The 229,565-nt window shown below is 55.1% G+C and carries 208 protein-coding genes, 1 tRNA gene, 1 other RNA gene, 3 pseudogenes and 1 other annotated feature (2 of these 214 only partly in view); of the genes and pseudogenes, 96 read left to right on the top strand and 117 right to left on the bottom strand.

Annotated features, from left to right (window positions below):
* Window positions 1–485 carry the 5' portion of a LysR substrate-binding domain-containing protein gene (locus ACMYSO_RS20160; protein ID WP_434667217.1) on the bottom strand. It extends 445 nt beyond the left edge of the window, so only the first 485 of its 930 coding nucleotides appear in the window; its start codon is at window positions 483–485; its stop codon lies off the left edge, out of view.
* A 207-nt stretch (window positions 486–692) separates the two neighbouring features.
* Between ACMYSO_RS20160 and ACMYSO_RS20155 the strand changes: the two genes are divergently transcribed.
* From ACMYSO_RS20155 to ACMYSO_RS20120, 8 genes are all read left to right on the top strand, one after another.
* The gene (locus tag ACMYSO_RS20155) at window positions 693–1,607 is read left to right on the top strand and encodes a branched-chain amino acid ABC transporter permease (RefSeq protein ID WP_434670846.1); all 915 of its coding nucleotides are present in this window, start codon (window positions 693–695) and stop codon (window positions 1,605–1,607) included.
* A 9-nt stretch (window positions 1,608–1,616) separates the two neighbouring features.
* Window positions 1,617–2,723 (top strand): branched-chain amino acid ABC transporter permease, encoded by a 1,107-nt coding sequence (locus ACMYSO_RS20150; protein WP_434667214.1) that lies wholly within the window; start codon window positions 1,617–1,619, stop codon window positions 2,721–2,723.
* Window positions 2,720–3,487 carry an ABC transporter ATP-binding protein gene (locus tag ACMYSO_RS20145; RefSeq protein ID WP_434667211.1) on the top strand — a complete coding sequence of 256 codons (768 nt, stop codon included), beginning with the start codon at window positions 2,720–2,722 and terminating at the stop codon, window positions 3,485–3,487. The genes ACMYSO_RS20150 and ACMYSO_RS20145 overlap by 4 nt, the downstream gene beginning before the upstream one ends.
* The gene (locus ACMYSO_RS20140; protein WP_434667208.1) at window positions 3,480–4,199 is read left to right on the top strand and encodes an ABC transporter ATP-binding protein; all 720 of its coding nucleotides are present in this window, start codon (window positions 3,480–3,482) and stop codon (window positions 4,197–4,199) included. The genes ACMYSO_RS20145 and ACMYSO_RS20140 overlap by 8 nt, the downstream gene beginning before the upstream one ends.
* Before the next feature lie 27 nt (window positions 4,200–4,226).
* A complete protein-coding gene (locus ACMYSO_RS20135) occupies window positions 4,227–5,384 on the top strand; it encodes a branched-chain amino acid ABC transporter substrate-binding protein (RefSeq protein ID WP_434667206.1) in 1,158 nt (385 codons plus the stop codon).
* Between the two features lie 17 nt (window positions 5,385–5,401).
* Window positions 5,402–5,884 (top strand): L-2-amino-thiazoline-4-carboxylic acid hydrolase, encoded by a 483-nt coding sequence (locus tag ACMYSO_RS20130; RefSeq protein WP_123755799.1) that lies wholly within the window; start codon window positions 5,402–5,404, stop codon window positions 5,882–5,884.
* Window positions 5,881–7,107: a Zn-dependent hydrolase gene (locus ACMYSO_RS20125; RefSeq protein WP_434667203.1), complete on the top strand. Its 1,227-nt coding sequence runs from the start codon at window positions 5,881–5,883 to the stop codon at window positions 7,105–7,107. Before ACMYSO_RS20130 ends, ACMYSO_RS20125 begins: the two co-directional genes overlap by 4 nt.
* 301 nt (window positions 7,108–7,408) lie before the next feature.
* On the top strand, window positions 7,409–9,106 hold the full coding sequence (locus ACMYSO_RS20120; RefSeq protein ID WP_434667200.1) for a diguanylate cyclase domain-containing protein: 1,698 nt from the start codon (window positions 7,409–7,411) through the stop codon (window positions 9,104–9,106).
* Between the two features lie 54 nt (window positions 9,107–9,160).
* Here the strand turns inward: ACMYSO_RS20120 and ACMYSO_RS20115 are convergent, their stop codons facing one another.
* Genes ACMYSO_RS20115 through ACMYSO_RS20105 form a run of 3 tightly spaced genes read right to left on the bottom strand, consistent with a single transcriptional unit; the run spans window position 9,161 to window position 12,644 of the window.
* Window positions 9,161–10,183, bottom strand: coding sequence for an ABC transporter permease (locus ACMYSO_RS20115; protein WP_434670845.1), 1,023 nt, complete (start codon window positions 10,181–10,183; stop codon window positions 9,161–9,163).
* A gap of 19 nt (window positions 10,184–10,202) precedes the next feature.
* Window positions 10,203–11,687, bottom strand: coding sequence for a sugar ABC transporter ATP-binding protein (locus ACMYSO_RS20110; RefSeq protein WP_434586054.1), 1,485 nt, complete (start codon window positions 11,685–11,687; stop codon window positions 10,203–10,205).
* Window positions 11,688–11,720: 33 nt separating this feature from the next.
* Window positions 11,721–12,644, bottom strand: a complete 924-nt coding sequence (locus ACMYSO_RS20105; protein WP_123755794.1) for a sugar ABC transporter substrate-binding protein — start codon at window positions 12,642–12,644, stop codon at window positions 11,721–11,723.
* A 550-nt stretch (window positions 12,645–13,194) separates the two neighbouring features.
* Between ACMYSO_RS20105 and ACMYSO_RS20100 the strand changes: the two genes are divergently transcribed.
* Complete coding sequence (locus ACMYSO_RS20100) at window positions 13,195–13,725, top strand: phospholipase D family protein (RefSeq protein WP_434667197.1); 531 nt, start codon at window positions 13,195–13,197, stop codon at window positions 13,723–13,725.
* A 90-nt stretch (window positions 13,726–13,815) separates the two neighbouring features.
* Here ACMYSO_RS20100 and lysS read toward each other — a convergent pair whose 3' ends face one another.
* The 12 genes and pseudogenes from lysS to ACMYSO_RS20040 form a co-directional block, all read right to left on the bottom strand.
* On the bottom strand, window positions 13,816–15,333 hold the full coding sequence (lysS, locus tag ACMYSO_RS20095) for a lysine--tRNA ligase (protein ID WP_434667194.1): 1,518 nt from the start codon (window positions 15,331–15,333) through the stop codon (window positions 13,816–13,818).
* 9 nt (window positions 15,334–15,342) lie between these two features.
* A pseudogene (locus ACMYSO_RS20090) lies at window positions 15,343–15,432 on the bottom strand (hypothetical protein); the annotation flags it as partial.
* 204 nt (window positions 15,433–15,636) lie between these two features.
* A complete protein-coding gene (gene dtpD / locus ACMYSO_RS20085; RefSeq protein WP_434667191.1) occupies window positions 15,637–17,112 on the bottom strand; it encodes a dipeptide permease DtpD in 1,476 nt (491 codons plus the stop codon).
* Between the two features lie 58 nt (window positions 17,113–17,170).
* Entirely contained in the window at window positions 17,171–19,318 is a 2,148-nt protein-coding gene (cadA, locus tag ACMYSO_RS20080) for a lysine decarboxylase CadA (protein ID WP_434667189.1), read from the bottom strand.
* 82 nt (window positions 19,319–19,400) lie between these two features.
* On the bottom strand, window positions 19,401–20,738 hold the full coding sequence (gene cadB / locus ACMYSO_RS20075) for a cadaverine/lysine antiporter (RefSeq protein WP_434586059.1): 1,338 nt from the start codon (window positions 20,736–20,738) through the stop codon (window positions 19,401–19,403).
* 365 nt (window positions 20,739–21,103) lie between these two features.
* Window positions 21,104–22,669: a lysine decarboxylation/transport transcriptional activator CadC gene (gene cadC / locus ACMYSO_RS20070; RefSeq protein ID WP_434667186.1), complete on the bottom strand. Its 1,566-nt coding sequence runs from the start codon at window positions 22,667–22,669 to the stop codon at window positions 21,104–21,106.
* Between the two features lie 231 nt (window positions 22,670–22,900).
* Entirely contained in the window at window positions 22,901–23,527 is a 627-nt protein-coding gene (locus ACMYSO_RS20065; RefSeq protein ID WP_434667185.1) for a CatB-related O-acetyltransferase, read from the bottom strand.
* Window positions 23,528–23,612: 85 nt separating this feature from the next.
* Window positions 23,613–24,533: a Kdo(2)-lipid IV(A) acyltransferase gene (locus ACMYSO_RS20060; RefSeq protein WP_434667183.1), complete on the bottom strand. Its 921-nt coding sequence runs from the start codon at window positions 24,531–24,533 to the stop codon at window positions 23,613–23,615.
* Window positions 24,534–24,845: 312 nt separating this feature from the next.
* Complete coding sequence (locus ACMYSO_RS20055) at window positions 24,846–26,255, bottom strand: amino acid permease (protein ID WP_434667176.1); 1,410 nt, start codon at window positions 26,253–26,255, stop codon at window positions 24,846–24,848.
* Window positions 26,256–26,266: 11 nt separating this feature from the next.
* On the bottom strand, window positions 26,267–27,460 hold the full coding sequence (locus tag ACMYSO_RS20050; RefSeq protein ID WP_434667173.1) for an aromatic amino acid transaminase: 1,194 nt from the start codon (window positions 27,458–27,460) through the stop codon (window positions 26,267–26,269).
* A gap of 55 nt (window positions 27,461–27,515) precedes the next feature.
* A complete protein-coding gene (locus ACMYSO_RS20045; protein ID WP_434586065.1) occupies window positions 27,516–27,887 on the bottom strand; it encodes a RidA family protein in 372 nt (123 codons plus the stop codon).
* The gene (locus tag ACMYSO_RS20040) at window positions 27,875–28,678 is read right to left on the bottom strand and encodes an alpha/beta hydrolase (RefSeq protein ID WP_434667170.1); all 804 of its coding nucleotides are present in this window, start codon (window positions 28,676–28,678) and stop codon (window positions 27,875–27,877) included. The genes ACMYSO_RS20045 and ACMYSO_RS20040 overlap by 13 nt, the downstream gene beginning before the upstream one ends.
* Window positions 28,679–29,075: 397 nt before the next feature.
* On the opposite strand from ACMYSO_RS20040, the gene ACMYSO_RS20035 reads away from it, so the two are divergent.
* Window positions 29,076–29,945 carry a GNAT family N-acetyltransferase gene (locus ACMYSO_RS20035; RefSeq protein ID WP_434667167.1) on the top strand — a complete coding sequence of 290 codons (870 nt, stop codon included), beginning with the start codon at window positions 29,076–29,078 and terminating at the stop codon, window positions 29,943–29,945.
* A 56-nt stretch (window positions 29,946–30,001) separates the two neighbouring features.
* Here ACMYSO_RS20035 and ACMYSO_RS20030 read toward each other — a convergent pair whose 3' ends face one another.
* From ACMYSO_RS20030 to ACMYSO_RS20020, 3 genes are all read right to left on the bottom strand, one after another.
* Window positions 30,002–30,166 (bottom strand): YnfU family zinc-binding protein, encoded by a 165-nt coding sequence (locus tag ACMYSO_RS20030; protein WP_217426878.1) that lies wholly within the window; start codon window positions 30,164–30,166, stop codon window positions 30,002–30,004.
* A 236-nt stretch (window positions 30,167–30,402) separates the two neighbouring features.
* Entirely contained in the window at window positions 30,403–30,615 is a 213-nt protein-coding gene (locus tag ACMYSO_RS20025) for a hypothetical protein (protein ID WP_123755780.1), read from the bottom strand.
* Between the two features lie 151 nt (window positions 30,616–30,766).
* Window positions 30,767–32,053, bottom strand: coding sequence for a citrate synthase (locus tag ACMYSO_RS20020; RefSeq protein WP_434667164.1), 1,287 nt, complete (start codon window positions 32,051–32,053; stop codon window positions 30,767–30,769).
* A gap of 169 nt (window positions 32,054–32,222) precedes the next feature.
* Here ACMYSO_RS20020 and ACMYSO_RS20015 point away from each other — a divergent pair, with 169 nt between their 5' ends.
* The gene (locus ACMYSO_RS20015) at window positions 32,223–32,573 is read left to right on the top strand and encodes a DUF1304 domain-containing protein (protein WP_434667161.1); all 351 of its coding nucleotides are present in this window, start codon (window positions 32,223–32,225) and stop codon (window positions 32,571–32,573) included.
* Window positions 32,574–32,636: 63 nt separating this feature from the next.
* On the opposite strand, the gene ACMYSO_RS20010 is transcribed toward ACMYSO_RS20015, so the two are convergent.
* Both ACMYSO_RS20010 and ACMYSO_RS20005 read right to left on the bottom strand, forming a co-directional pair.
* Window positions 32,637–33,980, bottom strand: coding sequence for a carbohydrate porin (locus ACMYSO_RS20010; protein WP_434667158.1), 1,344 nt, complete (start codon window positions 33,978–33,980; stop codon window positions 32,637–32,639).
* 138 nt (window positions 33,981–34,118) lie between these two features.
* Window positions 34,119–35,516: an MFS transporter gene (locus ACMYSO_RS20005; RefSeq protein ID WP_434667155.1), complete on the bottom strand. Its 1,398-nt coding sequence runs from the start codon at window positions 35,514–35,516 to the stop codon at window positions 34,119–34,121.
* A 482-nt stretch (window positions 35,517–35,998) separates the two neighbouring features.
* Here ACMYSO_RS20005 and ACMYSO_RS20000 point away from each other — a divergent pair, with 482 nt between their 5' ends.
* The 5 genes from ACMYSO_RS20000 (at window position 35,999) to ACMYSO_RS19980 (ending at window position 42,144) form a co-directional block, all read left to right on the top strand.
* Complete coding sequence (locus ACMYSO_RS20000) at window positions 35,999–37,030, top strand: LacI family DNA-binding transcriptional regulator (protein WP_434667152.1); 1,032 nt, start codon at window positions 35,999–36,001, stop codon at window positions 37,028–37,030.
* 268 nt (window positions 37,031–37,298) lie between these two features.
* Complete coding sequence (locus tag ACMYSO_RS19995; RefSeq protein WP_064160637.1) at window positions 37,299–38,228, top strand: dihydrodipicolinate synthase family protein; 930 nt, start codon at window positions 37,299–37,301, stop codon at window positions 38,226–38,228.
* 230 nt (window positions 38,229–38,458) lie between these two features.
* On the top strand, window positions 38,459–39,853 hold the full coding sequence (locus ACMYSO_RS19990) for an MFS transporter (protein ID WP_264973674.1): 1,395 nt from the start codon (window positions 38,459–38,461) through the stop codon (window positions 39,851–39,853).
* A 76-nt stretch (window positions 39,854–39,929) separates the two neighbouring features.
* Window positions 39,930–40,811, top strand: a complete 882-nt coding sequence (locus tag ACMYSO_RS19985; RefSeq protein ID WP_434667148.1) for a fumarylacetoacetate hydrolase family protein — start codon at window positions 39,930–39,932, stop codon at window positions 40,809–40,811.
* Between the two features lie 37 nt (window positions 40,812–40,848).
* Window positions 40,849–42,144, top strand: a complete 1,296-nt coding sequence (locus ACMYSO_RS19980) for an anaerobic C4-dicarboxylate transporter family protein (protein ID WP_434667145.1) — start codon at window positions 40,849–40,851, stop codon at window positions 42,142–42,144.
* 402 nt (window positions 42,145–42,546) lie between these two features.
* Here the strand turns inward: ACMYSO_RS19980 and ACMYSO_RS19975 are convergent, their stop codons facing one another.
* Both ACMYSO_RS19975 and ACMYSO_RS19970 read right to left on the bottom strand, forming a co-directional pair.
* A complete protein-coding gene (locus tag ACMYSO_RS19975; protein WP_434667142.1) occupies window positions 42,547–42,972 on the bottom strand; it encodes a hypothetical protein in 426 nt (141 codons plus the stop codon).
* Window positions 42,973–43,254: 282 nt separating this feature from the next.
* Window positions 43,255–43,331: transfer RNA gene (locus ACMYSO_RS19970), tRNA-Arg, on the bottom strand.
* Window positions 43,332–43,687: 356 nt separating this feature from the next.
* Between ACMYSO_RS19970 and folD the strand changes: the two genes are divergently transcribed.
* Both folD and ybcJ read left to right on the top strand, forming a co-directional pair.
* Window positions 43,688–44,554 carry a bifunctional methylenetetrahydrofolate dehydrogenase/methenyltetrahydrofolate cyclohydrolase FolD gene (gene folD / locus ACMYSO_RS19965; protein WP_123755776.1) on the top strand — a complete coding sequence of 289 codons (867 nt, stop codon included), beginning with the start codon at window positions 43,688–43,690 and terminating at the stop codon, window positions 44,552–44,554.
* Between the two features lies 1 nt (window position 44,555).
* Window positions 44,556–44,768, top strand: coding sequence for a ribosome-associated protein YbcJ (gene ybcJ, locus ACMYSO_RS19960; protein ID WP_434586090.1), 213 nt, complete (start codon window positions 44,556–44,558; stop codon window positions 44,766–44,768).
* A 46-nt stretch (window positions 44,769–44,814) separates the two neighbouring features.
* Here ybcJ and cysS read toward each other — a convergent pair whose 3' ends face one another.
* A complete protein-coding gene (gene cysS, locus ACMYSO_RS19955; protein ID WP_434667139.1) occupies window positions 44,815–46,200 on the bottom strand; it encodes a cysteine--tRNA ligase in 1,386 nt (461 codons plus the stop codon).
* A 172-nt stretch (window positions 46,201–46,372) separates the two neighbouring features.
* Here cysS and ppiB point away from each other — a divergent pair, with 172 nt between their 5' ends.
* From ppiB to mnmH, 5 genes are all read left to right on the top strand, one after another.
* Window positions 46,373–46,867 (top strand): peptidylprolyl isomerase B, encoded by a 495-nt coding sequence (gene ppiB / locus ACMYSO_RS19950; RefSeq protein WP_123755773.1) that lies wholly within the window; start codon window positions 46,373–46,375, stop codon window positions 46,865–46,867.
* Window positions 46,868–46,870: 3 nt separating this feature from the next.
* A complete protein-coding gene (lpxH, locus tag ACMYSO_RS19945) occupies window positions 46,871–47,593 on the top strand; it encodes a UDP-2,3-diacylglucosamine diphosphatase (RefSeq protein WP_434667136.1) in 723 nt (240 codons plus the stop codon).
* A 119-nt stretch (window positions 47,594–47,712) separates the two neighbouring features.
* Window positions 47,713–48,222, top strand: coding sequence for a 5-(carboxyamino)imidazole ribonucleotide mutase (gene purE, locus ACMYSO_RS19940; RefSeq protein WP_128878885.1), 510 nt, complete (start codon window positions 47,713–47,715; stop codon window positions 48,220–48,222).
* Complete coding sequence (purK, locus tag ACMYSO_RS19935) at window positions 48,219–49,295, top strand: 5-(carboxyamino)imidazole ribonucleotide synthase (RefSeq protein ID WP_154143529.1); 1,077 nt, start codon at window positions 48,219–48,221, stop codon at window positions 49,293–49,295. The genes purE and purK overlap by 4 nt, the downstream gene beginning before the upstream one ends.
* Before the next feature lie 160 nt (window positions 49,296–49,455).
* Window positions 49,456–50,532 (top strand): tRNA 2-selenouridine(34) synthase MnmH, encoded by a 1,077-nt coding sequence (mnmH, locus tag ACMYSO_RS19930; RefSeq protein WP_434667133.1) that lies wholly within the window; start codon window positions 49,456–49,458, stop codon window positions 50,530–50,532.
* Window positions 50,533–50,583: 51 nt separating this feature from the next.
* On the opposite strand, the gene ACMYSO_RS19925 is transcribed toward mnmH, so the two are convergent.
* The 3 genes from ACMYSO_RS19925 to ybbA all read right to left on the bottom strand — a co-directional run bounded on the left by ACMYSO_RS19925 (window position 50,584) and on the right by ybbA (window position 55,008).
* Window positions 50,584–51,729, bottom strand: a complete 1,146-nt coding sequence (locus ACMYSO_RS19925) for a porin (protein ID WP_434667130.1) — start codon at window positions 51,727–51,729, stop codon at window positions 50,584–50,586.
* 181 nt (window positions 51,730–51,910) lie between these two features.
* Entirely contained in the window at window positions 51,911–54,325 is a 2,415-nt protein-coding gene (ybbP, locus tag ACMYSO_RS19920) for a putative ABC transporter permease subunit YbbP (protein ID WP_434667127.1), read from the bottom strand.
* Window positions 54,322–55,008: a putative ABC transporter ATP-binding protein YbbA gene (gene ybbA / locus ACMYSO_RS19915; RefSeq protein ID WP_123755766.1), complete on the bottom strand. Its 687-nt coding sequence runs from the start codon at window positions 55,006–55,008 to the stop codon at window positions 54,322–54,324. The genes ybbP and ybbA overlap by 4 nt, the downstream gene beginning before the upstream one ends.
* On the opposite strand from ybbA, the gene tesA reads away from it, so the two are divergent.
* The 3 genes from tesA to ACMYSO_RS19900 all read left to right on the top strand — a co-directional run bounded on the left by tesA (window position 54,979) and on the right by ACMYSO_RS19900 (window position 57,430).
* Window positions 54,979–55,602, top strand: coding sequence for a multifunctional acyl-CoA thioesterase I/protease I/lysophospholipase L1 (gene tesA / locus ACMYSO_RS19910; RefSeq protein WP_434670844.1), 624 nt, complete (start codon window positions 54,979–54,981; stop codon window positions 55,600–55,602). The two genes, ybbA and tesA, sit on opposite strands and share 30 nt — an antisense overlap.
* Window positions 55,592–56,401 carry an SDR family oxidoreductase gene (locus ACMYSO_RS19905; RefSeq protein WP_187042101.1) on the top strand — a complete coding sequence of 270 codons (810 nt, stop codon included), beginning with the start codon at window positions 55,592–55,594 and terminating at the stop codon, window positions 56,399–56,401. The genes tesA and ACMYSO_RS19905 overlap by 11 nt, the downstream gene beginning before the upstream one ends.
* A 174-nt stretch (window positions 56,402–56,575) precedes the next feature.
* Window positions 56,576–57,430: a tetratricopeptide repeat protein gene (locus ACMYSO_RS19900; RefSeq protein ID WP_434667123.1), complete on the top strand. Its 855-nt coding sequence runs from the start codon at window positions 56,576–56,578 to the stop codon at window positions 57,428–57,430.
* Window positions 57,431–57,544: 114 nt separating this feature from the next.
* Here ACMYSO_RS19900 and fetB read toward each other — a convergent pair whose 3' ends face one another.
* Entirely contained in the window at window positions 57,545–58,327 is a 783-nt protein-coding gene (gene fetB, locus ACMYSO_RS19895; protein ID WP_434667121.1) for an iron efflux ABC transporter permease subunit FetB, read from the bottom strand.
* Window positions 58,314–58,991: an iron efflux ABC transporter ATP-binding subunit FetA gene (gene fetA / locus ACMYSO_RS19890; protein ID WP_434667119.1), complete on the bottom strand. Its 678-nt coding sequence runs from the start codon at window positions 58,989–58,991 to the stop codon at window positions 58,314–58,316. Before fetA ends, fetB begins: the two co-directional genes overlap by 14 nt.
* Window positions 58,992–59,129: 138 nt before the next feature.
* Here fetA and ACMYSO_RS19885 point away from each other — a divergent pair, with 138 nt between their 5' ends.
* Window positions 59,130–60,047 carry an SPFH domain-containing protein gene (locus tag ACMYSO_RS19885; protein WP_434586100.1) on the top strand — a complete coding sequence of 306 codons (918 nt, stop codon included), beginning with the start codon at window positions 59,130–59,132 and terminating at the stop codon, window positions 60,045–60,047.
* On the top strand, window positions 60,044–60,508 hold the full coding sequence (locus ACMYSO_RS19880) for an NfeD family protein (RefSeq protein ID WP_434667117.1): 465 nt from the start codon (window positions 60,044–60,046) through the stop codon (window positions 60,506–60,508). The genes ACMYSO_RS19885 and ACMYSO_RS19880 overlap by 4 nt, the downstream gene beginning before the upstream one ends.
* On the opposite strand, the gene cueR is transcribed toward ACMYSO_RS19880, so the two are convergent.
* Window positions 60,505–60,915: a Cu(I)-responsive transcriptional regulator gene (gene cueR, locus ACMYSO_RS19875; protein WP_434667114.1), complete on the bottom strand. Its 411-nt coding sequence runs from the start codon at window positions 60,913–60,915 to the stop codon at window positions 60,505–60,507. The two genes, ACMYSO_RS19880 and cueR, sit on opposite strands and share 4 nt — an antisense overlap.
* 107 nt (window positions 60,916–61,022) lie before the next feature.
* On the opposite strand from cueR, the gene copA reads away from it, so the two are divergent.
* The 3 genes from copA to ybaK all read left to right on the top strand — a co-directional run bounded on the left by copA (window position 61,023) and on the right by ybaK (window position 65,051).
* Window positions 61,023–63,524, top strand: a complete 2,502-nt coding sequence (copA, locus tag ACMYSO_RS19870; RefSeq protein WP_434667111.1) for a copper-exporting P-type ATPase CopA — start codon at window positions 61,023–61,025, stop codon at window positions 63,522–63,524.
* Between the two features lie 51 nt (window positions 63,525–63,575).
* A complete protein-coding gene (locus ACMYSO_RS19865; protein WP_434667108.1) occupies window positions 63,576–64,370 on the top strand; it encodes a TraB/GumN family protein in 795 nt (264 codons plus the stop codon).
* Between the two features lie 201 nt (window positions 64,371–64,571).
* The gene (gene ybaK, locus ACMYSO_RS19860; protein WP_434586105.1) at window positions 64,572–65,051 is read left to right on the top strand and encodes a Cys-tRNA(Pro)/Cys-tRNA(Cys) deacylase YbaK; all 480 of its coding nucleotides are present in this window, start codon (window positions 64,572–64,574) and stop codon (window positions 65,049–65,051) included.
* Window positions 65,052–65,162: 111 nt separating this feature from the next.
* Here the strand turns inward: ybaK and ushA are convergent, their stop codons facing one another.
* The gene (gene ushA, locus ACMYSO_RS19855) at window positions 65,163–66,815 is read right to left on the bottom strand and encodes a bifunctional UDP-sugar hydrolase/5'-nucleotidase UshA (protein WP_434667105.1); all 1,653 of its coding nucleotides are present in this window, start codon (window positions 66,813–66,815) and stop codon (window positions 65,163–65,165) included.
* Between the two features lie 163 nt (window positions 66,816–66,978).
* Here ushA and ACMYSO_RS19850 point away from each other — a divergent pair, with 163 nt between their 5' ends.
* Window positions 66,979–68,199 (top strand): MFS transporter, encoded by a 1,221-nt coding sequence (locus ACMYSO_RS19850; RefSeq protein ID WP_434667103.1) that lies wholly within the window; start codon window positions 66,979–66,981, stop codon window positions 68,197–68,199.
* 352 nt (window positions 68,200–68,551) lie between these two features.
* The gene (gene ybaL / locus ACMYSO_RS19845) at window positions 68,552–70,228 is read left to right on the top strand and encodes a YbaL family putative K(+) efflux transporter (RefSeq protein ID WP_434667100.1); all 1,677 of its coding nucleotides are present in this window, start codon (window positions 68,552–68,554) and stop codon (window positions 70,226–70,228) included.
* 106 nt (window positions 70,229–70,334) lie between these two features.
* Here the strand turns inward: ybaL and ACMYSO_RS19840 are convergent, their stop codons facing one another.
* The 9 genes from ACMYSO_RS19840 to ACMYSO_RS19800 all read right to left on the bottom strand — a co-directional run bounded on the left by ACMYSO_RS19840 (window position 70,335) and on the right by ACMYSO_RS19800 (window position 79,864).
* The gene (locus ACMYSO_RS19840; protein WP_434667098.1) at window positions 70,335–71,639 is read right to left on the bottom strand and encodes an inosine/guanosine kinase; all 1,305 of its coding nucleotides are present in this window, start codon (window positions 71,637–71,639) and stop codon (window positions 70,335–70,337) included.
* Window positions 71,640–71,702: 63 nt separating this feature from the next.
* Window positions 71,703–72,665 carry a ferrochelatase gene (hemH, locus tag ACMYSO_RS19835; protein ID WP_434667096.1) on the bottom strand — a complete coding sequence of 321 codons (963 nt, stop codon included), beginning with the start codon at window positions 72,663–72,665 and terminating at the stop codon, window positions 71,703–71,705.
* 127 nt (window positions 72,666–72,792) lie between these two features.
* Complete coding sequence (gene adk / locus ACMYSO_RS19830; protein ID WP_434667094.1) at window positions 72,793–73,437, bottom strand: adenylate kinase; 645 nt, start codon at window positions 73,435–73,437, stop codon at window positions 72,793–72,795.
* A gap of 211 nt (window positions 73,438–73,648) precedes the next feature.
* Window positions 73,649–75,523 carry a molecular chaperone HtpG gene (htpG, locus tag ACMYSO_RS19825; protein WP_434667091.1) on the bottom strand — a complete coding sequence of 625 codons (1,875 nt, stop codon included), beginning with the start codon at window positions 75,521–75,523 and terminating at the stop codon, window positions 73,649–73,651.
* Between the two features lie 111 nt (window positions 75,524–75,634).
* Window positions 75,635–76,240: a recombination mediator RecR gene (gene recR, locus ACMYSO_RS19820; RefSeq protein WP_004858810.1), complete on the bottom strand. Its 606-nt coding sequence runs from the start codon at window positions 76,238–76,240 to the stop codon at window positions 75,635–75,637.
* Complete coding sequence (locus ACMYSO_RS19815; protein WP_004858807.1) at window positions 76,240–76,572, bottom strand: YbaB/EbfC family nucleoid-associated protein; 333 nt, start codon at window positions 76,570–76,572, stop codon at window positions 76,240–76,242. Before ACMYSO_RS19815 ends, recR begins: the two co-directional genes overlap by 1 nt.
* Before the next feature lie 57 nt (window positions 76,573–76,629).
* On the bottom strand, window positions 76,630–78,546 hold the full coding sequence (gene dnaX / locus ACMYSO_RS19810) for a DNA polymerase III subunit gamma/tau (protein WP_434667088.1): 1,917 nt from the start codon (window positions 78,544–78,546) through the stop codon (window positions 76,630–76,632).
* Window positions 77,236–77,300, bottom strand: a sequence feature (DnaX frameshifting element). It overlaps the preceding gene by 65 nt.
* 238 nt (window positions 78,547–78,784) lie before the next feature.
* Entirely contained in the window at window positions 78,785–79,336 is a 552-nt protein-coding gene (apt, locus tag ACMYSO_RS19805; RefSeq protein WP_004129935.1) for an adenine phosphoribosyltransferase, read from the bottom strand.
* A gap of 150 nt (window positions 79,337–79,486) precedes the next feature.
* A complete protein-coding gene (locus tag ACMYSO_RS19800) occupies window positions 79,487–79,864 on the bottom strand; it encodes a DUF454 family protein (RefSeq protein WP_434667085.1) in 378 nt (125 codons plus the stop codon).
* A gap of 69 nt (window positions 79,865–79,933) precedes the next feature.
* On the opposite strand from ACMYSO_RS19800, the gene priC reads away from it, so the two are divergent.
* Together priC and rsmS are read left to right on the top strand one after the other, a co-directional pair.
* Entirely contained in the window at window positions 79,934–80,461 is a 528-nt protein-coding gene (gene priC / locus ACMYSO_RS19795) for a primosomal replication protein N'' (protein WP_154143536.1), read from the top strand.
* A 14-nt stretch (window positions 80,462–80,475) separates the two neighbouring features.
* The gene (rsmS, locus tag ACMYSO_RS19790; protein ID WP_434667082.1) at window positions 80,476–80,640 is read left to right on the top strand and encodes a pleiotropic regulatory protein RsmS; all 165 of its coding nucleotides are present in this window, start codon (window positions 80,476–80,478) and stop codon (window positions 80,638–80,640) included.
* Window positions 80,641–80,715: 75 nt separating this feature from the next.
* Here rsmS and mscK read toward each other — a convergent pair whose 3' ends face one another.
* Together mscK and acrR are read right to left on the bottom strand one after the other, a co-directional pair.
* Complete coding sequence (mscK, locus tag ACMYSO_RS19785) at window positions 80,716–84,060, bottom strand: mechanosensitive channel MscK (RefSeq protein WP_434667079.1); 3,345 nt, start codon at window positions 84,058–84,060, stop codon at window positions 80,716–80,718.
* A gap of 133 nt (window positions 84,061–84,193) precedes the next feature.
* Window positions 84,194–84,844 (bottom strand): multidrug efflux transporter transcriptional repressor AcrR, encoded by a 651-nt coding sequence (gene acrR / locus ACMYSO_RS19780; protein WP_434667077.1) that lies wholly within the window; start codon window positions 84,842–84,844, stop codon window positions 84,194–84,196.
* Window positions 84,845–84,986: 142 nt separating this feature from the next.
* On the opposite strand from acrR, the gene acrA reads away from it, so the two are divergent.
* From acrA to maa, 5 genes are all read left to right on the top strand, one after another.
* Entirely contained in the window at window positions 84,987–86,180 is a 1,194-nt protein-coding gene (gene acrA / locus ACMYSO_RS19775) for a multidrug efflux RND transporter periplasmic adaptor subunit AcrA (RefSeq protein ID WP_434667075.1), read from the top strand.
* Window positions 86,181–86,202: 22 nt separating this feature from the next.
* Window positions 86,203–89,349, top strand: coding sequence for a multidrug efflux RND transporter permease subunit AcrB (gene acrB, locus ACMYSO_RS19770; protein WP_123755735.1), 3,147 nt, complete (start codon window positions 86,203–86,205; stop codon window positions 89,347–89,349).
* Window positions 89,350–89,866: 517 nt separating this feature from the next.
* The gene (gene tomB, locus ACMYSO_RS19765; RefSeq protein ID WP_434586120.1) at window positions 89,867–90,241 is read left to right on the top strand and encodes an Hha toxicity modulator TomB; all 375 of its coding nucleotides are present in this window, start codon (window positions 89,867–89,869) and stop codon (window positions 90,239–90,241) included.
* A gap of 26 nt (window positions 90,242–90,267) precedes the next feature.
* Entirely contained in the window at window positions 90,268–90,486 is a 219-nt protein-coding gene (locus tag ACMYSO_RS19760) for an HHA domain-containing protein (RefSeq protein WP_004858783.1), read from the top strand.
* 149 nt (window positions 90,487–90,635) lie between these two features.
* Window positions 90,636–91,202, top strand: coding sequence for a maltose O-acetyltransferase (maa, locus tag ACMYSO_RS19755; protein ID WP_434667072.1), 567 nt, complete (start codon window positions 90,636–90,638; stop codon window positions 91,200–91,202).
* On the opposite strand, the pseudogene ACMYSO_RS19750 reads toward maa, so the two are convergent.
* Window positions 91,174–91,272 (bottom strand): annotated as a pseudogene (locus ACMYSO_RS19750) (hypothetical protein); the annotation flags it as partial. The gene maa and the pseudogene ACMYSO_RS19750 sit on opposite strands and share 29 nt — an antisense overlap.
* Window positions 91,273–91,305: 33 nt before the next feature.
* Here ACMYSO_RS19750 and ACMYSO_RS19745 point away from each other — a divergent pair.
* Window positions 91,306–91,776 carry a YlaC family protein gene (locus ACMYSO_RS19745; protein ID WP_434667069.1) on the top strand — a complete coding sequence of 157 codons (471 nt, stop codon included), beginning with the start codon at window positions 91,306–91,308 and terminating at the stop codon, window positions 91,774–91,776.
* Here the strand turns inward: ACMYSO_RS19745 and ACMYSO_RS19740 are convergent.
* Complete coding sequence (locus ACMYSO_RS19740) at window positions 91,745–93,202, bottom strand: PLP-dependent aminotransferase family protein (RefSeq protein ID WP_434667067.1); 1,458 nt, start codon at window positions 93,200–93,202, stop codon at window positions 91,745–91,747. The genes ACMYSO_RS19745 and ACMYSO_RS19740 overlap by 32 nt on opposite strands.
* Window positions 93,203–93,302: 100 nt before the next feature.
* Between ACMYSO_RS19740 and ACMYSO_RS19735 the strand changes: the two genes are divergently transcribed.
* Window positions 93,303–94,013, top strand: a complete 711-nt coding sequence (locus ACMYSO_RS19735) for a GNAT family N-acetyltransferase (protein WP_434667064.1) — start codon at window positions 93,303–93,305, stop codon at window positions 94,011–94,013.
* Here ACMYSO_RS19735 and ykgO read toward each other — a convergent pair.
* From ykgO to ACMYSO_RS19720, 3 genes are all read right to left on the bottom strand, one after another.
* A complete protein-coding gene (ykgO, locus tag ACMYSO_RS19730) occupies window positions 94,010–94,150 on the bottom strand; it encodes a type B 50S ribosomal protein L36 (RefSeq protein WP_003859006.1) in 141 nt (46 codons plus the stop codon). The two genes, ACMYSO_RS19735 and ykgO, sit on opposite strands and share 4 nt — an antisense overlap.
* Before the next feature lie 2 nt (window positions 94,151–94,152).
* Window positions 94,153–94,413, bottom strand: a complete 261-nt coding sequence (locus ACMYSO_RS19725) for a type B 50S ribosomal protein L31 (protein ID WP_123755730.1) — start codon at window positions 94,411–94,413, stop codon at window positions 94,153–94,155.
* A 165-nt stretch (window positions 94,414–94,578) separates the two neighbouring features.
* Window positions 94,579–95,652, bottom strand: coding sequence for a LacI family DNA-binding transcriptional regulator (locus ACMYSO_RS19720; RefSeq protein WP_434586124.1), 1,074 nt, complete (start codon window positions 95,650–95,652; stop codon window positions 94,579–94,581).
* Between the two features lie 269 nt (window positions 95,653–95,921).
* Between ACMYSO_RS19720 and ACMYSO_RS19715 the strand changes: the two genes are divergently transcribed.
* On the top strand, window positions 95,922–97,193 hold the full coding sequence (locus ACMYSO_RS19715) for a maltoporin (protein WP_434667062.1): 1,272 nt from the start codon (window positions 95,922–95,924) through the stop codon (window positions 97,191–97,193).
* Window positions 97,194–97,359: 166 nt separating this feature from the next.
* Here ACMYSO_RS19715 and ACMYSO_RS19710 read toward each other — a convergent pair whose 3' ends face one another.
* The 6 genes from ACMYSO_RS19710 to ACMYSO_RS19685 all read right to left on the bottom strand — a co-directional run bounded on the left by ACMYSO_RS19710 (window position 97,360) and on the right by ACMYSO_RS19685 (window position 104,552).
* On the bottom strand, window positions 97,360–97,674 hold the full coding sequence (locus tag ACMYSO_RS19710; protein ID WP_434667059.1) for a glucose PTS transporter subunit EIIB: 315 nt from the start codon (window positions 97,672–97,674) through the stop codon (window positions 97,360–97,362).
* Window positions 97,675–97,742: 68 nt separating this feature from the next.
* Entirely contained in the window at window positions 97,743–99,800 is a 2,058-nt protein-coding gene (locus ACMYSO_RS19705; RefSeq protein ID WP_434667056.1) for a beta-galactosidase, read from the bottom strand.
* A 31-nt stretch (window positions 99,801–99,831) separates the two neighbouring features.
* The gene (locus ACMYSO_RS19700) at window positions 99,832–101,034 is read right to left on the bottom strand and encodes a glycoside hydrolase family 53 protein (protein ID WP_434667052.1); all 1,203 of its coding nucleotides are present in this window, start codon (window positions 101,032–101,034) and stop codon (window positions 99,832–99,834) included.
* 4 nt (window positions 101,035–101,038) lie between these two features.
* Window positions 101,039–101,890: a sugar ABC transporter permease gene (locus tag ACMYSO_RS19695; protein WP_434667050.1), complete on the bottom strand. Its 852-nt coding sequence runs from the start codon at window positions 101,888–101,890 to the stop codon at window positions 101,039–101,041.
* A 10-nt stretch (window positions 101,891–101,900) separates the two neighbouring features.
* Window positions 101,901–103,208: a carbohydrate ABC transporter permease gene (locus tag ACMYSO_RS19690; protein WP_123755723.1), complete on the bottom strand. Its 1,308-nt coding sequence runs from the start codon at window positions 103,206–103,208 to the stop codon at window positions 101,901–101,903.
* Between the two features lie 111 nt (window positions 103,209–103,319).
* Complete coding sequence (locus tag ACMYSO_RS19685) at window positions 103,320–104,552, bottom strand: maltodextrin ABC transporter substrate-binding protein (protein WP_434667047.1); 1,233 nt, start codon at window positions 104,550–104,552, stop codon at window positions 103,320–103,322.
* A gap of 353 nt (window positions 104,553–104,905) precedes the next feature.
* On the opposite strand from ACMYSO_RS19685, the gene ACMYSO_RS19680 reads away from it, so the two are divergent.
* Together ACMYSO_RS19680 and ACMYSO_RS19675 are read left to right on the top strand one after the other, a co-directional pair.
* Entirely contained in the window at window positions 104,906–106,015 is a 1,110-nt protein-coding gene (locus ACMYSO_RS19680) for an ABC transporter ATP-binding protein (protein ID WP_434667045.1), read from the top strand.
* 260 nt (window positions 106,016–106,275) lie between these two features.
* Window positions 106,276–107,844: an EAL domain-containing protein gene (locus tag ACMYSO_RS19675; RefSeq protein WP_434667042.1), complete on the top strand. Its 1,569-nt coding sequence runs from the start codon at window positions 106,276–106,278 to the stop codon at window positions 107,842–107,844.
* 31 nt (window positions 107,845–107,875) lie between these two features.
* On the opposite strand, the gene ACMYSO_RS19670 is transcribed toward ACMYSO_RS19675, so the two are convergent.
* Window positions 107,876–108,490 (bottom strand): YczE/YyaS/YitT family protein, encoded by a 615-nt coding sequence (locus ACMYSO_RS19670; RefSeq protein ID WP_434667039.1) that lies wholly within the window; start codon window positions 108,488–108,490, stop codon window positions 107,876–107,878.
* Between the two features lie 87 nt (window positions 108,491–108,577).
* Here ACMYSO_RS19670 and ACMYSO_RS19665 point away from each other — a divergent pair, with 87 nt between their 5' ends.
* On the top strand, window positions 108,578–110,005 hold the full coding sequence (locus ACMYSO_RS19665) for a PLP-dependent aminotransferase family protein (protein ID WP_434667036.1): 1,428 nt from the start codon (window positions 108,578–108,580) through the stop codon (window positions 110,003–110,005).
* 133 nt (window positions 110,006–110,138) lie between these two features.
* Here ACMYSO_RS19665 and ACMYSO_RS19660 read toward each other — a convergent pair whose 3' ends face one another.
* From ACMYSO_RS19660 to ffs, 3 genes are all read right to left on the bottom strand, one after another.
* The gene (locus tag ACMYSO_RS19660; RefSeq protein ID WP_123755717.1) at window positions 110,139–110,354 is read right to left on the bottom strand and encodes a hypothetical protein; all 216 of its coding nucleotides are present in this window, start codon (window positions 110,352–110,354) and stop codon (window positions 110,139–110,141) included.
* On the bottom strand, window positions 110,351–110,608 hold the full coding sequence (locus ACMYSO_RS19655; protein WP_123756220.1) for a hypothetical protein: 258 nt from the start codon (window positions 110,606–110,608) through the stop codon (window positions 110,351–110,353). Before ACMYSO_RS19655 ends, ACMYSO_RS19660 begins: the two co-directional genes overlap by 4 nt.
* Before the next feature lie 392 nt (window positions 110,609–111,000).
* An RNA gene (gene ffs, locus ACMYSO_RS19650) (signal recognition particle sRNA small type) lies at window positions 111,001–111,097 on the bottom strand.
* Window positions 111,098–111,361: 264 nt separating this feature from the next.
* Between ffs and ACMYSO_RS19645 the strand changes: the two genes are divergently transcribed.
* Window positions 111,362–111,769: a dTDP-glucose pyrophosphorylase gene (locus ACMYSO_RS19645; RefSeq protein ID WP_434667032.1), complete on the top strand. Its 408-nt coding sequence runs from the start codon at window positions 111,362–111,364 to the stop codon at window positions 111,767–111,769.
* A 66-nt stretch (window positions 111,770–111,835) separates the two neighbouring features.
* Window positions 111,836–112,147 carry an MGMT family protein gene (locus tag ACMYSO_RS19640; protein WP_434667030.1) on the top strand — a complete coding sequence of 104 codons (312 nt, stop codon included), beginning with the start codon at window positions 111,836–111,838 and terminating at the stop codon, window positions 112,145–112,147.
* A gap of 39 nt (window positions 112,148–112,186) precedes the next feature.
* Here the strand turns inward: ACMYSO_RS19640 and ACMYSO_RS19635 are convergent, their stop codons facing one another.
* Window positions 112,187–112,705 carry a YbaY family lipoprotein gene (locus tag ACMYSO_RS19635; protein ID WP_434667028.1) on the bottom strand — a complete coding sequence of 173 codons (519 nt, stop codon included), beginning with the start codon at window positions 112,703–112,705 and terminating at the stop codon, window positions 112,187–112,189.
* 214 nt (window positions 112,706–112,919) lie between these two features.
* On the opposite strand from ACMYSO_RS19635, the gene tesB reads away from it, so the two are divergent.
* Window positions 112,920–113,783, top strand: a complete 864-nt coding sequence (gene tesB / locus ACMYSO_RS19630) for an acyl-CoA thioesterase II (RefSeq protein ID WP_434667025.1) — start codon at window positions 112,920–112,922, stop codon at window positions 113,781–113,783.
* A gap of 64 nt (window positions 113,784–113,847) precedes the next feature.
* On the opposite strand, the gene amtB is transcribed toward tesB, so the two are convergent.
* From amtB to ACMYSO_RS19605, 5 genes are all read right to left on the bottom strand, one after another.
* Window positions 113,848–115,134, bottom strand: a complete 1,287-nt coding sequence (amtB, locus tag ACMYSO_RS19625) for an ammonium transporter AmtB (protein ID WP_434586143.1) — start codon at window positions 115,132–115,134, stop codon at window positions 113,848–113,850.
* A gap of 33 nt (window positions 115,135–115,167) precedes the next feature.
* On the bottom strand, window positions 115,168–115,506 hold the full coding sequence (gene glnK, locus ACMYSO_RS19620) for a P-II family nitrogen regulator (protein WP_004858743.1): 339 nt from the start codon (window positions 115,504–115,506) through the stop codon (window positions 115,168–115,170).
* A gap of 242 nt (window positions 115,507–115,748) precedes the next feature.
* Window positions 115,749–117,527 carry a SmdB family multidrug efflux ABC transporter permease/ATP-binding protein gene (locus ACMYSO_RS19615; protein ID WP_434667022.1) on the bottom strand — a complete coding sequence of 593 codons (1,779 nt, stop codon included), beginning with the start codon at window positions 117,525–117,527 and terminating at the stop codon, window positions 115,749–115,751.
* The gene (locus tag ACMYSO_RS19610; RefSeq protein WP_434667019.1) at window positions 117,520–119,292 is read right to left on the bottom strand and encodes a SmdA family multidrug ABC transporter permease/ATP-binding protein; all 1,773 of its coding nucleotides are present in this window, start codon (window positions 119,290–119,292) and stop codon (window positions 117,520–117,522) included. The genes ACMYSO_RS19615 and ACMYSO_RS19610 overlap by 8 nt, the downstream gene beginning before the upstream one ends.
* Before the next feature lie 42 nt (window positions 119,293–119,334).
* Complete coding sequence (locus ACMYSO_RS19605) at window positions 119,335–119,793, bottom strand: Lrp/AsnC family transcriptional regulator (protein ID WP_123755709.1); 459 nt, start codon at window positions 119,791–119,793, stop codon at window positions 119,335–119,337.
* A 115-nt stretch (window positions 119,794–119,908) separates the two neighbouring features.
* Here ACMYSO_RS19605 and ACMYSO_RS19600 point away from each other — a divergent pair, with 115 nt between their 5' ends.
* The gene (locus tag ACMYSO_RS19600; RefSeq protein WP_434667017.1) at window positions 119,909–120,961 is read left to right on the top strand and encodes a PLP-dependent cysteine synthase family protein; all 1,053 of its coding nucleotides are present in this window, start codon (window positions 119,909–119,911) and stop codon (window positions 120,959–120,961) included.
* Window positions 120,962–121,004: 43 nt separating this feature from the next.
* On the opposite strand, the gene cof is transcribed toward ACMYSO_RS19600, so the two are convergent.
* Window positions 121,005–121,823, bottom strand: coding sequence for an HMP-PP phosphatase (gene cof, locus ACMYSO_RS19595; RefSeq protein ID WP_434667015.1), 819 nt, complete (start codon window positions 121,821–121,823; stop codon window positions 121,005–121,007).
* 261 nt (window positions 121,824–122,084) lie between these two features.
* Here cof and ACMYSO_RS19590 point away from each other — a divergent pair, with 261 nt between their 5' ends.
* Window positions 122,085–123,785 carry an SgrR family transcriptional regulator gene (locus ACMYSO_RS19590; protein WP_434667012.1) on the top strand — a complete coding sequence of 567 codons (1,701 nt, stop codon included), beginning with the start codon at window positions 122,085–122,087 and terminating at the stop codon, window positions 123,783–123,785.
* 66 nt (window positions 123,786–123,851) lie between these two features.
* The gene (gene queC / locus ACMYSO_RS19585; RefSeq protein ID WP_434667009.1) at window positions 123,852–124,547 is read left to right on the top strand and encodes a 7-cyano-7-deazaguanine synthase QueC; all 696 of its coding nucleotides are present in this window, start codon (window positions 123,852–123,854) and stop codon (window positions 124,545–124,547) included.
* An 88-nt stretch (window positions 124,548–124,635) separates the two neighbouring features.
* Here queC and ACMYSO_RS19580 read toward each other — a convergent pair whose 3' ends face one another.
* From ACMYSO_RS19580 to bolA, 9 genes are all read right to left on the bottom strand, one after another.
* Window positions 124,636–125,037, bottom strand: a complete 402-nt coding sequence (locus ACMYSO_RS19580; protein WP_434667006.1) for a YbgC/FadM family acyl-CoA thioesterase — start codon at window positions 125,035–125,037, stop codon at window positions 124,636–124,638.
* Window positions 125,038–125,146: 109 nt separating this feature from the next.
* Window positions 125,147–125,515 (bottom strand): helix-hairpin-helix domain-containing protein, encoded by a 369-nt coding sequence (locus tag ACMYSO_RS19575; protein ID WP_434667003.1) that lies wholly within the window; start codon window positions 125,513–125,515, stop codon window positions 125,147–125,149.
* A gap of 148 nt (window positions 125,516–125,663) precedes the next feature.
* Window positions 125,664–127,538: a peptidylprolyl isomerase gene (gene ppiD / locus ACMYSO_RS19570; protein WP_434667000.1), complete on the bottom strand. Its 1,875-nt coding sequence runs from the start codon at window positions 127,536–127,538 to the stop codon at window positions 125,664–125,666.
* A gap of 213 nt (window positions 127,539–127,751) precedes the next feature.
* Entirely contained in the window at window positions 127,752–128,024 is a 273-nt protein-coding gene (hupB, locus tag ACMYSO_RS19565) for a nucleoid-associated protein HU-beta (protein WP_002444653.1), read from the bottom strand.
* Window positions 128,025–128,231: 207 nt separating this feature from the next.
* Window positions 128,232–130,586, bottom strand: coding sequence for an endopeptidase La (gene lon, locus ACMYSO_RS19560; RefSeq protein WP_434666998.1), 2,355 nt, complete (start codon window positions 130,584–130,586; stop codon window positions 128,232–128,234).
* A gap of 184 nt (window positions 130,587–130,770) precedes the next feature.
* Window positions 130,771–132,045, bottom strand: coding sequence for an ATP-dependent protease ATP-binding subunit ClpX (gene clpX / locus ACMYSO_RS19555; RefSeq protein ID WP_123755700.1), 1,275 nt, complete (start codon window positions 132,043–132,045; stop codon window positions 130,771–130,773).
* A 132-nt stretch (window positions 132,046–132,177) separates the two neighbouring features.
* Window positions 132,178–132,801 carry an ATP-dependent Clp endopeptidase proteolytic subunit ClpP gene (gene clpP, locus ACMYSO_RS19550; RefSeq protein WP_123755699.1) on the bottom strand — a complete coding sequence of 208 codons (624 nt, stop codon included), beginning with the start codon at window positions 132,799–132,801 and terminating at the stop codon, window positions 132,178–132,180.
* 358 nt (window positions 132,802–133,159) lie between these two features.
* Window positions 133,160–134,458, bottom strand: coding sequence for a trigger factor (tig, locus tag ACMYSO_RS19545; RefSeq protein WP_434666995.1), 1,299 nt, complete (start codon window positions 134,456–134,458; stop codon window positions 133,160–133,162).
* 346 nt (window positions 134,459–134,804) lie between these two features.
* Window positions 134,805–135,122, bottom strand: coding sequence for a transcriptional regulator BolA (gene bolA / locus ACMYSO_RS19540; RefSeq protein WP_123755697.1), 318 nt, complete (start codon window positions 135,120–135,122; stop codon window positions 134,805–134,807).
* A gap of 369 nt (window positions 135,123–135,491) precedes the next feature.
* On the opposite strand from bolA, the gene ACMYSO_RS19535 reads away from it, so the two are divergent.
* The 8 genes and pseudogenes from ACMYSO_RS19535 to ACMYSO_RS19500 all read left to right on the top strand — a co-directional run bounded on the left by ACMYSO_RS19535 (window position 135,492) and on the right by ACMYSO_RS19500 (window position 143,490).
* Window positions 135,492–136,070, top strand: coding sequence for a lipoprotein (locus ACMYSO_RS19535; RefSeq protein WP_434587033.1), 579 nt, complete (start codon window positions 135,492–135,494; stop codon window positions 136,068–136,070).
* Window positions 136,071–136,114: 44 nt separating this feature from the next.
* Window positions 136,115–137,590, top strand: coding sequence for a muropeptide MFS transporter AmpG (ampG, locus tag ACMYSO_RS19530; protein WP_434666992.1), 1,476 nt, complete (start codon window positions 136,115–136,117; stop codon window positions 137,588–137,590).
* Window positions 137,591–138,069: 479 nt separating this feature from the next.
* Entirely contained in the window at window positions 138,070–139,017 is a 948-nt protein-coding gene (cyoA, locus tag ACMYSO_RS19525) for a cytochrome o ubiquinol oxidase subunit II (protein ID WP_434666989.1), read from the top strand.
* Between the two features lie 19 nt (window positions 139,018–139,036).
* Window positions 139,037–141,028, top strand: a complete 1,992-nt coding sequence (cyoB, locus tag ACMYSO_RS19520) for a cytochrome o ubiquinol oxidase subunit I (RefSeq protein WP_434666986.1) — start codon at window positions 139,037–139,039, stop codon at window positions 141,026–141,028.
* Window positions 141,018–141,629, top strand: a complete 612-nt coding sequence (locus ACMYSO_RS19515) for a cytochrome o ubiquinol oxidase subunit III (RefSeq protein ID WP_434586158.1) — start codon at window positions 141,018–141,020, stop codon at window positions 141,627–141,629. Before cyoB ends, ACMYSO_RS19515 begins: the two co-directional genes overlap by 11 nt.
* A complete protein-coding gene (locus ACMYSO_RS19510; RefSeq protein WP_132728431.1) occupies window positions 141,629–141,958 on the top strand; it encodes a cytochrome o ubiquinol oxidase subunit IV in 330 nt (109 codons plus the stop codon). Before ACMYSO_RS19515 ends, ACMYSO_RS19510 begins: the two co-directional genes overlap by 1 nt.
* An 11-nt stretch (window positions 141,959–141,969) precedes the next feature.
* On the top strand, window positions 141,970–142,857 hold the full coding sequence (cyoE, locus tag ACMYSO_RS19505) for a heme o synthase (protein WP_123755692.1): 888 nt from the start codon (window positions 141,970–141,972) through the stop codon (window positions 142,855–142,857).
* Between the two features lie 299 nt (window positions 142,858–143,156).
* Window positions 143,157–143,490, top strand: a pseudogene (locus ACMYSO_RS19500) (hypothetical protein).
* Window positions 143,491–143,549: 59 nt separating this feature from the next.
* Here ACMYSO_RS19500 and ACMYSO_RS19495 read toward each other — a convergent pair.
* Complete coding sequence (locus tag ACMYSO_RS19495; RefSeq protein WP_434666983.1) at window positions 143,550–144,308, bottom strand: IclR family transcriptional regulator domain-containing protein; 759 nt, start codon at window positions 144,306–144,308, stop codon at window positions 143,550–143,552.
* A 152-nt stretch (window positions 144,309–144,460) separates the two neighbouring features.
* On the opposite strand from ACMYSO_RS19495, the gene ACMYSO_RS19490 reads away from it, so the two are divergent.
* The 10 genes from ACMYSO_RS19490 to ACMYSO_RS19445 all read left to right on the top strand — a co-directional run bounded on the left by ACMYSO_RS19490 (window position 144,461) and on the right by ACMYSO_RS19445 (window position 156,908).
* Window positions 144,461–145,282, top strand: coding sequence for a shikimate dehydrogenase family protein (locus tag ACMYSO_RS19490; protein WP_434666980.1), 822 nt, complete (start codon window positions 144,461–144,463; stop codon window positions 145,280–145,282).
* Window positions 145,279–146,979, top strand: a complete 1,701-nt coding sequence (locus ACMYSO_RS19485; RefSeq protein ID WP_434666977.1) for an FAD-dependent oxidoreductase — start codon at window positions 145,279–145,281, stop codon at window positions 146,977–146,979. The genes ACMYSO_RS19490 and ACMYSO_RS19485 overlap by 4 nt, the downstream gene beginning before the upstream one ends.
* The gene (locus ACMYSO_RS19480) at window positions 146,969–147,289 is read left to right on the top strand and encodes an NIPSNAP family protein (RefSeq protein ID WP_434586163.1); all 321 of its coding nucleotides are present in this window, start codon (window positions 146,969–146,971) and stop codon (window positions 147,287–147,289) included. The genes ACMYSO_RS19485 and ACMYSO_RS19480 overlap by 11 nt, the downstream gene beginning before the upstream one ends.
* 10 nt (window positions 147,290–147,299) lie before the next feature.
* Entirely contained in the window at window positions 147,300–148,988 is a 1,689-nt protein-coding gene (locus ACMYSO_RS19475; protein WP_434666974.1) for an FAD-dependent oxidoreductase, read from the top strand.
* A gap of 78 nt (window positions 148,989–149,066) precedes the next feature.
* Window positions 149,067–149,885: a sugar phosphate isomerase/epimerase family protein gene (locus ACMYSO_RS19470; RefSeq protein WP_434666971.1), complete on the top strand. Its 819-nt coding sequence runs from the start codon at window positions 149,067–149,069 to the stop codon at window positions 149,883–149,885.
* Window positions 149,886–149,895: 10 nt separating this feature from the next.
* Window positions 149,896–151,263, top strand: coding sequence for an MFS transporter (locus ACMYSO_RS19465; RefSeq protein WP_434666968.1), 1,368 nt, complete (start codon window positions 149,896–149,898; stop codon window positions 151,261–151,263).
* Entirely contained in the window at window positions 151,260–152,279 is a 1,020-nt protein-coding gene (locus tag ACMYSO_RS19460; protein WP_434666965.1) for a Gfo/Idh/MocA family protein, read from the top strand. The genes ACMYSO_RS19465 and ACMYSO_RS19460 overlap by 4 nt, the downstream gene beginning before the upstream one ends.
* A gap of 410 nt (window positions 152,280–152,689) precedes the next feature.
* Window positions 152,690–154,090, top strand: a complete 1,401-nt coding sequence (locus ACMYSO_RS19455) for an MFS transporter (protein WP_434666962.1) — start codon at window positions 152,690–152,692, stop codon at window positions 154,088–154,090.
* 118 nt (window positions 154,091–154,208) lie between these two features.
* The gene (locus tag ACMYSO_RS19450) at window positions 154,209–155,387 is read left to right on the top strand and encodes a Gfo/Idh/MocA family protein (protein WP_434666960.1); all 1,179 of its coding nucleotides are present in this window, start codon (window positions 154,209–154,211) and stop codon (window positions 155,385–155,387) included.
* Between the two features lie 156 nt (window positions 155,388–155,543).
* Window positions 155,544–156,908 carry an MFS transporter gene (locus ACMYSO_RS19445; protein WP_434666957.1) on the top strand — a complete coding sequence of 455 codons (1,365 nt, stop codon included), beginning with the start codon at window positions 155,544–155,546 and terminating at the stop codon, window positions 156,906–156,908.
* 79 nt (window positions 156,909–156,987) lie between these two features.
* Here the strand turns inward: ACMYSO_RS19445 and ACMYSO_RS19440 are convergent, their stop codons facing one another.
* Complete coding sequence (locus ACMYSO_RS19440; RefSeq protein ID WP_123755681.1) at window positions 156,988–157,479, bottom strand: YajQ family cyclic di-GMP-binding protein; 492 nt, start codon at window positions 157,477–157,479, stop codon at window positions 156,988–156,990.
* A gap of 183 nt (window positions 157,480–157,662) precedes the next feature.
* Between ACMYSO_RS19440 and panE the strand changes: the two genes are divergently transcribed.
* Together panE and yajL are read left to right on the top strand one after the other, a co-directional pair.
* Window positions 157,663–158,574, top strand: a complete 912-nt coding sequence (panE, locus tag ACMYSO_RS19435; protein ID WP_434666954.1) for a 2-dehydropantoate 2-reductase — start codon at window positions 157,663–157,665, stop codon at window positions 158,572–158,574.
* A complete protein-coding gene (gene yajL / locus ACMYSO_RS19430; protein WP_434666951.1) occupies window positions 158,537–159,130 on the top strand; it encodes a protein deglycase YajL in 594 nt (197 codons plus the stop codon). Before panE ends, yajL begins: the two co-directional genes overlap by 38 nt.
* A gap of 141 nt (window positions 159,131–159,271) precedes the next feature.
* Here the strand turns inward: yajL and thiI are convergent, their stop codons facing one another.
* Window positions 159,272–160,720, bottom strand: a complete 1,449-nt coding sequence (gene thiI / locus ACMYSO_RS19425) for a tRNA uracil 4-sulfurtransferase ThiI (RefSeq protein ID WP_434666948.1) — start codon at window positions 160,718–160,720, stop codon at window positions 159,272–159,274.
* A gap of 280 nt (window positions 160,721–161,000) precedes the next feature.
* On the opposite strand from thiI, the gene xseB reads away from it, so the two are divergent.
* From xseB to ACMYSO_RS19405, 4 genes are all read left to right on the top strand, one after another.
* On the top strand, window positions 161,001–161,243 hold the full coding sequence (xseB, locus tag ACMYSO_RS19420; protein WP_123755677.1) for an exodeoxyribonuclease VII small subunit: 243 nt from the start codon (window positions 161,001–161,003) through the stop codon (window positions 161,241–161,243).
* A complete protein-coding gene (gene ispA, locus ACMYSO_RS19415; protein ID WP_434586173.1) occupies window positions 161,244–162,143 on the top strand; it encodes a (2E,6E)-farnesyl diphosphate synthase in 900 nt (299 codons plus the stop codon).
* Window positions 162,144–162,159: 16 nt separating this feature from the next.
* Window positions 162,160–164,022: a 1-deoxy-D-xylulose-5-phosphate synthase gene (gene dxs, locus ACMYSO_RS19410; RefSeq protein WP_434666945.1), complete on the top strand. Its 1,863-nt coding sequence runs from the start codon at window positions 162,160–162,162 to the stop codon at window positions 164,020–164,022.
* A gap of 67 nt (window positions 164,023–164,089) precedes the next feature.
* Window positions 164,090–165,064 (top strand): aldo/keto reductase, encoded by a 975-nt coding sequence (locus ACMYSO_RS19405; RefSeq protein ID WP_434666942.1) that lies wholly within the window; start codon window positions 164,090–164,092, stop codon window positions 165,062–165,064.
* 41 nt (window positions 165,065–165,105) lie between these two features.
* Here the strand turns inward: ACMYSO_RS19405 and pgpA are convergent, their stop codons facing one another.
* From pgpA to nrdR, 6 genes are all read right to left on the bottom strand, one after another.
* Complete coding sequence (gene pgpA / locus ACMYSO_RS19400) at window positions 165,106–165,573, bottom strand: phosphatidylglycerophosphatase A (protein WP_434587034.1); 468 nt, start codon at window positions 165,571–165,573, stop codon at window positions 165,106–165,108.
* Window positions 165,574–165,601: 28 nt separating this feature from the next.
* Window positions 165,602–166,576 (bottom strand): thiamine-phosphate kinase, encoded by a 975-nt coding sequence (gene thiL / locus ACMYSO_RS19395; RefSeq protein ID WP_434666939.1) that lies wholly within the window; start codon window positions 166,574–166,576, stop codon window positions 165,602–165,604.
* A 123-nt stretch (window positions 166,577–166,699) separates the two neighbouring features.
* Window positions 166,700–167,119, bottom strand: coding sequence for a transcription antitermination factor NusB (nusB, locus tag ACMYSO_RS19390; RefSeq protein ID WP_004858621.1), 420 nt, complete (start codon window positions 167,117–167,119; stop codon window positions 166,700–166,702).
* A 21-nt stretch (window positions 167,120–167,140) separates the two neighbouring features.
* Window positions 167,141–167,611, bottom strand: coding sequence for a 6,7-dimethyl-8-ribityllumazine synthase (ribH, locus tag ACMYSO_RS19385; RefSeq protein WP_046476205.1), 471 nt, complete (start codon window positions 167,609–167,611; stop codon window positions 167,141–167,143).
* 134 nt (window positions 167,612–167,745) lie between these two features.
* A complete protein-coding gene (gene ribD, locus ACMYSO_RS19380; protein ID WP_434666935.1) occupies window positions 167,746–168,849 on the bottom strand; it encodes a bifunctional diaminohydroxyphosphoribosylaminopyrimidine deaminase/5-amino-6-(5-phosphoribosylamino)uracil reductase RibD in 1,104 nt (367 codons plus the stop codon).
* 3 nt (window positions 168,850–168,852) lie between these two features.
* Window positions 168,853–169,302, bottom strand: coding sequence for a transcriptional regulator NrdR (gene nrdR, locus ACMYSO_RS19375; protein ID WP_123755670.1), 450 nt, complete (start codon window positions 169,300–169,302; stop codon window positions 168,853–168,855).
* Window positions 169,303–169,450: 148 nt separating this feature from the next.
* Here nrdR and ACMYSO_RS19370 point away from each other — a divergent pair, with 148 nt between their 5' ends.
* Together ACMYSO_RS19370 and ACMYSO_RS19365 are read left to right on the top strand one after the other, a co-directional pair.
* Entirely contained in the window at window positions 169,451–169,993 is a 543-nt protein-coding gene (locus tag ACMYSO_RS19370; protein WP_434666932.1) for a DUF3251 domain-containing protein, read from the top strand.
* Between the two features lie 291 nt (window positions 169,994–170,284).
* On the top strand, window positions 170,285–171,169 hold the full coding sequence (locus ACMYSO_RS19365; protein ID WP_123755668.1) for a nucleoside-specific channel-forming protein Tsx: 885 nt from the start codon (window positions 170,285–170,287) through the stop codon (window positions 171,167–171,169).
* Window positions 171,170–171,214: 45 nt separating this feature from the next.
* Here the strand turns inward: ACMYSO_RS19365 and ACMYSO_RS19360 are convergent, their stop codons facing one another.
* The 8 genes from ACMYSO_RS19360 to queA form a co-directional block, all read right to left on the bottom strand.
* Window positions 171,215–171,904, bottom strand: coding sequence for a helix-turn-helix transcriptional regulator (locus ACMYSO_RS19360; RefSeq protein WP_434666930.1), 690 nt, complete (start codon window positions 171,902–171,904; stop codon window positions 171,215–171,217).
* A 14-nt stretch (window positions 171,905–171,918) separates the two neighbouring features.
* Window positions 171,919–172,284, bottom strand: a complete 366-nt coding sequence (locus tag ACMYSO_RS19355) for a VOC family protein (protein WP_434666927.1) — start codon at window positions 172,282–172,284, stop codon at window positions 171,919–171,921.
* 78 nt (window positions 172,285–172,362) lie between these two features.
* Complete coding sequence (locus ACMYSO_RS19350; RefSeq protein WP_434666924.1) at window positions 172,363–173,751, bottom strand: M24 family metallopeptidase; 1,389 nt, start codon at window positions 173,749–173,751, stop codon at window positions 172,363–172,365.
* Window positions 173,752–173,866: 115 nt separating this feature from the next.
* Window positions 173,867–174,838 carry a protein translocase subunit SecF gene (secF, locus tag ACMYSO_RS19345; protein ID WP_123755664.1) on the bottom strand — a complete coding sequence of 324 codons (972 nt, stop codon included), beginning with the start codon at window positions 174,836–174,838 and terminating at the stop codon, window positions 173,867–173,869.
* A 10-nt stretch (window positions 174,839–174,848) separates the two neighbouring features.
* A complete protein-coding gene (gene secD, locus ACMYSO_RS19340) occupies window positions 174,849–176,696 on the bottom strand; it encodes a protein translocase subunit SecD (protein WP_434586183.1) in 1,848 nt (615 codons plus the stop codon).
* Window positions 176,697–176,721: 25 nt separating this feature from the next.
* Window positions 176,722–177,054: a preprotein translocase subunit YajC gene (yajC, locus tag ACMYSO_RS19335; RefSeq protein WP_004133958.1), complete on the bottom strand. Its 333-nt coding sequence runs from the start codon at window positions 177,052–177,054 to the stop codon at window positions 176,722–176,724.
* A gap of 22 nt (window positions 177,055–177,076) precedes the next feature.
* Window positions 177,077–178,204 carry a tRNA guanosine(34) transglycosylase Tgt gene (gene tgt / locus ACMYSO_RS19330; RefSeq protein ID WP_434586184.1) on the bottom strand — a complete coding sequence of 376 codons (1,128 nt, stop codon included), beginning with the start codon at window positions 178,202–178,204 and terminating at the stop codon, window positions 177,077–177,079.
* Window positions 178,205–178,258: 54 nt separating this feature from the next.
* Window positions 178,259–179,329 (bottom strand): tRNA preQ1(34) S-adenosylmethionine ribosyltransferase-isomerase QueA, encoded by a 1,071-nt coding sequence (gene queA, locus ACMYSO_RS19325; protein ID WP_123755661.1) that lies wholly within the window; start codon window positions 179,327–179,329, stop codon window positions 178,259–178,261.
* Window positions 179,330–179,486: 157 nt separating this feature from the next.
* On the opposite strand from queA, the gene acpH reads away from it, so the two are divergent.
* The 7 genes from acpH (at window position 179,487) to fba (ending at window position 185,327) form a co-directional block, all read left to right on the top strand.
* On the top strand, window positions 179,487–180,068 hold the full coding sequence (gene acpH / locus ACMYSO_RS19320) for an ACP phosphodiesterase (RefSeq protein ID WP_434666921.1): 582 nt from the start codon (window positions 179,487–179,489) through the stop codon (window positions 180,066–180,068).
* A gap of 182 nt (window positions 180,069–180,250) precedes the next feature.
* Window positions 180,251–180,853 carry a peroxiredoxin gene (locus ACMYSO_RS19315; RefSeq protein ID WP_004858569.1) on the top strand — a complete coding sequence of 201 codons (603 nt, stop codon included), beginning with the start codon at window positions 180,251–180,253 and terminating at the stop codon, window positions 180,851–180,853.
* A gap of 422 nt (window positions 180,854–181,275) precedes the next feature.
* Window positions 181,276–181,731 (top strand): PTS sugar transporter subunit IIA, encoded by a 456-nt coding sequence (locus tag ACMYSO_RS19310; protein ID WP_434666918.1) that lies wholly within the window; start codon window positions 181,276–181,278, stop codon window positions 181,729–181,731.
* Window positions 181,725–182,012 carry a PTS sugar transporter subunit IIB gene (locus tag ACMYSO_RS19305; RefSeq protein ID WP_434666915.1) on the top strand — a complete coding sequence of 96 codons (288 nt, stop codon included), beginning with the start codon at window positions 181,725–181,727 and terminating at the stop codon, window positions 182,010–182,012. The genes ACMYSO_RS19310 and ACMYSO_RS19305 overlap by 7 nt, the downstream gene beginning before the upstream one ends.
* A 20-nt stretch (window positions 182,013–182,032) precedes the next feature.
* Window positions 182,033–183,424 (top strand): PTS ascorbate transporter subunit IIC, encoded by a 1,392-nt coding sequence (locus ACMYSO_RS19300; protein ID WP_434666913.1) that lies wholly within the window; start codon window positions 182,033–182,035, stop codon window positions 183,422–183,424.
* A gap of 62 nt (window positions 183,425–183,486) precedes the next feature.
* Window positions 183,487–184,449: a carbohydrate kinase family protein gene (locus ACMYSO_RS19295; RefSeq protein ID WP_434666910.1), complete on the top strand. Its 963-nt coding sequence runs from the start codon at window positions 183,487–183,489 to the stop codon at window positions 184,447–184,449.
* 17 nt (window positions 184,450–184,466) lie between these two features.
* The gene (gene fba, locus ACMYSO_RS19290; RefSeq protein ID WP_434666907.1) at window positions 184,467–185,327 is read left to right on the top strand and encodes a class II fructose-1,6-bisphosphate aldolase; all 861 of its coding nucleotides are present in this window, start codon (window positions 184,467–184,469) and stop codon (window positions 185,325–185,327) included.
* Window positions 185,328–185,416: 89 nt separating this feature from the next.
* Here the strand turns inward: fba and ACMYSO_RS19285 are convergent, their stop codons facing one another.
* The 3 genes from ACMYSO_RS19285 to ACMYSO_RS19275 form a co-directional block, all read right to left on the bottom strand.
* Window positions 185,417–187,285: an amidohydrolase gene (locus ACMYSO_RS19285; protein WP_434666905.1), complete on the bottom strand. Its 1,869-nt coding sequence runs from the start codon at window positions 187,283–187,285 to the stop codon at window positions 185,417–185,419.
* A gap of 24 nt (window positions 187,286–187,309) precedes the next feature.
* Complete coding sequence (locus tag ACMYSO_RS19280; protein WP_434586188.1) at window positions 187,310–187,855, bottom strand: antibiotic biosynthesis monooxygenase; 546 nt, start codon at window positions 187,853–187,855, stop codon at window positions 187,310–187,312.
* Between the two features lie 136 nt (window positions 187,856–187,991).
* Window positions 187,992–188,633 (bottom strand): hydrolase, encoded by a 642-nt coding sequence (locus ACMYSO_RS19275; protein ID WP_032689277.1) that lies wholly within the window; start codon window positions 188,631–188,633, stop codon window positions 187,992–187,994.
* A 284-nt stretch (window positions 188,634–188,917) separates the two neighbouring features.
* Between ACMYSO_RS19275 and ACMYSO_RS19270 the strand changes: the two genes are divergently transcribed.
* Window positions 188,918–189,820 carry a LysR substrate-binding domain-containing protein gene (locus tag ACMYSO_RS19270; RefSeq protein ID WP_123756217.1) on the top strand — a complete coding sequence of 301 codons (903 nt, stop codon included), beginning with the start codon at window positions 188,918–188,920 and terminating at the stop codon, window positions 189,818–189,820.
* Here the strand turns inward: ACMYSO_RS19270 and malZ are convergent.
* From malZ to phoB, 5 genes are all read right to left on the bottom strand, one after another.
* Window positions 189,811–191,634, bottom strand: coding sequence for a maltodextrin glucosidase (gene malZ / locus ACMYSO_RS19265; RefSeq protein ID WP_434666902.1), 1,824 nt, complete (start codon window positions 191,632–191,634; stop codon window positions 189,811–189,813). The two genes, ACMYSO_RS19270 and malZ, sit on opposite strands and share 10 nt — an antisense overlap.
* A gap of 149 nt (window positions 191,635–191,783) precedes the next feature.
* On the bottom strand, window positions 191,784–193,157 hold the full coding sequence (proY, locus tag ACMYSO_RS19260) for a proline-specific permease ProY (RefSeq protein WP_434586191.1): 1,374 nt from the start codon (window positions 193,155–193,157) through the stop codon (window positions 191,784–191,786).
* Window positions 193,158–193,280: 123 nt separating this feature from the next.
* Entirely contained in the window at window positions 193,281–194,600 is a 1,320-nt protein-coding gene (brnQ, locus tag ACMYSO_RS19255; protein WP_434666900.1) for a branched-chain amino acid transporter carrier protein BrnQ, read from the bottom strand.
* A gap of 412 nt (window positions 194,601–195,012) precedes the next feature.
* Window positions 195,013–196,308 (bottom strand): phosphate regulon sensor histidine kinase PhoR, encoded by a 1,296-nt coding sequence (gene phoR, locus ACMYSO_RS19250; protein ID WP_434666897.1) that lies wholly within the window; start codon window positions 196,306–196,308, stop codon window positions 195,013–195,015.
* Between the two features lie 21 nt (window positions 196,309–196,329).
* Window positions 196,330–197,019, bottom strand: coding sequence for a phosphate response regulator transcription factor PhoB (phoB, locus tag ACMYSO_RS19245; RefSeq protein ID WP_123755653.1), 690 nt, complete (start codon window positions 197,017–197,019; stop codon window positions 196,330–196,332).
* A gap of 408 nt (window positions 197,020–197,427) precedes the next feature.
* Here phoB and sbcD point away from each other — a divergent pair, with 408 nt between their 5' ends.
* Together sbcD and sbcC are read left to right on the top strand one after the other, a co-directional pair.
* Entirely contained in the window at window positions 197,428–198,630 is a 1,203-nt protein-coding gene (gene sbcD, locus ACMYSO_RS19240; protein ID WP_434666894.1) for an exonuclease subunit SbcD, read from the top strand.
* Window positions 198,627–201,761, top strand: a complete 3,135-nt coding sequence (gene sbcC / locus ACMYSO_RS19235) for an exonuclease subunit SbcC (RefSeq protein WP_434666891.1) — start codon at window positions 198,627–198,629, stop codon at window positions 201,759–201,761. The genes sbcD and sbcC overlap by 4 nt, the downstream gene beginning before the upstream one ends.
* A 59-nt stretch (window positions 201,762–201,820) precedes the next feature.
* Here the strand turns inward: sbcC and mak are convergent, their stop codons facing one another.
* Window positions 201,821–202,726, bottom strand: a complete 906-nt coding sequence (gene mak, locus ACMYSO_RS19230; protein WP_434666888.1) for a fructokinase — start codon at window positions 202,724–202,726, stop codon at window positions 201,821–201,823.
* 91 nt (window positions 202,727–202,817) lie between these two features.
* Between mak and rdgC the strand changes: the two genes are divergently transcribed.
* Window positions 202,818–203,729: a recombination-associated protein RdgC gene (rdgC, locus tag ACMYSO_RS19225; RefSeq protein WP_123756215.1), complete on the top strand. Its 912-nt coding sequence runs from the start codon at window positions 202,818–202,820 to the stop codon at window positions 203,727–203,729.
* Window positions 203,730–203,794: 65 nt separating this feature from the next.
* Here the strand turns inward: rdgC and ppnP are convergent, their stop codons facing one another.
* The 3 genes from ppnP to aroL all read right to left on the bottom strand — a co-directional run bounded on the left by ppnP (window position 203,795) and on the right by aroL (window position 205,711).
* Window positions 203,795–204,079: a pyrimidine/purine nucleoside phosphorylase gene (ppnP, locus tag ACMYSO_RS19220; RefSeq protein WP_434586197.1), complete on the bottom strand. Its 285-nt coding sequence runs from the start codon at window positions 204,077–204,079 to the stop codon at window positions 203,795–203,797.
* Between the two features lie 87 nt (window positions 204,080–204,166).
* Complete coding sequence (locus ACMYSO_RS19215; RefSeq protein ID WP_434666885.1) at window positions 204,167–204,844, bottom strand: AroM family protein; 678 nt, start codon at window positions 204,842–204,844, stop codon at window positions 204,167–204,169.
* 306 nt (window positions 204,845–205,150) lie between these two features.
* Window positions 205,151–205,711, bottom strand: coding sequence for a shikimate kinase AroL (gene aroL / locus ACMYSO_RS19210; RefSeq protein WP_434666882.1), 561 nt, complete (start codon window positions 205,709–205,711; stop codon window positions 205,151–205,153).
* 336 nt (window positions 205,712–206,047) lie between these two features.
* Here aroL and ACMYSO_RS19205 point away from each other — a divergent pair, with 336 nt between their 5' ends.
* The gene (locus ACMYSO_RS19205) at window positions 206,048–206,728 is read left to right on the top strand and encodes a DUF2076 domain-containing protein (protein ID WP_434666879.1); all 681 of its coding nucleotides are present in this window, start codon (window positions 206,048–206,050) and stop codon (window positions 206,726–206,728) included.
* Here ACMYSO_RS19205 and ACMYSO_RS19200 read toward each other — a convergent pair.
* Entirely contained in the window at window positions 206,725–207,183 is a 459-nt protein-coding gene (locus tag ACMYSO_RS19200) for a YaiI/YqxD family protein (RefSeq protein ID WP_434666876.1), read from the bottom strand. The two genes, ACMYSO_RS19205 and ACMYSO_RS19200, sit on opposite strands and share 4 nt — an antisense overlap.
* A gap of 115 nt (window positions 207,184–207,298) precedes the next feature.
* On the opposite strand from ACMYSO_RS19200, the gene proC reads away from it, so the two are divergent.
* The gene (gene proC, locus ACMYSO_RS19195) at window positions 207,299–208,108 is read left to right on the top strand and encodes a pyrroline-5-carboxylate reductase (RefSeq protein ID WP_434586202.1); all 810 of its coding nucleotides are present in this window, start codon (window positions 207,299–207,301) and stop codon (window positions 208,106–208,108) included.
* Between the two features lie 69 nt (window positions 208,109–208,177).
* Here the strand turns inward: proC and psiF are convergent, their stop codons facing one another.
* From psiF to ACMYSO_RS19160, 7 genes are all read right to left on the bottom strand, one after another.
* Window positions 208,178–208,498 (bottom strand): phosphate starvation-inducible protein PsiF, encoded by a 321-nt coding sequence (gene psiF / locus ACMYSO_RS19190; RefSeq protein ID WP_434586203.1) that lies wholly within the window; start codon window positions 208,496–208,498, stop codon window positions 208,178–208,180.
* Window positions 208,499–208,589: 91 nt separating this feature from the next.
* On the bottom strand, window positions 208,590–210,020 hold the full coding sequence (gene phoA / locus ACMYSO_RS19185) for an alkaline phosphatase (protein WP_434586204.1): 1,431 nt from the start codon (window positions 210,018–210,020) through the stop codon (window positions 208,590–208,592).
* Window positions 210,021–210,217: 197 nt separating this feature from the next.
* A complete protein-coding gene (iraP, locus tag ACMYSO_RS19180) occupies window positions 210,218–210,478 on the bottom strand; it encodes an anti-adapter protein IraP (protein WP_434586205.1) in 261 nt (86 codons plus the stop codon).
* Window positions 210,479–210,705: 227 nt separating this feature from the next.
* Complete coding sequence (gene idnR / locus ACMYSO_RS19175; protein WP_434666873.1) at window positions 210,706–211,698, bottom strand: DNA-binding transcriptional regulator IdnR; 993 nt, start codon at window positions 211,696–211,698, stop codon at window positions 210,706–210,708.
* A 65-nt stretch (window positions 211,699–211,763) separates the two neighbouring features.
* Window positions 211,764–213,053 (bottom strand): MFS transporter, encoded by a 1,290-nt coding sequence (locus ACMYSO_RS19170; protein ID WP_434666870.1) that lies wholly within the window; start codon window positions 213,051–213,053, stop codon window positions 211,764–211,766.
* A 99-nt stretch (window positions 213,054–213,152) separates the two neighbouring features.
* The gene (gene idnO, locus ACMYSO_RS19165) at window positions 213,153–213,917 is read right to left on the bottom strand and encodes a gluconate 5-dehydrogenase (RefSeq protein ID WP_434666867.1); all 765 of its coding nucleotides are present in this window, start codon (window positions 213,915–213,917) and stop codon (window positions 213,153–213,155) included.
* Window positions 213,918–214,087: 170 nt separating this feature from the next.
* Window positions 214,088–215,287, bottom strand: coding sequence for a multidrug efflux MFS transporter (locus ACMYSO_RS19160; protein WP_434586209.1), 1,200 nt, complete (start codon window positions 215,285–215,287; stop codon window positions 214,088–214,090).
* A 313-nt stretch (window positions 215,288–215,600) separates the two neighbouring features.
* On the opposite strand from ACMYSO_RS19160, the gene ddlA reads away from it, so the two are divergent.
* A complete protein-coding gene (gene ddlA / locus ACMYSO_RS19155) occupies window positions 215,601–216,698 on the top strand; it encodes a D-alanine--D-alanine ligase (protein ID WP_434666864.1) in 1,098 nt (365 codons plus the stop codon).
* Window positions 216,699–216,753: 55 nt separating this feature from the next.
* On the opposite strand, the gene ACMYSO_RS19150 is transcribed toward ddlA, so the two are convergent.
* The gene (locus ACMYSO_RS19150) at window positions 216,754–216,957 is read right to left on the bottom strand and encodes a DUF2754 family protein (protein ID WP_123755638.1); all 204 of its coding nucleotides are present in this window, start codon (window positions 216,955–216,957) and stop codon (window positions 216,754–216,756) included.
* Window positions 216,958–217,213: 256 nt separating this feature from the next.
* Between ACMYSO_RS19150 and ACMYSO_RS19145 the strand changes: the two genes are divergently transcribed.
* Window positions 217,214–217,516, top strand: a complete 303-nt coding sequence (locus tag ACMYSO_RS19145; RefSeq protein WP_434666861.1) for a DUF2755 family protein — start codon at window positions 217,214–217,216, stop codon at window positions 217,514–217,516.
* On the opposite strand, the gene ACMYSO_RS19140 is transcribed toward ACMYSO_RS19145, so the two are convergent.
* The 3 genes from ACMYSO_RS19140 to ACMYSO_RS19130 all read right to left on the bottom strand — a co-directional run bounded on the left by ACMYSO_RS19140 (window position 217,513) and on the right by ACMYSO_RS19130 (window position 220,529).
* Entirely contained in the window at window positions 217,513–218,640 is a 1,128-nt protein-coding gene (locus ACMYSO_RS19140) for a DUF1615 domain-containing protein (protein WP_434670843.1), read from the bottom strand. The two genes, ACMYSO_RS19145 and ACMYSO_RS19140, sit on opposite strands and share 4 nt — an antisense overlap.
* 37 nt (window positions 218,641–218,677) lie before the next feature.
* A complete protein-coding gene (sbmA, locus tag ACMYSO_RS19135; protein WP_434587036.1) occupies window positions 218,678–219,898 on the bottom strand; it encodes a peptide antibiotic transporter SbmA in 1,221 nt (406 codons plus the stop codon).
* A 118-nt stretch (window positions 219,899–220,016) separates the two neighbouring features.
* Window positions 220,017–220,529: an isochorismatase family protein gene (locus ACMYSO_RS19130; protein WP_434670842.1), complete on the bottom strand. Its 513-nt coding sequence runs from the start codon at window positions 220,527–220,529 to the stop codon at window positions 220,017–220,019.
* 221 nt (window positions 220,530–220,750) lie between these two features.
* Here ACMYSO_RS19130 and ampH point away from each other — a divergent pair, with 221 nt between their 5' ends.
* The gene (gene ampH, locus ACMYSO_RS19125) at window positions 220,751–221,908 is read left to right on the top strand and encodes a D-alanyl-D-alanine-carboxypeptidase/endopeptidase AmpH (RefSeq protein ID WP_434666859.1); all 1,158 of its coding nucleotides are present in this window, start codon (window positions 220,751–220,753) and stop codon (window positions 221,906–221,908) included.
* On the opposite strand, the gene iprA is transcribed toward ampH, so the two are convergent.
* Together iprA and ehaB are read right to left on the bottom strand one after the other, a co-directional pair.
* Window positions 221,909–222,532, bottom strand: a complete 624-nt coding sequence (gene iprA, locus ACMYSO_RS19120) for a hydrogen peroxide resistance inhibitor IprA (protein ID WP_434666856.1) — start codon at window positions 222,530–222,532, stop codon at window positions 221,909–221,911. It lies immediately after the preceding gene.
* A gap of 93 nt (window positions 222,533–222,625) precedes the next feature.
* Window positions 222,626–225,565: an autotransporter adhesin EhaB gene (ehaB, locus tag ACMYSO_RS19115; RefSeq protein WP_434666853.1), complete on the bottom strand. Its 2,940-nt coding sequence runs from the start codon at window positions 225,563–225,565 to the stop codon at window positions 222,626–222,628.
* Window positions 225,566–226,059: 494 nt separating this feature from the next.
* Between ehaB and hemB the strand changes: the two genes are divergently transcribed.
* Both hemB and ACMYSO_RS19105 read left to right on the top strand, forming a co-directional pair.
* Window positions 226,060–227,034, top strand: coding sequence for a porphobilinogen synthase (gene hemB / locus ACMYSO_RS19110; protein WP_434666850.1), 975 nt, complete (start codon window positions 226,060–226,062; stop codon window positions 227,032–227,034).
* 140 nt (window positions 227,035–227,174) lie between these two features.
* Window positions 227,175–228,893, top strand: a complete 1,719-nt coding sequence (locus ACMYSO_RS19105; RefSeq protein WP_434666847.1) for a lysophospholipid acyltransferase family protein — start codon at window positions 227,175–227,177, stop codon at window positions 228,891–228,893.
* Between the two features lie 39 nt (window positions 228,894–228,932).
* Here ACMYSO_RS19105 and tauD read toward each other — a convergent pair whose 3' ends face one another.
* Window positions 228,933–229,565: the 3' portion of a taurine dioxygenase gene (gene tauD / locus ACMYSO_RS19100; protein WP_434666846.1), read on the bottom strand. 243 nt of this gene lie beyond the right edge of the window; the window shows 633 of its 876 coding nt (coding positions 244–876); its start codon lies off the right edge, out of view — the gene reads right to left on this strand; its stop codon occupies window positions 228,933–228,935.

Here is a 229,565-nt window from a genome sequence, read left to right as displayed (position 1 = left end):
AAACGAATCGACATGTCCGATGCATCGCTTAGATAGTTTCGATGGTTGGCATACACCACATTGATTTCGGTATGGGGGTTGGCGTGGACAAAAGACGGCAGGCGAGGAATAAACCAGCCCATCCCGAACAGTGGGATCAGGCTGATCGTGACCTGCTGAGTTTGTACCTGATCCACCAGATGCTCGGTGGCCTGGCGCAGTACATTAAACGCCGCGCGGATCGAGCGATAATACTCCCTGCCCTGCTGGCTCAGGGTCAGCCGCCGGCCCTGCCTTTCAGTCAGCGAAATTTTCAGGTACTCCTCCAGCACTTTCAGCTGATGGCTCACCGCCGAAGGCGAGATAGCCAGCTCCCGAGCGGCCTGCGTCACGCTGCCCAGCCGGGCGATAGCCTCAAACGCGCGCACCGCACGCAGCGGCGGATCGTTGGTCAACGCGCTTTCCGTAGTGAGTTCCGGCCCCGTCAATGATTCTGTTTTTTTCATATATTGATTTTCTTAGTGCAGTACACGTTTTTGCCATTCATTTAATATTATTAAAAATCATAAAGATATAAATAATCACAAACTTCATAAGAAAGAATATATCCGTATTTTACAATTTAATTCATTTATTAGATGGTAGCCGTAATTTGAGCTCATTGTCGGGTTATTCAGTTGGACACTCTCATACAACAACTTATCAACGGGGTCATGCTCGGCAGCATCTATGCCCTGATCGCGCTGGGCTATACCATGGTGTATGGCATTCTGCGCATTATTAACTTCGCCCACGGCGATATCCTGATGGTGGGGGCGTTGACCACGCTTTCCGGGATGAATGCCCTGAATGCCCATTTCCCCGGGCTGTCGCCGCTGGCGCAGCTGATTCTGGCGTTGATGCTGGCCATGATCGTTTGCGGCCTGCTGGCAATGGCGGTGGAACGCTTTGCCTACCGTCGACTGCGCAACGCTCCGCGCCTGGCGCCACTGATCTCCGGGATCGGCGTTTCGGTGCTGCTGCAAACCGTGGCGATGATCGTCTGGTCCCGTAATCCCCTGATGTTTCCGCAGATCCTGCCGATGGACCCCATCGCCGTGACCCACGGCAGCGCCGGACATCCGCCGGCGATCGTCACCGTGACCGGCATCGTCACCGTCGTGCTGGCGCTGGCGGTGATGTTGGGCCTGTGGCTGCTGGTGGAATTCACCCGCTTAGGTCGCGGCATGCGCGCGGTAGCGGAAAACCCGCGTATCGCCACGCTGATGGGGGTTAACCCGAACGCCATTATTGCCCTGACCTTTGCCATTGGCGGCGCGTTTGCGGCCCTGGCCGGCGTCATGATGGCCAGCAACTACGGCAACGCCAGCTTCTCGATGGGCTTTCTGCCCGGCATTAAAGCGTTTACCGCTGCGGTACTCGGTGGCATCGGCAACATTCGCGGAGCCATGGTCGGCGGCCTGCTGCTGGGCCTGATCGAATCCCTGGGCGCCGGTTATCTCGGCGATCTGACCAACGGCGTCTTCGGCAGCAACTATCAGGATATCTTCGCCTTTATGGTGCTGATTCTGGTGCTGGTCTTCCGCCCTGCCGGTTTGCTCGGCGAACGCGTCGCGCACCGGGCTTAGGAGAGCATAATGACAACAGCACAACTCGCTACACCAGACACCTCCCGCCGCCTGTGGTCCGGTATGACCCTGTTCATCTGCGCGCTGCTGGTCGCCCCCATCGTCGCCAGCCAGCTTGGCGGTAACTACTGGGTGCGGGTCATCGACTTCGCCCTGCTGTACATCATGCTGGCGCTGGGGCTGAACATCGTGGTCGGCTACACCGGTCTGCTGGATATGGGCTTTATCGCCTTTTACGCCGTCGGCGCCTATCTGGCAGCACTGCTGGCCTCGCCGCATCTGCTGGAGGTGTTTCCAGTCTTAAATCAGTGGTTCCCGGACGGCCTGCACACCTCGTGGCTGGTGATTATTCCGCTCGCCGCGCTGGTGGCGGCGGGCTGCGGTATCGTGCTGGGTGCGCCAACGCTGAAGCTGCGCGGCGACTACCTGGCTATCGTCACCCTCGGGTTCGGCGAAATTATCCGCATCCTGATGCGCAACCTCGACCGCCCGGTCAACATTACCAACGGCGCCAAAGGTATTTCCGGGGTCGATACGCTGAATCTGTTCGGCCTGAAGTTTAGCGGCGTCTATCACTGGTTCGGTTTTAAAGTCCCGGCACTGTGGCTGTGGTACTACCTGCTGATGCTGGTCATCGTGGTGATTATTTTCGTCTGCCTGCGTCTGCAGCATTCGCGTATCGGCCGCGCCTGGCACGCCATTCGTGAAGACGAAGACGTCGCCCGCGCCATGGGTATTAATCTGCGCAACTACAAGCTGCTGGCCTTCGCCATCGGAGCCTCCTTCGGCGGCATCGCCGGGGCACTGTTCGGCGCATTTCAGGGCTTCGTTTCGCCGGAATCCTTCACCCTGCAAGAGTCGATTGCGGTGCTGGCGATGGTGGTGCTGGGCGGAATGGGCCACATTCCGGGAGTGATCCTTGGCGCGGTGTTGCTCACTGCGCTACCGGAACTGCTGCGTAGCCAGGCCGCCCCGCTACAGCAGGCGCTGTTTGGCGAAGTGCTGATCGACCCGGAAATTCTGCGCCAGCTCTTTTATGGCCTGGCGCTGGTGCTGGTGATGCTGCTCCGCCCGCAGGGCATCTGGCCCGCACGCCATCAAGGAGCCAAAGCATGAGCCTGTTAAGCGTACGCCATATGTCAAAGCGCTTCGGTGGCCTGACGGCCGTCGATAACGTGTCGCTGACGATTGATGATGGCGAAATCTATGGCCTGATTGGCCCTAACGGCGCGGGCAAAACCACCTGCTTTAACCTCATTACCGGGCTGTATCCGGCGGACAGCGGCGAATTTGCCATCGCCGGAGAGCCCTATTCGCCGAAAAATATCGAGAAGGTCACCGCCGCCGGTATCGCCCGCACCTTTCAGAATGTGCGGCTGTTCAACGAGATGTCGGTGCTGGAAAACGTGATGGTTGGCCGTCACGTGCGTACCCGCAACGGTCTGTGGGCCGCCCTCTCCCGCCATAAACGCGCCCGCGCCGAAGAGGCGCAGACCCGTGAACTGGCGTGGCACTGGCTGGAGTATACCGGCATCGCGCAGTTCGCCCACTACCGCGCCTGCGACCTCGCCTATGGTCACCAGCGTCGGCTGGAGATCGCCCGTGCGCTGGCCACCGATCCGCGCCTGCTGGCGCTGGACGAACCCGCCGCCGGCATGAACGCCGCCGAGAAGATGGCCCTTGGCGAACTGCTGCTGCGGATTCGCAACGACGGCAAAACGCTGCTGATGATTGAGCATGACGTCAAGCTGGTGATGGGGATCTGCGATCGCCTGATGGTGCTGGATTACGGCAAAACGTTAACCAGCGGCACGCCGGATACCGTCCGCCGCGATCCGGCGGTTATCGCCGCCTGGCTGGGAGGCAATATCCATGTCTGATTTATTAACCGTTAACCAGCTTGGCGTCCATTACGGCGGCATCCAGGCGGTACGCGACGTCTCCTTCAGCGTTAAAGAGGGTGAGCAGACCACGCTTATCGGCGCCAACGGCGCAGGCAAAAGCTCAACCGTTCGTGCCATTACCGGGCTGGAACCCTTTAGCGGCGACATCCTGTTCAACGGCAAGCCGATACGAAAACGTCGCGCCGAGGCCCTGCTCCGCGAAGGGTTAGTGATGGTGCCGGAAGGACGCGGCATCTTTGCCCGCATGACGGTGCTGGAAAACCTGCAAATGGGCGCCTGGCTACGTCGCGATAGCGCCGCGGTCCGTCAGGAAATGAGCGACATTTTCGCCACCTTTCCGCGTCTAGCCGAGCGTCAGCATCAGCTGGCCGGGCTGCTATCCGGCGGTGAACAACAGCTGCTGGCGCTTAACCGCGCCCTGCTCAGCCAGCCGCGTCTGCTGATCCTCGACGAACCGTCTATGGGTCTGGCACCGTTGATGATAGAGAACATTTTTCGGGTGATCGCCACCCTGCGCCAGCGTGGCGTGGCCCTGCTGTTAATTGAGCAGAACGCTCGCCTGGCGCTGGAGGCGACCGACAGCGCCTGGGTCATGGACAGCGGCAGCATTGTCGAGCGCGGTCCGTCGCAGACGCTGCTGGCCGACGACCGGATTGCACAGATTTATTTGGGCGAAATGCCCGCTTAACACACCAACCAGCCTCAGGGAAAAACAATGAAAACAGCAACAATCAGTGCGCTTAGCGCCGCTATTCTGCTCAGTGGTTTTGCCTCATCCGCCGCATGGGCGCAGGCACAAGAAACCGTGATTATCGGCCTGGCAGGCCCGCTGACCGGCCCTTCCGCGCGAATCGGCAAGGACCTGGAAAACGGCGCGCAGCTCGCCATTGACGACATCAACAAGCAGCACCCGACCATCGGCGGTAAAGCGGTGACCTTTAAGCTGCAATCCGAAGACGATCAGTCCGACCCACGTACTGCCGTCGCCGTCGCCCAGCGCCTGGTCGACAGCGGCGTCGCTGGCGTAGTCGGTCACTGGAACACCGGCACCAGCATTCCCGCCGCGCGCGTCTATCATGATGCCGGGATTGCCCAGGTGGCGCCGGTCGCCACCGGGCACGCCTATACTAAGCAAGGCTTCGACACCAGCTTCCGCGTCATGGGCCACGACGATGACGGCGGCCAGTTTGCCGGACAGTACGCGGTACAAACCCTGAAAGCCAAACGCATTGCGGTCATCGATGACCGTACCGCCTTCGGTCAGGGGCTGGCGGATGAGTTTATTAAGTCGCTGGAAGCGCAGGGAATAAAAATTGTCGACCGCCAGTACGTTGACGACAAAACCGTGGACTTCAGCGCCGTACTGACCGCCATTCGCAGCAAAAATGCCGACCTGATTTTCTTCGGCGGCGTCGATAGTCAGGCCGCACCGCTGGCGCGCCGCATCAAACAGTTGGGCATGAACGCCACCCTGATGGGCGCGGGCGGTTTCGTCAGCCAGACCTTCCTCCAGTTGGCGCAGAAAGAAGGCGACGGCGTGGTCGCACTGGAGCCGGGACTGCCGGTCGACCAGATGCCCGGCGGCAAAGCCTTTGAGCAGGCTTACCAGTCGCGCTATCACACCCATATCGAGCTGCACGCGCCGTTCGCCTACGACGCCACCCGCGTGCTGGTCGCGGCAATGGAAAAAGCCGACTCCGTCGACCCGGCCGACTATCTGCCCGCGCTACGCGCCATTAGCTATTCCGGCGTCACCGGGCAAATCGCCTTTGATAAAGAGGGCAACCTGAAAGCGCCAACCTTTACCGTTTACAAAGTCGTCGACGGTAAATGGCAGCCGCAAACCGTACTCGGCGGCGCAAAAACGCAGTAACGCAGTGAGGCAATATGATGAGTGATAATAATGAGCTGGGCATTCTCGCCCGCCGCAAAATTGAAGCAGAAATAATCAAGCCGATTTACGACATCCTGGTGCGCGAGATAGGTAAAGCGCGCGCCCAGGCGGTCATCGGTGAAGCCATTGAAAACGCCGCCATTGAGGCGGGAAAAACCTTTGCCAGCCAGGAGCCTGACGGCGCGAATATCCAGAGCTTTGTCGCCCTGCAATATCTGTGGGAGAAAGACAACGCCCTGGAGGTCAAGGTACTGGACGCCGACGACCAGCAGTATAACTACAACGTTAACCGCTGCCGTTACGCCGAGATGTATCACGAGATGGGGCTGGGAGAGATTGGCCACCTGCTTTCCTGCGCCCGCGATGACAAATTTATCGTCGGCTACGCGCCGGAGGTGGAGCTGACCCGCACCACCACCATTATGCAAGGCGGAAAGTGCTGCGACTTCCGCTATCGCGTGAAAAAGGACAAACCATGATAACCGTCAACGGCGAGCGCCTGTGGTCAACGCTCAACGAAATGGCGAGGATTGGCGCCACCCCGGCCGGCGGCGTGACCCGGCTGACCCTCAGCGACGAGGATCGTCGGGCGCGCGACCTGCTGCGCGAGTGGGCGCGGGAGGCTGGCTTCCCCTGCGAAGTCGATAGTATGGGCAATATGTTTATCCGCCGCGCCGGTAAAGATTCGCAACTGGCCCCGGTGTTGACCGGCTCACACGTCGACTCTCAACCGCTCGGCGGCCGCTATGACGGTATTTACGGCGTGCTGGCCGGACTGGAGGCGCTGCGCACGCTCAACGATAGCGGCGTTGAGACCGAACGCGATATTCTGCTGGTCAACTGGACCAACGAGGAAGGCGCGCGCTTTGCCCCAGCGATGCTCGCCTCCGGCGTTTGGGCCGGGCAGTTCAGCGAAGCCTTCGCGCTGGCCCGCGAAGACCGCGACGGCATCAGCGTCGGCGCGGCGCTGGAGGCCATTGGCTATCGTGGCGACCGCCCGACCGTCGCCTTCCCGCTGCACGCCTGCTACGAAGTACATATCGAACAGGGACCGATTCTGGAAGAGGAAGGCATTGATATCGGCCTCGTCCACGCGGCGATGGGCCAGCGCTGGTTCAACGTCTCGCTGGAAGGTTTTTCTGCTCATGCCGGAACCACGCCGATGGGCAGCCGTCGCGATGCGCTGACCGCCTTCGCCGAACTGGCGCTGGCAGTTGAGCAAATCGGCATCGCGCACAACCCCGACGGTCGGGCGACCATCGGGATGGTGCAGGTGATTCCGGGGTCGCGCAACGTAGTACCGGGACGCGTGGCGTGCAGCGTCGAGTTTCGCCATCCGCAGACCCCGGCGCTGGAAGCTATGGAACAGGCGCTGCATCATGCCGCTGAAGCGCTGGCAGCGCGAGGCGTGACGGCAAACGTCGAGCGGATTTTCGATTACGCCCCCATTGCCTTTGATGCCGGATGCCTTGCACGTAGCGAACAGGCGGTCGCGACGCTCGGCTACAGCGCCAGACCGATGGTCTCCGGCGCCGGTCACGATACCTGCTATATCAGCAAGGTTGCGCCCGCCAGCATGATTTTTATCCCTTGCGAGAAGGGGGTGAGTCATAACGAAGCGGAGAACATTCAGCCCGCCTGGGCAGAGAAAGGGGCCAACGTGCTGTTGCACAGCCTGGTGCTCGCCGCGTCACAAAAGTAACCTTCCCGTCTCTTTGTCGTCATGGCGCCACCCGGTGCCATGACGACCCTCAGTTGCGCCATGATGCTTGCTACCTGCGTTCAGGGATCGTCAACATCAAGCATAACTAAATCAAAACAATAAGTTATATTGTTTAACCCTATCACCTAAAACACATTTATTTCTGTATTTTCTGCTAAGATCAGGCAATAGATAACCTATAGTAGAGCCACTGAGCGTAGATAACGCCACTGCTCGTCATTGTGATCTCGTGTAACCACGCTCAATTTGTTCTTTTTTACTGCTGACGCTTCGGGTACGTGTGAAAACTAAAAAGAAATCCACAACATCGTCCAATGTCCTGCGCTATATCTGGGGCTCCGCGCTGGCGACCATTTTTTTAACCACCATAACGTCCTTCTGGCTCCTTTCCGGCTCATGGTCGATGTGGCAAAGCGCCCATAACAACGTCATCCAGTTTGATGTTTTTTACCGTGTGCTGCAGGTCTCCAATGACCTGGCCAGCGAGCGAGCCTTTGTCAACGAGCTGGTGCTTAGCCCGGCGGCAGAAAAAGAACAGCGCTGGCAGGCGCTTATCGAACACCAAAAAATCACCGACCGCGACCTGCAGACGATCCCAAAAGACCTGCTCTCACCGGCCCTGATGGTGGATATGGTAAAACAGCTGGAGCATTCCCGACGCCTTGCCAGCACTTTCCGCACCCATGTGCTGAGCGACCCGGAAGCGGCCAACCAAACCATTCTTGACATGGTGGTCGCCACCGACTTTTACCATAGGGCGCTGTTTGAGCGAACCTCTGAGTTTCTCCTGCTGGAGCCAAGCGCCCTCGGGCCGATCCTGCGCGCCCAGGCGCTGGGCGAATTGCGTGACGCCACGGGACGGCTGGGTTCGCAGGTGTTGATCCCACTCGCGACAAACACCCCAATTCCCCAGACCAACCGGGAAGCGTTGATCCGTGGTATCGAGAGAATCAATACCGCCTGGTGGATCCTGCAAACCCAGGGCGATGAATCCACCTACCTGCCGCTGTTCCAGAGTAAGCTGGATACTACACGCCGCGCTTTCGAAAAGGAGGGTATTGCCTTAATTAACCAGCTAAAAATGGAGAGTGATAAGGGGATACCCTACAGCGTGGATGCCGAAGGTTTTGCCACTCTCTACCACGCCAGCCTCAGCTCTTTCGATAATTTGCTCGATACCTATATGACCGGCGTAAAGGAACACTACACCGCCGCCGAACACCAGGCGCTGAAGAGCTTTTTGCTGCGACTGGTGGTGCTAGGACTGGTCTATGCCCTGACCATCGCGATGATTTTCTACATTCGCTCACGAGTATTACGACCGATTCTTCGTTTAAACGATATCGCCGCGGCGTTGATTGCCGGCAAACAGCTGCATGTACAGATCGATGATGATACCGCCGAAGAGGTACAGGAACTGTTTTCATCCCTGGGCACCTTAGGGGAAAAGCTGCATGAAGACGCTCTGCGCAGTCGTCAGTACCAGCGTGAGTCGGAAGAAGACCCGCTGACCCACCTGTATAATCGCCGGGCCTTTACCAACCAGGCCAATGCCCGTATCAGCCAGTCCAGCAAAGCGCTTCCGGCGTGGTTAATCATGCTGGATGTCGACCGCTTTAAGTCGATTAACGATAACTGGGGGCACCCAATGGGTGATGAAGTTCTGGTTGCTCTCGCCAATACCTTGCAGAAGTGCAGCCGCCCGGAGGACGTGGTGGGGCGTCTGGGGGGAGAAGAGTTTGCGGTGCTGCTGTTAGCCCAAACCGCGGATGAGGTTGCCCGCTACGCCAGCACTATTCAGCAGGAAATCCGCAAGCTGACGTTCCATACCACCGGGAATCACACCTTTAAAGTCACCGCCAGTTTCGGCGTATCCCGGGGCTGGCAGTGCCCGCTGACTGAGCTACTGTCGCAGGCCGACAGCGAGTTGTATAAAGCCAAAAACAGTGGCCGCGACCGGATTTGCGGCCTCCCCTGAGTACCGTCAGAGCCGCAGAACCCGGCATCGCGCCAGGGACTGCGGCCCGGTCGATCAATGCTTCTTGCGGTTACGGCGCATATCAATCGTCACCGCGGCGACGATAATAATCCCTTTGATAATATCCTGAACGTAAGCATCCACGCCGACAAAGGTGAAGCCGCTTTTGATTAAGCCGAGGATCATCGCGCCAATCAGGGTGCCGGTAATTCGCCCGACCCCGCCCATCAGGCTGCTGCCGCCGATCACCGCCGCGGCGATGGCGTCGAGTTCATAGGACATCCCCATGCTCGACTGGCCGCTGCTGACGCGCGCCGCCAGCACCACACCGGCAAGGCCAGACAGCGCTCCGGCGATGGTATAGACGATCACCAGGTACTTATTTACGTTGATGCCGGACACTTTTGCCGAGGTCATGTTTCCGCCGATGGCGTACACATATTTACCGTAGCGGGTATGTTTCAGCGCGACGTGAAACAGGGCGGCAATCACGAAGAAGATAATCACCGGCATCGCGCCCTGTCCAATCGAGGTAAAGCTGTCGGACAGGAAGCTAATCGGGTTTCCCTGGGTGTAGTACTGTGCCAGACCACGCGCAGAAACCATCATCCCGAGGGTGGCAATAAACGGCGGAATACCGGTGCGGGTGACCAGAAAACCGTTGGTTAACCCGCACAGCAGCCCGACGCCAATCCCGGCGCAAATCGGGATCACCGCCGGCAGGTTCACTAGCGCAGGGAACATCGGTGACAGGCTGTCCGAGGTTTGCGCCAGGCTTGCCGCCACCACGGCCGCGAGGGCAATCACCGAACCGGAGGAAAGGTCTATCCCGGTGGTAATAATGACCTGGGTTACCCCCACGGCAATAATCCCGATAATCGCCACCTGCAGGACAATCAGAATCAGCCGGTTGGTGTTCATCAGGAAAGACTGATCCCGGACAAACCAGCCGGCAATTTCAAAGGTCAGGGCAATCGCCACCATGACGATAAATATTCCGGTATCTTTCGGCAGTTTATGGCGCAAATTGCCCAGAAAAGAGGGACGCTCGGTTGCCGGTGCTGCGGTCAATTTCATATTGCTCATTCTCTACGCCTCAATGGGATGCCAACGACAAAATGGTTTCCTGATCGGCCTCGTCTTTATTGAGGATGCCGGTGATTCGCCCTTCGTGCATGACCATCACGCGGTCACTCATGCCAAGAATTTCCGGGAGTTCTGAAGAGACCATAATGACGGCGACACCGCGGTTCGCCAGCTCGCTAATCAAATGATAAATTTCAGCTTTCGCCCCCACGTCAATGCCGCGGGTGGGTTCATCGAGTATTAATATTTTCGGCTGTGCTAACAGCCAGCGGGCAATTAAAACCTTTTGCTGGTTGCCGCCGCTGAGGTTATTAATAATCTGATCCATGGTCGGGGTTTTAATATTCAGCCGACGGATCTGTTCCATGCAGTCTTCCGCCATCTTCATATGTTTGACGAACCCGCTCTTGCCAACATATTCCGGCATATTGACGATGCTCATGTTCTCCATCACCGAGAGCACCAGGAACAGCCCGGATTTTTTGCGGTCTTCGGTCAGTAGCGCCATCCCGTTTTCGATCGCCACGGAAGGCGAGCTAATCGTGACCGGCAGGCCATCAATCAGCACGTCGCCGCTGTCAAAGTGGGTCATACCAAACAGGCTTTCCATCACCTCGCTTCGTCCGGCGCCGACCAGCCCCGCGACCCCGAGGATCTCCCCCCGCCGGACGCTGAAGTTAATGTCATCGAAATACCCTTTACGCGACAGATGCCGAACCGTTAAAACATCCTCGCCAATGGTGTTATTGAATTTCGGGAACAGCTGGGTTAATTCGCGGCCCACCATCTGGGTAATCAACGACTGGCGGGTAAATTCCGCCGTCTGTTTACTGCTGACCCAGGCGCCATCGCGAAAGACGCTAATTTCATCGGTAATGGTGAAAATCTCGTCCATCTTATGGCTGATGTAGATAATGGCTTTGCCCTGCTCGCGTAAATCACGAATGATCGTGAACAGGTGGGCCACTTCCCCTTCGGTCAGCGCAGAAGTCGGTTCATCCATAATCACGATATCGGCATTCCACGACACCGCTTTGGCAATCTCCACCATCTGCTGGGCGGCAATGCTCAGGTCGCCCACCAGCGCCTCGGCGGAGAGGCGAATGTTCAGTTTATTGAGCAACGCCTGCGTCTGACGGGTCAGCTGACGATGGTCGACAAAGCCGTATTTCATCGGCTCCCGGCCCAGCCAGATATTCTCTGCCACGGTCATATGCGGCACCAGGTTCAACTCCTGGTGGATCATGGAGATCCCCGAGCGCAGCGCATCCATCGTATCCTGGAACTGCACCGGCTCGCCCTTCACCCGAATCGCGCCTTTATCGGGACGGTAAATCCCAATCAGGCACTTCATCAACGTGGATTTTCCCGCGCCATTTTCCCCCATCAGCGCGTGCACCGTTCCCGGACGCACGCGTAATGAGACATTGTCGAGCGCCTTCACGCCGGGAAAGAACTTGCTGATACCTTCGGCTTCAAGTGCAAAAGCGTTCATACCTCACCCTCCGTACCGCCGTTCCCGGCCTGATTATTTTTGGTTACGGCTGACGAAGTCAGACATATTCTCTTTGGTAATCAGCTGGTAAGGCACATCGATGATTTTTTCGACTTTCTCGCCGTTGGCCAGTTTCACCGCCGCATCCACCGCGCCTTCGCCCTGCCCTTTCGCGTCCTGGAAAATGGTGGCGATCATCTTGCCGTTTTTCAGCATCTGTAACGCATCTGGGGTGCCATCGACGCCAGCAATCAGGATGTGGTTCGGGTTGCTGCCCAGCGCCTGCAGCGCGCCGATCGCCATCTCATCGTTGTTGGAGGCGATAGCCTGAATATCTTCCCCGCTGGTCATCCAGTTACTCACCACGTCCACGGCATCGTTGCGCATAAACTTGGCGGTCTGTTTCTGGACGATTTTGATATCCGGGTATTTTGCGACCACCTCTTCCACCCCTTTGGTGCGGTCACGGGTAGATTCGTTAGCCAGGTCGCCCAGCAGAATCGCCACGTTGCCTTTACCATTCATCGCTTTCGCCAGCGCTTCCATTTGCAGACGGCCGGCCAGCACAGAATCGGAGCCGACGTAGGCCATTTTGTCGGTCAGCGGCACCTGTGGACGACGGTTAACGAACACCAGCGGAATACCGGCTTTAGTGGCCTGGTCGATAATCGGTTTCACCGCGTTGGTATCGACCGGATTGACAATGATCGCATCGACACCCTGGCCAATGAAGTTCTGTACCTGCTGAAGCTGCTGCGCGACATCGCCCTTGGCATCTTCAACCTGCGATTTCACGCCCTCTTTTTGCATCTCTTTCTGCATCGCAGTACGCAGAATAGTCAGGAAGTTATCATCGAAAAGCGCCATCGAGACGCCCACGGAAAGGTCTTTGGCCATCACGGCGGCGGGCAACATACAGATTAACAAAGAGGCAACAATCGTTTTCTTGATGTTCATAGTTGATCCTTGGGGTTCGGTGATTTGCCGGTGCATTGAGATAAAATGAAAAATTCATTTCGTCATGTCGCTTTCTGATGCCGATCGACGCCAGGAACAGAGGGACGGCCTCTGAGGACCCTGTTTTTGTTCATGTTTATGATTACTGCTAAATTCAGTTGATTTTTAATGAATTATTAAAACAGCAGTTCATTAACCATGCGATTTGTCGACAGCCTCAATTCAGTTGTTTTGTTTCATTAACATCAAATATGAAACTTTTATAATTAAATAACTGAAATGAAAATTTTAAAACCGCCTGGTAACAGAACTTTGACAGATATCTAACATTGCTGCATAAACGAGCAAAAAATGAGAGGCAGGTTACAGATTGCGCACAAGTCAGCGCCCGGCAGGTGGCATTTAACCAAAGAAGATTTCACACACTCACTACAAGGTTAATTGAAACGTCATGCGCCATTTTCACCCCGCCGTGACGGTGAGGTTCCCAAAGTCGGCGCAGAGGCATAGACTGCTCGCTTCCATCATCATTTGGTGCAGGCAACCTGCCATGTCCCGTCGATTTTCGCTTAAGCTCGCCCTGTTGACCGTGGCGCTCACCCTGCCCGCGCTGGCACAGGCTGCGCCAGATATTGAAGTGGGTTTTTCACCGGAAGGCTCAGCCCGGGCGCTGGTGCTGCACACCATCAATCAGGCCCACACCTCGATCCAGATGATCGCCTATGCGTTTCAGGCACCCGATATCGCCCGCGCGCTGGTAGCCGCCGCGGCCCGCGGAGTGAATGTGCAGATCGTGGTCGATAAAAAACGCAATCGCGTGAAGGCCAGCCAGGCCATGATGAAATATGTTGTTGAGGGCGGCGTGGCGCTGCGGGTGGACGGCCATTATCACATTCAGCACGACAAGATGATGATTGCCGATGGCGACACCGTGGAAACCGGGTCATTTAACTATGCTCCGTCAGCTGAAACGGAGAACAGCGAAAACGTCGTGGTTATCCATCATCAGAAGGCGCTGACCCGGCAGTTTATTGCCCACTGGCAATCCCGCTGGGCGCAGGGAGTGGCCTACGCCGGTTAAGGTCGCGCAGGATGGTAGGGTTATGCGTGGGGGATGTTCACAAACGCCCCTCGCCATAAATGCGCAAGGGGCGTGGTCTTTCAGGACAGTTTATTTCTGCGGACGCATCGCCGGGAACAGGATCACGTCACGGATGGTGTGGCTATTGGTGAACAGCATCACCATCCGGTCAATACCAATCCCCAGACCCGCAGTCGGCGGCAGGCCATATTCCAGCGCCGTCACGTAGTCTTCGTCGTAGAACATCGCTTCGTCGTCACCGGCCGCTTTCGCGTTGACCTGATCCTGGAAACGCTGTGCCTGGTCTTCCGCATCGTTCAGCTCGCTAAAGCCGTTGCCGATTTCACGCCCGCCGATAAAGAACTCAAAGCGGTCGGTGATTTCCGGATTAACGTCATTACGACGCGCCAGCGGAGAAACTTCAGCCGGATATTCGGTAATAAAAGTTGGTTGAATCAGGTGCGCTTCCGCCACTTCGTCAAAGATCTCGGTGACGATACGGCCCAGGCCCCAGCTCTTCTCAACATTAATACCAATGGATTCGGCAATGGCTTTCGCCGCGTCGAAGTTATCCAGATCCGCCATTTCGGTTTCCGGGCGATATTTCTTGATAGCTTCGCGCATGGTCAGTTTTTCAAACGGCTTGCCGAAATCGAAGATCTGATCGCCATAAGGCACCTGCGTTTTACCCAACACGGTTTGCGCCAGAGTACGGAACAGCGATTCAGTCAGCTCGATCAGATCTTTGTAATCCGCATACGCCATGTACAGTTCCATCATGGTGAATTCTGGATTATGGCGAACGGAGATCCCTTCGTTACGGAAGTTACGGTTGATTTCGAACACCCGCTCAAAGCCACCAACCACCAGGCGTTTCAGGTACAGTTCCGGCGCGATACGCAGGTACATGTCCATATCCAGGGCGTTGTGATGGGTGATGAACGGACGGGCAGAAGCGCCGCCGGGGATCACCTGCATCATCGGAGTTTCGACTTCCATAAAGCCACGGGCGACCATGAACTGGCGCATCGTCGCGAGGATCTGCGAACGGACTTTAAAGGTGTGACGCGATTCGTCGTTGGCGATCAGATCCAGGTAGCGCTGACGGTAGCGAACTTCCTGATCCTGCAGGCCGTGGAATTTGTCCGGCAGCGGGCGCAGGGCTTTGGTCAGCAGGCGCAGTTCGGTGCAGTGGATCGAGAGTTCGCCGGTCTGGGTTTTAAACAGCTTACCGCGGGCGGCGATGATGTCACCAAGGTCCCACTTTTTAAACTGCTCGTTGTAGACGCCTTCCGGCAGATCGTCGCGCGCCACGTACAGTTGGATGCGGCCACCGACGTCCTGCAAGGTAACAAAGGAGGCTTTCCCCATGATGCGGCGCGTCATCATACGACCCGCTACCGAGACTTCAATATCCAACGAGGTGAGCGCGTCGTTATCCTTGCCATCGAATTCAGCATGCAGTTGGTCAGACGTATGATCACGACGAAAATCGTTCGGGAACGGGATACCCTGCTCACGCAGCGCAGCCAGCTTTTCACGGCGGGTTTTCAGTTCATTATTAAGGTCAATTGCCTCATCGGCACTTTGTGCTTGTTGTTCAGACATGTTGGTTCCTCATAACCCTGCTTTCAATCTTGCTTCGATAAATTGAACCAGGCCACTATCCGGCTCAGCCTGATGCGTGCGGGTCTCTGCACCAGTACGCCGCCACTCTCAGACGTTGCCGCCAAAGAGAGAACGATAGAATATTTACTATCCTGGCTTTACTTAAGGCTGATATCACTCAGCAATTAAAGAATTAAAGCTTTTTCATTCACTGGCTAACCGTGTCGCCAGAATATCCTCCTCCTAACAGATGAATGATGCAAGGCGCAGATCGGCGTGCGCCTTGCAACGACATTATCGGAGCTACAAGCTACTGCCTGGCAGATCGCCGGTCGCTGCCCGGCGTTTACCCACGCTGAAGAGCGCGCCAAAGGCCAGGATGACAATCACCGCCACACACCCCAGCGTCCACTCCCCGATTTGCGAGAAGAAATGCTGCCAGGCGGCAATCGCCGTTTCGCTGAGCTGTGATTCGGTGGTCTGTTGTGCGACGATCCCCGCCAGCCAGTTGGCCACCGCCCCGGTCGCCAGCATATAAATCCCGGTCAGCACGCCGGTCACCCCCGGCATATTCAGGCGGGTGATCTGCGCCATCGCCACCGGGTCGATAAACAGCTCGGCAAAGCCCATCAGCGCCAGCCCGGTGACCATCAGCCCCATTGAAGCCTGACCATCGGCGGCACCGTGGCGGGCGTTGAGGGCCAGCACCATAAACCCGCAGCCCATCAGCACCAGACCAAAAGCAAACTTCAGCCAGACGCGAAGCGCCGAGCGGGTGCTGCCTTCCGGGCGCATCAGCCACGCCAGCATCACCCCTGCGGCCATCACCGCCACCGCATTCACCGACTGGAACAGCGCCGTCGGCACTTCAATATTCAACAGATGACGATCGACAAAACGATCGATAAACAGGCTGATCGAACTGCCGCCCTGCTGCGCCAGAACCCAGAACAGAGTACCGGTCAGCATCAGCAGAACGATTTGCCACAGCGCGCGGCGGTGCTGCGGGGAGGAGACCATAATCCGCGCCACCATCTGGGCGGCGAACACGCAGACGATCGCCAGCAGATAGCCAGACCAGTTGTTTTCCAGCAGCAGCGTGAAGAAAACCGGCGCGACGCACAGCATCACCACCAGCCAGCCCCAGGTCGGCAACACAAATTTCACCGCGCGCAGCGCCTGTTTGTCGACGCCGCGGGTGTGGCTGAAATGCCGATGGCCGCTCAGGAAAATCAGCAGCCCGATAAACATACCGATCCCCGCCAGCGCAAAACCGATATGCCAGCCGTACCATTGCGCCGTAAGGCCGCAGGCAATCGGCGCCGCGATGGAGCCGACGTTCCCCGCCGCGTACAGCAGTGAAAAACCGCCGTCGCGTCGACGATCGTCGGTGGCGTACATCTCGCCAAGCAAACAGCTGATGTTGGATTTGAACAGACCATAGCCGCAGATAATGATCGCCAGCGCGAGGTAAAGGCTCCAGGTGGCATCGGATTCAACGCCCAGCACCACATGGCCGAGCGTCATCAAGAGCGCGCCGGCAATAACTGCCGTGCGATTGCCGAGCAGGCGGTCGGCAAGCCAGCCGCCGAGAATGGGGGTCACGTAAACCAGAGAAGCGTAAGCACTGAACAGACTGATGGCGTGGCTGTCATCAAAGCCAAGTTGATGGGTGAGATAGAGGATGAGTAAGGCACGCATGCCGTAAAAGCTGAAGTATTCCCAGATTTGGATCGCTACGATGTAATAGATCGCGCGCGGTTGTGAGGGTGTTTTCATGAGGTCTCCTGCAGCGTGAAAAAAGGGAAGTGGCAAGCCACTTCCCCTGGAGCGTCAATTACTTATTGTTTTCTTCTTGCAGCACTTTAACGGTGTAACGACCATCCGCCTGACGATAGGCGCCGTGGATGTCGGTTTCGAAGCCCGGATAATGGGCGCCGATTTCGCACAGCATCTGCAGGAATTCCAGGACCGGACGGCTCTCTTCAGTGATCATTTCACCCGGCATCACCAGCGGAACTCCCGGAGGATACGGCAGGATCATGTTGGCATTGACACGGCCAACCATCTCTTCGAGATACACTTCTTCAGTTTTACCGTGCAGCTCTTTCTGGAACGCAGCGTACGGTGTGACCACCATGGCCGGCAGCACTTCGAATGCGCGGAACATCAGGTCCGGCAGGTTGTGGTGCGCGATCAGTTTGTGAATGTTCTGCGCCAGTTCCTGAACACGCATGTTTTCATAGAACTCTGGATCTTCACGATACAGTGACGGCAGCATGTTTTTCACACGCAGGTTCAGGTCGAAGGCACGTTTGAAGTCGGTCAGCGCGCGCAGCAGGCTCAGTGCCTTGGTTTTGTCGATGCCGATACTGAACAGGAACAGCAGGTTGTACGGACCGGTTTTCTCAACCACGATACCGTGTTCGTCGAGGTATTTCGCCACGATGCTGGCCGGAATACCGAACTCATCCATGGTGCCGTCTTTCTTCATCCCCGGAGTCAGCAGAGTGACTTTGATCGGGTCGAGGTACATGTGTTCGTTATCGATGTTTTTGAAACCGTGCCATGCGCTATCGGAGCGCAGCGGCCAGCATTCCGGTCCGTCGATATGTTCCGGCTGCCAGACATCGAAGAACCAGCCTTCAGACTCGCCTTTCAGACGTTTGATCTCTTTACGGAACTTGATAGAACGTTCGATAGAGCCATCAATCAGACGTTTACCGGCGTTGCCCTTCATCATCGCGGCAGCTGTTTCCGTTGATGCCACTACACCGTAATGCGGAGAGGTGGTGGTGTGCATCATATAGGCTTCGTTGAAGGTCTCTTCGTTGACATCACCTTTAACGTGGATCATAGAAGCCTGAGAGAATGCCGCCAGCAGTTTGTGCGTAGACTGGGTTTCGTAAATCACTTTCCCTTCAACACGGCCACCGCTCATCCCGCATTTCCCGGCATAGATTGGCGAGAAGTTGGTGTAAGGCACCCAGGCGGAGTCAAAGTGGATGGATTTCACATCCAGCGTTTTCTTGATGAAGTCAGTGTTGTACAGCAGACCATCATAGGTGGAGTTGGTGATAACGGCGTGTACCGGCCAGGTGGCGTTCGGCGTCTCTTTCACGCGTTTGGCGATGGTCGCGTGCTGGAATTCGCTCTGCGGAATACCACCGAGGATCCCGTAAGCGTTACGGGTCGGACGGAAGTAAATCGGCGTAATGTCGCTCATCATCATCAGATGGGTCAGCGATTTGTGGCAGTTACGGTCAATCAGCACGGTGCTGCCGGCCGGAGCAGAGTACATACCGACGATTTTGTTCGCGGTTGAAGTACCGTTGGTCACCATGTAGCTGCGTTCTGCGTTGAAGACACGCGCAATGTACTCTTCCGCTTCTTTGTGCGGGCCGCTGTGATCCAGCAGTGAACCCAGTTCAGAGACGGAAATCGAGATATCAGACTTCATGGTGTTAGAACCAAAGAAGTCATAGAAGATGCTACCTACCGGGCTTTTCTGGAAGGCAGTACCGCCCATGTGGCCAGGGGTACAGAAGGTATATTTGCCTTCACGCACATATTTGAACAGCGCTTTGGTCAGCGGCGGCAGAATAGTGTCGATGTACTCATCGGTATTCTGTTTGATTTTATCAGCGATATCATCGGCAGCGCCCAGTGCATATTCGAAGAAGCGCACCTGCATCCGCAGATCGTTAAGGCTGACGTCCAGTGTTGAATAGGTATTGGCGAAAGCATACAGCGGCATATATTCGTTCAGTTTGCTGATTTCTTCGCACAGTTCGAGATTGTACTTATCCCAGTCGAAGATCACGCCGCACAGGCGGGCGTTATTTTCGATCAGCTTCAGTAAATCTTCGCGGTCGTTCGGATAGACAATACGGAAGTCCAGGCGTTCAAGGGCGCGATGCAGTTCACGGATAGGCTCTTCTTTAAAGTAGACGCCCATGTGATTCATGATTGCGATAACGTTCATAGTCGAATCTCCAGATATGGAGAGCCCCTCCCGTCACGTGGTGACAGGTGCAGGAAGGAGCTCCAGGAAAAGGGGTTACTGATTAATGTGCGCTGGCGGTAGAGCTGTCAGTGTTGTCATTTTCGTGCTGACGCTGGTGCATTTTGCGACCGTAGAACATCAGGATGATCAGGCTGACGATAAAGGTACCGGCCAGTTCGAAGGAGCTTGCACCCATCAGGGCGATGAAGCAGAACGCACAGCCCAGTACGGAACAAATCAGGCTGACAAGGTTGCGAATGTTAATGCCTTCGAAGCGAATCAGGTCAACGCAGGAGTAGAAGTAAGGCAGCATGGTCAGCAGTACCGCGATACCGGTCAGCTCGCCGAACAGGTCAGAGGCTTTACCACCGCTGGAGTTCATCAGGGTGATCAGCACCATCAGCGCGGTCATTTTCACCGCGGCCAGCAGCAGGCCTTTTTTCGGGATACCGTTGTTATCAACTTCGCCATACACTTTCGGGAAGTTACCGTCGTTAGCGGCACGTACACCGGCCTGGCCCACCAGCATCATCCAGGAACCGAGAGATGTCAGACATGCGAAGGCGGTGAAAGCGGAAACCACTGGCGCAGCCCAACCACCGAGAATAGTCGAAGCACTGATCGCGAATGGCGCACCGGAAGCCGCCATCTGAGCTGCAGGGTACATACCGGCGATAACCTGAGTTGCCGCGATATAAACCACACCAGCCATTGCGGTGCCGAGCATGGTTGCCAGCGGAACGGTGCGTTTCGGGTTTTTCACCATACCGGTACTGACGGCCGCGGATTCTACACCCACGAAGGCCCACAGGCAGAGCAGAATACTTTTGATAACCGCGTGGCTGTCCGGGGTACTGGATGTGTTCCAGTTCGCCTGATAGGTGGCTGCATCAAACCAGTGCCAGCCGATAACCGCAGTCATTACCACCGGAATCAATACCAGCACCAGGCCGATGGTGGTCAGACGGCTGACCCAGGTACCGCCGAGCATATTCACGAAGGTAAATATCCAGACGATCGCAATACACGCGATACCGGCTGGAATCGGGTTATTCAGAATCGGGAAGAAGGTCGAAAGATAAGAGACGGCAGTAATACCGATTGCCAGGTTACCAATCCAGTTCGCATGATAATAAAGAACACCGGTCTGGAAACCGAATGCGGGAGATATTTCCCCGGCATACGCAATTGGGCCACCCTGCTGTGGGTTTTTGGTTGCCAGTCGGGCATATACATAAGCCAGCGACATAGCCCCAATAATAGAAATAACCCAACCCCAGATAGCAATACCACCGATACTGGCAAGGTTCGCAGGTAATAATGCAATACCGCTCCCCATCATATTACCAGCGACCACGCCGGTACAGGCAAATAGCCCTATCTTCTTGGCAGAACTCATGTTTGCTTTTCTCCTAAGTTTATTTTGGAGGTACAGATCATGATATAGAACCTTTAATTGACCCGACCAACTGCCAACCAGATTAAGGATTCATAGGTAAAAAGTCCTAAAGATAAAGTGAAATAACCACAAACATCAGACAAATGATATTTTGACATTTTTATGGCAACATATCAGGATGACATGTTGATATCATAAAAAGATAAACATTGATTAAAAACAGCTAGTTAGAGAGGTAATTTAATATTGAAATTGTGTTATTGGCGGGGATTTTATTGCTCAATAGATATAACAACTCAAGCGCTAAGAAGAAACATAAATTTAACCTCATCATATTCATTACATGAAACATGATGAGGCTTTACTTATTCTGCAGAGAGGAAGTTATCAAGATACGGCACGACGCGGGTCACTGAGGTCTGGAATACCGCATTTTCAATCCAGTACAATGTGTTTTCACCAGGACGTAAATTAAATGCGGTCAGATAGGCATCAGCAGCTTCCCGGTTCTCTCCTTTCATTTCGTAGACTTTGCCTAACAGCACGTAATTCACCCACGACATTTCCAGATCGATTCCGGTATTAATGGCTTCATACGCCTCGTCGACTTTTCCCTGACCTAACAGATCCACCGTTTTAATTTGATAAAACACCGCCGTGTTTTTTATCCCTGGCATCTCGCCGACTCGCGCAATTTCGGCATACAGCGCGTTGAGCTGTTCTTTATTCAACGGTTGCTGCGAATGACGTAAAACATCCACCAGCGTTTTTTCGGCATAGGCATAACAAAACTCAGGTGAGTCTTTCGTCACGTCATCAAGCAGCGCACTGGCTTTACCTAATGAGTCGACATCGCCGTTCATTAATAGCTGATGTGACTCGTAGAACTGAGTGAGCGCCGTACTGTGCGATGGCTGATATTGTTTCAACATCGCCTGCATGCGATCGGACCAGGGTTGCTTAAGCGCTTCCGACAGGCTGCTCAGCAGATCGTTTTGAATCGCCAGTTGGTTATCACTGGTGATGAAATAACGCTTGTCCATCATCATCGAGCCGTCGGCGTTATCGACCATCTGCACGGACATAAAGCACTGCTGCGCGCGATAGTGGCGCTGATTGACGAACTCAATGGTCAACGATTTTCCCGAACTGCTGGGTTCGTTGATGTTGTAGTCGGTTTTGTCATGCACCATAAACGTCGAGAAGGTGTTGAGCGAAGTCGCCACCAGGCTACCTAACCCCACCGCATAGGCGTGCTGCGACGCCCAGTTAGTACAGGAGCCGCCTTTCAGCAGGTGAATATCGATATCACGCGGGTTCAACAGCAAACGGGCTTTGGTCACCGGCGGTCGTGACTCCATCGTCGACAGCGCGACTAATGCCACGCAGGTCCCGAGTGCCAGCAGGAACAGGATCCAGACGCCGAAGGTGGTGATGCGTCGGCGCTTTTCCGATTTCACCGGCATCGGCTGACGTTGTAGCCCCTCGTCAGAGAGTACTGGCGTAGCCGGCTCGCCCGGCATCGCCACCGGAGCGGTGGCTGCGGCCGTCGCCGGAGCAGGAGGCATCAAAGGAGGGATAACCGGCGCGGGGGCTTCCCCCTCTTCCGTACACCAGATCACCGGCACCGTGAGCTTATAGCCGCGCTTGGGTACCGTTGCAATATATTCGGGGCTACTATCATCCCCATCTTTCAGTGACTTACGGAGTTCAGAGATGCTCTGTGTCACGACGTGGCTGGTGACCACGTTACGAGTCCAGACATTATCAATCAGCTCGTCCCTGCTGAGAACTTCATCGGGATGACGAGCAAAAAAGACCAAAAGATCGATTAAACGCGGTTCAAGAGTAAGCTGACGCCCCTTCCGGCTAATTTGGTTATCGGAAGGGGTAACCAGCCATTCTCCCACGCGTACAACAGGTTGTTGCATAAAAAAGCGCCCAAAACGAAGAGGGAAAGGCGCGATGATAGCACATTTCCCATACCTAATTATGATAGGGGTCATTACCTTGAACGCGTTATATCAATCTACAATTATTTAACTTATCCAGTTTTTATGTCCAGACATCCCAATCAATGACCTATTAACTCCTGCTTACTTTATGAATAAATCGTTCAGGAATACCGATCGATACCGCCGTTATTGCACCAGAAAGTGAGGTTAGCGATACTGTGCCACCGCGCGCTCCAGGGCGCCAATATCCGGGCTGGATAACAGCGGTTGCAGCTGCAGCAACGTCTCTTCCGTTAATTCATAGAGCCTGAGCTTTAACAGTCGCGCGATATCCTCTTCAGGAAAACGCAGCTTAATCTCGCAGGCCGGGTTGCCCCCTACCACCGTATAAGGCGGGACATCTTTGGTCACCACCGCCCCTGCGGCCACCACCGCCCCTTCGCCAATCGTGATGCCCGGCATAATCATCGCCCGCATGCCAATCCAGCAGCCATCTTTCAGCACGGTATCGCCGCGTGGTTGATAAGCTTCTTTGACGGAAGCCGCAAATGGATAGAAGCTGACCCAATCGAGTCGGTGGGTACTGTTGCCGCCCATCAGGATGACCGCTTCCGCGGCGATGCAGACAAAATTGCCGATAATGAGCTTATCCACGTGGCCTAGCGGCCCCCACTCCTCGCTGGCACTATCGTCATGCAGATGACGTACAACGCCACGTTCAAAGCCCCGATCCCAGAAATCGCTGTAGTAACTATGGGTGCCGTGAATAATGATATTCGGGTTCTTGACCGTCTGGTGCAGGCGTTCGGTTATCGCCCAGTGTTTGTCCGCCATCGTGGCATTCCTTCTTGCTTTTTATATGATGACTGCGTGCAGGTGAATCATCATAAGCTAAAAGTTTCGGCGCAGGAACAACCACTTAATAGCGGGAAGGGACCCCATCAGGGCAGGTTTTAAAACGCCGATGGAGCCACATATATTGCTCTGGCGCCATCAGGATGCACTGTTCAATAATGTTGTTCATCCAGCTGGCCGTACTTTCTGCGCTCTCAAGTGGCGGGGTTGATTCCGGCGTCAACGAGATCAATTCATAACCACCACCATCAGGTTTGCGACGGGGAACAAAAGGCACGATCGCCGCTTTCGACATTTTAGCCAGAATCCAGGTTCCGGTCGTTGTAGCCGCCTGCTCGACGCCAAAAAAAGGGGCAAACACGCTGCTTTCCGGGCCATAGTCGTGGTCCGGCGCGTACCAGAGGATCTCCCCCTCTTTCAGGACACGTACCATCCCTTTCAGGTTTTTGCGATCCAGCATGGTCTTGTTCGAACGTAACCGCCCGCGGGTCTGTAGCCAGTCCAGCACCGGATTATCGTTGGGACGGTATACGCCAACGCCCGGCGTATGCATGCCGAACATCCGCGCCCCCAGCTCGAGGGTGAGGAAATGCACGCCAATCAGCAGCACCCCTTGCTTTTGTTGCTGCAGGTTAATCACTTCCTCCACGCCGCTGGTCTCGCTCCAGCGGGCAATTCGGCTGGTGGGCCAGAACCATGCCATGCCCGTTTCCATCAACCCCATCCCCAGGGATTCAAAGTTTCGTCGCACCATCTCATGGCGCTGAACATCGTTCATTTCAGGAAAGCACAGTTCGACATTGCGCCCGGCAATACTGACACGACGCTTCATAAAGCGCATCGCCAGGCGCCCCATCGCCGTGCCCAGGCGATAGATGAGCGGATAAGGTAGCTGCACCGCCAACCATAACAAACCCGCCCCCAGCCATATCAGCCAGTATTTGGGGCGAAAAAAAGAGCGCGAAAATTGCGGTAAAAGCGACATGGGGATCCTGTTTATCCAATATTAGGAAAAACGACAACATGGCATGGCACACGCGGAGTATCGCGCTGCGGAGGCGGTTTTATTTAATCGATGGCAATATTGTCGTGCGAATAAGAATAAAATTATATCGCTGAACCGGGCGCAGGATACTCTGTTGTATGTAACAAATTTATTATTAATTAAATTATTCAGTCATTCGTGAAATAGCCTAATGGACCAGGCTCTAAGTAGATAACATCTTAATTATTCTCAGTCGCTATCATTCAACAACGTGAATATCCGCTCGCCCCCTCAAGGAGGCGAACGGCGAATTTACTGCACCCGATCCGCATCGGGCGTGGGCAGGCTCGTCAGGGCCGTTCGTGAACGGTGGCTATAGTAATATATGCCGATCAGCAGCACGGTAAACGGAATGCCGAACCACAACGTCATGCGGAAGAAATCGGTGAACGCCGTTGAGATCAGTAACGCCAGCATCAGACTGGCCCCCAGCAACGGAGTCCAGGGATAGCCCCACAGCCGAAACTTCAACGCCGTTTGCTGGTGCTGACGGCGGAAAAACAGATGGGTGATAAAGATCATCAGCCAGGTGAAACAGGCGCCATAGACCGAAATGGACATCATGGCGGCAAATGCCTGCTGCGGGTAGAGCACGCTCAGCACGATGGAGATCATAATCCCGACGCACGAGATAGCCAACGCATTCACCGGGATCCCGCGCGCGCTGATCCGGCCAAACCCCGCCGGTGCCTGGCGGGCCCGCGACAATGAGAACATCATGCGGGTGGTGATATACAGCTGGCTGTTCATCGCCGAAAGCGCCGCAATCAGGACGATAAAGTTAAAAATACCGCCGGCATACGGCAGATGAATCACGTTCATCGCCACCAGGAAGGGGCTTTCGCTGGTGCCGGACTGACGCCACGGTACAATCGCCAGCATCAGCGCAATCGACAGCATATAGAAGATAAACAGGCGCAGGATGGTCCCTTTAAACGCCGACTTCACCGCCACCACCGGGTTTTTGGCCTCGCCTGCCGCCACGGCGATCATTTCGATGCTGAGATAGCTGAAAATAGCGACGATGGTCGCAAACCACATGCCGCTCACCCCGAACGGCATAAACCCACCGCTGGCGGTAAAATTGTGCAGGCCGTAGGTCGGGTTAGCCGAGAAAGCGAGGATCCCCAGGCCAATCAGGATAAACGCCACGATCGCCAGCACCTTGACCGTCGAGAGCGCATACTCCACCTGACCAAACCATTTCACACCGATAACATTAATCACGATCACCACCGCGGAGAACAGCAGAACCCACGGCCAGACCGGCGTATCCGGGAACCAGAACTGCATATACATCCCGATCGCGGTGACTTCGGTTCCCACCGCCAGCACCACGCAGGACCAGTAGGAGTAGCGCACCAGAAATCCGCACAGCGGGCTCAGGTAAAACTCGGCATAGTCGCCAAAGGAGCCTGGAGTGGGATGCTCTGAGGTCATCTCTGCCAGACAGCCCATCAACAGCAGCGCGATCACGCCGCCAATCAGATAGCTCAGCAATACCGACGGCCCGGCCATCTGAATCGCATAGGCGCTGCCGAGGAACAGCCCGGTACCAATCGCCCCGCCAATCGCCAGCATCGACATCTGCCCGGCGGTCAGTTGCTTCTTAAGCCCGTCCTGGCGCTGCGCAATCTCATCAAAACGCTTACGATCTTTCATCGGTTCCTGCCTTAGCGACGGGCGGTGGTGACATCGAGGATCGCGGCGGTGACGTAGTCAATATTGTCACCATTAAGGCCGGGCAGACACATGCGCCCTGGGGCCACCAGATAAATGGAATAGCGCTCGCGCAGTTCGCTGACCTGACGCTCGTTGAGGCCGGTATAGCTGAACATGCCTCGCTGATCGCGGATGCGCCGATAGTCCAGCGCAGAGGCCCCCTGCTCCAGTCCGGCGGACAGACGCTGGCGCATCAGTTGGATCCGCTCGCGCATGGTGGCGAGCTCCGCCTGCCACTGCTGGCACAGTTGTGTATCGGTTAATATCGTCTCAACTATGCGGCTACCGTGGGTTGGCGGGCAGGAGTAGCTCCTGCGAATCAGGGTTTTGAGCGCCCCCTGAACATTGACAGCTTCGCTGGCGCTGGCGCAGCGAACCGTCAGTCCCCCGACGCGCTGGCCGTACAGGGCTATATTTTTCGAAAACGAGTTGGCGACGATAAAATCAAGATCGCTCTCCAGCGCCAGCCTCAGCGCATAGCAGTCCTCTTCCAGGCCGGCACCGAAGCCCTGATAGGCGATATCGAAGAAGGGCAACAGCCGCTGCGTCTGCATCATGGCCAGCAGGGTCTGCCACTGGCTGTGGCTCAGGTCGGTGCCGGTCGGGTTATGACAGCACGGATGTAACAGCACCGCGGTCCCGGCGGGCAGTGTCTGCAGGACCGCCAGCATCTCGGCAAAACGCAATTCGCCGCTGAGGTTGTCGAAATAGGGGTAATGGTTGACCTGAAGCCCCGCGCCGGAAAAAATGGCCTGATGGTTGGCCCAGGTCGGGTCAGAAACCCAAATCTCTTTACGCTGTAAAAAATGTACCAGCAGGTCTGCTGCCAGCTTCAATGCCCCCGAACCGCCCACGGTTTGTACCGTCGCCAGCGCGTGCTGTGCAGCGCCTGGCCCCAACAACAACGTTTGAATCTGGCCGGCAAAGCGCGCACTGCCTTCAATCGGCGGGTAGCCGTGTGGCTGCTGCAAAGCAAGCAGTCGCTGCTCTGCCTGCTGAACGGTCTCCAGCAGCGGAATAGCCCCGCGCTCGTCGTAATATAAGCCAATGCCTAAATTCACTTTTCGCGGATGGCGGTCCTGTAAATACGCTTCCATCAGCGACATAATAGGGTCGGGAGTCGATGGTTTAATTTCTGAGAACATAGGTATCCTTAGCCATAATAAATTATGGCCAGCAGGTGAATATTTATTGTTGTTTTCAAGCCGTCGCGCTGACGGTGATCTCTATTTTCATGCCAGGCACCACTAATTTATCCACGATAACCGTCGACCGATTCGGATAAGGTGCATTGAAGTAGCGTCGGTAAATATTATCCAGCATCGCTACATCGTTAACATCGGTAAGATAAATAATGACCTGTAATACATTATCGCTATGACTCCCGGCCGCCTGAAGCGTGCGGGCGAGATTATCAAAGGTCAATGTGATCTGTTTTTCCGCCGCACCGGTTTCAATGCTGCCATCGGTGCGGACCGGGCCGTGTGCAGTAAAAAGCATCCCACCGCCACGCGTCGCCCAGGAAAAAGGCTGACCAATATCCGGCAGGTCGGTCTGAATTACGTCTCGCATAAAGGCTTCCTGTATTTGCAAAGTACGCTAAAAAGTGCGCAATCAGTGGCAAACAGCGCATCAAGGATGGAGTAGTGATTGGCATTCTCTATTGCCATTTTCCCGACCGACCTTCCCTGCTGGCACAGCTGTTGGGCATAGTATTCACTCTGTGCTATCAGCTCTGGTCGCTCGCGACTCCCGTAAAACAGCGTCAACGGCGCGGCCTGTGCCGGCACATGGCGCAGAGGGCTAAGCTCGCGCACTTCCTGCGCCGTCAGCTGTAATTGTTGATTCACCGCGGTGGTCAGCAGCGGTTCGAGTTCAAAAATACCGCTGATCGCCAGGACCGCCTCCACGCCCGGATGAGCCTGCCAGCAGGCCGCCAGATGCCCACCGGCAGAGTGTCCACTGAGATACAACGGCCCCGCCACGCCAGGTTGGCGAGCAATAGCATCCAGCGCCGCGCCAATTTGCTGGTGGATCGTCGTCAGCATGACCTGCGGCGCTAACGAATATTCCACCAGCATTACATCAAACCCCAGAGCCAGCGGACCCGCGGTAATAAAGGCAAAATCCTCTTTATTACAGGATTGCCAGTAGCCACCGTGGATAAATACTATTGTTCCTACTTTCTCTTTCGGAGAAATAAACCAGTCAATACGCTCCCGCGCCTTTTCACCATAAGAAAAAGTCATGATATTTTCGCAACGTTGATAAGCTAACTGACTTCGCCGCTGAAAGTCAGCCAGTATTTCCGCTTCATTATCTACGGTGGTGCTGTTGTCATAACTTCCGACGCTGAGTTTCATATATTAAACTTTGTTTATTATTTAAGACGTGGCTTAACTATTAGCAATGAGAAAATTTATTGTCAAGCGTGGTTAAAGTGGAATGCGTGAAGGTTAATAGAATTTAATTTTTCGCCTGAATAAGTTTTACCAGTGAAACTTTTCCCGGGTGATTAGGCCATTGAGAGAGGACTGATGAGGTGTCACCATTCACTTTTCGCCACCGGCATCTTGCGGTTGCCCCCTCCGGCTCATCGTACTGTGACCGAGTCAACGTCCTGAGACACCGCTGAGGGGTCCAGATTGTACAAACATCGCGAAAAGGCCATACTCAACGACATAAATAAGCCATTGTTTTGATATTAATTTGGCCGTAGTAATGTCGGGTCTCAAAATGTATAAGAAGGAATACAGACCAATGAAATATAAATTAGTTAAGCAAGTGGTCCATGATGATGTCTTAAGAAACAGCTTCATTAACTTAGCCATTAAGACCTTTGAGCTCTCTTTTAAGTCATGGTACAAGCAAGGCTACTGGACTGACTCCTATATTCCTTATGCTTTCGTCGACAATAATAATAAAGTCATTGCCAATGCCTCCGCCAATATCATTGACCTGCAGTGGCAAGGCCAGCCCAAGCGCTATATTCAGATTGGCACCGTGATGACCGCCATCGACCATCGGGAAAAAGGCTTAGCCAGCCAGTTAATAAAGCAGATTCTGGCGGACTGGCAGGATCGCGTCGACGGGATTTTTCTGTTTGCCAACTCCACCACCGTTGATTTTTATCCACGATTTGGCTTTGAGCGTACGGATGAATACCAGTACACCCTGCCGGTTATGCCGACCGCTGGGGATTTTCGCAAGCTCGATATGGATAACGCCGGCGATGTTGAACTGCTTAAATCTTACTACCAGAAATCCAATCCGTTTTCTCAACTCACCGCGCACAATAACTTCGGGCTGTTGATGTTTTATTGTTCAGCGTTTATGAAACACTGCATCTATTACTCGGAGAAAAATAAAGCCGTGGCGATAGCGATGCAGAGCGAACATGCGCTACTGTGCTTTGATATTTTCTGTGACAGTACGAGTTCGATGTCCACCATCGTGAATGAACTGGCCGCGGATCAGACCCGGCAGGTTATTTTAGGTTTTACCCCGAAGGAAGACCGGGCCGGTGAATATGACAAGATAGAGATCGATGATTTTCTGTTCATCTATTCGGCAAAAGAGAATATTTTCAAAGACCGTAAACTGATGTTCCCTACCCTCGCACACGCCTGAATGCTATTCAACCATTCATGCTGCCCGGGTGGCATGAATGGCCGGGCGTCAATCCGTCAGGGTGTGACAACAAACAACGATTTACAACGCGGACACATCAGGGCGGCACCGTTTTTAACCTTGCTGAGCGGATGCCGTGATTTATGTCGGCATTCCGGACACCTTACCGTCGTCCCTGCAGAGGAACGAAAACGCTTCACTGCGTTATCAAAGAATGACATAGACCTTACCCGCTGGTTGAGTGTGGTTTATCATAACATTGGCTGATTAAAAAACACACAGATCATACTGCCGATGGCAAAGCGTCCACGGCGCAGCGAATCAGAGAGAGAAAAATCAGGAGATGGTGAGGACGGTGAAAGACGCGTACCATCTCCGATCAAAAGGCGTTTTTGCGGGGTCATGCCATACGCCGGTCGCACAATGGTTACCGTTCCTTAAACATCAATGCGTTATATCAGTGCCGATACAGGGTGCCGTCACTGTGCCCAGACCCAATCCGGCCTGCTTCAATTAAAATTTCATCGATAACGTCTTCAAGGCATGCTGAGCCATGGTTCTCACAAATCCGATGAACCTGGGTCAATATTTCCTCCTGGGACATCTCTCCGCGCAGCGCCGACATCAGCATCACCGATGCCCAGCGCCGAACTTCCGGGTGCGTAATCATGCGATTTACCTCCAACCAGCCACATACCCGTATAAATTATAGGTGCTGTGATGAAGTTCATCACCGCGATGCATGATAATTCCCTTCCGGCCCTGACGCCGGTGGCGACCTGGCTCACCGGCGTCGGCCCTGTGACAGAGGCGTGCCGACGCTACTTTTGCACGCGGCGTGAAATATAGTCCCGAGGCGCTTCCCCGGTGTAAATCTGCCGTGGACGGTAGATATTCAGCGGCGCTTCATGCATTTCGTTCCAGTGCGCGACCCAGCCCAGGGTGCGCCCAACGGCGGTAATGACCACAAACATCGAAGAAGGCAGACCCATCGCTTTCAGGATCACCGCCGTGTAGAAGTCCACGCTCGGTGACAGGCCGTTTTCGATAAAGTACGGATCGCTCAGTGCCACCTCTTCAAGGGCCATCGCCACCTGCAGCAGCTGATCGGACATCCCGAGCTCTGCCAGTACCCGATGGCAGGTTTCACGCAAGATTGCGGCCCGCGGATCGAGATGTTTGTAGCGTGAGTTGCCAAAGCCCAGGCGACGGAAGGCCTGCGGGTCACGCTTCGCTTTGCTCATAAACGCCGGTACCTGGTCCACGCTCTCGATAGCGTCCAGCATCTGCATGCTCGCCTCGTTAGCGCCGCCGTGCATCGGCCCCCACATGGAGGCCAGGCCGGCCGCCACGCAGGCAAACAGGTTAGCCCCGGAGGAACCCGCCGCCCGCACCGTCGTGGTGGAAGCACACTGCCCGTGATCGGCATGGAGAACCAGAATCTGGTTCATCGCCTGCTCAATCACCGGATTCACAACGTATTTTTCCGCCGGGATGGCAAACAGCATATGCAGGAAATTCCCGGCGTACGCCAGGTCGTTCTTTGGATAGACCGCCGGCTGTTCGATGGAAAACTTATAGCTCATTGCCGCGATGGTCGGCATTTTGGACAGCAGACGGGTGGCAGCCAGCGCGCGATGGTCTGGATTTTCGACGTCCAGCACGTCATGGTAGAACGCTGCCAGCGCCCCCACCATGGCGCACATCAGCGCCATCGGATGGGCATCGCGGCGGAATCCACTGCACATTTTCGACATCTGCTCGTGGACCAGGGTATGACGGGTGATTTTCTCCCGGAAGGCTTGATAGCTCGCCTCATCGGGCGCCTCCCCTTGCAGCATAATACAGGCGACCTCAAGGAAGTCGCACTGCCGCGCCAGTTGATCGACCGGATAACCCCGGTGCAGCAGGACGCTGTTTTCGGTATCAATATAGGAAATAGCCGACTCGCACCCGGCGGTATTGCTAAAGCCGGGATCAAAGCTGCACATTCCTGACGATGCGAGCGCGCGGGCATCGAGACCGACCTGACCCAGCGTTCCGGACACCGTATTCAGGGGGATGGACTGCTGCCCATCCAAAGAAAGTGTTACTGGCGTAGTCCCCATCTTTTCAATTCCCCCTCTGCAGCATATCGTGAGCACCCTGAAGCCATTCTTCAGGCCGAATTTCCAACATAGCCAGAGTACTGCGGCTATTCTTTGATATAAACGGTTAAAAGCGTGATAAAAGCGGGTTTTAGCCCATCAATATGATCATTACTGAGTAAGGACCGCCGTGTTAGCCAATACGCTCATTGTTATCGTCGCCGCCATTCATATCTACATCCTGATTCTGGAGATGTTTTTATGGCAGAGCAAAACCGGCCGCAAGGCCTTCAACCTTAGCGCCGACTTTGCCCGTGATACCCGGGTGATGGCCGCCAATCAGGGGCTGTACAACGGTTTTTTAGCCGCCGGATTGCTGTGGGGATTGTGGCGCGGGGAACAGGGACTCGAGATTACGATTTTCTTTCTGATTTGCGTGATTATCGCCGGGATCTTCGGTGCCATGACCGCCAGTCGGAAAATACTGTATGTGCAGGCGCTGCCTGCGGCGTTGGCGCTGATTGCCCTGTGCGTTCGCTAGTCAGGCGCTGACGTAACAACCATGACGACGTCGGTCGCCATGGTTGTTCACTTGCCCTCAACGTTATAATTTGAGGGTAATCTGCGTACCCACAACCCACGCGTCTTTGATTTCTTTGACACCACCGGGCCCACTGAGGAACTGCACATTAGGTCGTAAGGTAAACCAGGGCGTTACCGCGATGCTGTAGTGCAGTTCGGCTGCGTACTCGGCGCCGCGAACCGGTGTCCAGGCCGGATCGTCATAACCCTCCGCCCCTTTGAGTTCGTTCTGCAAACGGGCTCGCTCCGCCACCCGATAGTTCGCATGCATTTTGCTGAACCCAAGACCAATATAATCCTGAGGACGGCTGTCAAACAGGCCTTTATACACGGTGCCAATCTGTGTCTGATAGTCCATGGTCGCCGTCGCTTTATCGTTCATTGCCAGGTGCCAGAATAACGATAATCCCCGATTTGTGCTGCCCTGCTCTCGGGTCACCTGCTGCTGTAAATAGACCCAACCACCGTAGCGACCATCACGCACTGCAGGGGCACGTTTGCTCAGTACATAATCATCGCCATGACTGTCTTTCAGTACATCGCTGGCATCCGCCGTGTTATACCAGGCCCCTACCTTGAACGCTCCCGGAAGTTGCTTGATACCCAGCAGCGGGGTATATCCCAGTTCAACCAGATACATATTGCCAGTGCGTCCGGTATTATCTAACTGGAAGCTGCCGCTACGGGTGGCGTAGTTGGGGTTGTACATAAAGGCCCCGGTCTGGAGGTACGTTTGCGCAGTCATATTGTAACGAACCCGCAGCCCCCATTGCCCTATAGGGGTGTTATACCATGCGCTATTCCCGTGGCCCGCCAGCGATCCACACAGTGACAGGTTCTGAAAATAACAGCCGTTATTGTCAAAATCCTCCCCCACTGGTATCAGACCGGCTTTAAGATCCAACGCGTTATCGAACCACGACTGGCGATACCAAAACTGCGCGGCATGCCAGGTCTGGCCACGACCATAGTTACTGTTGACCGTTGACCCCATCACCGGCGCTCGCGGGTCCTGAATCCGGTCCTTGGTTAAATCACGACCGTTACGATCGACGACCGACATTTTAAATTGCCCATTGGCGATACCGGCTATTTTCTGCAGATCCATATCGACACCAATAATATATTGGTCGCTGTAACGCACCGTTTTATTTCGGTTATACCCGCCGGAGATATTTGAGGCCAGCATCGAGCCATATTCTAACGTAAAGTCATAGCCTTTATTTTTAAGATCGCTACGGTATCCACCCCAGTCGCCGGTCATATGTTGGCCGGTCGCGGAGAAAGGTGAATCGCTGGCAAATAATGAAGCAGGAAAGTATAAGAAACCCAAAAAACAATAATATTGCAATTTTATATATATCATTTCTCGACCTTTTGCTCTGAATGTCAGGCAGCCGACGGCTCATCCACAAAAAATTTCTGTGGATGAGTGCGTTGACTGATAACACGGTGGTGATCGGTTCTTTATTCTTCGGGACAGACAAAATGATACGGGCTTACACTACGGCGACAGCTCCTCGAGTGATTTACCTTTAGTCTCCACCGCAAACAGCAGCGTCACCAGCCCGCCCGTCAGGGCAATCACGGCGAAAGCGATAAACACGAACCGTACACCGAAGCCAGAGACGATAAAGCCAACCAGCAGAGGCCCTATTGAGGAACCGGCACGCAGCCAGGCGCTGGAGAATGCTGTCCCGATAGCACGCAAACGTGTCGGGTACAATTCGGCAGAGTAGAGGTACAACGAAAAGGCGACCGTCTGCAAAATGGCGTAGGTCATGCTACCAAGAATCAATATTTCGATGGCCGATTTAGCACCTAGTACACAGAGCGTAATTAACGGAATAATTGCTAACATAAACGCCCATGAATACCAGCGTTTACGGCCAACTTTATCAATCAGGAAAGCACACACCACCGACGCAATAACCCCGCAGGAGGAGGTAATCCAGCCGTAGGCTAAGCTGGTTTCGAGGGGCAGATGGAATAAAGTTTTATACATCGTCGGGAACCAGGTAATCATCCCGTTATTAACGGTATAGACCGTTAACCACAGTCCCCATAGCATAAATGTTCGCGACTTATACATCCCGGAGAAAAGTGCTTTGATGCCGGTCTCTGACGATGCCTGTGGTGCAACCGGTTTAATGATCGGCTCCGGCAATTCCATGCCGCGGCGGATGGCCTCATCTTCAAACATAGCGACAACTTTCTCGGCCTGTGCCTGACGACCTTTGGCCGTTAACCATCGCGGTGATTCCGGCATCAGCCAACGCAGAGGCACCGTTAAAGCGGAGGGAATCAGCCCAATCAGGAACATGACTTTCCAGCCATAAATCGGCACCAGAAAAAAGCCGACCAGACCGGCAAACATCATACCGATAGGAAAAATAACTTCATACAACAGGAAAAATCGGCCGCGTTTTTTTGCCCCGACAAACTCATTAATATAAGCGCTGGCGACCGGGACTTCAGCTCCAATACCTAGCCCCTGCAGGAAACGGATCACCAGAATTGACCAGCCGTTCCACGCAAAGAGGCAGGCGGCATCCATCACCACAAACATGATAATGGTGATACGTAGCACGCCAATACGGCCAATTTTTTCCGCCAGTGACCCAAAAAAAAGCGCCCCGCATAATTGTCCGACATAGCTTGCGGCAATAATAAGGCCAACAAACGTCGGGGTAAGCCCCCACTCCTGGGTGAGTTGAGGTAACGCAAAGGCAATAGCAATAATCGTGTAAGCATCAAAGAACGTTGACAGGCCCACTATCACACGGATGGCCAAAAGCCGCCGCGTGATAGGTAACCGCTCAAGTCTGGCCAGTAACTCTGCCGATTTAGTCTCAGAGTGACTGGTAATAATATTATCAGAAGCAATAACCTGAGTTGACATAGTGATACCCTGTTGATTGATTTACCGGGGCATACATGCAAGACAACGAATGATGCCCATGTTGCACAGACAGGCAGGTATTCACTTGCAGTTATTGTAGGGAGTTTGTACACCACAAAAAATAAATGAAAACGTTTCTGCAATCGTTTTCATGTGTAATAATCGTCAGCGGATTAAGAGGCAATGTCAATTCAACAAAGTGAACAATTGATATCCAGTTCACATTCCCGACAGATGAGACAAAAAAAGTGTGATAGCACTCCGAAAGTCCAATATGAATGTGAAAAAAAATCCTGGCGTTGGCATGCGGTAATCAGACGGATCATTACGTACCCGATGTCCCCAGCACAGAGAAAGCAAAATACTTAACCATTTCTTTGTCAGTACCGAAAATTGCCGTAACATTTTATAAAGTTACTCATTCTCTCGTGGCCAGTTTTAAGGCGGAGCCTTTCGGTCAAATTTAATCTCCGGAGTCAGATATGGACCAGGAAAGTGAAGAGCAGGATCACTCAGAAAAAAGACTGATAACCATGCGGGATGTTGCCAGTGCGGCTGGAGTCAGTGTGTCGACCGTTTCACGTATACTGGATGAAAGACTTCCGCCTTCCAGAAGCGCCTCTGCTGAAAAAGTTCGCCAGGTTGCGCGTGAACTGGGATACCGACGGGATTATGTCGCCTCTAGTTTACGTCGAGGAGGAACCGGCACTATCGGGGTACTGGTCCCACGTCTGACCGATGCGGTCACCGCGATGCTCTTCGAAGAAATCGCCCGAGCAGCCGCTCGCCGTGGATATTTTGCGGTTGTGGCGACCTGTGGAGATGACCCTGATCAGGAGCGTGAATCCGTAGAGTCTCTGCTAGATCGCCGCGTCGATGGCCTCATTTTGTCGACCTGTCGGCTGGACGATCCCCTGCCCCAAACGCTGCGGGAAAGGGATATTCCCCACGTACTGGTACTGCGAACGGACGGTATCAGCTTATCTTCCGTTGGGGACGACGAGCTGGGAGGGTATCTGGCGACCCGCCATCTGATTGATTTAGGCCATAAAAATATCGGTCTCATTGGAGGGCCTGATTTCGCCTCCAACGCCCTCAACCGACGAAAAGGTTTTGAAAAAGCCATGCGCGAGGTGAATCTGGAGATTCAGCCACAATGGTGCTGCTCATCCGATTTTAACATCCAGTCGGGTGAAGACGCCGGGGAACGGATACTCAGTACCACGCCTCCTCCCAGTGCCATTTTTGCCGTCAATGACGAAATCGCCATTGGCGTGGTGGCCGCCGCGCACCATCGAGGCATAACCATTGGCCAGGAGTTGTCGCTGGTCGGCTACAATGATATCCCGCTGGTGAGTCGTTTACCGGTGGCACTGACATCGGTGCGAACCCCGCTGGAACATATCGCCAGCAATGCCGTCGATATGCTGATTAACGGTGAAGACCGCCAGCGTCTGCGTGCGGTGGCACCGACACTTATCCCAAGAAAATCAACAACATCATTTAATAAATAACCGACTTCCAACCTCGCTGCATCCTACCCTGTGATGCAGCTACCATAACCTGCAATCTGAAAATTGAAATCTGCGATCGGCTTCTCATGCCCCCGCGTTTATCCTTTTATTTTGTGACCAGCGCCGCATTTATAACCAACTGGCAATTGACGTAAGGATTTTTGGGGTTCAAATTCAAACACGTGAAAACGATTGCAGAAACGATTTCATACTCGTTTCAAACACTCATCACCAAAACACAAAACTTATGTTCATCAAGGAGATAGTCATGATTAATATCGATCTCAGAGGTTTGACTCCAGCACCGGTTACCCCGTTCAATCGTGATGGCAGCATCGATTTTGATGCCATCCAGCGCCTGGGCAGCTGGCTGGGTAGCATCGACGGCGTCAAAGGTCTGGTCGTGCTGGGTCACGCCGGTGAAGGTACCTTCCTGACTCAGGATGAACAGGCAGCGGTTATCCGCGCATTTGTTAAATCCGTGGATGGTAAACTGCCAATCATCGCAGGTATCACCGGCGAAGGGACTGAAGTTGCCGCGCTGGAGGCGAAACGTGCCGTTGCCGCCGGGGCGTCTGCGGGTCTACTCTACCCATCCCACGGCTGGCTGCGTTTTGGCTATCAGGATGGCGCGCCGCAGGACCGCTATCGTGTCGTGTACGAAGAGAGTGGTCTCCCGTTGATCCTGTTCCAGTATCCGGACGTCACTAAAGCGACCTATAACCTGAAAACCCTGCTTGATATCTCCGCACAACCTGGCGTGTTCGCGATGAAAAATGGCGTCCGCAACATGCGCCGCTGGGATACGGAAATTCCTGTGATCCGCCGCGAACGCCCGGATCTGCAGATTCTCACCTGCCACGATGAATACCTGCTGCATACTGCGTTTGACGTTGACGGTTTCCTGGTTGGTTACGGTAATATCGCACCAGAACCGCTGATCGAAATGATCAATGCCGGGAAAGCCGGTGATTATAAGAAAGCACGTGCGGTCCACGATCGTCTGCTGCCGGTGACCAAAAGCGTTTACCACCGTGGCTCACATATGGAAGGCACCGTTGCCTTAAAACACGCACTTGTTGCTCGTGGGATTCTGGAACACGCCACCGTACGTTCGCCACTGCTCCCACTGGAACAGGGTGCAGAAGAAGAGATCCATGCTGCTATCCGCGCATCAGAACTGCCGCGCGTAGGCTAATTGCCGGAAACGCGTTGAAAAAGCAGCATTCAGTTATCACCCTTCCAGCGTGAATGCTGCTCTCTCATCCGGACCGACCATCACGGGCCTACCGTCTGCGCACGGTAGACCGCCACGCCTTAAACTGATGAGCGTGACCCGCTTTTCTAAAACAATACATCAGACGACAACTCTGTATATCCGGGTCGACGGTTATACACCTTTGCCCCGGTCATCCAGGAAGGTATACCATGTCAACATTGGTCCTGAATGCCAGTCGATCTGCCGCCGATACTGCGACAGGTGCTGCCGAACTGGTTGCCCGTATAGAACGCATTCCTGTTACCCGAAAATTAGTTTTCATTCGTCTTGTTACCGGTATTTCCACTTTTTTTGACTCCTACACAGTGCTCGCGATTGCCTTCGCAATGCCAGAACTCATCAGCCAATGGCATCTCTCTCCCCTTTTTGTGGGTCTCATTATCGCCGCCAGCTACGCAGGCCAGCTTGTTGGCGCTATTTTCTTTGGGTCTCTGGCAGAGAAAACAGGACGCCTGAGCGTTCTGAAAATAACGATTGTCATGTTTGTCACGATGAGTGCTGCCTGCCTGTTGGCCTGGAATGGCTGGTCTCTGCTAATTATTCGCTTCCTTCAGGGGATTGGCATCGGTGCGGAAGTCCCGGTAGCCAGCGCCTATATCAATGAATTTATCGGTTCCAAAAAACGTGGCCGCTTCTTTTTATTGTATGAAGTGATTTTCCCGATCGGTCTGATGTTCGCCGGGATCATTGGCTACTTTCTGGTGCCAGAATATGGCTGGAAAGCCATGTTCTGGGTGGGCCTGATCCCGCCGATGATCGCGGCCCCACTTCGTTGGCTGATGCCAGAATCGCCGCGCTGGCTAATAAGTCAAAATCGAATTGCCGATGCAGACCAAATTATCCGCAGTCTGGAGGATGAAGTGATCCGTCGCGGTGGTACCCTGGAAGCTCCAGTGGTGAAGACCTTTGCGGCACCAGTAGATACATCAATGGGATGGCGCGAGCTTTTTTCCGGTATCTATCTGAAACGCACCCTGATGCTCTGGGGATTATGGGTCAGCGCTTATCTTGTTAATAACGGCATGATTACCTGGCTGCCGACCCTGTACCGTAGCGCATTTCATTTATCTATCCCGCTCAGTCTGGCCTATGGCTGGATAACCTCGGCCGCCGGAGTCGCGGCGTCTTTTGCCTGCGCGTTGTTGATTGACCGTACCGGACGAAAACGCTGGTACAGCACAGCATTTTGCCTCTCAGCCCTCTCACTGTTGATTCTGGGAGAAAGTGGTGCGTCCAGTGCTATTGTGGTGCTGGTTTTCACCAGTCTGTCATACGCCATCATGCAGACCGTCACTTTTTCGCTCTACCTATACTCCGCTGAACTGTACCCCACTCGTCTGCGCGCCATTGGTACCGGATTTGGCAGCGCCTGGTTGCGCGCAGGATCCACCCTCGGCACCCTGCTGGTCGGGCTAATTGTTGCAGGACCAGGGGTGGAATACGTTTTCTTCTTATTTGCGGCGGTCGCTCTTGCCGGTGGGGTCGTCACGATGCTTTTCGGTATCGAAACCCGAGGAGCCATTCTGGAGGAACTGTCTCCCTAGAGATGACAGCGACAACACACATACCGGCCAGATGGCCCGCATAAAATAAACAATCTAACCTCAGGTAAGGTGAACGATGAAACTACTGAGTTTTTCCGTTGATGGTCACGAAAAGTACGGTCTGATCTCCCCCGATGGGATTATTGATTTACACCCTTTCTTCCCGGAGTGCCCCGACCTACGGTCGTTCCTGCCCCATCTGCAGCAACTGAATCAGGGGATGCTACTGGGGAAGAAAGCGGACTATTCGCTCGATCAGATAGGTTTTTTGCCGGTGATCCCCCGGCCAAATAAAATCATCTGCGCCGGGATGAACTATCAGGAAAAAAGAGCTGAATTTAACGAGCAGGATCCCGACCCGACGCTCTTCATTCGTTTTGCCGACTCCCAGACCGGGCACCGCTGCGGGCTGATCAAGCCCTCCCGCAGTAACGAGTTCGACTATGAAGGGGAGCTGGCGCTGGTGATTGGCCGGCACGGTTCGCATATTCCCGCGGATCAGGCGCGTGGCTATATCGCGGGATACAGTTGTTATATGGATGGTTCGGTCAGGGACTGGCAGCACACCTGGTTTACCGCAGGAAAAAACTGGCCCGCAACCGGTGGGTTCGGCCCCTGGCTAGTCACTCCAGATGAGATCTCCGATCCTCAGAATCTGGAGATCATCACCCGACTCAATGGTCGCGAGGTGCAACACGACAATACCCACAGCATGATCCACTCGATAGATAAACTGATCGCCTACATTAGTACATTTAGCGCTCTGTCACCGGGTGATGTCATTCTGACCGGCTCGCCAGGCGGCGTCGGGAAAAAACGTCATCCGCCTCTTTTCCTGTGGCCGGGGGATGTGGTGGAGGTCGAGATATCGCAGATTGGTAGTCTGGTAAATCCTGTTATTGCTGAGGTCGACGATACCCCACATTCAGCAAACCCTGTCTACACCAACGCATCCTGACTAGTGGAAACCGCATGCCCTGCGGAGGAGGTCCCACGTGATATTGCTGCAATTTATTATTGTTCTGTTTTTTCTCTATCTGGGGATGCGAGTCGGAGGTATTGGCGTGGGGTTTGCGGGTGGTGCCGGGGTTATCGTGCTTTGCGCCATCGGGGCTACGCCCGGCGACCTCCCGATGCTGGTCATCGTCTTTATTATGGTGGTGATCGTCGCCATTGCAACGATGCAGGAGGCTGGCGGGATCGACTATCTGGTGAGGTTAACCGAGCGAGTGTTGCGGCGGGCACCGCGTTTACTGGTTATCACGGCGCCGCTTTCCACCTGGTTGTTGACGATGATGGCCAGCACGGGACAAGTGTCATTTGCCTGTATGCCGATTATTGTAGAGGTTGCAAAGGAGAACCGGCTTCGCCCTACCCGAGCGTTAGCTATTTCGGTTGTAGCCTCGCTGCTTGGCATTGTTGCATCGCCCATTTCTGCCGCGGTGATTTTTTTCTCCGGGATACTCGAAAAAAACCATCAGGGATGGGGGTATCTGGAGCTTATCTCGGTGATGATACCCGCCACTTTTTTAGCTCTGCTGTGTACATCTCTCTTTTATCTGGTCTGGGATAACATCCGCCAAACCGACCAACTGAGTGCGGACGCTCCCGGCGTCTCTACGCAGACCATGGTTGATAGTATTCCCCCTGGAGCCAAACGCTCAGTGCTGATTTTTATCATGGGCCTGGTAGCGGTGCTGTTATACGCCATGATCAGCAGCCCAAGATCGGGGCTGATTGCGCATCCGGTGTTGAATAGTGGACAGGTCCGTATTTCCGTCATGATGGCAGTCGCGCTGATGATCGTTATTTTTTGTCGTGTCAACGTGCATAATATTCCGGCTACATCCGTCTTTAAAACCGGCATGACTTCCTGCATCTGTATACTCGGCGTGGCCTGGCTCGGTTCAACATTTATGGACAGTAATCAGGTATGGTTGCAAAGCAAGGTATCAGACTATCTGTCAGACTCGCCGCTGTTGTTGGCGCTAATTATTATGCTGGTTTCGTGCTTTCTTTATTCGCAGGCCGCATCAACAAAAATACTCTTCCCGCTGGCTCTGGGGATGGGCATTACTCCCGCCACTCTGATCGCCTGTTTTCCCGCAACTGCGTCCCTGTTTATTCTGCCGAACTACCCGACGTTGCTGGCAGCAGTGGCACTGGATGATACGGGTTCAACCCGTTTAGGCACCCGAATTATCGATCATCCATTTATTCTTCCCGGGTTGATGGCCACGCTGCTGTCCATCATGTTCTCGGCAGGTTTTACACTGTTGTTTTACGCTTAACAGAAATGCGTTTTCGAGTCCTGTATCACTTCAGAATGTCTTCATGTCTTCAGACAGACGAAGTACGACACTCTGTGGGTCAGGTTTCAGACGCTAAAGAATACCTAATTCAATCAATGCCGCGAAAGCAAGCAAGATGAACAGAATAACGGAAATGGGTGTGTTCATATGTTACCTCCCCCGGCAAGACAATTCTTACTATTATCATGAGCATGAATTTTTCGTAATTCATTGATAGAGTTCACAAACAACGAGATTTAAGTTTATCGTTTTATGTAAAACAGCGGTCAGGCGGGAAACAGCCAATACAAGGAGAGTAAACGGTACGATTTATGGATGATAACTCGCGCATACAGCCAAAGAAAAACCGCCCGCAGGCGGTTTAATAACCAGAAGGTGACCCTATTTTGCGTAGCCTAAAAACTGCCCCTCTTTCATCACCGCCACTTTTCCGGTCGTGTAGGTAATAATGGTGTACAGCCCCTGGGAATAGGTTGTGGCTTTTGCATTCACCTCATCCTGCGCGGCCGGCTTGCCATCCACCGTCAGGATGCCCGTCGCGTCACGCTTAATCGTCATTCCGTCATAGTGCCTGGTGAACGCAACAGATTTTTTGGCCGCCTGCGCTTTTTGTGGATACATGGCCTGGGCATTTTCTAAGGCCTGTTTTTCCGCCGCATTCATGATGGCGGCCTGGCGATTCTGTTCTGCGATATAGCACGCATCGCGGCTGACCCCTTTCGCCTCACAATTTGCCATGCGGGAGGCTTCACTTGAGCAGCCGGCCAGCGCCGACACCATTGATGCAATAACGATTAACTTTTTCATGCAACCCTCATTAACGTGTTTTCAGTTATGGACGTCGGCTCTGGTGGCCTGTTAATCCGCGGGCGAATATCCGCGATCTGAAAAAGACAGACGTTGATGCAAGTCATGCCAGAGAGGGGGTTTCATTAAGATTTTTCTGCAACATCGATGGTTGTTATCAGACCAGACCGTTGAGGGGTGCAGGTACAGGAAATTGAGGCAATGTTCGATGCTAAGGATACAAATACGACACAAGGAGGAAAGCAGGCTGGGCGAAATATTAGCGAATACATTGAGATTAAATGGTACGCCCTACAGGGTTCGAACCTGTGACCTACGGCTTAGAAGGCCGTTGCTCTATCCAGCTGAGCTAAGGGCGCATTGAAATGCGGGGGTTTCGTGGAGTGAAACCGCCTGGAATTATACGGTCAACGCTCGGTGAGTCAATGCCTTTTGCCATCATACTACCGCGATAACGCTAACTTGCCTGGATATACTGCAAAGGTTGTTCAAAGTTCAGTCAACGCTGATTTTCAGCACTTCTTCGCCATTTTCGACAATAAACCGCCAAAACAGGCCATTTATCGGCCAAATACCCCTGTTAAAAAGAGTGTCTTTGGGCTTCTGTTCTGTCAAAGAGGGATAAAATCTTAAACGAGGACTGACAGCGAGGCTGGCTTCTGACAAAATATCCGCATCCCCCTTTCGTTACGATACAGATGGAATCCTCTCTCTGATGGCAGCAAAAATTATTGACGGTAAAACGATTGCGCAGCAGGTACGCTCTGAGGTTGCGGAAAAAGTGAAGGCTCGCACTGCGGCCGGAAAACGCGCCCCAGGGTTAGCCGTCGTGCTGGTCGGCAGCAACCCGGCATCGCAGATTTATGTCGGTAGCAAGCGCAAAGCGTGTGAAGAAGTGGGCTTTATCTCCCGCTCATACGATCTCCCGGAAACCACCAGCGAGGCGGAGTTACTGGAGCTTATTGATACTCTGAATGCCGACAACACCATCGACGGTATTCTGGTCCAGCTGCCGCTGCCTGCGGGTATCGACAACGTCAAGGTACTGGAGCGCATTGCCCCGGACAAAGACGTCGACGGCTTCCACCCTTACAACGTCGGTCGTCTGTGCCAGCGCGCCCCGCGCCTGCGCCCGTGCACGCCTCGCGGCATCGTCACCCTGCTTGAGCGTTACAACATCGACACCTACGGCCTGAACGCTGTGGTTATCGGGGCGTCAAACATCGTGGGCCGTCCGATGAGCATGGAGCTGCTGCTGGCGGGCTGCACCACTACCGTCACCCATCGCTTTACCAAAAACCTGCGTCAGCACGTTGAAAATGCCGACCTGCTGATCGTCGCCGTTGGTAAACCAGGCTTTATTCCGGGTGAGTGGATCAAAGAAGGCGCTATCGTTGTTGACGTCGGTATCAACCGTCTGGAAAGCGGCAAAGTGGTCGGGGACGTGGTCTTCGAAGACGCTGCAGAGCGCGCCTCTTACATTACACCAGTGCCCGGCGGCGTCGGTCCGATGACCGTAGCGACACTCATCCAGAACACGCTGCAGGCGTGCGAAGAATATCACGACATACAGGAGGCCTGAGATGGCGAACTTTTCTCTGGGCAAACACCCACACGTTGAACTGTGCGATTTACTGAAGCTGGAAGGCTGGAGTGAAAGCGGCGCGCAGGCAAAAATTTCCATTGCCGATGGTCTGGTGAAAGTAGATGGTGCGGTAGAAACCCGCAAACGCTGCAAAATCGTCGCCGGGCAGACGGTGAGTTTTGCAGGCCAGAGCGTGACCGTTACCGCCTGAACCTGAAAAATAAAAATGCCCGGCTTGCCGGGCATTTTTTTATCGCTTACTTACGCCGCCAGGTGGTGCCCTGCGGGCCATCTTCCAGCACGATCCCCATCTCGTTCAGACGGTCACGCGCCGCATCCGCCGCGGCCCAGTCTTTCGCTTTACGCGCATCCAGACGCTGCTGGATCAGCTGTTCAATTTCCGCTACTTCACCGTCGTCAGCCTGCGCACCGCTTTGCAGGAACAGATCCGGCTCCTGCTCCAGTAGGCCCAGCACGCCAGAGAGCTTGCGCATATGCGCGGCCAGAGCATTCGCCGCCGTCGCATCTTCCGTCTTCAGGCGGTTGACTTCACGCGCCATATCAAACAGCACGGAGTAGGCTTCCGGGGTGTTGAAATCGTCGTCCATCGCCTCGATAAAGCGCGCTTCAAACGCTTCGCCGCCGCTGGCTGCGACCGATGGGTCGGTTCCACGCAGCGCGGTGTACAGACGCTCCAGCGCCGAACGTGCCTGCTTGAGGTTCTCTTCGCTGTAGTTCAGCTGACTACGATAGTGGCCGGACATCAGGAAGTAGCGAATGGTCTCGGCGTCGTAATATTTCAGCACATCACGCACGGTGAAGAAGTTACCCAGCGATTTTGACATCTTCTCGCGGTCAACCATCACCATCCCGGAGTGCATCCAGTAGTTAACGTACTCGCCGTCATGCGCGCAGGTCGACTGGGCGATTTCGTTCTCGTGGTGCGGGAACATCAGATCCGAACCGCCGCCGTGGATATCAAAATGGTTGCCCAGCTGCTTGCAGTTCATCGCCGAACATTCGATGTGCCAGCCCGGACGACCGTTGCCCCACGGGGATGGCCAGCTCGGCTCGCCCTCTTTCGACATTTTCCACAGAACGAAGTCCATCGGGTTGCGCTTCACATCCACCACATCAACACGTGCGCCGGCCTGCAGCTGGTCGAGATCCTGGCGTGACAGCTGACCGTAGTTCGGGTCGGTCGGGACTGAGAACATCACGTCGCCGTTGTCCGCCACATAGGCATGGTCGCGGGCAATCAGCTGCTCGGTGATCTCAATGATCTCGGGAATATGATGGGTGGCACGCGGTTCAAGATCCGGGCGCAGAATGTTGAGCGCATCGAAATCCTTGTGCATTTCGGCAATCATGCGATCGACCAGCGCCACAAAGCTTTCGCCATTCTCATTAGCGCGCTTAATGATTTTGTCGTCGATATCGGTAATGTTGCGCACGTACTTCAACTGATAGCCAAGAAAACGCAAATAACGCGCCACCACGTCAAAAGAGACGAAAGTACGGCCATGACCAATATGACAGAGATCGTAAACGGTAATTCCACACACGTACATGCCTACTTCCCCGGCATGGATAGGTTTAAACTCTTCTTTTTGGCGCGTCAGTGTATTAAAAATTTTTAACATCGAAGATTCCGTGTAGACGTGTGTGGATATAAGTCGCGTATTCTAACCTTAATTCAACCCCGAAGCAGCACACAATGCAAGGTGATCGAACCCTGCGGTTATGCTATAACAGCCCCCTATGTCATGCCCAATTCGGGCTTAAGCACCACAATCACCGGAACAGGATGCAAAAATGGTTACTTTCCACACTAATCATGGCGATATCGTAATCAAGACCTTTGACGACAAAGCGCCGGAAACAGTTAAAAACTTCCTGGACTACTGCCGCGAAGGTTTCTACAACAACACCATTTTCCACCGTGTTATCAACGGTTTCATGATCCAGGGCGGCGGCTTTGAGCCGGGCATGGAGCAGAAAAACACCAAATCCCCAATCCAGAACGAAGCCAACAACGGTCTGAAAAACACCCGTGGTACTCTGGCAATGGCCCGTACTCAGGCGCCGCACTCTGCTACCGCACAGTTCTTTATCAACGTGGCTGATAACGACTTCCTGAACTTCTCTGGTGAAAACCTGCAGGGTTGGGGCTACTGCGTATTTGCCGAAGTGGTTGAAGGTATGGACGTGGTCGACAAAATCAAAGCAGTTGCAACCGGTCGCAGCGGTATGCACCAGGATGTGCCGAAAGAAGATGTTGTGATCAAAAGCGTCACCGTCAGCGAGTAATTCGTGGCGACACTTTTTATTGCGGATTTGCATCTGCAAACAGAAGAACCGGCGATCACCGCCGGTTTTCTACGCTTTTTAGCCGGTGAAGCCCGCAAGGCGGATGCGCTGTATATTCTTGGCGATCTGTTTGAGGCCTGGATCGGCGATGATGACCCCAACCCGCTACATCAGGAGATCGCTGAAGCGATCAATGCCTTAACCCAGTCCGGGGTGCCCTGCTACTTTATTCACGGCAATCGCGATTTTCTCGTCGGCCAGCGCTTCGCCCGCGCCTGCGGCATGACGCTGCTGGATGAAGAAGAGGTGCTTGACCTCTACGGTCGTCAGGTCCTGATTATGCATGGCGACACGCTGTGCACCGACGATACCGGCTACCTGGCGTTTCGTGCCAAAGTACATACGCCGTGGATCCAGCGACTGTTTCTGGCCCTGCCGCTGTTTATTCGTCGTCGCATCGCCGCCAGAATGCGCGCCGACAGCAAAGCAGCCAACAGCAGCAAATCGCTGGAAATAATGGACGTCAACCCGCAGGCCGTAGTCGATGCCCTACAGCGCCATCAGGTACAGTGGTTGATTCACGGGCACACTCATCGCCCGGCAATCCATACCTTAGATGCCAACGGCCAGCCGGCGTTTCGCGTTGTCCTCGGCGCCTGGCATAGCGAAGGCTCGATGGTCAAAGTCACCAAAGACGACGTCGAACTGATCCCGTTCCCGTTTTAATTTCCGCCGCATTTTCACCGTTTATCAGGTGACGCAACCGTTTTCCTTACCGAAAGATCATGTTATTCTCTGTGGCCTCTAAAGCAGTGTGAAGCACACCCACAGGAGTTTTAAGACGCATGTCTTCCCGCAATAATTCGGCGCGTATCGCCATCGTGATGGGGTCCAAAAGCGACTGGGCTACCATGCAGTTTACCGCAGAAATCCTTGATGCCCTGAACGTTCCGTACCATGTTGAAGTGGTCTCCGCACACCGGACGCCCGATAAACTGTTCAGCTTCGCCGAAGGCGCAGAAAGCAACGGCTATCAGGTGATTATTGCCGGTGCGGGCGGCGCGGCGCATCTGCCGGGCATGATTGCGGCGAAAACTCTGGTGCCGGTATTAGGCGTCCCGGTACAAAGCGCGGCGTTAAGCGGCGTCGACAGCCTCTACTCTATTGTTCAGATGCCGCGCGGGATCCCGGTCGGTACGCTTGCCATCGGCAAAGCCGGTGCCGCCAATGCCGCTCTGCTGGCCGCGCAGATTCTGGCACAGCACGACGCGGAGCTGCATCAGCGCCTGAGCGCCTGGCGCCAGGCCCAGACCGATGAAGTCCTCGAGAACCCGGACCCGCGGGGTGCGGCATGAAGCAGGTTTGCATCCTCGGTAACGGTCAGTTAGGGCGCATGCTACGCCAGGCCGGTGAGCCGCTGGGTATCGCCGTCTGGCCGGTCGGCCTCGAAGCCGACCCTGAAGCGGTGCCGTTTCAGCAGAGCGTGATCACCGCTGAAATCGAACGCTGGCCGGAAACGGCGCTGACCCGCGAACTGGCACGCCATCCGGCATTTGTTAACCGCGACGTCTTCCCGATCATCGCTGACCGTCTGACACAAAAACAGCTGTTTGATAAGCTGGGGCTTGCCACCGCGCCGTGGCAGCTGCTGGCGGATAAAAATGAATGGCCGGCGGTCTTCGCGCGTCTTGGCGAACTGGCGATTGTAAAACGTCGCGTCGGCGGTTACGACGGACGTGGGCAATGGCGCCTGCGTGCAGACGACATCGCGCAGCTGCCGGACGAAAACTACGGCGAATGCATCGTTGAGCAAGGCATCAACTTTTCTGGTGAAGTGTCGCTGGTGGGCGCCCGCGCCCATGATGGCAGCACGGTATTCTATCCGCTGACCCGCAACCTGCATCAGGATGGCATTCTGCGCACCAGCGTAGCCTTCCCCCAGGCTAATGCCCGCCAGCAGGACCAGGCGGAAAGCATGCTGACCGCCATTATGAACGAACTGAACTACGTGGGCGTGATGGCGATGGAGTGTTTTGTCACCGCCGAAGGCCTGCTGATTAACGAGCTGGCGCCGCGCGTACACAACAGCGGCCACTGGACGCAGAACGGCGCATCTATCAGCCAGTTCGAGCTGCATCTGCGGGCCATTACCGACCTGCCGCTGCCGCCGCCGGTGGTGAACAGCCCTTCAGTGATGATCAACCTGATCGGAACCGATCTGAACTACGACTGGCTGAAGCTGCCGCTGGTGCATCTGCACTGGTACGACAAAGAGGTGCGTCCGGGCCGCAAAGTCGGGCACCTGAACCTGACCGACAGCGACACCGATCGCCTGAGCGCCACGCTGGAAGCCCTGAAACCGATCCTGCCGCCGGAGTATGCGAGCGGTATCTTCTGGGCGCAGTCTCAGCTCACCTCGCTCTCCTGAGCCGTTCGGGTGGCAAATGCGAGCAACGCATCTGCCGCCCGCATGATAACGGCTATTTGCCGGGGAATTGATCTTCACCCTTCCCCGGCATGCTGTCTGGCGCGTAGAATCCCCTCCTTGCTTTAAAATGCTTTCAGTTTTGACTTCAAAAGGATGACCCATGAAAAATGGGACGGATTACCGCGCCATTCTCACGGCGGATACGCCACTCATTGACGTCCGCGCTCCGGTAGAATTCCAGCAAAGCGCGCTGCCTGCCGCATTTAACCTGCCGCTGATGAACGACGAAGAACGTGCCGCCGTCGGCACCTGCTATAAACGTCAGGGTGCCGATGCCGCGCTGGCGCTGGGCCATCAGTTGGTTCACGGCGAGATTCGGGAAAGCCGCCTCGCCGCCTGGCGTGAAGCCTGCTTACGTTATCCGCAGGGCTATCTGTGCTGCGCCCGTGGCGGCCAGCGCTCGCACATTGTGCAGCAGTGGTTGCGCGAAGCCGGGATTGACTACCCGCTGATCGTCGGCGGCTACAAAGCGCTGCGCCAGGCTGCGATCCAGTCCACTGAAGAGCTGGTCCAGCGCCCGATCGTGTTGATCGGCGGCTGCACCGGTAACGGCAAGACCCAGCTGGTTTGCTCCCGGCCCGACGGCATCGACCTCGAAGGCCTCGCCCATCATCGTGGTTCATCCTTCGGCCGTACCCTGCGCGAGCAGTACGCGCAGGCCACCTTTGAAAATCACCTGGCCGTCGCGATGCTGAAAAAGGCCGAACAGCATCGTCGGTGGGTGCTGGAGGATGAAGGCCATATGATTGGTGCTAACCATCTGCCGGAGTGTATGCGTAACCGGATGGCGCAATCGCCGCTGGCGGTGGTGGAAGACCCGTTTGATATCCGCCTGGAACGCCTGCGGGAAGAGTATTTTGACCGTATGCACCGTGACTTTATGGCGGCATATGGTGAGGAGCAAGGCTGGCAGGAATACACTGAGTATCTGCATCACGGTCTGTTTGCCATTCGTCGTCGCCTGGGGCTACAGCGTTTTGCCCAGCTTACCGCCCTGCTCGACGGGGCGCTGGCGGAACAGTTGCGCAGCGCCAGCACCGACGGCCATTTCGCCTGGCTGGTTCCGCTGCTGAACGAGTATTACGATCCGATGTATCGCTATCAGCTGAGTAAAAAAGCGAGCAACATTATCTTCCGCGGCAGCTGGCACGAGGTCGCCGCATGGCTGGATAATTAGTATGAATCTGCATCCCGGCTGAGCGCTGCGCCAGCCGGGATGCAGGGTGGCTTAGAAGTCGTAACGCAGACGCACCAGGTTCATATCCCCCAGATTGTCGGTGCTGGACGTAAAGACGTGTTCGTAATCAACGCGGAAGCCGTAATCCAGCTGGAAGCTGATCCCCAGACCGTTATCAATGCGCTGATAGTTGCGGCCATTGACGTATTCCAGGCGATCGCCCATAAAGTACGGCTGAATAGTTTTCACCGCGTACTGACCAATCGGGAAGGTATAACCGGCAAAATACTCAATCCCCCAGGCATCCCCGGCGAAATAGTCATAAACATCGGTTTTCTTGGTGGTCATAAAGTTCTGATACCAACCGCCGCCGAAGGAGAAAGTCCAGTTATCTGGTTTCCAGCTCAGCGCAGTACCGAGGATATTCTGGTCATAGGTTTTGTTATCCGCGGTTGACGGGTCACGCATTTCGGCGCGGGTGTAGTTCCACGCGGTACCCCAGGTCAGGTCCTTGGTGATGTGATAATCCACACCCACCGAACCGCCCCCTTTACGTTTATAGCGCAGACCATTTCCCGGCAGATATTCGTTATCTTCAAACAGATAAGAGGCGTAGAGATCGACATCGCCCGCGCTCTTCTTGTACTTCAGCATATTGCGCGAACGGTAGGAACCATCGTAGTCACCGTTGATCCCGTTCCCCGGCGCCTGGGCCACCATATCGTAATCCCAGATATCGGTTTTCGCCCCGACCACATCGTAATAAATACTGTTTTGCTGGCCGTAGGTTAGGGTCCCCCAGGTATCGCTCTTCAGCCCGGTATAAAGCATACGACGGGTGGTATTGTTCGCGCCTTCTGCATAGTGGTTATCCCAGTCAAACAGAGCCGGAATATTCACCCCCAGCTCGTAATAGCTGATCCAGCTTATATCATCAAACAGATAGTAGTCAGCGGCGAAGCGGAAACGAGTCCCGCCATCAAACCCGTTGCGCTTATAGGATCCTTTATCACCGTCGCCAGACATCATATTGAACTGCGGGCGAATACTACCGCCGACGGTAAAGTTCAGGCGGCTCAGCGGATCGCCGGCCTGCGGGTCCTGCTTCAACAGCGTAATTTCGGCCTGGGATGCAAAAGAAGTTAACGCCAGTGCTGCGCCGATCGTTATTGCCAGCGTTTTTATTTTATGTGCCATGCTTTTTCCTTGAGTAATAAGCAACCTTATAGTTTCAAGTCGAATATTACCCGCGAAATGGCATGACGTGTTGTCGGGTTTTTAATGTTTAGTGCTGTTAAAAATCAGTCACTTATCATTTTGTGCCCTTAAAAAAAATGCGCCAACATTTCTGCGGGCGCATCATCAAACCGTCACGAAACTAGTGGCTGAACTGGCGGAACAACGCCTTGCCTTTTAACAGACGCAACCCCAGCCAGCCGCCGCACAGCGAGAGCAGGAATGCCCCGCACAGCGGGAGCATCACCCACAGCCGCCAGTCAGGCGTCCATGGGAAATCAAACACTTTCGTTTGTAGCATCGCCAGCGCCACCTCCGCGCCGATGGCGGCGACAACCCCGGAGACTACCCCCAGCAACGCGAACTCCGCCCACAAGGTCGTTCGCAGCAGGTTTTTTCCGGCCCCCAACGTGCGCCAGACCACCAGCTCCTGATAGCGTTGGCGCAGGCCTACCTGCACCTGTGCCAGCAGCAACAGAATACCGCAGGCGGTCACCAGCACCACCATCACCTCCAGCGCGCGGCTGACCTGAGTCAACACCTGGCCCACCTGGCGCAGAATAGCGCCAATATCCAGCAGGCTGACCGTCGGGAATTCGCGGTTAAGCTGGGTCAACAGCGTCGTGCCGTTATCCCAGCGGAAGCTGGTCAGCCAGCTCTGCGGCTGACCGTCGAGCGCGGCGGGCGGGAAAATAAAGAAGAAGTTTGGCCGCAGGCTCTCCCAGTCCACCTTCCGCACGCTGGTCACCTTCGCGCTGAAATCCTGGGTATCGCCGGTGAAGGTCACGCTATCGCCGAGCTTCACGCCCAGCCGCTGCGCCAGCCCCTCTTCAATCGACACTTCACCGGCTTTTGGCGGCCAGGTGCCGGCCACCAACGGATTATGGTCCGGCCGCTCGCTGCGCCAGGTAAGATTCAGCTCGCGGTTCAACGCTTCGTCTTTATTGCCCTCTGCCGACTGACCGTTAATCTGCGTCAGGCGCGCGCGTACAATCGGATAAAACTCGGTGGCCGTCACATGATGCCCGGCAAGGAACGCTTTCACCGGGTCGACCTGCTCCGGCGCGATGTTGATCAGGAAGTAGTTAGGGCTTTCCGGCGGGAGTTGCTGCTGCCAGCGATCCAGCAGATCGCCGCGCAGCACCAGCAGCAGCGCTAATAACATAAACGACAGCGAGAACGCCGCCAGCTGGCTCAGCGTCGACCACGGCTGACGCAGCAGACGGTTCACCGCCAGACGCAACGGCAGCGCCTTCAGCGTCACCCGCTTCAGCAGCCACAGCAGCCCCCACCCCAGTAGGCCGCACAGCAGCGCCAGCACCACCGCCCCCGCCAGAACCGCCCACAGCAACGGGCTGCCGCCCATCAACCAGGCCAGCAGGATCACCACAATCACGCAGACCAGCGGAATATAGCGCTTCAGCGGCCAGACGTTGGCAACCACATCCTGGCGCAATACCCGCAGCGGCAGCGTAGCCAGCAACAGTCGATATGGACGCAATCCCACCAGCAGTGAAATCACTACCATCGCACCGATGGCCCACAGCCACGGCCAGCCGCTGGCAGGCGGCAGCGCGGCCGGCAGCACCGGCTTTAACATCACCAGCAAGATTTGCTCCAGCCCTACCCCCAGCGCACCGCCGGTAATCACCGCCAGCGCCAGCAGCATCAGCCACTGGCCGACGATCAGCTTACGCAGCTGCGCTCGCCCGGCGCCAAGGGTTTTGAGGATCGCCACCAGGTCATAACGGCTGCGGCAGTAGTGGCTCATGGCCACCGCCACCGCCGCAATCGCCAGCAGCAACGTCAGCAGCGCCGACAGCAGTAAAAACTGCTGCGAGCGTTCCAGCGATTTGCCTAAGGCGCTGTCATCCTGCTCGAGGCCAATCCAGCGGTGTTCCGGCCCCAGTTTTGGCAGTAGCCACTGTTCGTAGGCCGCCAACTGCGGCGCCGTCCCGGCAAACTTATAGCGCCATGAGACGCGGCTGCCGGGCTGTACGGCCCCGGTTTTCGCCACGTCGGCGGTATTCATCATCAGCCGGGGCGCCATCTGGAAGGGGTTAAACCCGGCATCCGGCTCCTGAATGACCTCGCCGGCAATCCTCAGCGTGGCGTCCCCCACATCGATGGTATCGCCGGTTTTGAGATTCAGCAGCGCCATCAGACGCGGCGCCAGCAGCACGCTACCGGCCTGCGGTTTCAGGCCCGGCGGCTGGGTATCCAGCTTGCCGTAAAGCGGATAGGTATCGTCCACCGCCTTCACATCCGCCAGCTGCGGCGTGTTTCCGGCAAAGGTCATGGTGGCGAAGTTGAGTTGCTCGCCGACGGTCAGGCCGAGCCGACGCGCCTCGTCAATCCATGCGGCGGGCACCTCACGTGAACTGCGTAGCGTGCGGTCCCCGGCCATAAATTCGCGACTTTGCTGACTGAGCCCCTTTTCCATCCTGTCGCTTATCGACCCCAGCGCCAGCACGCAGGCCACCGCCAGGCTTAACGCCAGCCAGACGATCAGCAGCGAAGGCGAACGCCATTCGCGCCAGAACCAGCGGGCAATCATGCTTCCTCCTGTAACTGGCCATCCACCAGACGCAGCCGCCGGTCACAGCGGGCCGCCAGCAGCGGATCGTGGGTCACCAGGATAAGCGTGGTGCCGTGTTCGCGATTGAGGGAGAACAGCAGATCGGCAATTTTATCACCGGTATGGCGGTCAAGATTGCCGGTCGGTTCATCAGCAAACAGCAGGGCCGGACGACCGTTAAAGGCGCGAGCCAGCGCGACCCGCTGCTGCTCGCCGCCGGAAAGCTGCGCCGGGAGATGGTGAAGACGTTTGCCCAGTCCCAGTTGCTCCAGTAGCGCCTGGGCGCTGCCCCGGCTTTGGTTATCGGTCTCGCCGCGCAGCAACGCCGGTAGTTCGACGTTTTCGAGGGCGTTGAGGGTTGGAATCAACATAAACGATTGAAAGACAAAGCCGACATGCTTCGCGCGCAGGCGTGCCCTCGCCTCTTCATCCATAGTATGCAGCGGCTGCCCTAGTAAGGAGACTTCGCCGCTGCTGCCGTCGTCCAGCCCGGCAAGAATGGCCAGCAGCGTGGATTTACCGGAACCCGACTCGCCAATCAGGGCGATGGTCTGCGCCGGTTTGACAACCAGCTCAACTCCGGTAAGGATGGAAAGCTGATGCTCTCCCTGACCGACGGACTTCTTAAGATGATGAACTTCAAGTATGTTTTCCGCTGGCATTTGCCTTTCCTGTTTTTGATTTTTTTTGTCTGCCGCGCCACGGCGGCAGAGAAGCTATTAGTGCTTGGCGATAGCCTGAGCGCTGGCTATCGGATGGCGGCCACCGCCGCATGGCCTGCATTACTCAATAACAAGTGGCAGGACAAAACGCCGGTGATCAACGCCAGCATCAGCGGCGACACGTCACAGCAAGGGCTGGCAAGACTGCCCGCGCTGCTCAAACAGCATCAACCACGCTGGGTGCTGGTCGAACTAGGTGGCAACGACGGATTGCGCGGTTTCCCGCCGCAGCAAACCGAACAAACCTTGCGTACCGTTATCCAGGATATCAAAGCCGCCAACGCCCGGCCGCTGCTGATGCAAATTCGCCTGCCCGCGAACTATGGCCGTCGGTATAATGAAGCCTTTGGCGCTATCTATCCGGCCCTGGCCAAAGAGTTTGATATTCCTCTGCTGCCCTTTTTTATGGAGGAGGTCTATCTGAAACCACAATGGATGCAGGATGACGGGATCCACCCTAATCGTGATGCCCAGCCTTTTATTGCCGACTGGATGGCAACCCGGTTGGCTCCCTTAGTTAATCATGACTCCTGATCCTCAGGCGTCGCTTGCAGGTAAAGTTATGCAAAAATCGGTTTTAGTTACCGGCTGTTCCAGCGGTATTGGTCTTGAAAGCGCGCTCGATTTAAAACGTCAGGGCTTTAACGTGCTGGCCGCCTGCCGCAAAGCGGAAGACGTGGCGCACATGCAGACCCTCGGGCTGACCGGTGTGCTGCTGGACCTCGACGATCCGCAGAGCGTGGAACGCGCCGCTGAAGAGGTCATCGCCCTGACCAACAACCGTCTGTACGGCCTGTTTAACAATGCCGGATACGGGGTGTATGGCCCGCTCGCCACCATCAGCCGCCAGCAGATGGAAGCACAGTTTTCCGCCAACTTTTTTGGCGCCCATCAGCTGACGATGCTGCTGCTGCCGGCCATGGAGCCACACGGCGAGGGGCGCATTGTTATGACCTCCTCGGTGATGGGGATCATCTCCAGCCCCGGTCGCGGCGCCTACGCGGCCAGCAAATATGCGCTGGAAGCCTGGTCCGATGCGCTACGCATGGAATTGCGCTACAGCGGCATTAAGGTCAGCCTGATTGAGCCCGGCCCCATCAGCACCCGTTTTACCACCAACGTGAACCAGACCCAACGCGACAAGCCGGTGGAAAATCCGGGTATCGCCGCACGCTTTACCCTCGGCCCGGAAGCGGTAGTGGAAAAAGTGCGCCATGCTTTCACCAGCGAGAGACCAAAATTGCGCTACCCGGTCACCATGGTGACCCACGCGGTGACGCTGCTTAAGCGTCTGCTGCCCACGCGGATGATGGACAAAATTATTCAGGGCTGAGTTGAAGCTCCGGCTGCCGCCCCCATGTATATACCCATAATAATTCGAGTTGCTTGTAGGCGGCAAAGCCGTAAATCCCCAGGAGCTTACACAGGTAAGTGACTGGGTGCAGCCAACACCCAAGCAACTTGAAGGATGAAGGGTATACCCAAAATCGACTAAAGAGATGCGCTCATGTCAGTACAGAATGTTATCAATATTACCGAAGCTAACCTGCACCAGACGCTGGAGCAATCCACGACGGCGCCGGTGCTGTTTTATTTCTGGTCAGCACGCAGCCAGCACTGCGAGCAGCTGACGCCGGTTCTGGAAGGACTGGCCGCGCAATACAACGGTCAGTTTACCCTGGCGAAGGTCGACTGTGACGCCGAGCAGATGCTCGCCTCACAGTTTGGTCTGCGCTCCATACCGACGGTTTACCTGTTCCAGAATGGCCAGCCGGTCGACGGCTTCGAAGGCCCGCAGCCGGAATCAGCCATCCGCGCACTGCTGGATAAAGTCCTGCCGCGTGAAGAAGAACTCAAAGCCCAGCAGGCGCTGGCGCTGATGCAGGAAGAGAAATATCTGGAAGCGCTGCCGCTGCTGAAAGACGCATGGCAACTGTCAAATCAGGATAGCCAGATTGGCCTGCTGCTGGCGGAAACGCTGATCGAGTTACAGCGCTCTGATGAAGCCGAAGCGGTGCTGAAAACCGTGCCGATGCAGGATCAGGACACCCGTTTCCAGGGGCTGGTCGCGCAGATTGAGCTGCTGAAACAGGCGGCGGATACCCCGGAAATTCAGCAGCTGCAACAGCAGGTTGAGCAGAATCCCGATGATGCGTCCCTGGCAGCCCAGCTGGCACTGCAGCTGCATCAGGTCGGTCGTAACGACGAAGCCCTGGCGCTGCTGTTCAGCCACCTGCAGAAAAATTTGGACGCCGGTGACGGTCAGGTTCGTAAAATGCTGCAGGAGATCCTTGCCGCACTGGGTACCGGCGATGCGTTAGCCGCGAAGTACCGCCGTCAGCTCTATTCCCTGCTGTACTAATCCCTTTCTCCGCGTAAATCCCCCCGGTCGGCGCTGCGCTTACCGGGGCGATGAGTGACAATATCAGACCGCCCGGATAAGCCACTTGCGCCGCCATCCGGGGAACCGTTTAGTTTATGAGTGTTTTTTCAACTGCGTCACCACCAGCTGATGGCGGGCGTTGAAGAACTTCCGGTAGGTCAGATACCCGGCGATAATCGTCGACAGACTGGCGGTAGACAGCAGCATAAACGTCACCATAATCTGATACTTAATCGCCTTCACCGGGTCGATCCCGGCAAAAATCAGCCCCGACATCATGCCGGGCAAACTCACCAGGCCAACCGTTTTGGCCGAATCAATCGTCGGTATCAACGAAGCACGAATGCTTTCGCGAATGAGCCCTGCCGCCGCCATTTTCGGCGTGGCGCCAAGACTGAGCTTCTCCTGAATTTGCTGTTGCTCGCTGCTAAAGCGCTGGCCCATATTGTTGTAACACAACCCGACCGCCACCATCGCGTTGCCGGCCACCATGCCGGCGATGGGGATCACCTGCATCGGTACAAATGTAATCGACCCCGAAAAGACCAGCACCGCCAGCGTCAGCCCGGCGCCGGTGGTAATCGCAATAAATGACGATATAAAGGCCTTATCAATATATTTACTGCGCTTTTGCGCATTCCACGCCGCGTTAAAGCAAATAAACAGCACCATTAACAACGTCAGCAGCACGTGGTTTACATTAAAAATATATTTCAGAACGTAGCCGACAATAATCAGCTGAACTACCGCCCGACACACGCTCCAGATAATATCTTTTTCCAGCGCCAGCTTTTCCCGATAGCTCACGATAATAGCGATCAGCACCAGAACCATCGAAAGCGCCAGTGATTCATTGGTAATATTATGCCCGTTCATGGTTCCCCTCCTGAACATTACCCGCCGCCGGCTGCAAGGTTATCACTTCATCGGCATGGGCAATTTCATTGCTATCGTGGGTGACCCACAGCACCGCCATATTTTTTTCCTTCACATAACCATGAATAATATCGTTGACGTTGCGTTTATTGTTTTCATCCAGCGCGCTGGTCACCTCATCGAGGAGTAAAATCTGCGGCAGAAACTGCAGATTACGGATTAACGACACGCGCTGTTTTTCACCACCGGAAAGCTCGTGGATCGATTTTTCCAACGTATTCGCCGCCAGATCGAAGCGCTGTAAATCCGCGATCAGCGCCGCGGGGTCTGGCTGCTGCTGACGGATCTGCCAGGGAAAAATCAGATTGTCATACACCGAGTCGCCAAACAGCGCCGGGGTCTGGGCGCAATAAGAGACCTGCTGGCGGTAAGTTTCCGGGGAGAGCGTCGTAATATCCCGATCGTTAAAAAAAATGTGCCCCGACGTTGGGCTGAGTAACGACGCGATAATTTTCAGCAACGTACTTTTCCCGCAGCCGGAAGGTCCGGTGATCAGCGTAAATTCGCCCGCCCGAAGCTGGAGATTGATATTATTCAGGATGATCGTCTCATCGCTGCGAAAACCCACATTTTCAAGACGCAAAATAGCGTTATTGTCCGTCATTATTGATCCACTTAAGTTTGCAAAACTCGGCTAGTTTACTCCACTTTTCTTTCACCAGGATGAGGAGAAAGATATACTTAGTTTAAACATGCGCTTTTTTCCCGGCGCGTCATCAGGCTATAAAACAGGAGGTTTTTGATGCTGATTTTTATCCCAGTCCTCATTTTTGTCGCACTGGTTATTGTGATCGCCGGCGTAAAAATTGTCCCGCAGGGCTACCAGTGGACCGTCGAGCGTTTCGGTCGCTATACCATGACGCTACAGCCGGGCCTGAGCCTGGTGGTGCCGTTTATGGACCGCATTGGCCGTAAAATTAATATGATGGAACAGGTGCTGGATATTCCCTCGCAGGAGGTCATTTCCCGCGATAACGCCAACGTCACTATCGATGCAGTCTGTTTTATTCAGGTTATTGATGCGCCAAAAGCGGCCTATGAGGTCAGTAATTTGCAGCTCGCCATCATCAACCTGGCGATGACTAACATACGTACGGTCCTTGGTTCGATGGAACTCGACGAAATGCTCTCCCAGCGCGACAGCATCAACACCCGCCTGCTGCATATTGTCGATGAAGCCACTAACCCGTGGGGCGTGAAGATTACCCGCGTTGAAATTCGCGACGTGCGCCCACCGGCGGAGCTTATCTCCTCGATGAACGCCCAGATGAAGGCCGAACGAACCAAACGTGCCTACATTCTTGAAGCCGAAGGGATACGCCAGGCGGAAATCCTTAAAGCCGAAGGGGAAAAGCAGTCGCAGATCCTCAAAGCGGAAGGTGAACGCCAGTCGGCCTTCTTACAAGCCGAGGCCCGCGAACGTTCCGCCGAAGCGGAAGCCCGCGCGACGCAAATGGTCTCGTCGGCGATTGCCTCCGGTGATATTCAGGCTATTAACTACTTCGTTGCCCAGAAATATACCGATGCGCTGCAGAAAATTGGTTCTGCTGATAACAGCAAAGTGGTGATGATGCCGCTTGATGCCAGCAGCCTGATGGGGTCGATCGCCGGGATCAGCGAACTGATCAAAGAAGGGTCCGGCGAACGGAAAAAATCATGATTGCGCTGATTATTGCCCACCCGCATCTGTTCTGGCTAAGCCTCGGCGGGCTGCTGCTGGCGGCGGAAATGCTGGGCGGCAACGGCTATCTGCTCTGGAGCGGCGTCGCCGGCGTGGTTACCGGTTTGGTGACCTGGCTGTTACCTGTAAGCTGGGAGTGGCAAGGGACGCTGTTTGCCACCCTGACCCTGCTGGCAGCCTGGCTGTGGTCGCACTGGCTGCGCAGGCAGGTGGCGCGACAGAAGCCAGCCGACGCGCAGCTCAATCAGCGTGGTAATCAGCTGATTGGCCGCACCTTTATGCTGGAGAGTGCCTTAGTGAACGGTCGCGGTCATGTTCGCATCGGCGACAGCTCATGGCCGGTGCTCGCCGATGAGGACCTTGCCGCAGGCAGCCGCATTGAAGTGCTGGCTGTTGAAGGAATTACTCTGCGGATCCGTGCCGTGGCTCCCCGTAGCTAAGCCTGAGCCTTGCGATGGCAGCAGCCGGAAAGATTGTCGATTATCGGGCAGTCCGCGCTGTCATCGCCGGGGCAGGATTCCGCCAGCGTCAGCAGGTGGCTACGCATACTTTGCAACTCGCTGATATGCCGCTCGATATCGGCCACTTTCTCCAGCGTTCGCCGTTTGACATCGGCGCTATGCCGTGACGGATCGTTAAACAGAAAGATCAGTTCGCGGCACTCCTCAAGATTAAACCCGACCTGCCGCGCCTGGCGCAGTAAGGTCAGTTCGTCCAGATGCCGCTGGCTGTAGCTCCGATAGCCATTTTCGCTACGCAGCGGCGGCGTGACCAGCCCCTTCTCTTCATAAAAGCGGATCGCTTTACTGGTTAAGCCGGTTTTTTTTGCCACATCGCTGATATTCATTTTTCCCCCTTGACCTTCCCCTTGCTGGAAGGTTTAACCTTCATAATACTCGATGAAAGGGTTGGTTCGGTCAGTCATTGACCGGGTAATTATACAGGAGATTTAGTATGTCTAACACTATCGACCTGACGCTCGACGGCCTCAGCTGCGGTCATTGCGTCAAACGCGTTAAAGAGAGCCTGGAGCAACGTCCTGATGTTGAACAGGCAGAGGTGACCATCACCGAAGCGCACATTACCGGCAGCGCCAGCGCAGAGGCGTTAATCGACACCATTCAGAAAGCCGGATACGGCGCGGAGCTCAGCCACCCAAAGGCTAAACCGCTGGCGGAATCGGTAACCCCGTCGGAAGCACTGACAGCGGCCTCTTCTGAGCTTCCGGTAGCCCATGATGAAGATGACAGTCAACAGTTGCTGATCAACGGCATGAGCTGCGCCAGCTGCGTCTCCCGGGTACAAAACGCGCTTGCCGCGGTGCCGGGCGTGGTACAGGCACGGGTAAATCTGGCGGAACGCACTGCGCTGATAATGGGCAGCGCGTCCGCCACCGAATTAGTCAAGGCGGTGGAGAAGGCCGGCTACGGCGCAGAAGCGATCGAAGATGACCTGGAACGCCGCGAGCGGCAGCAGGAAACCGCCATCGCCACCATGAAACGCTTCCGCTGGCAGGCGATAGTCGCCCTGTTGGTGGGCATCCCGGTAATGGTCTGGGGGATGATCGGCGACAACATGATGGTCTCCGACGATAACCGTTCCCTGTGGCTGGTTATCGGTCTGATCACCCTGGCAGTAATGGTCTTTGCCGGCGGACACTTCTATCGCAGCGCGTGGAAAAGCCTGAGAAACGGCACCGCTACCATGGATACGCTGGTGGCGCTAGGGACCGGCGTCGCCTGGCTCTACTCGATGAGCGTCAACCTGTGGCCGCAATGGTTCCCGATGGAAGCGCGCCATCTCTATTATGAAGCCAGCGCGATGATCATCGGTTTGATTAACCTCGGCCATATGCTGGAGGCCCGCGCTCGCCAGCGCTCTTCCAAAGCGCTGGAAAAACTGCTCGACCTGACCCCGCCGTCGGCACGGGTTGTCACCGAAGAAGGCGAAAAAAGCGTACCGCTGGCCGAGGTGCAGCCGGGGATGACCCTGCGTCTGACCACCGGCGACCGCGTCCCGGTGGATGGCGTGATAAGTCAGGGCGAAGCCTGGCTTGATGAAGCGATGCTAACCGGCGAGCCGATCCCCCAGCAGAAAGCGGACGGCGATACACTGCATGCCGGTACGGTTGTCCAGGACGGGAGCGTGCTCTTTACCGCCAGCGCCGTCGGCAGCCAGACCACCCTTGCCCGTATCATTCGCATGGTGCGCCAGGCACAAAGCAGCAAGCCGGAAATCGGCCAGCTGGCAGATAAAATCTCTGCCGTGTTCGTGCCGGCTGTGGTGGCGATTGCGCTGTTCAGCGCGGCCATCTGGTACTTCTTCGGGCCGGCGCCGCAAATTGTCTACACCCTGGTGATTGCCACCACGGTGCTCATTATCGCCTGTCCTTGTGCATTGGGCCTGGCGACGCCGATGTCGATTATTTCCGGGGTCGGTCGTGCCGCTGAGTATGGCGTACTGGTCCGCGACGCCGATGCGCTCCAGCGTGCCAGCCAGTTGGATACTATCGTATTTGATAAAACCGGAACCCTGACCGAAGGTAAACCGCAGGTCGTGGCGGTGAAAACCTTTGCCGGAATAGATGAGACTACCGCGCTGCGCCTGGCGGCGGCCCTGGAGCAAGGTTCCAGCCACCCGTTGGCACGAGCGATTCTGGATAAAGCGGCCGACAGCCAACTGCCGATAGTCAACAACTTCCGGACCTTGCGCGGGCTGGGGGTCAGCGGCGAAGCAGAAGACCGCGCGCTGCTGCTCGGTAACCAGGCGCTGCTTAATGAGCAAAACATTGCCACCGCCGAGGTAGAGCGCGAAATAACCGCTCAGGCCTCGCAAGGAACCACGCCGGTACTGCTGGCGGTTGATGGCCAGGTTGCCGCGCTGTTCGCCATTCGCGACCCGCTGCGTAGCGATAGCGTCGCCGCGCTGGCCCGTCTACATCGCCAGGGCTACCGTCTGGTAATGCTGACCGGGGACAACCCGACAACCGCCAACGCCATCGCCAAAGAGGCAGGCATTGACGAAGTCATTGCCGGCGTGCTGCCGGATGGTAAAGCCGATGCGATCAAGCGTCTGCAAAGTCAGGGGCACCAGGTGGCGATGGTGGGCGACGGTATCAACGATGCCCCGGCACTGGCCCAGGCTGACGTCGGCATTGCGATGGGTGGCGGCAGCGATGTGGCCATTGAGACCGCGGCAATTACCCTGATGCGCCATAGCCTGAACGGCGTCGCCGATGCACTGGCCATTTCGAAAGCCACGCTGCGCAACATGAAGCAGAACCTGTTGGGGGCATTCGTTTACAACTCGCTGGGCATTCCGATTGCCGCCGGGATTTTATGGCCGCTGACCGGCACCCTGCTCAACCCGGTAGTCGCTGGCGCAGCCATGGCGCTGTCGTCCATTACCGTGGTCAGCAACGCTAACCGTCTGCTGCGCTTTAAACCGAAAGACTAGATGTTCTAACCCATACGCGCTAGCATGAAGGCCACACACTACGGAGCGCGTATGGGCCTGTTAAACCGAATAAAAATGCTGTGGCGAGCCGCCGTCGGCTCGTCTTATTCCTGGCCTGCTTTGGATATTACCCTTCCCGGAAAGCGTTATCTGCATCTGGTTGGCAGTATCCATATGGGCACCCGCGACATGTCCCCCCCACCCGCCAGACTGCTGAAGAAAATTCGCCAGGCCGATGCGCTCATCGTCGAGGCGGATATTACCGGCAATGACACGCCCTTCAGCGACCTTCCCGCCTGCCCTCCTCTTGCGGAGCGTTTAACCGCGGAACAAATCGTTGAACTGGAAGCCCGCGCGGCGGAAATGGGGCTTTCGACGGCGCTGTTTGACAGCCAGCCGTTATGGCAGGTCGCTATGGTCTTACAGGCCACGCAGGCTCAGAAGCTGGGACTACGCCCGGATTACGGTATTGATTACCAGTTGCTGATGGCGGCACGCGAACATCATGTGCCGGTGATGGAGCTTGAAGGCACCGACAGTCAGATAGCGCTGTTGCGTGACCTTCCGGATGGCGGTCTGGCGCTGCTGGACGACACGCTGACCCACTGGCGCACTAACGCCCGTCTTCTGCAGGTGATGATCGGCTGGTGGCTGGAACAACCTCCGGCCAAAGGTGCAACCGTCTTGCCGACCACCTTCAGCCAGTCGCTGTACGATGTGTTGATGCATCAGCGTAACCTGGCATGGCGCGAGACGCTGCTGGCGCTGCCGCCGGGGCGCTATGTCGTCGCCGTTGGCGCGCTGCATTTATACGGGGAAGGAAATCTGCCTGATATGCTGACGTAAAAAAATGGCCAATATTTCTATTGGCCCGTCAAAGAGGAATTTCATCATTATTATTATCCCGGAATTTACATTCCGGATCGTTCGATTGTCGCTCAAAGTAACCATCACTGCCAATACTATTGCGCAAGATAGTACTATTTTTTACACATTCGACAGGCGTATCCTGAGCGCACCTGAGATCGGTTGGTAAGAAGGACAGATATGACTCCCGCCGTTAAGTTACTCGAAAAAAACAAGATTGCGTTTAAGATTCACAGCTACGATCACGACCCCAATGAAACCAACTTTGGTGACGAAGTCGTGCGCAAACTGGGGCTGAATGCAGACCAGGTGTATAAGACGCTGCTGGTCGCGGTCAACGGGGATATGAAGCATCTGGCCGTGGCGGTGACGCCGGTGGCCGGGCAACTGGATTTAAAAAAGGTGGCCAAAGCCCTGGGCGCGAAGAAAGTGGATATGGCAGACCCGATGGTCGCCCAGCGCGTCACCGGCTATCTGGTGGGGGGGATTAGCCCGCTTGGGCAGAAGAAACGCCTGCCAACGGTGATTGATGCACCCGCCCAGGAGTTTGCCACCATCTATATTTCCGGCGGCAAACGCGGGCTGGATATTGAGCTGGCGGCCAGCGATCTGGCGAAGACCCTCGAGGCAACATTCGCCGATATCGCTCGTCGCGACTAATCTCTCGTCCGCGCATAAATCAGGAAATCCCGGAGTCGGCGCAAGCGCCTGTCCGGGCTTCAACACAAAAAAGCCCCGGTCAGCGTAGCCCGCCGGGGAGTTCCTCCGGCGTTACTGCCAGCTCACCTCACCTTTCGGCTCATAAGCTGCCGCGTCCAGCGGCGAGTTCTTCTGGATATACTCTTTCAGAACTTCGGCATCGATAAACCCGGTATTGACGTAGCCAGGTTTGCTATCAATATGCGGATAACCGTCACCGCCGGTCCCGTTGAAGCTCAGCGTCGCCATACGGTAGGTCTTCGCCGGGTCGACCGGTTCACCTTTAATTTTCAAATCATTGAGCTTGCCGTCTTTCGCCACGAAGCTAACGTTAGCGAACTGTGGATAGGCGCCGGAATCCGGCTTCATCTGCGCCACTGCCGTCAGATACTGCGTCACTTCCTGGCCGTTCATATCGACATACACTAGCACGTTGCCAAACGGCTGCACCTTCATCACATCTTTATAGGTGATGTCTCCGGCCTCGATGGAATCACGGATACCGCCGCCGCTCATCACGGCAAAATCAGCATTGCTGCGCGCCATTTGTGCCGCCAGTAGCAGATGCCCCATATTGGTCTGCACAAAACGAACCTTGCTGCGATCGCCCTCCAGATGCCCGTTGACGTTGCCGATTTTCACCTGTAGCTGCGCTTTGCCTTTATTCTGGAACGGCGTCAGCAGTGACAGCATCTGCGGGTTCTCCACAATTTGCGGCGTATAGAGTACGCGTTCGCTCTGGCCGTTATCGTAGGTGACCTTCTTCTTCAGGTTGACCGGGATCAGCTGATAGTGCACCAGCTTCATTTCGCCGTTGCGGAACTCAAAATCCGCGCGGCCTACGTATTTACCCCACTCGTGGGCCTGAACGATCCAGATGCCGTTCTGCTTGTCCGGCGCGCACGGCGTTCCCGGCACATAATCGACCTGCTTTTTATTCTCCGACGCCATACAGACCGGATCCTGAGAATGACCGCCAACGATCATCGCCAGCGATCCCGCCGGCAGGCTGCGGGCCATTTCGACATCGCCCGGGGCATTCGAACCGTGATTCCCGTTGTCATAGTGGCCCATGTGGGTGGTCGCCAGGATCACATCCGGTTTTTCAGTCTGCTGAAGCTCCTGGATAACCAGTTTGGCTTCATCCGCCGGCTTGCGGAATTCGATATCAGTGAAATACTCCGGGTTGCCGATTTTGGCCGTGTCATCGGTCGTCAGGCCAATGACCGCAATCTTCAGGCCGCCGCGCTTAAACAGCGCCCAGGGTTTAAACAGACGCTCGCCGGTGCTTTTCTGGTAGATATTGGCCGAAAGGAACGGGAACTTAGACCACTTTTCTTGCTGGCGCAGCACGCTGAGCGGGTTATCGAACTCATGGTTACCCACCGCCATCGCGTCATAGCCAACCAGGTTCATGCCGCGAAAATCCGGTTCGGCGTCCTGCAGATCTGACTCCGGTACGCCGGTATTAATATCACCACCGGATAACAGCAGAACGCTCCCGCCCTCTGCCGCAACTTCTTTGCGAATACCGTCCACCAGCGTTTTTTGTGCGGCCAGGCCATATTCCCCATAATCACTACGCCAGAAATGGCCGTGGTGATCGTTAGTGTGCAGGATGGTGATATTATAGGTTTTATCCTGCTCGTAAGCCTGTGCAGGCAAGCTCCCCAGCGACAGCGCGGCGAGTAACCCCAGCGCCACGTTTCGTTTTAAAAAATGCATCTCTCTCTCCCTGACTCAATAAACAAGTGCTGAAAGTATAGCGAGTTACATCCCCTGACAAATATGTTTTCCGAATTGAGGCTTCCTTCAAACCTTAGGGGCAGGTATGTTAGTCAGATAATAATTACACCTGCATCCACACTAACACTCTCTAAGTGAACCTATGGCGACGAATCAGACTATCCAACCCTTATCCGGCCCCGCTGCTACGCCGCAAAAAGCACGCACGTCGTTTGGAATCCTGGGGGCTATCAGCCTTTCCCATCTGCTTAACGATATGATCCAGTCGCTGATTCTGGCGATTTACCCGCTGCTGCAGTCGGAGTTTTCCCTGACCTTCGTGCAAATCGGCATGATCACCCTGACCTTCCAGCTGGCCTCCTCGCTGCTGCAGCCGGTGGTCGGCTACTGGACCGATAAACACTCGATGCCGTGGTCGCTGCCCGTCGGCATGTGCTTCACGCTCTGCGGCCTGGTGCTTCTGGCGCTGGCGGGAAGTTTTGGGATGGTGCTGCTCGCAGCCGCGCTGGTGGGTATCGGCTCTTCGGTGTTCCACCCAGAATCGTCACGTGTGGCACGCATGGCCTCCGGCGGCCGTCACGGGCTGGCTCAGTCGCTGTTCCAGGTGGGCGGTAACTTCGGTAGCTCTCTGGGTCCGTTGCTGGCAGCGGTCATTATCGCCCCGTACGGTAAAGGCAATGTCGCCTGGTTTGTTCTGGCCGCATTACTGGCTATCGTGGTACTGCTGCAAGTCAGCCGCTGGTATGCCGCGCAGCACCAAATGAATAAAGGTAAACCGAAGACCATCGTTGCCAGCCCGCTGCCAAAGAACAAGGTGATTCTGGCGGTCGGGATCCTGCTGATGCTGATTTTCTCGAAATATTTCTATATGGCGAGCATTAGCAGCTATTACACCTTTTATCTGATGCATAAATTCGGATTATCGATCCAGAATGCCCAGATTCACCTGTTTATCTTCTTGTTTGCCGTCGCGGCAGGCACGGTGATTGGCGGGCCTGTTGGCGATAAAATTGGGCGTAAATATGTTATTTGGGGCTCTATCCTCGGTGTCGCGCCCTTTACCCTTATTTTGCCGTACGCCACGTTGGAATGGACCGGGATTTTAACCGTGATTATTGGTTTTGTCCTCGCATCGGCGTTTTCCGCTATTTTAGTGTATGCCCAGGAGCTAATGCCGGGCCGTATTGGCATGGTTTCTGGTCTGTTTTTCGGTTTTGCCTTTGGGATGGGTGGCCTTGGCGCCGCGGTGCTGGGGCTGTTAGCGGACCATACCAGTATCGAGCTGGTCTATAAAATCTGCGCTTTCCTGCCACTCATCGGCATATTGACGATATTCCTCCCTGACAACCGCCATAAATCTTAAATATCCGGCGGCTAAAGTGAAACTTTGGCCGCCATCATCCCTGATACCATCAGCACTTGTGCGTATTATCTATCGTCGTTTTCCCGTCTGTGCTTTTTTGCGTGCTAATTCCCTTTTTCTGCATAATTCAACAATTATTCATAAACAAAACAGCCAAAACTGTCATAAACTATTACTCGGTTTTTTAGGTTTATACGCAAAATCATTCGGGTTAGTCAAAGCAGCGGGCGAATGACTCCCCAGACGCATAGTTCCACTATACGCCTGAGATAAACGCGCAAAGCGAACGCAGAGGCGCCTGATGGATGCAGTGCCTGAAAATGGACTAGCTCACCACATACAAGGAGACGGAATGCACCACGCAACACCGCTTATCACCACCATTGTCGGCGGGCTGGTCCTCGCTTTTATTTTCGGCATGATTGCCAATAAATTACGTATTTCTCCACTGGTGGGATATCTGTTAGCAGGTGTGTTATCCGGTCCCTTTACCCCTGGTTTCGTTGCCGATACTAAGCTGGCGCCGGAGCTGGCCGAGCTGGGCGTCATCTTGCTGATGTTTGGCGTCGGGCTACACTTCTCTTTAAAGGATTTGATGGCGGTAAAGTCCATCGCCATTCCCGGCGCGATTGCCCAGATAGCCGTGGCAACGCTGTTGGGTATGGCGCTGTCAGCCGTGTTGGGCTGGTCGTTGATGACCGGCATCGTATTTGGCCTGTGTCTTTCTACCGCCAGTACCGTGGTGCTACTGCGCGCGTTGGAAGAACGGCAACTCATTGACAGTCAACGAGGGCAAATCGCCATCGGCTGGCTGATCGTCGAAGACTTAGTGATGGTGCTGACCCTGGTTCTGCTGCCCGCCGTCGCCGGGATGGCAGAAAAAGGCGACGTAGGCCTGGCTTCGCTGGCCGTCGATATGGGCATTACTATCGGGAAAGTGATCGCCTTTATCGCCATTATGATGTTGGTGGGCCGTCGTCTGGTGCCGTGGATTATGTCCCGCAGCGCCGCCACCGGCTCCCGCGAGCTGTTTACTCTGTCGGTGCTGGCCCTGGCGCTCGGCATCGCCTTTGGGGCGGTTGAACTGTTCGACGTCTCCTTCGCGCTCGGTGCCTTCTTCGCCGGCATGGTGCTGAATGAATCCGAACTCAGCCACCGCGCCGCGCACGATACGCTACCGCTACGTGATGCCTTTGCGGTCCTGTTCTTTGTCTCCGTCGGCATGCTATTCGACCCGATGATCCTGCTGGAACAGCCGTTGGCAGTACTGGCAACGCTGGCGATCATTATCTTCGGTAAGTCTGTGGCCGCCTTTTTCCTTGTGCGGATGTTCGGCCACTCGCCGCGCACCGCGCTGACTATCGCCGCCAGCCTTGCGCAAATCGGTGAGTTCGCCTTTATTCTTGCCGGGCTTGGCATGGCGCTGGATCTGCTGCCGCAGGCCGGGCAAAACCTGGTGCTGGCCGGGGCGATTATCTCGATCATGCTCAACCCGGTGCTGTTCACCCTGCTGGAAAAATACCTCGATAAAACCGAAACTCTCGACGAGCAAACACTTGAAGAAGTTCTCGAAGAAGAGAAACAAATTCCGGTCGATATATGCAACCACGCGCTGCTGGTCGGCTTCGGACGCGTCGGGAGTCTGTTGGGTGAAAAACTGATGGCCCAAGGGATCCCGCTGGTGGTAATCGAAACCTCCCGCACCAGGGTGGACGAACTGCGCGCACGAGGTATCCGTGCGGTGCTGGGCAATGCCGCCAATGAAGAGATCATGAACCTGGCGCATCTGGATTGCGCCCGCTGGCTGCTGCTGACTATCCCTAACGGCTATGAGGCCGGAGAGATCGTCGCCTCAGCGCGAGAGAAATGCCCGAACATCGAAATTATTGCCCGCGCCCATTACGATGATGAGGTGGACTATATTACCGAACGTGGGGCGAATCAGGTGGTCATGGGCGAGCGAGAAATCGCCCGCGCGATGCTGTTGTTGCTGGAAACGCCGCCGGCAGGTGAAGTCGTCACCGGGTAACAATTCTTTATGCCGTCTTAGCAAGCCTCTACAGAACGCAGAGGCGCTTGTGGAAATGATGTCGGTCTCTGTGGTTCCCCTGCCGATCGGCGAGGGGACTACGCACTTAACGTTCCCAGTATGCCTCTTCCAGGCTATCTTCCCGTTCCGGCAGGCCACGGCTTAAGCGCGGCGAATGCTGGTTTAAGACCTGATAGCTCACCCGGTTAGCATATTTGCACACCTGCGCGAGCGACGAGTAGGTCAGCCATTTGCACTTGTGCTTGCTGGAGTTCGGAACGTTGTTACGGTGATAGTTGTTAGCCGTGATGTCATGCAGCAGCGCCGCCAGCGCGCCGTCACCGGCGCCGTTGGTATTCATGATTTTCTCAGGGCCGCCCATATAGGGTGCAATATGCGAGTAGATCCGCAGGGGGTTCTCACAATCCTGATGGCGCATCGCGCGGCTGAATTCAAACTGGTTAAATTCGGCAATCGCCCCTGGCAGCAGCGGGTGCTGAGTTTTACGCCGGGCATCCTCCTCCGTGAAACCAGCCATATACAGGCCCGCTGGTCCCGCGGTACACAGCACCAGATCCACCCACTCCAGCGCCTTATCGGAGGCTAGCAACGGATCGGACAGGCCGGTTAACGCTTCTGCCTCTTCTTCGTTCATCGCCAGAATGGAGACGTGCTCCGTCAGGAACTGTTGCCACCATTCCGGGTTATCGGCAATCACATACTTGGTACCGAGCGTCAACACCACCGGCACGTCATGCTTTTTGGCATACTCGATGGCTTTCATCGTGGCATCCGGCATCGGTTCACCCGGCTTGCAGCGTACCAGATAAGAGGTCAGGACCAGCGCGGAGGCGCCAGCAATCACCGCTTCCGGGATACTTTCCGGGCGCAGCTTATTCATGTGACCCGGGCTGATAGCAAAGGTGCGCTCGCCAGCATCGCTAATCAGGGTAAAACAGCGACCAATCGCCCCGTCCACCCCTTGCAGGTAGTTCAGGTCGGTACGGCTGGAGGTGTTGCACAGATAGCGGTAGGCGTAGCCGCCGATTTCAATGTTACTGCACATGACGCCGAGCAGCACCGAGCGGTCATCCGCCAGCACGGAATAGTTGTGCATGGTATTGCCGATCGTCCCACCGGCAAACTGATGGGTAATCAGGTTATCGCGGAGCAGCTCCTGATACAGCGCTTCGGCGACGTCATCTTCAATCACCAGAGAGTGGCCGGCACTCAGGCCATAGCGCTGGATAAACGCCTCATCGACTTTCGCTTCGATATCGACCAGCGTTTGGTCGATACCCACCACCCAGGCGATGTTAGATTCATTTTCCGGCTGAATTTGTTGCAGCAGCGGATCGCGCGCATTAACGGGAAAATAGTGTTTGGATTTGCGTTTACCGGGAAATTTCATAGTGGTGATTTAGTGGCTGTGGACAAGCGAGGAATAATAGCATATTCCCCGCGCCACGCACGATCAGCGATACGCCGCCGTCAGGTCCACCATCATTTGGATATGCGCGTCATTATCATTGAGCGCCGGAATGTATTCATATTTCTGCCCACCCGCTTCCAGGAAGATTTCCTGATTCTGTACCGCAATCTCTTCCAGCGTTTCGAGGCAATCGGCAGCAAAGCCCGGACAGATAACCTGGACGTGTTTGACCCCCTTCTCCCCCAACATTTTTAAAGTCTCGTCGGTGTAGGGCGTCAGCCACGGTTCGCGGCCAAAGCGCGACTGGAAGGTCATCATTACGCGGTCCGGTGAGAGACCCAGCGCCGACACCAGTTCACGCGTGGTATCGCGACAGCGCTGCGGGTAATCATCCCCTTCATGGGCAAAGCGCTGGGGGATCCCGTGATAGGAGAGCAGCAGCACATCGGGCTCACCATGCACCGCAAACGAGGCACGAACGCTTTCTGCCAGCGCCTTGATGTAGCCGGGATCATCGGCGTAATCACGAATAAACGACACGCCGGGGATCGCCCGTTTTTTGGCCAGAATGCGCGCCAGTTCATCCCACACCGCCGCCACGGTGGAACAGGAGTATTGCGGATACATTGGCAGCACCACGATGTGGTCCACGCCCTGTGCCAGCAGTTCATCCACCGCGCTTTCCAGCGCAGGCGAGCCGTAGCTCATGCCTAAGGCCACCGGCGTGTCGGGCAGACGTGCGGCCAGCGCCTGCTGCTGCCGACGGCTGTAGACCAGCAGCGGAGAACCCTCTTCCATCCATACCGATTGATAAAGTTTTGCGACCCGTGGTCCACGTAGCGGCAGGATCACGCCACGCAGTAACGGCCACCACAGCAGACGGGGCGTATCCACCACGCGCGTGTCGCTGAGAAACTGTCGCAGGTAGCGCTTCACCGCATCGGGCGTGGGCGCATCGGGAGTGCCTAAGTTGGCTAACAAGATACCTGTTTTCGTCTGCTGCATTACCGCCTCTTAACCATTTGAATCGCTGACAATTGTAGCTGAAATGGCGCTAAACGGAACCAATCATAGAAAAAGGTAGAATGAGAGGTGTTCTCATCCCGCCGGGGCAGGATGAGAACCAACGGGATTAACCGAGGATTTTTTCCAGTTCTACGCGTACTTCAGCAACCGCTTTGGTGCCGTCTACTTTCGCGTATTGGGTGTTGCCCGCTTCAGCTTCTTTCTGATAGTAACCGATCAGCGGAGCCGTCATCTGATGGTATTCCACCAGGCGCTTACGTACGGTCTCTTCCTGGTCATCTTTACGCGTGCTCAGCTCTTCACCGGTCACGTCGTCTTTGCCTTCCACCTTCGGCGGATTGAATTTGATGTGGTAAACACGGCCAGAAGCCGCGTGTACGCGACGACCGATGATGCGATCGACGATCAGCTCGTCCGGTACATCAAACTCCAGCACGAAATCAACCGCGATACCCGCCTCTTTCATGGCGTCAGCCTGCGGAATAGTGCGCGGGAAACCGTCCAGCAGGAAGCCGTTACGGCAATCTTCCTGAGTGATACGCTCTTTCACCAGCGCGATAACCAGTTCGTCGGTCACCAGCTTGCCTGCGTCCATGATGTCTTTCGCCTGTTTACCCAGCTCAGAGCCAGATTTCACAGCAGCGCGCAGCATGTCACCGGTAGAGATTTGCGGAATACCGTATTTCTCCATGATGAACTGAGCCTGAGTTCCTTTACCCGCGCCCGGAGCGCCAAGCAGAATAATACGCATTACGAAAATCCCCTCAAAAGTCGATTCAATTTTTCAAAAACGCTAAACCATACCACCAGAACGCAGAAGGCTCAAGGAAGGCGGAGCGGCTGAAACGGTTAATGGAGGGTTTATTTTGCCTGAAAGGCAGATTTTAGATGATTAGAGAAGTGGCCTTCAGCGGCCCGCGTCTCTGATGAGTCGGGGCCGCTGAGGGCAAACGGCAGGGAAATTACGATGCCAGCAGCTGATTCATCCGGCGAATAAACTGGTTCGGATCTTCCAGCGTACCGCGCTCCGCCAGCAGAGCCTGATCGAGCAGCAGCTCAACCCACTCGCTGAACCGGGCATCTTCCTGAGTATCCGCCGCGCGTTTCACCAACGGGTGCGCCGGGTTCAGTTCAAAGATGTACTTCACTTCCGGTGCGGACTGGCCCGCAGCGGCGAACAGCTTCGCCATCTGGGTGCTCATTTCATCCGCGTCAGTGGTGACGATGGCCGGGGTATCGGTCAGACGGTGCGTCAGACGGACCTCTTTCACACGCTCGCCCAGCAGAGTTTTCACGCGGTCAACAAACGGTTCCAGCGCCTTTTCTGCCTCTTTGGTGCTTTCATCCACCTCATCGGCCAGTTTTTCCAGCGACTCGTCGGTTTTCGCGACTGACTGGAAGGCTTTGCCATCGAACTCGGTCAGATAGCTCATCATCCACTCGTCGATGCGCTCAGACAGCAGCAGGACCTCGATGCCTTTCTTACGCAGCAGCTCCAGATGCGGGCTGCTCTTCGCTGCCGCATAGCTGTCTGCGGTGATGTAGTAAATCTTCTCCTGCCCTTCTTTCATGCGGGAGACATACTCTTCCAGCGACACGGTCTGCGCGGAGGAGTCGGTATGAGTAGAAGCAAAACGCAGCAGCTTCGCGATAGTCTGCTGGTTCGCATTGTCCTCCGCCGGCCCTTCTTTCAATGCCAGACCGAACTGCTGCCAGAAGGTCTGATATTTTTCAGCGTCGTCTTTCGCCAGTTTCTCCAGCATCTGCAGCACACGCTTGGTCAGCGCGGTACGCAGGTTGCGGGTGACGCTGCTGTCCTGCAGAATTTCACGCGAAACGTTGAGCGGCAGATCGTTGGAGTCCACAAGGCCACGGACAAAGCGCAGGTAGTTCGGCATAAACTGCTCGGCTTCATCCATGATGAAGACGCGCTGCACGTACAGCTTCAGACCATGTTTATGATCGCGGTTCCACATATCCCACGGCGCCTGGGAAGGGATATACAGCAGGCTGGTGTACTCCTGCTTACCTTCCACACGGTTGTGGCTCCAGGTCAGCGGGTCGCTGTAGTCATGGGCAATATGTTTATAGAATTCGTTGTATTCGTCGTCTTTAATTTCCGACTTATTACGGGTCCACAGCGCCTGAGCTTTATTGATTTTCTCCCAGGAGATCACGGTTTCGCCGTCAACTTCTTCACGTTTTTCGATCTCCACCGGTAGCGCAATGTGGTCGGAGTATTTGCTGATGATCGAACGTACGCGCCAGTCGTTCAGGAAATCATCTTCGCCTTCACGCAGGTGCAGGGTAATTTCGGTACCGCGCTCGGCTTTGGTGATATCGGCCACGGTGTAGTCGCCTTCACCGGCTGACTCCCAGAACACGCCGTTTTCTGCGCTATCGCCCGCCGCGCGGGTACGCACGGTGACTTTATCCGCCACGATAAACGCCGAGTAGAAGCCGACGCCAAACTGACCAATCAACTGGCTGTCTTTGGCCTGGTCGGAACCCATTGATTCGAGGAACGATTTGGTTCCGGATTTTGCAATGGTCCCAAGGTGATCGATAACTTCTTCACGGTTCATCCCGATACCGTTATCGGCGATGGTCAGGGTGCGGTTGTCTTTATCAAACGAAACGCGCACGCGCAGTTCACCGTCACCTTCGTACAGGTCGGGCTGGGACAGCGCGCGGAAGCGCAGCTTGTCTGCCGCATCGGAGGCGTTGGAAATCAGTTCACGCAGGAAAATTTCTTTATTGGAATAAAGAGAATGGATCATCAGGTGCAGAAGCTGTTTTACCTCTGACTGAAAACCACGAGTTTCTTGTCCTTTCATCTAAATCAACCTCAACAATGCCATTGTTAATGGTAAAAAAACCGATGAAGGGGAGATGGGGACGGGAGGGGAAATTTTCAAGCGGAGGCCCCGAAAAGCGCCTCCGTTTGGTTAAAAACGAATCTTATGTCGCCCGGCCAGGGAGTGGGACAGCGTGGTACCATCGACCATTTCCAGCTCGCCGCCGACGGGGACACCATGGGCAATGCGGCTGGCTTCTACGCCATACTGCGCGCAGAGCTCGGCGATATAATTGGCGGTCGCTTCACCTTCCACCGTGGGGTTGGTGGCGAGGATCACTTCCTGCATCGATTCGTCACGCAGGCGCTGTTCCAGACGATCGAGCCCGATGTCATCCGGCCCAATCCCGTCGAGTGGTGACAGGTGGCCCATCAGGACAAAGTAGCGGCCCGAAAACTGCCCGGTCTGCTCAATCGCGTAGATATCTGCGGGGCTTTCTACCACGCAGATCTGCCCGTTTTCACGGCGGCGCGGGTTGCTGCAAATATTGCACACTTCCTGCTCGGTGAAAGTACGGCAATCGGCACAGTGGCCGATTTCCGACATTGCACGCGTTAACGACTGCGCCAGACGCATCCCGCCGCTACGATCGCGCTGAAGCAGCGTGAACGCCATGCGTTGCGCTGACTTCGGGCCAACGCCCGGCAGACAGCGTAATGCTTCCATAAGCTGAGTTAACAGCGGGCTGGTTTGCATCAGAATGGCATCTTAAAGCCAGGCGGCAGCTGCATACCGGAGGAGACGGACGCCATCTTCTCTTTCTGGGTCTCTTCAATGCGACGTGCCGCATCGTTGAATGCCGCAGCCACGAGGTCTTCCAGCATGTCTTTGTCGTCTTCCAGCAGGCTCGGGTCGATTTCCACGCGACGGCAGTTGTGTGCGCCGTTGATGGTCACTTTAACCAGACCGGCACCGGATTCACCGGTGACTTCCAGCTGCGCGATCTCTTCCTGCATTTTCTGCATTTTGTCTTGCATCTGCTGGGCCTGTTTCATCAGGTTACCCAGGCCGCCTTTTCCACCAAACATAGGCTTCTCTCTCAGTAGGTCATCGTTAAGGATGCTGACTACAAGTCAAACTTGCAATCAAATGGGGCGAATACTCTCTTCATCCAGGTCCGCATCGAAGAACCGACGCAGCGTCTGAATGTTGTTATCCGCAATAATGGCTTCGCGCGCTTGCGCGAGCTTCTCTTCATAAATTGCCTGCCGCCACTCCAGCGGCGTGCGCATCGCAGGATTATCGTCTTCTACGATGGTCAGTTCAACCGGTGAACCGTACAATATGCCAAGCGCTTCGGCCAGCTTTTGCTGCGCACCGGCGGAATTCAAATGTCGCTGGCTCGGACGCAGATGCAGGCAAATACGCTGCCCCTCCTGCTCTTTCCAGGAATTCAGCGCCACCTGCTCTACCAGCTTCGGTACAGCAAGCTGATTGACCTCTGCCGCCCAGCTATCGCGCTCGACGGCTTCCAGCGCCAGCTTAGCCGCCAGCTCCGGCGTTTTTTCATGCTCCAGCGCTTTCTTCAGCGCTTTCGGCGTCGCCACCTCTTCTTTCACGGTTTCGACGACGGTGGTCGCTTTCCAGCGATAGGCTTCTTTTTTAGCCGGTGCTTTTTCCTGTGCCGCCGCGACGGCAGGACGCGCCTGCACGCGCTCGGTAATCGAACTTAAGCGCTCCAGCGCAGCATTATTCACCGGCCGCGCGCGGGATGCGGCTGCCGGTTCACTCTTTTTTGGTGTGGGTGCTCCCTGACCACGCTGCAGCTGGCTGCGGGCCGCCAGCACCTGACTGGTGGTTTGCGGCAAATTCTGCGGCGGTTGCGACTGCCCGACGGGGGCTGACGGCGCGGCGGCCTGAACCGGGGCGACAGGTATCGCCGGAGCGGGCTTCACCTCGGGCTCTGGCAGCGGCGTGCGCGGATGAAACGCCAACGCACGCAGTAACGTCATTTCCACGCCCATGCGTCGGTCTGGCGCATAGGGCAGCTCTTTACGGCCGATGAGCAGCGTCTGATAGTATAGCTGGACATCAGTTGGCGGTACGGTGCGCGCGAGTTCGCGCATACGCAGTTCAATGGCGGCCATGTCCGCGCCCAGCGCCGAAGGCGACAGCTGAACCATCGCAATGCGGTGCAGCAGGCTCTGCATTTCAACCAGCAAGGCTTCCCACTCAACACCGCGGGAAGCAGCATCGTTCACACCTGCCATAACGCGTTCGCCATCGGCAGCCACCAGCGCTTCAATGAGCGACAGCGCCTGATCGTCGTCGAGCGTACCCAGCATGGTACTGACTGATTCCGCCGTCAGGCGGCCATCGCCGCTGGCAATCGCCTGGTCGGTCAGGCTTAACGCGTCGCGCAGGCTGCCGTCCGCCGCACGCGACAGCAGCTGCAGCGCGCGGGATTCAAAGGCAATTTGCTCTTCACCGAGAATATGCTCAAGCTGATGGCGGATCTGTTCGACATCCAGCGCCTTCAGGTGGAACTGCAGGCAGCGCGACAGGATCGTCACCGGCAGCTTCTGCGGATCGGTGGTCGCCAGCAGGAATTTGACGTGCGCCGGCGGCTCTTCCAGCGTTTTTAACAACGCGTTGAAGCTATGGCGCGACAGCATATGGACTTCGTCGATCAGATAGACCTTAAAGCGGCCACGAGCCGGCGCGTACTGGACGTTATCCAGCAGGTCGCGGGTATCTTCGACTTTGGTTCGAGAGGCGGCATCGATCTCAATCAGATCGACAAAGCGCCCCTGTTCTATTTCCCGGCAGTTATCGCACACACCGCACGGCGTGGCGGTAATACCGGTTTCGCAGTTCAATCCTTTCGCAAGCAGGCGGGCGATCGAGGTTTTCCCTACGCCACGGGTGCCGGAAAAGAGATAAGCGTGATGAATGCGCCCTAACGATAAGCCATTCGCCAGTGCGGTCAGCACATGTTCCTGGCCGACGACGTCAGCAAAGGTTTGTGGGCGCCATTTACGGGCTAAGACCTGATAACTCATGGGCTGGCTCTGAAACGCTGGAAGGTGAAATCACGAGGGGGTCATGCTATCACAGCCCCGCCCGATCGGCGAGGCTATGTATCTGGAAATGCTTCGAGCCTGTCCCAGTAGACGTCATTGGCGCAGGCAGTTTGAACACGGACAGCGCGGAAAAACCGGAGCGTACACGTAGTACGTGAGGGTTTTGAGCACTGCCCAGGTTCAACATGACAAGCAAAATAGTCTAATGTGCAGGCTCTTAGTGGCCCGGGAAAGGAACCAGGCTATAGCAATTGATGCCCAGTTTTTCCAGACGCTGCTCACCGCCCAGATCGAACAGATTGATAATGAAGGCTGCATCATGCACTTCGCCACCCAGACGACGGATCAGCTTCACCGTAGCGTCGATGGTGCCGCCGGTTGCCAGCAGATCGTCGACCACCAGCACTTTATCACCGGCTTTGATCGCATCAACATGGATTTCCAGCTGATCGGTGCCGTATTCCAGCTCGTAGCTCTCGGCAATGGTTTCACGCGGCAGCTTACGGGGTTTACGTACCGGCACAAAGCCCACACCCAACGCCAGCGCAACCGGGGCGCCAAACAGGAAACCACGCGCTTCGGTCCCAACCACCTTGGTAATACCCGCGTCTTTATAACGCTCGGCCAGAAGTTCAATGCTGAGCGCATAGGCTTTCGGGTCTTCCAGTAAGCTGGTGACATCACGGAAAAGGATGCCAGGCTTCGGGTAGTCCTGGATGCTTTGGATGCTGTTCTTCAGATATTCAAGCTGCTGTGCAGTTGCGGTCATAAGTTTATGCCTGATTAAAACAGTGTTACTCACGGGCGTGCAAAATGGGCCAAAGAAACATTTGTTCAACCTTTGACCAGGCATGCCCGCGCTCGAAAACGCCAGAATTTACTGTCTGTCAGCGACAATTGCAACCTTCATTATTGTGCATCAGTGCTTTTGTTGCTTTGCATCAACCACCGGAATGCGCCACATAAATATCAGCAGGCAGGTCAGTATTACCAGCAGCAAGATGCGCACCCATGTAAGCTTAACCAGCCACAGCGAAAGGGCAAAGGTCAGCAGGATCATGACTATCGCCCGCGGCTTGGCGCCAGGCGGCATCGCGCGGTACTGCTGCCAGTGGCGAAGATAGCCGCCAAACCAGGAACGATACAGCAGCCAGTGGTGAAAACGCGGTGATGAACGGGCAAAACACCAGGCCGCCAGCAGAATAAACGGCGTGGTTGGCAACAAAGGCAAAAAGATGCCCAGCGTCCCCAGGGCTACCGCCAGCCAGCCAATGATGATTAAAATAATACGTGGCATAATGCGAATCGTTATCAAGCAGAGATGGCTACTGTAGCACAGTTGTTTATCGAGGTAGGGAGGAGTTCATTGAAAACAACCCGGCTTTTACAAACGCTGGAAAATCAGCTGGCTCAGTTGGCGGTACAGCTTGCACCGCTGGCGCAGCATGCGACGCTCAGCGCCCGTTTCGATCGCCAGTTGTTTCGTACCCGCAGTACATTGATGCAGTCTTGTCTTGAAGAAGCGCAGCAGCATTTTGCTGAGCTGCGCCAGGCGGTGGAGAACCAGCAGCTGCCGCAGGTGAGCTGGCTGGCGGAACGACTGGTCGCGCAAATCGCCGCCCTGAATCGTGAGGCGGCCACCTGGTCCCTGCGCCAATGGGATAGCGCATCCCCCGGACTGCAACGCTGGCAGCGGCGGCGGCTACAGCATCAGGAGTATGAACGTCGGCTGCTGGCGATGCGAAACGATCGCCAGCGTCAACTGGCGCAAGCGACAACGCTTGAGGACCAACAGCGCCTGGCAAAAGAGGTGGACGCCTATGCCGGACGTCTGGCGCGCTGTCGCGATGCGCTGGAAAAAATAGAAGCCGTACTGGCACGTATAACGCGCTAACAAAAGGAAACGTAATGTCCCTGGAAACCGCCCCGGATGAGGTCAAGCTGGCCGTTGATTTGATTATGCTGCTCGAGGAGAACCAGATCCCGGCACAGACGGTGCTGGGTGCACTGGAGATAATCAAACGTGATTATGAAAATAAACTAAGCCAGTCAGGCACCCAGACCAGCGAATAAAACGACGCTAACCCACGCCAGTCACCAACGGGGCGGCTCTCTGGCCGCCCCTGTCGATCGTCAATCTGCCGTACTTTAACCGATAGCCGGTGACGGATCGTCGCCTTTGACTTCCCGTTTCAGCTCGGTCACTTCATCACCTTTTTCATTACGCAGATGCACTTCCAGCTGGTTGAAGGCAATATTAATATTGTTCTCCCGGCACAGGCGGTCAATCGCCCGGTTCAGCTCGTCCACCGTGTAGCTGCGATCGCGTAGTTCACGCACGTACAAACGCAGCTCATGATCCAGCGTACTCGCGCCGAAAGTGGTGAAGAATACCGATGGCGCCGGCTCCTGCATTACTTTCGGGTGCTCATGCGCGGCCTGAAGCAGGACCTCTTTCACCTTATCAAGATCGGAGCCATACGCCACCCCAAGACGGATCACCACGCGCGTCACGGTGTCGGACAGCGACCAGTTGATCAGGCGCTCGGTGACAAACGCTTTGTTCGGGATGATCACCTCTTTACGATCGAAGTCGGTAATGGTGGTGGCGCGAATACGGATCTTGCTGACGGTACCGGAGAAGGTGCCGATCGTTACCGTATCGCCGATGCGCACCGGGCGTTCGAAGAGGATGATCAGACCGGAAACGAAGTTCCCGAAAATCTCCTGCAGGCCGAACCCCAGACCAACGGAGAGTGCCGCCGCCAGCCATTGCAATTTATCCCAGGAAACCCCCAGCGCGCCGAACACCGTCATCGCACTGATGGCGATGATCGCGTAGTTCATAATCGAGGTGATCGCATAGGATGTCCCCTGGCGCATATTCAGCCGCGAGAGAATCAGGACTTCCAGCAGGCCCGGTAAGTTGCGGATCAGCGCCCAGGCCACCATCGACGCGACAATGGCAAACAGCAGGCTGCCCATCGTCACGTTACGCACCACGCTGGCGCCCGCTTCGGTCCCGCTGTAATGCCACAGCGTAATACTATCGAGATAGGCAAACACGGTAATCAGATCGGACCAAATCGCCCAGAACACCACGCCAAACAAAGCGACCATCACCAGCATGGTAATACGTAGCGTTTGTTGGTTAACCTGTTCCAGTGCAATCGTCGGTTCTTCCTGCGGCTCGGCCCCTTCAGCCCCTTCTTTTACCAGGTGCTGACGACGGGCCAGCGCACGGCGCCAGGCGATACGCCGCGCGGCAACGCTCAGGCCACGCAGTACGGTCTGGTACAGCAGGTTCCACAGCATCACCAGATAGACAGTTTCAATCCAGCGGCCCGCAAGACGTAGGGTGGTATAGAAGTAACCCGTCGCCGTCAGCACCATCAGCGCAACCGGCACAATCGAGAGTACGGTAACGGTGAGCAGGCGCAGGCTGTGTGATTCTTTATCGCGCCAGCTCTCGCGGCACATTGGCCACACCAGCACCGCAATCAGCAGCAGGTTCATCAGGATAACGAACTGCCCCAGCACGTCATCCATCAGGTTCAGCGGCGACAGCTCAGACACGACCGACCAGAAGTTCAGCGGCAACAACGCCAGACTCACGCGAACAATCTGTCGACGCCAGTGGCTGGTCAACTGGGCAGGCATATTAAAGTGGCTGACCGCCACACCGTCTTTTTCCAGGACCTTCCAGCACAGCCCAAACACCAGCCAGAACAAGGCCAGTTTTTTACTGTATGCCCACAGCAGTTCGCTGATATTCAGCTGCATAGTCAGCAGAATCAGCCCCGCAGCCAGAATCAGCAGCACCACCGGTAATGCGCGGATCAGGTCGATCAGAATCGCTTTCGGTGTATGGAGCTGCGTATCGTTACGCAACTGCCCAACCTGCGACGCCAGCTTAGCCTGGTAGTTACGCAACCACTGCAGACGCCAGCGAATAACACCGGCAATCAGCAACAATGGCAGGCCTGCAAGGAAGGCAACAAACACCGCAGGCCAGGCTTTTTCCCAGTTTACGGTGATTTTCATCGCCTTAAACTGCCCTTTCAGCGCTTCCGGGAAGGATTTAATCCAGTCCCAGTCCATCGGTTTATTACTGTTCACCCAGAAAATCTGCTGGGTGAGGATCGCTTTGAGGTTGCTGGAGACGCTCATTAACTGCTGCTGGTTGATCTGCAGGTTAATCGCCATCATCAGCTGGTTGCCGAGCTGCTTATTAAACTGATCGAGCAACTCACGGCGCATATCCACGACGTCCAGCAGCGCATCATGCACATCTGGCGTCACCTCATTACTGTGCCCCTCTTCCAGTTTGGCCACAAAGCTGTCGCTCTGGAACAGCGCGTCACGCTGTTGGTTGACCTCAAATTGCTCCAGACGCAGATCGGCAATCCGGTTGGTCATATCGCTCAGCTCATCAGCCGACGGCAGCGTCTGCTGTTGCTGGTAGAGAATACGGGACAGCAGCAGGCTCCCTTTGAGGACGGAAATCTGCTCTTTGATATCGCGTTCAGATTGCAGCGCCCGATCGAGCCAGTTTTTGACCTGAATGTTACGCTGCACAAGCTGGTTGCCGTTTTCCGTCGCCGAGATCAGCTTCTGGCTGAGCTGGTGGTTGATCTCCAGCTCCTGCTTGACCAGCGGGTTGGCCTGAATACGTGCCGTCTCATCGGGAGTCACCGCTTCCTGAGCCGTTTTTTCCGTTAGCGTCAGGCGTTTACTGTTGACCGCCTCCTGCAACAGCTGCAGCTGATGCTCCAGGCGGTTGCTGTTGGCGCTAACGTAATCACGTTGTTTTTGCAGCGTATCCTGTAGAACCGTGTTTCCTTCGAGGCTCTTGCGCTGTTGCTCGATCTGCGCATTCAGCAAGGCCTGCTGCGCCAGCAGCAACCCCTGCTGGCTCGGGCGCAACGCCTCTTCACCCACGGTGGTGCCATTCAGCCGGTTACGTATTTGCTGGAGCTGCTGGGACGCCGAATACATGGCGTTTTGCACACGTTCCGGCTGCGTTTGCAGGGAGACCAGTTGGCTGTTGTAGGTTGCCAGGTCGTTCTGGGCAGTCTGGAGATCGTCCAGAGTCTGGGTGACCCGCGATTCAAGCTGACGCAAAGAGAGCGTACTGAGCGTTTTGCGCGTGGCCTCATCATCAGGCACATCGCTGAGTGCGTTGAGGCTGTCGACAGCCTGACGCATCTTCGCTGGCGCTTGTTCCACCTGCTGGCGCAGTTGGGTAGTTTCGGCCTTAATCCGCTCGATTTTATCGAGTGCTTCAAGCGTTTGAACCAGGTCTTGCTGAACCAACTTATCCTGCGGAGTCAGTTCTTTTTGTTTATTCAGGGTATTAAGTTGATTCTGAACATCAGATCGTTCGGGGACATCAGCAGCCTGGGCCTGATTAATGCTAAGGCAGCCAACAAATAACAACAGTAGAATGACAAACGCGGAAGTAGCATTCCGCCTACGAATAGTATGCAGCATAGTGTTAGCACGAGTGGTTGCAAAAGCCGGAGAATACCGGGGATCGTTACAGCGCGCAGAATAGCACTTCTGCCACCGCGCGAATAGCAGTCAGCAGCAGCAAAAAACCACCTTTTTCGTTCTACCAGCTCAGTTAATTCTTAATTTCCGCAGGCTCTCGAAGCGAAGGACAGAGCTGGTACATTTCTAAGAGAATAGAAACATAGTTACGCGCATCTTTTTTGAGATCGAAAGAGTCTGGCGCAAAAAGCCAGTTTTCCATCAGGCCGGAGAGATAGCTGCGCATTAAAACGGCGGCCTGACGGGTGAGCAGGTTGGCGGGCAGCAGTTTGGCTGCAATACATTCACGAAGTGTTTGTTCGATGCGATCGTAGCTTTCAAGACATAAGCTGCGCTGTGCGTTTTGCACTACCGCCATTTCACCAACGAATTCGCACTTATGGAATATAATTTCCATCATCAGTCGTCTACGCTCTTCTGTCACCGTAGCTTCAAGGATATAAACTAAGATCTCACGGACAACAGAGAGTGGATCGCTGGGGAATTTTGCCCGATACTCAACTTCAAGATCGCTAATACTTGCGTCCGACAGCACCCAGATTTCGTTAAATAAATCTGATTTATTCTTAAAATGCCAGTAGATAGCCCCCCTCGTCACCCCGGCAGCTTTTGCAATTGCTGCTAACGAGGTAGATGATACGCCTTGCTGCGAAAACAAACGCAAAGCCACATCCAGTATGTGTTGCCGGGTTTCAAGTGCCTGTTGTTTGGTTTTTCGTGCCATAGGTTGATGAGTTTACAGAGGTTACGTTTACATACATTTGTGAATGTATGTACCATAGCATGACCATAATAGAAACACAGTAGTGGGTTTGTGGTCGTTTGAGCCACTGAACAATTTGAAATTGGACACTCGAGGTTTACATATGAACAAAAACAGAGGGTTAACGCCTCTGGCGGTCGTTCTGATGCTCTCAGGCAGCTTAGCGCTAACAGGATGTGACGACAAACCGGCTCAGCAAGGGGCTCAGCATATGCCGGAAGTCGGTGTAGTGACGCTCAAATCCGCACCTCTGCAAATCACCACTGAGCTACCGGGCCGTACCAGCGCCTACCGTATTGCAGAAGTCCGCCCTCAGGTAAGTGGCATTATTCTGAAACGTAACTTTACGGAAGGTGGCGACATCAAGGCCGGCGAGTCTCTCTATCAGATCGACCCCGCGACCTATCAGGCCAGCTATGAAAGTGCGAAAGGCGATTTAGCCAAAGCACAAGCGGCGGCCAATATCGCCCAGTTGACAGTTAAACGTTACCAGAAGCTGCTTGGCACCAAGTACATCAGTCAACAAGACTATGATACTGCGGTCGCCGATGCTCAGCAGAGCAATGCTGCCGTTGTCGCCGCGAAAGCCGCGGTAGAAACTGCACGTATTAACCTGGCTTATACCAAAGTGACCTCGCCGATCAGCGGCCGCATTGGTAAATCCGCGGTCACCGAAGGCGCGCTGGTGCAGAACGGTCAGACGACCGCCCTGTCAACCGTTCAGCAACTGGATCCGATCTACGTTGACGTGACCCAGTCGAGCAACGATTTCCTGCGTCTGCGACAAGAGCTGGCAAATGGCACGCTGAAACAAGAGAACGGCAAAGCCAAAGTCGAGCTGGTAACCAGCGACGGGCTTCAGTATCCGCAAGCCGGTACGCTTGAGTTCTCCGATGTCACCGTTGACCAGACCACCGGTTCAATCACTTTACGTGCCGTCTTCCCGAACCCGGACCACACGCTGTTGCCAGGTATGTTCGTGCGTGCTCGTCTCCAGGAAGGCACCAACCCGGATGCGCTGCTGGTTCCACAGCAGGGTGTCACCCGTACACCACGTGGCGATGCCAGCGTGATGGTGGTGGGTGAAGGCGATAAAGTAGAAACCCGCCAGGTCAACGCCACACAGGCAATCGGCGATAAATGGCTGGTGACCAGCGGCGTGAAATCCGGCGATCGCGTGATCGTTACCGGGCTGCAAAAAGTAAAACCAGGCGTGCAGGTAAAAGCGCAGGAAGTGACCTCTGACGATAAACAGCAAGTTGCCAGTAACGCACAGTCAGAACAAACCAAGTCTTAACTTAAACAGGAGCCGTTAAGACATGCCTAATTTCTTTATCGATCGCCCCATATTCGCATGGGTGATCGCCATTATCATCATGCTAGCGGGTGGTCTTGCGATCATGAAGCTGCCAGTTGCGCAATATCCAACGATTGCGCCACCGGCCGTTTCGATCACCGCAACCTACCCTGGCGCTGATGCGAAAACGGTGCAGGACACCGTGACACAGGTTATCGAACAGAACATGAACGGTATCGATAACCTGATGTACATGTCCTCCAACAGTGACTCAACCGGTACAGTACAGATTACCCTGACCTTCCAGTCAGGTACTGATGCAGATATCGCGCAGGTGCAGGTGCAGAACAAACTGCAGCTCGCCATGCCGCTGCTGCCGCAGGAAGTACAGCAACAGGGTGTGAGCGTGGAGAAATCCTCCAGTAGCTTCCTGATGGTTGTCGGCGTTATCAACACCAACGGCACCATGACGCAGGAGGATATTTCCGACTACGTGGGCGCCAACATGAAAGATGCGATCAGCCGTACGTCTGGTGTGGGTGACGTTCAGCTGTTTGGTTCCCAGTACGCGATGCGTATCTGGATGGATCCGAACAAACTGAACAACTTCCAGCTGACGCCGGTTGATGTGATCAGCGCGATTAAAGCGCAGAACGCCCAGGTTGCAGCCGGTCAGTTAGGTGGTACGCCGCCGGTGAAAGGCCAGCAGCTGAACGCCTCGATCATCGCGCAGACCCGTCTGAAATCCGCTGACGAATTCAGCAATATTCTGCTGAAAGTGAACCAGGATGGTTCGCAGGTTCGTCTTCGTGATGTGGCGAAGGTTGAGCTGGGTGGCGAGAACTACGACATCGTTGCGAAGTTTAACAACCAGCCGGCTTCTGGTCTGGGTATTAAACTGGCAACCGGCGCGAACGCGCTGGATACGGCAAATGCCATTCGTGCCGAACTGGCGAAAATGGAGCCGTACTTCCCGTCAGGTCTGAAAATTGTTTACCCGTATGACACCACGCCGTTCGTGAAAATCTCTATTCACGAAGTAGTGAAAACGCTGGTGGAAGCGATCATCCTGGTATTCCTGGTAATGTATCTGTTCCTGCAGAACTTCCGCGCGACGTTGATTCCAACCATCGCGGTACCGGTAGTATTGCTGGGGACCTTCGCCATCCTCGCCATCTTCGGCTTCTCGATAAACACCCTGACCATGTTCGGTATGGTGCTGGCGATCGGTCTGCTCGTCGATGACGCCATTGTGGTGGTCGAAAACGTCGAGCGTGTGATGGCGGAAGAAGGCCTGCCGCCGAAGGAAGCAACCCGGAAATCCATGGGCCAGATCCAGGGCGCTCTGGTGGGTATCGCCATGGTGCTGTCGGCGGTATTTATCCCAATGGCCTTCTTCGGTGGTTCAACGGGGGCGATTTACCGTCAGTTCTCCATCACTATCGTATCCGCGATGGCGCTGTCGGTACTGGTAGCATTGATCCTGACCCCGGCGCTGTGCGCCACGATGTTAAAACCTATCGCTAAAGGCGGTCACGGCGAGCACAAAGGCTTCTTTGGCTGGTTTAACCGCATGTTCGATAAGAGCACGCACCACTACACCGATAGCGTAGGTAACATTCTGCGCAGTACTGGCCGTTACCTGGTGCTGTATCTGATCATCGTCGTCGGAATGGCGTGGTTGTTCGTTCGTCTGCCAAGTTCGTTCTTACCTGATGAAGATCAGGGCGTATTCCTCAGTATGGCGCAGCTTCCGGCTGGCGCGACGCAGGAACGTACGCAGAAAGTGCTCGACGAGATGACGGACTACTATCTCACCAAAGAAAAAGACAACGTTGAGTCGGTGTTTGCCGTTAACGGCTTCGGCTTCGCCGGTCGTGGTCAGAACACCGGTATTGCGTTCGTCTCGCTGAAAGACTGGAGCGAACGTCCTGGTTCAGAGAACAAGGTTGAAGCGATTACCGGTCGTGCGATGGCCCGTTTCTCGCAGATTAAAGATGCGATGGTCTTCGCCTTTAACCTGCCGGCTATCGTGGAACTGGGTACCGCAACCGGCTTCGACTTCCAGCTGATCGACCAGGGTGGTTTGGGCCATGAAAAACTGACCCAGGCACGTAACCAGTTGTTTGGTGAAGTAGCGAAGCACCCTGACCTGCTGGTCGGCGTGCGTCCAAACGGTCTGGAAGATACACCGCAGTTCAAGGTGGATATCGACCAGGAGAAAGCGCAGGCGCTGGGCGTATCTATCAGTGACATCAATACCACGCTGGGCGCGGCCTGGGGCGGTAGCTATGTCAACGACTTCATCGACCGCGGTCGCGTGAAGAAAGTGTACGTCATGTCTGAAGCAAAATACCGTATGCTGCCGGAAGATATTGGCAACTGGTACGTCCGCGGTAGCGACGGGCAGATGGTGCCGTTCTCGGCCTTCTCAACGTCTCATTGGGAGTACGGTTCACCTCGTCTGGAACGCTATAACGGTCTGCCATCGATGGAAATCCTCGGTCAGGCGGCACCGGGTAGAAGTACCGGTGAAGCGATGACCATGATGGAAGAGCTGGCCAGCAAACTGCCTTCGGGTATTGGCTATGACTGGACCGGTATGTCCTACCAGGAACGTCTGTCCGGTAACCAGGCGCCAGCGCTGTATGCCATTTCACTTATCGTGGTATTCCTCTGTCTGGCAGCGCTGTATGAAAGCTGGTCGATACCGTTCTCGGTCATGCTGGTTGTGCCACTGGGGGTCATCGGCGCCCTGCTGGCGGCAACGTTCCGTGGCCTGACAAACGACGTTTACTTCCAGGTGGGCCTGCTGACAACCATTGGCTTGTCGGCGAAGAACGCGATACTTATCGTCGAATTCGCCAAAGATCTGATGGATAAAGAAGGCAAAGGTCTGATAGAGGCGACGCTGGAAGCGGTACGTATGCGTCTGCGTCCTATCCTGATGACCTCACTGGCATTTATCCTCGGGGTTATGCCGCTGGTTATCAGTTCCGGTGCAGGCTCCGGTGCACAGAACGCCGTAGGTACGGGCGTAATGGGCGGGATGGTGACCGCGACGGTACTGGCAATCTTCTTTGTTCCTGTGTTCTTCGTGGTGGTTCGCCGCCGCTTCAGTAAGAAAACGGAAGACATTGAGCACAGCCATCCGGTTGAGCATCATTAATCTCCCATGACTAAGGGCCGCACATGCGGCCCTTTTTTTATGTGTTTCAGAGCACTTCCCGACTCATTGAGTCAGCAAGATCGCTGCCCTATATTAAAGCGCACGCAATGCCACGGTTTATTTTACATTCTGATATACAATTTCTTGCGATAAGCTTTGCTTTATTCCATTCGGATTTTTCTTTTCCAGGCTTATCAGAGATAAGAATATTCTTAACTCTGAATTCGTTCCGGATAGCCTTGTGACTGCGGGAAATCATTAGTTAAATCAATGACCCATAAGCCTTGCTGCCCACAGCGGACCCCAGACCGGATGCTGTAATAATAAATTCGGATATTTTTAAGATAAATTAACCGCGATAATTGTAATTTTTCGTAATAGCACGGTGAAATCTTTTTAAGAGTGGATTATAGTTAAAACAACAGGATTACAATGTATGTGTCAGGTCTGTTAGTCGTGTTCATCCCACAACGGTGCTTGCTGGTCGTCGTTTAAACCACTCATAAGGGGATGCGTTATGGACGAATACTCGCCAAAAAGACATGATATCGCGCAACTTCGATTTCTCTGCGAAACCCTGTATCATGACTGCCTTGCAAACCTGGAAGAGATCAACCACGGTTGGGTGAATGACCCGACGTCGGCTGTCAATCTTCAGATTAATGAATTGATCGAACACATCGCCACGTTCGCGCTTAATTATAAAATTAAGTACGCTGAGGATAATAAACTGATTGCTCAGCTGGACGAATACCTGGATGACACGTTTATGTTGTTCAGTAGTTATGGCATTAACACGGGCGATCTCCAGAAATGGCGTAAATCGGGGAATCGGTTATTCCGTTGTTTCGTGAATGCCAGCCGGGAGAACCCGGCAAGTCTTTCTTGTTAGTATTATTACAATCTAAAGGTGATTTTATGTCTGGTGAACCATTAACCAAAACAGACTATTTGATGCGCTTACGTCGCTGTCAGACAATTGATACGCTGGAACGCGTAATTGAAAAAAACAAATATGAACTTTCCGATAACGAACTGGCTGTATTTTACTCAGCGGCCGACCATCGTCTTGCGGAATTGACCATGAATAAGCTTTACGACAAAATCCCAACATCTGTGTGGAAATTCATTCGTTAATTCATTTTACGTATCAATACGCAGGTTAATTGAATTGCCCCTCTGACGCAGGGTTTAATTGTGATATCTCTCGCATAAGTCATTAATAACACTTATGAAACCGGTCTCTTTTTTTATATTATGGTGCCCATTTCATTAAGGAAAGCACCATGAGTGAAGAAAAACGCAAAATGATCGCTGGCGAGTTTTATCAGCCAGGAGACGCAACGTTACGAGCCGATCGCCTGCACGCCAGGCAATTACTGCATCGCTACAACCATTCGGCACCCGATGAACGTGAATGGCGGGCAACATGCCTTACCGAGCTATTTGGCAGGGATCATGACGCCTATATTGAACCCACTTTCCGCTGTGATTATGGTTACAATATATTCCTCGGCACCAATTTTTACGCCAATTTTGACTGCGTGATGCTCGACGTTTGCCCGATTCATATCGGTAATAATTGCATGCTGGCGCCCGGCGTCCATATCTATACCGCCACGCATCCACTGGATGCGGATGAACGCAACAGCGGCAAAGAGTACGGCAAACCCGTGACGATTGGCCATAATGTCTGGATTGGCGGTCGGGCGGTGATTAATCCCGGCGTGACGATTGGCGACAACGCGGTCATTGCTTCCGGTGCCGTGGTGGTGAAAGATGTTCCGGCTTACGCCGTCGTCGGCGGCAACCCGGCGCAAATCATCAAGATGCTGACAGCGCAAAAATCGTAACTGTTATGCTTTTCTGCAACTGATCTGTTACTTTCCCGAGAGATTACTGCAACATAAAATAGCCTTCAGGCTAGCGCGTTATGAAGCAGAACCGGGGAGCAAAATGACAGAAATACAGCAGTTGCTGACCAACACCATTGATGAACTCAATGCGCAAGAGAAGCGTGACAACCGTCCGCGCTTTAGTATTAGTTTTATCCGCAACCATCCGTGGCTGTTCGTCGCGATGTACGCCGCCTTCCTGGCAACCTTCGTAGTCATGTGGCGTTCAGAAACGCTGGCAGATTCCGTCTGGTTGCTGGTTGTGCTGTTTGTCCTGCTCAACGGTTTCTTCTTTTTCGACGTCTACCCGCGCTATCGCTACGAAGATATCGATGTCCTGGATTTTCGCGTTTGTTACAACGGCGAATGGTACAACACGCGTTACGTACCGCAACAGCTGATTGAACGCATTCTGCAATCGCCCCGCGTTGCCGGTGAGCAGAAAAACCAGCTTGAGAAAATGGTCGCCACCAAAGGTGAGCTATCGTTTTACGATGTTTTCAGCCTGACCCGCGTCGGGACTGCACAATAAGACGATTTAACGTCCGGATCGCCGGGCCAAAGTGCGAGGCAGAGGTATTACCGTACCCCAGCACCAGCCCACTTCGCGCCTTTGCGGCATTAAGGTAAAAGCGACTTAACGCCGCCGGCGCCTGCTGATACTGTCGCGCCTTCTCAACTATCGCGCCATCGTCAATCCCGTCGATGGCCACCGTCAAATGCAAACCGCCCCCCCCGCCCAGAATCTCATAGGGCTGGGTAAGCTCCATCTCAAGGGCCTCGCGCAACTGCAGCTGTCGCCCACGATACAGCCGACGCATCGCCGCCAGATGGCGGGCGTAGTGCCCCTCTTCAATAAACAACGCCAAAGCACGCTGCTCGGCGCGGTGGCCGCCGCGTAGCAGCGACCCGACGATTCCCTGCGCCGCTTCCGCCAGCGCAGGAGGCATCACAACAAAACCGACACGCAGTGCCGGGAACAGCGTTTTGCTGAAGGTACCGAGATAGACCACCGGTGCCTGCTTTAGCATGCCTGACATCGCCTGAATCGGCTCACCGCTGTAGCGAAACTCGCTATCGTAATCATCTTCAATGATCCACGCATCGTGCTGCCGGGCATAGTCCAGCAGCGCCAGACGCCGTCGCGCGCTCATGACTGATCCACAAGGATACTGGTGTGAAGGTGAGGTGAAAATCAGGCGCGGCGTCGTACTGTCGTTAACATCCGGGCACATCCCTTCGCTATCGACCGGCATCCCTTTGATACGCAGTCCGGCCTTCAGAAATACGCTCTTCGCCCCAGGATAACCCGGCTCTTCGACCCACGCGGTATCACCCGCCACGCTCAGCAGATGCGTACAAATGCTCACTCCTTCAAGCGCGCCTTCGGTGATCACCACCTGCCGGGCATCACAGCGGATCCCACGTGACAGCGCCAGATGGCGCACTATCGCCTCCCGCAACGCAGGATCGCCCGCCGCATCGCCATACCCCAGCAGCGCATAGCCCTCTTCCCGTAGCACCCGGTCGAGTAGCCGCCGCCAGACGGGCAAGGGGAAATAGTTTATCGCTGGCGTGCCAGGGGTAAACGCCAGCACGGGTGAATCCCGGCGGGTCCCCGCTGGCAACGCCAGCAGCCTCTCCGGCAACGCAATAGCACAAGGCGGTCCTTCGTTCTCACCAGCAGAAAGCTGCCTCGCCACCCAGGTGCCCTGACGACTACGTGACAGATAACCCTCCATTGCCAGCTGATCCAGCGCTGCGTTGATGGTATTACGCGACAGATTGAGTCGTTCAGCAATGGTCCGCGAACCGGGTAGACGGCTTCCTCCCACCAGCGAGCCCTGCAGAATCGCCTCGCGCAGCGCGTGATAAAGCGTGCGCTGGAGGGTTCCGTGACTCCGGCGGTTTAGGGAATGTTCCAGCAGGGTGAAAAAGGCATCGTCAGGGATATTCATCGCGGCTCCTCGTGGCACCATCAAAACATACTCTGATGGCTCTTTTTATGGAACCAGTAAAACCGTAATCTCACCCTACTCATCCAGACAAGGAAATCCCATGAATCAGCAAAACGCATTCGGTCAACCCGTTGGCGAAGCCTTGCCCGACTGGCAACCACGCCCTCACCCGGAGCACCTCGTTCTGCAAGGCCGCACCTGCCGCCTTGAACCGCTGACTACCGCACACGCCGGCGCACTCTTTGCCGCACACCAACTGGCTCCGGATACCCGCAGCTGGACCTGGCTGCTGCGCGAGCCGGACAACAGCGTGGAGGGATATAGCGCCTGGGTTGCCAGCGTGGAGCATCTCAGCGATCCCATGCATTTCGCGGTAATCGATCGGCAGACCAACCAGCCGGTTGGCTCGCTGGCGCTGATGCGTATTGATGCGAATCATGGCGTGGTTGAAGTGGGACACGTGCATTTCTCACCGCTGCTCAGCCGGACTGTCATGGCAACGGAAGCCCACTGGCTGCTGATGAGCTATGCCTTCGATACGCTTGGCTATCGTCGTTATGAATGGAAATGCAACAGCCTGAACGAACCTTCACGCCGGGCGGCACAGCGGTTAGGTTTTCATTTTGAGGGACGTTTTCGCCAGGCACTGGTGATAAAGGGCCACAACCGCGATACCGACTGGTTCTCGATAATCGACGGCGAGTGGCCGCAGGTGGATAAGGCGATGCAACAGTGGCTGGCCAGCGAGAACTTTAGCGCCGATGGCCAGCAGCGTCAGACGCTGGAGAGCTTCCGCGCGACGGCAAATTAACGTCGCTTCTTGCGCCCCTGTACGGCTTTAAAGCGCGGGTTGCTCTTACAAATCACGTACAGCCGCCCTTTGCGCTTTACAATCTGGCAGTCCGGGTGGCGCTGTTTGGCGCTACGCAGCGAGTTGAGTACCTGCATCGTTAGTTCCTTTTCGCATCAATAAAACCGCCGAAACGTTGGCGGAAACGCGCCGTACTGCCTTCGTTGTTGAAGGCTTTCTGTTTACCGGTGTAATACGGGTGCGATTTTGACGACACGTCCAGGGTGACATAGGGATAGGTCACCCCTTCCAGTTCAATCACACGCTCGGTCTTAATCGTCGATCCCACTTTAAAATATTCATTCACGCTGGTGTCGTGGAACACCACGGTACGGTAATGCGGGTGGATATTGGCTTTCATGTTAACCCCACTAGATATGTTATAACATAACAACAAGATTACGCCGCACCAACGCAAAGATCAACCCTGAAAAGTTCATGGAATAACAAGTCAAAACCAGGAAGGCAGAACCAGAAGACAGAACAAGAAGACAGAAAACAGGCGGCGTGAGCCGCCCGTATCGGATTACGGATTGAGCTGATGAGCAAGTGCGCGCAGTTGTTCGGCAATAGCCTGCAGGTTTTTCCCCTGCTCGGTTTTCGGCCCGGTAGAGTGACGCACCACCAGTCTGGCAGGCAAAATCGACGAGGTATGCGATGTATCGCTATCCCCGCTATCGAGAAGGCGGCGCACGGCCTCTTTGCCTTGCAAATCGAGGTCCAGGGAAACCGTCGTCAGCGCCGGATAGAAGAAGGAGCTTTCGTAGGTATCATCATAGCCAATCACCGATTTTTCACCTGGAATCGGTACCTGATGCTGATGGAACGCGCTCAGCACACCCAGCGCCATCTGGTCATTTCCTACCAGTACTGCCGAGAATTTCGGCGTCTCACGCAGCATCTGCAACGCCCCGGCATAGCCGCTCTGCGCATCCCAGTTACCGCGAATCACCGTGACCGGCTGCAAACCATATCCTTCCAGGGTCTCCATCCAGCTTTTCAGGCGCAGCGTTGCGGATACCGAGCTCTCCGGGCCTGCCAGCAACGCAATATCCCGGTGACCCATCTCAAACAGATATTTGACGCTCGCACGGGTGCCATCAGCCGGGTTAAACGAAACGTTAAACACCGAACTGTAGGGGTCGACATCGAGGAAAAGACAGACGATGTCATCGTTGTCAGCCGCTATTTTCTGGGCCTCTTCGGTCTCCAGAGGCACGTTGATAATGACCTTATCAACCAGCTGAGACTTCAGCTCATTGATGGATTCCTGGATACTTTGATTGACGCTCTCATCAATCATCGAAATCAGCACCTGGTAACCTTCGACATTCGCATAGCGTTTTACCGCCGCGGCGACCTGTGAAGGGGCGTGCAGGGAGAGTGAAATCGTCACCAGCCCTACCGTTCGACTCTGCTTACCCACCAGCTGTTGTGCGAGGCGGTTCGGGACATACCGCAGCAACTCAATGGATTTCTCCACCTTGTGCCGTGTGGCTTCAGATACATTGGCAGATTTATTCAGCACCCTGGACACGGTCTGATAAGAGACGCCCGCATGACGAGCGACGTCTTCTAAAGTTGCGCTTTTAGACTTCATGGTCCGGTTCCTTATGTTGTTATCCCTGGATTGTAACAGGGGCCATTTGAAAAAACGCTCTTCTCAACATTCCATTGCGATAATTAGACGCAAAAAGTATTACGCTCACAATACAGTAAATTGTGAATACTCTCACCAACCGTAACAATTTACGCCATTTTATTTGCAGTTTATCACACAATCGCGATCGTTCATTTGCCTTGATTTACATTTAGGCATTTCATGACAGCGTTAATGTGAACGTAATACAAAACAATAAGAGGATTGACATGAACACTACGCTGCGCGCCCTTTCTGTTGCGTTAGCTGCTGCACTGGTTTCTCCCTCCGTGCTGGCCGCTTCCGCCTCTGTTCCTGGCATTGATTTTCATGGTTATCTGCGAGCCGGAGTTGGGGTCTCCGGTGACGGTAGCCAGGCCGAATGGCAAAAGAATAAAATTGGCCGTCTGGGTAACGAATCCGATACCTATGGCGAGCTGGAGTTGGGTTCAGAGGTGTACAAAAAGGACGATGTCAGCTTCTATCTCGACAGTATGGTTAGCATGGTTTCTGACGGGTCTAACGATAACGAATCGACCCTCAATGACGACGCGGAATTTGGCCTGCGTCAGTTAAACCTGCAGATCAAAGGCCTGATCCCTGGCGATCCTAATGCGGTCATCTGGGGCGGTAAACGCTACTATCAACGTCACGATCTGCACATCATTGATACCAAATACTGGAACATCTCCGGCTCCGGTGCCGGTATCGAAAACTACACCGTAGGCCCGGGTGCCGTTTCTCTGGCCTGGATCCGCGGTGACGCCAACGATGTCGATTATCGCGTCGACGGCGACAACGACGTCAATATTAACTATATCGATCTGCGCTATGCAGGCTGGAAACCGTGGTCCGGTTCATGGACGGAGTTCGGTATCGACTACGCTATGCCTAACACTACCAAGAAGCAGGATAGCTACGGTGGGCTGTATGACGCTGATAACGGCGTGATGCTGACCGGTGAAATCAGCCAGGATATGCTGGGCGGCTACAACAAACTGGTGCTGCAGTACGCGAACAAAGGTCTGGCACAGAATATGGTCTCCCAGGGCGGCGGTTGGTATGACATGTGGAACGAGGTCAACGATGCTACCGGCTATCGCGTCATCAACACCGGCCTGATCCCAATCACCGAAAAATTCTCGATTAACCATGTGCTGACCTGGGGCTCTGCCGACGACATCACCGACTACACCGATAAAACGCGCTTATTCTCGCTCGTGGCGCGCGGCCAGTATCAGTTCACAGACTATGTGCGCCTGATTGGCGAAGTGGGTGGTTTCTACCAGAAAGACAGCTACAAGAACAATACCTCCTACAAACAAGCCGGCGAGAAATACACGATTGCGCTGGGCCTGGCCGATGGTCCGGACTTTATGTCACGCCCGGAATTACGTATTTTCGCCTCGTATCTTAATGATTCCGAGGACGGCAAACCGTTTGAGGATCAAACTGCTAACAATACGTGGAACTTCGGGGTCCAGGTCGAGGCCTGGTGGTAATCGTCATATTAATTTTTGTACCTGTATTATCTCCACTGTAAGGTCGTAATTACCCTCCGGTAATGATTATTGCCATTGCTATTGCCCGGGATAATGTAATTTGTAGCATGACGGGAATATTGCTTTTATTTTGGGATAACTCAGCGATTGAGTTATCCCTTTTTCTTTATTTACGGCTGGTAAAATGCTCATCCAGCAATTGACGCAGGGCATCCGATTGCTTGCCAAAAATAGCATGAACCTGTTGACCGAGGATAATAACCCCTAAGGCACCCTGCTGCTGTAAAGCCTGAGAGTCGACGGTCGCCAGGTTATTCACCGTGACCCGCAAACGGGTAATACAGGCATCGACATTCACGATATTCCCCTCTCCGCCGAAGGCCTGAATTAACCCCTGTATTTGCTGTTTCTCGGCGTCATTCAACGGCACCGGCTGACGAGGCGGAGAGAAGTAATGCAGAAAAGATTTTAAACTCACCATAGTTTACTCCTGATTAAATACAGATAAAAAAAAACCTGCTCCCAGGAGCAGGTTCGGAGAAAGCGCAATTACGCTTTACGACTGAGGACACGGCAATCCCAGGGGGTTAAGGTCAGCGGCGCAGTGATATCGGCACCGGTCAGACTGTCCTGGTAGCCCTGCGGTAGGGTGACGCTGTGCTGCTGCGCACTATAGTTTTGCAGGAACACGTAGGTCGTTTCGCCATCGGTGCGCGCCGTCGCCACTACCGCCGGCGGAAGCTCGCTATCGATGGCCCGCGGCAGCGCCAGCTCTTTACTGATGGTGGCAAAGAAATCACGCTGGAAGGCCAGATCGTTACGTGATGCCACATGCCAGGCTTTGCCTTTGCCAAAGTGATTCACGGTGACCGCCGGGCGTCCCGCGTAGAAATCATCCCGGTAGGTCGCCAGCGGCTGTGCGCTTTCAGTATGAATCAGTTCGCACAAATGCCGCACCTGATATGGTCCTTGCAGGCCTCCTTCATTACCGGCCAGGCCCTGCACCAGGTTACGCTCGCCATCGTTCAGGCAGTCAATCTCTTCCGCCCAAATGCCCAGCAGGTTGCGCAGAGGCCCCGGGAAACCGCCAAGATGGCAAAGGTCAGATTCATTCACCACTCCCGTCCAGTAAGTGGTCACCAGATGCCCGCCGTTAGCGACAAACGCCTCGGCCCGTTCAGCAAAACCATCGCGAACCATATACAGCATCGGCGCAATGACCAGCTGATAGGCGCTGAGATCGCCATCCGCATCAATGACATCGACCGCGATCCCCTGCTCCCAGAAAGGCCGGTAGTGTTCATTGACGGTATTTTCATACTCCATCCCGAGATTGCGCGGCCCCTGAGCATCATCCAGCGCCCAGCGGTTTTGCTGGTCGAAAACAATCGCCACTTTCGCTTCAGTGCGGCAGCCCACCACACCGGGTAAGCGGCTGAGCATCTCGCCCAGCTTGCTAACCTCGCGGCCGATACGGGTGTCCAGGTGACCAACATGGTCAATGACCGCACCGTGGAATTTCTCCACCGAGCCGCGGCTTTTGCGCCACTGGAAGTACTGTACCGAATCGGCCCCGTGCGCCACCGCCTGCATAGAGGAGAGAATATGCATCCCCGGTTTTTTCAGCTTACTGGTCGGCTGCCAGTTGGTGGCACCGGGCGTTGACTCCATCAGGACGAACGGCTTGCCGCCTTTCAGGCTGCGCATCATGTCGTGATACATCGCGGTATAGCAGGCCAGCGCGGTTTCATCTTTATCGCGATGCCACATCGGGTAGCTATCCCAGGAGATAAAGTCCAGCGCCTGCGCCAGCTGCCAATAGTCGTAATCGTAGAAATACTCCATGAAGTTGGTGGTCACCGGCAGGTCGGCATTCGCCGCCTTCAGCGGAGCAATTTCATGACGGCAAAAATCGGTGACCTGCGCCGTGTTAAAGCGACGCCAGTCGAGATTCAGCCCGTGAATAGAAACTTCCCCCTGCGGCGCCGGAGATTCAATCTGCGACCAGTCGCTGTAGGTGTGGCTCCAGAATGTACTCCACCACGCATGGTTAAGGTTATCGAGCGTCTGATAACGTTCTTTCAGCCAGTCGCGGAAGCGCGCCTGACAGCGATCACAATGGCATTCGCCACCATATTCATTGGAGATATGCCATCCCAGTACGGCCGGATGCTGTGAATACCGTTCCGCCAGCAGGCTATTGATTTTAAAAATCTTGTCCCGATAAACCGGCGAAGTCATGCAGTGATTATGCCGTCCTCCATGCAATGCCGGTACGCGGTCGCGCCCCACCCGCAGCACCTGCGGGTAAGCCTGCGACATCCACGCCGGGCGGGCGCCGCTCGGCGTCGCCAGAAACACGTGGATCCCGGCGGCATACAGCTTATCCAGAATGCTGTCCAGCCAGCCAAATTCAAATACGCCTTCCTGAGGCTCAAGTTTGGCCCAGCTGAAAATCCCCACCGACATGACATTACAATTAGCCTGCTGCATCATGGCAATATCTTGCTCGATAATATCGGGATAATTCTCCCATTGCTCCGGGTTATAGTCAGCACCATGTAATAGCGCATTGACCTTTGGGCTCAAAGGCGAAAACTTATTCATAATAAATATCCTGAAATGTCAAACTTTACGATTAATTAAAGACTTTCGCCGATGGCAAAACTTTTCCCTGGCAATCAAACAGCGCCTGGTTTTCCCGGGCATTTCCCTGTTTCCATTCATCATGTATATATTTCATACCCGCCGGCGTGGCCCAGGTATTTCCCGGCACCGCAATCCAGGTCGGCTCCCAATAAAAAATACCTTTACCGCGTTGTTCAGGAACATCGATAACGGCCTGCATCAGGTCGTGAATATAATTATATTGCCCCTGAATAGTTGCTGGATAACCGCCATCTTTTTCTTCTTTCGCCTGGAAACTATTTTCTGCGTTATCGCAATTTTCCAGGGTATAGGCGTAGGCCGCCTCCACGACAATGACATCTTTGTTATAGCGCTTGCTGATATCATCCATATTCGCTTTTAGCGCGCTAATTGGACCATTCCAGTAGGTGTACATCGACAGGCCAATAATGTCGTAAGGCACATTGCGCTTGCTGATTTCATCGAACCACCAGCGGAAGGTATCGTTCTTGGTGCCTTCCGCCAGATGCAGCATGATTTTCACCTGCTCACCCTGCTTGAGATTCTCTTTCAGCCCGTCGATTGCCGCATTCAGCAATCCTGCCAGACGGTCAAATTCGCCACCGCCCTGCCCCCAGCTTTTGCCTTCTGGCCACAGCATGCCGCCGTTGATCTCATTCCCGATTTGCACCATATCCGGCAGCACACCTTCCTGCTTAAAGCGGGCGATGGTGTCGCGGGTGTAGTCGTGGATCGCCGTTTTCAGCTGCGGGTAATCCATTTTCTCCCATGCTTTGGGTTTGTACTGTTTACCCGGATCGGTCCAGAAATCGCTGTAGTGGAAGTCCAGCAGCAGCTTCATGCCCTGCGCTTTTGCCCGTTTAGCCAGCGCCAGGGTTGCCGCCAGATCGTTATCGCCACCGCCATAGCCCTGACCCTGAGCATCTTTCGGATCGACCCACAGGCGCAGGCGTACATAGTTCACGCCATCGGCTTTCAGGATGGCGATGGGATCCTGCAGCTGATTGTTGTGGTTATAAAATTTGGCGCCGTGCTTTTCAGCGTCCAGCAACGTGGAGATATCCGCACCTTTGATAAAGTCTGCAGGCATCGCGTTAAATGCACGCGTTTGCAGCGCTTCCGCGGCCAGCACAGCGGGGGAAAAACTGCATGCCAGACAAACAGCAAGCACAGCGGGTGTTAATCTTTTCATGGGGTTATCCTTTTGTACTGCCAGCGGTCAGGCCGGAAACAAAGTATTTTTGTAATGCCAGATAGAGAATCGCGACCGGAACGGCAATCAGCACCGCCCCTGCTGCATAGGTGGTGTAGCTGGCGCCCATTTTTTGCGCGACCAGGTTGTAAAGACCGATCGGTAACGTGTATTTGTCTGGCGTACGCAAAATGGTGCTCGACAAAATAAAGTCGCCCAGCGGGCCGGTGAAGGAGAACAGCGCCACCACCGCAAGGATCGGTTTTGACAGCGGCATGATGATCTCAAAGAAGATACGGAAGCTGCTGGCACCATCCATACGCGCTGACTCATCCAGATCTTTCGGGATCGCATCGAGATAGCCCTTCATCAGCCAGGTGTTCATCGGGATCATGCCGCCCACGTAGATCAGCACCAGCGCCAGGTGGCTGTTGATCAGCCCCAGCAGCTGCGAGAGCACGAAGATCGCAATCAGCGCAGAGAACTGCGGGATCATCTGCAGCAACAGAAACAGCATCAGCCCGTTCTGTCGCCCTTTAAACCGAAAACGAGAGAAAGCGTAGGCGGTAAAACTGACGCTGATTAAGGTGAGCGCCATGGTCATGAAGCTGATTTTCATCGAGTTCCAGTACCAGGTCAGGTAGTTCACATTACCGTTGAACAGGTCGGCATAGTGCTGGAATGACAGATTCTCAGGAATAATCGAGGTGCTGAGCAGGCTGTTTCCGGCATTCAGCGACGCCCCGACCGTCCAGATAAGCGGATAAATAATCACCACCGAGACCAGAATAACAACCAGCCAGGTGAGTGACAGGCGGATCCACTTTTCGCGTTTAATACTGGGTGATTTAGCCATGTGACTTCCCTTACGCCATGTCGTCGTTTTTGAAGGATTTGGTGGCGCGGAACTGCCACAACGCCAGGCCGACGACAAAAATCGACAGCAGAATAGTAATGGTTGCCGCAATGGCATATTGCGAAGAGGACATCGTCAGCTTGTAGATCCACGACACCAGAATATCCGTCCCGCCGGCGTTCGAACCCGCCACTGCTGGCCCACCGTTGTTGAACAAATAGATAATGTTGAAGTTGTTAAAGTTGAAGGTGTACTGGGTGATGATGATCGGCGCAATCGAGTACAGCACCAGCGGCAGGGTAATAGTCCGCAGACGCGTCCAGGCGCTGGCGCCGTCCATGGTTGCGGCTTCATACAGATCGTCAGGGATCGCCTGCAACACACCGGTCGTCATGGCGAACACAAACGGGAATCCTAACCAGGTTTGCATCATGATCAGCGCTGTTTTGGTCCAGAACGGATCGGTCAGCCACGCCTTCGGTCCAATGCCAAAGAACGACAGAATCGCGTTGTTAATCACCCCGAACGAATCGTTGAACATCCCCGCGAACACCAGAATGGTGACAAAGCCCGGAACCGCCCACGGCAGGATAAAAATGGTGCGAATCATCGGTTTAAAGCGCAGGTCTTTCTGGTTCACGAGGATCGCCAGCAGCACGCCGACGGTGCACTGCAGGGTCGTCGCCAGCAGCGTCCACACCACCGTCCACTGCAGGACGTCAAAGAAGGTCGAGCGCCAGATAGAGAGTGTGAAAATATTCACGAAGTTCTTAAAACCAACCCAGTCCACCAGCTTCGCCGGCGGCGTGTGGTACAGGTTGTAGTTCGTAAAGGCGATAGCAAAACCAAACAGAATGGGGAAAATGACGACGAACACCAGCAGAATAAAGCCGGGACTAATCATCAGATAAGGGAAGCCAGCGTTTAACAGCATCTGGTACTGTTTACGTACGCTGTTCAGGGCCACACCTTCATCGCGTTTTTTACCGTTAACCCAGGCATCGCGCAGTGAAAGGTAATAGACCAACAGACCGAAAGCGACGATCAGCACGCTGATGATCCCTTCCGCCAGCAGGAAAATAGAGTTATCCCGCGGCACTTCTTCGCCTAAGGTATAAAGCCCCCACAGACCTTCCTGCAGGAAGTCATAAAAAATTCCCATGAAACTGCTCAGCAGCACCAGGAAGACAAGCCCCTTCAGCCACTGGCGGTGATAAAACTGGCCAAAACCCGGTACGATAGCCAGCAGCAGACTGCACCACGCATGGCGCCCTGCACCGCGTGCTTCGGCAATATTTTCGCTGGGATTGATAATCACACACCACTCCTTCTGAAAACGGGAGGAGCGCCCCCCGTTTCTTTACCCCTAAGCCCTGATGTTCCGGAAAACAGGCTCATGCCTGTCACCGGTAAATGACCAACATCGCGATTACTGGTTGCTGGCCTGCATAGCCTCGATCTGCATCTTGATCTGTTTTTCGGCATTATCGAGCGCCGCTTTCGGCTCCTGTTTTCCGGTCAGGCTCAGCTCCAGCGCGGCATTTGCCGGCCCCCACACTTCGCCCATTTCCGGAATGCCCGGCATCGTCGTGGCGCGCGCGGACTGCACCGCGACCGCACTGGCTTTCTCGTCATTCTTGATCAGCGGATCGTCAATCATCGCTTTCAGGGCTGGGATCTCGCCGGTCGCCACATAGCGCGCCTTCACGTACTGAGGCTGGTTGATAAATTCGATAAACTGCTGGGCCAGCGCTTTGTCTTTGCTCCAGGTCGAAACCACATAACCTTTAACACCGAGGAACGAGCTCATCGGCTTGCCGTCAGGCAGCATCGGCAGCGGCGCGACGCCGTAATTAATCCCTGCAGCTTCATACGGCTGGAAAGCCCACGGACCGTTGATGACCGCCGCGGCTTTCTTCTCGGTGAATAAGGAATCGATGGCGTTCAGCCCGTTATCGCCAAGGATCCCGGCCGGGAAGACTTTTTCGCTGTAGAATTTTTTCAGGAAGGTGACGGCTTCAACCGCACCAGGTGTATTCAGGCCGACGTCCTGCGGATTAAATCCACCCTTGTCGTTTTTACCGAAGATATAGCCGCCCATCGGGCCAATAGCGCCCCAGCTGTAATAGATCTGATCGAACTTCGCCAGCAGGCCATATTTGTTCTGCGCCCGCTGAGCTTTCGAATAGTCGAACCACGCCTGCAGGCTGTCCAGCGGCTTGTCGATCAGGTCTTTGTTGTAAATCAGCACCAGGGTTTCCACCGCTTTCGGCACGCCGTACAACACGTTATCCATCCGGAAGGCGTTGATCGAAGCCGGGGTAAAGACCTCCTGCTTATCCGCCGCCAGCGTCAGCGGCGACAACAGCCCCTGCACTACCGCGCCACCCAACTGGTCGTTAGGGATGACCAGAACGTCAGGCCCAATACCCGCAGGGCCATCAAGGCGCAGCTTTTCCAGCTGCTGCGCATACGGCATCTCCTGCAGATTGACCTTAACGTCGTACTGTTTTTCGAAATCGCTTACCGCGGCTTTAATGCCGTCGGATTTTTTAATGTCTTCCCAGACGTTCAGTTGTCCGGCGGCGTGAGCCTGCAGGCTGACGAGCTGTCCGGCGGCCAGCGTAGTGAGGATAAGCGCAGCAAGAGTGTTCTTTTTCATTATCAACCTCATGTGAAGGTATAACAATTTATTGGTTTTTATTCGACATTGCCACTTATCAACATTCCTGAATCTGTTCATAAATGGCGGTTTACAGCGACATAATCAGATTTTCATGATTTGTTATACGCTACGCTTTGAGTGCGAACAAAACCACCTAAAGCTACCAGTTGTGTGATCATGATTGCAGAAATGAAACATCGATGTAGGGCACGAAAATGCTGGAAGTTATAGTCATCACATGATTTCAGCGCTGTTGAGCATAGTTCAGTCAGATTGTTACACGTAATACAATCATTACTGCAACCCTACTCCCAACGGCACATAACAATTACTAACCCCGGGGAATGTTGATGTCCAATATACGACTGAGGAATGTCACCAAACGGTTTGGTGACACCGTGACGCTGCACCAGGTCAATCTTGATATCGAAGACGGTGAATTTGCAGTCTTTGTCGGGCCGTCAGGCTGCGGGAAATCGACCCTGCTGCGCATGATCGCCGGGCTGGAAGATGTCAGCGATGGTGAAGTATTGATTGGCGATGAAGTCATGAACGACGTGGTGCCTGCCCATCGCGGTGTAGCAATGGTCTTCCAGTCTTACGCGCTCTACCCGCACATGACCGTGGCTGAAAACATGGGCTATGGCCTGAAGGTCAATAAAGTCCCTAAAGATGAGATCCGTCGTCAGGTCGAAATGGTCGCCAAAACGCTCCAGTTAACTCACCTGCTGGATCGCAAACCCAAGCAGCTCTCAGGCGGCCAGCGTCAGCGCGTGGCGATCGGGCGCGCCATCGTGCGCAACCCGCGCGTCTTCATGTTTGATGAGCCGCTCTCTAACCTCGATGCTGAACTGCGCGTCGAGATGCGCCTGCACATTGCCAAACTGCACCATGAATTGAAAACCACGATGGTGTATGTCACTCACGACCAGGTTGAAGCCATGACCCTGGCCGATAAAATCGTGGTGATGAATTACGGGAAAGTCGAGCAGATGGGCTCGCCGATGTCGCTGTACTACAACCCGGTCAATAAGTTTGTCGCCGGCTTTATTGGCTCACCCAAGATGAACTTCTTACCTGCCACCGTAACCGCCTGGCAGCCCGGGCAGCTCACCGTGCAGATGGCGCAACAGCACAGCCTGACGCTAAACATCACCACCACGCCGTTAACAGCTGGCGATGTGGTGACCCTGGGGATCCGCCCTGAACACCTGTCAACCGACGTGCGCAGCGGCACGGTGGTGGAGTTTCAATGCGAAGTGGTGGAACGTCTGGGGAATAACACCTATCTGTTCGGCCAGTGTTACGGCCATGACAACGTCAAAATTTTGCTGCCCGGCGACGTGCATTTCCGCCCATGGCAGAAAATCGACGTTGCGTTCGACGACCGCTTCTGTATGGTCTTTGATGAAAGCAATCAGCGGATCAGTGCTGATATCACGGCCCCGGATGCGCATTAACAACATCTGGTTGTCATGAACCGCTTTTATACTGATGTCGGGTGCTGGTAGCGAAGGCTGCCAGCATGCCAGCCACAGCCCTCGTTTTATTCCGTATCGCTCATTGCCTCGAACGCTGCGGATCATCCACTGTTTGCCCGATATCATCGTCATACGTGATTCGGGCATTTTTTAAATACAATAAAAATAACGTCTCGTCTGCGAGCTTTCTCAACTATCGGATATACTCAACAAACCCCCCATAATATAAGGATATGCGCATGACGACCCGGAATCTGGTGAGTCTGGTTACCGGGGTGTTGATACTTGCCGTCATTGTGCCAATAGCCTTAAGCATCTGGCTGGCGACAAACCAGGCAAAAATGCTGTTTTATACCGAACTGGATAACTACTCTTCGCGGGTCGTGGCGCGTATTCAACAGGTAGCAAACCAGGCAAGAGAAGCGCTGCAGGAAGCCGATACCCAAAGTGTTGTAACCTGCAGTCCACAGCACCTGCTCGCCATGCGCCGTATCGCCTATACCCATCGTTATGTACAGGAAGTCCTGTGGGTAAAGGATTCGATTCCGCAATGCTCTTCTCTTGAAGATCACAGTAGGCCTGTCACCTTCCCTGAACCCGATCATATCACCGCCGACGGCTATCGAGCCTGGCTCACCTCGGTTAGCGACATCGGTCTGAAGCACAAGATGACGGCGTTAGGCAGTAAGCATCATATTGTGATGATCGACCCTGCCTCATTTATCGATATCATTCCGCTCGGTCAGGAAAATATTCATGCAATCCTGTTCGGCATTAAATTCAAGCAGATTATTACCAGCAGCGAACCCCTCGATCCGGCAGTCTGGGAGCGAATCTGGAAGCTCGACAGCCAGACGCTCACCTTAGACAATACCGTTTATCGCCTTCACCGTATTCCCGAGCTGGGGCTGGCTATCGCTACCTGGTCATCCACGCTGCCGCTGCAGGAAAAATTTCGCCATCAGCTGATGTTGTGGTTGCCTCTTGGTCTGTTTATCAGTCTGCTGACCTCATTTTTGCTGCTACGGCTGCTGCGTACCCTGCGCTCACCGCGCTATGGCATGCTGGATGCGCTCCACTCAGACGCGATTCGGGTCCATTACCAGCCCATAGTCTCGCTGAAGGATGGCAAAATCGTTGGGGCCGAAGCGCTGGCCCGCTGGCAACAGCCCGACGGCAGTTTTTTATCGCCGGACATTTTTATTCCTCTTGCCGAACAGACCGGGCTGATCACCCACTTAACGGAAGATATCGTCCGCAAGATTTTTACCGATCTGGGGTCATGGCTGCATGATCGGCCGGACCTCCACATCTCAATCAATCTTTCGGTAGATGATTTGCGCTCCCCAAGGCTGCCCAAACTGATGCAGCAGCAGCTTGAACAATGGAAAATTACCCCGGCACAAATAGCCCTTGAGCTGACGGAACGCGGCTTCATCGATCCCGCCACCACTCTGCCGGTGATCGCCCGCTATCGCCAGGTGGGACACAGCGTGTCGATCGATGATTTTGGTACCGGCTATTCCAGCCTGAGCTACCTGCAAAAACTGGATGTCGATACGCTGAAAATTGATAAATCCTTCGTCGACGCCCTCGAGTACAAACCGCTCACGCCGCATATTATCAAGATGGCAAAAGCCCTTAATCTGGCGACCATTGCCGAAGGTGTTGAAACCCAAAGCCAGCGGGACTGGCTGTGTGAGCACGATGTTCTCTATGCGCAGGGCTGGTTGTACAGCCCGGCATTACCGAAGGATGAGTTTATCCAGTGGGCGGAAAATAACCTCAAAATGTACCGATTCCCCTGAGGTCATTACCTTTGCCGACAGTGGCCTGATATCAAGAGGCCACTTCGCCGCGACTGACCGCCGGTTCTGGCCGTACCGGCTGGCGGAACCACGGCAGACACAACTGGATCAGCGGGCCAATCGTCAGGGCATACAGCACGGTTCCAACCCCGAAAGTCCCGCCCAGCGTCCAACCAATCACCAGTACCGACACTTCAATCGCCGTGCGAATCCCACGTAAAGACCAGCCGGTACGGGCATGTAAACCGGTCATCAACCCATCACGGGGTCCGGGACCAAAACCAGCACCAATATACATTCCAGTCGCCAGGGCATTCATGACGATAGCGCCGACCAGCATCAGGCTGCGCACCACCAGCGAATCCAGCGGCGGTAGAACGGCGAGCGTGGCGTTAGCCGCCAGCCCCAGCACAATGACATTGCTGATGGTCCCCAGACCCGGCATCTGGCGCAACGGGATCCACAGCAGCAGCACCGCGGCGCCGGTCAGAATCATCACCGTGCCAAAATCGAGACCAAACTGCTTGCCGACGCCAAGGTGAAACACATCCCACGGGTCAGCGCCGAGATTGGCATGAACAAACAACGCGGTCGACACACCGTACAGAACCAGACCGACATAAAGCTGCACTAATCGACGTAACATTTTTTACCTCTGGATGATTGCGGACAACTCCATCATCGATAAAAATGGATTGATAATTAATGGCCAGTTTTAGAAAAGTGGATCGCTATGGTTTCTCGTCGCTTTGGTACGCAATCTCTGGTTCGTCTGCTGGGCCACTGGCAGGCGCCTTCTGGCCGCACGCCGCTCTGGCGCCAGCTGGCGGAAGCTCTGCGCCTGCTGATCCTCGATGGCCGCCTGACCCTCGAAACGCGCCTGCCCGGCGAACGGGAGCTGGCCAGCGCCCTGAACGTCAGCCGCACTACCGTTGCCAGCGCGCTGGGCCAGCTGCGTGAAGAGGGTTATCTTTACAGCCGTCAGGGCAGCGGTTCGCGCATCGCGCTACCGGAACGTTCGGGCGCAGCAGGAGATGTGGCCTTCCGTCCATCATCAATAAATCTGGCAACCGCCGCCCTGAGCGCCGGGCCAGAAATCCATCAGGCTTACCAGCAGGCGCTGACGGTAATGCCGCAGTATCTCGTAAATACCGGTTACGATCAGCACGGATTACAGGTCTTGCGTGAAGCCATAGCCCGCCGCTACGCTGAACGAGGGCTGCCCACCCGTAGCGATGAAGTGATGATCGTCAACGGCGCGCTGAGCGCTTTTGCGCTGGTTTTACGGCTGCTGACCGGGCCAGGCGACCGGGTTGTGGTCGACGCCCCGACCTATCCCATGGCCATCAGCGCCATTCAGGGCGCCTCCTGCCGGCCGGTCGGCGTCGCCCTGCCGCAGCAAGGCTGGGACTGCGATGGCCTGGCGGCGACCATTGCCCAAACGGCCCCCCGCCTGGCCTGGCTAATGCCCGATTTTCACAATCCCACCGGTCGCTGCATGGACAACGCCACCCGTCAGCGGGTCGCCGATATCGCGGCACAAACGCGCACCACGTTGGTCGTCGACGAGACGATGGTCGATTTGTGGTACAACGCGCCGCCACCACCGCCGCTGGCAACCTTCAACCCTGATGCACCGGTGATTACCATTGGTTCTGCAGGAAAAAGTTTCTGGGGAGGATTACGTATTGGCTGGATCCGCGCCTCTTCACGAACCATCGCCTCGTTAATGCAGGCCCGTGATTCGCTCGATCTCGGTACGCCGTTGCTTGAGCAACTGGCCTGTAGCTGGTTACTGGAACATGAGAAAACGCTGCTGCCCGCACGTCGGGAGATGCTCGCCGCACGCCGTGATATGTGCAGCGCGCTGATGACAGAGTTCTTCCCACAGTGGCGCTTTTCATCACCGGAAGGCGGGCTGTCGTTTTGGGTAGAATTACCGGGAATGCTGGCGACGCTGTTCTCGGCGAGGGCAGAAAGTCATGGGATTCATATTGGTACCGGTACGCGTTTCGGTCTGGCGGGTGCCTTCGATCGTTATTTGCGTTTGCCTTTCACCCTGGCGGATGAGGAGTTGCGCAGTGCCTTTACGACGCTGCAGCCATTGTGGGCGGGGATTTCACAACAGAATGAAAATTCAAGAATGCGGAAAATAATATAATAAAATATCGACGGGCTGGCATCAGCCCGTCAAAAAGTCATCATCCATGATGCATTTGAGATGTTTTTTATAAATTGCACTTCATCATGTCAGGACTATATGTCAGCCCGATGACACCGATGAATGAATGTCATTAATGCTGGCGTGGAATAGGAAAACTTTTTAACGAGATAATAAATCCATCTTCATCTTTTTTAATTTTTGCTCCGGTGTCACACCAGTCGGAGGCAATGCGAAAAAACTCATCACTACCGATATTCCAGTTGAGGCGAACATGCTTAACATACCCCGAACGTAACATGTCGCAGGCTTCGCTGTAGTTGCTGGCTGTAGAGAGTTGTTGTTTCATTTTTTCTTCTTCAGGATTTTTCTTAACGCTTTGATTTCTTTAGGGGTTAATGGAGAAGTTTCTTCTTCGGTATGCTGACTATCAATATCTTCTTCCGAAACCCCCGCCTCGTCTGCCGAATCTGCTGTTTGGAAAGCCAGCAGCAGCAGTTTCTCCGTTGCAGTACCCAGGTTCTCGTTATTTACTTCCGCGTAATGACGCAGCTTTTCTTTTAACTCTGCATCAATTTTTACGTTTAATACGACTGTGGTCATCGCCATGCTTCCCGTGCAAAAAAATTTACAATAATTAATACACGAAGTTAACAAACCGATCCAGACATATATTTCAGACTTGTTACCTGGTAGTAATTAGCGTAATTAATTTGCCTGTTATTTGTGACATGGAAATGACATTAATATTTCAGTAATATTGCAAAAATATGACATATAATTTTAAAGAATAAAAATTAGTGTTGTTTAGAAGGAATAGTAAGCAGGAATGGCACAGCGTCAGAGGGATATCACGAGGAGGGAAAGCGCTGCAGGCCCATGCTCACGGGCATCGTGCTGCAAAAAAGGAGGGCAAACCGTGCGATGTTGTGGCGTTCGGGAATCGTTGAATGAAAATGAAAAAAACCGTGGGGATCCCCAGAATTGGGTGGGGGCCCTGCCAGCTACATCCCGGCACACACGTCGTCTGCTCTGGCTGCTTCCTTCCGGATCTGACCTGGTAAACAGAGTAGCGTTGCGGGAGAACCAACAGAGCCCCCATTGAGAGCGTTGTTACCCAACGCGCTGGCGCATTATCCCTACTGCACCGGCGAATTGCAAGCTAACGCCGACCGGATGCTGGTTTATTGTCCAACACCCGCTACATTGCCCGAGCCGGCCAGGTTCTGCCTGGCGCTATCGGGTAGAGATCAAGGTATTGCGAGCATTATCGCAGTACCTTTCCCGGTATGCATCCATACTGACAGCATGGAATAACAGGTTTATGAATCAGTATTTTATCTCAATGGTAATAGCATGAGCGAATCACCGCGTTTTACAACGACTCTGGCGATGCCAGAGATTGACGGCGTCACCCTCTCCTTTCAGGGGCTACATTTTCTGCGCCCGGAACTGATGCTGGATTTTGTCAGCGTGAGCAGCGGCACTCTGCTGGCCATCACCCCGGTTGCGCTACTCTATTCCACGGTCGGTGTCCTGCAACGCCTGGATTTGCGCAAGCTGCCTATCGAGGTCAGCGGTCGCGTCATTTATCCGATCAGTTCTCAGCAACTTCCTTCCCTACGGGCAAAACTGATCATCAATGGCCAGTCCCGGCGGCTGAAATTTTTTGAAAGCCTGGTCGCCATGACCCCGGATGATAACGTCCATGGTATGCAGATCCTCGGCCTGTCACTCGAATTCACCGTCGCGAAACCGGCATAATGCCCGTCCCTGTACAGCTCCTCTGCCAGCGCTTATCCTGAACCTTTCCCGGTGACAGGACCAACAATGGATTCTCTCGATACATTTCCCCGACGGGTCTGGCAGATTGTGGCCTCCATTCCGGAAGGTTACGTCGCGACCTACGGCGATATTGCCCGACTGGCAGGCTCACCGCGCGCCGCGCGTCAGGTAGGCGGTGTGCTCAAACGACTGCCCGAAGGCTCAACGCTTCCCTGGCATCGTGTCGTCAATCGCCACGGCGATATTTCGCTTACTGGCCCGGATTTGCAGCGCCAGCGCCAGGCGTTGCTGGCGGAAGGTGTGCAGGTATCCGGCAGCGGCCATATTGACCTGCAGCACTATCGCTGGGTGTACTGAAGACAAAAAAATGCCCCTGAACAGGGGCGTGTGTAGAGGTTACTGTGCGGTCGTCGTTGAGCCGGTATCGCCGGCAACCGGAACGGCGGTATGCTGCACCGGAACCAGCAGCAGGTCGGCGCGATTCCCTCCCTGAGTCACTACCGTTTGTACGGTATCGGTGATAAACATCAGCTGACCATTCACCGTAATTGCCGAACTCAACAAAATACGCGCATTCGGCTTAATATCCGCCGGGTTATATGACAGGACAAAATTATACGGTGGCTGTTTGCCTTCAGTACGTACCGCTTTCTGCGACAGGACCCGTGCCGGGGCATCGGCCAGAGAAGCATCAGCCAGGGTGACCGTCAGTACCGCATCCGGCGGTAGTGCTACTTTTTGCCGGATAGCGATGGTGCCTGAAACATTAGGCTGCTGCTGAGAAGCGCTCAGCGAGGCAATGCCATAAGGATCGGGGGCTGCTGCTGCATTGGTCGTCGAGGCGCTGTGATTATTCGCGCAGGCGGTCAGTGTAGCGGCAACAGCTAAAGCACTAAACATATAGGCAAATTTCATTATGTTCTCCTTTTCATCCCTTTATCTACAGGAGCATGTCCGGCCGACTGGCGAGCAGGAACATTCGTAAATAAGCGTAACACAGATCTCAGTCGTCTTCCTGCAAGCGGCCCTTTATTCAGATTATTGAACCCATCGGACCACTTGCGATTCCAGGTTATACTTTCCCTCAATACGCGCTGCGCGACGCAGTTATTACTGATTGAGGATAAATATGAGTCAGGCATTAACCAATCTGCTGGCATTGTTGAATCTGGAAAAAATTGAAGAAGGGTTATTCCGCGGGCAGAGCGAAGATCTGGGGTTGCGTCAGGTATTTGGCGGCCAGGTCGTCGGTCAGGCACTGTATGCCGCCAAAGAAACCGTGCCTGCCGAGCGCTTGATCCACTCGTTTCATAGCTATTTTCTGCGTCCTGGCGATAGCCAGAAACCGATTATTTATGACGTCGAAGTCCTGCGCGACGGCAATAGCTTTAGCGCTCGCCGGGTGGCGGCAATTCAGAACGGTAAACCGATTTTCTATATGACCGCCTCTTTCCAGGCGCCAGAGCCGGGCTACGAACACCAGAAATCTATGCCAGCAGCCCCGTCGCCGGAGGGGCTGCCGTCCGAAACGGATATCGCGCGCAAGCTGGCCCACCTGCTGCCGCCGCAGGCCAAAGATAAGTTTCTCAGCGATAAACCGCTGGAGATCCGCCCGGTAGAGTTTCATAACCCGCTGAAGGGCCACGTCGCGCAACCAACCCGTCAGGTGTGGTTCCGGGCCAACGGCGCGGTACCGGAAGATATCCGTATCCACCAGTATCTGCTGGGCTACGCTTCAGACTTTAACTTTCTGCCGGTGGCCCTGCAGCCGCACGGTGTCGGGTTCCTTGAACCTGGCATGCAGGTCGCCACGATCGACCACTCCATGTGGTTCCACCGCCCGTTCAACATCAACGAGTGGCTGCTATACAGCGTAGAGAGCACCTCTGCCTCCAGCGCCCGCGGCTTTGTGCGTGGCGAGTTTTATACCCAGGATGGCACCCTGGTAGCATCAACGGTGCAGGAAGGAGTCATGCGCAATCGTAATGCGTGAGCGTAGCGCATAAAAAAAGCCTCCCATCGGGAGGCTTTGCTACTACAGGAGACAACTCAAATTATCAGGCGTTGTACGCGTTCTCGCCATGGCTGTTGACGTCCAGCCCTTCGCGTTCCTGCTCTTCCGGTACACGCAGGCCCACGGTCATGTCCGCCACTTTGTAGCCGATGTAGGCAACAATACCGGACCAGACGATGGTGATAGCGATACTTTCCAACTGAACCAGCAGCTGATGGCCCATGGTGACGCCTTCTGCGTAGCCCACGCCGCCCAGAGAGGTGGCAGCAAAGATACCGGTCAGAATACAGCCCACGATACCGCACACGCCGTGCACACCAAAGACATCGCAAGGGTCATCCACACGTAACCAGCGTTTCAGCACGGTGACACCCCACAGACCCGCAAGACCCGAGGCGATACCGACAATCAGTGCGCCGCCGACGCCGATGTAACCACATGCTGGCGTAACACCAACCAGACCCGCAATGGCACCTGAACAAGCACCCAGCAGAGAGGGTTTACCACGAGTCACCCATTCGCCGAAGGTCCAGGCCAGAATCGCGCCAGCGGTCGCCACCACGGTGTTGACGAAGGCCAGGGCCGCAATTTCGTTCGCCGCGCTCGCAGAACCGGCGTTAAAGCCAAACCAGCCAACGTAGAGGATCGCTGTACCGGTGAAGACCATTGGCAGGTTATGAGGTTTAAACGCTTCTTTGCCGAAGCCAACACGTTTGCCCATCATATAAGCACCTACCAGCCCGGCCACCGCGGCGTTGATATGCACGACGGTACCGCCGGCGAAGTCAAGCGCACCATGGGTTGCCAGCAGACCGCCGCCCCAGACCATATGCGCAATCGGCACATAGGAGAGCGTCATCCACACCACCACAAAAATCAGCACCGCGGAGAAGCGGATACGCTCAGCCAGCGCGCCGACAATCAGGCCAACGGTAATACAGGCAAAGGAGCCCTGGAACGCCACATGAATGTACTGATAGAAAGTGCCCATCAGCGCTTTCAGTTCAATATTTTTCAGCATCACCCAGTCAAAGCTGCCGAAGAAGCTGCCGCCGGTCCCGAAGGCCAGCGTATAGCCATAAACCACCCATAACACGCACACCAGCGCAAAGGTGACGATCACCTGAGTCAGCATTGAGAGCACGTTCTTGCCGCGAATCAGGCCGCCGTAAAACAGCGCGATGCCCGGAATTGTCATAAACAGCACCAGCGCGGTGCAAATCATCATGAAGGCGTTGTCAGCTTTATCTGCCACTGCCGGTGCGGCCATGGCCAGCCCCGGAAGAAGTGCCAGCGCACCCAGACCCGTTTTCATTGTCGCTATTTTCATTTTCTCGATCCCCATCACTGTGTGGTCTGGTCGTTACAGTGCCGCTTCGTCGGCTTCGCCGGTGCGGATGCGAATAACGCGTTGCAGTTCGGCGACAAAAATTTTGCCATCGCCAATTTTTCCGGTGTAGGCCGCTTTACTAATCACATCAACGACCTCATCAAGCTGATCGTCGGCAATCGCGACGTCAATCTTCACTTTTGGCAGAAAATTGACGCTATATTCGGCACCACGGTACAGCTCAGCATGACCCTTTTGACGGCCAAACCCTTTTACCTCAGTGACCGTAAGGCCCTGAATGCCGATGGAAGATAACGCTTCACGCACATCTTCCAGTTTGAATGGTTTGATTACCACGGTAACCAGCTTCATAAGTCCCCTCCGCTCAGAATTCGTAATGGCAGCAGCTAACACACAGGGAATAAAGCAAGGGCTATGCCAGAAATGAAAAAGGACCGCACAGCGGCCCTTTTCACAACGAAAAGACAAGAATGGGGGAAGAATGCCTCAGAAAAGCATCCGTTTCGGCCAAAAATGCACCATAACAGTGCACGACGCGTTGCATTTTTGCACCACATTTATTCGCCACAAAACCGCTGCCTGTTTATGGTGCATCAGGCGGTCAGCGACTCTTCCTGCGCGCTGGCCGCCAGCTCTTCACCGGCCAGCTGCAGCTGATACATCTGCCAGTAGCGCCCTTTTGCCGCCAGCAGTTGCTGATGATTACCACGCTCAACGGCCTGTCCGCGATGGAGCACCAGAATGGTATCGGCCTCCACGATCGTTGACAGGCGGTGCGCAATCACCACGAGGGTGGTGTGCTGGCGTACTTTGGCCAGCGCCTGCTGAATAGCCTGCTCGGTACCGGAATCGATATTTGCCGTCGCCTCATCGAGAATTAATATCTGCGGGGTATCGACCAGCACCCGCGCCAGTGCCAGCAGCTGCTTCTGCCCAACGGAGAGATTATTCCCCTGCTCGCCCAGCTGGGTGTAGATCCCTTCATCCATGCTGCGCGCCAGCTCCGCCAGTTGCACCGATTCCAGCGCCTCCCAAACCTGCGCCTCGCTGATGTCACGACCGAGGGTGACGTTGGCATAAAAAGTATCGGCCAGCACCACCGGATCCTGCTGCACCATCGCCACGCCCTGGCGCAAGGCGCTGTGGCTTAACGACGCGAGCGGACGCCCGTCGATGCGAATCTCCCCCTGGGTCAGCGGGTAGTAGCCCATCATCAGGCTAGCCAGGGTGCTTTTCCCGCTGCCGGTATGGCCCACCAGGGCCACAAAACCACGGGAGGGGATCTCCAGATTAATCTCTTTCAGCACCAGTCGATCGCCACGGTAGGCAAACGACAGATCCTCGATTGATACCCTGCCGCTGCGCAACGGGGCATTATCCTGTCCCCACGCCTGGCGCGGGCGATCCATCAGTTCGAACACTCGCTCGCCGGCAACAACTGCCTGCTGGAGCATCGACTGCTGCGTCGTTAGCTCAATCAGCGGCTCATTCAGGCGCCCAAGGTAGCTGATAAAGGCATACAGTACCCCGACTTCAATCGTGCCGACGGCACTGAATCCAAACAACATCAGCAGCCCGCAGAGCACCAGGGTTGAAAACAGGCTCAGCAACGGACGCAGGAGGAAACCGTCAAGGCGCAGCGTCTGCATACGCGCCAGATAGTGAGCGTGGCTGGCTTCACGCATCCGTTCGCCGAACCGCGCCTGCTGGCGGAACTGCTGGATGACGCCCATGCCGTTAATCACTTCATTAAAGCCATCGTTGATATCCGCCAGCCATGCGCGAACCCGGCGCACTATAGGTGTGCTGTAGCGTTGATAAATCAGCATGACAATCAACACCGCCGGGAAGATGGCCAGCGCCACCAGCGCCATCCGCCAGTCGAGGCTGAACATCGCCACCAGCATCGCGCCAATCAGTGCGGCGCTGCGCAGCACGGTCGCCACCACAGTCACATAGAGGTCGCGAATCACTTCGGTGTCGTTGGTCACACGAGAGATCAACTGCCCAACCGGCTGGGTGTCAAACTCGCTGAGCGGCTGGCGCAATGCCGCATCCATCACATCGCTTCGCAGTTGTTGTACCACGCCGACGGCGGCACGGTTAAACAACAGCGACTGGTTATAGTGCAGGGTGGCCGCGAGGATCTGTAATCCAAGATAGGCCACCGCCAGCCCGCAAACCAGCTTCAGCGGCAGCGAGTTCTTCGCCACCATATTATCGATAAAGTAGCTGATCAGCAGCGGACCGCTGACTTCGGCCGCGGCGGCAATCCACATCATCACCACCGCAATAATCAGCGGCTTACGCCACGGAGAACCGTAAGCCAGCAGGCGTTTTAAGGTGGGCCAGAGTTCGGCAAAACTACGCATCGGTGGCCTCCTCATGTTCTTGTGGCGCATCATCCAGCGCCGCTTCCAGTTGCTGATAACGATACATATCGCGGTACCAGCCAGGTTGAGCCGCCAGTCCGTCGTGGCGACCGCGCTGGACGATATGTCCGTGCTGCATCACCAGGATCTCGCTGGCTTCCGTTAAGGCCGACAGACGATGGGCGCTGATGATCACCGTGCGCCCTTCCCCCCATTGCCGTAGGTTATGCAGGATCTGGTGTTCTGTCCGGCCATCCACCGCCGACAGCGCATCATCCAGAATCAGGATCTCCGCCTCCAGCAGCAGCGCGCGGGCAATCGAAATACGCTGTTTCTGACCACCGGAGAGCATCACGCCGCGTTCACCCACTTCCGTTTCATATCCCTGAGGCAGACGCAAAATATCGTCGTGTACGCTGGCTAACCGCGCCGCACGTTCTATTTGCTCTGGCGTCGCATCAGGTCTGCCGAGCGCGATGTTATTAGCGACGGTATCGGAAAACAGAAACGGCGTCTGGTTAACTACCGCCAGCCTGGCGCGCCAGCTATCGAGCTGCAGCCGGGTCAGGGGAATATCATGAAAACGAATATCCCCCTGGGTGACATCAAAGTGACGTTGGATCAGCGCCAGGATGGTGCTTTTTCCCGAGCCGGTTGGCCCGCAGATACCCAGCATCTGCCCTGGCTGGAGCACAAAGTTCACCTTTTCCAGTGCAGCTTTATGCGCCTGCGGATAGATAAACTCGCGCACCGCAACATTCAATACGCCACGGCCTTCAGGCACCTGTTCGCTGCCATCGTTGACGGTCGGCGCCTCTTCGAGCATCGTGCGGATGCGGCTATAGGCCGCGCTGCCGCGCTCAACAATGTTAAACATCCACGCCAGCGCCAGCATCGGCCAGATCATCAGCCCGAGGTACATCACAAAGCTGGTCAACTGGCCGAGCGTCATGCTGCCCTGTATCACCATCCAGCTCCCTCCGCCGATTGCCAGCAGATTCGCGGTGCCAATGGCGATATAAATCGTCGGGTCGAATCGCGCATCGATGCGCGCTACCCGCATATTTTTCTTTCCGGTATCCGCTGCATCGGCAGAGAACTGCGCCGACTGGCGGTCTTCAAGACCAAAGGCTTTGATCATGCGGATACTGGTCAGGCTTTCCTGGGTTCGGTCGTTCAGGCTGGAGAACGCCGCCTGGGCAACGCGGAAACGTTCATGCAGCGCATCGCCGTTGCGCTTAATCACCAGCGCCATTACCGGCATCGGCAGCAGCGCCAGCAGCGTGAGCTGCCAGCTGATTTGTGTCGACATCACGATGAACACCGCGCAGCCCATCACCAGTGAGTCGACCAGGGTCAACACCCCCTCACCCGCGGCAAAGACCACCCGGTCAACGTCGTTGGTCGCGCGCGCGATCAGATCCCCGGTTCGGTGGCGCAGGTAAAAGGCGGGATGCTGGCGGCTGAGCTGGCGATAAAAGTCTTCCCGCAGCTCCACCGCCAACTGATAGGACGCACCGAACAACAGTACGCGCCAGACGTAGCGCAGCAGATAGACCATCACCGCGATCAGCACTAATGAGCCGATCCACAGCCAGATCGTCCCGGCGCTAAAATGTTGTCTGGTGACGCCATCAACCACGATCCCTACGACTTTCGGCGGGATCAGTTGTAAAATGGCGATAATGATCAGCAAGGCAATGGCACCGAGATAGCGGCGCCACTCCCGGCGGAAGTACCAGCTGAGTTGGGCAAATAATCGCAAGCAGTAGAATCCTGAGTGTGTCAATCGTCGCGGCAAGCGCCGCTAATCAATAGGTAAGGCCGTAGTGTATTTTATCTGTTCCATCGCGAAACTCGAAGTGACATCAGACAACCCCGGCACGCTGTTCACCAGCCGTTTATAAAAATCATCGTAGCGTTTCATGTCCGCCACCTGCACTCGCAGCAGGTAATCGTACTCTCCCGCCATACGCCAGAACCCCAGGACTTCCGCCATCTGGGTGACTTCACTGACAAAGCGGCAGTACCAGTCGCTGCTGTGGTGCTGGGTTTTAATCAGCACAAATGCCGTCAGACCAAGGCCCAGCTTTTCTGCATCCAGCAGCGCCACGCGCCCCCGCAGGATACCCTCATCTTCCAGGCGCTTCAGCCGTTTCCAGCAGGGAGTGGTGGTCAGATTAACGGCATCGGCCAGCGCCTGCAAAGAGAGGGTGCAGTCTGTTTGCAGCAGAGAAAGCAGCTTGCGGTCAATTTTATCTAACATTGGGCGCTCTCGGAGAAAATTTTACTCCTTACAGTGTAATCGAAAGGCTAAATAGCAACAATTTTTCCTCACACTTCCGCTAAGCTGGGCACAAAATGACAAACAGGAAATAACGATGAATAGCGCCTGGGTAAAACACGCCATTAGTGAAATTAACGCCGATTATCAGCGTTCCGCCGACACGCACCTTATTCGCCTGGCGCTGCCCGGATTCCCAGGTATCCAGATCTATCTAAAGGATGAGAGCACCCATCCTACCGGCAGTCTGAAGCACCGCCTGGCCCGTTCACTTTTCCTGTACGGCCTGTGCAATGGCTGGATTAAGGAAGGCACCACGATCATTGAAGCGTCTTCCGGCTCAACCGCCGTGTCGGAAGCCTATTTTGCCCGTCTGCTGGGCCTGCCGTTTATCGCCGTGATGCCGTCCTGCACAGCAAAACGCAAAATCGAACAGATTGAGTTTTATGGCGGCCGCTGCCATTTCGTCGAAAGTGCGTGTGAAATCTATGCCGCCTCCGAGATGCTGGCCCGCGAACTGAACGGCCATTATATGGACCAGTTTACCTTCGCCGAGCGCGCGACGGACTGGCGCGGCAACAACAATATTGCTGACAGCATTTTCCGCCAGATGACTCATGAACCACATCCGCAGCCCTCTTATATCGTGATGAGCGCCGGTACCGGGGGAACCTCAGCTACCATTGGCCGCTATATCCGCTGTCAGGGGTATGACACGCAGTTACTGGTCGTGGATCCACAAAACTCGGTATTCCTCGATTACTGGCAGAGCCGCGATAGCGCACTGCGCAGCACCGTCGGAAGTAAAATCGAGGGGATAGGTCGCCCGCGGGTCGAACCGTCATTTATCCCGGATGTGGTGGATGACATGCTGCGGGTGCCGGACGCGGCCAGCGTCGCTACCGCTTTGTGGCTGGAAACGCTGCTGGGGCGGAAAGTCGGCGCCTCTACCGGAACCAATATGTGGGGCGTGCTCGAGCTTGCCGTGCGAATGCGTGCTGAAGGACGCAGCGGCTCCATTGTCACTCTTCTGTGCGATAGCGGCGAGCGTTATCTCGAAAGCTATTACAACCCGCAGTGGGTGGCGAGCCATATTGGTGACATCGCACCGTGGCAGGCAAAAATTGCGGCAATGGTGAACGGACAATAAAAAAAGCCAGACACCGAGGCGTCTGGCTGCTGGAAGGGTCTATTTATTCGGGGGAATAAGGAAGATCAGGATTATCCAGCCAATGCGTTAAAAAATGAGAGACCGCCTCGTGGCGACAGTCCCCGATAACCGGTAAATGCGGCAGCTCGGCTTTGAGCTGCGGCATCGCGTTACCCATAATCACGCCGCGCCCGACGCTTCCCAGCATCTCGCGGTCGTTCATGGCATCGCCGAACGCCATACAATCCTGCATCGACACGCCAATATGCTGGCCAAGTACCGCCAGCGCAGCGCCTTTATTGCAGCCATTCGGCAGCACTTCCAGACAATCAAACGCCGAGAAGCAGATATGTGCCCGTTCGCCGAGCGCTTCAGCCAGCTGAACCTGGAGGCGCTGGAGATCGTCGTGATCGCCGCAGAAGCACACCTTGGTGACTTTATTGCCCGGCATCCGCTTCGGATCGGCAATCTGATAACGGAAACCGCTAAAAATATGTGCTTTCAGTAGCTCGGGCATCTCCTGCCCGGTAAACCAACCCTGGTCATTAAAGACGTGCATGCTGGCTGCGGTGTCCCAGTGACGGTGAAGCACCGCCTCCGCGACATCCGGAGTCAGATCGCTTCGGTGCAGCTCTTCGCCGTTCAGGGTATGGATCCGCGTACCGTTGCCGGTAATTAAGTAGGCATCCAGCGCAAACTCACCGATAACATGGCGCATTTCCAGCGCATGGCGTCCCGTGGCAAAAGTCAGGGTGATATCACGCTCACGCAGACGTCTGAGCGTCGCGAGCGTAGTCGTTCCCAGACGATGGTCCGGCATCAACAACGTGCCGTCCATATCAAATGCAGCGAGTCTTGCCATGTTCTGCTCCCCAGAGCGTGATGAGTTTTGCTTGAGTTCCAGTATTGCCTGAGATATACGGAAGTAATAGTGAATAGATAGATTATATTGTTCCGGATTTATCACTGACCGCAGAGGCCGCTTAAAGGACCAATCCAGAACACAAAATCATTTAAGCTGGATTAAGGCGGCAAGTAAGCGAGTCCCCAGGAGCTTACTCCAGTCAGTGACTGGGGTGAGCGCGCGCAGCCAACGCAGAGGCAGCTTAAAGGATAACGTGTAATGAGGTTATTAAATCGCCTGAACCAGTACCAGCGCCTCTGGCAACCCTCGTCAGGGGCGCCACAGCAGGTGACCGTCGGCGAACTATCCGCCCGTTGCTTTTGCAGCGAGCGCCATATTCGAACCCTGCTTCGTCAGGCCCAGCAGGCCGGCTGGTTGAGCTGGCAGTCCAGCGCCGGGCGTGGGAAGCGCGGCACCCTGACATTTCATCGCTCGCCGGAAACGTTACGGAACGAGATGATGGAGCTGGCATTGAACAACGGGCAGCAGAAAAATGCGCTGGAGCTGGCTCAGCTGGCGACGGGCGAGCTTAAGGCTCTGCTCTCGCCATTTCTTGGCGGCCAGTGGCAGAACAATACGCCGACCCTGCGTATTCCCTACTATCGCCCGCTCGATCCGCTCCAGCCGGGGTTTTTACCCGGTCGCGCGGAGCAGCATCTGGCCGGCCAGATTTTCTCTGGCCTGACGCGCTTTGATGCGCAAAGCCGTTCCCCGGTCGGGGATTTGGCCCATCACTGGCAAATTTCGGCTGACGGCCTGCGCTGGCAGTTCTTTATTCGCTCAACGCTGTTCTGGCATAACGGCGATTCTCTGGAGACCGCGCAGATCCAGCAGCGTTTACTGATGTTGCTCAACTTGCCGGCCCTGCGCACGCTGTTTGCCAGCATCAAACAGATTGATGTGACGCATGCTCAGTGCCTGACGATCACCTTGTTTCGCCCGGATTTTTGGCTGCCGTTTCGCCTCGCCAGCTATTGTAGCGTACTGGCCCATCCCGACGATCCGACGGTCGGTAGCGGTCCGTTCCGCCTGGCGCTGTTCAGCCCTGAGCTGGTTCGGCTGGAAAATCATCCGCGTTATCATCTGAACCATCCCCTGATTCAGACGGTGGAGTACTGGATCACGCCCCAGTTATTTGAACAAAACCTGGGCACCAGCTGTCGCCACCCGGTGCAAATTACCATTGGCGATCCGGACGAACTCACTAATCTGCGCCAGGTCAGCAACAGCATCAGCCTCGGTTTTTGTTATCTGGCGCTGCACCAGAGTCCCCGGCTCAGCAACGCCCAGGCACAGCGTCTGATATCGTTAATTCATCGCTCTTCACTGCTGGAAACCCTTCCTCTTGACGAAGATTTGATCACCCCCAGCAACGAGGTTCTTCCCGGATGGGCGATCCCTCAGGGACCGGAGAATCATGATATCCCACTCCCCAAACGGCTGACGCTGCTGTACCACCTGCCCGTCGAACTGCATACGATGGCAGAACAGCTTCGCCTACGGCTTGCCGCGCTTGGCTGCGAACTGACGCTCATTTTTCACGATGCGAAAAACTGGCAGGGTTGCCAGGATCTGTCGCAGGCGGATCTCATTATGGGCGATCGCCTGATCGGCGAATCACCGGAATACACTCTGGAACAGTGGCTCCGCTGTGATGCAATGTGGCCCAATGTGTTGACCGGGGCGCAATATGCCCATTTACAGGCGACCCTCGACGCCGTTCAGGCCCAGCCAGAAGAGCGCAGCCGTAACGACGCATTACGCAACGTCTTCAACGGGCTGATGGACGATGCCATTATGACGCCATTGTTCAATTACAATTACCGTATCAGCGCCCCGCCGGGGGTGAACGGCCTGGAGCTTAATGCCCGAGGCTGGTTCGATTTCACCAGCGCCTGGCTACCGGCATCTGCGCCGTGATGGAGCTGGTCGCCGCGCCCATCAAGCGCTACCATATTGCTTTCACTTTGATTGTCAGGAATTGCTATGAAACGCGCCGTAGTTGTCTTCAGTGGAGGACAAGATTCAACGACCTGCCTGGTGCAGGCTCTGAAACAGTATGATGAAGTGCACTGCGTCACTTTTGATTATGGCCAACGCCACCGCGCGGAAATCGACGTCGCTCGTGAACTGGCACTGAAACTGGGCGCCGTGGCTCATAAGGTGCTGGACGTCACGCTGCTCAACGAGCTAGCCGTCAGCAGCCTGACCCGCGATAGCATCCCGGTACCGGACTATGAGCCGAATGCCGACGGTATCCCAAATACCTTCGTGCCTGGACGCAATATCCTGTTTTTAACGCTGACGGCAATTTACGCCTATCAGGTTAAGGCAGAAGCGATCATCACCGGCGTCTGCGAGACCGATTTTTCCGGCTACCCGGACTGCCGCGACGAGTTCGTCAAGGCACTCCATCATGCGGTCAGCCTGGGCATGGCAAAAGATATCCGCTTCGAGACGCCGCTGATGTGGCTGAATAAAGCTGAAACCTGGGCCCTGGCTGATTACTGGGATCAACTGGAACTGGTGCGCAATGACACCCTGACCTGCTATAACGGGATTAAAGGTGATGGCTGCAGGCAATGTGCCGCCTGTAACCTGCGCGCCAACGGTCTGAAACAGTACCAGGACGATAAAACCGCAGTGATGGCGCTGATGAAACAAAAGACCGGCCTGAAATAACCGTCCTGACGTCTGCTTTCTTCCCCGCTGGCGCTGTGCTTAGCGGGGCTACAAACCAATAAACCACCGTGGCCGTAGCCCACCACTCTCAGCGCATCTCCATCTCTTCAAGCTTCTCACGCAACTCGCCGTCCAGCGGCAGTGCCTTTTGAGTTTTTAAATCGATGCAGACAAACGTGATCACCGCGTCGGCCACCACATCGCCCTCAGGATTCAGGGTAACCACCTGATTTAAGGTGCCGCTTTTACCATTAAGCTGTTGCAGATGGCTGGTCACGGTTAACACATCCCCCAGCACCGCCGGGCGACGATAGTTAATATTGATATTCACCACCACAAAGGCGATGTTGCGAGCGGTCATCCAGTGGAACGCGGCGCTGTTTTCCAGGCCATCCCAACGCGCCTCCTCCAGAAACTCAAGGTAGCGAGCGTTGTTGACGTGCTGATAAACGTCCAGGTGATATCCACGAACTTTGATTTGTGTCTGCATAGCGCAAATGCCTTAGTCTTATTGTCATATTGAGGTCAGAGGTCACACCACTTTCGTGACCTCTTTAGTCTGGCAAAGATTTACGGCTGTGCAAGCCCAGAAAGGAAAATTACAGCATCAGATGCGCCAGGTTTCGCTCTACCAGAGAGTGCCCCATTCCGGGGACCTGCTTGAGATCGTCCACCGCTTTAAATGGCCCGAACTCTTCGCGATAGCTGACAATCGCCTGAGCTTTCTTCAGGCCGACGCCGTTCATCGCCTGCATCAACTCTTCCGCGCTGGCGCTGTTGATGCTGACTCTGGCCTCCCCCGCTGCGGCGTTTAACGCCGCCGGTGCTTTTGTCTGCGGCGACTGCACGCTCTCGTGTGTGACTGTCGCCGACGCTTTGTCTCTGGTCGATACCGCCAACACCGTCTGGCTTCCCGCCAACAAAAGTAACGCCGTTGCGGTCATCATCGTTTTAACACCTCGTTTCATGCTGTGATCTCCTTGTGTGTAGACAGCACGGACACCATAGCGAGGGAGAAAAAGGAGTACAAAAGCCGATCGACAGAAATGGAAAAGGCCGCGAAAGCGGCCTTTGAGGATTACATCACGTTACTGATTTTTGCGAAGCGTCACGAGATTACTGCTGCTGGTCGATAGTATCGCCAAGCTTAATTTTCGCAGTCTTACGCAGGTTGCTCATCAGCGCTTCGAAAGCAATCTGGGCATTGTTCTGGGTGATACCCTGAACCATCGCGGCTTTCTGCGCTTCCGGCATATCGCCCGGTTTCACCTCGTCCAGCGCCAGCAGAACCACGTTACCTTTCAGATCGCTACCGATACCGTAGGTCGGTTTACCCGGCTGCGGCAACGGCAGTGCAAACGCTGCCTGGCTTAATGGATCCTGACCGGTACGTGCCAGCGTCTGCGCGGAACCGAAGCTTAAACCAGCGGCTTTCAACGCCTCGTCACCTTTGCCGTCTTTCAGCGCCGTCAGCAATTTATCTGCATCCAGTTTCGCCTGCTGTTCAGCTTTGGTGTGCTTCACGATGTCGGTAACCTGATCTTTCACGTCCGCCAGCGGTTTGACCGCTTCCGCTTTATGCTCACTGATACGCAGAACAAATGCGCGATCGCCATCCACGGTGATGATATCGGAGTTGCTGCCCGGTGAACCGTTTTCGCCTACCAGACCACCGTTGAAGATGGCATCAGAAACCGGTTTAAAGTTCAGCTCTTCCGGCAGATTGTCGCGACCAAACCAGCCGGTTTCGCTCACTTTCACGTCCGCAGCCTGCGCCGCGCCTGCCAGCGATTCGTTATCGTTGCTGGCCGCATCGCTTACTTTTTGCTGCAGCGCGTAGTAGGCATCCAGCGCTTTTTCCTGTTTCACTTTCGCCGCGATATCATCACGAACGTCAGCCAGAGGTTTCACTTTCGCCGGCTGAACGTCATCAAGGCGCACAACCAGGAATCCGACAGACGATTTGATCACGCCGGACAGCTGGCCTTTCTCTTTCAGGCCGGCATTTTTCAGCTCCGGCACCGTTGCAGCATCTTCCATCCAGCCCATATCACCGCCATTGCGGGCAGAGATAATGTCGGTAGATTTTTCTTTCGCCAGGGTGGCGAAATCGGTCCCTTTCTTCAGCGCATCCAGAACAGCCTGGGCATCGGCTTCGGTTTTGGTCTGAATCACGCTGTAGCGGTTACGCTGCGGCTGAGTGAACTGATCCTGATGCTGATCATACCAGGACTGGATATCCTGGTCAGAAACGTTCTCCTGCATGCTAGCGGCATCCATTTTGATGTAGCTAACACGGAACTGCTCTGGCGCCATGAAACGCGCCTGATTTTGCTGGTAGTATGCGTCAACTTCCGCATCGGTCACCGTCTGTTTCGCCGCCAGCGCGTTAACATCAATGGTCGCTTCACGCACCACACGCTGCTGCGAAACCAACGCCGCCAGCTCATCGGATTCACCAGTCAACATAAAGTCAGTGCCGGCAATGGCGTTAATCAGCTGCTGCGTGGTCAGCTGGTTACGCAGCGCCTGTGCATACTGGTCGGTGGTCATGCCCATTTGGTTCACGATGCTGCCAAAGCGTTCGTTACTAAATTTACCGTCAGTATGGAAAGCCTGAGTCTGGAAGATCGCTTGCTTGACCTGGGCGTCGCTGACGCTCAGATTCAGTTCGCGGGCATACTGATCCAGCAGGGACTCATCAATCAGACGGTTCAGCACCTGCTGACGCATGGTTTTCATGTAGTTTTCGTTGGCCGCCAGTTCAGAAAACTGATCGCCAAGCTGCTGCTGCATACGATTACGTTCGCTGGCAACGGCATTCTCAAACTGTGAACGACCAATCTCCTGGTCATTAACTTTCGCGGCATAGTTGCTGCTGCCGCCAATCAGGTAACCACTTACCCCGGTCAATATGAACGAGACAATGATGATACCGAAAATAATCTTGAGCACGACGCTGTTCGCGGCCGTGCGTAGGTTGTCCATCATGGTGTAACAACGCTCCGCTGTAGATGACTTTAGCTCGCGCAGCATAGCACGTGATGGCTGCCGCGCGTGAGGACCTATTTTGACAAGAAAATGGGGTGATTGTCAGCCCACAAGTGCGCATAAACACACATAAAGTCGAGTTCTGGACAAAGAAAAAAGGCACATCTCGCGATGCGCCCTTGTATTTCGTCACCTTCCCTGACGGGAACTTGATCAGTTTACTGCGTCTTTCAGCGCTTTACCGGCACGGAAACCCGGAACTTTAGCGGCGGCAATGGTAATTTCTTTACCGGTTTGCGGGTTGCGGCCAGTACGGGCAGCGCGCTCTTTTACCGCAAAGGTACCAAACCCAACCAGCGCAACATCATCCCCAGCTTGCAGAGATTCAGTAACAGAAGCAATTAAAGCATCTAACGCACGTCCGGCTGCAGCTTTAGAAATGTCCGCACCCGCAGCAATTTTGTCAATCAGTTGAGATTTATTCACTGTTCTCTTCCTCTCTTTATAATTTATATCGCACCAGAATCCTTCGTGGTGCGACCGCGCAGCAGTTATATCAGGACTGTCATGCCCTTACAACAGAGTTGTAGATGACCCCCTGCCAGCGATCTAAGTTAGCTATACAAAAAAAGGCTGGCAAGTACGATTTTACTTCCCAGCCCCACTTTTCTTAACGCTATTTGCGCGAAATCACTATTTTGTGGTGACGATCTGCATGCCAAAAGGCTCATTCTGCAACGCAAGTGTCAGAACTTCTTCGATTCGTTTCACCGGATGAATGTTTAAATCAGCGATAACGTTGTCAGGAATTTCTTCCAGATCGCGTTTATTTTCATCAGGAATCAGAACAGTCTTAATGCCACCTCGATGCGCTGCCAGCAGTTTTTCCTTCAGACCACCGATCGGCAGTACCTGGCCGCGCAGGGTAATTTCCCCGGTCATCGCGACATCGGCACGTACCGGATTCCCGGTCAGGCAGGAGACCAACGCGGTGCACATGGCAATACCGGCACTCGGACCATCTTTCGGCGTTGCCCCTTCAGGAACGTGGACGTGAATGTCGCGTTTTTCGTAGAAATCCGAGTTAATACCCAGTTTATCCGCACGAGAACGCACCACCGTCAACGCCGCCTGAATAGACTCTTGCATCACTTCACCCAACGAACCGGTGTAGGTCAGCTTGCCTTTACCCGGCACGCAGGCGGTTTCAATGGTCAGCAGATCGCCGCCCACTTCCGTCCACGCCAGACCGGTAACCTGGCCAACACGATTTTCGCTATCCGCACGACCGTAGTCGTAGCGCTGCACGCCGAGGAAATCATGCAGGTTTTCGCCATTAATCGTGATGTGCTTCAGGGTCTTATCCAGCAGCAGTTGTTTAACCGCTTTACGGCACAGCTTGGAAATTTCACGCTCCAGTCCACGCACGCCAGCTTCACGAGTGTAATAGCGAATAATCCCAACAATCGCGCTGTCCTCAACGGTCAGCTCGCCTTTTTTCAGCGCATTACGCTCGATCTGTTTTGACAGCAGGTGGCGTTTGGCAATATTCAGTTTTTCATCTTCGGTGTAACCGGACAGACGAATCACTTCCATACGATCCAGCAGCGGCGCTGGAATGTTCATGGAGTTAGAGGTTGCCACGAACATGACATCGCTGAGGTCGTAGTCCACTTCCAGATAATGGTCGTTAAAGGCCACGTTTTGTTCTGGATCCAACACCTCCAGCAGCGCCGAAGCCGGATCGCCGCGCATGTCAGAAGACATTTTATCGATCTCATCAAGCAGGAACAGCGGGTTTTTAACGCCCACTTTCGCCATTTTCTGGATCAATTTGCCCGGCATGGAACCAATGTAGGTACGACGATGGCCGCGAATTTCCGCTTCATCACGCACGCCGCCCAGCGCCATACGCACGTACTTACGTCCGGTGGCTTTGGCGATGGATTGGCCCAGAGAGGTTTTACCCACCCCCGGCGGCCCTACCAGGCATAGAATCGGCCCTTTGAGCTTGTTCACGCGGCTCTGCACTGCAAGATACTCAAGGATACGATCCTTCACGCGCTCAAGGCCGTAATGGTCAGTATCGAGGACTTCCTGAGCCTGGCGCAGATCTTTTTTGACTTTGCTGCGCGCATTCCACGGCACCTGCACCATCCAGTCGATATAGCCACGTACGACGGTCGCTTCCGCCGACATCGGTGACATCATCTTCAGTTTTTGCAGTTCCGCTTCGGTTTTTTCTTTTGCCTCTTTCGGCATTTTCGCCGCGTCGATCTTACGCTTCAGCGCTTCGTTCTCGTCCGGGGCGTCGTCCATCTCGCCGAGCTCTTTCTGGATGGCCTTCATCTGCTCATTCAGATAATACTCACGCTGAGATTTCTCCATCTGCTTTTTCACACGGTTGCGAATACGCTTCTCAACCTGCAGCAGATCGATTTCCGATTCCATCATCGCCATCAGATATTCCAGACGTTCGTTGATGTCGGACATCTCGAGGACGGACTGCTTATCGGCCAGCTTCAGCGGCATGTGGGCAGCGATGGTGTCGGCCAGACGTGCAGGATCGTCGATGCTGTTGAGCGACGTCAGCACTTCTGGCGGGATTTTTTTGTTCAGCTTGATGTAGCCTTCAAACTGACTAATCGCGGTGCGCACCAGTACTTCCTGCTCGCGCTCTTCGATTGCTGGCGATTCGAGATACTCCGCTTTAGCAGAGAAATGCTCGCCGTTGTCAGATAACGCAGAAATACGCGCGCGCTGCAGGCCTTCAACCAGCACTTTGACGGTGCCATCAGGCAGCTTCAACATCTGTAAAATTGACGCCACGGTCCCGACGGTGAAAAGATCATTTACACCCGGCTCATCCGTCGAAGCTTCTTTCTGCGCAACCAGCATGATTTTTTTATCATGGTCCATAGCCGCTTCAAGACAACGGATAGATTTTTCCCGCCCTACAAACAGGGGTATGACCATGTGCGGATAAACCACCACATCGCGCAACGGCAATACGGGGATTTCAATGCGTTCAGAACGCTCAGGATTCATAGAGCTCTCTCTTAGTTTAAAGTCCGCCAGGTAGCCAGCGGCACGACCTTCCATCGCGACGCTGTTAATATGTAAACCAGTATATGGGGATGTATTCCACACATTCAACGGCAGGAATGCAGGAAAAATAAAAGGGGAGATAAAATCCCCCCTTTTTGGTTAACTGCTTGAGCAATTTGGTGAATTATTCACCAGATGCTTGTTGTGCTTCCGGTTTACCGTAGATCAGCAGCGGCTTGCTTTGGCCATCAATCACCGAAGCGTCAATCACCACTTTTTCGACGTCATCCATCGACGGCAGATCGTACATGGTATCCAGCAGTGCGGCTTCAACGATTGAACGCAGGCCACGGGCGCCGGTTTTACGCGCCATCGCTTTTTTAGCGATCGCATCCAGCGCTTCATCACGGAACTCCAGCTCCGCACCTTCCAGATTGAACAACGCCTGATACTGTTTGGTCAGGGCATTCTTCGGCTCTTTCAGGATCTGGATCAGCGCGTCCTCGCTCAGCTCGTTCAGGGTCGCTACGACCGGCAGACGGCCGATGAACTCAGGAATAAGACCAAATTTGATCAGATCTTCCGGCTCAACCTGGGACAGCAGCTCGCCTTCGCTGGCTTTGTCGGATTTCGCCTTCACCGTCGCGCCGAAACCAATACCAGAGCCGGTTTCAACGCGGTGGGAGATGACCTTATCCAGACCGGCAAACGCCCCGCCGCAGATAAACAGAATCTTGGAGGTATCAACCTGCAAGAATTCCTGCTGCGGATGCTTGCGGCCACCCTGCGGCGGCACAGCAGCCACGGTACCTTCGATCAGCTTCAGCAGCGCCTGCTGCACGCCTTCCCCTGATACATCACGGGTGATCGACGGGTTATCGGATTTACGAGAAATCTTGTCGATTTCATCGATATACACGATACCGCGCTGTGCTTTCTGCACGTCGTAGTCGCATTTCTGCAACAGTTTTTGAATGATGTTTTCGACGTCTTCACCCACGTAACCGGCTTCAGTCAGGGTGGTGGCGTCCGCCATCGTAAACGGAACATCCAGCAGGCGCGCCAGCGTTTCGGCCAGCAGCGTTTTACCGGAGCCGGTCGGCCCGATCAGCAGAATGTTACTTTTACCCAGCTCAACGCCGTTGCTGGTGTCACCATTGCGCAGACGTTTGTAGTGGTTGTAGACCGCGACGGCCAGCACCTTTTTCGCCGGTTCCTGGCCGATAACATAATCGTCCAGATGGTGGCGAATTTCGTGCGGCGTCGGCAGCGCACTGCGCTCGCGATGCGGCGCAACTTCTTTAATCTCTTCGCGAATGATGTCGTTACATAAGTCAACGCATTCGTCGCAGATATACACGGATGGCCCGGCGATCAGCTTACGCACTTCATGCTGGCTTTTGCCGCAAAAAGAGCAATACAACAGTTTGCCCGATCCATCTTTGCGTTTATCTGTCATGAGTCCAAACCTCTTATTAAGTTCTTTGTGCCGCACACGACGACGCAAATGCCATTCTCAGGCGCAAGCCGCTCATCAGCGTTGTGCCGCCTTACTCCAGACAAGTATAGCGGCACCCTCACGCCAGGGGCATCAATTACGATGGGTCAAAATGGAATCGACCAGGCCGTATTCCACCGCTTCAGAGGCGGAAAGGAAACGATCACGCTCGGTGTCGGTCTCAATCTGCTCCAGGGATTTACCCGTATGGTGTGCCATCAGTTCATTCATCCGACCCTTCACTTTCAGGATCTCACGGGCGTGAATCTCGATATCCGTCGCCTGACCCTGATAGCCGCCCAGCGGCTGGTGGATCATGACGCGAGAGTTCGGCAGGCAGAAACGCTTGCCTTTTGCCCCTGCGGTTAACAGGAAGGCGCCCATTGAACACGCCTGGCCCATACAAATGGTGCTCACGTCAGGCTTGATGAACTGCATGGTGTCGTAAATCGACATCCCGGCGGTGATCACCCCGCCCGGAGAGTTAATGTATAAATAAATGTCTTTTTCCGGGTTTTCTGCTTCCAGAAAAAGCATCTGCGCCACAATCAGGTTCGCCATGTGGTCTTCCACCTGGCCGGTCAGAAAGATGACGCGTTCCTTGAGCAGACGGGAATAGATATCAAAAGAACGTTCACCGCGCGAGGTCTGTTCAATGACCATCGGCACCAGGGCCATATGGGGTGCAAAGTTATCTCGTTCGCCACTGTATGACATTTCCGTCTCCTGGATAAAATTTGAATAAACCTGCCGCACTGATTGTAACCTTATGGACGGATTATCAGCCAGAGCCTTCTACCCGTCATCGCTCAAATTAGCTGGATATCAGACGAATGCCGGCAACCTGAACCATTCTGGGAAATCACGTGTCGTCATTATGCATGATTTCACATGTGCAGTTTCGTCTCCTCGTAATGGGGACGATGCAATCATAATTCAAGCATAACAAGCTTTTGTCGTAACGCTATCATTGATATCGCGTTTTCGCACTCATCCTGAGGCTATCGTTGCGATAAAAAAAACCCGCGCCTCTCGGCAACGGGTTTTACCTGAACGTTAAACCTGGTAGGCGAAATTACGCCTGCTGGTTCATCAGTTCGTTGAAGGTGGTGGCTTTTTCAGACACTTTGGCTTTTGCCAGAACGGCTTCAACAGCCTGCTCTTCCAGCGCAACGTTACGCATGTTGTCCATCAGTTCGTTGTTTTTGCTGTAGAACTCAACAACTTCTTTCGGATCTTCGTAAGCGGAAGCCATCTCTTCGATCAGGCCTTTAACGCGCTCTTCGTCAGCTTTCAGCTCGTTGGTACGAATAACTTCGCCCAGCAGCAGACCAACAACAACGCGGCGTTTAGCCTGCTCTTCAAACAGTTCGCGCGGCAGTTCCAGCGCCTGGTTCTCGTTGCCACCAAAACGCTGAGCAGCCTGACGACGCAGAACGTCGATTTCGCTGTCGATCAGTGCAGCCGGGACATCGATGTCGTTAGCCTTGACCAGACCTTCGATAGCCTGAGACTTCACGCGGTTACGCACGGCGCCTTTCAGCTCGCGATCCATGTTTTTACGCACTTCAGCGCGCAGACCTTCTACGGAACCATCTTCAACGCCGAAACGTTTGATGAATTCAGCAGTCAGTTCCGGCAGCTCACGCTCTTCAACTTTTTTCAGGTTGATGACGAATTTAGCTGCTTTACCTTTCAGGTTTTCTGCGTGGTATTCTTCCGGGAAGGTCACGTCGATAGTGAACTCTTCGCCAGCTTTGTGACCTTTGATGCCGTCTTCAAAGCCCGGGATCATACGACCCTGACCCATTGCCAGTACGAAGTCAGTCGCTTTGCCGCCTTCGAACTCTTCGCCGTCAACAGAACCGGTGAAGTCAACGGTGACGCGATCTTCTGCATCAACAGCGCCATCTTTGTCTTTCCAGTTAGCCTGCTGCTTACGCAGAGTGTCCAGCATGGTGTCGACGTCAGCTTCGGTCACTTCAACAACCGGTTTTTCAACTTCGATTGCTTCCAGACCCTGCAGCTCAACTTCCGGGTAAACTTCGAATTCTACCGCGTAGGTGAAGTCTTCACCCAGCTTGTATTCGCCTGGAACGTAGTTCGGCGCACCGGCCGGATTGATTTTCTCTTTGATGATAGCGTCAACGAAATGACGGCTCATCAGGTCACCCAGCACGTCCTGGCGAACGGATGCGCCATAACGCTGAGCAACAACATTCATCGGCACTTTCCCTTTACGGAAGCCGTCAATGCGAACTTTTTTCGCCACGTTGACCAGCTCGCTTTTGACAGCATTCTCGATGCTGTCAGCGGCGATAGTAATCGTTACACGGCGCCCAAGGCCCTGAGTGGTTTCAACTGAAACTTGCATCTTGTTACCTCAAAAAAATCACAGTGCTCGGTCAACTCTGGAAGCGCGTGTCAGTGGCTTCGCAGAACCGGGATGCCCTCTTCAAATCAGAAACACATTCCCTGTCGTCAGAATCATCCCGAAGACATTCATAATATAAGACGCGGCATTATAGCGGCATCACTTTTGTGAGTCGAGAACGGTTGTCGCCCACTGCTGCGGCATTTTTCACATTTCCCGCGCAAATTTGCCTTAAAAAGTGCCCACTGAGCACATTTTAAGGCAAAACAAAACGGCCCGTAGGCCGTTTTTGGATAAATCTTCACGCAACATACTGGAAAAGCTCCGGCAGTTGCAAATGCGATTTCTAGGCGATGCTTCCTGCTCCGCGACAAGGAGGAGACGCAAAGATAGTGTCCTGAAGCCCTTCCCACTCTTTAATCGTATAGGTATGCAACGCCAGCGCGTGCACGGTGCTCGACAGTTCCTCGGTCAACGTACCGTAAATCATCCGGTGACGATTAAGGAAACGCTCGCCGGTAAAACGATCGCTAACCAGCACCACTTTAAAATGACTTTCAGAACCCGCAGGCACATTGTGGCGATAGCTTTCATCCACGACTTCGAGATACACCGGGTCGAACGCTGCTCTAAGTTTTGCTTCGATCTGCTCACGTATCATCATGAATTTTCTCCTCCGACAACGCTGAGATGCCGCCATTCCTTTTAAATGTTAGCCGCTTTTACCGCTTCCATTAGGGGAAAACAACAAAAAATTAGCATTCTTCTTATATTTTCATTCAAAAGTATTTAGTTTACTCACTGTTGACGCCAGAACGCCCGCCAGGATCGCGATAAAAATGGGTAAAGGTCATAAAACAGACAACTCGATGAAATTACATGCGTTGCCACTTCCCCTCGCCGTTGGCAATGTTATGATGGCGGGAATCTTTCTCAATTACCCGACATAACTTGATCTACAGTAACAGCCGCTAACGCCCCTGTAGCATCAAATATGACGAGTAAAACCACCCCCTGCGTTGAGACCCTGAACATGTTTAAGAAAATTCTTTTTCCTTTGGTCGCGCTGTTTATGCTGGCAGGATGCGCTACGCCACCGACCACCATCGATGTATCGCCGAAAATGAGCCTGCCACAGCAGGATCCGAGCCTGATGGGCGTAACCGTCAGCATTAACGGCGCTGACCAGCGTCCGGACCAGGCGCTGGCAAAAGTGACGCGCGATAACCAGCAGGTCACGCTGACCGCCTCCCGCGATCTGCGTTTCCTGCTGCAGGAAGTGCTTGAAAAACAAATGACCGCTCGCGGTTATATGATCGGGCCGAACGGTGCCGTTGACCTGCAAATCATCGTCAACAAACTGTATGCCGATGTCTCCCAGGGTAACGTGCGTTACAACATCGCCACCAAGGCCGATATTGCGATTATCGCTACTGCCGCCAACGGCACCAAGATGACCAAAAATTATCGCGCCAGCTATTCTGTTGAAGGCGCCTTCCAGGCCTCTAACCAGAACATTGCTAATGCTGTCAACAGCGTCCTGACCGATACCATCGCCGATATGGCGCAGGACACCAGCATTCACGATTTCATCAAGCAAAACGCACGTTAATCTGTTGGTAAACCCGGCCTCGCGCCGGGTTTACGCTATAAGCCATGTCTAATCATTATTTACGCATTTTTCAGCAGCCTAAATCAGCTATCCTGCTGATTCTCGGTTTTGCTTCTGGTTTACCGCTTGCTTTGACCTCAGGCACGCTTCAGGCGTGGATGACCGTTGAAAATATCGATCTGAAAACCATCGGTTTCTTCTCTCTTGTTGGCCAGGCTTACGTCTTTAAGTTTCTCTGGTCGCCATTAATGGATCGCTACACGCCGCCGTTCCTTGGCCGGCGCCGCGGCTGGCTCCTGACCACACAATGCCTGCTGTTGATTGCCATTGCGACGATGGGATTCCTTGAACCCGCGACTCAGTTGCGCTGGATGGCTGCCCTGGCAGTGGTTATCGCCTTCTGTTCTGCGTCCCAGGATATTGTCTTCGACGCCTGGAAAACCGATGTTCTTCCGGCAGAAGAGCGTGGTACCGGCGCAGCGATTAGCGTACTGGGCTATCGCTTAGGGATGCTGGTTTCTGGCGGACTGGCGCTGTGGCTGGCCGATCGCTGGCTGGGCTGGCAGGGCATGTACTGGCTGATGGCCGCGCTGCTGATCCCCTGCATTATTGCCACGTTGCTGGCACCGGAGCCGAGCGACGTCATTCCGGTCCCGAGGAGCCTCGAGCAGGCCGTCGCGGAGCCGTTGCGCGATTTCTTCGGACGCAACAACGCCTGGCTGATTCTGTTGTTGATCGTCCTTTATAAGCTCGGCGATGCTTTCGCCATGAGTCTGACCACGACCTTCCTGATCCGCGGCGTCGGTTTCGATGCTGGGGAAGTCGGGATGGTAAATAAAACGCTGGGCCTGTTCGCCACAATCGTCGGCGCGCTGTACGGCGGCGTATTAATGCAACGCCTCACCCTGTTCCGCGCCCTGCTCATTTTCGGGATCCTACAGGGCGTATCAAATGCCGGTTACTGGCTGCTGTCGATAACGGACAAACATCTGTACTCAATGGCGACGGCGGTCTTTTTCGAAAACCTGTGCGGCGGTATGGGAACGGCGGCGTTTGTCGCACTATTAATGACGCTGTGCAATAAATCTTTTTCCGCCACTCAGTTTGCCCTCTTGTCAGCGCTGTCAGCGGTCGGGCGTGTCTATGTTGGGCCGATTGCCGGCTGGTTTGTTGAAGCCCATGGTTGGCCAACGTTTTATCTGTTCTCAGTATTTGCGGCGGTGCCCGGTATCCTGCTGCTGCTGCTGTGCCGCAGCACCCTGGAACATACCCAACGCAGCGGAACCTTCTTGCCGCGCACGGAATATGCTCAGACCTACAGGCTGGCGCTGCTGATCCTCGCCCTCGGAACATTGATGTTGGGAATATGGCTGCTGCTATTGGTGCTGAATGCGCTGGATTTCACCGCATTTTCATTCCTGCCAGGCTTGCTGGAAGTGGCGGCGCTGACTGCCGTCGGCGGCATCCTGCTCGGTAGCCTTCTCGATTATCTGGCGCTGCGCAAGACGGCGCTGATTTAATGTCCAGGTCTGCCTAATAAACCGTTGTAGTTACTCAACGTAATTATAACGGTTTATTAACGATCCTATATTTTCCATTTTTCATTTGTTGTTTTGTGCGCTTAACATTTTCGGAAATTATTGACAACTTTTATTCAAAACATTAAATAATTTAACCGATTCAGCAAAAGTGGTTTAATATTCCCGTGGCACAATGTCTTTTATTTGATAATTAATTGTTAAACATTTGTTTTATTTTGCTGGTGTTTATACTCATTAACCTATAAACCCATCCATTTTTATCGCATTCTTCATAGATCCTACGTATATCGGGCTTTGCAAGCGATGTCGTCATACCCAGTTACATATGTGACAAAGCAAGCAGAACCCACTAACACGGAACTGACACTGCTCCAATCATGTTTACAGTAATGCAACCTTCCCGTAAAATGCCCGCACACTTTAAGCGCCACCAGATTCCGTGGAATTGAGGTCGTTCAATGAGACTTAGGAAATACAATAAAAGTTTGGGATGGATGTCATTAATCGCAGGTACTGTATTACTCAGTGGTTGTGATTCTGCGCTCCTTGACCCAAAAGGACAGATTGGACTGGAGCAACGTTCTTTGATACTGACGGCCTTTGGCCTGATGATGATTGTCGTTATTCCCGCCGTCTTAATGGCAGTAGGATTTGCCTGGAAGTATCGTGCGAGCAATAAAGATGCGAAGTATAGCCCGAACTGGTCACACTCCAACAAAGTTGAAGCGGTGGTCTGGACGGTTCCTATTCTGATTATCCTGTTCCTGGCCGTTCTGACCTGGAAAACCACGCACGCGCTTGAGCCAAGCAAACCGCTTGCTCACGAAGAGAAACCGATCGTCATCGAAGTCGTTTCGATGGACTGGAAATGGTTCTTTATTTATCCGGAACAGGGTATTGCTACCGTCAACGAAATCGCCTTCCCGGCGAACGTACCGGTACACTTTAAAGTGACCTCCAACTCCGTGATGAACTCGTTCTTTATCCCACGTTTAGGCAGCCAGATTTACGCAATGGCCGGGATGCAGACTCAACTGCACCTGATCGCGAACGAAGCTGGTACTTATGACGGTATCTCCGCAAGCTATAGCGGCCCGGGCTTCTCAGGTATGAAGTTCAAAGCTATCGCCACGCCGGATCGTGCAACCTTCGATCAGTGGGTAGCGAAAGCAAAACAGTCAGCGAACGCAATGGATTCCATGGCGACCTTCGACAAACTGGCTGCGCCTAGCGAATACAACAAAGTGGAATACTTCTCTGACGTGAAACCTGATTTGTTCAAAGATGTTGTTAACAAATTTATGTCTCACGGTAAGAGCATGGAGATGTCCCACCCGGAAGGCGAGCACGCAGCGCACGAAGGAATGGAAGGCATGGACATGAGCCACGCGGAAACCGCTCACTAAGGGGCCGAGGAAGAAAACGATGTTCGGAAAACTTACACTGGATGCAGTGCCCTACCATGAACCTATTGTCATGGTTACGGTGGCTGCCATTATCATCGGTGGTGCGGCCTTACTGGCCTTAATCACTTACTTCGGTAAGTGGTCCTACCTTTGGAATGAGTGGCTGACTTCGGTTGACCACAAACGACTTGGTATCATGTATGTCATCGTAGCAATCGTGATGTTGCTGCGTGGCTTTGCTGACGCCGTTATGATGCGTAGCCAGCAGGTGCTGGCCTCGGCCGGGGAAGCAGGATTCCTGCCGCCTCACCACTACGACCAGATCTTTACCGCCCACGGCGTTATCATGATCTTCTTCGTAGCGATGCCGTTTGTTATCGGTCTGATGAACCTCGTGGTTCCACTGCAGATCGGTGCGCGTGACGTAGCCTTCCCGTTCCTCAACAACCTGAGCTTCTGGTTCACCGTTGTCGGTGTGATTCTGGTTAACCTGTCTCTGGGCGTCGGTGAGTTCGCACAGACCGGTTGGCTGGCCTATCCGCCGCTGTCGGGAATTGAGTACAGCCCGGGTGTCGGGGTCGATTACTGGATCTGGGCACTTCAGCTCTCCGGTATTGGTACTACGCTGACCGGTATTAACTTCTTCGTGACGATTATCAAGATGCGTGCCCCTGGCATGACCATGTTCAAGATGCCGGTATTTACCTGGGCATCTCTGTGCGCCAACATCCTGATTATCGCCTCCTTCCCAATTCTGACCGTCACCATCGCGCTGCTGACCCTGGATCGCTATCTGGGCACCCATTTCTTTACCAACGATATGGGTGGCAACATGATGATGTACATCAACCTGATTTGGGCCTGGGGCCATCCGGAAGTGTATATCCTGGTTCTGCCGGTATTCGGTGTTTTCTCCGAAATCGCTGCAACCTTCTCGCGTAAACGTCTGTTTGGCTACACCTCGCTGGTGTGGGCAACCGTGTGTATTACCGTCCTGTCGTTCATCGTCTGGCTGCACCACTTCTTCACCATGGGTGCTGGCGCAAACGTAAACGCCTTCTTCGGTATTACCACTATGATTATCGCCATCCCGACCGGGGTGAAGATCTTCAACTGGCTGTTTACCATGTATCAGGGTCGTATCGTCTTCAACTCCGCAATGCTGTGGACGATTGGCTTTATCGTGACCTTCTCAGTAGGTGGTATGACCGGCGTACTGCTGGCGGTACCGGGCGCAGACTTCGTTCTGCACAACAGCCTGTTCCTGATTGCCCACTTCCATAACGTTATTATCGGTGGTGTGGTATTTGGTTGCTTCGCTGGCCTGACCTACTGGTGGCCAAAAGCCTTCGGCTTTACCCTGAACGAAACCTGGGGTAAACGCGCGTTCTGGCTGTGGATCATCGGCTTCTTCGTTGCATTTATGCCGCTGTACGTTCTGGGCTTCATGGGTATGACCCGTCGCCTGAGCCAGCAGATTGACCCGCAGTTCCACCCGATGCTGGTTGTTGCAGCTTGTGGTGCAGCGCTGATTGCCTGCGGTATCCTGTGCCAGCTGATTCAGTTCTACGTTTCTATCCGCGACCGCGATCAGAACCGTGACCTGACCGGTGACCCATGGGGCGGCCGTACGCTGGAGTGGGCAACCTCTTCTCCTCCGCCGTTCTACAACTTCGCTATTGTTCCGCAGATTCACGAGCGCGATGCGTTCTGGGAAATGAAAGAAAAAGGCGAAGCGTATAAGAAACCAGCCGGCTATGAAGAAATTCACATGCCGAAAAACAGCGGCGCGGGCATCGTTATTGCCGCCTTCGCAACGGTGTTTGGTTTCGCAATGATCTGGCACATCTGGTGGTTGGCGATTGCAAGCTTCGTCGGCATCCTGGTGACCTGGATTATTAAGAGCTTTGACGAGGACGTGGATTACTACGTGCCGGTTGCAGTAGTCGAGAAACTGGAAAATCAGCATTTCGACGAGATTAACAAAGCAGGGCTGAAAAATGGCAACTGATACTCTTGCGCATAACGCCCACGCGCACGAACACGGGCACCATGATACAGGACCGATGAAAGTCTTCGGTTTCTGGATCTACCTGATGAGCGACTGCATTATCTTCGCCACGCTGTTTGCTACCTATGCCGTTCTGGTGAACGGCACGGCGGGCGGACCGACCGGCAAAGATATTTTCGAACTGCCGTTCGTACTGGTTGAAACCGCGCTGCTGCTGTTCAGCTCCATCACCTACGGCATGGCGGCTATCGCCATGTACAAAAACAACAAGAGCCAGGTTGTTTCCTGGCTGGCGCTGACCTTCCTCTTCGGGGCAGGGTTCATCGCGATGGAAATCTATGAATTCCATCACCTGATTGTTGAAGGTATGGGCCCGGATCGTAGCGGCTTCCTGTCAGCGTTCTTCGCGCTGGTCGGTACCCACGGTCTGCACGTGACTTCCGGTCTGATCTGGATGGCAGTTCTGATGGTACAGGTTTCTCGTCGCGGCCTGACCCCAACTAACCGCACCCGTATCATGTGCCTGAGTCTGTTCTGGCACTTCCTGGACGTAGTGTGGATCTGCGTGTTCTCGGTTGTTTATCTGATGGGGGCAATGTAATGAGTCATTCTAGCGATCATAACGGCGCTTCTCACGGCAGCGTAAAGAGCTACATGACAGGCTTCGTCCTGTCGATCATTCTGACGGTGATTCCGTTTGCGATGGTCATGAGTGGCTCCGCATCGCATGCGGCTATTCTGGGGACCATCCTGGTCACTGCTGTTGTGCAGATTGTCGTACACCTGGTGTACTTCCTGCACATGAACAGCAAGTCTGACGAGGGTTGGAACCTGACCGCATTTATCTTCACCGTAATCATCATTGCAATCGTAGTGGTAGGCTCCATCTGGATTATGTGGAACCTGAACTACAACATGATGATGCACTAAGAGCGGCGAGTATGTTTAAGCAATACCTGCAAGTCACGAAACCTGGCATCATTTTTGGCAACCTGATCTCCGTGATCGGCGGTTTCCTTTTGGCCTCCAAAGGCCACATCGACTATCCGCTGTTTGCATGGACACTCCTTGGAGTGTCCCTGGTGGTCGCCTCGGGTTGTGTATTCAACAACTACATCGACCGTGACATCGATCGTAAGATGGAGCGGACGAAAAACCGGGTGCTGGTCAAAGGGTTGATCTCGCCACCAGTTTCGCTGGTATACGCCACCTTGCTGGGTATTGCTGGCTTTATGCTCCTGTGGTTCGGCGCTAATCCACTGGCCTGCTGGCTGGGGGTGATGGGGTTCGTGGTTTATGTCGGCGTCTACAGCCTGTACATGAAACGCCATTCCGTTTACGGCACGCTGATTGGCTCACTCTCCGGCGCTGCGCCGCCGGTGATTGGCTACTGTGCGGTCACCGGTAATTTTGACAGTGGCGCGGCGATTCTGCTGGCGATCTTCAGCCTCTGGCAGATGCCTCACTCTTACGCCATCGCGATTTTCCGCTTCAAGGATTATCAGGCGGCGAACATTCCGGTCCTGCCGGTAGTGAAAGGCATCTCCGTGGCGAAAAACCACATCACGCTGTACATCGTGGCCTTTGCCGTCGCCACGCTGATGCTCTCTCTGGGCGGTTACGCCGGGTATAAATACCTGGTCGTGGCAGCCGCGGTGAGCGTCTGGTGGCTGGGCATGGCCCTGCGCGGTTACAAAGTGGCGGATGATAAAGTCTGGGCGCGTAAGCTGTTCGTCTTTTCCATCGTCGCCATTACCGCCCTGTCGGTCATGATGTCCGTCGACTTTATGGTGCCTGATTCACACAGTCTGCTGGCCTACGTCAGATAAGATTGCATAAGTCATCGCTAAACAGCCCCCGCTCGCAAGACCGGGGGCTGTTTTTTTTATTCACCAATATGAATCCCCTCTCCGATCAGCGCTCTCTTCGGGCAAAAAATCACCAATATCATTTCATATTTATGAAGACCAATATGAATGTTTCGCTGAAATGTTCATATAAAAATGATCAAAAAATCAACACCTACACCCGCCTAATATTTTGCCGCGATGTTAGTCTTCCGTTGTGAGCGCATTGCTCACCTATCAGGGTCCGTTAAATACATGATCCGTTAAATAAAGGAATATAAATGAAAGAGTTAACTATTAGCGAAATGGAATACGTTTCTGGTGGTTTTAATCTGGTGAACGCGGCTTCTGGCTTTACAAACTTTGTGGTCAACTCCGCACGTGGGTTCGCGGATTTTACCGCCACATCAGGAACATCTTTCTCCACCTTCGTGGTGAGCAGCGCAGGGGAATTCGGGCAATTTTGTTACCGGTCAGTCTAACTGGAACACCTTTGTTTCCATCGGACGTGACAACTGGAACACCTTTGTCAGCACGGCATCAAACAGCTGGTCAACTTTCGTGACAAATGCGGGGAATGACTGGAACAACTTTATTACCAGCGCTAACGCGTAATACCCCGGGCAGGCTAACAACCTGCCCGTTTTTTACCTCATTTGCTGTAAGCATGATACTTAGCCCACCAGCATCGCCTGTGCGCTGTAAAGCAAATCGAGATGGTCACGACACAGCGCCTCAAGAGAGGTCCGTGACTGATGCGAGGTCAGGCTCAACGCCCCCCAGTAGGCCCCTTCCCTGTCGGATAACGGTACCGCCAGCACCAGCATGCCAATTTCAAACTCTTGTTCGATGGTTGCATAACCCTGACGCCGCACCGCCGCAATCCGTTCCATCAGCGTCGGCACATCCGTCACCGTATAGGGTGTGCGTTGTTCACGTTTGATCCGCTGCAGAATTGTTTCACACTCCTCTTCCGGTAACGAGGCCAGCCACAATCTTCCCCCGGCAGTACAGAATATCGGCACCCGCTCCCCTAACCGCACCGAGGTCGAATTAAACGGGGTATGTTTGCTGCGCGCAATATAGACCAGTTCATCTTCGTCAATCACCCCCACCGAAGCGTGTTCCTCCGTCCGGCTGGCAATGTACTCCACGATCGGTCGCACCATCCGCGGAAACTGTGCCGAATCAACATAGGCCTGCCCCAAACGCAGCGCTTTCGGCGTCAGCCAATAGTATCGGCCATCGGTCTGCAGATAACGCTCGTGGAGTAAGGTCAGTAGAAAACGCCGGGCGGCACTCTGGGTCAGGCCGCTCATTTTCGCCGCCTGAGGTACGCTCAGCCGGGGGAAATCTTTGGAAAAAAGCTGGATCAATGCCAGCCCCTTTTGCAGGCCGACAATCAAATCACGTGGATGTATGGTGTTTTGCATATTGGCTCACATTTCTGCAACATTGACATCGATTCACTGCGATTATCGCAGTGGTGGTGCGATTAACAACCAATACGTCCGAATTCTGCGTTGTCGCTCTCAGGTTCCACTGAAATACTTTCACAACATTCATTTAACAAATGAGGTTTGAAATGGTCAGTGGATTCACGCAGGTCGTCGCCGTTATCGGCCATCCGATTACCCAGGTAAAATCGCCGGAGAACTTCAACCGCTATTTCGCTGACCAGCAGATGGACAGCGTGATGATCCCGGTGGATATCGCCCCCGAGTCGGTGGCTGACTATCTGCAGGCGCTGCGCGGCTGGCAAAACATGAGCGGCGTACTGGTTACCGTGCCGCACAAACAGCGCGCCGCCGCGCTGGTTGATGAGCTCACGCCCCGCGCCCGCCACCTCAACGCCGTCAATGTGGTACGCAAGCTGGCGGATGGCCGTCTGCAGGGCGATATGCTGGACGGCGTTGGCTTCGCCCTTGCCGCTGACGCTCACGGCTTTCAGGCGGCGGGAAAAAGCGCGCTGCTTTCCGGCTGCGGCGGCGTCGGGAGCGCTATTGCATGGGGGTTGTGCGAAGCCGGCATCCGCCAGTTGGCGCTGCACGACCAGAACCCGGCCACCTTGCAGCTGCTGCATAACCGCCTCGCCACCCACTTCCCTGAGGTGATCCTCACCCCCCTGCCCGAGACCCTGAGCGGCATTGATTTGCTGGTGAACGGTTCTCCGGCGGGAATGGCCAATTTCGATCCGCTGCCTCTGCCGCAGCCCCTGCTGGAGACGCTCGACGCGACAACCCACGTCGCCGACGTCGTCACCGCCCCGGTGATGACGCCCCTGCTGACCTTTGCCAAGGCACGCGGTTGCATAGTCCAGACCGGGCCGGAAATGGCGCTGGCGCAAATGCAGCTGATGGGGCAGTTCATCGGCGCGATCCCGCAGGCGCAAGGAGCCGCGGCATGAACAACTGGGACGTGATTGTCATCGGCAGTGGCGCCGGCGGGTTTGCTGCCGCCGTCACCGCCTGCTGCCAGGGGCTGTCGGTGCTGATGCTGGAAAAAGCGCCACAGTTCGGCGGCACCTCGGCAATTTCCGGCGGCGCAGTGTGGATCAACGATACCGACCAGGCGCGGGCACAGGGCAAAAGCGGCACCGCTGAGGAGATCAAAACCTATCTGAAGACCATTATCGGTGAACAGCATTACCGCCCGGAGATCGTCGAGGCGTTTGTTGCTTCCGGTCGCGAGGCGCTGGCCTATCTCGAGCAAGAGGGTGCAGTAAAGTACAGCCTGCGCCCGCTCTCACCGGACTATTACCCTGATGAACCCGGCGCAGTCGATACCGGACGCGCGCTGGAAGTGGTCGAGTATGACGGCCGCCTGCTCGGCGAGCGCTTTCGCGATCTCCGCGCGCCGCCGCCGGGCATGCTGTTGTTTGGCGGCATGATGGTGAACCGCGTTGATATTCAGCATTTCCTCGATATGCGCCGCTCGCTACGCTCGTTATCGCACTGCACAAAGCTGCTGCTGCGCTACGGCCGCGACCGCCTCAAACATCATCGCGGCACCCGCCTGGCGATGGGCAACGCGCTGATTGCCCGCATGGCAACCGTGGCACTGCGCAAAGGCATGACGCTGCGCCTGAACGTCAACGTCCTGTCCCTGGTGGAGCAAGATGGTGCCGTCACCGGTGTCACCATTGAGCACAACGGGCAACAGGAGACGCTGCTGGCTCGCCGTGGTGTGGTGCTGGCCGCCGGCGGGTTTGCCGCCGGGCAACTGGCGGCGCAATACCGCCCGCATACCCGCGAGCACTACTCGATGTCGCCCGCTGCCAACGACGGGGCCGCATTGCGTCTCGCCAGCACGGTCAACGCGCAGGAAGGCGCCGATCTACCCTCTAACTTTTTCTGGGCGCCGGTCTCGGTGCTGCGTCACGCCGACGGTCGCGAAGAACGCTTCCCGCACCTGGTCACCGACCGGGCCAAGCCGGGCGTCATCGCCGTCAACCAGCGCGGGAAACGCTTCGTCAATGAATCGAACTCGTATCACCACTTTGCCAGCGCCATGCAAAGCCATCCCGATAACGCCCCGTGCTTCATGATTGGCGATGCGCAGGCGATGAAACGCTACGGGCTGGGCCTGGCGCGCCCGGCCCCGGTCAACAACGACGCGCTGGTAAAAGCCGGTTATCTGCATAAAGCGGACTCGCTTGCCGGGCTAGCGCAGCAGTTGGGGATCGACGCACAAACCCTGGTCGATACCGTCTCCCGTTACAACCGCGACGCCACCCAGGGTCAGGACCGGGAATTCGCCAAAGGCGGCAACAGCTATAACCGGGCGATGGGCGATCCGGGGCACCAACCCAACGCCTGTAACGCACCACTGGTCAACGCTCCGTTTTATGCCATCACCCTGTATACCGGCGATTTGGGCACTTCACGCGGTCTGGTCACTACCGAAAATGCCCAGGTCGTCAATCAGCACAACCAGCCGATCCCCGGCCTTTATGCCGTCGGCAACGATATGGATTCCATGATGGCGGGAACCTATCCCGGCCCCGGGATCACGCTCGGCCCGGCGCTAACCTTCGGCTACCTTTCAGCCCGCCATATGGCACACCACACCTCATCATCAACAGGAGAACATCATGATCTATGAAAAACGCACCTACACCATCAACCCGTTAAAAATGGCCGACTGGCTGGCGCTGTATAAAAGCGATGCCTACGCCGTACAGACCGAGCACCTGGGCACCCTGATCGGCTTTTTCTTCACCGAAATCGGCGTGGTCAATCAGGTGGTGCATATCTGGGCTTACGAGAGCCTCGACGATCGCCTGGTTCGCCGCGGGCGCATGGCGCAGGACGATCGTTGGCTGACCTTCTCGCGCAAAAACCGTGAACTGGCAGCCGTTGAGCGGCTGGAGTCGGTGCTGCTGCGCCCCGTTGATTTTTCACCACTGCAATAAGGGGCCGGAGATGAGCGGGCATAAAAAGGTGGATGTGCTGGTCGTTGGCTCCGGTGCCGCGGGGCTTGCTGCCGCGGTAACCGCTGCCCTCAACGGCGCCAGCGTGCTGCTGACGGAAAAGGAGTCGGTGATTGGCGGCACCAGCGCCTGGTCGGGCGGCTGGCTGTGGATCCCGCATAATCCGCTAGCCCGTGAAGAGGGTATTCACGAGGATGACGACGCACCGTTGACCTATTTACAGCATGAAATGGGCGGACAGCCCGCCGATGCCCGCCTGCTCAACTTCCTGCAGTATGGCCCGGAGATGATTGACTTCTTCCGCCGCCATACCGCGGTGCAGTTCCTCTCCGGTAGCAAAATGCCCGACTTTCACTCTTCCCCGGGCTACGCTCAGGGCGGACGTTCGGTGACGGCGCAACCCTACGACGGACGCCAACTGGGCGACTGGCTGCATCGCCTGCGCCCGCCGCTGGAAACCATCAGTCTTGCTGGCATGGGCATCGCCGGCGGCGCCGATATGGCGCACTTTTTTAACGCGACTCGTTCACCACGATCGGCGCTGTATGCCACCCGGCGTCTGCTGCGCCACGGTTGGCAACGGTTGCGCGCCGGGCGCGGGCAACATCTGGTTAACGGCAACGCGCTGATGGCGCGTCTGCTGCGCTCAGCGCTCGATGCCGGCGTCACCATGATGTTGAATGCCCCGGTGGTGCGACTGCTGACCACCGCTGACGGCGTCAACGGTGCGGTGCTGCGTACTGATGACAGTGAGATGACGGTTCACGCCAGCAAGGTGATCCTTGCCTGCGGCGGGTTCCCTCACGATCGCCAGCGTCTGGCGCAGCATGTTCCGCACGCCGCGGATGGTTATGGTCACTTCTCCGCCGCCCCGCCGGGCAATCAGGGCGAGGGGATTCGCCTCGGGGAGTCGGTCGGCGGTCAGTTCGACACCACGCTGCATCATGCTATGGCCTGGGCGCCGGTCTCCCGGGTGACCCTCGCCAGCGGGCTGCAGCTGGTCTTCCCACATCTGGTCGAACGGGCGAAACCAGGGTTTATCGCCGTCCTGCCCGACGGCACGCGCTTCACCAACGAAGCCGACTCTTATCATGACTTTATCGCCGCGCTGCTGGCCGCCACCCCGGCGGGTGAACAGCCACACGCGTGGCTTATCGCCGACAGCCTGGCCCTGCGCCGTTACGGTCTGGGCCATGCGCGGCCGTTTCCCTTTTCACCGAAGGCATGGCTGCGCACGGGCTATCTCCGCACGGCGGATACGCTGGCCGGGCTGGCGGAGCAATGCGCCATTGATGCCGGAAAACTGACCGCCACGGTGGCCCGCTTTAATACTTTCGCCACCCAAGGCGAAGACCCGGAGTTCCAACGCGGTGCCTCGGCCTACAACCGGGCGCAGGGTGATGCCAGCCATCCGCATCATCCGACGCTCGGGCCGCTGACCCAGGCCCCGTTTTATGCCGTGCGTATTCTGCCCGGTTCACTGGGCTCGTTTAGCGGGCTGAAAACCGATGAACAGGCACGGGTTCTCGATGCGCAGCAGCAACCCATTTCAGGCCTGTATGCCATTGGTAACGATATGTCGAGCGTGATGCAGGGTTACTACCCCAGCGGCGGTATCACCCTAGGCCCGGCGATGACCTTTGGCTATCTGGTCGGTAAAAACTGGCAGCAAACACAATAAAAAACCTAATAAACAACATCTTACCAGGGACAGCAGTACACATAACAACAATCACCTGTAACTGTACCGGAGCCTTTTATGAACATGCGTACCCTGTCACTCGCCGCCCTCACCGTGCTCGACGTTCCGCCCCCGGAACAGGTGCGGATCGCGGCAAAAACCGGTTTTACCCACGTCGGCCTGCGCCTGCTTCCCGCCACGCCGACCGATCCTGACTACGATATGCTCGGCGATACCGCCACCGTGCGCAGCACGCTGGCGGCGTTAATGGAGACCGGTATCCAGGTATCGGACGTTGAAATCCTGCGACTGACTCACGACTTTGCGATCGATGCACGGCTGAACTGTTTTCTCGAAACCGCCGCACGGCTGGGAGCCCGCCAGGTGCTGGTGGCCGGCAACGACGACAACCTGACGCGCAGTGCGCAGAACCTTGCCGCGCTCGCAGAAGCGGGCCAGCCCTACGGGTTAACCATGAATCTGGAGCCAATGCCGTGGACCCAACTACGCACCCTCGCCGATGCCCAACGGCTGATTGCCGCCAGCGGGCGTTCGGACGTCGGTATTCTGGTTGACGCCATCCATTTCTGGCGCGCCGGAGAGTCGCTCTCCAGCCTCGCTACCCTGCCGCCGTCATGCCTCAACTATATGCAGCTGTGCGATGCCCCAGCGCAGATCCCCGATAACGAACAAGAGTTAATCCGCCAGGCGCGGTCCGCACGCAACGTCCCGGGCGAAGGCGGACTGGATCTGCACGGTCTGATGTCCGCGCTGCCGACCACCTTGCCGGTATCGCTGGAAGTGCCGTTAAGCGGTGACCAGGGCGCATTGCCTGCCCTCACCCGCGCACAGTTACTGTTCAACGCCGCGCAGGCTTACCTGCGTCCCTGCGCATAAGGAAAAGCCGATGACACAGACCCAACGCCTGGATGTCAGAGAGTTAATCAACCGCAACCCGCTCAGCCGCTTTCAGAAACTGGTGGTTTTCTTAGGCTTCTGCGTGATTGCCCTCGATGGTTTTGATATTGCGATCATGGGGTTTATCGCCCCAACGCTGAAACATGAATGGGGAGTCAGCAACTATGAGCTCGGTTTTGTCATTAGCGCCGCGCTGATTGGCCTGGCGCTGGGGGCGATGTTGTCCGGGCCACTCGCCGACTGGCTGGGGCGCAAAAAAATCATCATCAACAGCGTCTTTTTCTTCGGCTTCTGGACCATTGCCACTGCTTTTTCCCACAACATCGAACAGATGATTTTCTTCCGCTTTATGACCGGGCTGGGTCTGGGCGCGGCTATGCCCAATATCGGCACTCTGGTGTCGGAATATGCCCCTGAACGCCAGCGTTCTTTTCTGATTACGGTGATTTTTTGCGGGTTTACCTTCGGCGCTGCCGCGGGCGGGTTTTCCGCCTCGTGGCTGATCCCGCAGTTTGGCTGGCATTCGCTGATGGCGCTCGGCGGGATCCTGCCGCTGCTGTTCGCGCCGGTGCTAATCTGGTTGCTGCCGGAGTCGGTGCGTTTTCTGGTGGTCAAAGGCGCCCCCGCGGCGCGTATCCGCAAGATCCTGCAGCAGCTCTATCCGGGGCAGATCGCCGATGATGCCGAATTCACTCTCCCGACCCAGCCCGTTCACCGCAGCGCTATGCGCCTTGTTCTCTCTCGCCAGTATCGCCTCGGTTCCATGATGCTGTGGCTGGTCTATTTTATGGGGCTGTTTCTGGTCTATATCCTCGGCAGCTGGCTGCCGACGCTGGTAAAAGAGGTTGGACTGACCGTCAGCCAGGCGGCCATCATGACCGCCATTTATCAGGCCGGCGGCACCGTCGGTTCCCTGTTTGCCGGATGGCTGATGGACCGCATTAACCCGCATCGGGCGCTGGGGTTGATTTATGCCATCGGCGGCCTGTTTACCATGGCGATGGGCTATGCCGCAGCCAGCTTTACGCTGTTGTGCTTGCTGGCTTTTGTCAGCGGGGCCTGCCTTAACGGCGCCAATACCGGCATGAACGCGCTTTCCGCTCGCTACTACCCGACCCAGGCACGCGCCACCGGCTCCAGCTGGATGCACGGCGTTGGCCGGATCGGCGCGATCCTCAGCGCCTTTGCCGGCGCAGAGATGATGGCGCTGAATTTCAGCTTCGAACACGTGTTCTTAATTCTCGGGATACCGGCGGCGTTAACCGTGATTGGGCTACTCATCAAAGGGCTGTTTGCCACGGATGCCGATGCGCAACCCGCCTCCCCTTCTTCTCCCTCACTGAGGAGCTTGTCGTGAGCAAAATAGGTCTTGCCGTTATCGGCGCGGGTGCCATCGGGCGCAAACATATTGCGGTGATCCGCAACAATCCGCAGGTGGAGCTTGTGGCCCTCGCCGACCCTTCGCCGCAGGCACAGGCGCTAGCGCAGTCTCTGGACGTCCCGTGGTATGACAACGTGGAGGCCATGCTGGAAACCGCGCGGCCTCAGGGCGTCATTAATGCCACACCCAACAAACTGCATGTCCCCTGCGCCCTCGCCTGTATTGAACGTGGGATCCCGGTGCTGGTTGAAAAGCCGGTCGCCGACTCTCCGGCAGGCGCCAGAGCGCTGGTTGATGCCGCCGCGCACCATCAGGTGCCGGTACTGGTGGGCCATCACCGGCGGCATAACGCGCTTATCGCCGCCGCTAAGGCGCTGATTGACGGCGGCCAGTTGGGCCGCATCGTCAGCGTCTCCGCGCACTGGATTTTGCAAAAGCCTGACGACTATTTTGATGTCGCCTGGCGACGCGAGCCCGGTGCCGGGCCGCTGCTGGTCAACCTGGTACATGATATTGACCTGATGCGCTATCTGTTCGGTGAAATCGAGCAGGTGCAGGCCTTTACGTCTCACGCCGTACGGCAGTTCGCCAATGAAGACAGCGCGGTGGTTAACCTGCGTTTTATCAGCGGAGCGCTGGGTAGTGCGGTGCTTACCGACAGCGGCGTCGGCCCGTGGAGCTGGGAGATGAACTCCGGGGAAAATGCCATCTACGCCCACACTCCGGAAAACTGCTATCTGATTTCCGGCACCCTCGGCGCGCTGGCGATCCCGCAGATGCAGTGGTGGCGCTACGGCGAAGAGCGCGGCTGGCTCCATCCGCTGCAGAGCGACCGGCTAAGCGTCGAGGCTATCGATCCGTTCGAGCTGCAGCTGCGCCACTTTATCCGGGTGATCGCCGGTGAGGAGCAACCGCTGATCGATGCTGCTGACGCACTTCGGTCACTGGAGGTGATTGCCGCCATTCAACAGGCGGCAAGCGAAGCAGCCTGATCCGATACAGGTACAGCCGTCCGCTGTACCTGTTTTTTCATCCGCTGACCACAGGAAAAAAGAAAATAAATTTCAATAAATTTTAAAATGAAAATATCATGCCTTATCGATTCACCTCACAGTTTCCCCGACATTCTGCTGTACCCTTGCCAGTCTCATTAGTAACCACATGGTTAATACGCTGATTTTCTGCACCATTAATGCTGTTTAGCCGCTTTTATTCAAATGTTAAATGTTATTTATGATCTTTATCATTTTTAGATCCTCATCTCACAAATAAAAATTTTATTTCATATAATATATAAATGAAATAAATATTTTCATTTATTGCTAACCATTCTTCAGGATGAGGTTGTGTCGGTGGCGCCGGCACAGAGGTCCTTACGTGTTCCCCGACTAAGGAATAGACTATGAGTGAACAACAGCTCCTTCTCTCTCCCACAGCAACGCGTGGCGATAAACTGACCTGGACCACCCGAATCGCCTATGGCGGTGGCGATACCGCCTGCAACGTCGTGTTTGGCATGATCGGCACGGTGTTAACGCTGTTCTATACCGATTATGTCGGTATCAGCATCGCCACGGTCGGCCTGGTGATGCTGATATCGCGCCTGTTTGATGGCGTCTCGGATGTGGTCATGGGCCTGGTCGTTGAGCGCACCAATTCAAAATGGGGCAAATCTCGCCCCTGGCTGCTGTGGATGAGCGTTCCCTACGCCCTGTCGGCGATCCTGCTGTTCACTGTGCCACAGACCACCGCCACGCTGCAGTTCATCTATTTGCTGGTGGCCTATAACTTCTGCACCACCATTTGTTACACCGCAATCAATCTTCCTTACGGCAGCCTCTCTGCCATGATGACCCGTACGTCATGGGAGAGAGATTTACTCAGTATCACCCGCATGTCGATGTCCCCCTTCGGGCGCATTCTCGCCGTTGCCTGTACGTTGCCGCTGGTGAAATATTTCGGCGACGACCAGGCCGCATGGATCAAAACCATGGCGATTTGGGCGTTTCTGGCGCTGTTACTGCTGCTGTTCTGTTTCTATCAGTGTGAAGAGAAAGTGGTGATCAAGGCACGGGAAAAACAAGGGAAAGTACCGGTTAAAACCCAACTCAGCGCTCTGTTCCGTAACCAGTACTTCTGGGCCAGTGCCATTCTGTGGACCGCCCAGAGTGTCTACTACACCGTGGTAGGGATCGCCATGCCCTACTACTGCCGTTATGTGCTCGGCGACGACACCTTCTACAGTTCCATTTTCGTGGCTGAAACCGCTTGTATCATTATTTTCACTTTTCTCAGCTCTATCCCGATCCGTAAGTACGGTAAACGCAACGTAGCGCTGTGCGGTATTGTGCTGGCGACGCTGGGTCAGGTGATGTTTATGTTTAGCTCCGGCGACTACCACGCCACCCTGGCAAACGCCATTATTCGCGGCATCGGTTTCGCGCCGCTGAACGCCGTACTCTTTGGCTTTTGTGGGGATGCGGTCGAATTCGGCCAGTGGAAGACCCGGGTCAGACAAGAGGGAATGATTTTCTCCGCCGGCTCGGTCGGGACCAAGCTTGGCGCCGGGATCGCGGCGGCAGTGATCTCCGGCCTGCTCAGCATGGCCGGCTACGTCAGCTCCAGCAGCGGTGCCGGCGTTCAGCCGCAAACGGCGATCGATATGATCAACCTCGTTTACGTCTACGGTTCATTCTTCCTGTGGATCATCGTCATTATTACCCTGCTGTTTTACCGTCTGGACCGCCAGTATCCACAGATCATGGACGAGTTAAAACGGCGCGAGGCACGCGGCGAAATGTAATCCTGCAGTGAGTACCAATCATCGCGCGACTCACGACCACAACCGGTACGTGGGTCGCCATTTCTCTGTTATTGGCTGTTTGTCGTTCCTATATCTAGTTTCTATACAGGAGATCACCATGTTAAACGGCACCAAACCCCTGTCTCGCTCCCTGCGTTGGGGCATGGTCGGCGGCGGTTCCACCAGCCAGATTGGCTACAGCCACCGCTCTGCCGCGCTGCGCGACAATGTCTTCACCCTGCTGGCCGGCGCATTTGATATTGATGCTCAACGCGGGCGCCAGTTTGGCGAACAGCTTGGGGTGATGCCGGAACGCTGCTACGCCGATTACCAGACGCTGTTTCGCGAAGAAGCGCAGCGTCCTGACGGGATTGAAGTCGTCTCGGTGACCACGCCGAACAACACCCATTTCGCTATCACCAAAGCGGCGCTGGAGGCAGGGCTGCATGTGGTGTGCGAAAAACCACTGTGCTTTACCGCCGCCGAAGCTCAGGAGCTGCTGGCCTTAAGCAGAAAGCACAATAAAATCGTCGGCGTCACCTACGGCTATGCCGGTTATCAGATGATTCAGCAGGCGCGCCAGATGATTGCGGACGGCCTGCTCGGGCAGATCCGTATTATCACGATGCAGTTCGCCCACGGATTCCATAATGAAGCCGTTGAGCTGCAGGCGGAGTCGACCCGCTGGCGCGTGACGCCGAAGTATGCCGGCCCAAGCTATGTGCTGGGCGACCTCGCCACCCACCCGCTGTTTGTTGCCGAAACCATGGTGCCTCATCTTAACATTCGCCGTCTGATGTGCTCCCGCCAGAGCTTCGTGAAATCCCGCGCGCCGTTGGAAGATAACGCCTTCGTGCTGATGGAATATGACAACGGCGCCGTCGGCTCCATGTGGACCAGCGCGGTTAACAGCGGGGCGATGCACTCGCAAAAGGTGCGGGTTGTCGGTGAAAAAGCCAGTATCGAATGGTGGGACGAACGCCCCAATCAGCTGAGCTACGAGGTACAGGGTGAACCGGCGCGGGTTCTCGAGCGCGGCATGAATTATCTCAGTCCCGCGGCCCTGGCAGAGGACCGCATTGGCGGCGGCCATCCCGAGGGACTGTTTGAAGCCTGGGCAAACCTCTATCGTCGCTATGCGCAGGCCATTGATGCCATGGACCGCAACGATCGCGCCTTCCTGGAAAACTTCTGGTACCCGGACGTTGAGGCGGGCCTGCACGGGGTGTACTGGGTTGAGCAGTGCGTCAAATCCGCCGATGCGGGCAGCCAGTGGGTTGACTTTAATTTACAATAAGTGCTACCGGCCAGTGGAGCCTTCTCCACTGGTTTCGTTATTTTCCCCATGCTTACCTTACCCTGCAACAGAGCCGTAATATCTGTTAAACAAACATTTATTTACGCTTCTGGCCGCCACCACTACACTAGTCGCAGTTTTTAGATTGAGGTGGTAATGAACGATAACAAAATGACGCCAGGTGAACTGCGCGCAACCTGGGGTCTGGGAACCGTATTCTCGCTGCGTATGCTCGGCATGTTTATGGTTCTGCCGGTTCTGACCACCTACGGTATGGCTTTACAAGGTGCCAGCGAGGCGCTCATTGGCCTGGCCATTGGCATCTATGGTCTGGCGCAGGCGGTGTTTCAAATCCCGTTTGGCCTGCTTTCCGACCGTATTGGCCGTAAACCACTGATCATCGGTGGGCTGCTTATTTTCGTGATCGGCAGCATTATCGCGGCCCTCAGCGACTCTATCTGGGGCATTATCCTCGGGCGCGCGTTACAAGGTTCCGGTGCGATTGCCGCCGCGGTGATGGCGCTCCTTTCCGATTTAACTCGCGAACAGAACCGCACCAAGGCGATGGCCTTTATTGGCGTCAGCTTCGGCGTTACCTTTGCCCTTGCCATGGTGCTGGGGCCGATTATCACCCACCAGCTGGGCCTGCACGCCCTGTTCTGGATGATCGCTATTCTCGCCAGCATCGGCATCCTGCTGACGCTGTGGGTCGTGCCCAACAGCCATAATCACGTGCTGAATCGTGAATCCGGGATGGTGAAAGGCTGCTTCAGTAAAGTACTTGCCGAACCCAAACTCCTGAAGCTTAACTTCGGCATCATGTGTCTGCACATCATGCTGATGTCGACGTTTGTCGCCCTGCCAGGACAGCTGGAGGCCGCCGGATTCCCTGCCGCCGAGCACTGGAAAATTTACCTGGCTACCATGCTGGTGTCGTTTGTCTCAGTGGTGCCTTTTATCATCTACGCCGAAGTGAAGCGCAAGATGAAGCATGTCTTCGTGTTCTGCATCGCAATTCTTCTGGTGGCTGAAATCGTGCTGTGGGGCGCCGGTGGTTACTTCTGGGAGCTGGTGGCCGGCGTTCAGCTGTTCTTCCTGGCCTTTAACCTGCTGGAAGCTCTGCTCCCATCGCTTATCAGTAAAGAGTCGCCAGCGGGCTACAAAGGGACCGCCATGGGGATCTATTCAACCAGCCAGTTCCTCGGGGTGGCGATTGGCGGTTCGTTGGGCGGCTGGGTCGACGGCTATTTTGATTCGCAAACCGTGTTCCTGCTCGGCGCACTGCTGGCGATGCTGTGGCTGCTGGTGGCCGGAACGATGAGTGAACCGCCGTATGTCAGCAGCCTGCGGGTCGAAATCCCTGAGGATGTGCTGGCCGATGCAACGCTACAGGAGCGGTTGCTGGCGAAAGATGGCGTCAAGCAGGCGCTGGTTATCGCCGACGAACGCTCGGTGTATATCAAAATCGATAGCAAGGTGACCAACCGCTTCGAGATCGAGCAGGCCATCAAAGGGGCGTAAAAAAAGCGGGGAATTCCCCGCTTTTTACTGGCTGGCGTTCGGCGAAAAGCACTCGCGCCAGCGTGGCAAAAATCCCGACTTAGTCGCGGAAGTTTTTGAACTGGAACGGCTGCCCCAGATCGCCACCGCGCACCAGCGCCATCACGGCCTGCAGGTCGTCACGCGCTTTACCGGTCACGCGAATCTCTTCACCCTGAATCTGTGCCTGCACCTTCAGCTTGCTGTCTTTGATGAGCTTAACGATTTTTTTCTGCATCGCGCTCTCAATACCCTGCTTCAGTTTGGCATCAACAAACCAGGTTTTACCGCTGTGCACGAACTCGTCAGGCACTTCGATAGAGCTGCCTTCAATACCGCGTTTTAACAGCTTCGCGCGCAGAATATCCAACAGCTGGTTAATCTGGAAATCAGATTCACTGAGGACCTTGATGGTCTCGTTTTTTTCGTTCAGCTCAAAGCTCGCTTCAACGTTACGAAAATCAAAACGCGACTCAACTTCACGGGTCGCATTCTCTACGGCGTTTCGAACTTCCTGAAGATCGACTTCAGAGACAATATCGAAAGATGGCATCTTTTCCTCTCCTTCTGTTGCTTTTGCGTTGCATAATACCCGCAACGCGGCATAACTCAACTGCTTATCCCGCAAGCATAGCCGATGATGTCATACTAAACCCGTGCCAGGCTGCAGCCGGAAAGGCAACGAGTATATACTTTAGCTATGAATGCCTGAGGACGTCGCAGGTGAGGAGGAATAATGAAAGTAACCGTACTTGGATGCGGTGCACTGGGGCAACTGTGGCTTACCGCGTTGTACAAACACGCAGACGAAGTCCAGGGCTGGTTACGCGTCCCGCAACCCTTCTGTAGCGTCAACCTGGTAGAAACTGACGGCACTATCTTTAATGAATCGCTTACTGCTAACGATCCCGACTTTCTCGCCAGCAGCGACCTGCTGGTGGTCACCTTAAAGGCCTGGCAGGTCTCCACCGCGGTAAAAAACCTGGCGTCTACCCTGCCCGCTTCGTCGCCGATCCTGCTTATCCATAACGGCATGGGCACAGTCGATGAGCTAAAAGGCGTGCAGCAGCCGCTGCTGCTGGCCTCCACCACCCAGGCCGCGCGCCGCGATGGTAACGTGATTGTTCACGTCGCCAACGGCACCACCCATATTGGCCCGGCAAAGCCCTATCCGGAGGACTACAGCTATCTTGCCGACGTCCTGCAAAACGTTCTGCCAGACGTCGCCTGGCACAATAATATTCTGCCGGCAACGTGGAGCAAGCTGGCGGTCAACTGTGTCATCAACCCGCTGACTGCGTTAAAAGAGTGCCGGAATGGCGATTTACGCCACTATCCGCAGGAAGTCGATGTGATTTGCCGCGAAGTGGCGGCGGTCATGGAACGCGAAGGTATTCATACTTCACCGGAAAACCTGTTATTTTATGTTCATCAGGTCATTGAAAGTACGGCAGAAAATATCTCTTCGATGCTGCAGGATATTCGCGCGCAGCGTCATACGGAAATCGACTATATCACCGGTTTTTTGCTGAAGCGCGCTCGCGCCCACGGGCTTGCCGTACCGGAAAATGCCCGCTTGTTTGAACTGGTAAAGCGTAAGGAGAATGAATATGAGCGCGTCGGCACTGATTTGCCTCGCCCCTGGTAGCGAAGAGACCGAAGCGGTCACTACCATCGATTTGCTGGTCCGTGGCGGCGTGCAGGTGACCACCGCCAGCGTCGCCAGCGATGGAAGCCTGACCGTGGTCTGTTCGCGCGGCGTGAAGCTGCTGGCCGACGCCCCGCTAGTGGAAGTGGCAGATGGTGATTACGACATTATCGTCCTGCCAGGCGGCATTAAAGGCGCGGAATATTTCCGCGACAGCCCGCTGCTGGTGGAGACGGTCAGGCAGTTTCATCTCTCCGGGCGCATTGTTGCCGCCATCTGCGCCGCTGCCGCCACCGTGCTGGTGCCACATAACCTTTTCCCGATCGGCAATATGACGGGCTTTCCGGCGCTAAAGGACCGCATTCCGCCGGATCAGTGGCAGGATAAGCGCGTCGTCTGGGATCCGCGAGTTAACCTGCTTACCAGCCAGGGGCCGGGGACCTCAATTGATTTTGCGCTCAAAATGCTCGATCTGCTGGTCGGGCGTGAAAAGGCCTATGAGGTCGCCTCACAGCTGGTGATGGCGGCGGGGATTTATAACTTCTACGAAGCCTGACAGGCCTGGGGTTGTGGCTGAGATTACCCCGCAGGCGTTGCGCTTAGCGGGGGCGAGAACTACCAGCACGGCTTTAGTCGCCCGGATACCCGGATAAGGCACAGCAATGCCGAAATCCGGGATGACCATGGCTCGTCGTGGTTACGGGCGATACACCTTCACATTCTCAAAGCCCTGCTCGCGCAGATACAGCGCCTGCAGACGGCTCATCACGCCACGTTCGCACCACAGCAGGTAAGTTTTGCTCTGATCCAGATCGCCGAACTTGGTGCTCAGCTTATAGAACGGTAACGACACCACTTCTACGCCGTCGAGCTTCAGCGGTCTGTCATCCTGCTCGTCAATAGAGCGGATATCCAGAATTGCATCGTTCGGGCCAAAGCCGGTTACGGTTTCGACTTCCACCACGTCCTGCTGGGTCTGCTGGGCGATATCGCGAATATCGACGTTATTCGCTTCTTCAACCACCTTATCAAGGATGCTGAAGTCGAAGTTTTCTTCTTCCGCTTCAATCTTCGCCTTCACCGCTTTCACGGTCGGGCTCTTCGAGATCACACCGCAGTATTCCGGCATGGTACGGGCAAAATCTTCAGTACCGATTTCACGCGCCAGGTTAATAATGTGCTCTTTATCGTGCGAGATCAGCGGACGCAGAATCAGCGTGTCGGAGACGTTATCGATCAACCGCAGGTTGGTCAGGGTCTGACTGGAAACCTGGCCCAGCGCTTCACCGGTCACCAGAGCCTGTACGCCGTAACGTTCAGCCACTTTCGACGCCGCGCGAACCATCATGCGCTTGAGCACCACGCCCATCTGACCATCGTCAACTTTTTCGAGGATCTCACCGACCACCGGCTCAAAGTTAATCGCCACGAAGCGGACGCGGTGGGAGCTGCCGAAACGGTTCCACAGATAGTGAGCCACCTGGCGAACGCCGATTTCATGGGCTGCACCGCCCAGATTAAAGAAGCAGTAGTGCACGCGGCAGCCGCGACGCATCAGCATATAGCTGGACACGCCGGAATCGAAACCGCCGGAAATCAGTGACAGCACGTCTTCCTGCGTCCCGATCGGGAAACCGCCGATACCTTCATAGCGCCCTTTCACCAGCAGCAGACGATCGTTTTCAATTTCCAGATTGACCGTGATATCCGGGTTAGTCAGCTTCACGCGCGCGGTTTCGATGTGCTGATTCAGGCCACCACCGACGTAGCGTTCCACTTCGATAGAGGTAAACTCATGCTTACCGCGACGTTTTACACGCACGCAGAAGGTTTTGCCTTCCAGCGTTTCGCGCCACACCGGCAGCGTTTGCTCGAAAATATCGTGCAACGAGGTAAACGGCACGTCTTCGACTTCCAGAATATGGTGGATGCCGGGGATTCGGGTCAACGCATCGCGGATGATCGGACGCTGATTTTCGTCTTTCGCGCGAACTTCGATATGATCCCAATGACGGACAACGGCCAGCGTCTCATCATAGTTTTTGAGAACGTTACGAATGTTCCCGGTTAAGATTTTAATGAAGCGCAATCTCACGGATTGGCTTTTGATGGTGATTTCCGGGAACAATTTAATGATAAACTTCATAGCGACAATAGTTCGTTGGCAAGCCCGACGGGCTTTAAGCAAAAGATGTACTGCAGCGCACCGTAGTGCCTGCATCCAGGGAGCGCAGTATATCACCATTGCGGGTTTTACATAAAATCATTCGGGACAGGCTGTCGCTACAGGCACGCGACGAGCCTGTTGGCAGCGGTTGCGCACGCTTTCGGGAACAAATCCGCGAAAGGACGACGTCTGTATTTGCTTAACCACGTGACTTCGTTACCATATTGGTGTCGCGACATAACAAGAGTCTACATTCACTATGCCAAAGAAAAATGAGGCCCCGGCCAGCTTTGAAACCGCCCTGGGCGAGCTGGAGCAGATTGTTAATCGTCTGGAAAGCGGCGCGCTCCCGTTAGAAGAAGCGCTCAGCGAGTTCGAGCGTGGCGTACAGCTGGCGCGCCAGGGCCAGGCCCGGCTGCAGCAGGCCGAGCAACGTGTACAGATTCTGCTGGCCGACAGCGAAGAGAGCCCACTCACGCCTTTTACGCCGGACGCTGAATAAATGGATTTCTCGCAACAGCTCCAGGCCTGCGTTGAGCAGGCCAACGACGCGCTACGCCGTTTTCTTGCGCCACTGCCTTTTCAGAACACTCCACTGGTTGAAGCCATGCAGTATGGCGCATTATTAGGCGGCAAACGCCTGCGCCCGTTCCTCGTCTATGCCACCGGTGACATGTTCGGCGTCAGTCGTACAACGCTGGATGCCCCGGCCGCAGCCGTTGAATGCATCCACGCTTATTCTCTAATGCATGACGATCTCCCGGCGATGGACGATGACGATCTGCGCCGTGGTTTGCCAACCTGCCACGTTAAATTTGGCGAAGCGAACGCAATTCTTGCCGGTGATGCGCTACAAACGCTGGCATTTTCTATACTGAGTGATGCGCCTATGCCCGAAGTGCCGGACCGCGATCGTCTGGCGATGGTGTCAACGCTGGCCCACGCCAGCGGCGTTGCGGGTATGTGCGGCGGACAAGCGCTGGATCTCGAAGCGGAAGGTCATCAGGTTGATCTGCAGGCGCTGGAGCGTATTCACCGCCACAAAACCGGAGCCCTTATTTGCGCCGCGGTGCGAATGGGCGCGCTGAGCGCAGGCGAACGTGGTCGTGCGGCCCTGCCGGCCCTCGAACGCTTTGCGCAAAATATCGGTCTCGCCTTCCAGGTCCAGGATGACATTCTTGACGTGGTAGGGGATACTGCGACGCTTGGCAAACGCCAGGGTGCCGACCAGCAGTTAGGTAAAAGTACTTATCCCGCGCTTCTGGGGCTTGAGCAAGCTCGCACCAAAGCGCATGACCTGATTGAAGATGCTCGTCAGTCGCTCAATGAACTGGCCGCACAATCTCTGGATACAACGGCACTGGAAGCGCTCGCGAATTACATAATTCAGCGTGATAAATAAACAATAAGAGTCTCTGATGAGTTTTGATATTGCCAAATACCCAACCCTGGCGCTGGTTGATTCCACCCAGGAGTTGCGTTTGTTGCCGAAAGATAGCCTGCCGAAACTGTGCGACGAACTGCGGCGTTACCTCCTGGACAGCGTCAGCCGTTCCAGCGGGCATTTTGCCTCCGGCCTCGGCACGGTCGAACTGACCGTGGCGCTTCACTACGTCTATAACACGCCGTTTGACCGCCTGATCTGGGACGTTGGTCACCAGGCCTACCCGCATAAAATTCTGACCGGTCGCCGCGATAAAATCGGCACTATCCGTCAGAAAGGGGGTCTGCATCCGTTCCCATGGCGTGGCGAAAGCGAATATGACGTGCTGAGCGTCGGTCACTCATCAACCTCTATTTCTGCCGGCATCGGGGTGGCGATTGCCGCCGCGAAAGAAGACAAACAGCGACGCGCGGTCTGCGTCATCGGCGATGGCGCCATTACCGCGGGCATGGCGTTTGAGGCCATGAATCATGCGGGCGATATCAAACCCGATCTGCTGGTGGTGCTCAACGATAACGAAATGTCGATCTCCGAGAATGTCGGCGCGCTGAATAATCATCTGGCGCAGCTGCTGTCGGGGAAACTGTACTCATCGCTGCGCGAAGGCGGGAAAAAGGTCTTCTCAGGTGTGCCTCCGATTAAAGAGCTGCTCAAGCGCACTGAAGAACATCTCAAAGGGATGGTGGTTCCCGGCACGCTGTTTGAAGAGCTGGGCTTTAACTACATCGGCCCGGTGGACGGTCACGATGTGCTGGGGCTGGTCACCACGCTGAAAAATATGCGCGACCTGAAAGGGCCGCAGTTCCTGCATATTATGACCAAAAAAGGTCGCGGCTATGAGCCGGCGGAAAAAGACCCGATTACCTTCCATGCGGTGCCTAAATTCGACCACACCAGCGGCGTCCTGCCGAAAAGCAGCGGCGGCCTGCCCTCTTATTCGAAAATTTTCGGCGACTGGCTGTGCGAAACGGCAGCAAAAGACGGCAAGTTGATGGCCGTTACCCCGGCGATGCGTGAAGGCTCGGGGATGGTCGAGTTTTCCAAAAAATTCCCTGACCAGTATTTCGATGTAGCAATTGCCGAACAGCACGCGGTCACCTTCGCCGCGGGTCTGGCGATCGGCGACTATAAGCCGGTAGTGGCCATCTACTCCACCTTCCTGCAGCGGGCTTACGATCAGCTGATTCACGACGTCGCTATCCAGAAACTGCCGGTGCTGTTTGCCATCGACCGCGCGGGTATCGTCGGTGCCGATGGACAAACCCACCAGGGCGCGTTCGATCTCTCCTTCCTGCGCTGTATCCCGGAGATGGTGATCATGACGCCAAGCGACGAGAACGAGTGCCGCCAGATGCTCTACACCGGCTATCACTATAACGATGGCCCGAGCGCAGTCCGCTATCCACGCGGCACCGGTACCGGCGCGACGCTGGAACCGCTGGCCTCGCTGCCAATCGGCAAAGGCGTGGAGAAACGCCGTGGTGAAAAAATCGCGATCCTCAACTTCGGCACCCTGCTGCCGGAAGCCGCTCAGGCGGCGGAGACCCTCAACGCGACGCTGGTCGATATGCGCTTTGTGAAGCCGCTTGATGATGCTCTGATTTTGCAGTTGGCCACGGAGCACGACGTGCTGGTGACCCTCGAAGAGAACGCCATTATGGGCGGCGCAGGCAGCGGTGTGAATGAGCTGCTGATGGCGCATCGTCGCGCGGTTCCGGTGTTGAATATTGGCCTGCCAGACTTCTTCATCCCGCAGGGGACACAGGAAGAAGTGCGCGCCGACCTCGGTCTTGATGCTGTCGGTATCACCGCGAAAATCACGGCCTGGCTGGCCTGATCCCTCCCCCACTAACGGCGCCTGCTATGCTTAAAGGATATCTTTTTGCTGATAGCAGGAGCCGTTCATGCAATACATCACGCCAGTAGCAACCCAACTCAAGGTGTCCCGACTGTGCCTCGGCTGTATGACCTTTGGTGAACCGGATCGCGGCAATCACGCCTGGACCTTACCCGAAGAGAGCAGCCGCCCGCTGATTCAGCATGCGCTGGAGAACGGCATTAATTTTTTCGATACTGCCAACAGCTACTCTGACGGCAGCAGCGAAGAGATCGTCGGCCGCGCGCTGCGTGATTTTGCCCACCGCGATGAGGTCGTCGTCGCCACGAAGGTCTATTACCCGGTGGGCGATCTGCCGGAAGGTCTCTCCCGCGGACAGATCTTGCGCTCCATTGACGACAGCCTGAAACGCCTGGGGATGGAGTATGTCGACCTGCTGCAAATCCACCGCTGGGACTACACCACGCCGATTGAAGAGACGCTGGAGGCGCTCGATGAAGTGGTGAAAGCAGGGAAAGCCCGATACATCGGCGCCTCGTCGATGCACGCCCGCCAGTTTGCCCAGGCGCTGCAGTTACAGGAGCAAAACGGCTGGGCGCGCTTCGTCACCATGCAGGACCACTACAACCTGATCTATCGCGAAGAAGAGAACGAAATGCTGCCGCTATGTCAGCGGGCTGGCGTGTCGGTGATTCCCTGGAGTCCGCTGGCGCGCGGTCGCCTGACGCGCCCGTGGGGGGAAACCACCGCGCGTCTGGTTTCTGATGAGGTGGGCAAATCGCTCTACAGCGCCGCGGATGACAACGATGCACTGATTGCGCAGAATCTTGCTGAGGTAGCAGAGGAGCTTGGTGTGAATCGCGCACAGGTCGCGCTGGCGTGGCTATTGAGCAAGCCCGGCGTGGCGGCACCGATCGTTGGGGCATCGCGGCAAGAGCAGCTCGATGAACTGCTCAACGCAGTGGATATCACGCTTACGCCCGAGCAGGTCGACAAGCTGGAAGCCCCCTACCAACCGCACCCGATTGTCGGCTTTAAATAAGCCTGTGCCCCGGCGCGCAACACGCCGCCGGGGAGATAGCCTTACAGGAGACCAATCGGCCAGTGGTGTCCCACCAGGTACAGCACCCCGGCGGAGATCACGCCGGCGACGATATCATCGACCATGATCCCCATACCGCCGTGGATATTGCGATCGAACCAGCGGATCGGCCACGGTTTCCACATATCGAAGATACGGAAGATAACGAACCCGGCGGCCACCCATTGCCAGTCGAGCGTCGGTAGCGCCATCAGGGTGATCCACATTCCGACAAACTCATCCCAGACGATGCTGCCGTGGTCGTGAGTTCCCATGTCTTTCGCCGTGCGATGACAGATATAGACCCCAATACAGATACTCATCATCACCACCAGCGAATAGAGTTGCCAGGGGAGGAAGGTCATCAGATACCAGAACGGGATTGCCGCCAGCGAGCCCATGGTGCCCGGCACCACGGGGCTTAACCCACTGCCGAAGCCGGTGGCCAGCAAATGCCAGGGATTGCGCATATTGAGGCGGCTTTTTGCGACATCTTTACTACGCGCCAAAGTGATCGTACCCCTTTAAATCCAGCTGCACCGGTTTGCCGGCTTGCAGCAGCTGCAGACCGTCCGCTTCCGCACAAATCTGGCCAATGCAGGTAAAACGCGCCCCTAGCTGGCCGATGGCGACATCCAGCGCGCCGCGGTTCAGCTCCGGTACGGTAAAGCACAGCTCGTAATCTTCCCCGCCAGCCAGCGCCCAACGCAAGGCCTGCTCCGGCGCCACCTGACGCAGCATCGCATCGGAGAACGGCATCGCGTCGAGATCGAGCCGCGCCCCGCAACCGCTGGCTTTCAGGATATGGCCAAGATCGGAGATCAGACCGTCGGAAAGATCGATCGCCGAACTGGCGAGATCGCGTAGCGCCTGCCCCTGCAATATCCGCGGCATCGGACGTAAATGGCGCGCCAGCAGGTAGTCGGCATCGGCCGCAGACTCGACGTTCAGTCGGTCCTGCAATATTGCCAGCCCGGCGGCGCTGTCCCCGGGAGTACCGGTGACGTAAATCCAGTCTCCGGGTTTTGCCCCGGCGCGTTTCAGGGCGCGTCCCGGCGGGACAAAGCCGTGAATACCCAAGGTCATCGACAGCGGACCACGGGTGGTGTCCCCGCCAATCAGCTGCATATCGTAATAGTTGAGCTGCATGAACAGGCTGTCGCTGAACGATTCCAGCCACGCTTCATCCACGTCCGGTAAGGTTAGCGCCAGCGTTAGCCACGCGGGTTCGGCACCCATAGCCGCGAGGTCGCTCAGATTGACCGCCAGCGCCTTATAGGCCAGGTCGGCAGGGTCGATATCGGGTAAGAAATGGTTTCCCGCCACCAGCGTGTCGGTGCTGATTGCCAGCGTTTTTTTCTCGGGGATATTCAGGAGAGCGCAGTCATCGCCGATGCCGGTCTCCACATCGAGACGCCTGCTTTTTACGCGATCAAAATAACGGGCAATCAGGGAGAATTCGCCGCATGCCATACGTTATGCCTCAGCAAAAGAAAAGAATAAGAACCTGTTCCAGCCGACGAGTTTGGTTGCCGGCTGAAGCAGGTTCTGTGGACGGTTTCTCGGGGAGAATCCCCGGTAACACCGGCCTGAGGTTTACTTTTTGTTGGGACGAATTGCCGGGGCTGCTTTGTCCAGCACGCCGTTAACAAACTTATGGCTGTCTTCTGCGCCAAAAGTTTTCGCCAGTTCGATAGCTTCGTTAATCGCCACTTTGTACGGGACATCGTCACGTTTAGACAGCTCGAACAGGGCAATACGCAGTACCGCTTTTTCCACCTGGCCCAGCTCTTCAAGCAGGCGGGACAGGTACGGCTTCATCAGGCCGTCGAGGTATGCGCTGTTAGTCGCCACTCCGGACAGCAGTTCACGGAAATACAGAACGTCGACATCTTTGACATCCTGTTCCGCCAGGAACTGGTATTCGACATCAGCGATGTCGTTCTGGGACAACTGCCAGGAGTAAAGCGCCTGGACAGCACACTCACGGGCGCGGCGACGAGCAGCAGGTTTCACGGAATTCCCCTTACAAAAAAATCAGGCCTTAATGGCTTTCAATACGTTAATCATTTCCAGCGCGGTCAGCGCAGCTTCTGCACCTTTGTTACCGGCTTTGGTACCAGCGCGCTCAATGGCTTGTTCAATACTTTCAGTGGTCAGAACACCAAAGGCTACCGGGATTTCGCTCTCCTGCGCGACATGCGCGAGGCCGTTGCTTGCTCCGCCAGCCACATATTCAAAGTGCGCGGTACCACCACGAATCACCGTACCCAGAGCAATCACCGCGTCATATTTACCGGTTTTTGCCAGTGCGCCAGCCGCCAGTGGCAGCTCATACGCGCCTGGAACCCAAACAACGGTAATGTTTTCATCTTTTACCTGACCGATGCGCTTCAGGGCGTCAATCGCACCTTCCAGCAGGCTGTCATTGATAAAGTTGTTGAAACGCGCAATGGTGATGGCGACGCGAGCGTCCGGGGTAGCAACGTTAGCTTCAATAATGTTCATACTCTTCCTTCGGGTTCATATGGCCCCGCAAGGGGGGCGGATTCTATCATAATAATTTATACACTTCATCCTTCAAACTGCCTCGCGGTCGCTGGCAGAGGAATGATGTTGCGTCGCAACACGCCTACCCTGAATCAGGCATTCACTAAATGCAGGCACACATCCGGGCCGACATGGCGTATCTCATTGAATTTGAAATGGGGGGCATCCTGTAGTTTCTCAAGCCCCGGCAGCGCACATAATCCACGCGCCGCATTGCCTAACAGTTTAGGCGCAATATAAACGATAAGCTCGTCCACCACACCTGCCTGTAATAGCGCCCCGGCGAGGGTCGGGCCGGCTTCCACCCAGATACTGTTCACCTGCTGCTTGCCCAGTTGCATCATCAACAGCACCAGATCAAGATGGCCATTGTGCTCCGGTACCTGCAGCGTACGCACGTTTTCCGGCCACACGCGATCGTCGGCCTGAGTGCGGGCAAACAGCGTTTCGCCCGGCTGCTGCACGATGCGGTGCTGCGGGGTCACGCGATTATGGCTGTCGATAACGATACGCAGCGGCTGACGCAGATTGCCCTGCGGATACAGCGCCTGAGTATCGGAGTCCAGCGATTCCCAACGCACGGTCATTGCCGGGTCGTCTGCCAGCACGGTGGCGCTGCTGGTCAGAATGGCGTGGCTCTGCGCGCGCAGACGCTGCACGTCGCGGCGCGCCTGTGGTGAGGTGATCCACTGGCTTTCTCCGCTGGCCATGGCGGTACGGCCATCCAGCGAAGCACCCATTTTGAGCTGTACATACGGGAAACCGGTGCGCATCCGCTTCAGAAAGCCTTTATTCAGCGCTTCGGCCTCGTTCATCATCAGGCCATGGCTGACGTCGATACCTTCTTGCTGCAAACGGTACAGGCCGCGTCCCGCCACCTGCGGGTTAGGATCCTGCATGGCGGCCACAACGCGGGTCACGCCAGCGGCGATCAGCGCGTCACAGCACGGCGGCGTGCGGCCATGATGGCTGCATGGTTCCAGCGTCACGTAGGCGGTAGCGCCTCGGGCTTGCTCACCGGCCATTCGCAGCGCATGTACTTCCGCATGCGGCTCGCCGGCTCGATAGTGAAAACCTTCGCCGACGATTTCGCCGTTTTTGACGATCACACAGCCGACGTTAGGATTGGGGTGGGTGGTAAAACGCCCGCGCTGCGCCAGCTTCAGTGCGCGCGCCATGTACATTTCGTCATGCATGACTTAATCCTGTAAGCGGGCGATCTCTTCGCCAAATTCTTTGATGTCTTCGAAGCTACGATAGACCGAAGCAAAGCGGATATAGGCGACTTTATCGAGCTTTTTCAGCTGTTCCATCACCAGGTTGCCGATCATCTTGCTGGGTACTTCGCGTTCACCGGTGCCGCGCAGGTGCGTTTTGATATGGTTAAGCGCCATTTCTACGTCGTCGGCGCTAACCGGGCGTTTTTCCAGCGCTTTCAGCATTCCGCTGCGCAGCTTATCCTCATTGAAAGGTTCCCGCACCTCGTCGCTCTTGACCACCCGCGGCATTACCAGCTCTGCCACCTCAAACGTCGTAAAACGTTCGTTACAAACCAGGCACTGCCGACGACGACGCACAGAGGAGCCCTCTCCCACCAGGCGGGAGTCGATCACTTTGGTATCTACGGCGAAACAGAATGGGCAATGCATGGCGCGTCCTGATATGAAGTTAAACTGAAAGACAGTTTACCGCGAAGTGACCCGACTACAAAGAAAGAGCTTTTGAGATAAAGGATCTATGGTTGGTTATCAGAGACGATCTACCATGAGTTATCCCCTTTTGACGGAATCCCTTATTATGACAAGACGTTATTTGAAGCTGGCGATACTGACGACATTGTTCACGCTCAGCGCCTGCGCGCAGCAAAGTGAAGTCCGACAGATGAATCAAAGCGTGAGCACGCTGAGCAAAGAGATGACCCAACTGAATCAGCAAACAGTGAAAATTACCCAGCAAAATTCCCTGAATGCGAAATCCAGCAGCGGCGTCTATCTTCTGCCTGGTGCCAAAACCCCGGCGCGGCTCGAGAGCCAGATCGGCACGTTACGCATGTCGCTGCGGGATATCGCCGCCGATGCCAACGGCACCCGACTGACCTTACGTATTCAGGGTGAATCCAACGATCCGCTTCCGGCGTTTAGCGCCACCGTCGCTTCCGGGCAGATTACCGGCACCACCCAGAGTTATCAGGAAGTAAACGTGCAGGAGCAGCTGATCAGCGCCCCTGCCAGCATTCTGGCCCCCAGCGATGTGGATATTCCGCTGCGCCTGAACGGCATCTCCCCGGAACAGCTCGGTTTCCTGCGTATTCACGACATCCAGCCCGCCACCCCGCAATAACCTCTCCCATCGGGTGTCTTTGACACCCGTTTTCACCGCCGAAAATCCATTTACAATTTTTGCGAACAGTTCAGTAAAAATTGACGCCATTGATGAATTTCAGTGGCATTTTGTCAGTAAATGCATAGAATCGTGAACGCAATCGATTACGTATGTTTACTTTATGTGAAACAACACATATTTTTGTGAGCAATGATTTCTATAATAGACGCCACAGAAATACGAAATATTTAGAAACGCTTCGGCAACGTTCTTAACGCCTTTTGGCTTAATTTAAACAGTGGCATCATTATGAAAAAAACATTACTGGCAGCAAGCGCGGTCCTGGCGCTCTCCGCATCTTTCACTGCTGGCGCGGCAGAAAACGACAAACCTCAGTACCTGTCCGATTGGTGGCACCAGAGTGTGAACGTGGTGGGCAGCTACCACACCCGTTTTGGACCGCAGATCCGTAACGATACCTACCTGGAATACGAAGCGTTCGCCAAAAAAGACTGGTTTGATTTCTACGGTTATATCGATGCACCGGTATTCTTTGGCGGTAACAGCACCGCGAAAGGTATCTGGAACAACGGTTCCCCGCTGTTTATGGAAATCGAACCGCGTTTCTCTATCGACAAGCTGACCAACACCGACCTCAGCTTCGGCCCGTTCAAAGAGTGGTATTTCGCGAACAACTATATCTACGATATGGGGCGTAACGATTCTCAGGAGCAGAGCACCTGGTATATGGGTCTGGGTACCGATATCGATACCGGCCTGCCGATGAGCCTGTCCCTGAACGTCTATGCGAAATATCAGTGGCAGAACTACGGAGCTTCCAACGAAAACGAGTGGGATGGCTACCGTTTCAAAGTGAAATACTTTGTTCCGCTGACCGACCTGTGGGGCGGTTCCCTGAGCTACATCGGCTTCACCAACTTTGACTGGGGTTCCGATCTGGGCGATGACAACTTCTACGATATGAACGGCAAGCACGCGCGCACCAGCAACTCCATCGCGTCCAGCCACATCCTGGCGCTGAACTATGCGCACTGGCACTACTCGGTGGTTGCTCGTTACTGGCACAACGGTGGTCAGTGGGCGGATGACGCGAAGCTGAACTTCGGCGACGGCGACTTCAATGTCCGTTCCACCGGTTGGGGTGGTTACTTTGTTGTCGGCTACAACTTCTAATCGCTGCTGATTTTCCCCGGCGGCAACGCCGGGGATTGCATAGTCTTAGCGCTCCTCACACTTTACCTTACGCAAGAAATCACTCAATGAACGGTCAGCCCGTTCGCTAAAATGGCGCCCGGTTGCCACAATATTCAGGCATCGGTCGAGGCGAAAACAGCGATAATCGACGCGCAATTCGCACCAGCTCACCAGCAGCCAGCGCTCTCCCCAGAAAAAAAGCCCCAGCGGCAGCACTTCACGCTGTGATACCTTTCCGCCTTCATCCCGATAGTGCAGATCCAATACCTGCTGGCCGGAGACTGCCCGGTGCACCAGATCAAACTGCTCTTTGGTGTAGCCCTGCGAACCAAAGTCCGGGGCGAACAGGCGCGACAGCTCCGCCTGGCGTCGGCTCTCCGCCGGCAGTATGGCCAGCACTTTTTCCTGCGCCGACTCCAGCGCCTGGGACATCGAAACGCCGCCCCAGGTTTGCAGCAGCCTAATCGCCGCGACCAGCGCCTCCGACTCCTGGGTCGTCAACATCAGCGGCGGCAAATCATAACCCGCCAGCAGCCGATAGCCGCTGCCGGCCTCTCCCTCAACCGGGACGCCGGAGAGCGACAGGTCGCGAATATCGCGGTAAATCGTGCGTTCCGATACGCCGAGCCGCTCGGCCAGCAGCCCGGCGGTGGTTAATCTTCTCCCCCGCAGGATCTGGACGATTTGAAAAAGACGGTCGGCGCGTCGGCTCATAAGCGTTATCTCATTTATGCTGGTTGGTGCAGGCCAATTCGATTCCCCTCGCTATCGATAAACAGGGCAATCGTCCCGATATCGTCCGCCAGCTGCAGCGGGCCAAAAACACAGTGCCCTCCCGCAGAGCTTACCCGGTCGAGCGTCGCCGCCAGATCGCCAGTATGCAGATAGATAATGCAGCCTTGATCGGCAGGTTTAACACCGTCAAACTTTGCCAGCGCGCCGCCAGGAGCCGGATCCTGATAAGGGAATACGGCCAGTTGAGCACAGTCCATATTTTCCCGTTTCAGCGTCACCTGCATCACCGGTTCGTAAAACGCCACGGCACGATCCATGTCGGCGACCGGAATTTCAAACCAGTTAATTACGTTGTTCATACATCCTCCTGTCCATTGTGTGGGTTCAGAAGGAGTGTATGACAGGCCTCCTGACAGCATACTGTCAGGAGTGTTTAACTACGCTGTACACACCAGCGCGCGGGTGCGATCCAGCAACCACGGGCGCAGATAGCCGACGGTATTGGAAAACGGCAGGACTTCTTCCGGTAGCTCTATCCCTAACTGCTGGCAGACCCAGGCGCGCCGGGTGACAATTCGCTGCCACAGCTGCGGCCAATCTTGCGCCAGTGCGTCGCGCAGCGACTTATCGGCCACCGCCACGGTGTCTTCGATGCTGGCGCCGGCATACCCCGCCCGTGAGGGAATAATATCGATTTGCAGCAGCATACCGCTGCGGATGCAGGCGTTGGAATCAGGCCCGATAGGTGAGCACAGCCACTCTTCGTCCGCCACCAGATGCCCGGGGTTCAGATGCCAGTGATAGTCCGCCTTCGGCAGTACACTCTCGATCAGCGCGTACATCTCGCCGCCGCGCATCCCGATGCGTAAATTCTCCAGCCAGCTGACCACCGCGTTGAAATAGGGCTTCGCCACCACCTCAAGATAGTCAGCTACTTCCGGTGCCAGCTCAGAGTCGTCGCTCACCACGTAGGCGGCGCGGCTGCTTAGGCCGCCTTTATAACTGGTGGTCAGCGAGAATTTATCGCCACGCTGAATGATCTTATCGCCAGGATACAAGTTGGCATGGGCGAAACGATCCCCGGTAGCGGCAATCATCACCACGGTATTAGGCTGCCCTTGCGCCGCCAGTAGCGCGCCGATCTGCTTTTCCGTTTTTCCGGGGGCAATGGCGTCGAGCGCGGTCAGAACCGCCGTCGATGCGAGGTTTGCGCCATATTCATAATGGGCCAGTTCATTGGCATTATTGACCGTTCTTACCCCGCTATCCGGGGCGATAAAAATCCCCGTGGCATTGCGCAAGACCGCCTGCGGACCCGCGGCCTGGCGAATGGCATCGACGATAAACGCAGGCAGGTCGAACATCTGCGCCCGGTCGTCGGCATCACCGGTAAACAGCTTCCAGCCCGCCAGCCCCAGCGTTTTCCCCGCCACGATCCCCGCATCCTGCAGCAGCTGCGGCAGGCTTTTGTCCGTAGTCATCGGCTGGTTCGGCAATGAGAACCATGGGGCGTGGATCACCCGATTCTCCAGCCGGGCAAAGGCCGCCAGCTTGAGGTTTTCGTTGCCCAACACCAGCACCGCCTCCCCCTCTCGATGCAGCACCAGCAGCGCCTCTTCAAAACGCGGGATAAACCCGGTGAGATACTCAAAGTTGCCGCCGTGCTCTTTATCGGCATAGATGACCAGCGTGTCGTACCCGTCGCAGGCCATCCGGGCGAGCACGTTGGCTTTACGCTGACGTAAGGTCTCATCGCTGAGTGTGACGGAAGGCAGGTCGTGCCAGACGGTCGGCGGGGCGACGGTGGAAAGGGCTATCGTGGCCATGGGCGTATCTCCATCTCATTAAACACAATGCAAGGAGAGTAGCGAAATTCGGGGGCCCTGTAATAAAAAAATCCCGGCCTTGCGACCGGGATTGCGTTCTCAGTACCGTTCTGACTTACGGCAGAATGGACGGCTGATCCGCACCTTCTTTCTCGACTTTCTGCTGCAGCATATGCTCGCGCTTCATGCCCAGCTTCAGCGCCAGTGCCGACGCCACGTAGATAGAAGAAGCTGTACCGATGGAGACACCGATCAGCATGGTCAGCGAGAAGCCTTCCAGCACCGGGCCGCCAAAGAGGAACAGCATCAGGATAACCATCAAGGTGGTCCCTGAGGTGATCAAGGTACGATGCAGCGTCTGGGTCAACGACACGTTAAAGATCTCATACGGCGTACCGCGGCGGATCTTACGGAAGTTTTCACGGATACGGTCCGATACCACGATGCTGTCGTTCAGCGAGTAGCCGATAACCGACATCAGTGACGCGACGATGGTCAAATCGATCTCGATATGGAACAGCGACAGTATACCCATCGTGATAACCACATCGTGCGCCAGGGCGATAACGACCCCGGCAGCAAGACGCCACTCAAAGCGGAAACCAACGTAGACCAGGATACAGATCAAGGCGGCCAGCAGCGCCATGGCGCCGCTTTGTGCCAGGTCTGCCCCGACGCTTGGTCCCACGAATTCAATTCGTTTGACGGTTGCGTTCTGGCTGGTCGATTCGTTAATCACATTAACGACCTTGCTGCCCAGCTCCTGGCTGCCGTTGGTATCATGTACCGGCGGCATACGTACCATGATGTCACGGCTGCTACCGAAGTTCTGCAGCTGCGGCTCTTCGAAGCCCGCCTTCTGCAGCGCCAGACGCATCTGGTCCATATCGGCAGGTTTTTCAAGGGTAATTTCAATCACCGTACCACCAGTGAAATCCAGACCCCAGTTAAACCCACGCACGCCCATCACGACAATGGCGGCAATCAGCAGAAAACCGGAGATGCCGAAAGCCCAGTAGTCCCAGCGCATAAAGTCATAGACTTTACGGCCGTGGTTCAATTGTTCAACAGTATATTCCTGTGCCACAACGCACTCCTCAGATAGACAGCTTTTTAACGCGCTTGCCGCCGTACAGCAGGTTCACGATGGCACGGGTGCCGACGATAGCGGTAAACATCGAGGTTGCAACACCGATACCGGTGGTAATCGCAAACCCTTTAATTGCACCGGTACCGACCGCGTACAGGATGATAACTTTGATCAAGGTCGTAATGTTCGCATCGAAGATAGAGCTGAATGCACCCTTATAACCTTCGTCAATCGCCTGCTGAACAGAACGTCCGTTGCTCAACTCTTCTTTAATACGCTCGTTGATCAGTACGTTAGCATCGACCGCCACCGCAAGGGTTAGCACGATACCCGCAATCCCCGGCATACTCAGCGTTGCCCCTGGGAGCAGGGACATGATGCCGACGATCAGCACCAGGTTAGCCACCAGCGCGGAAGTCGCGATCAGACCGAATTTCTTGTAGAAGAAAATCATGAACAGGATAGAGACCACCAGACCGGCCAGACATGCTTCCAGACCCTGTTTGATGTTCTGCATACCCAGAGTTGGGCCGATGGTACGTTCTTCAACGATCTGAATCGGCGCAATCAGCGCACCAGCACGCAGCAGCAGAGACAGTTGACGCGCTTCGTTCGGGTTGCTGATACCGGTAATACGGAAGCTATTGCCCAGGCGAGACTGGATGTTGGCGATGTTAATCACCTCTTCCTGTTTCACCAGAACCGCACGACCGTTAGCATCTTTCTTACCGCTGTCTTTGTACTCCACGAACAGGGTCGCCATCGGCTTACCGATGTTGTCCTTGGTGAAGTTAGACATGATGTTGCCACCTGCGCTATCCAGCGAGATGTTAACCTGCGGCTGATTGTACTCATCCATGCTGGAAGTGGAGTCGGTGATATGGTCACCGGTCAGAATCACACGCTTGTACAGCACAACTGGCCGGCCTTCACGAGTGTCTTTCACTTCGGAATCACCAGGGACGCGGCCTGAAGCGGCAGCGGCACTGTCGACGTTGCTGTTAACCAGACGGAATTCCAGCGTCGCGGTGGCACCAAGAATTTCTTTCGCACGCGCGGTATCCTGAATACCCGGCAGTTCAACCACGATACGGTCGGCGCCCTGACGCTGTACCAGCGGCTCGGCAACACCCAGTTGGTTAACACGGTTACGCAGAATGTTGATGTTCTGCTGCACGGCATATTCGCGGGCTTCTTTCAGGCGCTCATCGGTCATCACGGCTTTCAGGCCGGTCGTGCCTTGAGTGGAGATAACCAGATCGCGGTGACGCGGGCTCAGCCAGGAGATAGCCTGATCGCGTGCTGCGCTATCACGAAACGCAATGCTCAGACCAAAATTGTCTTCCTTACGCACGGTGGAGTAAGGGATGCCTTTTTCACGCAGTTCGCTGCGCAGGCTGTCGATATTTTGTTCCTGCAGTTTACCCAGCGCGGTGTCCATATCCACTTCCATCAGGAAGTGTACGCCGCCACGCAGGTCAAGACCCAGCTTCATCGGCTCGGCATGAATGGCCGCCAGCCAGCGAGGGGTCGCCGGTGCAAGGTTCAGTGCCACGACGTATTTATCACCCAATACGCCCATCAGCACTTCACGTGCACGTAACTGGACGTCGGTGGTGTCGAAGCGCGCAAGAATGGTGCCCTCTTCCAGCGCCACAGACTTAGCGGTAATTTTTTCTTCTTGTAACGTTTTCTGGACCTGGATCAGCGTTTGCTCACTGGCGGCGACACCGCGCACGCCAGTGATTTGAACGGCCGGATCCTCACCATACAGGTTGGGGAGTGCATACATCAGGCCGACGATAATAACGACGACCAGCATGATGTACTTCCACAAAGGATAACGGTTTAACACGGCAGTTCCCTTAGGGAAAAGTGGATTACAGCGCTTTCATAGTGCCTTTCGGCAGAACGGCAGCTACGAAGTCACGTTTGATAACCACTTCGGTGGTATCGTTCAGCGCGATAGCAATGTATCCGCTTTCCGCAACTTTAGTGACGCGACCGACCAGACCACCATTCGTCAGCACTTCATCGCCTTTCGCGATGGAGCTCATCAGGTTTTTATGTTCCTTGGTGCGCTTCTGCTGTGGACGCAGGATCATGAAGTAGAAAATCAGACCAAACACCACCAGCATCAGGATCAGAGACATCGGGCTGCCCTGCGCCGCGCCACCGGTTGCTGCTACCGCATCAGAAATAAAAAAGCTCATTCAAATTCCCTCATTATTAAAATTAATCAACGTTCACAGGAGGAACAGGTCGTCCCTGACGTTGGTAAAAATCGGTCACGAAGCTCTCTAATTTACCCTCTTCAATAGCCTTACGTAAACCAGCCATTAAGCGCTGATAGTAGCGAAGGTTATGAATGGTATTGAGGCGCGCGCCCAATATTTCGTTGCAACGATCGAGATGATGCAAGTAAGCGCGTGAATAATTGCGACATGTATAGCAATCACACTCCGCATCCAGCGGCGCAGTGTCGCTTTTGTGCTTCGCATTACGAATCTTCACCACGCCGTCGGTAACAAACAGATGGCCGTTACGCGCGTTACGCGTCGGCATCACGCAGTCGAACATATCAATACCGCGGCGTACCCCTTCAACCAGATCTTCGGGTTTCCCGACGCCCATCAGGTAGCGTGGTTTGTCGGTCGGAATCTGCGGGCAAACGTGCTCCAGGATACGGTGCATGTCTGCTTTCGGCTCGCCGACAGCCAGACCGCCGACAGCGTAGCCATCAAAACCGATGTCTACCAGACCTTTAACGGATATATCGCGTAAATCTTCGTAAACGCTTCCCTGGATAATGCCAAACAGCGCATTTTTGTTGCCCAGGCTGTCGAAACGGTCACGGCTACGCTGCGCCCAGCGCAGGGACATTTCCATCGAACGTTTAGCATAGTCCCAGTCCGCCGGGTACGGCGTACATTCGTCGAAGATCATCACGATATCGGAGCCGAGATCGTATTGAATCTCCATCGATTTTTCCGGGTCGAGGAAAATCGGATCGCCGTTAATCGGGTTACGGAAGTGGACGCCCTGCTCGGTGATCTTACGGATATCGCCGAGGCTGAAGACCTGGAAACCGCCGGAATCGGTCAGGATTGGCCCTTTCCACTGCATGAAATCATGCAGATCGCCGTGCAGCTTCATGATTTCCTGGCCCGGACGCAGCCACAGGTGGAACGTGTTGCCGAGGATAATTTGTGCGCCGGTGGCTTCAACTTCTTCCGGCGTCATCCCTTTGACGGTGCCGTAAGTCCCAACGGGCATAAAGGCTGGCGTTTCAACTACGCCACGATCAAATACCAGGCGGCCGCGGCGAGCGCGTCCGTCGGTCGTATCCAGTTCAAATTTCATTTTCACTCCTGCGTCAGAAAAACAGTCTGACGTTAAACACTCATGTCGCGGAGGTTATTCCCCGACACGCTCAAAAATAGCCTGCGGATTGTACGTGATAAACATCGCGTCACCGTAGCTAAAAAAGCGATATTTTTGTTCTACCGCAGCCTTGTAGGCATTCATAGTATGCTGGTAACCGGCAAAGGCCGAAACCAACATAATCAGTGTTGATTCAGGAAGATGGAAGTTGGTCACCAGCGCATCAACCGCTTTATATTGATATCCCTGATAGATGAAGATCTGCGTATCACCAAAGAAAGGTTCAATCAGGTCGTTTTTCGCCGCCTGCGCCGCGCTCTCCAACGAGCGCACGGAGGTAGTGCCCACCGCGATGACGCGATTACCGCGTGCTTTCGCTGCCAGCACCGCGTCGACCACCTCTTGCGGCACTTCGGCATACTCGGAGTGCATGATGTGGTCTTCGATGGTATCCACGCGCACCGGCTGGAAGGTTCCGGCGCCGACGTGCAGCGTCACGAACGCCATTTCGATACCTTTGGCACGCAGCTTATCCAGCATCGCATCGTCAAAGTGCAGGCCGGCGGTCGGTGCAGCCACCGCCCCTGGTTTGGTGCTATAGACGGTTTGATACAGTTCGCGGTCGGCGTCTTCATCCGGGCGATCGATATACGGCGGCAGCGGCATATGGCCGATGCTGTTCAGGATATCCAGTACCGGGCGCTCGTCGTTAAACTCGACTTCAAACAGCGCATCGTGACGCGCCACCATGGTGGCATGAATGCTTTCATCGTCGCCCAGCAGCAGCTCCGCTCCCGGCTTCGGCGCTTTAGAGGCGCGAATATGGGCCAGAATGCGTTTGTCGTCGAGCATCCGCTCAACCAGGACTTCAATCTTGCCGCCGCTGACTTTACGGCCAAACAGGCGCGCCGGGATCACTCGGGTATTGTTGAACACCAGCAGATCGCCGGGGTTCAGCTTGTCGAGGAGATCGGTGAAAATACCATGCGTCAGCGCCCCCGTCGGTCCGTCTAACGACAGCAGGCGACAGCTACTACGCTCCGGCTGTGGGTAGTGGGCGATCAGGGATTCGGGGAGTTCAAAGGAAAAATCAGTAACGCGCATGACGGTGGCTCGGCCTAAATAATGAGGCGGGTAGTCTAGTGCCGGGGCGTGTTCCCTGCAACCTTTACCCCTCAGGAGAGATGTAATACTCTACGTCATTGATGAGGCGAGTCACGTTGAAGCCAACGCACCTGCAACCTGAAGAATAACGAGTATTATGAATTTTCTCGCACACCTGCATTTAGCTCATCTCGCCAATAGCTCCCTTCCCGGCAACCTTCTGGCTGATTTCGTTCGCGGCAACCCGCAGGCAGACTACCCGGCGGATATCGTCGACGGCATCTTTATGCACCGCCGCATCGATGTCATGACCGACAATCTGGCAGAGGTCAAAACGGCACGAGAGTGGTTCCGTCCCGAAACGCGCCGTGTCGCGCCGATTACGCTGGACGTCATGTGGGATCATTTCCTGTCGCACCACTGGGCGCAAATTTCGCCCGACCTGCCGCTCAGTGAATTTGTGCGCTATGCCGAGGAGCAGGTGACGCCGGTGTTGCCCGATTCACCGCCGCGCTTCGTCAATCTCAATGACTATTTATGGTCGGAACGCTGGCTGGAACGCTATAAAGACATGGACTTTATTCAGCGCGTCCTCAACGGTATGGCCAGCCGCCGGCCACGTCTTGATGCCCTGCGCGACTCCTGGCAGGACCTGGACACCCACTACGACAAGCTGGAGCAGCAGTTCTGGCAGTTTTATCCGCGCATGATGGCCCAGGCGACCCGCCGGGAACTATAACGAGCACGATAAAAGATTGCGCTTTCTCACAGAAAAGCTATTCTGAACCTCGTTTTCTGATACACATTGATAGGCTGAACCTATCTCATTGATTGTCAGCGTCACGTTGAGTTCGCACAAGCCAGTCCCTATACTTGCCCCCGTTGCGTACCAATTAACCTTACTATTAACAGGAGAATCATATGGTTCTGGTCACTCGTCAGGCTCCGGATTTTACCGCAGCAGCAGTTTTAGGTAACGGCGAAATCGTTGAGAAATTCAACTTCAAACAGCACACCAACGGTAAAGCGACCGTACTGTTCTTCTGGCCGATGGACTTCACCTTCGTGTGCCCGTCAGAGCTGATCGCTTTTGACAAGCGTTATGAAGAGTTCCAGAAACGCGGCGTAGAAGTCGTTGGCGTCTCCTTCGACTCCGAATTCGTTCACAACGCATGGCGTAACACCCCGGTTGACCAGGGCGGTATCGGCCCGGTTAAATACGCGATGGTGGCTGACATCAAACGTGAAATCCAGAAAGCTTACGGTATCGAGCATCCGGACGAAGGCGTTGCACTGCGTGGTTCCTTCCTGATCGACGCAAACGGCGTTGTTCGTCACCAGGTGGTTAATGACCTGCCGCTGGGCCGTAACATCGACGAAATGCTGCGCATGGTTGATGCGCTGCAGTTCCACGAAGAGCACGGTGAAGTTTGCCCGGCACAGTGGGAAAAAGGAAAAGAAGGTATGGCTGCGTCTCCGGAAGGCGTTGCAAAATACCTGACCGAAAACGTCTCCAGCCTGTAATCGGCTCGCGTTTTAAAAAGGCTCGCGCATGCGGGCCTTTTTTGTTTTCTGCCCCAGTGAGTTCCATTCTCTGACGCACAATGCTCCCGCCCGTTCTTTCCGGACGTTTTTTTGTTATCACACTCAAGTTTTGAGAAAAAAACACCCTGATATTTGTGATACACAATACATTTCTCAATAATAAAATTATCTTATTTTTAATCTTTCTCGTCTGATATTTACCCCACTCTTCCCCACCAAAACATAACCAATTGAAAATTAACACAATAATAAATGTTATTTTTCTTAAAAAATAACTCAAATATCATTTCACTGTGATCAACTTCAATATTTAAAAATTCAAATGTGATCTGTCCCATGATTTTACGCCGTATATTTGTTCATGATTTAACTCAGAGAAGAAATGCGTTAAGGATTAGATTATGGAAATCATCTTTGATCGTCGGTTAATCGCACTTAATCAGAACATTTCCACCGCTAGCCAGGCGATCGAATTATCTGGGACATTACTTACCCGTCAGAAAATTTGTCGCCCGGAATACATCAACGCGATGCTGGAAGTCTATGAGGATTTTGGGCCCGCTATTGTTATTGATGATGGGCTCGCAATGCCTCATGCTCGCCCCGAAAAAGGGGCCTCCCGCACCGGGTTTTCTTTAATCACCACCCAGCATCCGATTCATTTTGGCCACGAAGAGTTTGACCCGGTGAGTGTCATTATCGGCATCGCCGGTGCAGATGCTAATAGTCATATAAAAATGATCCAGATAATTGCCTCATTAATTGAGTCAGATATTGTGGCATTTCTCCGCAAGCAGCATGACATCAATACAGTATTCAATTTCATCCACAATAAAATGGAGACGTCATTATGTTAGTTATCAGAACAGTTTGCGGTAACGGTATTGGCAGTTCATTAATGGCCGCGAGCAATGTAAAAAAAATATGTGATGAATTAGGTATCAAAGCTGACATCGCCTCCGTTGATTTTGCCAATGCCGTAGGCGAAAAAGCCGATCTCTATATCACGATCAAAGAATTAGCGAATCAGTTCCCTGCGCATTGTCATGTGGCTATTATTCGCAGCTATGTCCATAAAGCTAAAATTGCTGAAGACATTACCGATGCCCTGACAAAAGTTGCTGCAACTCATTCTTAATCATTATTAAGGACACGATCATGCAGGCTATACTCACATTCTTATCAGAGATATTCAGTCAACCCGCATTTCTGATGGGGATTATCGCATTTGTCGGTTTAGTGGCACTGCGATCCCCTGGAAATAAACTTCTTACGGGCACCTTAAAGCCGATCCTTGGTTATTTAATGCTCAGCGCCGGTGCCGGAGTCATCGTTGCGAACCTTAATCCACTCGGCGGAATTATCGAAGCTGGATTCAATATTCGCGGCGTAATTCCCAATAACGAGGCTATCGTATCCGTTGCGCAAAAAGTGCTCGGCGTAGAAACCATGAGCATCCTGCTGCTGGGCTTTATCTTTAACCTGCTTATTGCCCGCTTTACCAAGTACAAATACATTTTCCTCACCGGTCACCACTCTTTCTTTCTGGCATGCCTGTTTTCCGCGGTATTACAGGCGGCGGAATTTCGCGGCTGGATGCTGATTCTGATTGGCGGATTCTTACTCGGTTCATGGTCAGCTATCTCTCCGGCCATTGGCCAGCGCTATACCAAGCAGGTCACCGAAGATGGCGGCATTGCGATGGGCCACTTTGGCTCGCTGGGCTATTACATCTCCGCGTGGATCGCCAGCAAAACCGGGAACCCGGCCAACTCATTTGCCGATACCGAAATTTCTGAACGCTGGGGCTTTCTGCGTGACACCACGGTCACTACCGGGATCGTCATGTTCATTATCTACTTTGTTTGTAGCGCCGTTGCCGGCACCGAATACCTACGAACGATAACCGACCAGAATATGCTGATCTTCTCTATTCTGACCGGCCTGCAGTTTGCCGTCGGCGTCGCCATCGTCTACAACGGCGTACGTCTTATCCTTGGCGATCTGGTACCGGCTTTCCAGGGGATTAGCCAGAAGCTGATTCCCGATTCGATTCCAGCCGTTGACTGCGCAGTGTTCTTTACCTTCAGTCCAACGGCGGTAGTCGTCGGTTTTATCAGCTCTTTTATCGGCGGTCTGGTGGGGATGCTGCTGTTGGGGGCATTCGGGATGGCGCTAATCATTCCCGGCATGGTGCCACATTTCTTCTGCGGCGGGACTTCCGGCGTCTTCGCCGACAAGCTAGGCGGCAAACGGGGCTGTGTCATCGCTTCGTTCATTGGCGGGATCTTCCTCGCCTTCCTTCCAGCAATGCTGCTACCGGCCTTAGGCAGCCTGGGCTTTGAAAACAGTACCTTTGCCGATTTCGATTTCGCCGTCTGGGGAATCATTATCGGTAATGCCTTCACCCAGTTTGGCCAGATAACCATCTATTTGATTTGCTTCGCCCTGCTCGTCGCGTTGCTGGTGCCTTTCTGCTTCCGTTCCGTTCGCGTGGTCGGAGATACGCTCAGTTACGACGCGCTCACGGCGAATAAGAAAAATGAATAGGGTTTCATTTTTCCCTGCGGGAAGAACACTTCCCGCAGCTGACGACATTATCAGGAGTTGTTATGGCTATATTGTCCATAGGGTTTTCATGTTTTGATCAGTTCTTCTTTCTGAATGAGTGGCCGCAGGAAAATACCAAAAATTTCTGCCATGACTTCATTGAAAGCGGCGGCGGTCCGGCAGCAAATGCCGCATGGCTGCTGGGGTTATGGGGCGAGGATGTTTATTATATCGGTCATCTGAACGCAGATATTTACGGTCAGCGGATTGTTGATGAATTTGCTCAGGCCGGCGTGGATACCAGCCACATCGTCTTTTCCGATGAGATGATCACCCCCCTGGCATCGGTGCTGGTTAACCGCTTAACGGGCTCCCGCACCATTATTACCCGTAAAATGCAGACGCCGCCTTCGTTGACCTACGATCAAAAACTGAAACTTGACGATCTCGCACAACGGCTTATTGCTTCGGAAGAACCCGTCACCCTGTTAATAGACGGGCACGAAGCTGAAATCAGTGAATTTTTAATTAAGAAATTACCTGCGGCTCGCGTAGTGATGGATGGCGGCTCCCTGCGTGCCAGCAATATCAAATTAGCGGCCTGGACTGATTATTTTGTTGTTAGTGAACATTTCGCCAGAGATTATATGAATTACCGTGCCCTGAGCACCGAGAAAGAATTAAAAACGGCGCTCATCGAGTTAAATAAAATATGCCGGGGAGAGGCATTTATTACTCTTGGAGAGAAAGGCTGTGCTTTTTTAAAGAGTGGAATGCTGCATATTGTTCCCTCCTGGCAATGCCAGGCCGTCGATACTACCGGTGCCGGTGATGTTTTCCATGGCGCCTTTACCTATGGCGTTCATTACTCCTGGCATATCGATAATATTATTCTTTTTGCCAGCCTGACCGCCGCAATTTCTATTGAGAAAAAAGGCGTCCGTGAGTCCATGCCGGATCTCGCCGTCGTCCATCGTTCATTAAATAGCTATGAAAGAAATTTAACGCAATATTTTGATGAATAATTAACCCCGAGGTGATTATGTTAGTATCTATGAAGGACATGCTTCAGCATGCCCTACGGGACGGTTATGCCGTAGGGCAGTTCAATATTAATAATCTGGAATGGGTTGGTACTGTATTAAGTACCGGGCAACAGCTGCGGTCGCCCGTTATTTTGGGCGTTTCCGGCGGCACGGTGAAACATATGCTGGGCCTGAAATGCATTCATGACATCGTGGTTAATGCGATGGACTATCTACAGATTGATATTCCGGTAGCATTACATCTCGATCACGGGACAACCCGTGAGGCTTGTGAAGCGGCTATCGAAGCCGGGTTTAGCTCAATTATGTTTGATGGTTCCCATCTGCCATTTGCGGAAAACCTGGCCATCACCCGCCATCTGGTTGAACTGGCACACAGCAGAGGAATATCGGTTGAAGCCGAGCTGGGAACGATTGCCGGAAGTGAAGATGGTATCGTCAACTCAGAGGTTATCTATGCTGACCCACAGGAGTGCTACACCCTGGTCAGAGAAACGCAGGTGGATTGCCTTGCTGCGGCACTCGGTTCAACACACGGGCTTTATAAAGGGAAAGCGAAACTGGGGTTTGCTGAAATGAAAGCGATATCCGAGCTGGTGAAGGTTCCGCTGGTGCTGCACGGCGGAACCGGTATTGCCGATGAGGATATGCGCAAAGCGATTGGCTGTGGTACGGCTAAAATTAACGTCAACACCGAAAATATGTACGCCTGGTGTGAGGCCGTGAAAGCGTTGTTTGCCGCCGATAACAGCCACGACATTAACGATCCGCGTAAAGTTATCCAGCAAGGCCTGCTGCCCGTACGCGAGATGATCGCCCGCCGTATTCAGCTATTTGGCTCTCAAAACCGGGGCTAAACCCGGCACGCGGATACCGCGCCCGACAGATGGCTACGCGAGGCAACCCCCGGCTAACTCGCCGGGGGAACACAGCTAATGTCTCAGGATTAAAACGCGAAGCAGGAGCAACCCAACGCCCCCCAAAATGCCCGATCGTCGGAGACCGGGATCGACGACTGACGGGCGATATCATGCTGATGACCATGCACGCCACAACTGCCGCAGCACTGATGCATCTGCACGATTGCCCCAATTTTCGCCGCCGCAGGCGGTGCGGAACGATAGTGGCCCGGCACCTTGACCACCGGCGACCAGTCCGGCACCACCGGAATCGGCGGCGGTGCGAGCGGCGAGAAGTGTCCGGCAGCGTAAACCACTTTGCCGTCAACTACCGTCAGCACCGATTCGATACCTTTGATTTCCTCTTCCGGTACGCTGAAGTAGTCTTTTGACAGCACCACCAGGTCCGCCAACTGGCCGTTCTCGATCCGCCCTTTTTTACCCTGCTCGCTGGAGAACCAGGCGCTACCCGCCGTCCATAGTTCAAGCGCCACGTCGCGCGACAGACGGTTACTCTCGTCATACATCGCCATGCCGCCCACGGTACGCCCGGAGACCAGCCAGTAGAGCGCGGTCCACGGGTTGTAACTCGCCACCCGCGTCGCATCGGTCCCCAGCCCAACCGGCACCTCCAGTTCCAGCATTTTCGCCACCGGCGGGGTATGTTTCACCGCATCTTTACCATAGCGGTCGACAAAATATTCCCCCTGGAATGCCATCCTGTGCTGTACCGCGATCCCGCCGCCCAGCGCCTTCACGCGCTCAATATTCCGCTCGGTGATGGTTTCGGCATGGTCGAAGAACCAGTGCAGACCGTTAAACGGAATATCGCGGTTCACCTTCTCGAAGACGTTGAGCATCCGGCCGATCGACTCATCGTAGGTGGCATGCAGGCGGAACGGCCAGCGATGCTCCACCAGATGACGAACCACGCGCTCCAGCTCGTCTTCCATCCCTTCAGGCAGATCCGGACGCGGCTGCAGGAAATCTTCAAAGTCTGCCGCCGAGAACACCAGCATTTCGCCAGCGCCGTTGGCGCGGAAGAAGTCGGTCCCCTGCCCCGGTTTCAGCATATCGGTCCAGCGCTCGAAATCGTCCAGCTCCTGTTTAGGACGCTGGGTAAACAGGTTATAGGCAATGCGCACGGTCATCTGCTCTTGCGCATGCAGCTGTTCAATAATTTGATAATCTTCCGGGTAGTTCTGGAAACCGCCCCCGGCATCAATGGCGCTGGTCAGGCCGAGCCGGTTCAGCTCACGCATAAACTGGCGCGTCGAGTTAACCTGCATCTCCAGCGGCAGCTTCGGCCCTTTGGCCAGCGTAGCGTACAGGATCATGGCGTTCGGTTTGGCGATCAGCATCCCGGTGGGGTTACCGCGGCTATCGCGCACGATTTCGCCCCCGGCCGGGTCCGGCGTCTCTTTGGTGTAGCCCACCGCCTTCAGTGCAGCGCGATTCAGCAGCGCGCGATCGTAGAGGTGCAGCACAAAGACTGGGGTATCCGGTGCCGCCTCGTTTAACTCTTCGAGGGTCGGCATTCGCCGTTCGGCGAACTGGAACTCGCTCCAGCCGCCAACCACGCGAATCCACTGCGGCGACGGCGTGCGATCGGCCTGATCTTTTAGCATCCGCAGCGCATCCGCCAGTGACGGAACGCCTTCCCAACGCAGCTCAAGGTTATAGTTCAGCCCGCCGCGGATCAGGTGCAGGTGGGAATCGTTGAGGCCCGGGATCACCGTATGGCCCTGCAGATCGACGATCTGCGTCCCTTCAGCAGCAAAGCTCATGATCCGATCGCGGCTGCCGGTGGCGAGGATCTTACCGTCGGCGATGGCGATGGCCTCGGTCAACGGGTTGTTTTGATCGAGAGTATGGATGCGACCATTTGTCAGGATCAGTGTGGCAGTTTGCGACATAACGCTCTCCTCCAGGCGTCTGGCTCAGTTTTTCTTTAACCAGCCAGCAAACAGACGGGTCACGATGGGCATCCAGAACCAGACCACCAGCGCGACCACACAGGCATCATTAATCAAATGCAGCAACAAGCTACCCCGCATCGAGGGAAGGAACATCCCGGTCAGCCAGGGCACCAGATTAGTACTGGGGAAAATCACCAGCAGCGTGATCAGAAACTGCTTCCAGCGCAGCGGCTGGCGCACGTTGGTGACGGGTGGGGTAAACCAGAACGCCGGTTCGGTACGAATTTCCGTGCGATCGCCTTCATTGAGCAGCGGCGCGATTTCCGCCACCAGCTCGTGACGCGTTGATGACTGCGTCCAGGCGTAGAGGTGTTCAATGGTGTCAAAACGAATAATGACGCTCCAGAGATTCTGCCCGGGAGTCGGGCGAATCACGTTAGCGCCAAGATGGCCAGGAAACTCCGCCGCGATGGGCATAATTTTACCGAGCCACTGTTCATAGCGTTCCCCGTGCTCGGGGTCGAGCATATGGCTTATCACCAGGGTCACCGATTTCTGCTGCGTCATTACCGGGCTCCTTGCTGCGGACGAATCGCGGGTGACCCCACCATTCGCCATGAATGACAATACACAAAATCATTCATGCTGCGTCGAGGCCGGCAAACGAAACCAACAAAGACGCAGCATGAAGGAGGAAGTGTATTTAGGCTTTACGTTCCGGCGCGCCGTGCACCATGGTATAGGCATAATCCACGCCCATGCCGTAAGCACCGCTGTGTTCACGAACCAGATCCATCACCGCATCGTAGGTCTCTTTACGGGACCAGTCGCGCTGGTACTCGAGCAGAACCTGCTGCCAGGTCACCGGTACTGCGCCAGCCTGCACCATGCGATCGATAGAACGCTCATGGGCATCCACGGAGGTCCCGCCGGAGGTGTCGGTGACCACGTAGACTTCGAACCCTTCTTCCAGCGCCATCAGCGCCGGGAAGGTCAGGCACACTTCGGTCCACAGCGCGGAGATAATCAATTTCTTGCGACCCGTCGCTTTCACGGCTTTAACAAAAGCAGCATCTTCCCAGGAGTTCATCGATGTACGTTCAATCGGTTTAACCTGCGGATGGACGGCCAGTAATTCCGGCCAGATGTAGCCGCTGAAGCTTTTGGTTTCTACAGAGGTGTAAATCACCGGGACATTAAAAATCTTGCCGGCTTTCGCCAGGGCAACGGTATTATTTTTAAGTGTCTGACGGTCAATATTGGCTACGCCAAAGGACATTTGCGGTTGATGGTCAATAAAGATAAGGGCGGAGTTGGTTGGGTCGATCAGTTCCCGAATAGACATGAATACCTTCTTAATCAATGAGTTAAAGATATATGGCAAACACTGTTGTGGGTCGGATCGTGACGGATAAAGCATGCTGAGTATAGTCAGTAATTTCTAACGAGTTATTAAAGAAATTCACTGTGCTATTTTTCGAAAATAAGAAAGTATGAAACCAAAGTGCTAATGAACAACGATCGCGATATTTATCAAAAAATTACGCGAAAGGGTTCTAAATTATTCACTGGCATTGAATGTCGGGTTCGGTAAAACTGAGTCACCCTATTTTTTCCGGTAACTTATTGATGCGCTTAAACCTTGATGTGCTGCTTATTCTGGATGCTTTAGAAACCCATGGTTCATTCGCCACCGCCGCAGAATCACTCTACAAAACGCCAGCGGCCCTGAGCTATATGATCCAAAAGCTGGAAAGCGATCTGGATATCACCCTGCTTGATCGCAGCGGTCACCGGGCAAAATTTACCGATACCGGAAGAATGGTGCTGGAGAAGGGACGGCTATTGATCAATGCCGCTAAAGATCTGGAAAAACAGGCCAAACAGCTGAGCGCCGGTTGGGAACGGGATCTGGCGATCGCCCTCGACGCCTCTTTCCCTTTTGAACGCCTGCTGCCGTTGATCGATGCCTTTTACGCGCAAAATCCGCAGACCCGGCTCAACTTTACCCACCATACGCTGGCTGGATCCTGGGAGGAGCTGACCCGCAACGGCGCCGATATGATCCTCGGCGCCATTAACGAACCGCCTACGTCTGCAGAGTGGTCATGGAAAATGGCCGGTACGCTGGATAACGTCTTTGTCGTTGCGGCCAACCATCCGCTGGCCGCCACCACCCAGCCGCTCAGCAACAAACAGCTCAGCCTGCACCGTGCGGTGGTGATTAGCGACAGCGCCCGCTATTGTCAGCCGCTGAACAGCAACCTGCTCACCGAGCAGCTTCAGATTCGCGTCGACGATTTTGCCAGTAAGGTGGCGCTGCTGCGGGCTGGCGTGGGCTGCGGTTTTCTGCCCCGCCATATCGCGCAGCCGTGGCTGGAGAGTGGCGAGCTGCTTGAGAAGTCCGTCATCTCCTGCCGCGAAAAAGATCTGGCCTATATAGCCTGGCGCAGCGATAACGACGGACTGGCCCAGCGCTGGTGGCGCGAGGCCCTTCTCCATGAATCGTTCCTCAGTCAGCTTTACGCCTGACGGCTGAACCACACGCTGGCAGAGATCGCGGGCAATGCCAGCACCCCGTCGTGCAGCACGCCAGCACCTTCTTTCAGCAGCCATTCCTCGACGTTCAGAAGCGGTGAATCCTCGACCACCACCTCGCAGGCTTCGCCCCGGTTGATGGCAATCAGTACCCGCTGTTGCTTGTAGACGCGGGCAAAGACCACCACGTTCTCCTCGGCATAAATCACCTGGCAGCCACCGTAGCGCAATGCCTGGCTGGCTTTACGCAGCTTCGCTATCCGCTTATACAGCCCCAGCAGCGCGGTATCCTGCAGCGCCGGGTCCCACGGGAAGGGTTTGCGGCAGAACGGATCGTTATTGCCGTCGACGCCCACTTCATCGCCGTAGTAAATGCACGGTACACCCGGCCAGCAAAACAGCCACACGACCGCCAGCGGCAGGCGAGCCACATCTTTCCCCAGCAGCGACTTAAATCGTGCAGTATCGTGGCTATCCAGCTGGTTGAACATCCGCAACTGCTGCTGATGAGACAGTCCGGCGCGATAGTTCTCCATCCAGGCGACGCAGGTTTGCGCATCGATTTTTTGCGGATCGTACGAGATATCGGTATTGGCGAGGAAGCCCCACAGCGGGAAGGTAAACCCACGATAGTTCATCGCCGCATCTTCGGCATCGGCCTGCAACCACTGGCGAGCATCACCAAAATGTTCACCAAAAACAAAAGCCTCTGGCTGCTCTTCTTTCGCCGCCCGGGTAATGCCGGCAATATGCTGCAGATTATTCCGCGCGCCGCCGCCTTCCCCCAGCATATGCACCACGTCCAGCCGCCAGCCGTCCATACTCCACGGCGCTTTCAGCCAGTGGCGCACAATGCTGTCTTCCCCGGCATAGATTTCATTCACCAGGCTCTCGGAGCGGTAGTCCAGCTTAGGCAGGCTGGCATAGCCCAGCCAGTTATGTGCTTCGCCTTCTTCAGAGATCGTAAACCAGTCACGCCACGGCGAATCCGCATGGTGACAGGCCCCGCCGCTCCCGCGCTGATGGCGGTCGAACCAGGCGTGGGAATCCCCGGAATGGTTAAACACGCCGTCAAGGATCAGGCGCATCCCTTCCCGTTGCGTATTGTGGCGAAGACGCTGCAGCGCGGCATCGCCGCCAAACTGCGGGTCGACGCGACGATAATCTTCTGTATCGTATTTATGCACGCTCGGTGCGACAAACACCGGGTTCAGATACAGCGCGGTGACACCAAGCTGCTTGAGGTACGGCAGCTTCTCGCTGATGCCATCAAGATCGCCACCATAAAACGTCGAACCACCCGCCTCACCGGTGAGCGGTTCATCCCACGCTTTCTGCACGATATCGTGCCCGGCAGCGTGGTGGTGATAGACCTGATCCTGTCCCGCTTCCCGCGGCTCGCTGCGGGCAAAACGGTCCGGGAAGATTTGATAAAAGACCTGATCGGCAACCCATTGCGGGCCGCTGTCCGGCAGGTCGACGGCAAACTGCTCCAGACGCGCCGGCGGGAAAGCCTGTAATCCCTGCGGGGTGAACCAGCGCTGGCGGTCGGCCCACAGCAGTTTAAAACTATAGCGCCGACGCGGCTGCCCGCTGGCAAGATTGATCTCGCCGCGCCACGCGACGACGCCCGGATGCGGTTCCTGCCGCAGCCGGTGCATAGGCAGCGACAGCTCTTCATTATCTTCTTCTGCGCGCAGCGTGACACGCTGCGGCAGGTCATCGCCGCTCAACCATAACGTGATAAAGAGTCGTTCCTGTTGCTCTTTGATAAAGGGAGCTACAGGCAGGTGCCATGCCTTCAACATCGTCGTTCCTCTTTGTTCAGAATAGGCACACCTTGCCATAGCGCACAGGCGTATGACTCATCATCGCAGGAATTATTAGGGGAGGATAATGGGGGCGGAGAATGTGCCTGCCGGAAAGCGTCTGGCTATCCGGCAGGCCAGGGACAAGCTTACTGTGCCTGCGCCAGGCGGCGGTCGCGGCGGGTTTTGAACGTCCAGCCCACTAACAGCAGCGCAATCCACGCAAAGCCAACGTACAGCGAGATGCGGGTTTCCGGGTGATAGCCAATCAGCGCAATAATAAACACCAGGAACACCAGCCCTACGGCCGTGGTGGCGATACCGCCAGGGACTTTAAACTTCAGCGCTTTCGCCTCTTCAGGCGGCAGACGACGGCGGAAGGCAATCTGCGACAGCAGGATCATAATCCACACCCAGACGGTTGCGAAGGTCGCCAGTGAAGCAATCACCAGGAAGACGTTTTCCGGCATGATGTAGTTCAGATAGACCGCAAACAGCAGCGCCACGGTCATCACCAGCACCGTCACCCACGGGATACCACGGCGCGAGGTTTTCGCGAAAAACTTCGGCGCACTGCCCTGCTCCGCCATCCCGTGCAGCATCCGGCCAACGCCGAAGACATCACTATTAATCGCCGACAGCGAGGCGGTCAGGACCACAAAGTTGAGGATGCTGGCAGCAAAGGCAATGCCCATATGCTGGAAGGTCAACACGAACGGACTGCCGTTGGTCCCGACCTGATTCCACGGGTAAATCGACATGATCACAAACAGCGTGCCCACATAGAACACCAGAATACGCATCGGTACGGAGTTAATCGCCCGCGGGATGGATTTCTCCGGGTCTTTGGCTTCACCAGCGGTAATACCGATGATCTCAATCCCACCGTAGGCGAACATCACCATCTGCAGCGACATCACCATTCCCAGCCAGCCGTTGCTGAAGAAGCCGCCGTTGCTCCAGAGATTATGGATGCCGGTGGGCTGCCCCCCGTTACCAATACCCCAGATAATGATGCCAAAACCGGCAATAATCATGATGATGATGGTGGCGACTTTAAAGAACGAGAACCAGAATTCCAGCTCGCCGAACACCTTGACGCTCATCAGGTTAACGGCGCAGATGATCAGCACCACGCTCAGCACCCAAATCCAGTGCGGCACCGTCGGGAACCACACCCCCATATAGATGCCGAAAGCCGTCACGTCGGCAATCGCCACGATCAGGATTTCAAAGCAATAGGTCCAGCCGGTGATATAGCCCGCCAGCGGGCCAAGATAGTCCTGCGCATAGCGTGAAAATGAGCTGGCGGCCGGGTTATGTACCGACATCTCGCCGAGCGCGCGCATGATGATGTACGCCGCCACGCCGCCGATAATATAGGCCAGCAGCACGCTCGGGCCGGCCATTTTAATGGCGTCCGCCGAACCGTAGAACAGACCGGTACCAATGGCCGAACCCAGTGCCATAAAGCGAATATGCCGGGTACTTAGCCCGCGCTTAAGTTTGTTGTTACTTTCCATCGTATTCCATGCCGTTTTTCTCTTTGGGCCTTCGCGGGGGCAAAAACCAAAAGGGGATGACTTAAAAAACAAAAAACCACGGGACCCGAAGTCCCGTGGCTTAACACTACTTAAAAACGCCGGTTAGTGTGCGCTGGAAGTCACCTGACGCCCAGCGGTACGGTCCCAGATAATCGCCAGAACCACCATCACCGCGGTCGGCATTAACCAGGCCAGACCCTGTTCAGCCATCGGCAGACGAGCGGTCCAGGCCGGCAGCATATCCGCAATCGCCGACGATTTAATGCCGTCAATGATACCAAACATCAGGCTGATAAACATGGCCGGCGCAATAACGCGGGTCGAATTATGCCACCAGTTGCGGGTAAAGCTTAATACCACCAGTGCGATACACGGCGGATAGATGGCCGTGAGCACCGGAATCGAAATCTGAATCAGATGGCTCAGACCGAGGTTGGAGATCGCCATCGAGAACAGGCCGAGGATAAACACCAGCGTGCGATAGGATAACGGCAGATACTGCGCGAAAAACTCGGCACAGGCGCAGGTCAGGCCAACCGCGGTGACCAGACAGGCGATGAAAATCAGCGCCGCCAGCATGAAGCTGCCCGCCCCGCCAAAGGTGTGCTGCACGTAAGCGTGGAGGATCGCCGCGCCGTTAGCAGATTGATCCACCAGGGTCGCGCTATCGGAACCGAGGCGGAACAGCGCCAGATACAGCAGCGTCAAGCCAACACCGGCCATTAATCCGGCCCAAACGGTGTAGCGGGTCAGCAAGCGCGCTTCGCTTACGCCACGAGAACGCGCGGCGTTAACAATCACGATACCGAAGACCATCGCGCCGAGGGTATCCATCGTCAGGTAACCGTTAACGAAACCGTTGGAGAATGAGGCGGTACGATACGCCTCCATCGCGTTGCTGATCGGGCCGGCCGGCCAGACAATCGCCGCCACGGAAAGAATAATCAGGGCAACGATTTTCAGAGGCGCCAGGAAGTTGCCCACCGTATCGAGCAGTTTGCCCGGATACAGCGAAACCAGAATCACCAGCGCAAAATAGATCACGCTATAAATCAGCAGCGGCAGCGCGCCGTCGCCGGTCAGCGGCGCAATGCCGACTTCAAAGGAAACCGTGGCAGTACGCGGCGTCGCGAACAACGGACCGACGGCCAGATAGCACACGACCGCCAGCAGAATACCGGCGACTTTACCGATCGGCGTGCTCAGGCTTTCAACACCACCACCGACTTTCGCCAGCGCCACGACCGTAAGGACAGGGAGACCCACCGCCGTAATCAGGAAGCCAATTGCCGCGGTCCAGACGTGTTCACCAGCCTGTAAACCGACCATCGGAGGGAAGATAATGTTGCCGGCGCCAACAAACAACGCGAAGGTCATAAAGCCCAACGCAATGATGTCGCGCGATTTTAACTGATGGGTCATAAATTCATTACTGCCTGTGGATGTGGTGTTATTAACAAACGGAAATACCGTGCTTTCCCCTTGGGATGATACAGCGGCGATTGCCGGAAAACTCAGCGAGATATGCTCCCGAAGCGGCGTGGGAAAGAATTGTTTTTTGAATTACCACGCAAAAACAGTCTGTCTGCGACTGCATGGGGGGCAATTTAAACGCTTATAACGTTTTAATGCAAGGCGGGATCGTGAAAGCAGATGATTATGCTAACTCTCTATTTTTATCCAAAACTATTCACCATATTGATAGAAAACCCATGGCTAATCATGCGAACAAAAAAGCAGCAGACGTTCATTAATTACGCGGGGAAAAAGTGACTGCAAACGAAAACGACCAGCCGAAGCTGGTCATTGGCAAGTAATGCTGACAGGCAGGCGATCAGGCGCTTTTTTTGGCAATTAAACGTTCCGGGAGCAAGAAGCTAAACCGCGTCCCCTTGCCCAGGGTACTCTCAATTTCCAGTCGACTGTCGTGATGATTGACCGCATGTTTGACGATAGCCAGCCCCAGGCCGCTGCCGCCGGTCTGCCGCGAACGGGCTTTATCGACGCGATAAAACCGCTCGGTCAGGCGCGGAATATGCTCCGGCGCAATACCGGGGCCGTTATCCTCGACGCTAAACAGCGCGCCATGGGGCGCCCGCTGCCAGCTAACGGTAATCTCCGTTCCGGCGGGCGTATGGTTAATGGCGTTATACACCAGGTTGGATATCGCGCTACGCAGCTGCTCTTCATTGCCGAGCACCTGCAGGCCGTCATCCACCGCGAAATGCAGGCTGTGCTTCTGCTGGCTAAGGGTCTGCGCTTCGCGCTCCACCACCCGCAGCATCATCGGCACGTCAATTTTGTCATTCATCGCCAGCGACGGTGCGGCTTCAATACGCGACAGGGTTAGCAGCTGTTTGACCAGCCCTTCCATGCGCTGAGTTTGCTCGCGCATGGTATGCAGGGCTTTCTCGCGCGTCATCCCTTCCAGCACCTGTTCCTGCATCATCTCCAGATAGCCCTGCAGCACCGTCAACGGCGTGCGCAGCTCGTGGCTAACGTTGGCAAAAAAGTTGCGTCGCGCCCCTTCAAGCTGGTGCATCTGCGTGACGTCGCGTGCCACCATCAGCCACTGTTTGTCGCTGTAGGGCATCACGCGGATCTCCAGATGGCGAGCCGTATTCAGCACCAGATTGAGAGGTTTGGAGAAGTCTCTGTTTTTGAGGTAGTTGGCAAATTCAGGGTAACGCAGAAGGTTGAGAATGTTTTGTCCGCTGTCGTCCGGCCAGCGCAGATTCAGGATCTGCTGCGCCAGGCCATTACACCAGAAGATGGCCCCCTCCTCCGTCGTCAGCACCACCGCATCGGGCAACGACTCGGCCCCGCTACGAAAGCGTTTGATCAGACTGCCCAGCTCGCGTCGGCGCTTTTTATTACGCATTTGCATCTGGTGGAGGCCATACAGCAACGGTTCCCAGCTGCCGCTTCCCGGCGGCGGCGTCATGCTGCGGTCAACCCACAGCCACCACGACAGGCGCATCAGGTTCCAGAAATGCCATATCAGCAGGCCGGTCACCGCCGCTAACAAAAACCACGGCAGGTGACCAAAAATCGCCCCAAGGATCAGGGCCGGTATACAACATAAGAAAAGCTCAAGCGCCAGCCTTTTCCATGACAGCCGTTCCAGCACGGTTCACACTCCTGTCGACATTCAGAAACGAGCGGAGAAACGATACCCTGTGCCGCGAACCGTTTGTACCATCCGGTCATGGCCGCTAAGTTCCAGCGCTTTACGTAGACGACGAATGTGCACATCCACCGTTCGGTCTTCTACATACACGTTCGTACCCCAGACGTGATTCAGCAGCTGTTCGCGGCTGTACACGCGTTCCGGGTGGGTCATAAAGAAATGTAATAATTTAAATTCCGTTGGCCCCATGTCCAGCGGACTTTCACCGGTCATCACGCGATGCGAGGAAGGATCCAGGCTAAGGCCTTGCATTTCAATCACTTCTTCTACCGCCATCGGCGAAATTCGACGCATCACCGCTTTGATACGCGCCACCAGCTCTTTCGGTGAGAAAGGCTTGGTGATGTAATCGTCGGCCCCGGTTTCCAGGCCACGAACGCGGTCTTCTTCTTCGCCGCGTGCGGTCAGCATCACCACCGGAATATCCCGGGTCATCGCTTCGCGCTTCAGCTGTTTAATAAACTGCAGACCCGACCCGCCCGGCAACATCCAGTCAAGGAGAATCAAATCAGGCCAGGGTTCATTGAGTTGATTCACCGCACTGTCATAATCTTCCGCCTCGACGGGCTGAAAGCCGTTTTGCTCCAGAACAAAGCAGACCATTTCGCGGATCGGAGCTTCATCTTCAACGACCAGAATTCTTCTCGCCATTATTTACCCTGTGTTTTTTAGCCATCAGTATAGAGTGCGGCGTCATTATGCGTCAGTTTTGTGACAGATTTATGAAAAAAATGACCGTCTGATGATCGTAGATTTCGAATGATGACAAGGAGTAACCGACAATCCGATCGCGGCTCGGGGAGGCAACCTGAAGGATGAAGAATATATACCCAAAATTATTCGAGTTGCTTGTAGGCAGCAAGGCCGTGACAAATCGGTATTAACCGATTTGAACAGCGCTTGCGCTGGCCCGAAGGGTGAGCCTCATCATCAATGAGGCTCATAATCCCCAGGAGCTTACTCGGGTAAGTGACTGGGGTGAACGGGTGCAGCTAACACCCAAGCAACTTGAAGGATGAAGGGTATAATGCGCTCATGCTTTTTCGTCAGGAAATCATTATGCGCATCATTCATACCTCTGACTGGCACCTGGGTCAGAATTTTTACAGTAAAAGCCGTGCCGCCGAACATTCGGCCTTTCTCGACTGGCTGCTGTCCATTGCTCAGCAGCACGAGGTCGATGCCATTATTGTCGCCGGCGATATTTTTGATACCGGATCGCCTCCCAGCTACGCCCGCGAACTGTATAACCACTTTGTGGTGCAGCTTCAGCAGACCGGCTGCCAGTTGGTGGTGCTGGCCGGCAATCATGATTCGGTCGCGACCCTGAATGAATCCCGCGATATCCTGGCCTTTTTGAAAACCACGGTGGTGGCCAACGCGGGCCATGCCCCCTTTATCCTGCCCCTGCGTGACGGCACCCCCGGCGCTGTTTTTTGCCCGGTGCCTTTCCTGCGCCCACGCGAGCTGGTCACCAGCCAGGCCGGCCATTCAAGCGGCGAGAAGCAACAGCAGCTGTTAAGCGCTATCAGCGACTATTATCAACAGCAGTATCAGCAGGCCTGCGCCCTGCGCGGCGATCGGCCGCTGCCGATTATTGCCAGCGGTCACCTGACCACCGTCGGCGCCAGTAAAAGTGATGCCGTACGCGATATCTATATCGGTACCCTGGAAGCGTTCCCCGCCAGCCATTTCCCGCCGGTTGACTATATTGCACTCGGCCATATTCACCGGGCGCAGTTGGTTGGCGGCAACGAACATATTCGCTACAGCGGCTCACCGATTTCCCTCAGCTTTGACGAGACCGGGAAAAGTAAAAGCGTCAATCTGGTAACGTTTACTGACGGCTATCTGACAGACGTTAGCCCGCTGACGGTGCCGGTTACCCAGCCGCTGGCGGTCCTGAAAGGCGATTTCGCCAGCATCAGCGAACAGCTCACCCAGTGGCGGGACGCCCCAGCGAACCCCGTCACATGGCTGGATATTGAAATCACCAGCGACGAATACCTGCATGATATCCAACGTAAAATTCAGGCCCTGGCCGATGACCTGCCGGTGGAAGTACTGCTGGTCCGCCGCAGCCGCGCCCAGCGCGAACGGATCCTCGCCGGGGAACGCCGCGAAACGCTCAGTGAATTACGCGTGGAAGACGTGTTTGAACGCCGCCTGGCACAGGAAACGCTGGAAGAGACGCAGCAGCAGCGCCTGAAGCAGCTGTTTAACGAAACGTTGCATAGCCTGCACGGTGAGGAGCACCTGTGAAAATTCTGAGCTTGCGCCTGAAGAATATCAACTCGCTAAAAGGCGAATGGAAAATCGACTTCACCGCTGAACCGTTCTCCAGCAACGGGCTATTCGCCATCACCGGGCCAACCGGTGCGGGGAAAACCACGCTACTGGACGCCATCTGCCTCGCGCTGTATCACGAAACCCCGCGGCTGAGCAGCGTCTCGCAATCGCAAAACGATCTGATGACCCGAGACACCGCCGAGTGCCTGGCGGAGGTGGAATTCGAGGTCAAAGGGACGGCCTATCGCGCTTTCTGGAGCCAGAACCGCGCCCGTAACCAGCCGGAAGGCAACCTGCAGGCCCCGCGCGTCGAGCTGGCCCGCTGCGACGATGGCCAGATCCTCGCCGACAAAGTCAAAGATAAGCTGGAGCTCACCTCCTCACTTACCGGGCTGGATTATGGCCGTTTTACCCGTTCAATGCTGCTTTCACAGGGCCAGTTTGCCGCCTTCCTTAACGCCAAACCCAAAGAGCGCGCGGAGCTGCTGGAGGAGCTGACCGGAACCGAAATATACGGGCAGATTTCAGCCCAGGTATTTGAAAAACATAAGCTTGCCCGCAGCGAGCTGGATAAACTGCAGGCGCAGGCCTCCGGCGTGCTGCTTCTGAGCGCCGAGCAACAGCAGGCGCTGCAACAAAGTTTGCAAGCACTTACTGATGATGAACATCAACTCGTGAGTGAACAAACTCGCCTGCAAACCACCCTGCAGTGGCTGCTGCGCCAACAGGAGCTGAGTGCGGAAGCTACCCAGGCCCAGCGTCAGCTACAGGAAGCGCAGCAGGCGCTGGAGCAGGCCCAGCCGCAGCTTTCTACCTTACTCAAAGCCCAGCCGGCAGAGCAGCTGCGCCCGCTGTGGAACCGCGAGCAAGACCAGACCAACGCGCTGGCGCACACCCGCCGTCAGGTGGAAGAAGTAAACACTCGCTTACATGGCCAACTGCGGCTACGGGCGGGGATTCGCCTTGCCGCGAGTCAGCAGTTGACCCAGTTGCAGGCCGCCCAGCACACCCTCACGGCGTGGCTGCAGGAGCACGACCGTTACCGCCAGTGGGGAAACGCCCTGGCAGGCTGGCGGGAAGCGTTCGCACAGCAGGCCCGCGATGAACAGCAGCACGCGCAACTGCAGCAACGGCTGGTCGACACCGAACGCACCCTGGCCGGGCTGCCCCCGACAACCCTGACGCTGGATGCCGGCGAGGTCAGCGCCAGCCTGGCACAGCACGCCGCCGCCCGCCCGCTACGCCAGCAGCTCTCTATGCTGCATAGCCGCCTGTTGCCGCTGCGCCAGCGCCAGCAGCAGTTGCAAACCGCCGGCCAGGCTCGCCAGCAGGAGCAGGAGAAGCTCGAAACGACGCTGGCCCAACGCCGTCTGGCTTATAAAGAGAAAAACCAGCAGTTCAGCGATGTGAAAGCCATTTGCGAACTGGAAGCCCGTATTGCCGGTCTGGAAGAAGAACGCGCGCGCCTGCAGCCCGGCGCACCGTGCCCGCTTTGCGGATCCAGCGAGCATCCTGCCGTCGCGGAATATCGGGCGCTGGAGCCTGGGGTTAACCAGGCTCGCCGGGATAGCCTCGAGCGCGAGGTAAAACAGCTGGCTGAAGAAGGCGCCCAGTTGCGTGGTCAGCTGGAGGCGTTGCTAAAACAACAGCTTAACGAGAAAGAGGAGCTGGAATCCCTTCTCCAGCAGGAGCAAGCACTTACATCGCAATGGCAGAGCACCGTCAGCGCATTGCACTGTGAACTGCAGCCGCAGGACGATATTCCCGGCTGGCTGGCGGCGCAGGAAGAACGTGAACAGCAACTCTATCAGCACCAGCAGCGGCTGGGCTGCCAGGCACAACAACAGGCGTTCCAGCAGCAGTTGCAGCAGAGCCAACAGAGTCAGGAACAGCGCCGGGCGCAGCTGACTGCGGAACTGGCTCCTTTCGCACTCACTCTTCCACAGGCCGATCAAGCGACGGGCTGGCTGGCGCAGCGAGAACAAGAGACCCGTGACTGGCAGGAAAAACAGAACCAATCCGTCGCCCTTCAGGAGCAGCTTCAGCAACTGACCCCACTGTTGGAAACCCTGCCGGAGTCCAGCGAGGCCGCCGAACCTGCGCCGCTCACGGGCTGGCGCCAGGTCCATGATGATTGCCTGGCTCTGCAAAGCCAGTGGCAAACCCTGTGCCAACAGGAGAGCCAGCAGCAGCAGGCGCTGCTGGAGACGCAGAACCAACTCGCTGCCGCATTAGCCAGCAGCCCATTTGCCGATCGTCAGGCGTTCCTTGACGCCCTGCTCGATGCCGACACCCGCCAGCATCTGGAGCTGCGTAAGCAGGCGCTGGAAAGCGCCTTACAGCAGGCCAGCGCACTTTCCCTACGCGCCCGCGACGCGCTGAACCAGCATCAACAGCAGCCGCCGGTAGAGGTCGACACCACCCAGCCGCTGGAACCGGTACAGACTCGCCTGCAGCAGCTGGCGCCGCTGCTGCGGGAGAATAGCGCGCGTCAGGGGGAAATTCGCCAGCAGCTGAAGCAGAACAGCGAGAATCAACAGCGCCAGCAGGCACTGCATGAGGAGATCGCGCTCGCTACCCAGCAGTTGGAAGACTGGGGATGGCTGAATGCGCTGATCGGTTCAAAAGAGGGGGATAAATTCCGTAAATTCGCCCAGGGCTTAACGCTGGATAACCTGGTGTGGCTGGCGAATCACCAGCTTAATCGTCTGCACGGCCGCTATCAGCTGCAGCGTAAAGCCAGCGAAGCGCTGGAGCTGGAGGTTGTGGATACCTGGCAGGCGGATGCCGTTCGCGACACCCGCACCCTGTCCGGCGGTGAAAGCTTCCTGGTCAGCCTCGCGCTGGCGCTGGCGCTCTCCGACCTCGTCAGCCACAAAACGCGGATTGATTCGCTGTTCCTCGATGAAGGCTTCGGCACCCTCGACAGCGAAACCCTCGATACCGCGCTGGATGCGCTGGATGCCCTCAACGCCAGCGGAAAAATCATTGGTGTGATAAGCCACGTTGAAGCCATGAAAGAGCGGATCCCGGTGCAGATCAAGGTGAAGAAAATCAATGGACTGGGCTACAGCCGGTTGGAAAAGGCCTTTGCCGTAGAGTAACGGTCTGGCGTCTTCCCCTGCCTTGTTACCGGCCGGGGAAGACGCCAGCTACTCGCAAGCTACAGCGGCCACAGCCACGCCGCGCCGCGCACACCGCTGGAATCCCCATGCAGCGCTTTACGGATTGGCGTTTCGCATTCGCCGCCGAACACCCACGGTTTCACTAACTCAGGCACCGTCTGATAGAGACGCTCGACGTTGCTCATTCCGCCGCCCACTACGATCACATCCGGGTCAAGAATATTGACGATATGGGCCAGCGACTTCGCCAGCCGCGCCTCATAGCGCGTGAGCGCCAGCTCCGCCAGCGGATCCTGCTCGCCCACCCGCTGCATAATCGCACTGCCAGGAAGCCCCTGGCCGCTCAGACGCTGATAATCGGTGGCAAAACCGGTGCCGGAGATAAAGGTTTCAATGCACCCTTGCTTACCGCAGTAGCACGGCACCTCGGCACGATAACGCAGTTCATCTTCATCCATCCACGGCAGCGGGTTATGCCCCCACTCTCCTGCAGTACCGTTGCCGCCGATGTGGGCGCGGCCATTAATCGCCACGCCCGCGCCGCAGCCGGTCCCGATAATCACCGCAAACACGGTCTGCGCCCCGGCAGCGGCACCGTCCACCGCTTCCGAGACCGCCAGGCAGTTGGCATCATTGGCCAACCGCACTTCGCGATTCAGCCGCTGACTCAGATCGCGGTCAAATGGCTGACCGTTGAGCCACGTCGAGTTGGCGTTTTTCACCACCCCGGTATAGGGCGAAATCGACCCGGGGATCCCGACGCCAACGCTGCCGCGTTCCCCGGTAGCCTGCTCCGCCATCTCAACCAACGTGGCGATGTTCTCAATGGTCTGACGATAATCCTCCCGCGGCGTAGGCAGGCGGTGGCGAAATAGCTGTTCTCCCCGGTCACTCAGGGCAATGACTTCTGTTTTTGTTCCACCCAGATCAATACCAATACGCACTGTAGGCTCCTCTCCCCGATTAACAATGCAAGCATAGCGACAATTCGCTATCATGCCCGCTGGATTTAACGACAACGCCGTGGAAATTATCATGCTGTGGTTCAAAAATTTAATGGTTTACCGTCTCAGCCGCGACATTTCATTGCAGGCCGAAGAGATGGAAAAACAGCTGGCCGAGCTGACATTTACCCCTTGTGGTAGCCAGGATATGGCGAAAACCGGCTGGGTATCGCCGATGGGATCGCACAGCGACGCGCTGACGCATACGAACAACGGACAGATCCTGATCTGCGCGCGCAAAGAAGAGAAGATCCTGCCATCGCCGGTGATCAAACAGGCGCTGGAAGCCAAGATCCTCAAGCTGGAAGCCGATCAGGGCCGTAAGCTGAAAAAAACGGAAAAAGATTCGCTGAAAGACGAAGTGCTGCATTCTCTGCTGCCCCGCGCTTTTAGCCGCTTCAGCCAGACCATGATGTGGATCGATACCGTCAACGGGCTGATCATGGTGGATTGTGCCAGCGCGAAGAAAGCAGAAGATACGCTGGCGCTGCTGCGTAAAACGTTAGGATCGCTGCCGGTGGTTCCGCTAACGCTGGAAAACCCGATCGAGCTGACGCTGACGGAATGGGTCCGTTCCGGTACCGTCGCGCAAGGTTTCCAGCTGCTGGACGAAGCCGAACTGAAAGCGATGCTCGAAGATGGCGGCGTGATCCGCGCCAAGAAGCAGGATCTGGTCAGCGACGAGATCGCGGTGCATATTGAAGCCGGGAAGGTAGTGACCAAACTGGCGCTCGACTGGCAGCAACGGATCCAGTTCCTGATGTGTGACGATGCGTCGATCAAGCGTCTGAAGTTCTGCGATGAACTGCGCGATCAGAATGAAGACATCGACCGGGAAGATTTTGCTCAGCGCTTCGATGCTGACTTTATTCTGATGACCGGCGAACTGGCGGCCTTGATTCAAAATCTGGTGGAAGGTCTGGGCGGCGAAGCGCAGCGCTAATTAGCCCTGAGCGCACCCGAAAGATCGGCTAAAACACCTTCCTGCGATGGCAGGAAGGTGAGTTATCACAGATAGCGGCACAGATAAGAGGTTGCTTCAGCCACCTGCAGATGGAACTCGCTGCTGCCCGGAACATTGAATACTTCACCCGCAGAATAGACTTTCCACTCGGTTTCCCCTGGCAGCAGCACATTCAGCGCACCGCTCACGACCGTCATCTCTTCCGGCTGTGCGGTTCCGAAGGTATATTCGCCTTCCGCCATCACCCCGACGCTTGCGCGACCGGTGCTGCTGCTGGTGAAGCCAATGGATTTCACTTTTCCGTCGAAGTATTCATTACTTTGAAGCATAAACAAGCCCTTATGATCTTTTGTTGAAGCCTCAATATAGGGGGCGCTCCTTGCCCCTGTCACGCAAAATTACATGCGTGCAGCATGTTAAATTAATAGTTCTGCCGCCAGCCGCGAAACCAGCACATTTGACAGCAAAACCGGGACATTCAGCGCTTTTTGCAATACGTCCCGATGATGCTGATGGTAGCCCAGGCAATCCAGCACCAGCACATCAGCCCCCTGCTCCAGCAATTCCCGCCCGGCCATCAGCAAATCGCTATCGCTGCCGTCGATCGGGTTGGCTAAGGCGTAGTATGGCGCGTTCTCCAGCGCCAGCCATTTTTGCTGCTGCATGGGCAACACCTCCTCGACGGGCACAATCACCCCCACCTGATGGCCCTCAACGATCGATGCCACCAGCGGCGGAATAATCCGCTGCGGCTCCAGTAAAATGGCGTTACTCGCCGTCAGGCCGCTGAGCATTTCTGAACTCAAAAACAAAATCACGTCATATTCTTGCCGGTCGAGCATGGCGATCACATGCTTTAAATCCCGCTCGACCTTCTGGCGGGAAACCTCCGCCAGTTGGTTATCATTCAACAGCGTCAGCAGACATTCATCGCCGGAATCCACGGCGTAATCTTCCATCACATCTTCACGCGTCATTTTGCCTAACAGACTAATATGTGTGATCTGATCTTCCCTGATATGTTCGGTTAATAACGGCAGGACCTCCCCTACCGGAACCACGCCAACGCTTAAAATTGCCATCGTTGTACTCATATCACGTACCTTTTCACCACCACTGCTTCAGCACAGGCTTACCGCAAACCACATTCGCCCCCTTGTTGGCTAAAAAACAACCGTTCAGAAGCGTAGCAGCTTACTCCCCATGCGGAGTGTAAAGATTGAGACGCCTTCAGCGCGTTGCTGAAAAATCCGCGTCTTAGATATTCATTAACCCTACTGATGAATGAAAAATGTGACAGATGCCCGGTATTCTTGTTGTCAGAAAGGATGCCGGGTCTGGAGATAACTAAGCAGAGGGAAGCGATGTCGCCGTAGCGGACGCCTGTGACTCGAAATGACTTATTGCTCGCGCGCCGCCTCGGCGCACGAGGTCTGCGGGAGAGCAGAGAGCGGGTGCAGCGTCGCCAGAATTTGCCTGACGACCTCATCCGGCGCCGCGGTGGCATCGATAATATGGTGCGCGGTTGCGCGGTACAGCGCTTCTCGTTGCGCCAGCACTTCACCGACTTCATCACGCACCGGCTTGCCGGTCAACGTAGGTCGCTGTTCCGCTTTGGGGTACGCTTCCAGCCTGTCGATCAGCGCCGATACCGAGGCCTGAAGATAAATCACCACGCCGTTTTCCCGCATAAACTGCCGGTTGCCTTCAGCCAGCACAATACCGCCACCGGTCGCCACCACCGTTTGTGGCCGGGTGACCGCTTTCAGCGCCTCGGACTCCAGCTCACGAAAACGCGCCCAGCCTTCTTGTTCAACGATAGCCGCGACCGTGCGCTGCTCACGCTCCTGCAGCGCATGATCGGTATCGGTAAATGGGTAATTACACGCCCGCGCCAGCGCATGGCCGACCGTCGTTTTACCGCAGCCGCGTGGCCCGATGAGAAAGATTGGCAGTGTCATTACCGAAGACCCCCTGGTTCCGCGTTTTGGCGGGAAAATGAATGCGAAAAGTCAGCCATGATACCTGCAAAATCGCCCAACCATAACCGTAAAATAAACGTTACGTTAAAATAACATATTCCTTTCAGCTCTTATGGCCAAAGGATTTGACGTGTAAACCTATCATTGCATTATGTGTTATTCCATATTTACTTGCTGTTGCGGATTATTTTTCCACCACGAGCTGGCGTAAACGGTAACACATTTATGCACAGCTTTACGCAACAACATATTTACAGCATGGGTCATTCGGACGCACTCTGACGCTAAACGACCAGTATGACAGAGGAAAGTACCATGCAATCTGAAGAGCAACGCCTTATCGATGGACTGTTTTCCCGCCTCAAAGAGGCCGGAACGCAGAGCGCAGCGCGCGATGCCAGTGCCGAGGAGCGGATTGCGCAACATCTGAAAGAGCAGCCTGCTGCCCCCTATTACATGGCGCAAACCATCCTGATTCAGGAAGCAGCGATTAAGCAGCTCAACGACCGTATCCAGGCGCTGGAAAGCCAGGTCAGCCAGCTGCAGACGGCTAAACCGAGCAGCGGCGGCTTCCTCGCCGGCCTGTTTGGCGGCAGCCAGAGCCGCGGTGCTGACCCGATTCCCGGCGCGGAACAATATGGCCGCCCGCAGGCGCAATATGCCCCACAGATGCCACAGCAAAACGTCGCGGCGCAGGCGGCACGTAGCGGCGGCGGCTTTATGGCCGGTGCGCTACAAACGGCAGCGGGTGTGGCGGGCGGCGTAGTGCTGGGTAATATGCTGACCAATATGTTCAGCGGCTCCCATCCGCAGGAGATCGTCAATATTATCGAAGAGAATCCGCAGCCCGATCTCAGCCAGACCCAGGACGCGGCCGACCCATTCCGCCAGGAGGATAGTCAGTTCCTCGCGGATAACAACACCTACGACGACGATTTCGACGCGGGTTTCGGCAACGACAACGATTTCAGCGGCGATGACGACAGCTGGGTCTAACCCTGATCGCGTTTCGTCTCTAGCAGCCACTTTTCCAGCGCGGCGGCAAATTGTTGCCGGTCGCGCTGCGATAAACTATCCGGGCCGCCGGTTTGCACGCCGCTGGCCCGCATCGTTTCCATAAAATCACGCATTGTCAGGCGTTCACGAATCGTCGCTTCACTGTAGCGCTCACCACGCGGATTCAGCGCGGCTCCCCCTTTGGCCAGCACTTCCGCCGCCAGTGGAATATCCGCAGTAATCACCAAATCACCCGGTTCACACAGCCGAACGATTTCGTTATCGGCCACATCAAACCCCTGCGGCACGCGCATCGTGCGGATCACCCGTGATGGCGGCACCCGTAGCGCCTGGTTAGCGACCAGCGTCACCGGGGTTTGTGTACGCTCTGCCGCACGGAACAATATTTCTTTAATGACGTTCGGACACGCGTCCGCATCAACCCAAATAGCCATGTCGGCTCCTGTCGATGAAAAAGTGAGTGATCATTGTCACCTGCTTTTGTCTCCCAGAAAAGCGCCAGAGTGATAAGCTAGTAGCGAACGATAAACTAAGCAAAGAGGAATGGTGATGGAGAAGAAAATTGGCTTTATCGGCTGCGGGAATATGGGTAAAGCCATTCTGGGCGGTTTGATCGCAAGCGGGCAGGTACAGCCGGGGCAAATTTGGGTCTATACCCCATCGCCGGACAAAGTGGCGGCCCTGCACGACCAGTACGGTATCAATGCCGCTCAGAGTGCCCAGGAAGTGGCCCAGGTGGCGGATATTGTCTTCGGTGCAGTAAAACCGGGGATCATGGTTAAAGTACTGAGCGAGGTTGCCTCAAGCCTCAATAAAGACTCGCTGATTATCTCTATTGCTGCCGGTGTGACGCTCGATCAGCTGGCGCGAGCGCTGGGTCACGACCGTAAGATCGTCCGTGCGATGCCTAACACGCCCTCGCTGGTCAACGCCGGTATGACCTCCGTCACCCCTAACGCGCTGGTCACCAGCGAAGAAATCGCCGAAGCGCTGACGATTTTCCGCTGCTTTGGCCAGGCGGAAATTATTGCCGAACCGATGATCCACCCGGTAGTGGGCGTCAGCGGCTCTGCGCCAGCCTACGTCTTTATGTTTATCGAAGCGATGGCGGATGCCGCAGTCCTCGGCGGAATGCCGCGCGCCCAGGCGTACAAATTCGCCGCACAGGCGGTGATGGGCTCGGCCAAAATGGTGCTCGAAAGCGGAGAACATCCGGGTACCCTGAAAGATATGGTCTGCTCGCCTGGCGGTACCACCATCGAAGCGGTGCGGGTGCTGGAAGAGAAAGGATTCCGTTCTGCGGTGATCGAAGCGATGGTGAAATGCATGGAAAAATCAGAAAAACTGAGCCGTTCCTGATCCCTGTCGTCATATCGGGTGAGCCCAGGCCTCACCCGTTGCCGTATAGTTATGTCTGTCTCAGTCGCTTCAGACCTGTTTTTTCAGGCATGCGCTCATAAACTTATTACGATCGTCCCCTTTCAGAGACTGCTGAGTGGCCTGCGAGTTGCATTCGCCCATTTTTTGCTGCTGAGGCGTCAACGCTTTACCGTCCTTCGCCGGGGCGTCTTTCTTCAGACACTGGCTCATAAACGTTTTACGCTCATCCCCCTTCAGCGCTTTCGATGAGGCCTCTTTGTTACAGACCGTCATTTTTTGCTGCTGGGGCGTTTGCGCTTTTTCCGCGGCACTCACCGCCGTCACAAAGATCAAACCAAAAAGTAGGGTTACAAGAAATGTTATTTTCATTACACCATCCTTCTGTCAGTCAATCTCTGTAAGTCTGGTCGCTGATGACAAAAATACCAGCCGATAGCGACAATTCACTACCGGCATTAGGTTATTTGAGGCCCAGCGCATCCTTCATGGTGTAGAACAGATCGGTTTGATCGGTTAAACCCACCACGTTTGCCGCATGAGGACCATAGGCGGCAATACGCAGTTGCGTGCCGGTATGTTCCATCGAGGCTTCTTCAGAGTTGCCGTAGCTGATGACCATCACCGCACCGTCTTTGGTGGTTAAGGCCTGGGTCAGGCCAGGTGCTTTGGTCTCTGCCGGGATAATCTGGCTGGCGTGAGCATGGTCAGCGGTAACAATGACCAGGGTATTGCCCTCTTTTTTGGCAAACTCCAGCGCTTTCTGTACCGCTTCGTCCAGGTCAACGGTTTCGCCGATCTGGCCGCACGGATTCGCCGCATGGTCCTGTTTGTCGATAGAGGCGCCTTCCACCTGCAGGAAGAATCCTTTCTCGTTAGTGCTCAGCAGATCGATCGCTTTTTCAGTCATCTGCGCCAGCGTCGGAACGGAGGCATCGCGTTTGTCGTTCGGCGTACAGGTCACCGCAGGCTTATCGATATTGCCGTGGAAGGAGGCTTTCGGCCCTTCCCAACGTACCGGCATGTTGCCATCCGAGAACAGGCCCAGCAGCGGTTTGTCCTGGTTTGCTTCACGCACGGCGGCCAGAGAGCTGGCGTCGGTGACCATTTGGTAGCCGCGGGCGACGGCCTGATCGTGCAACGTTTTACCCTGCCATTCGCCGGCGGTTGCGGTTTCTGCGAAGGTTTTGGCCCCGCCGCCTAAAGTGACGTCGGCACGAGCATTAAGCAGCTGTTCAGTGATTGACCCTTTCCCGCCCTTCTCCAGCGCATTGCTGGCGCATTTTTCACTGGTCACGCTCGGACCATAGCATTTCCGCGAGGTGACATGGGCGACCAGCGCAGCTGGCGTCGCGTCTTGCAGTTCTGCGGTGGAGACGTTACCGGTGGCCAGGCCAGCGGCTTTGGCCATTTCCAGGATCGTCGGATGATCTTTTTCATGGATATCGACCCCCAGCGCGCCATTATAGCTTTTCACGCCGGTGGTCCAGGCGGTGGCGGATGCAGCAGAGTCAGTCACGTAATCCGGTTTACCGGTTTTCTTGTCCAGAGAATAGTGGGTGTACTGGCCGGTTAACGGCAGGGCATCAATCCCTTTAAAGAAACCGCCCGCACCTTCGGCATAATTGCGCGCGGCGGTAATTTCTGAATCACCCATTCCGTCGCCAATCAGCAGAATAATATTTTTTGCCGGCCGGTTGATTAACGAGGCCTGTAGTGCGGCGGTCTGATCGCCGCTTAACCGGCGTGCACCGCCAGGCGTGGTGATATCGCCCTGAGCGGCACGATTTTCCAGAACCGGGGCTGCAGTTGTTTCTGCATGAATAGCCGTGGAGCCTAGCAGAGGTAACAGGGCAATAAATATCACACTTAATTTCACTTTAGTCTTCTCCATGTGTGCCCGTCATTCTTCAAGCTGCATAGGTGTTGTCTGCCCCCCCGATCACTTACCGGTGTAAGCTCCAGGGGATTTGCAGCCTTTATGCAACTTGAATTATTTAGGGTATAAAAATATTCAAAAATCAAAACGAAGAAGACTTTATAAAAGTGTTGTGACAGTAAAATGACGGCATCCGTGTCCGATCAAAAGAACTAGCTACGCGGATGCCGCAACAGCTTTTTTATATATTGCTGCAACCGTTGCGCATCGCGATCGTCCACCAGCGGGCCGGGGCTGGCCTGGGCAATAGCGTCCTCAATATCATGAATTAATGCCTGCTGCTTGTCCTGTGCCATATGGCGCAGTAACGCTGTTACGACAACTTCCAGCGCCTCAACCTGCACCGTCAGTTCTTTTGCCTCTTCTTCCTTTTGAGCCAGATTCACCAGTAGTTCGGCAATGAGATTCTTCACAGCACGGTATCCTTATGCGAGTTCCATTATTCGCTAGTTATGTCATACATCCGCCGTTGGATACCAGTATTATTTTTTAAAAATGATTCCTGATCCCGCATAATAATAAGCGAAACGTTTTGCTCTTTCGGTGAAGCACCAGGAATAAACTCAACACCAGAGAAATACGTTTCATAAAAAATTTCAATAGATAATAATAAAAAAATATATTGCGATTTCGTTGGTAATTATAACGTATCGCCATAATAAATCTGGTAAGCCATATTCACGCTATCTGCCGCGTCTTTACCGGCAAGCCGGGCAATGAGTATTTCACTCGCCGTTTTACCAATGTCATAACGCGGAGTAATGACGCTGGCGATTTTTTGCAGGCGCGCGCGACCAATTTCCAGCCCGTGGAAACCGGCAATCGCTATCTTCTCCGGGACGGCAATGCCCTGCGCCTGACACTCCAGCAGCACGCCGACCGCCAGATCGTCATTGGTACAAAAAATCGCGTCAATATCCGGGTGCGAGTGCTGCATTTGCAGGAACATCTGGCGACCCAGCGCCACCGACGAGATACTGCGCGGCGTGATGTGATATGCCTTCAGGCCATAGGCCGCCACGGCGCGTTCGGTGCCGCGAAAACGGCTCACATCACGAGGGTCGTCCATCGAACCAAAAAAGGCGATTTTTCGCTTACCGCTGTCGAGGAACGCGTTGGTCATATCCCAGCCGGCCTTCTCGTTATCAAACCCGACCTGAATATCGAGGGGTTGCCCGCCGATATCCATCAGCTCCGCCACCGGGATCCCGCTGGCGCGGACATACTGAATCATGCGATCGCTGTGCTGCGTACCGGTCAGAATCAGCCCGTCAATGTTGTAAGAGAGCAAATTGAGCACTTCGCGCTCTTCGCGCTGCGGGTCATAACCGTAGTTGGCAATCAGGGTCTGATACTGGTGGGCGGACGTGACGGATTCAATCCCGGCGAGAACATCGGCGAAAATCTGATTACGGAAGGAAGGGATCAGCACGCCTATCGTTTTACTGCGCGCATTGAGCAAAATTTCCGGCGCCCGGTTAGGGATATAGTTGTGCTCTTCCATGATCTTCGCAATCAGCTCGCGGCTGCGCTGCGACACCTGGCCCGGGTCACGTAAATAACGGCTGACCGTCATTTTATTCAGTCCGGCCAGGTTGGCGATATCCTGCAATGTCATCCGGTTGTTTTTCATCGGGTTCTCTGCGACAAACGACTCATATGCTCGCAGAGAACCTTACCACAGGCGCTTCGTTTCTGTTAACCCGCAAGCTTATTTGTGGTCATTAACGCCGGCGTGCGATCGTCATTGGCCCGCACGTTGTACATCAACACCACCGAGGACAGCAGCGCGATAGCCATAAAGGTATATGAGGCACCGGGCCCGCCCATCACGCCATTCAGGTAGCCCACCAGCCAGGCACCCAGGAAAGCGCCCAGCGCGCCGAAACTGTTGATAAGCCCCATCGATACCCCGGAGACGTTGCGTGGCAGCAGCTCGGGGATAAGCGCGAAGAACGGCCCGTATGGGGCATACATACAGGCGGCGGCGATCACCAACAAGGCGTAGGAGAACCAGAATGCGTGGTCGCCGATAAGCCAGGAACCAAAGAATGCCAGCGCGGCAATCAGCAACAGCGGCCAGATGAACAGTTTACGGTTCTGGAACTTATCCGAGAGCCAGGAGACCGTCAGCATCAGGCAAATAGCCGCCAGGTACGGCACCGCGGCCAGCCAGCCTACTGCGACGATATCCATCTGCGCCGCATTTTTCAGAATTGACGGCATCCACATCATGAAGCCATATACCCCGATGCTCCACAGGGCATGGACGGCACACAGCATAATTACATTACGTGAACGCAGTGCCTCACCATAGTTACGTACCGGCTTAATCGCGCTCTGCTCACGGTCCATCGCTTCCTGCAGCGCCTGCTTCTCCCCGGCGTTCAGCCAGGAGACTTCCTCGGGCTTATCCCTGACCAGGATCCACCAGCACACGGCCCACAGCACCGCCGGAATGCCTTCAATAATAAACATTTCACGCCAGCCCCAGGCCTGAATCAGGTAGCCGGAGACGATGGACATCCACAGCACCGTCACCGGGTTACCAAGGATCAGGAAGGTATTGGCCCGTGAGCGCTCGGTTTTGGTAAACCAGTTGCTGATATAAATCAGCATCGCCGGCATAACCGCCGCTTCCACCACCCCGAGAATAAAGCGGATAGCCATTAACATCGGAATATTGCTAACGAACCCGGTGGCCGCCGCGCAGCAGCCCCATAAAATCAGACTGACGAATATCATTTTCCGCACGCTGCGTTTTACGGCATATATCGCACCGGGCACCTGGAAAAAGAAATAGCCCAGGAAAAATAATGCACCAATTAGTGATGCGGTACCTTTGGTAATACCTAAATCATTTTCAATACCTGCCGCAGCTGCAAAACCATAATTAGCGCGGTCGAGATAGGCCAGACTATAGGTAATAAATATAATCGGCATTAAATACCACCAGCGGCGCGCTGGTAATTTGGTGAGCATTTGCATATGCCATCCTCAGATTAATGATGTAATCAAATGGGTTTAATTATTATGGGTTTCACCGTATATCAGGCAGGCAGAACTGCCCGATACACGACAACGCGGTTACACGGCGGCGAGCATCCCGCCATCAACAAACAGCAGATGGCCATTAACAAAATTTGCCGCCGGGGAGGCCAGATACACCGCGGCGCCAATTAACTCTTCCGGTTTTCCCCAGCGGGCCGCCGGGGTGCGTTGATATAACCAGGCAGAAAACTCCGGGTCATTCACTAATGCGCTGGTCATCTCCGTTGCAAAATAGCCAGGGGCGATACCATTAACCTGAATATTATATTCCGCCAGCTCCACACACATGCCTCGGGTGAGCATTTTGACCGCCCCTTTCGATGCGGCATACGGCGTAATGGTCTTACGTCCTAATTCACTCTGCATGGAACAAATATTGATAATTTTACCGCCCCGGCGTGCCATCATATATTTCGCCACCTGCTGTGAGACCAGAAATACGCCTTTCTGGTTGACCTCAATCACCTGATCCCACTCCTCTTCCGGAAATTCGCTAAACGGATGGCGGCGTTGGATCCCAGCGTTATTGATCAAAATATCAATCGGCCCGATCTCTGCTTCGATGTGGCCGATGGCCCGCTCGACTTCGACGCGGCGGGTGACATCAAAGGCTACCCCCGTCGCACGGTACCCGAGGGCGACCAGCGCCTCAGCCGCACGATCCGCTTTCTCCTGAGTACGGTCATTGATAATCACCTCCGCCCCGTACCCGGCTAATCCCTCGGCCAGCAGGTTACCAATCCCCCGGGCGGAGCCGGTAATCAGGGCGCGCTTGCCGGATAAATCGAATAGATTTTTCATAGAAATGTCTTTTTCTGTGACTGTTATGCGTAACTGTATACGCGTAACAGTAGAAAATTAAAGCATGTCTGAAGGGAAAATGATCAATTTGTGATCGGTGATGCATTTGCGGGAGGAAACGATCTCGCCACGGCATTTACGCTCTCGCGCAAGCGCCGTGGGAAGCAGTATTACGCGGCGGTACGGCGGCTACGGCGCAACATCACGGCCAACTGCCAGAGGTTAATCAGCACGATAATGGCGGTGGCAATAAACACCCAGCGGAAACCAGCCATCGCCGAGACCGAGGCGCCAATCAGCGGGCCGACGACGTTACCGAGGTACATAAACGACTGGTTATAGCCGAAGATGCGCCCGGTGACGTTATCGCTGCAGTACTTGAGCAGCAGGGTCTGTACCGCGGGCAGCATCGCGCCATCGGCAAAGCCCAGTAAAAAGCGCAAAATCCCTAACTGCAGCGGCGTGGTGACAAACGACATAGCGAAGAACATCACTACTGCGCAGCCCAGCGTCGCCAGTAAAATCCGTGAGGTACCGATCCGATCGCCAAGTTTGCCCAGACGCGGCGCGGATATCAGCGCGGAGACCCCCGGCACTGCGGCAATCATCCCGGCAAGAAAGGCGATATTGTTGCTGTCCGGCGCCATCGATTTGATAAACAGCGCCAGAATAGGCCCGATGGAGCCATTGCAGAGTTGGATCACCAGGGTCGTGAAGAACAGGCTAATGACCAGCCCAGGGTACGGCAGCGAGGCAAACACTTCCCGGCCGCTTAAGCGGTCGGCTTTGCTGGTTTGCGGGCGGACCCCTTCTTTAATCAGGAACAAGGTGACAAGGAAACTCACCGTCAGCAGGATCGCGGTAATGAAAAACACCGCCCGCAGGCCAACGTGGTCGGCGAGAAAACCGCCGAGCAGCGGCCCGCCAATCACGCCGCTGATTTGCGCGGTGGAGAGCGTACTGAGCGCCCAGCCGCTGCGCTCTCGCGGAACCTGAGAGGCCACCAGCGCCATGGCATTCGGGATATAGCCAGAGGTCAGCCCCATTATCGCGCGCAGAATAAACAGCTGCCAGACGTTGGTCGCAAAGGCCTGGAGCAGAATCGCAATCGCCATGCCGAGGGAGGCACGCAGCAGCATCAGCTTGCGCCCTTTTCGATCCGCCAGGCTGCCCCACATGGGGGAGACAATCGCCGACACGAGGAAAGTGACGCTAAACGTCAGCCCCGACCACATTGACAGCGCCTCATGTGAGGTCACGCCGAGCTGAGAAACATAGAGCGGCAAAAAGGGGAGAATTTGACTGATCGCCAGACCGGTAAAGAAACAACCGAACCAGACGGAGATAAGATTAACCTTCCAGGATTCCATAACTACACGTATTCATTAATTTTTTGCGAATTATTATCTAGCTTAGCAATTTCCTGGCAGCGACGTATTACCAGAGATGCGCTGACGATGAGTTTAGTGCTTTATCGTACAATACGTTATTTCGCCGGGAAAAATAAGCACCAACCGGCCAACCCTCAGTGTGTTGTGCTGAGACCACCCCATCTGCGGACCCGGGAGCAGATTCAAAGTACAGCTTTTAACCCCCTGCTTTCAGAGAGGAAGATTCTGGCAGCCATGCCCTCATTTCACATGCTATGTTATGTGCTTTGATGTTATCTGGATGGAAGTTGAAATGGCTAAGATGAGGGTTGGGATCGTTTTTGGCGGCAAGTCGGCAGAACATGAAGTGTCGCTGCAGTCAGCGAAGAATATCGTGGAAGCGATTGATAAAACGCGCTTTGACGTGGTTCTGCTCGGAATTGATAAACAGGGACTCTGGCATATCAACGACGCCGGTAACTACCTGTTAAACCCGCAGGATCCTGCCCGTATCGCGCTACGTCCTTCAGACGTCACGCTGGCGCAAATCCCAGGCCGCGAGGCGCAGCAGCTGATCAATGCCGACAGCGGGCAACCGCTGGCCGCCATCGACGTTATTTTCCCGATCGTTCACGGCACCCTCGGAGAAGACGGCTCACTGCAGGGCATGCTGCGCATGGCCAACCTGCCGTTCGTCGGTTCCGATGTGCTCGGCTCCGCGGCCTGTATGGATAAAGACGTGACCAAGCGTCTGCTGCGCGACGCCGGGCTGTCGATTGCCCCATTCATCACCTTAACCCGTGCCAACCGTCAGCAGTTCAGCTTCGCGCAGGTGCAGGAAAAACTGGGCCTGCCGCTGTTTGTCAAACCCGCGAATCAGGGTTCATCGGTTGGTGTCAGCAAGGTGAACAACGAAGCGCAATATCAGCAAGCGGTAGATTTGGCCTTTGAATTCGACCATAAAGTCGTGGTTGAACAAGGGATCAAAGGGCGTGAAATTGAATGTGCGGTACTGGGCAACGACTATCCGCAGGCCAGTACCTGTGGCGAAATCGTTCTCAACAGCGAGTTCTACGCCTACGACACCAAGTATATTGACGATCAGGGGGCCAAAGTGGTGGTTCCTGCCGCTATCTCTGACGAAATCAACGATAAGATCCGTGAAATTGCCGTACGTGCTTACCAGACGTTGGGCTGCAGCGGCATGGCGCGCGTCGATGTTTTCCTGACCCAGGACGATGAAGTCATCATCAATGAAATCAACACCCTGCCAGGGTTTACCAACATCAGCATGTATCCGAAGCTGTGGCAGGCCAGCGGGCTGGACTACACCAGCCTGATCAGCCGCCTGATTGAACTGGCGCTGGAGCGCCATGCGGCAGACCGCGCGCTGAAAACATCAATGAACTAATGTGCTTCCCGGGTAGCGGCGCGTGTCGCCCTACCCGGACTGTCCTCAGCCTGCGCTAGGCCTCTTCAGTCTGGCGACGACGAATAATCTTCCCCGCGATCCAGAAGCTAATCACCCAGGTCACCAGCCCGACGGCATAAGATTGCCAGCCCTGCGTTTCAAACCCCACCAGCCCGACCACGCCGTTCAGAATAAAAATTAACCCCAGCGCAAACGCATAGTAATGCCAGTCACGGCGGATTTTCTCAGTGAGTTTCATAACCACTCCGACAACAAAAAATGCATCTTCGCACAGCCGGAATTCGCGGTCTGTAGCGGCGCGGAGAATTATCAAACATTGGGATGCCGCTCTACTTTTCGCAACCTGGTCTTCATCAGGATGCCGGGCAAAAAAAACAGGACGATTCCTGGTCGGAAATTAGCAGCAATCTGATACTGCCTGCGCGCGCTCGCTGCCAGAATCATCGACATGCTGTTATGTAAAGGCAGCTGGTCAGTGAGGTTCGGAGGGTTAAATGGCTGAATTCGCCTTTTCAAAATCTATTTTTAGCAGCAAAAAAAGAGGGGCCATCACCAGCAGCAATATTGCCTACACCCTGTTTGTCCTGTTCTGCTTCTGGGCTGGCGCGCAAATGCTAAGCATGCTGGTGCATGCTCCTGGCGTTTTTGAGCACCTGATGCAAATCCAGGACAACAACGCACCGCGCATCCAGATTGGCCTGGCGGTGGGGACATTGTTTGGTCTGATCCCTTTTCTGCTCGGCTGCATGCTGATTGGGATGTTAGGGCTTATCCTGCGCTGGAGCAACAACCGCTAGCGGCGCGCCATACAACTGGCGCGTCGTTCATCTACCCGCCTGGCAAACCACGCCGTCGTCAGATTACGCGTAATTTTCGGGCTCTCAAGCTGGATCCCCGGCAGTATCTCGCGCGGCAGCGCTTTGCCGGCTTTCTTATCCGCCAGACGGAAAACCTGCTGATAGAGATCGGTTTTTTCAAACGCCAGGCTGTCGCCCTTTTTCAACTGGCGGTGGATATCATCATCGCTCATCTTCAGCGACCCGGCTAAGCGGCGTACCGCCAGCTCTGTCGTTCCTGCTTCATCGCTATCATAACGAATGAGATCGCCATCCAGCGCCAGCTTCACGCCGGTCGCCTTACTGACCGCATTCTGGAACGCGGCATTCCGACTGGCGTACCAGCCGGCGTTGAAATCGGCAAAGCGGTATAACGGTACGCTATAATTCGCCGGGTAGTTGAGCAGATGATAGGTCCCAAACCACAGGCCACCGCGCAGGCTGAACACCTCCTGACGCACGGTGCCGTCGATTTTCCACGGATAGCCATCGGTATGCTGTTGGGCGAAAGCAATGCTCACCTGCATCGGGCCACCGGTGTGTACCGGGTTGAGTGAGCCAAACAGTTTCTGCCCCATCGGCACCATGCCGATAAAATCATCAAACACGGCGCTGAGCTGTTTCTCCGTTTTCACGCTATCCAGCCGCTCGCTGTAGCTCTTGCCGTTGGGCGAAGGAATTTTCAGGGCGGTATGCACGAGGAACACCGGGATGTGCAGTTTCTCAGCCCGACGGTCGATCTCCTGCCAGGCAATTTTATTGAGCCCTGGCACCACCGGATCCGATTGATAGTTGGATTCCTGCTGGGCGACAGCCAGCACCGAGCAGACGTTCTCTTCCGTCGGGGCCAGCTTCTGGCTCTCAAAAGCTTTGGCTATCGCCTGCGCCCATTGCTCCCTGTCTTTGACGCTGGCGGGCATTTTCTGCCGCACCACCGTCGCCACATCAACGGCCTTTTCACCCTCTTTCAGCACCGGCGCCTGCTGGCTGGTACAGGCGCTGAGGATCCCCCCGGCTAACAGCGTCAGCGCGCACGAAACACGACGTGGCACCGCGGTGGTCCTGCACTTTCCTTGTCTACGCATCATCCTTCAGTCTGCCTCTGTCATGGGGGTTTAGGGGTTAACTCAACGTTTGGGTCACTGGCTGCAGATCTTTACCGTCGAGTTCGCGCTCAAAGCTGCGCAGACGTTTGTAGATGGACATCAGTTCCACCAGCGTGGTCCACGAGCTAATCAGATACTGGAACGAACCGCGTACCTGACCGAAAACGTTGGTGATCTGCGTCATCAGACCCAGCGTTATGGTACCGGCAACAATCGACGGAAACAGCAGGAACAAACCGAAAACGTTATCCACCTGCAGGTACAGAATCCGCGCGATGTTGAAGTACATGTAGTGGAAATAGAGGCGGAAATAGTTGCGACGCACGGCGCTGAACAGCTCCCGCACCGTCGGCGGCGTGGCACGTGCGGCATCATCTTCCCCGTAAACCAGCTCTTTACGATACGCCGCTTCAACGCGCTGGTTTTTAAATTCCAGCCCCGGCAGCTTGATCCCGACCACCGCCAGCAAGCCAGTCCCCATCAGGGACCAGACGATCGCCGCAATCACCAGGCCATAGGGCAGATGGCCGACAATCGGCAGATCCGGCACGTGCTCGGACAGGGTTACCAGTACCGGCAAGAAGGCAATCAGGGTCATGACGGCGTTGATAAAGCTGACGCCCATATCTTCAAGGGTGGAGGCAAAGCGCATGGTATCTTCCTGCACACGCTGGGCAGCACCTTCGATATGACGCAGATGATGCCAGTGCGCCATATAGTGTTCGTTCATCGCCGTACGCCAGCGGAAGACATAGTGGCTGACGAAGAAGTTGTTCATCACCCCAATAATTACCGCAATGATGGCAATCCCGAGGAACACGCCAATTTCCTGATAAAACTGGTTAATGCTGACCTTATGCGGCGTCGCCAGCGCAGTCTGGATAAGATCGTAGAACGGCGCATACCAGGCGTTAATCGCCACACCGACTTCAACCAGGAACCAGGTGACAAAAATAATCAACGAGGTCCCGAGAATCGACCAGTATTGCCAGCGATGCGGGCTATAAATAAACCAGAACAGAGCAAAAATACCCACGCAGAGCGCATAGTAAGCGTAAAAGACCAGATAGTTCAGCGACCAGAAACGCGCGGCACTGATGGCAACGTTCTGCGAGGCTCCGGTTAAACGCAGCAGCCAGTCACCTCCTCCCGCCTGCCAGAAGATCACGGCAATCAGCGACCAGACAAGAACTGAGAGAAAAAATGGCCCCGGTTTGGGGAAAAAAGATTTAAACATCATGTACTCCTGCTAACTGCTTTATCATTCTGGCTATGCTGTGTACCACGGGTATACCTGCTGCATAGCGGCGGCAGCCGTGGAAAGTGGTTGGGTGATAAGACCGAAAATCAGTGGCTTAGTTCGTCCGCCATTCTGTCAGAATTGTTTCTACGGGTTTCACATGTAAAGGATTGCCGGGTACGGTTAAGGTACGCCAGACGTCGTTGTAGTGGTCGATGAGTATTTTAGCCGGCGCAGCGGGACGATTGGCCGTGGTGTGCGCATCTTCAGCGACGGTGATGGCATAGCCGCGACTGGCGCCATTTTTGATGGTGGTATCGACGCAATAATCGGTCGCGCAGCCACAAATCACGAACTGCTGGATCCCCTGCTCGCGCAAGACCTGTTCAAGTGGGGTGTTATAGAAGGCATCGCAGGCTGTTTTGGTTACATGAATGGAGTCTACAGGGTGTTCCAGCTCCTCCAGCAGTGCAAACCCGTCACTGCCCTCCTCCAGACCGCCGTCCTCAGCGTGCTGAATAAAAATAACGCGATCCGCGGCGCGTATCAGATGGTTAATCTGGGTAACGCAGCGCTCACGCTCAATGCGCGGCGTCGCAAAAACGCCATTTTGCATATCAACTACCATTACCACCCGTTGAGCCGCCATTTTTCTCTCTCATGACCTGATAAATCAAAGACTCATCATACGCGTCCGCCAGGCAATGCGAATATCTGAAATCATAAAAAAATCCTTTTTACCCACGGTTACGTTTTTCCGCGAAATATTGTCGTTAATGCACGTCGCTCCGCCTCACTTCGTAGTATAAATACGTTCTATATTTCTACTCATCATTATGGATACCACCGTTGAAACGTAGTCTGCTTGTTTTTGCTGCACTTTGCGCGGCGTCGTGGACCTCGGTCCAGGCAGCTCAACCGATCGTTGACCCTGAATTTGCTGCCGATGTTGTCGATCGTTACGCCAACCATATCTATTACGGTAGCGGTGCCACCGGTATGGCGCTGGTGGTTATCGATGGTAATCAGCGTGTTTTCCGCAGTTTTGGCGAAACGCGCCCGGGCAACAATGAGCATCCGCAGCTGGATTCGGTGATCCGCATTGCGTCACTAAGTAAACTGATGACCAGCGAGATGCTGGTGAAAATGCTCGATCAGGGCGTCGTGAAGCTTAACGATCCGCTCAGCAAATATGCGCCGCCGGGAGCCCGGGTTCCGACCTACCAGGGAACCCCGATTACGCTGGTAAACCTGGCAACCCATACCAGCGCCCTACCGCGTGAGCAGCCGGGCGGGGCAGCACATCGCCCGGTCTTCGTCTGGCCAACCCGCGATCAACGCTGGTCATGGCTGTCAACGGCGTCGCTGAAAGCAGCGCCCGGCACTCAGGCGGCCTACTCAAACCTCGCGTTTGATCTGCTGGCAGACGCCCTCTCCACCGCGTCTGGTAAACCCTACCCGCAGCTGTTTGAAGAGCAGATCACTCGCCCGCTCGGGATGAAAGACACCACCTTTACGCCATCACCGGACCAGTGCGGACGCCTGATGGTTGCCGAGAAAGGCGCCAGCCCGTGTAACAATACCCTGGCGGCTATCGGCAGCGGCGGCGTGTACTCGACGCCGGGCGACATGATGCGCTGGATGCAGCAATTCCTCTCCTCCGATTTTTATACCCGCGGGCAACAGGCCGACCGTATGCAAACGCTGATTTATCAACGTAGTCAGCTCACCCGTGTTATCGGGATGGACGTGCCGGGCAAAGCCGATGCGCTCGGTCTCGGTTGGGTTTATATGAAACCTAAAAATGGTCAGCCGGGCATTATTCAGAAAACCGGCGGCGGCGGTGGGTTTATTACCTATATGGCGATGAATCCCCAGGCAAACATCGGTGCGTTTGTCGTCGTCACCCGTTCATCATTGACCCGCTTTAGTAATATGAGCAACGGTATCAACGACCTGGTCAGCGAGTTGAGCGGCGGACAGCCGGCTCCGGCGCCGGAATCCTGATCAGTACTCCGAAGGCAAATGGTTGATGCTAACGAGCTTGCCTTTCTTCATTTCGATATAGCCGCCCTTGCGTAGGGCGGCAAGCACTTCAGCCACCACAGAGCGTGAGATGCAGGTTTTTTGTTGGATATAATTCATAACACCAATACGAGAACGTAATTGCTCGTCCCAGTTGTTCATCGATAGCAGCATGGCGCGAATTTGCTCATAGGAATTATTACCAATGAGTTGTAGGTCGCGAATTTCCATAATGCGGCTATGCCATACCAGCCAACAAAATGCGTCGCGCCACAAACTATTTTGGTCAATGAGTGTCATTGCCTGTGATGACGGCAGGCTGTATCCCGTACACTCTCCTTCGGTCACTAATGTATAGTTCACTTCATTTTTCATTACCCCCTCTGCCAGACCGATAATAAAAGGGGCTTGAGCGATACCAACGAGTATGCTTTCGTCTCTGCGCAGGGAAACTGTGCCAGACAAAATCACTATCGTGTTATCACAATGTATATCATTAGAAAATATAACCTGCTTTTCACCATGCAAATCGAAATGAGTACCATAGGTTGACAAACATCGATCAAGCCGATCAAATTCATTAAATGGTTTATTCAGCGACAGCATTATCGTATTCCTGACAATAATACGCCCGTCAAATATTTGACGGGCGTATTTTAGATTAACTCACTTTCGATGTTTATATCACGGCAAACCAACTTACCAGGTGTATTTAACACCGACATTTGCAGCCCAGTCTTGATCGACATCGCCGCCGCCAAGGTAATTCACATCAGTGTAGGCGCTGAAATTACGGGTAAAGCTGAACTGAGTACCCAGCCCAACACGTACCGCAGAACCTTCGGTGCCGTTATTGATAGAATCGCCGTTGACTTTGGTGTGGTTATCCGCGTCGTCATAAACGTAGGCCAGTCTGAAGTAAGGCGTCAGAGCCTGGTCATCGCTGTAAGCGAAGGTATAACCGGCATCAACACCCAGTTCGTAACGCAGGCTATCGTAAGACTGATCGCCAACTTTCAGGCCATTGCTCAAACGATAATCATCACCAGACTGGAACAGGCCCGAAATGCTACCGTACGGCGTCACATAACCTGCATCACCCAGTTTTGCATCGTAACCCAGTTTCAGACCGAAGCCCCAGGCATCAGAAGAGGTGCTGCCATCGACATACTGACCGTTACTCATATTGGCAGACAGGTCATTGTTGAAGTGAGAGTAGTTCAAAGAACCATCAACAAAGACGTTGTTGGTAAAGCGAGCAGACGAGTAGAGATAAGCCGTCTGGCTGTCCTGTTCAACCTTACCGGTACGATCGTTCAGGTCGCCTTTGGCAAACCCTGCAGCCGCCCCGACGATCCACTTGGCATAGTTACCATCAATTTTGGTATCCAGACCCAGCATGACACCGCTGACATCCTGATCGTAATTGATGGTGCCGTTGCTGCCGTCAAAATTACCACCGAAGTAACTACCCCAGGCGCCCCCGTTGTCTGCCAGACCATGACGAGAATGGGTCAGGCGTGTTGCCACGGTATCCTGCTGCAGGTTCCAGATATTGGTGTTAGCAGACGGGATGCTCAGCGCCATGTTGGCGTAATCGGTCAGTGACCGCTGCGCCATCACGACGGTGTTGCCCACCTGCTTAGCCTCATAGGTATAGGCACCGAGATCGGCTTTGTTCGCCGCAGAGAAGGTCGCCGTGCTGTTTTTGTCGTTAACATAGACCAGCTCTTTGCCTTTGTAATCAGCGACAGAACCGGTACCCGTTGCGTTATCAATACGAACTTTATAGTTGCCGGTCGCCGCCGCCACTTTATCGCCCGCGTTATCCACTTCAGACTGATCGGAAGTGGTGTCGGCATCACCATTGCCGTTAATGGTCAGGTGACCATCAGAGTTCATAGCGATGATACCGTAACCGTAGTTGGACTTGGTGGTATCACGAGTACGATCGTTCGTGAGATCGGCGTTCAGTACGAAACGGTTGCTGTTAACATTGAATACGCCAGCATGAACTTTTCCTTTTGCATCCGTCGAGCTGGTCAGATTCAGCGTATCGGCCTGCAGCGCGTATGCGGTGCTCTTGCCCACATCCAGAACACCATCATTAGTGATATTGATAGTGTTGGCATACAACGCTGCATCACCCTCGCCCCAGCCAGAAGCAACATCGTCGGCAATCGTGACGGTACTGTTGTTGATCGTCAACGCGTTGGTCGCGACATGGCCATCTTCCTTGATCGTCAGCGCAGAACCGCCGGCCAGAGAGATGGTGTCAGAAACCAAAGTAGAATCCGCGACGTTCACCAGAGAACCGCTGTTGATGTTCAACGTATCAATCAGAGAGGTTTTGGTGGTATCCCAGCGCGAGCCGTTGTTCAACGTCACATTGAACAGGCCGCTCTGGTAGACTTCGTTGCCAACAACGTGGTCGCCTTCGTTATAGGCCGAGTTGCTGTTGTCGATACCATAGGTTGACCATGGCCACAGGCTATTCGCTGTGATATCAAGCAGCGTTGCCGTTGCTTCGGTGCCGATGTCAAAGCTGTCGTAAACGCCATCGCCATCAGAATCGACCTGATGCGCAGAGATCGCAGCCCCTACCCACTTACTGCCGTTATTCAGCGTGACATCCATGCGATCGGTACCATCCCAACCGTTAGTGTCTACCGCAGAATCAGTATCACGATAGCTGTCAGCGCCATTCGGGAAGAAATTCTGGTCAAAGTTGCTGGAGAATAAGACATCACCCATTAAGGTGGAGTTGGTGAGGTTAACGGTCGTCTGCATCGCGTTATCCGCGTTCGGATTGGCAATCGCAGAAATCGCGACATCGTCGGCGTTAAAAACGCCATTCCCGTTAGAACCGCTGTAATCGCTGGCGTTATTGTTGTTACCAAACCAGCCAGAGGTCCCTTCATCTGACCATGAGCCAGAAGTCACGGTGGAGTTCGCAACATTGATCGTGTTGTTAAACACTTCGCTGCTGTTGACGCCTGTACTGACGGTGTTGTCGTCAATATCTTGCCACTCATAACCCTGAGTCAGAGTGATACCCGCAACATGGGAGTTATTTTTAATGACCAGGTCAACTTCCTGATCCAGAGTAATTGCGGTCCCCAGATCGTAAATGTCGACAACATGAGTATCTGCAGAACCATCGGCGTGCGTGCCGTTATAGGTATAATGCTCATAGTTATCATCAATAGTCGAATTATCAACGGTCAGCGCCAGACGATCATAAACATAACCCGTGGCATCACGATTCGTACAGTTGGTCGTCATGCACTCAGAGGTTATCATCCCGTGAATGGTGCTGTCTTTAATGGTCAGGCTATTGCTATTTGAGTTGGTAGAAAGGCCATCATCCAGATAGTAGGTAGAAATAACACCATGAACGACAGACTTATTAATTACCGGATAAATATCACCGTTATAAATGCTATTCGTCGCATAGTTATTCCAGCCGACGTAGCCTTTATAGTAAACATCATCTGTATAGGATGCGTCGTTATGGTGGCTAAAGGTGGTGTAGTCAGTTCCAGATAGATTAGTAAAAGCACTCGCCTGAGAGGTGATTGCCAATGTGCAGGCAAATGCTAATTGTGAAACTACAAATTTATTTTTCCAAAGGTGCATTTGTCATCCCTCCTCAGGGACGTAATATAGTTGATCCATCAATTATCAATGCATAGAAGAATATTACACTTCGCAAGAGCGATTATGCGGCGACCGCAACGAAAGGTTCAATTATTCTTTAGCCAAAGTCCGAATCCGGACAATTAGCCCACCAACACACCTTTAGGTTTCATAAATTAAAGGCATTAATTTCATTTAATTAACCATTAAAAAAGCACTCATTCAATGAACGGATATATGAAATAGTAAATAAAACAATGACAAATAAATAAACCACGACGTATGCAAAAATAAAAACAAATAACCTTTAAAATATAAAAAGAATAAATATATAAACTGTGAATATAATAATCATGATATGCATTACAGTCTGACGTGCGCTATTCGGCTCATCGTTCGCCCCTGGCAGGGCCGGGTTTAAGCCACTTTCGTAAAACGTTCGTACCCTGGTTCAGGTATACTACGGTTTTTCATTTCACAAAATCAGGCAAACCATGACAGATTTAATCACTCGCCCCCGCCGTTTGCGTCAATCTGCTTCGCTGCGCGCTATGTTTGAAGAGACAACACTGAGTTTGAACGACCTGGTGTTGCCGATCTTTGTTGAAGAAGAAATCGGCGATTACAAAGCCATCGAAGCGATGCCTGGCGTGATGCGTATTCCGGAGAAATATCTGGCCCGCGAAATCGAACGCATCGCCAACGCGGGTATCCGCTCGGTAATGACCTTCGGTATTTCCCACCATACCGATGCAACCGGCAGCGATGCCTGGAATGAGAACGGCCTGGTGGCGCGTATGTCCCGCATCAGTAAGGACGCGGTACCGGAGATGATCGTGATGTCCGATACCTGCTTCTGCGAATATACCTCACATGGCCATTGCGGCGTATTATGCGACCACGGCGTCGACAACGATGCCACCCTGGAGAATCTGGGTAAACAGGCAGTGGTTGCCGCGGCAGCTGGCGCTGATTTTATTGCGCCATCCGCCGCCATGGATGGTCAGGTGCAGGCCATTCGCCACGCGCTGGACGTTGCTGGCTTCACCAATACCGCCATCATGTCCTACTCCACCAAGTTTGCCTCATCGTTCTACGGCCCGTTCCGTGAAGCAGCCGGCACCGCGCTGAAAGGCGATCGTAAAACCTATCAGATGAGCCCAATGAACCGCCGCGAAGCGATTCGTGAATCCCTGCTGGACGAGGCCCAGGGAGCAGATTGCCTGATGGTCAAACCGGCGGGCGCCTACCTGGATATCCTGCGTGATATCCGTGAACGCAGTGACCTGCCGATCGGCGCGTATCAGGTCAGCGGTGAATACGCGATGATCAAGTTTGCCGCCCAGGCCGGCGCTATCGATGAAGAAAAAGTGGTACTGGAAAGCCTTGGCGCCATTAAACGCGCCGGGGCAGATCTGATCTTCAGCTATTTCGCCCTCGATTTGGCCGAAAAGAAAATCCTGCGTTAATTTCCCGTCAGGCATCCCCGGTGGCGCTACGCTTACCGGGGCTACATTCCCGCATACCGCGATACGCAATGTTCATCCAACTGTAATCTGAGCGACATTTGCACCTTCTACTGTCTGGGCAGGACGGAGGAGGAAGCGCTATGTTTAGTCTCGACAATGTACTCGACGACCTGTGGCCTCAGGCGAGGCCTGCCCCCTGGCAAAAAAAACTACTCAAAAAATTACTGCATGAAGACGAGTTTCAACAATTTGCCGCTCGCCATCGCCACCTGAAAGGGCTTGATACGGTCGAACAGGTGCTCGAACATCTCAATATCCGCTGCGCCATTTCGTCACACGATCTGGAACAAATCCCCGAACACGGCCCGCTGGTGATCGTCTCAAATCATCCTACCGGCACACTTGACGGCCTCGCGCTACTCTATGCAGTCTCCCGCGTGCGCCGCGATGTCAAAGTCGTCACCAACCGCCTGTTAAGCCATCTGGAGCCGCTCAGCTCGCTGTTTATTCCTGTCGATAACATCAACGGGCGTACCGCCAAAGCCGCCTTGCAGCAGATGGATCATCAGCTCCAGAACGGCGGCGTGCTGATCTTTTTCCCGGCGGGCGAGGTCTCGCGCCTGACGCGTCGCGGTATTCGCGATAAAAAATGGCACCCCGGTTTTATCAAGCTGGCCACCAAATACCGCGCCCCGCTACTTCCGGTATCGATCCGCGCCCATAACAGCGCGCTGTTTTATGCCAGCACGCTGCTCTCCGACAACCTGCCGATGCTGCTGCTGATGCAGCAGATGTTCCGTCGCCGCAACAGCAGCCTGCCGATCGCCATCGGCCAACAAATTGCCTGGTCCTCCTGGTATCAGCCGCAGGCCTCGCCCCGCGAACTGGCGGATCGCTGTTATCGCCATGTCGAACGGCTGGGCAAGGGCCTGCCAGGCATATTTAAAACCGAAAGCGCGATTGCCCGGCCGGAAGACCGCGCGCTGCTCAAGCGCGAGCTCAGCCAGACCGAATGCCTGGGGCGCACGGCGGACGGCAAAATGATCTATCTGTGGCAACGTCAGGAGCAGGAGGATGCGCCGCTGCTACGCGAGCTGGGCCGCCTGCGAGAAATTGCTTTTCGTGCGGTCGGTGAAGGTAGCGGCAAACGACGCGATGTCGACGGGTATGACGACGATTATCTGCATCTGATTTTGTGGGATGAAGAAGACCTGGAGATTGTCGGCGCCTACCGCTTTATGCCCACCGGCCAGCAGCGGGAAAAACGCGGGCTGGAAGGGATCTACAGCTACAGCCTGTTTCATTACGATGCGAGGATGGAGGATATCCTGACTCACGGCATCGAACTGGGGCGCAGCTTTATCCAACCGCGTTACTGGGGACGCCGTGGGCTCGATTACCTGTGGTCCGGCATCGGGGCCTACCTGGCGCGCTACCCGCACTACCGGTATTTGTTTGGCCCGGTCTCTATTTCCGGCGGCCTGCCGCCTGCAGCACGCGATCTACTGGTGGCCTTCTATCGCCTGTGGTTCCCGGCTACGCATCCGCTGGCGGAGTCCCGTCGTCCTTATCCGGCCTCGCTGCCCGACGTCCTGGCGCAGTTCGGGGGCGAAGATTATAACGAGGATCTGACGAGGCTGAAGTCGCTGTTAGGCAATCTCGGCTGCGCCATTCCACCGCTGTATAAACAATATTCTGAGGTCTGCGAACCGGGCGGCGTGCAGTTTATCGATTTCGGCAGCGACCCGGATTTCAACAACTGCGTCGATGGTCTGGTGCTGGTGGATTTGACCTACCTGAAAGCGAATCGCTACCAGCGCTATATTGGCGCCCATCTGGACGCGCAAAAGTCGGCGTAACGGTTCTCTTCCCGGAGGCCGCGCGTTACGCCTGCCGGGCTACAAAGCCTCAACATCACGCTGAGCCGTAGCCCGGTAATAAGGTTTGTCACCAAGGATGGTCGCCCGATGCATGATGCGCCGCTGCGGCAGGTAATCGGCATTGGCGTAGTGTTGCGTCACCCGGTTATCCCAGATGGCCACATCATCAGGCTGCCAGCGCCAGCGCACCTGAAACTCCGGCTTCGTGATATGGGCAAACAGGAAATTTAACAGCGCCTCGCTCTCTTTTTCCGTCACGTCGACAATGCGGGTGGTGAACCCTTCGTTCACGAACAGCGCCTGCTTGCCGGTCACCGGATGGGTACGCACCACCGGGTGCAGCAGCGGTGGGTTCTTGCTTACCGCCTCCAGCCAGCGTTGATGCTCCTCCTCGGTTTTGCGGTATTTATACTCCTGGAACGATTTACGGAAATCATGCTCCGCCTGCAGCCCGCTGAGCAACTGACGAAACGGTGCAGAGAGCGCTTCGTAAGCAGCCACGCCGCTGGTCCACAGCGTATCACCCCCGGTCACCGGCAGCTCCTTCGCCGCCAGAATAGCCCCGGCAGGCGGCGTCTCAATAAACGTCACATCGGTATGCCAGTTATCGTTATCCGGCGGATTATCGTCATGGGTATCGAGCACAATGAT

Origin of the sequence: Klebsiella sp. B345 (assembly GCF_051131735.1) — a bacterium.
Classification (GTDB): domain Bacteria; phylum Pseudomonadota; class Gammaproteobacteria; order Enterobacterales; family Enterobacteriaceae; genus Klebsiella.
The sequence above is the reverse complement of the archived record's forward strand: the minus strand, read 5'-3'. Positions and strand labels throughout refer to the sequence as shown.

Excerpts from the sequence above, each read along its gene's own strand:
- ACMYSO_RS19600 (WP_434667017.1), top strand. The coding sequence starts at position 119,909 with ATGAATAGCGCCTGGGTAAAACACGCCATTAGTGAAATTAACGCCGAT.
- ACMYSO_RS19995 (WP_064160637.1), top strand. The coding sequence starts at position 37,299 with ATGATTAATATCGATCTCAGAGGTTTGACTCCAGCACCGGTTACCCCG.
- ACMYSO_RS19450 (WP_434666960.1), top strand. The coding sequence starts at position 154,209 with ATGTTAAACGGCACCAAACCCCTGTCTCGCTCCCTGCGTTGGGGCATG.
- clpX (WP_123755700.1), bottom strand. The coding sequence starts at position 132,045 with ATGACAGATAAACGCAAAGATGGATCGGGCAAACTGTTGTATTGCTCT.
- ACMYSO_RS20000 (WP_434667152.1), top strand. The coding sequence starts at position 35,999 with ATGGACCAGGAAAGTGAAGAGCAGGATCACTCAGAAAAAAGACTGATA.
- apt (WP_004129935.1), bottom strand. The coding sequence starts at position 79,336 with ATGACCGCAACTGCACAGCAGCTTGAATATCTGAAGAACAGCATCCAA.
- ACMYSO_RS19685 (WP_434667047.1), bottom strand. The coding sequence starts at position 104,552 with ATGAAAAAGAACACTCTTGCTGCGCTTATCCTCACTACGCTGGCCGCC.
- lysS (WP_434667194.1), bottom strand. The coding sequence starts at position 15,333 with ATGTCTGAACAACAAGCACAAAGTGCCGATGAGGCAATTGACCTTAAT.
- yajC (WP_004133958.1), bottom strand. The coding sequence starts at position 177,054 with ATGAGCTTTTTTATTTCTGATGCGGTAGCAGCAACCGGTGGCGCGGCG.
- mscK (WP_434667079.1), bottom strand. The coding sequence starts at position 84,060 with ATGCTGCATACTATTCGTAGGCGGAATGCTACTTCCGCGTTTGTCATT.
- ACMYSO_RS19465 (WP_434666968.1), top strand. The coding sequence starts at position 149,896 with ATGACACAGACCCAACGCCTGGATGTCAGAGAGTTAATCAACCGCAAC.
- ACMYSO_RS19470 (WP_434666971.1), top strand. The coding sequence starts at position 149,067 with ATGAACATGCGTACCCTGTCACTCGCCGCCCTCACCGTGCTCGACGTT.
- ACMYSO_RS20115 (WP_434670845.1), bottom strand. The coding sequence starts at position 10,183 with ATGAAATTGACCGCAGCACCGGCAACCGAGCGTCCCTCTTTTCTGGGC.
- ACMYSO_RS20100 (WP_434667197.1), top strand. The coding sequence starts at position 13,195 with ATGTCCCGTCGATTTTCGCTTAAGCTCGCCCTGTTGACCGTGGCGCTC.
- phoA (WP_434586204.1), bottom strand. The coding sequence starts at position 210,020 with ATGGAGAAGACTAAAGTGAAATTAAGTGTGATATTTATTGCCCTGTTA.
- ACMYSO_RS19720 (WP_434586124.1), bottom strand. The coding sequence starts at position 95,652 with ATGAAGTCTAAAAGCGCAACTTTAGAAGACGTCGCTCGTCATGCGGGC.
- rsmS (WP_434667082.1), top strand. The coding sequence starts at position 80,476 with ATGTCCCTGGAAACCGCCCCGGATGAGGTCAAGCTGGCCGTTGATTTG.
- ACMYSO_RS19725 (WP_123755730.1), bottom strand. The coding sequence starts at position 94,413 with ATGAAAGCCAATATCCACCCGCATTACCGTACCGTGGTGTTCCACGAC.
- ACMYSO_RS19655 (WP_123756220.1), bottom strand. The coding sequence starts at position 110,608 with ATGACCACAGTCGTATTAAACGTAAAAATTGATGCAGAGTTAAAAGAA.
- mnmH (WP_434667133.1), top strand. The coding sequence starts at position 49,456 with ATGAAAAATGGGACGGATTACCGCGCCATTCTCACGGCGGATACGCCA.
- ACMYSO_RS20065 (WP_434667185.1), bottom strand. The coding sequence starts at position 23,527 with ATGGCGGACAAACACTGGGCGATAACCGAACGCCTGCACCAGACGGTC.
- ACMYSO_RS19660 (WP_123755717.1), bottom strand. The coding sequence starts at position 110,354 with ATGAAACAACAACTCTCTACAGCCAGCAACTACAGCGAAGCCTGCGAC.
- ACMYSO_RS20025 (WP_123755780.1), bottom strand. The coding sequence starts at position 30,615 with ATGATTACGCACCCGGAAGTTCGGCGCTGGGCATCGGTGATGCTGATG.
- hemB (WP_434666850.1), top strand. The coding sequence starts at position 226,060 with ATGACAGATTTAATCACTCGCCCCCGCCGTTTGCGTCAATCTGCTTCG.
- ACMYSO_RS19735 (WP_434667064.1), top strand. The coding sequence starts at position 93,303 with ATGAATCAGCAAAACGCATTCGGTCAACCCGTTGGCGAAGCCTTGCCC.
- glnK (WP_004858743.1), bottom strand. The coding sequence starts at position 115,506 with ATGAAGCTGGTTACCGTGGTAATCAAACCATTCAAACTGGAAGATGTG.
- cof (WP_434667015.1), bottom strand. The coding sequence starts at position 121,823 with ATGGCAAGACTCGCTGCATTTGATATGGACGGCACGTTGTTGATGCCG.
- bolA (WP_123755697.1), bottom strand. The coding sequence starts at position 135,122 with ATGATGATACGTGAGCAGATCGAAGCAAAACTTAGAGCAGCGTTCGAC.
- tesA (WP_434670844.1), top strand. The coding sequence starts at position 54,979 with ATGAACTTCAAGTATGTTTTCCGCTGGCATTTGCCTTTCCTGTTTTTG.
- ACMYSO_RS19130 (WP_434670842.1), bottom strand. The coding sequence starts at position 220,529 with ATGGTAGTTGATATGCAAAATGGCGTTTTTGCGACGCCGCGCATTGAG.
- ACMYSO_RS20010 (WP_434667158.1), bottom strand. The coding sequence starts at position 33,980 with ATGATATATATAAAATTGCAATATTATTGTTTTTTGGGTTTCTTATAC.
- ACMYSO_RS19270 (WP_123756217.1), top strand. The coding sequence starts at position 188,918 with ATGCGCTTAAACCTTGATGTGCTGCTTATTCTGGATGCTTTAGAAACC.
- ACMYSO_RS19510 (WP_132728431.1), top strand. The coding sequence starts at position 141,629 with ATGAGTCATTCTAGCGATCATAACGGCGCTTCTCACGGCAGCGTAAAG.
- ACMYSO_RS20140 (WP_434667208.1), top strand. The coding sequence starts at position 3,480 with ATGTCTGATTTATTAACCGTTAACCAGCTTGGCGTCCATTACGGCGGC.
- ACMYSO_RS19760 (WP_004858783.1), top strand. The coding sequence starts at position 90,268 with ATGTCTGGTGAACCATTAACCAAAACAGACTATTTGATGCGCTTACGT.
- ACMYSO_RS19635 (WP_434667028.1), bottom strand. The coding sequence starts at position 112,705 with ATGAAATTTGCCTATATGTTTAGTGCTTTAGCTGTTGCCGCTACACTG.
- ACMYSO_RS19215 (WP_434666885.1), bottom strand. The coding sequence starts at position 204,844 with ATGAGTACAACGATGGCAATTTTAAGCGTTGGCGTGGTTCCGGTAGGG.
- idnR (WP_434666873.1), bottom strand. The coding sequence starts at position 211,698 with ATGAAAAACAACCGGATGACATTGCAGGATATCGCCAACCTGGCCGGA.
- ybaL (WP_434667100.1), top strand. The coding sequence starts at position 68,552 with ATGCACCACGCAACACCGCTTATCACCACCATTGTCGGCGGGCTGGTC.
- cyoB (WP_434666986.1), top strand. The coding sequence starts at position 139,037 with ATGTTCGGAAAACTTACACTGGATGCAGTGCCCTACCATGAACCTATT.
- ACMYSO_RS19605 (WP_123755709.1), bottom strand. The coding sequence starts at position 119,793 with ATGTTAGATAAAATTGACCGCAAGCTGCTTTCTCTGCTGCAAACAGAC.
- purE (WP_128878885.1), top strand. The coding sequence starts at position 47,713 with ATGTCTTCCCGCAATAATTCGGCGCGTATCGCCATCGTGATGGGGTCC.
- ACMYSO_RS20155 (WP_434670846.1), top strand. The coding sequence starts at position 693 with ATGCTCGGCAGCATCTATGCCCTGATCGCGCTGGGCTATACCATGGTG.
- ACMYSO_RS20055 (WP_434667176.1), bottom strand. The coding sequence starts at position 26,255 with ATGAAAGATCGTAAGCGTTTTGATGAGATTGCGCAGCGCCAGGACGGG.
- ACMYSO_RS20150 (WP_434667214.1), top strand. The coding sequence starts at position 1,617 with ATGACAACAGCACAACTCGCTACACCAGACACCTCCCGCCGCCTGTGG.
- queC (WP_434667009.1), top strand. The coding sequence starts at position 123,852 with ATGAAACGCGCCGTAGTTGTCTTCAGTGGAGGACAAGATTCAACGACC.
- ACMYSO_RS19150 (WP_123755638.1), bottom strand. The coding sequence starts at position 216,957 with ATGAAACTCACTGAGAAAATCCGCCGTGACTGGCATTACTATGCGTTT.
- malZ (WP_434666902.1), bottom strand. The coding sequence starts at position 191,634 with ATGTTGAAGGCATGGCACCTGCCTGTAGCTCCCTTTATCAAAGAGCAA.
- yajL (WP_434666951.1), top strand. The coding sequence starts at position 158,537 with ATGAGCGCGTCGGCACTGATTTGCCTCGCCCCTGGTAGCGAAGAGACC.
- ACMYSO_RS19850 (WP_434667103.1), top strand. The coding sequence starts at position 66,979 with ATGGCGACGAATCAGACTATCCAACCCTTATCCGGCCCCGCTGCTACG.
- idnO (WP_434666867.1), bottom strand. The coding sequence starts at position 213,917 with ATGAAAAATCTATTCGATTTATCCGGCAAGCGCGCCCTGATTACCGGC.
- ACMYSO_RS19370 (WP_434666932.1), top strand. The coding sequence starts at position 169,451 with ATGACAAGACGTTATTTGAAGCTGGCGATACTGACGACATTGTTCACG.
- ppiB (WP_123755773.1), top strand. The coding sequence starts at position 46,373 with ATGGTTACTTTCCACACTAATCATGGCGATATCGTAATCAAGACCTTT.
- acpH (WP_434666921.1), top strand. The coding sequence starts at position 179,487 with ATGAATTTTCTCGCACACCTGCATTTAGCTCATCTCGCCAATAGCTCC.
- maa (WP_434667072.1), top strand. The coding sequence starts at position 90,636 with ATGAGTGAAGAAAAACGCAAAATGATCGCTGGCGAGTTTTATCAGCCA.
- ACMYSO_RS19815 (WP_004858807.1), bottom strand. The coding sequence starts at position 76,572 with ATGTTTGGTGGAAAAGGCGGCCTGGGTAACCTGATGAAACAGGCCCAG.
- folD (WP_123755776.1), top strand. The coding sequence starts at position 43,688 with ATGGCAGCAAAAATTATTGACGGTAAAACGATTGCGCAGCAGGTACGC.
- ACMYSO_RS19975 (WP_434667142.1), bottom strand. The coding sequence starts at position 42,972 with ATGAAAAAGTTAATCGTTATTGCATCAATGGTGTCGGCGCTGGCCGGC.
- ACMYSO_RS20105 (WP_123755794.1), bottom strand. The coding sequence starts at position 12,644 with ATGAACATCAAGAAAACGATTGTTGCCTCTTTGTTAATCTGTATGTTG.
- ACMYSO_RS20060 (WP_434667183.1), bottom strand. The coding sequence starts at position 24,533 with ATGTCGCTTTTACCGCAATTTTCGCGCTCTTTTTTTCGCCCCAAATAC.
- proY (WP_434586191.1), bottom strand. The coding sequence starts at position 193,157 with ATGGAAAGTAACAACAAACTTAAGCGCGGGCTAAGTACCCGGCATATT.
- ACMYSO_RS19670 (WP_434667039.1), bottom strand. The coding sequence starts at position 108,490 with ATGTTACGTCGATTAGTGCAGCTTTATGTCGGTCTGGTTCTGTACGGT.
- brnQ (WP_434666900.1), bottom strand. The coding sequence starts at position 194,600 with ATGACCCATCAGTTAAAATCGCGCGACATCATTGCGTTGGGCTTTATG.
- ACMYSO_RS19575 (WP_434667003.1), bottom strand. The coding sequence starts at position 125,515 with ATGAAACGAGGTGTTAAAACGATGATGACCGCAACGGCGTTACTTTTG.
- cyoA (WP_434666989.1), top strand. The coding sequence starts at position 138,070 with ATGAGACTTAGGAAATACAATAAAAGTTTGGGATGGATGTCATTAATC.
- ybbA (WP_123755766.1), bottom strand. The coding sequence starts at position 55,008 with ATGCCAGCGGAAAACATACTTGAAGTTCATCATCTTAAGAAGTCCGTC.
- ACMYSO_RS19580 (WP_434667006.1), bottom strand. The coding sequence starts at position 125,037 with ATGCAGACACAAATCAAAGTTCGTGGATATCACCTGGACGTTTATCAG.
- ACMYSO_RS19535 (WP_434587033.1), top strand. The coding sequence starts at position 135,492 with ATGTTTAAGAAAATTCTTTTTCCTTTGGTCGCGCTGTTTATGCTGGCA.
- phoB (WP_123755653.1), bottom strand. The coding sequence starts at position 197,019 with ATGGCGAGAAGAATTCTGGTCGTTGAAGATGAAGCTCCGATCCGCGAA.
- aroL (WP_434666882.1), bottom strand. The coding sequence starts at position 205,711 with ATGACACTGCCAATCTTTCTCATCGGGCCACGCGGCTGCGGTAAAACG.
- ACMYSO_RS19480 (WP_434586163.1), top strand. The coding sequence starts at position 146,969 with ATGATCTATGAAAAACGCACCTACACCATCAACCCGTTAAAAATGGCC.
- ACMYSO_RS20125 (WP_434667203.1), top strand. The coding sequence starts at position 5,881 with ATGATAACCGTCAACGGCGAGCGCCTGTGGTCAACGCTCAACGAAATG.
- lon (WP_434666998.1), bottom strand. The coding sequence starts at position 130,586 with ATGAATCCTGAGCGTTCTGAACGCATTGAAATCCCCGTATTGCCGTTG.
- ACMYSO_RS20005 (WP_434667155.1), bottom strand. The coding sequence starts at position 35,516 with ATGTCAACTCAGGTTATTGCTTCTGATAATATTATTACCAGTCACTCT.
- panE (WP_434666954.1), top strand. The coding sequence starts at position 157,663 with ATGAAAGTAACCGTACTTGGATGCGGTGCACTGGGGCAACTGTGGCTT.
- ACMYSO_RS19145 (WP_434666861.1), top strand. The coding sequence starts at position 217,214 with ATGGCTGAATTCGCCTTTTCAAAATCTATTTTTAGCAGCAAAAAAAGA.
- ACMYSO_RS19705 (WP_434667056.1), bottom strand. The coding sequence starts at position 99,800 with ATGAATAAGTTTTCGCCTTTGAGCCCAAAGGTCAATGCGCTATTACAT.
- ACMYSO_RS19990 (WP_264973674.1), top strand. The coding sequence starts at position 38,459 with ATGTCAACATTGGTCCTGAATGCCAGTCGATCTGCCGCCGATACTGCG.
- ACMYSO_RS20045 (WP_434586065.1), bottom strand. The coding sequence starts at position 27,887 with ATGCGAGACGTAATTCAGACCGACCTGCCGGATATTGGTCAGCCTTTT.
- ACMYSO_RS19680 (WP_434667045.1), top strand. The coding sequence starts at position 104,906 with ATGTCCAATATACGACTGAGGAATGTCACCAAACGGTTTGGTGACACC.
- ACMYSO_RS20020 (WP_434667164.1), bottom strand. The coding sequence starts at position 32,053 with ATGGGGACTACGCCAGTAACACTTTCTTTGGATGGGCAGCAGTCCATC.
- pgpA (WP_434587034.1), bottom strand. The coding sequence starts at position 165,573 with ATGCGCAATCCCTGGCATTTGCTGGCCACCGGCTTCGGCAGTGGGTTA.
- ACMYSO_RS19590 (WP_434667012.1), top strand. The coding sequence starts at position 122,085 with ATGAGGTTATTAAATCGCCTGAACCAGTACCAGCGCCTCTGGCAACCC.
- sbmA (WP_434587036.1), bottom strand. The coding sequence starts at position 219,898 with ATGTTTAAATCTTTTTTCCCCAAACCGGGGCCATTTTTTCTCTCAGTT.
- ACMYSO_RS19305 (WP_434666915.1), top strand. The coding sequence starts at position 181,725 with ATGTTAGTTATCAGAACAGTTTGCGGTAACGGTATTGGCAGTTCATTA.
- amtB (WP_434586143.1), bottom strand. The coding sequence starts at position 115,134 with ATGAAAATAGCGACAATGAAAACGGGTCTGGGTGCGCTGGCACTTCTT.
- ACMYSO_RS19360 (WP_434666930.1), bottom strand. The coding sequence starts at position 171,904 with ATGAGCCGACGCGCCGACCGTCTTTTTCAAATCGTCCAGATCCTGCGG.
- ACMYSO_RS19865 (WP_434667108.1), top strand. The coding sequence starts at position 63,576 with ATGGGCCTGTTAAACCGAATAAAAATGCTGTGGCGAGCCGCCGTCGGC.
- copA (WP_434667111.1), top strand. The coding sequence starts at position 61,023 with ATGTCTAACACTATCGACCTGACGCTCGACGGCCTCAGCTGCGGTCAT.
- ACMYSO_RS20110 (WP_434586054.1), bottom strand. The coding sequence starts at position 11,687 with ATGAACGCTTTTGCACTTGAAGCCGAAGGTATCAGCAAGTTCTTTCCC.
- cysS (WP_434667139.1), bottom strand. The coding sequence starts at position 46,200 with ATGTTAAAAATTTTTAATACACTGACGCGCCAAAAAGAAGAGTTTAAA.
- ykgO (WP_003859006.1), bottom strand. The coding sequence starts at position 94,150 with ATGCAGGTACTCAACTCGCTGCGTAGCGCCAAACAGCGCCACCCGGAC.
- ribD (WP_434666935.1), bottom strand. The coding sequence starts at position 168,849 with ATGCATGACGAAATGTACATGGCGCGCGCACTGAAGCTGGCGCAGCGC.
- ybbP (WP_434667127.1), bottom strand. The coding sequence starts at position 54,325 with ATGATTGCCCGCTGGTTCTGGCGCGAATGGCGTTCGCCTTCGCTGCTG.
- ACMYSO_RS19885 (WP_434586100.1), top strand. The coding sequence starts at position 59,130 with ATGCTGATTTTTATCCCAGTCCTCATTTTTGTCGCACTGGTTATTGTG.
- ACMYSO_RS19615 (WP_434667022.1), bottom strand. The coding sequence starts at position 117,527 with ATGCGTAGTTTTGCCGAACTCTGGCCCACCTTAAAACGCCTGCTGGCT.
- iprA (WP_434666856.1), bottom strand. The coding sequence starts at position 222,532 with ATGCTGTCGCTGAATAAACCATTTAATGAATTTGATCGGCTTGATCGA.
- fba (WP_434666907.1), top strand. The coding sequence starts at position 184,467 with ATGTTAGTATCTATGAAGGACATGCTTCAGCATGCCCTACGGGACGGT.
- ACMYSO_RS19105 (WP_434666847.1), top strand. The coding sequence starts at position 227,175 with ATGTTTAGTCTCGACAATGTACTCGACGACCTGTGGCCTCAGGCGAGG.
- fetA (WP_434667119.1), bottom strand. The coding sequence starts at position 58,991 with ATGACGGACAATAACGCTATTTTGCGTCTTGAAAATGTGGGTTTTCGC.
- cueR (WP_434667114.1), bottom strand. The coding sequence starts at position 60,915 with ATGAATATCAGCGATGTGGCAAAAAAAACCGGCTTAACCAGTAAAGCG.
- ppiD (WP_434667000.1), bottom strand. The coding sequence starts at position 127,538 with ATGATGGACAACCTACGCACGGCCGCGAACAGCGTCGTGCTCAAGATT.
- ACMYSO_RS19715 (WP_434667062.1), top strand. The coding sequence starts at position 95,922 with ATGAACACTACGCTGCGCGCCCTTTCTGTTGCGTTAGCTGCTGCACTG.
- thiL (WP_434666939.1), bottom strand. The coding sequence starts at position 166,576 with ATGGCATGCGGCGAATTCTCCCTGATTGCCCGTTATTTTGATCGCGTA.
- ACMYSO_RS19315 (WP_004858569.1), top strand. The coding sequence starts at position 180,251 with ATGGTTCTGGTCACTCGTCAGGCTCCGGATTTTACCGCAGCAGCAGTT.
- ACMYSO_RS19665 (WP_434667036.1), top strand. The coding sequence starts at position 108,578 with ATGGTTTCTCGTCGCTTTGGTACGCAATCTCTGGTTCGTCTGCTGGGC.
- ybcJ (WP_434586090.1), top strand. The coding sequence starts at position 44,556 with ATGGCGAACTTTTCTCTGGGCAAACACCCACACGTTGAACTGTGCGAT.
- ybaK (WP_434586105.1), top strand. The coding sequence starts at position 64,572 with ATGACTCCCGCCGTTAAGTTACTCGAAAAAAACAAGATTGCGTTTAAG.
- acrB (WP_123755735.1), top strand. The coding sequence starts at position 86,203 with ATGCCTAATTTCTTTATCGATCGCCCCATATTCGCATGGGTGATCGCC.
- ACMYSO_RS19310 (WP_434666918.1), top strand. The coding sequence starts at position 181,276 with ATGGAAATCATCTTTGATCGTCGGTTAATCGCACTTAATCAGAACATT.
- dnaX (WP_434667088.1), bottom strand. The coding sequence starts at position 78,546 with ATGAGTTATCAGGTCTTAGCCCGTAAATGGCGCCCACAAACCTTTGCT.
- ushA (WP_434667105.1), bottom strand. The coding sequence starts at position 66,815 with ATGCATTTTTTAAAACGAAACGTGGCGCTGGGGTTACTCGCCGCGCTG.
- ACMYSO_RS19350 (WP_434666924.1), bottom strand. The coding sequence starts at position 173,751 with ATGGCCACGATAGCCCTTTCCACCGTCGCCCCGCCGACCGTCTGGCAC.
- tgt (WP_434586184.1), bottom strand. The coding sequence starts at position 178,204 with ATGAAATTTGAACTGGATACGACCGACGGACGCGCTCGCCGCGGCCGC.
- xseB (WP_123755677.1), top strand. The coding sequence starts at position 161,001 with ATGCCAAAGAAAAATGAGGCCCCGGCCAGCTTTGAAACCGCCCTGGGC.
- hemH (WP_434667096.1), bottom strand. The coding sequence starts at position 72,665 with ATGCAGCAGACGAAAACAGGTATCTTGTTAGCCAACTTAGGCACTCCC.
- ACMYSO_RS19675 (WP_434667042.1), top strand. The coding sequence starts at position 106,276 with ATGACGACCCGGAATCTGGTGAGTCTGGTTACCGGGGTGTTGATACTT.
- ACMYSO_RS19200 (WP_434666876.1), bottom strand. The coding sequence starts at position 207,183 with ATGGCTATTTGGGTTGATGCGGACGCGTGTCCGAACGTCATTAAAGAA.
- ACMYSO_RS20030 (WP_217426878.1), bottom strand. The coding sequence starts at position 30,166 with ATGTCATTCTTTGATAACGCAGTGAAGCGTTTTCGTTCCTCTGCAGGG.
- proC (WP_434586202.1), top strand. The coding sequence starts at position 207,299 with ATGGAGAAGAAAATTGGCTTTATCGGCTGCGGGAATATGGGTAAAGCC.
- ACMYSO_RS19740 (WP_434667067.1), bottom strand. The coding sequence starts at position 93,202 with ATGAATATCCCTGACGATGCCTTTTTCACCCTGCTGGAACATTCCCTA.
- dxs (WP_434666945.1), top strand. The coding sequence starts at position 162,160 with ATGAGTTTTGATATTGCCAAATACCCAACCCTGGCGCTGGTTGATTCC.
- ACMYSO_RS19205 (WP_434666879.1), top strand. The coding sequence starts at position 206,048 with ATGCAATCTGAAGAGCAACGCCTTATCGATGGACTGTTTTCCCGCCTC.
- ACMYSO_RS19355 (WP_434666927.1), bottom strand. The coding sequence starts at position 172,284 with ATGAACAACGTAATTAACTGGTTTGAAATTCCGGTCGCCGACATGGAT.
- ACMYSO_RS20035 (WP_434667167.1), top strand. The coding sequence starts at position 29,076 with ATGAAATATAAATTAGTTAAGCAAGTGGTCCATGATGATGTCTTAAGA.
- ACMYSO_RS20135 (WP_434667206.1), top strand. The coding sequence starts at position 4,227 with ATGAAAACAGCAACAATCAGTGCGCTTAGCGCCGCTATTCTGCTCAGT.
- dtpD (WP_434667191.1), bottom strand. The coding sequence starts at position 17,112 with ATGAAAACACCCTCACAACCGCGCGCGATCTATTACATCGTAGCGATC.
- acrR (WP_434667077.1), bottom strand. The coding sequence starts at position 84,844 with ATGGCACGAAAAACCAAACAACAGGCACTTGAAACCCGGCAACACATA.
- ACMYSO_RS19840 (WP_434667098.1), bottom strand. The coding sequence starts at position 71,639 with ATGAAATTTCCCGGTAAACGCAAATCCAAACACTATTTTCCCGTTAAT.
- ACMYSO_RS19280 (WP_434586188.1), bottom strand. The coding sequence starts at position 187,855 with ATGACGCAGCAGAAATCGGTGACCCTGGTGATAAGCCATATGCTCGAC.
- ACMYSO_RS19405 (WP_434666942.1), top strand. The coding sequence starts at position 164,090 with ATGCAATACATCACGCCAGTAGCAACCCAACTCAAGGTGTCCCGACTG.
- ispA (WP_434586173.1), top strand. The coding sequence starts at position 161,244 with ATGGATTTCTCGCAACAGCTCCAGGCCTGCGTTGAGCAGGCCAACGAC.
- ehaB (WP_434666853.1), bottom strand. The coding sequence starts at position 225,565 with ATGCACCTTTGGAAAAATAAATTTGTAGTTTCACAATTAGCATTTGCC.
- rdgC (WP_123756215.1), top strand. The coding sequence starts at position 202,818 with ATGCTGTGGTTCAAAAATTTAATGGTTTACCGTCTCAGCCGCGACATT.
- ACMYSO_RS19745 (WP_434667069.1), top strand. The coding sequence starts at position 91,306 with ATGACAGAAATACAGCAGTTGCTGACCAACACCATTGATGAACTCAAT.
- cadC (WP_434667186.1), bottom strand. The coding sequence starts at position 22,669 with ATGCAACAACCTGTTGTACGCGTGGGAGAATGGCTGGTTACCCCTTCC.
- ppnP (WP_434586197.1), bottom strand. The coding sequence starts at position 204,079 with ATGCTTCAAAGTAATGAATACTTCGACGGAAAAGTGAAATCCATTGGC.
- ACMYSO_RS20040 (WP_434667170.1), bottom strand. The coding sequence starts at position 28,678 with ATGAAACTCAGCGTCGGAAGTTATGACAACAGCACCACCGTAGATAAT.
- ACMYSO_RS19445 (WP_434666957.1), top strand. The coding sequence starts at position 155,544 with ATGAACGATAACAAAATGACGCCAGGTGAACTGCGCGCAACCTGGGGT.
- ACMYSO_RS19365 (WP_123755668.1), top strand. The coding sequence starts at position 170,285 with ATGAAAAAAACATTACTGGCAGCAAGCGCGGTCCTGGCGCTCTCCGCA.
- tomB (WP_434586120.1), top strand. The coding sequence starts at position 89,867 with ATGGACGAATACTCGCCAAAAAGACATGATATCGCGCAACTTCGATTT.
- purK (WP_154143529.1), top strand. The coding sequence starts at position 48,219 with ATGAAGCAGGTTTGCATCCTCGGTAACGGTCAGTTAGGGCGCATGCTA.
- ACMYSO_RS20050 (WP_434667173.1), bottom strand. The coding sequence starts at position 27,460 with ATGTTCTCAGAAATTAAACCATCGACTCCCGACCCTATTATGTCGCTG.
- ACMYSO_RS19645 (WP_434667032.1), top strand. The coding sequence starts at position 111,362 with ATGAGCGAATCACCGCGTTTTACAACGACTCTGGCGATGCCAGAGATT.
- recR (WP_004858810.1), bottom strand. The coding sequence starts at position 76,240 with ATGCAAACCAGCCCGCTGTTAACTCAGCTTATGGAAGCATTACGCTGT.
- ACMYSO_RS20145 (WP_434667211.1), top strand. The coding sequence starts at position 2,720 with ATGAGCCTGTTAAGCGTACGCCATATGTCAAAGCGCTTCGGTGGCCTG.
- ampG (WP_434666992.1), top strand. The coding sequence starts at position 136,115 with ATGTCTAATCATTATTTACGCATTTTTCAGCAGCCTAAATCAGCTATC.
- ACMYSO_RS19905 (WP_187042101.1), top strand. The coding sequence starts at position 55,592 with ATGACTCCTGATCCTCAGGCGTCGCTTGCAGGTAAAGTTATGCAAAAA.
- ACMYSO_RS19160 (WP_434586209.1), bottom strand. The coding sequence starts at position 215,287 with ATGGAATCCTGGAAGGTTAATCTTATCTCCGTCTGGTTCGGTTGTTTC.
- htpG (WP_434667091.1), bottom strand. The coding sequence starts at position 75,523 with ATGAAAGGACAAGAAACTCGTGGTTTTCAGTCAGAGGTAAAACAGCTT.
- ACMYSO_RS19275 (WP_032689277.1), bottom strand. The coding sequence starts at position 188,633 with ATGTCTATTCGGGAACTGATCGACCCAACCAACTCCGCCCTTATCTTT.
- fetB (WP_434667121.1), bottom strand. The coding sequence starts at position 58,327 with ATGAACGGGCATAATATTACCAATGAATCACTGGCGCTTTCGATGGTT.
- adk (WP_434667094.1), bottom strand. The coding sequence starts at position 73,437 with ATGCGTATTATTCTGCTTGGCGCTCCGGGCGCGGGTAAAGGAACTCAG.
- ACMYSO_RS19140 (WP_434670843.1), bottom strand. The coding sequence starts at position 218,640 with ATGCGTAGACAAGGAAAGTGCAGGACCACCGCGGTGCCACGTCGTGTT.
- ACMYSO_RS19490 (WP_434666980.1), top strand. The coding sequence starts at position 144,461 with ATGGTCAGTGGATTCACGCAGGTCGTCGCCGTTATCGGCCATCCGATT.
- nrdR (WP_123755670.1), bottom strand. The coding sequence starts at position 169,302 with ATGCATTGCCCATTCTGTTTCGCCGTAGATACCAAAGTGATCGACTCC.
- ACMYSO_RS19495 (WP_434666983.1), bottom strand. The coding sequence starts at position 144,308 with ATGCAAAACACCATACATCCACGTGATTTGATTGTCGGCCTGCAAAAG.
- tesB (WP_434667025.1), top strand. The coding sequence starts at position 112,920 with ATGAGTCAGGCATTAACCAATCTGCTGGCATTGTTGAATCTGGAAAAA.
- ACMYSO_RS19985 (WP_434667148.1), top strand. The coding sequence starts at position 39,930 with ATGAAACTACTGAGTTTTTCCGTTGATGGTCACGAAAAGTACGGTCTG.
- ACMYSO_RS19695 (WP_434667050.1), bottom strand. The coding sequence starts at position 101,890 with ATGGCTAAATCACCCAGTATTAAACGCGAAAAGTGGATCCGCCTGTCA.
- cadA (WP_434667189.1), bottom strand. The coding sequence starts at position 19,318 with ATGAACGTTATCGCAATCATGAATCACATGGGCGTCTACTTTAAAGAA.
- psiF (WP_434586203.1), bottom strand. The coding sequence starts at position 208,498 with ATGAAAATAACATTTCTTGTAACCCTACTTTTTGGTTTGATCTTTGTG.
- sbcD (WP_434666894.1), top strand. The coding sequence starts at position 197,428 with ATGCGCATCATTCATACCTCTGACTGGCACCTGGGTCAGAATTTTTAC.
- ACMYSO_RS19485 (WP_434666977.1), top strand. The coding sequence starts at position 145,279 with ATGAACAACTGGGACGTGATTGTCATCGGCAGTGGCGCCGGCGGGTTT.
- ACMYSO_RS19710 (WP_434667059.1), bottom strand. The coding sequence starts at position 97,674 with ATGGTGAGTTTAAAATCTTTTCTGCATTACTTCTCTCCGCCTCGTCAG.
- ddlA (WP_434666864.1), top strand. The coding sequence starts at position 215,601 with ATGGCTAAGATGAGGGTTGGGATCGTTTTTGGCGGCAAGTCGGCAGAA.
- ACMYSO_RS19440 (WP_123755681.1), bottom strand. The coding sequence starts at position 157,479 with ATGCCATCTTTCGATATTGTCTCTGAAGTCGATCTTCAGGAAGTTCGA.
- cyoE (WP_123755692.1), top strand. The coding sequence starts at position 141,970 with ATGTTTAAGCAATACCTGCAAGTCACGAAACCTGGCATCATTTTTGGC.
- clpP (WP_123755699.1), bottom strand. The coding sequence starts at position 132,801 with ATGTCATACAGTGGCGAACGAGATAACTTTGCACCCCATATGGCCCTG.
- tig (WP_434666995.1), bottom strand. The coding sequence starts at position 134,458 with ATGCAAGTTTCAGTTGAAACCACTCAGGGCCTTGGGCGCCGTGTAACG.
- queA (WP_123755661.1), bottom strand. The coding sequence starts at position 179,329 with ATGCGCGTTACTGATTTTTCCTTTGAACTCCCCGAATCCCTGATCGCC.
- ACMYSO_RS19295 (WP_434666910.1), top strand. The coding sequence starts at position 183,487 with ATGGCTATATTGTCCATAGGGTTTTCATGTTTTGATCAGTTCTTCTTT.
- ACMYSO_RS19285 (WP_434666905.1), bottom strand. The coding sequence starts at position 187,285 with ATGTCGCAAACTGCCACACTGATCCTGACAAATGGTCGCATCCATACT.
- ACMYSO_RS19640 (WP_434667030.1), top strand. The coding sequence starts at position 111,836 with ATGGATTCTCTCGATACATTTCCCCGACGGGTCTGGCAGATTGTGGCC.
- ACMYSO_RS20130 (WP_123755799.1), top strand. The coding sequence starts at position 5,402 with ATGAGTGATAATAATGAGCTGGGCATTCTCGCCCGCCGCAAAATTGAA.
- acrA (WP_434667075.1), top strand. The coding sequence starts at position 84,987 with ATGAACAAAAACAGAGGGTTAACGCCTCTGGCGGTCGTTCTGATGCTC.
- ACMYSO_RS19300 (WP_434666913.1), top strand. The coding sequence starts at position 182,033 with ATGCAGGCTATACTCACATTCTTATCAGAGATATTCAGTCAACCCGCA.
- ACMYSO_RS19455 (WP_434666962.1), top strand. The coding sequence starts at position 152,690 with ATGAGTGAACAACAGCTCCTTCTCTCTCCCACAGCAACGCGTGGCGAT.
- ACMYSO_RS19925 (WP_434667130.1), bottom strand. The coding sequence starts at position 51,729 with ATGGCACATAAAATAAAAACGCTGGCAATAACGATCGGCGCAGCACTG.
- ACMYSO_RS19170 (WP_434666870.1), bottom strand. The coding sequence starts at position 213,053 with ATGCAAATGCTCACCAAATTACCAGCGCGCCGCTGGTGGTATTTAATG.
- ribH (WP_046476205.1), bottom strand. The coding sequence starts at position 167,611 with ATGAACATTATTGAAGCTAACGTTGCTACCCCGGACGCTCGCGTCGCC.
- cadB (WP_434586059.1), bottom strand. The coding sequence starts at position 20,738 with ATGAGTTCTGCCAAGAAGATAGGGCTATTTGCCTGTACCGGCGTGGTC.
- ACMYSO_RS19880 (WP_434667117.1), top strand. The coding sequence starts at position 60,044 with ATGATTGCGCTGATTATTGCCCACCCGCATCTGTTCTGGCTAAGCCTC.
- ACMYSO_RS19800 (WP_434667085.1), bottom strand. The coding sequence starts at position 79,864 with ATGCCACGTATTATTTTAATCATCATTGGCTGGCTGGCGGTAGCCCTG.
- ACMYSO_RS19475 (WP_434666974.1), top strand. The coding sequence starts at position 147,300 with ATGAGCGGGCATAAAAAGGTGGATGTGCTGGTCGTTGGCTCCGGTGCC.
- ACMYSO_RS19900 (WP_434667123.1), top strand. The coding sequence starts at position 56,576 with ATGTCAGTACAGAATGTTATCAATATTACCGAAGCTAACCTGCACCAG.
- ACMYSO_RS19515 (WP_434586158.1), top strand. The coding sequence starts at position 141,018 with ATGGCAACTGATACTCTTGCGCATAACGCCCACGCGCACGAACACGGG.
- ACMYSO_RS19700 (WP_434667052.1), bottom strand. The coding sequence starts at position 101,034 with ATGAAAAGATTAACACCCGCTGTGCTTGCTGTTTGTCTGGCATGCAGT.
- thiI (WP_434666948.1), bottom strand. The coding sequence starts at position 160,720 with ATGAAGTTTATCATTAAATTGTTCCCGGAAATCACCATCAAAAGCCAA.